The organism is Methylobacterium sp. B4 (assembly GCF_003201865.1).
Taxonomy (GTDB): domain Bacteria; phylum Pseudomonadota; class Alphaproteobacteria; order Rhizobiales; family Beijerinckiaceae; genus Methylobacterium.
On the sequence record NZ_QJJJ01000004.1, the window covers coordinates 172,019 to 342,786 of the forward strand.

160 protein-coding genes, 1 other RNA gene and 1 pseudogene (1 of these 162 cut by a window edge) are annotated in these 170,768 nt (G+C 71.1%); 71 read left to right on the plus strand and 91 right to left on the minus strand.

All coding sequences use genetic code 11. The features are described 5' to 3' along the window. Window positions 1-109 carry the 5' portion of a hypothetical protein gene (locus BY998_RS08005; RefSeq protein WP_110351110.1) on the minus strand. It extends 74 nt beyond the left edge of the window, so the window shows 109 of its 183 coding nt (coding positions 1-109); it begins with the start codon at window positions 107-109; its stop codon lies beyond the left edge, outside the window. Between the two features lie 284 nt (window positions 110-393). Between BY998_RS08005 and BY998_RS08010 the strand changes: the two genes are divergently transcribed. After that, complete coding sequence (locus BY998_RS08010; RefSeq protein ID WP_110351111.1) at window positions 394-648, plus strand: hypothetical protein; 255 nt, start codon at window positions 394-396, stop codon at window positions 646-648. A 32-nt stretch (window positions 649-680) separates the two neighbouring features. Here the strand turns inward: BY998_RS08010 and BY998_RS08015 are convergent, their stop codons facing one another. Beyond that, window positions 681-3,638, minus strand: coding sequence for a phosphoenolpyruvate carboxylase (locus BY998_RS08015; protein ID WP_110351112.1), 2,958 nt, complete (start codon window positions 3,636-3,638; stop codon window positions 681-683). Between the two features lie 150 nt (window positions 3,639-3,788). Here BY998_RS08015 and BY998_RS08020 point away from each other — a divergent pair, with 150 nt between their 5' ends. From BY998_RS08020 to BY998_RS08050, 7 genes are all read left to right on the plus strand, one after another. Beyond that, window positions 3,789-4,238, plus strand: coding sequence for a hypothetical protein (locus BY998_RS08020; RefSeq protein WP_110351113.1), 450 nt, complete (start codon window positions 3,789-3,791; stop codon window positions 4,236-4,238). Further along, window positions 4,235-5,194 carry a hypothetical protein gene (locus tag BY998_RS08025; protein WP_110351114.1) on the plus strand — a complete coding sequence of 320 codons (960 nt, stop codon included), beginning with the start codon at window positions 4,235-4,237 and terminating at the stop codon, window positions 5,192-5,194. Before BY998_RS08020 ends, BY998_RS08025 begins: the two co-directional genes overlap by 4 nt. A 23-nt stretch (window positions 5,195-5,217) precedes the next feature. Beyond that, entirely contained in the window at window positions 5,218-6,879 is a 1,662-nt protein-coding gene (locus BY998_RS08030) for an SDR family oxidoreductase (RefSeq protein ID WP_245421521.1), read from the plus strand. Beyond that, window positions 6,876-7,316 (plus strand): cupin domain-containing protein, encoded by a 441-nt coding sequence (locus BY998_RS08035; protein WP_110351116.1) that lies wholly within the window; start codon window positions 6,876-6,878, stop codon window positions 7,314-7,316. The genes BY998_RS08030 and BY998_RS08035 overlap by 4 nt, the downstream gene beginning before the upstream one ends. A 116-nt stretch (window positions 7,317-7,432) precedes the next feature. After that, on the plus strand, window positions 7,433-8,647 hold the full coding sequence (locus BY998_RS08040; protein WP_245421522.1) for a Gfo/Idh/MocA family oxidoreductase: 1,215 nt from the start codon (window positions 7,433-7,435) through the stop codon (window positions 8,645-8,647). Between the two features lie 56 nt (window positions 8,648-8,703). Beyond that, window positions 8,704-9,147, plus strand: a complete 444-nt coding sequence (locus BY998_RS08045) for a DMT family transporter (RefSeq protein WP_110351118.1) — start codon at window positions 8,704-8,706, stop codon at window positions 9,145-9,147. Between the two features lie 315 nt (window positions 9,148-9,462). After that, on the plus strand, window positions 9,463-10,350 hold the full coding sequence (locus tag BY998_RS08050) for a LysR substrate-binding domain-containing protein (RefSeq protein ID WP_110351119.1): 888 nt from the start codon (window positions 9,463-9,465) through the stop codon (window positions 10,348-10,350). A gap of 92 nt (window positions 10,351-10,442) precedes the next feature. Here the strand turns inward: BY998_RS08050 and BY998_RS08055 are convergent, their stop codons facing one another. Next, window positions 10,443-11,465, minus strand: coding sequence for a zinc-binding dehydrogenase (locus tag BY998_RS08055; protein ID WP_110351120.1), 1,023 nt, complete (start codon window positions 11,463-11,465; stop codon window positions 10,443-10,445). Between the two features lie 381 nt (window positions 11,466-11,846). Here BY998_RS08055 and BY998_RS08060 point away from each other — a divergent pair, with 381 nt between their 5' ends. After that, on the plus strand, window positions 11,847-15,218 hold the full coding sequence (locus BY998_RS08060) for a GAF domain-containing protein (RefSeq protein ID WP_245421523.1): 3,372 nt from the start codon (window positions 11,847-11,849) through the stop codon (window positions 15,216-15,218). Between the two features lie 66 nt (window positions 15,219-15,284). Here the strand turns inward: BY998_RS08060 and BY998_RS08065 are convergent, their stop codons facing one another. The 7 genes from BY998_RS08065 to BY998_RS08095 all read right to left on the minus strand — a co-directional run bounded on the left by BY998_RS08065 (window position 15,285) and on the right by BY998_RS08095 (window position 20,359). Beyond that, window positions 15,285-15,566, minus strand: coding sequence for an SH3 domain-containing protein (locus tag BY998_RS08065; RefSeq protein ID WP_110351122.1), 282 nt, complete (start codon window positions 15,564-15,566; stop codon window positions 15,285-15,287). A 13-nt stretch (window positions 15,567-15,579) separates the two neighbouring features. Beyond that, window positions 15,580-16,353, minus strand: coding sequence for an SDR family oxidoreductase (locus tag BY998_RS08070; RefSeq protein WP_110351123.1), 774 nt, complete (start codon window positions 16,351-16,353; stop codon window positions 15,580-15,582). Further along, window positions 16,350-17,636, minus strand: coding sequence for a beta-ketoacyl-ACP synthase (locus BY998_RS08075; RefSeq protein ID WP_110351124.1), 1,287 nt, complete (start codon window positions 17,634-17,636; stop codon window positions 16,350-16,352). The genes BY998_RS08070 and BY998_RS08075 overlap by 4 nt, the downstream gene beginning before the upstream one ends. Window positions 17,637-17,726: 90 nt before the next feature. After that, a complete protein-coding gene (locus BY998_RS08080; RefSeq protein ID WP_110351125.1) occupies window positions 17,727-18,863 on the minus strand; it encodes a beta-ketoacyl-ACP synthase in 1,137 nt (378 codons plus the stop codon). Continuing rightward, a complete protein-coding gene (locus tag BY998_RS08085) occupies window positions 18,860-19,324 on the minus strand; it encodes a 3-hydroxyacyl-ACP dehydratase FabZ family protein (RefSeq protein WP_110351126.1) in 465 nt (154 codons plus the stop codon). Before BY998_RS08085 ends, BY998_RS08080 begins: the two co-directional genes overlap by 4 nt. 39 nt (window positions 19,325-19,363) lie before the next feature. Next, window positions 19,364-19,660 (minus strand): acyl carrier protein, encoded by a 297-nt coding sequence (locus BY998_RS08090; protein WP_110351127.1) that lies wholly within the window; start codon window positions 19,658-19,660, stop codon window positions 19,364-19,366. Between the two features lie 210 nt (window positions 19,661-19,870). Then, a complete protein-coding gene (locus tag BY998_RS08095; protein WP_110351128.1) occupies window positions 19,871-20,359 on the minus strand; it encodes a hypothetical protein in 489 nt (162 codons plus the stop codon). Window positions 20,360-20,595: 236 nt separating this feature from the next. Here BY998_RS08095 and BY998_RS08100 point away from each other — a divergent pair, with 236 nt between their 5' ends. Both BY998_RS08100 and BY998_RS08105 read left to right on the plus strand, forming a co-directional pair. Further along, window positions 20,596-21,702, plus strand: a complete 1,107-nt coding sequence (locus BY998_RS08100) for a GGDEF domain-containing protein (RefSeq protein ID WP_181425458.1) — start codon at window positions 20,596-20,598, stop codon at window positions 21,700-21,702. 81 nt (window positions 21,703-21,783) lie between these two features. Continuing rightward, window positions 21,784-22,989: an AI-2E family transporter gene (locus tag BY998_RS08105; RefSeq protein WP_245421524.1), complete on the plus strand. Its 1,206-nt coding sequence runs from the start codon at window positions 21,784-21,786 to the stop codon at window positions 22,987-22,989. A 179-nt stretch (window positions 22,990-23,168) separates the two neighbouring features. Here BY998_RS08105 and BY998_RS08110 read toward each other — a convergent pair whose 3' ends face one another. Further along, a complete protein-coding gene (locus BY998_RS08110; protein WP_110351130.1) occupies window positions 23,169-24,038 on the minus strand; it encodes a Kdo hydroxylase family protein in 870 nt (289 codons plus the stop codon). A gap of 239 nt (window positions 24,039-24,277) precedes the next feature. Here BY998_RS08110 and BY998_RS08115 point away from each other — a divergent pair, with 239 nt between their 5' ends. From BY998_RS08115 to BY998_RS08125, 3 genes are read left to right on the plus strand one after another with little or no spacing between them, the layout of a single operon-like run. After that, a complete protein-coding gene (locus BY998_RS08115; RefSeq protein ID WP_110351131.1) occupies window positions 24,278-24,709 on the plus strand; it encodes an RNA polymerase subunit sigma-70 in 432 nt (143 codons plus the stop codon). A gap of 4 nt (window positions 24,710-24,713) precedes the next feature. Then, on the plus strand, window positions 24,714-25,130 hold the full coding sequence (locus BY998_RS08120) for a cupin domain-containing protein (protein WP_110351132.1): 417 nt from the start codon (window positions 24,714-24,716) through the stop codon (window positions 25,128-25,130). A gap of 45 nt (window positions 25,131-25,175) precedes the next feature. Next, window positions 25,176-25,475: a hypothetical protein gene (locus BY998_RS08125; RefSeq protein ID WP_110351133.1), complete on the plus strand. Its 300-nt coding sequence runs from the start codon at window positions 25,176-25,178 to the stop codon at window positions 25,473-25,475. Between the two features lie 74 nt (window positions 25,476-25,549). Here the strand turns inward: BY998_RS08125 and BY998_RS08130 are convergent, their stop codons facing one another. Next, window positions 25,550-26,020: an Hsp20 family protein gene (locus BY998_RS08130; RefSeq protein ID WP_110351134.1), complete on the minus strand. Its 471-nt coding sequence runs from the start codon at window positions 26,018-26,020 to the stop codon at window positions 25,550-25,552. Window positions 26,021-26,202: 182 nt separating this feature from the next. On the opposite strand from BY998_RS08130, the gene BY998_RS08135 reads away from it, so the two are divergent. Then, a complete protein-coding gene (locus BY998_RS08135; RefSeq protein WP_110351135.1) occupies window positions 26,203-27,192 on the plus strand; it encodes an alpha/beta hydrolase in 990 nt (329 codons plus the stop codon). 32 nt (window positions 27,193-27,224) lie between these two features. On the opposite strand, the gene hisN is transcribed toward BY998_RS08135, so the two are convergent. The 4 genes from hisN to BY998_RS08155 form a co-directional block, all read right to left on the minus strand. After that, a complete protein-coding gene (gene hisN / locus BY998_RS08140; protein ID WP_110351136.1) occupies window positions 27,225-28,016 on the minus strand; it encodes a histidinol-phosphatase in 792 nt (263 codons plus the stop codon). A 91-nt stretch (window positions 28,017-28,107) separates the two neighbouring features. Next, window positions 28,108-30,153, minus strand: a complete 2,046-nt coding sequence (locus BY998_RS08145) for an AI-2E family transporter (protein WP_110351137.1) — start codon at window positions 30,151-30,153, stop codon at window positions 28,108-28,110. Between the two features lie 219 nt (window positions 30,154-30,372). Further along, the gene (locus BY998_RS08150; protein ID WP_110351138.1) at window positions 30,373-31,152 is read right to left on the minus strand and encodes a 5-oxoprolinase subunit PxpA; all 780 of its coding nucleotides are present in this window, start codon (window positions 31,150-31,152) and stop codon (window positions 30,373-30,375) included. Then, window positions 31,149-31,478 carry a helix-turn-helix transcriptional regulator gene (locus BY998_RS08155; RefSeq protein WP_110351139.1) on the minus strand — a complete coding sequence of 110 codons (330 nt, stop codon included), beginning with the start codon at window positions 31,476-31,478 and terminating at the stop codon, window positions 31,149-31,151. Before BY998_RS08155 ends, BY998_RS08150 begins: the two co-directional genes overlap by 4 nt. A 1,218-nt stretch (window positions 31,479-32,696) precedes the next feature. Between BY998_RS08155 and BY998_RS08160 the strand changes: the two genes are divergently transcribed. Together BY998_RS08160 and BY998_RS08165 are read left to right on the plus strand one after the other, a co-directional pair. Next, a complete protein-coding gene (locus tag BY998_RS08160) occupies window positions 32,697-34,304 on the plus strand; it encodes a TROVE domain-containing protein (RefSeq protein WP_110351140.1) in 1,608 nt (535 codons plus the stop codon). A gap of 69 nt (window positions 34,305-34,373) precedes the next feature. Beyond that, window positions 34,374-35,768, plus strand: a complete 1,395-nt coding sequence (locus tag BY998_RS08165; protein ID WP_110351141.1) for an RtcB family protein — start codon at window positions 34,374-34,376, stop codon at window positions 35,766-35,768. Between the two features lie 48 nt (window positions 35,769-35,816). Here the strand turns inward: BY998_RS08165 and BY998_RS08170 are convergent, their stop codons facing one another. The 4 genes from BY998_RS08170 to BY998_RS08185 form a co-directional block, all read right to left on the minus strand. Continuing rightward, a complete protein-coding gene (locus tag BY998_RS08170; protein ID WP_110351142.1) occupies window positions 35,817-36,110 on the minus strand; it encodes a type II toxin-antitoxin system RelE/ParE family toxin in 294 nt (97 codons plus the stop codon). Continuing rightward, window positions 36,107-36,334 (minus strand): hypothetical protein, encoded by a 228-nt coding sequence (locus BY998_RS08175; protein WP_110351143.1) that lies wholly within the window; start codon window positions 36,332-36,334, stop codon window positions 36,107-36,109. Before BY998_RS08175 ends, BY998_RS08170 begins: the two co-directional genes overlap by 4 nt. Before the next feature lie 107 nt (window positions 36,335-36,441). After that, window positions 36,442-37,740 carry a nicotinate phosphoribosyltransferase gene (locus tag BY998_RS08180; RefSeq protein WP_110351144.1) on the minus strand — a complete coding sequence of 433 codons (1,299 nt, stop codon included), beginning with the start codon at window positions 37,738-37,740 and terminating at the stop codon, window positions 36,442-36,444. A gap of 156 nt (window positions 37,741-37,896) precedes the next feature. Further along, complete coding sequence (locus BY998_RS08185; protein ID WP_110351145.1) at window positions 37,897-38,400, minus strand: pyridoxamine 5'-phosphate oxidase family protein; 504 nt, start codon at window positions 38,398-38,400, stop codon at window positions 37,897-37,899. A 146-nt stretch (window positions 38,401-38,546) separates the two neighbouring features. Between BY998_RS08185 and BY998_RS08190 the strand changes: the two genes are divergently transcribed. The 8 genes from BY998_RS08190 to BY998_RS08225 all read left to right on the plus strand — a co-directional run bounded on the left by BY998_RS08190 (window position 38,547) and on the right by BY998_RS08225 (window position 46,118). Further along, complete coding sequence (locus BY998_RS08190; protein WP_110351263.1) at window positions 38,547-38,825, plus strand: hypothetical protein; 279 nt, start codon at window positions 38,547-38,549, stop codon at window positions 38,823-38,825. Window positions 38,826-38,960: 135 nt separating this feature from the next. Beyond that, the gene (locus BY998_RS08195) at window positions 38,961-40,082 is read left to right on the plus strand and encodes an Mrp/NBP35 family ATP-binding protein (RefSeq protein WP_110351146.1); all 1,122 of its coding nucleotides are present in this window, start codon (window positions 38,961-38,963) and stop codon (window positions 40,080-40,082) included. Window positions 40,083-40,108: 26 nt separating this feature from the next. Then, on the plus strand, window positions 40,109-40,714 hold the full coding sequence (mobA, locus tag BY998_RS08200) for a molybdenum cofactor guanylyltransferase MobA (protein ID WP_181425464.1): 606 nt from the start codon (window positions 40,109-40,111) through the stop codon (window positions 40,712-40,714). Window positions 40,715-41,024: 310 nt separating this feature from the next. After that, window positions 41,025-43,757 (plus strand): DNA gyrase subunit A, encoded by a 2,733-nt coding sequence (gyrA, locus tag BY998_RS08205; protein WP_110351147.1) that lies wholly within the window; start codon window positions 41,025-41,027, stop codon window positions 43,755-43,757. 311 nt (window positions 43,758-44,068) lie between these two features. Beyond that, window positions 44,069-44,593: a pantetheine-phosphate adenylyltransferase gene (gene coaD, locus BY998_RS08210; protein WP_110351148.1), complete on the plus strand. Its 525-nt coding sequence runs from the start codon at window positions 44,069-44,071 to the stop codon at window positions 44,591-44,593. A 6-nt stretch (window positions 44,594-44,599) separates the two neighbouring features. After that, a complete protein-coding gene (locus BY998_RS08215) occupies window positions 44,600-45,142 on the plus strand; it encodes a peptidylprolyl isomerase (protein ID WP_110351149.1) in 543 nt (180 codons plus the stop codon). Window positions 45,143-45,218: 76 nt separating this feature from the next. Then, on the plus strand, window positions 45,219-45,653 hold the full coding sequence (locus tag BY998_RS08220) for a hypothetical protein (RefSeq protein WP_110351150.1): 435 nt from the start codon (window positions 45,219-45,221) through the stop codon (window positions 45,651-45,653). 3 nt (window positions 45,654-45,656) lie between these two features. After that, a complete protein-coding gene (locus tag BY998_RS08225; RefSeq protein ID WP_110351151.1) occupies window positions 45,657-46,118 on the plus strand; it encodes a peptidylprolyl isomerase in 462 nt (153 codons plus the stop codon). Between the two features lie 275 nt (window positions 46,119-46,393). On the opposite strand, the gene BY998_RS08230 is transcribed toward BY998_RS08225, so the two are convergent. Next, complete coding sequence (locus BY998_RS08230; protein ID WP_110351152.1) at window positions 46,394-46,798, minus strand: response regulator; 405 nt, start codon at window positions 46,796-46,798, stop codon at window positions 46,394-46,396. Window positions 46,799-47,202: 404 nt separating this feature from the next. Here BY998_RS08230 and BY998_RS08235 point away from each other — a divergent pair, with 404 nt between their 5' ends. The 4 genes from BY998_RS08235 (at window position 47,203) to BY998_RS08250 (ending at window position 53,931) form a co-directional block, all read left to right on the plus strand. Beyond that, window positions 47,203-47,964, plus strand: coding sequence for a damage-inducible mutagenesis protein (locus BY998_RS08235; RefSeq protein WP_110351153.1), 762 nt, complete (start codon window positions 47,203-47,205; stop codon window positions 47,962-47,964). Continuing rightward, on the plus strand, window positions 47,879-49,381 hold the full coding sequence (locus tag BY998_RS08240; protein WP_181425459.1) for a DUF6504 family protein: 1,503 nt from the start codon (window positions 47,879-47,881) through the stop codon (window positions 49,379-49,381). The genes BY998_RS08235 and BY998_RS08240 overlap by 86 nt, the downstream gene beginning before the upstream one ends. Then, window positions 49,378-52,587 carry an error-prone DNA polymerase gene (locus tag BY998_RS08245; protein ID WP_110351154.1) on the plus strand — a complete coding sequence of 1,070 codons (3,210 nt, stop codon included), beginning with the start codon at window positions 49,378-49,380 and terminating at the stop codon, window positions 52,585-52,587. Before BY998_RS08240 ends, BY998_RS08245 begins: the two co-directional genes overlap by 4 nt. A gap of 291 nt (window positions 52,588-52,878) precedes the next feature. Next, window positions 52,879-53,931 carry a patatin-like phospholipase family protein gene (locus BY998_RS08250; protein WP_110351155.1) on the plus strand — a complete coding sequence of 351 codons (1,053 nt, stop codon included), beginning with the start codon at window positions 52,879-52,881 and terminating at the stop codon, window positions 53,929-53,931. Between the two features lie 20 nt (window positions 53,932-53,951). Here the strand turns inward: BY998_RS08250 and BY998_RS08255 are convergent, their stop codons facing one another. Both BY998_RS08255 and BY998_RS08260 read right to left on the minus strand, forming a co-directional pair. Next, window positions 53,952-55,256 carry a lipopolysaccharide biosynthesis protein gene (locus BY998_RS08255; protein WP_110351156.1) on the minus strand — a complete coding sequence of 435 codons (1,305 nt, stop codon included), beginning with the start codon at window positions 55,254-55,256 and terminating at the stop codon, window positions 53,952-53,954. A gap of 14 nt (window positions 55,257-55,270) precedes the next feature. After that, window positions 55,271-56,269: a GNAT family N-acetyltransferase gene (locus BY998_RS08260; protein ID WP_110351157.1), complete on the minus strand. Its 999-nt coding sequence runs from the start codon at window positions 56,267-56,269 to the stop codon at window positions 55,271-55,273. A gap of 284 nt (window positions 56,270-56,553) precedes the next feature. Between BY998_RS08260 and BY998_RS08265 the strand changes: the two genes are divergently transcribed. The 4 genes from BY998_RS08265 (at window position 56,554) to BY998_RS08280 (ending at window position 60,104) form a co-directional block, all read left to right on the plus strand. Further along, a complete protein-coding gene (locus BY998_RS08265) occupies window positions 56,554-57,321 on the plus strand; it encodes a polysaccharide deacetylase family protein (RefSeq protein WP_245421525.1) in 768 nt (255 codons plus the stop codon). 173 nt (window positions 57,322-57,494) lie between these two features. Then, window positions 57,495-58,658 carry a glycosyltransferase family 4 protein gene (locus BY998_RS08270; RefSeq protein WP_110351158.1) on the plus strand — a complete coding sequence of 388 codons (1,164 nt, stop codon included), beginning with the start codon at window positions 57,495-57,497 and terminating at the stop codon, window positions 58,656-58,658. Window positions 58,659-58,761: 103 nt separating this feature from the next. After that, entirely contained in the window at window positions 58,762-59,334 is a 573-nt protein-coding gene (locus BY998_RS08275; RefSeq protein ID WP_245421526.1) for a sigma-70 family RNA polymerase sigma factor, read from the plus strand. Next, a complete protein-coding gene (locus BY998_RS08280) occupies window positions 59,331-60,104 on the plus strand; it encodes an anti-sigma factor (protein ID WP_110351160.1) in 774 nt (257 codons plus the stop codon). Before BY998_RS08275 ends, BY998_RS08280 begins: the two co-directional genes overlap by 4 nt. Before the next feature lie 114 nt (window positions 60,105-60,218). Here the strand turns inward: BY998_RS08280 and BY998_RS08285 are convergent, their stop codons facing one another. The 12 genes and pseudogenes from BY998_RS08285 to BY998_RS08340 form a co-directional block, all read right to left on the minus strand. Continuing rightward, entirely contained in the window at window positions 60,219-60,782 is a 564-nt protein-coding gene (locus BY998_RS08285; RefSeq protein WP_110351161.1) for a fasciclin domain-containing protein, read from the minus strand. Window positions 60,783-60,939: 157 nt separating this feature from the next. Beyond that, window positions 60,940-62,949 carry a right-handed parallel beta-helix repeat-containing protein gene (locus tag BY998_RS08290; RefSeq protein WP_110351162.1) on the minus strand — a complete coding sequence of 670 codons (2,010 nt, stop codon included), beginning with the start codon at window positions 62,947-62,949 and terminating at the stop codon, window positions 60,940-60,942. Beyond that, complete coding sequence (locus BY998_RS08295) at window positions 62,946-65,069, minus strand: exopolysaccharide transport family protein (RefSeq protein ID WP_245421527.1); 2,124 nt, start codon at window positions 65,067-65,069, stop codon at window positions 62,946-62,948. The genes BY998_RS08290 and BY998_RS08295 overlap by 4 nt, the downstream gene beginning before the upstream one ends. Window positions 65,070-65,242: 173 nt before the next feature. Beyond that, window positions 65,243-66,637: an O-antigen ligase family protein gene (locus BY998_RS08300; RefSeq protein ID WP_110351164.1), complete on the minus strand. Its 1,395-nt coding sequence runs from the start codon at window positions 66,635-66,637 to the stop codon at window positions 65,243-65,245. 224 nt (window positions 66,638-66,861) lie between these two features. Further along, complete coding sequence (locus tag BY998_RS08305) at window positions 66,862-67,809, minus strand: hypothetical protein (protein ID WP_110351165.1); 948 nt, start codon at window positions 67,807-67,809, stop codon at window positions 66,862-66,864. A gap of 200 nt (window positions 67,810-68,009) precedes the next feature. Further along, window positions 68,010-68,756, minus strand: coding sequence for an SDR family oxidoreductase (locus tag BY998_RS08310; protein ID WP_110351166.1), 747 nt, complete (start codon window positions 68,754-68,756; stop codon window positions 68,010-68,012). After that, entirely contained in the window at window positions 68,753-70,114 is a 1,362-nt protein-coding gene (locus BY998_RS08315) for a fatty acid--CoA ligase family protein (protein ID WP_110351167.1), read from the minus strand. Before BY998_RS08315 ends, BY998_RS08310 begins: the two co-directional genes overlap by 4 nt. Window positions 70,115-70,416: 302 nt before the next feature. Continuing rightward, a pseudogene (locus BY998_RS08320) lies at window positions 70,417-71,319 on the minus strand (alpha/beta hydrolase); the annotation flags it as partial. A gap of 13 nt (window positions 71,320-71,332) precedes the next feature. Continuing rightward, a complete protein-coding gene (locus tag BY998_RS08325; RefSeq protein WP_110351168.1) occupies window positions 71,333-72,265 on the minus strand; it encodes an amino acid--[acyl-carrier-protein] ligase in 933 nt (310 codons plus the stop codon). 43 nt (window positions 72,266-72,308) lie between these two features. Then, window positions 72,309-73,511, minus strand: a complete 1,203-nt coding sequence (locus BY998_RS08330; RefSeq protein ID WP_110351169.1) for an acyl-CoA dehydrogenase family protein — start codon at window positions 73,509-73,511, stop codon at window positions 72,309-72,311. Between the two features lie 132 nt (window positions 73,512-73,643). Further along, window positions 73,644-73,916, minus strand: a complete 273-nt coding sequence (locus BY998_RS08335; protein ID WP_110351170.1) for a phosphopantetheine-binding protein — start codon at window positions 73,914-73,916, stop codon at window positions 73,644-73,646. A 188-nt stretch (window positions 73,917-74,104) separates the two neighbouring features. After that, window positions 74,105-74,626 (minus strand): flavin reductase family protein, encoded by a 522-nt coding sequence (locus BY998_RS08340; protein ID WP_110351171.1) that lies wholly within the window; start codon window positions 74,624-74,626, stop codon window positions 74,105-74,107. A gap of 355 nt (window positions 74,627-74,981) precedes the next feature. On the opposite strand from BY998_RS08340, the gene BY998_RS08345 reads away from it, so the two are divergent. The 3 genes from BY998_RS08345 (at window position 74,982) to BY998_RS25035 (ending at window position 77,316) form a co-directional block, all read left to right on the plus strand. Beyond that, window positions 74,982-76,688, plus strand: coding sequence for a thiamine pyrophosphate-binding protein (locus tag BY998_RS08345; protein ID WP_110351267.1), 1,707 nt, complete (start codon window positions 74,982-74,984; stop codon window positions 76,686-76,688). Window positions 76,689-76,888: 200 nt separating this feature from the next. Beyond that, complete coding sequence (locus tag BY998_RS08350) at window positions 76,889-77,137, plus strand: hypothetical protein (protein ID WP_110351172.1); 249 nt, start codon at window positions 76,889-76,891, stop codon at window positions 77,135-77,137. 50 nt (window positions 77,138-77,187) lie between these two features. Next, window positions 77,188-77,316: a hypothetical protein gene (locus tag BY998_RS25035; RefSeq protein WP_280952890.1), complete on the plus strand. Its 129-nt coding sequence runs from the start codon at window positions 77,188-77,190 to the stop codon at window positions 77,314-77,316. A 253-nt stretch (window positions 77,317-77,569) separates the two neighbouring features. Here the strand turns inward: BY998_RS25035 and BY998_RS08355 are convergent, their stop codons facing one another. Further along, window positions 77,570-78,451, minus strand: a complete 882-nt coding sequence (locus BY998_RS08355) for a branched-chain amino acid aminotransferase (RefSeq protein ID WP_110351173.1) — start codon at window positions 78,449-78,451, stop codon at window positions 77,570-77,572. A gap of 22 nt (window positions 78,452-78,473) precedes the next feature. Next, window positions 78,474-78,908 (minus strand): cupin domain-containing protein, encoded by a 435-nt coding sequence (locus BY998_RS08360; protein WP_110351174.1) that lies wholly within the window; start codon window positions 78,906-78,908, stop codon window positions 78,474-78,476. Window positions 78,909-79,346: 438 nt separating this feature from the next. On the opposite strand from BY998_RS08360, the gene BY998_RS08365 reads away from it, so the two are divergent. The 3 genes from BY998_RS08365 to BY998_RS08375 are packed head-to-tail and all read left to right on the plus strand — an operon-like array spanning window position 79,347 to window position 83,496. Further along, the gene (locus BY998_RS08365) at window positions 79,347-80,639 is read left to right on the plus strand and encodes an O-acetylhomoserine aminocarboxypropyltransferase/cysteine synthase family protein (protein ID WP_110351175.1); all 1,293 of its coding nucleotides are present in this window, start codon (window positions 79,347-79,349) and stop codon (window positions 80,637-80,639) included. A 32-nt stretch (window positions 80,640-80,671) separates the two neighbouring features. Next, entirely contained in the window at window positions 80,672-81,667 is a 996-nt protein-coding gene (locus BY998_RS08370) for a homoserine O-succinyltransferase (RefSeq protein ID WP_110351176.1), read from the plus strand. Between the two features lie 14 nt (window positions 81,668-81,681). Next, entirely contained in the window at window positions 81,682-83,496 is a 1,815-nt protein-coding gene (locus BY998_RS08375; RefSeq protein WP_181425460.1) for a long-chain-acyl-CoA synthetase, read from the plus strand. A 29-nt stretch (window positions 83,497-83,525) separates the two neighbouring features. Here BY998_RS08375 and BY998_RS08380 read toward each other — a convergent pair whose 3' ends face one another. From BY998_RS08380 to BY998_RS08415, 8 genes are all read right to left on the minus strand, one after another. Then, the gene (locus BY998_RS08380; RefSeq protein ID WP_110351178.1) at window positions 83,526-84,260 is read right to left on the minus strand and encodes a Crp/Fnr family transcriptional regulator; all 735 of its coding nucleotides are present in this window, start codon (window positions 84,258-84,260) and stop codon (window positions 83,526-83,528) included. A gap of 588 nt (window positions 84,261-84,848) precedes the next feature. Next, window positions 84,849-85,190 carry a monovalent cation/H(+) antiporter subunit G gene (gene mnhG / locus BY998_RS08385; RefSeq protein WP_110351179.1) on the minus strand — a complete coding sequence of 114 codons (342 nt, stop codon included), beginning with the start codon at window positions 85,188-85,190 and terminating at the stop codon, window positions 84,849-84,851. Further along, entirely contained in the window at window positions 85,187-85,477 is a 291-nt protein-coding gene (locus BY998_RS08390; protein WP_110351180.1) for a K+/H+ antiporter subunit F, read from the minus strand. Before BY998_RS08390 ends, mnhG begins: the two co-directional genes overlap by 4 nt. Beyond that, entirely contained in the window at window positions 85,474-85,974 is a 501-nt protein-coding gene (locus tag BY998_RS08395) for a Na+/H+ antiporter subunit E (protein WP_110351181.1), read from the minus strand. The genes BY998_RS08390 and BY998_RS08395 overlap by 4 nt, the downstream gene beginning before the upstream one ends. Beyond that, entirely contained in the window at window positions 85,971-87,572 is a 1,602-nt protein-coding gene (locus BY998_RS08400; protein ID WP_110351182.1) for a monovalent cation/H+ antiporter subunit D, read from the minus strand. The genes BY998_RS08395 and BY998_RS08400 overlap by 4 nt, the downstream gene beginning before the upstream one ends. Continuing rightward, entirely contained in the window at window positions 87,569-87,937 is a 369-nt protein-coding gene (locus BY998_RS08405) for a Na+/H+ antiporter subunit C (protein WP_110351183.1), read from the minus strand. Before BY998_RS08405 ends, BY998_RS08400 begins: the two co-directional genes overlap by 4 nt. After that, on the minus strand, window positions 87,937-90,867 hold the full coding sequence (locus BY998_RS08410; RefSeq protein WP_110351184.1) for a monovalent cation/H+ antiporter subunit A: 2,931 nt from the start codon (window positions 90,865-90,867) through the stop codon (window positions 87,937-87,939). Before BY998_RS08410 ends, BY998_RS08405 begins: the two co-directional genes overlap by 1 nt. A 319-nt stretch (window positions 90,868-91,186) precedes the next feature. After that, entirely contained in the window at window positions 91,187-91,375 is a 189-nt protein-coding gene (locus BY998_RS08415) for a hypothetical protein (RefSeq protein ID WP_245421528.1), read from the minus strand. 422 nt (window positions 91,376-91,797) lie between these two features. On the opposite strand from BY998_RS08415, the gene BY998_RS08420 reads away from it, so the two are divergent. From BY998_RS08420 to BY998_RS08440, 5 genes are read left to right on the plus strand one after another with little or no spacing between them, the layout of a single operon-like run. Continuing rightward, the gene (locus BY998_RS08420; RefSeq protein ID WP_110351185.1) at window positions 91,798-93,135 is read left to right on the plus strand and encodes a nucleotide sugar dehydrogenase; all 1,338 of its coding nucleotides are present in this window, start codon (window positions 91,798-91,800) and stop codon (window positions 93,133-93,135) included. Beyond that, window positions 93,132-94,103, plus strand: coding sequence for an NAD-dependent epimerase/dehydratase family protein (locus tag BY998_RS08425; RefSeq protein ID WP_110351186.1), 972 nt, complete (start codon window positions 93,132-93,134; stop codon window positions 94,101-94,103). The genes BY998_RS08420 and BY998_RS08425 overlap by 4 nt, the downstream gene beginning before the upstream one ends. A 10-nt stretch (window positions 94,104-94,113) precedes the next feature. Further along, window positions 94,114-95,052 carry a GDP-L-fucose synthase gene (locus tag BY998_RS08430; protein WP_110351187.1) on the plus strand — a complete coding sequence of 313 codons (939 nt, stop codon included), beginning with the start codon at window positions 94,114-94,116 and terminating at the stop codon, window positions 95,050-95,052. 19 nt (window positions 95,053-95,071) lie between these two features. Beyond that, on the plus strand, window positions 95,072-95,923 hold the full coding sequence (locus BY998_RS08435) for a WecB/TagA/CpsF family glycosyltransferase (protein WP_245421529.1): 852 nt from the start codon (window positions 95,072-95,074) through the stop codon (window positions 95,921-95,923). A gap of 11 nt (window positions 95,924-95,934) precedes the next feature. After that, a complete protein-coding gene (locus BY998_RS08440; RefSeq protein ID WP_110351269.1) occupies window positions 95,935-97,107 on the plus strand; it encodes a glycosyltransferase in 1,173 nt (390 codons plus the stop codon). Between the two features lie 84 nt (window positions 97,108-97,191). Here BY998_RS08440 and BY998_RS24265 read toward each other — a convergent pair whose 3' ends face one another. The 4 genes from BY998_RS24265 to BY998_RS08455 all read right to left on the minus strand — a co-directional run bounded on the left by BY998_RS24265 (window position 97,192) and on the right by BY998_RS08455 (window position 100,264). Continuing rightward, on the minus strand, window positions 97,192-97,365 hold the full coding sequence (locus BY998_RS24265; protein WP_181425465.1) for a hypothetical protein: 174 nt from the start codon (window positions 97,363-97,365) through the stop codon (window positions 97,192-97,194). A 105-nt stretch (window positions 97,366-97,470) separates the two neighbouring features. Further along, window positions 97,471-98,655, minus strand: coding sequence for a hypothetical protein (locus BY998_RS08445; RefSeq protein ID WP_110351189.1), 1,185 nt, complete (start codon window positions 98,653-98,655; stop codon window positions 97,471-97,473). Window positions 98,656-98,756: 101 nt separating this feature from the next. Next, the gene (locus BY998_RS08450) at window positions 98,757-99,284 is read right to left on the minus strand and encodes a histidine phosphatase family protein (RefSeq protein WP_181425461.1); all 528 of its coding nucleotides are present in this window, start codon (window positions 99,282-99,284) and stop codon (window positions 98,757-98,759) included. Further along, a complete protein-coding gene (locus BY998_RS08455; RefSeq protein ID WP_110351191.1) occupies window positions 99,284-100,264 on the minus strand; it encodes an aldo/keto reductase in 981 nt (326 codons plus the stop codon). The genes BY998_RS08450 and BY998_RS08455 overlap by 1 nt, the downstream gene beginning before the upstream one ends. Before the next feature lie 195 nt (window positions 100,265-100,459). Between BY998_RS08455 and BY998_RS08460 the strand changes: the two genes are divergently transcribed. Further along, on the plus strand, window positions 100,460-101,440 hold the full coding sequence (locus BY998_RS08460) for a catalase family peroxidase (RefSeq protein WP_110351192.1): 981 nt from the start codon (window positions 100,460-100,462) through the stop codon (window positions 101,438-101,440). 23 nt (window positions 101,441-101,463) lie between these two features. Here BY998_RS08460 and BY998_RS08465 read toward each other — a convergent pair whose 3' ends face one another. From BY998_RS08465 to BY998_RS08475, 3 genes are all read right to left on the minus strand, one after another. Further along, entirely contained in the window at window positions 101,464-102,315 is an 852-nt protein-coding gene (locus BY998_RS08465; protein WP_110351193.1) for a MoxR family ATPase, read from the minus strand. Between the two features lie 97 nt (window positions 102,316-102,412). Continuing rightward, complete coding sequence (locus tag BY998_RS08470) at window positions 102,413-103,066, minus strand: hypothetical protein (protein ID WP_110351194.1); 654 nt, start codon at window positions 103,064-103,066, stop codon at window positions 102,413-102,415. Between the two features lie 24 nt (window positions 103,067-103,090). After that, window positions 103,091-104,308 carry an ATPase gene (locus tag BY998_RS08475; protein ID WP_110351195.1) on the minus strand — a complete coding sequence of 406 codons (1,218 nt, stop codon included), beginning with the start codon at window positions 104,306-104,308 and terminating at the stop codon, window positions 103,091-103,093. A 323-nt stretch (window positions 104,309-104,631) separates the two neighbouring features. On the opposite strand from BY998_RS08475, the gene BY998_RS08480 reads away from it, so the two are divergent. Then, window positions 104,632-106,527, plus strand: coding sequence for a cation:proton antiporter (locus BY998_RS08480; protein WP_110351196.1), 1,896 nt, complete (start codon window positions 104,632-104,634; stop codon window positions 106,525-106,527). A gap of 38 nt (window positions 106,528-106,565) precedes the next feature. Here the strand turns inward: BY998_RS08480 and BY998_RS08485 are convergent, their stop codons facing one another. The 10 genes from BY998_RS08485 to ligA form a co-directional block, all read right to left on the minus strand. Then, window positions 106,566-107,114: a thioesterase family protein gene (locus BY998_RS08485; protein ID WP_110351197.1), complete on the minus strand. Its 549-nt coding sequence runs from the start codon at window positions 107,112-107,114 to the stop codon at window positions 106,566-106,568. A 41-nt stretch (window positions 107,115-107,155) separates the two neighbouring features. After that, the gene (murD, locus tag BY998_RS08490; protein WP_110351198.1) at window positions 107,156-108,532 is read right to left on the minus strand and encodes a UDP-N-acetylmuramoyl-L-alanine--D-glutamate ligase; all 1,377 of its coding nucleotides are present in this window, start codon (window positions 108,530-108,532) and stop codon (window positions 107,156-107,158) included. A gap of 30 nt (window positions 108,533-108,562) precedes the next feature. Next, the gene (mraY, locus tag BY998_RS08495; RefSeq protein WP_110351199.1) at window positions 108,563-109,645 is read right to left on the minus strand and encodes a phospho-N-acetylmuramoyl-pentapeptide-transferase; all 1,083 of its coding nucleotides are present in this window, start codon (window positions 109,643-109,645) and stop codon (window positions 108,563-108,565) included. A gap of 105 nt (window positions 109,646-109,750) precedes the next feature. Continuing rightward, complete coding sequence (locus BY998_RS08500; RefSeq protein WP_110351200.1) at window positions 109,751-111,214, minus strand: UDP-N-acetylmuramoylalanyl-D-glutamyl-2,6-diaminopimelate--D-alanyl-D-alanine ligase; 1,464 nt, start codon at window positions 111,212-111,214, stop codon at window positions 109,751-109,753. After that, the gene (locus BY998_RS08505) at window positions 111,211-112,698 is read right to left on the minus strand and encodes a UDP-N-acetylmuramoyl-L-alanyl-D-glutamate--2,6-diaminopimelate ligase (RefSeq protein WP_110351201.1); all 1,488 of its coding nucleotides are present in this window, start codon (window positions 112,696-112,698) and stop codon (window positions 111,211-111,213) included. Before BY998_RS08505 ends, BY998_RS08500 begins: the two co-directional genes overlap by 4 nt. A 45-nt stretch (window positions 112,699-112,743) precedes the next feature. Then, window positions 112,744-114,513 (minus strand): penicillin-binding protein 2, encoded by a 1,770-nt coding sequence (locus BY998_RS08510; RefSeq protein ID WP_245421534.1) that lies wholly within the window; start codon window positions 114,511-114,513, stop codon window positions 112,744-112,746. A gap of 114 nt (window positions 114,514-114,627) precedes the next feature. Further along, window positions 114,628-115,059: a hypothetical protein gene (locus BY998_RS08515; RefSeq protein WP_110351203.1), complete on the minus strand. Its 432-nt coding sequence runs from the start codon at window positions 115,057-115,059 to the stop codon at window positions 114,628-114,630. Further along, window positions 115,056-116,120 (minus strand): 16S rRNA (cytosine(1402)-N(4))-methyltransferase RsmH, encoded by a 1,065-nt coding sequence (rsmH, locus tag BY998_RS08520; protein ID WP_110351204.1) that lies wholly within the window; start codon window positions 116,118-116,120, stop codon window positions 115,056-115,058. The genes BY998_RS08515 and rsmH overlap by 4 nt, the downstream gene beginning before the upstream one ends. 468 nt (window positions 116,121-116,588) lie before the next feature. Then, window positions 116,589-116,994, minus strand: an RNA gene (rnpB, locus tag BY998_RS08525) — RNase P RNA component class A. A gap of 50 nt (window positions 116,995-117,044) precedes the next feature. Beyond that, window positions 117,045-119,489 carry an NAD-dependent DNA ligase LigA gene (gene ligA, locus BY998_RS08530; RefSeq protein ID WP_110351270.1) on the minus strand — a complete coding sequence of 815 codons (2,445 nt, stop codon included), beginning with the start codon at window positions 119,487-119,489 and terminating at the stop codon, window positions 117,045-117,047. 115 nt (window positions 119,490-119,604) lie between these two features. Between ligA and BY998_RS08535 the strand changes: the two genes are divergently transcribed. From BY998_RS08535 to BY998_RS08545, 3 genes are all read left to right on the plus strand, one after another. Continuing rightward, on the plus strand, window positions 119,605-119,925 hold the full coding sequence (locus BY998_RS08535; protein WP_110351205.1) for a hypothetical protein: 321 nt from the start codon (window positions 119,605-119,607) through the stop codon (window positions 119,923-119,925). 241 nt (window positions 119,926-120,166) lie between these two features. Then, window positions 120,167-120,526 carry a Uma2 family endonuclease gene (locus BY998_RS25160; RefSeq protein ID WP_348629209.1) on the plus strand — a complete coding sequence of 120 codons (360 nt, stop codon included), beginning with the start codon at window positions 120,167-120,169 and terminating at the stop codon, window positions 120,524-120,526. A gap of 74 nt (window positions 120,527-120,600) precedes the next feature. Next, window positions 120,601-121,617 carry an adenosine kinase gene (locus BY998_RS08545; RefSeq protein ID WP_110351206.1) on the plus strand — a complete coding sequence of 339 codons (1,017 nt, stop codon included), beginning with the start codon at window positions 120,601-120,603 and terminating at the stop codon, window positions 121,615-121,617. Window positions 121,618-121,669: 52 nt separating this feature from the next. On the opposite strand, the gene BY998_RS08550 is transcribed toward BY998_RS08545, so the two are convergent. Further along, entirely contained in the window at window positions 121,670-122,092 is a 423-nt protein-coding gene (locus BY998_RS08550) for an FKBP-type peptidyl-prolyl cis-trans isomerase (protein ID WP_110351207.1), read from the minus strand. Window positions 122,093-122,160: 68 nt separating this feature from the next. Further along, a complete protein-coding gene (locus tag BY998_RS08555) occupies window positions 122,161-122,628 on the minus strand; it encodes a hypothetical protein (RefSeq protein WP_110351208.1) in 468 nt (155 codons plus the stop codon). Window positions 122,629-122,985: 357 nt separating this feature from the next. Between BY998_RS08555 and BY998_RS08560 the strand changes: the two genes are divergently transcribed. Together BY998_RS08560 and BY998_RS08565 are read left to right on the plus strand one after the other, a co-directional pair. Next, window positions 122,986-124,206: a CoA transferase gene (locus tag BY998_RS08560; RefSeq protein WP_110351271.1), complete on the plus strand. Its 1,221-nt coding sequence runs from the start codon at window positions 122,986-122,988 to the stop codon at window positions 124,204-124,206. A 23-nt stretch (window positions 124,207-124,229) separates the two neighbouring features. Next, the gene (locus BY998_RS08565; protein ID WP_110351209.1) at window positions 124,230-125,054 is read left to right on the plus strand and encodes an enoyl-CoA hydratase/isomerase family protein; all 825 of its coding nucleotides are present in this window, start codon (window positions 124,230-124,232) and stop codon (window positions 125,052-125,054) included. A gap of 12 nt (window positions 125,055-125,066) precedes the next feature. Here the strand turns inward: BY998_RS08565 and BY998_RS08570 are convergent, their stop codons facing one another. Further along, window positions 125,067-125,765, minus strand: a complete 699-nt coding sequence (locus BY998_RS08570; protein ID WP_110351210.1) for a GntR family transcriptional regulator — start codon at window positions 125,763-125,765, stop codon at window positions 125,067-125,069. Between the two features lie 264 nt (window positions 125,766-126,029). On the opposite strand from BY998_RS08570, the gene BY998_RS08575 reads away from it, so the two are divergent. Beyond that, window positions 126,030-127,073 carry a threonine aldolase family protein gene (locus BY998_RS08575; RefSeq protein ID WP_110351211.1) on the plus strand — a complete coding sequence of 348 codons (1,044 nt, stop codon included), beginning with the start codon at window positions 126,030-126,032 and terminating at the stop codon, window positions 127,071-127,073. 102 nt (window positions 127,074-127,175) lie between these two features. On the opposite strand, the gene BY998_RS08580 is transcribed toward BY998_RS08575, so the two are convergent. From BY998_RS08580 to BY998_RS08600, 5 genes are all read right to left on the minus strand, one after another. Then, window positions 127,176-127,721: a DUF4142 domain-containing protein gene (locus tag BY998_RS08580; protein WP_110351212.1), complete on the minus strand. Its 546-nt coding sequence runs from the start codon at window positions 127,719-127,721 to the stop codon at window positions 127,176-127,178. Between the two features lie 111 nt (window positions 127,722-127,832). Continuing rightward, window positions 127,833-128,960 (minus strand): carboxylate-amine ligase, encoded by a 1,128-nt coding sequence (locus BY998_RS08585; protein WP_110351213.1) that lies wholly within the window; start codon window positions 128,958-128,960, stop codon window positions 127,833-127,835. Window positions 128,961-129,038: 78 nt separating this feature from the next. Beyond that, window positions 129,039-129,407 (minus strand): hypothetical protein, encoded by a 369-nt coding sequence (locus BY998_RS08590; protein ID WP_110351214.1) that lies wholly within the window; start codon window positions 129,405-129,407, stop codon window positions 129,039-129,041. Next, a complete protein-coding gene (locus BY998_RS08595) occupies window positions 129,404-131,047 on the minus strand; it encodes a peptidase S10 (RefSeq protein ID WP_110351215.1) in 1,644 nt (547 codons plus the stop codon). The genes BY998_RS08590 and BY998_RS08595 overlap by 4 nt, the downstream gene beginning before the upstream one ends. A 50-nt stretch (window positions 131,048-131,097) precedes the next feature. After that, the gene (locus BY998_RS08600; RefSeq protein WP_110351216.1) at window positions 131,098-131,550 is read right to left on the minus strand and encodes a DNA polymerase III subunit chi; all 453 of its coding nucleotides are present in this window, start codon (window positions 131,548-131,550) and stop codon (window positions 131,098-131,100) included. A gap of 163 nt (window positions 131,551-131,713) precedes the next feature. Between BY998_RS08600 and BY998_RS08605 the strand changes: the two genes are divergently transcribed. Further along, complete coding sequence (locus BY998_RS08605; protein ID WP_110351217.1) at window positions 131,714-131,989, plus strand: hypothetical protein; 276 nt, start codon at window positions 131,714-131,716, stop codon at window positions 131,987-131,989. Between the two features lie 69 nt (window positions 131,990-132,058). Here the strand turns inward: BY998_RS08605 and BY998_RS08610 are convergent, their stop codons facing one another. The 5 genes from BY998_RS08610 to secG all read right to left on the minus strand — a co-directional run bounded on the left by BY998_RS08610 (window position 132,059) and on the right by secG (window position 136,619). Then, window positions 132,059-133,225: a glutathionylspermidine synthase family protein gene (locus BY998_RS08610; protein WP_110351218.1), complete on the minus strand. Its 1,167-nt coding sequence runs from the start codon at window positions 133,223-133,225 to the stop codon at window positions 132,059-132,061. Further along, window positions 133,225-133,866, minus strand: a complete 642-nt coding sequence (locus tag BY998_RS08615; protein ID WP_110351219.1) for a DUF1190 domain-containing protein — start codon at window positions 133,864-133,866, stop codon at window positions 133,225-133,227. The genes BY998_RS08610 and BY998_RS08615 overlap by 1 nt, the downstream gene beginning before the upstream one ends. A gap of 4 nt (window positions 133,867-133,870) precedes the next feature. After that, window positions 133,871-134,269: a DUF350 domain-containing protein gene (locus BY998_RS08620; RefSeq protein ID WP_110351220.1), complete on the minus strand. Its 399-nt coding sequence runs from the start codon at window positions 134,267-134,269 to the stop codon at window positions 133,871-133,873. A 16-nt stretch (window positions 134,270-134,285) separates the two neighbouring features. Next, window positions 134,286-135,914, minus strand: coding sequence for a CTP synthase (locus BY998_RS08625; protein WP_110351221.1), 1,629 nt, complete (start codon window positions 135,912-135,914; stop codon window positions 134,286-134,288). A 201-nt stretch (window positions 135,915-136,115) separates the two neighbouring features. Then, on the minus strand, window positions 136,116-136,619 hold the full coding sequence (gene secG, locus BY998_RS08630) for a preprotein translocase subunit SecG (protein ID WP_110351222.1): 504 nt from the start codon (window positions 136,617-136,619) through the stop codon (window positions 136,116-136,118). A 224-nt stretch (window positions 136,620-136,843) separates the two neighbouring features. On the opposite strand from secG, the gene BY998_RS08635 reads away from it, so the two are divergent. Both BY998_RS08635 and BY998_RS08640 read left to right on the plus strand, forming a co-directional pair. Then, entirely contained in the window at window positions 136,844-137,125 is a 282-nt protein-coding gene (locus BY998_RS08635) for a hypothetical protein (RefSeq protein ID WP_110351223.1), read from the plus strand. Between the two features lie 83 nt (window positions 137,126-137,208). Beyond that, entirely contained in the window at window positions 137,209-137,691 is a 483-nt protein-coding gene (locus BY998_RS08640; RefSeq protein WP_245421530.1) for a cysteine hydrolase family protein, read from the plus strand. On the opposite strand, the gene BY998_RS24270 is transcribed toward BY998_RS08640, so the two are convergent. Together BY998_RS24270 and tpiA are read right to left on the minus strand one after the other, a co-directional pair. Next, window positions 137,589-138,134, minus strand: a complete 546-nt coding sequence (locus BY998_RS24270; protein ID WP_181425462.1) for a Tsi3 family protein — start codon at window positions 138,132-138,134, stop codon at window positions 137,589-137,591. The two genes, BY998_RS08640 and BY998_RS24270, sit on opposite strands and share 103 nt — an antisense overlap. Beyond that, window positions 138,134-138,898, minus strand: a complete 765-nt coding sequence (tpiA, locus tag BY998_RS08650) for a triose-phosphate isomerase (protein ID WP_110351224.1) — start codon at window positions 138,896-138,898, stop codon at window positions 138,134-138,136. The genes BY998_RS24270 and tpiA overlap by 1 nt, the downstream gene beginning before the upstream one ends. Before the next feature lie 219 nt (window positions 138,899-139,117). Between tpiA and BY998_RS08655 the strand changes: the two genes are divergently transcribed. The 12 genes from BY998_RS08655 (at window position 139,118) to BY998_RS08710 (ending at window position 150,977) form a co-directional block, all read left to right on the plus strand. Further along, the gene (locus BY998_RS08655; protein WP_110351225.1) at window positions 139,118-141,022 is read left to right on the plus strand and encodes a peptidylprolyl isomerase; all 1,905 of its coding nucleotides are present in this window, start codon (window positions 139,118-139,120) and stop codon (window positions 141,020-141,022) included. A gap of 7 nt (window positions 141,023-141,029) precedes the next feature. Then, window positions 141,030-142,574 (plus strand): anthranilate synthase component I, encoded by a 1,545-nt coding sequence (trpE, locus tag BY998_RS08660; RefSeq protein ID WP_110351226.1) that lies wholly within the window; start codon window positions 141,030-141,032, stop codon window positions 142,572-142,574. 152 nt (window positions 142,575-142,726) lie between these two features. Then, the gene (locus BY998_RS08665) at window positions 142,727-143,329 is read left to right on the plus strand and encodes an aminodeoxychorismate/anthranilate synthase component II (RefSeq protein ID WP_110351227.1); all 603 of its coding nucleotides are present in this window, start codon (window positions 142,727-142,729) and stop codon (window positions 143,327-143,329) included. 88 nt (window positions 143,330-143,417) lie between these two features. Further along, window positions 143,418-144,431, plus strand: a complete 1,014-nt coding sequence (gene trpD / locus BY998_RS08670) for an anthranilate phosphoribosyltransferase (RefSeq protein WP_110351228.1) — start codon at window positions 143,418-143,420, stop codon at window positions 144,429-144,431. A gap of 33 nt (window positions 144,432-144,464) precedes the next feature. Further along, the gene (gene trpC / locus BY998_RS08675) at window positions 144,465-145,313 is read left to right on the plus strand and encodes an indole-3-glycerol phosphate synthase TrpC (RefSeq protein ID WP_110351229.1); all 849 of its coding nucleotides are present in this window, start codon (window positions 144,465-144,467) and stop codon (window positions 145,311-145,313) included. Then, a complete protein-coding gene (gene moaC / locus BY998_RS08680; RefSeq protein ID WP_110351230.1) occupies window positions 145,310-145,798 on the plus strand; it encodes a cyclic pyranopterin monophosphate synthase MoaC in 489 nt (162 codons plus the stop codon). Before trpC ends, moaC begins: the two co-directional genes overlap by 4 nt. Then, window positions 145,795-147,024, plus strand: coding sequence for a gephyrin-like molybdotransferase Glp (gene glp, locus BY998_RS08685; RefSeq protein ID WP_110351231.1), 1,230 nt, complete (start codon window positions 145,795-145,797; stop codon window positions 147,022-147,024). The genes moaC and glp overlap by 4 nt, the downstream gene beginning before the upstream one ends. Before the next feature lie 160 nt (window positions 147,025-147,184). Beyond that, on the plus strand, window positions 147,185-147,646 hold the full coding sequence (gene fabZ, locus BY998_RS08690) for a 3-hydroxyacyl-ACP dehydratase FabZ (protein WP_110351232.1): 462 nt from the start codon (window positions 147,185-147,187) through the stop codon (window positions 147,644-147,646). Window positions 147,647-147,651: 5 nt separating this feature from the next. Continuing rightward, window positions 147,652-148,458, plus strand: coding sequence for an acyl-ACP--UDP-N-acetylglucosamine O-acyltransferase (lpxA, locus tag BY998_RS08695; RefSeq protein ID WP_110351273.1), 807 nt, complete (start codon window positions 147,652-147,654; stop codon window positions 148,456-148,458). A gap of 10 nt (window positions 148,459-148,468) precedes the next feature. Beyond that, on the plus strand, window positions 148,469-149,317 hold the full coding sequence (gene lpxI, locus BY998_RS08700) for a UDP-2,3-diacylglucosamine diphosphatase LpxI (RefSeq protein WP_110351233.1): 849 nt from the start codon (window positions 148,469-148,471) through the stop codon (window positions 149,315-149,317). Then, window positions 149,314-150,498, plus strand: coding sequence for a lipid-A-disaccharide synthase (lpxB, locus tag BY998_RS08705; RefSeq protein WP_110351234.1), 1,185 nt, complete (start codon window positions 149,314-149,316; stop codon window positions 150,496-150,498). The genes lpxI and lpxB overlap by 4 nt, the downstream gene beginning before the upstream one ends. Then, the gene (locus BY998_RS08710) at window positions 150,495-150,977 is read left to right on the plus strand and encodes a YaiI/YqxD family protein (protein ID WP_110351235.1); all 483 of its coding nucleotides are present in this window, start codon (window positions 150,495-150,497) and stop codon (window positions 150,975-150,977) included. The genes lpxB and BY998_RS08710 overlap by 4 nt, the downstream gene beginning before the upstream one ends. 370 nt (window positions 150,978-151,347) lie before the next feature. Here BY998_RS08710 and BY998_RS08715 read toward each other — a convergent pair whose 3' ends face one another. The 3 genes from BY998_RS08715 to gltX form a co-directional block, all read right to left on the minus strand. Continuing rightward, complete coding sequence (locus BY998_RS08715; protein ID WP_110351236.1) at window positions 151,348-152,376, minus strand: IS110 family transposase; 1,029 nt, start codon at window positions 152,374-152,376, stop codon at window positions 151,348-151,350. 110 nt (window positions 152,377-152,486) lie between these two features. Continuing rightward, on the minus strand, window positions 152,487-153,776 hold the full coding sequence (gltA, locus tag BY998_RS08720) for a citrate synthase (protein WP_110351237.1): 1,290 nt from the start codon (window positions 153,774-153,776) through the stop codon (window positions 152,487-152,489). A gap of 473 nt (window positions 153,777-154,249) precedes the next feature. Next, complete coding sequence (gene gltX / locus BY998_RS08725) at window positions 154,250-155,674, minus strand: glutamate--tRNA ligase (RefSeq protein WP_110351238.1); 1,425 nt, start codon at window positions 155,672-155,674, stop codon at window positions 154,250-154,252. A gap of 157 nt (window positions 155,675-155,831) precedes the next feature. On the opposite strand from gltX, the gene BY998_RS08730 reads away from it, so the two are divergent. Then, on the plus strand, window positions 155,832-158,090 hold the full coding sequence (locus BY998_RS08730) for a ComEC/Rec2 family competence protein (RefSeq protein WP_110351239.1): 2,259 nt from the start codon (window positions 155,832-155,834) through the stop codon (window positions 158,088-158,090). On the opposite strand, the gene lexA is transcribed toward BY998_RS08730, so the two are convergent. Both lexA and BY998_RS08740 read right to left on the minus strand, forming a co-directional pair. Next, on the minus strand, window positions 158,084-158,809 hold the full coding sequence (gene lexA, locus BY998_RS08735; protein ID WP_110351240.1) for a transcriptional repressor LexA: 726 nt from the start codon (window positions 158,807-158,809) through the stop codon (window positions 158,084-158,086). The genes BY998_RS08730 and lexA overlap by 7 nt on opposite strands. 167 nt (window positions 158,810-158,976) lie before the next feature. Then, window positions 158,977-159,816 carry a DUF1236 domain-containing protein gene (locus BY998_RS08740; protein ID WP_110351241.1) on the minus strand — a complete coding sequence of 280 codons (840 nt, stop codon included), beginning with the start codon at window positions 159,814-159,816 and terminating at the stop codon, window positions 158,977-158,979. Between BY998_RS08740 and BY998_RS23930 the strand changes: the two genes are divergently transcribed. After that, window positions 159,815-160,009: a hypothetical protein gene (locus BY998_RS23930; protein WP_146221757.1), complete on the plus strand. Its 195-nt coding sequence runs from the start codon at window positions 159,815-159,817 to the stop codon at window positions 160,007-160,009. The genes BY998_RS08740 and BY998_RS23930 overlap by 2 nt on opposite strands. A gap of 225 nt (window positions 160,010-160,234) precedes the next feature. Continuing rightward, window positions 160,235-161,587: an MFS family transporter gene (locus tag BY998_RS08745; protein WP_110351242.1), complete on the plus strand. Its 1,353-nt coding sequence runs from the start codon at window positions 160,235-160,237 to the stop codon at window positions 161,585-161,587. Between the two features lie 7 nt (window positions 161,588-161,594). On the opposite strand, the gene BY998_RS08750 is transcribed toward BY998_RS08745, so the two are convergent. The 4 genes from BY998_RS08750 to BY998_RS08765 form a co-directional block, all read right to left on the minus strand. Then, window positions 161,595-162,419 carry a 3-keto-5-aminohexanoate cleavage protein gene (locus tag BY998_RS08750; protein ID WP_110351243.1) on the minus strand — a complete coding sequence of 275 codons (825 nt, stop codon included), beginning with the start codon at window positions 162,417-162,419 and terminating at the stop codon, window positions 161,595-161,597. A 14-nt stretch (window positions 162,420-162,433) separates the two neighbouring features. Continuing rightward, window positions 162,434-163,513, minus strand: coding sequence for a tartrate dehydrogenase (locus BY998_RS08755; RefSeq protein WP_110351244.1), 1,080 nt, complete (start codon window positions 163,511-163,513; stop codon window positions 162,434-162,436). Window positions 163,514-163,595: 82 nt separating this feature from the next. Beyond that, window positions 163,596-164,042 (minus strand): hypothetical protein, encoded by a 447-nt coding sequence (locus tag BY998_RS08760; protein WP_110351245.1) that lies wholly within the window; start codon window positions 164,040-164,042, stop codon window positions 163,596-163,598. 118 nt (window positions 164,043-164,160) lie between these two features. After that, the gene (locus BY998_RS08765) at window positions 164,161-165,039 is read right to left on the minus strand and encodes an aldo/keto reductase (RefSeq protein WP_110351246.1); all 879 of its coding nucleotides are present in this window, start codon (window positions 165,037-165,039) and stop codon (window positions 164,161-164,163) included. Between the two features lie 189 nt (window positions 165,040-165,228). Here BY998_RS08765 and BY998_RS24275 point away from each other — a divergent pair, with 189 nt between their 5' ends. Then, complete coding sequence (locus BY998_RS24275) at window positions 165,229-165,405, plus strand: hypothetical protein (protein ID WP_181425463.1); 177 nt, start codon at window positions 165,229-165,231, stop codon at window positions 165,403-165,405. Between the two features lie 121 nt (window positions 165,406-165,526). On the opposite strand, the gene BY998_RS08770 is transcribed toward BY998_RS24275, so the two are convergent. The 5 genes from BY998_RS08770 to BY998_RS08790 all read right to left on the minus strand — a co-directional run. Then, window positions 165,527-166,057 (minus strand): hypothetical protein, encoded by a 531-nt coding sequence (locus BY998_RS08770; protein WP_110351247.1) that lies wholly within the window; start codon window positions 166,055-166,057, stop codon window positions 165,527-165,529. Window positions 166,058-166,121: 64 nt separating this feature from the next. Beyond that, window positions 166,122-167,363: a hypothetical protein gene (locus BY998_RS08775; protein WP_110351248.1), complete on the minus strand. Its 1,242-nt coding sequence runs from the start codon at window positions 167,361-167,363 to the stop codon at window positions 166,122-166,124. A 15-nt stretch (window positions 167,364-167,378) separates the two neighbouring features. Then, the gene (locus tag BY998_RS08780) at window positions 167,379-168,653 is read right to left on the minus strand and encodes a hypothetical protein (RefSeq protein WP_110351249.1); all 1,275 of its coding nucleotides are present in this window, start codon (window positions 168,651-168,653) and stop codon (window positions 167,379-167,381) included. A gap of 25 nt (window positions 168,654-168,678) precedes the next feature. Next, window positions 168,679-169,647 (minus strand): OmpA family protein, encoded by a 969-nt coding sequence (locus BY998_RS08785; protein WP_110351250.1) that lies wholly within the window; start codon window positions 169,645-169,647, stop codon window positions 168,679-168,681. Between the two features lie 263 nt (window positions 169,648-169,910). After that, window positions 169,911-170,768 (minus strand): PDZ domain-containing protein (locus tag BY998_RS08790; protein ID WP_146221758.1); only part of this gene is annotated, 858 nt, incomplete at its 5' end.

Here is a 170,768-nt window from a genome sequence, read left to right on the forward strand (position 1 = left end):
GATGCGCGTCCGAGCCCGTCGGATGGGGATTGTGCTCGGGCCCCTCGCTGCGCTCGGCCGCCCGCCGGCCGTCGAGATAGGCCGGCTCGTTCACCGCGTCTTGGTCCATGGGGCCGCCCTCCCGCTCATCTGCCGCGAATCTACCGCTCCGTGCAGTTCCGGCGAGAGGGGTAGCACGATAACCGATGCAGACGGATTCACACTGTCGGCACGCCGCCGGCGTCGTTCGGGCGGCGTTCACCTCTCCGCCCTTCAGGCTGAGCCAAGCGGCGCCTGTCGCCGCTCGCACTTCGCGGCGCGACGGGCGTTTCGTGAGTGTCGAACACGGCCGGTGCCGCCGCGGAAGCGGTCGGTCCGGTCACGCACCAATCAGTACGGCCCCGAGGACGCCCGATGAGTCGCCTGGACGAATTGAAGAACGACCCCGCCTTCCGCCAAGCCGCCCTCGCGGTGCGCGGCGCGGCCAGCACCCTGAGCGGGCGGGCGATGACGCACGAGGAGGCGGAGCTGCTGGTGAGCTTCGCACTCGCGACCTACGCCAATGCCGGAGGCCTGTCCGAGCCGAGCCTGAGCCGGCTCGCCCGCTTTGCCGGCAAGGTCGAGCCGGATGCGAGCTTCGAGAGCCATGAGAGCATGATGAAGCACTGAGTTGGTCGCGGGCGGCGCTGCCGCCCGCCCCGTCAGCCGAAGGCGCCGACCTCGTGCTGGATGATCCCCGAGATCTCCCGCACCCGCTCGAACATCCGCCGGATCGGCCCGAACAGGGTGTTGTGCTCGGTCTCGTAGGTGCCGACGTCGCGCGGGCCCGGCGGCTCGCCGAAATTGAGGCCGAGCGTCGGGTCGGGCGTGACCGGGAAGACCTCGTCGAGGAGCTGCAGGCAGCCGTCGATGTCGAGGCGCAGGAATCGCTCCAGCAGCGCCTCTCGGGTCAGGCCCGCCTGGGGCCGGAAGCCGGGAATGTGGGCGGCCAGGAACCAGATCCGGTGGATCAGCGAGAGGCGGATCGCGTGGAGCAGGGTCAGCCGGCTCGACATGCTGGCCAGATCCGGCGCCGCGGTCTGGAGCGAGAGCCCGTCCCGGGTGAGCCGCCCGAACAGCCGGCGCAGGTCCGGGGCGAGGTTCAGCCGCTCCAGGGCGGCGGCGATGGTGAGGAGTTCGTCGCGCCGCGCGTCGCGGCGGGTGCGGCGGGCGCGCTCCAGCCATACCGCCGGGTCGAGCGTGTCGATATAGGCGCGCATCACGTCGAGATCGCCGACGCTGGCGGCGTGCTGCACGAGGCGGAAGGCGCGCGAGAACCGCACCGAGTTCGCCCGCATGTGGCGGAACAGCTCCGGCGCCCGGTGGGCGGCGCGGCCGACGCCGTGCAGCGAGTTGGCGAGATAGCCGAGCTGCTGCAGGATCGCGTTGTTGGGGATCGCCCGCATCTGGCGCGGATGGGTGATCGCCGCGGGGCCTCCCCCGTCCGACTGGCGCGCGACGGGCCGCGAGCCGGTGCGGTCGATCAGGCTCGGGCCGAAGGTGCCGAGCAAAGCCGCGTAGCCACGGTCATCCACCAGGGCTTCCATGTCCTGGCGCACGACGCGGAAGAACTCGGCGGCGAAATCGGCCTCCTCGTAGATCGGGTCGGCGCCGGGCGCGGCGGCCTTGCCGTCGTTGAGGGCGTAATCGGCGAAGGCGTCGTCCTCGGTGAGCGTGTCGGCGAAGACGTGCTCGGCGATGCGCGCCACGGAGGCGCCCGCCAGTTCGGGCGAGCCGAACATCAGGTAGCCGTCCGAGCCCTGGAAGCTCGATTCCAGGCGCTCGCGGATGCCCGCGCTCGCGTTGCGCAGGCGGGAATCCTCCGGCGCGAGATAGGCGAGGCGGTCGCGCAAGCTGGTCGGGTGGGCACCCCGGCCGATCGACTCGCCGTGGGTGTCGAAGATCACGAGCTCGATGTCGGACAGCCCGTTCTGCGTCATCAGCTCGGTGATGCGCAGGCGCAGGCGCTCGATCCAGAAGGTGGCCGCGAGCTGGCCGACATAGCGCCCGGAATCCGAGTAGCCGAACTGGACCGAGAGCCGGCCGAGGCGCTTGAGGTGGTTGCGCCAGTGCGGGTTGCGCAGGGCGTCGTCGAGGACGCGGATGCCCTGTTCGAGCGCGCTCGCCGTCTCGAACAGCGGCGTGATCTCCAGCTTGTCCGAGATGCCGTAATGGCGCGCGAGCCAGAGCGCGGCGAGCAGGGTGTAACCGGTCTCGGTCTCGGCGATGAGGAAGCGCACCGGGTGCGTGCCGTCGACATGCTTGAGGATCTGCGTGATCGTCATCATCAGCCGGGCGGCCGAGGCCCGCTCGGCGGCCAGGGCCCCGAAATCGACGGGCACGGGGCGCACGTCGTTGAGCAGGGTGTGGACCGCCGAGAGATGCGAGCGGCGCTGGGCCGCGTCCGTCGGCTCTCCCTCCAGGTCGATCACGCGGCGCACCGCGTTGTGGATCTGGCTGGCGTTGAGCCGGAAATGCGGCAGGGCGTTCGAGAGGCCGTGGGCGGCGACCCCGGAGCGCAGCACCGCGATGGCGCGGCGGTCCGCGTCGGTCTCGGCGGCGCCGATCGCGGCGGCGAGCCCGGCCAGGATCGGCCCGGCATCGGTCTGCGCCCGGTCGCGCTCGATGATGAGGGCGAGGGCGAAGCGGTGGACCGCCTCCAGCGAGGGCTTGGTGCCGAGCAGCGGTGCGCCCGCGAGCTGACGCTCGACGGCGGCGAGCGCCCCCGCGGTCAGCTCCCGCACGACCCGGGTCGCGGGGATGTCGGGCAGGTCGCGCAGAAGCCGGTCGAACTGCATGCGCTTCGAAATCAGCCGGTAGCGCATCGTGTCCCACCAGCCGATATCGGTACGGCCGTCGGTATCGCAGCCGACCCAGCTCGCGATGGCGAGCGGCTTCGGGACCAGCTCGGTCCAGCGGTCCGGCCAGCGCGCGCGCGCGGCGTCGAGGATCGCGGCGTTGAGCCCGTCGATGGCGGCGCGGCCGTGATTGGCGGCGGTACAGGCCTGCTCGAACTCGTCGTCGAGGCTGATCTGCGGGTCGGGCCGGGTCGAGCGGGCGGCGGCCTCGCCGATGAGCGGCGCGCGCGTCTCCGGCTCGGCGACCGAGGCGGCGCGCGCGATCAGGCCGGCCACGGCCCGCGGCATGCCGAAGGTCGGGTGGGCGGTGAACACCGCCGCGAAGGCGGTGCGGCCGACGCGCTCGCGGAACGTCTCGAAGTCGCCCGATCCCCGCGCCGTAGCGGCGACGAGCCGGCCGGCGAGGTCGGCGACGGTCGAGCCCTCGCCCGCGGCGTCCCCGTCGAGGCCGACATAGGCGCGCAGCCGCTCGGCGCGGTCCGCGAGCGCCCGCCGCCGCAGGCCGGCGAGCAGGGCATCGAGGTCCGATTCGCCGATCTCGTCCCGGTCGAGCCGGCGGGTGATGGCCAGCGTCACGGCGAGGACGGGATTGCGGAAGGGATCCTCGCTCGCCTGCTCGCGGGTCTTGGCCACGAGGTCGAGGAGTTCGGCCTCCAGATCGCCGGGGGGCTGTGCGGCGTGTCCGGCCTGGGCCAGCGTCGTCCGGCGGGGCGGGGCGGCGGGCTCGTGCGCCGGGGGGGCGGATCGATCTTCGAGGGGCATCGAACGTTCCTGAGCGTGAGCGGCCGGTGACCGTCGGACGACGACGCGGTTCTCACCCTTCGGCCCGCAACGCAAGGACCGTTCCTCACGGGGGACCCGCCCTGCGCACAGGTGCAACGGCGCGCGAACCGGTCTAGGGTCGGCCCGATCATGGAAACCCTGGTGATCCTGGCCGCCGCGGCGGCGACCCTGCTCGCCTGCCTCTTCGTGGCGACGCTTTCCAAGGGTCCGGGACGGCCGCCCCTCCGCCTCCCCCGGGAGGAGGAGTGGGACGACGACGCCGAGGCGGTCTCGAAGATGCTGACGCCGACCCAGGCCAGTCCGATCGACCGGACGGCGCAGGTGCTCGACGCCCGCACCTCCGCTTTCGAGGCCGGCGCCGGGGACCACGGTCGCCGAGGCGCCGATCCCCGGATCATCGACGGCCACGTGATCGAGGGCGGTCGCGCTGCCGCCGAACCCCGAACCTTCGATCCCGAAGAACTCGATAGCCGGATGCTCGATCAACTTCTCGACCAGCAGAACCGCGAATTGAAGCGCCTGGAGGAGCGGGACGGACCACCGCCCTCCCCCGAAGCCCGGGACCGGACCGCACGATGACGCGGGCCGGCCTGATCGCGGCCGCCGCGGCGGCCTGGATGTCGCTCGCCCCTGCCGCTCGCGCGCAGGAGGAGGCTCCCGCGGTCGCGCCCGAGGAGGCGGCACAGGAAGCGCCCAAGCGCAAGCCGCGGCCCAAGCCGAAACCGAAGCCGCAGGCCAAGCCCCAAGAAAAACCTAGCGAGAAACTTGGCGAGAAACCCGGCGAGAAGCCGGCCGAGAAACCGGCGGAGGCGGGTGCGCCGGAGGCCAAGCCGTCCGCCGCCGGCCCGGCCCGAACCCCGGCTCCCGCATCGCGGCCCGCGCCGGAGGCGCCGACGCCTCCCGCCAATCCGATCCCCGCGGCGGGGTCGGCGATGAACTTCGCCACGCCGCCGGTCGTCTGCGAGCCGGGCCAGGCCGTGCACTATCAGGGCGCCAAGAATGCGGAACTGTGGGTGACGCGCAGCGGCACGATCACCATCGACAACCCGCTGCGCCCGCTCACCCCCGACGTGACCCGCGTGCTGCAGGTCGTCGTCGGCAGCAAGGTGGCCACCGCCTACGGGCCGGACGTGCTGTCGCTGCGCCGCGGCGGTTCCCCCGCCACTCTGGAGGGCACCATCGGCGGCAGGATCCAGTGGGACGCCTCCCTGCTGGCACTGCCCGACAGCCTGCCGATCAACACCGAGACCGGCCAGCCCCTGGCGGAGCTGCGCTTCCACGAATGCGGCACCGCGCCGTCGGCCAAGCTCCTGCCGCCGCCCAAGGCCCGCCGGATGGCCCCCACGCCGGAGGTGGTCGCCGCGGAGGCGGAGAAGGCGGAGAAAGCCGCCAAGGCCGCGGCGAGGGCCGCCGTGAAGCCCGACCGCGCCAAGCCTGCGGCCCGGAATCCGGCCGGGCAAATCGCGCCTCCGGCCGCCGGCCTGCCGCCGCCGCGCGCACCCGGCCTGCAATTGCCGCAGGGGGCGATCCCCTGAGCGAGCCGCCCGCAATCCTCGTGGTGGGCGGGGCCGGCGCCTTCGGGACGCGGCTCGTCGCCGGGCTCGCCGCCGGCACCGACCTGATCGTCCTCGTCGCCGGCCGCGATCTCGCCCGGGCCGAGGCCGTGGCCCGCACCGTGCCGGATGGGCGCGGCCGGGCCCTGCGCCTCGACGCCACCCGGGTGGACGCGGCGCAGCTGCGGGCGCTCGGCGTGCGGATCGTGGTGGATGCGGCCGGTCCGTTCCAGGGCAGCGCCCCGGTGCTCGCCCGCGCGGCCATCGCGGCCGGCCTCCACTACGTCGATCTCGCCGACGGCCGCGACTTCGTGGCGGCCTTCCCCGCCCTCGACGGGGCGGCCAGGGCGGCGGGCGTCGTCGCGCTCACGGGCGCCTCCTCGACGCCGGCCCTGTCGAACGCGGCCCTCGACGCGATCACCGCGGGCTGGCGCTCGGTCGAGACGGTCCGGGTCGCCATCGTGCCGGGAAACCGCGCCCCGCGCGGCCTCTCGGTGATGCGGGCGATCCTCTCCTATGCCGGGCGCCCCGTGCGGGTGCTGCGGGCCGGCGCGTGGCGGAGCGAGCCGGGCTGGGGGCTCTTGCGCCGGATCGCCGTCCCGGGCCTCGGCCGGCGCTTCGCCAGCCTGTGCGAGACGCCCGACCTCGACATCCTGCCCGCGCGCTTGCCTGCCTTGCGCACCGCCCTGTTCCGGGCCGGGCTCGAACTGCCGGCGCTGCATCTGGGCCTCAGCCTCGCGAGCCTGCCGGTGCGCTGGCGGCTGCTGCCCTCGCTCGTGCCGTTCGCCAAGCCCTTTCTGGTCATGGCCGGGTGGTTCGACCGCTTCGGCAGCGATCGCGGCGGGATGAGCGTCGAAGCCCTGGGCCGCGACGCCTCCGGGCGGCCGGCCCGCGCCCTGTGGAGCCTCGTCGCGAAGGCCGGCGACGGGCCGTCCGTCCCGACCCTGCCGGCGCTCGCCGCGATCCGCCGGCTCGCCGATCCGTCCGCCGCACCGATCGCCCCCGGCGCCCGCCCCTGTGTCGGCGTGCTGCCGCTGGCCGCGATCGAGGCGGAGATGGGCCGCCTCGCCATCCGCACCCGCCGCGACCTGGATCATCCCGCGCCGCTGTTCGAGCGGGCGCTCGGCGCTCGCTTCGCGCAGATGCCCGAGGCGGTTCGGGGCCTGCACGCCTCCATGGGCGACGGTGCCTTCCGCGGCCGGGCCGAGGTTCTGCGCGGGCGCGGAATCCTGGTCGCCCTGGTCGCGCTCCTATTCCGATTGCCGCCCGCCATGGCGGACGGATCGATCCGCGTCGCCATCGAGCCCGACCACGACGCGGCCGCGGAGCGCTGGACGCGCTGCTTCCCGGACCGATGCTTCTCCAGCCGCATGGGGCTCGCGGGACCCGAGGGCAGCGGGCTATTGCGCGAGCGCTTCGGCCCGTTCTCGATCGATCTCGCGGTGGAGGCCCACGCGGCGGGGCTCGACATGGCGGTGACGGGCTGGCGGCTCGGGGCCTTGCCCCTGCCGCGGCTTTTGCGGCCGACGACGCGGGCGAGCGAGCGGATCGATGCGCAGGGCCGCTTCCGCTTCGATGTGGCCCTGTTCCTGCCGCTCGTCGGCCTGCTCGTGCATTACCGGGGCTGGCTGGTGCCCGACGACGAGAGACGGGGAGAGGGACCATGACGAACGGGCTGACGGCCGCGCAGGTGATCGACGCCCTCGGGCTGGCACCGCACCCGGAGGGCGGGCACTTTCGCGAGACCTTCCGCGATCCCCGCACGGTCGAGGGGCGCTCGGTCGGCACCGCGATCTACTACCTGCTGGGCGTGGGCGAGACCTCGGCCTGGCACCGGGTGGACGCGGCCGAGATCTGGCATTGGCATGCCGGCGCGCCGATGGTGATCACGATGAGTCCCAACGGCCACGACGCCTCGGCCCACCATCTCGGCCCGGACCTCCTGCGCGGCCAGCGCCCGCAGATCGTGGTGCCGGCGGGCCATTGGCAGACGGCCACGAGCGTCGGCGCCTGGACGCTCGTCGGCTGCACGGTCTCACCCGGCTTCGAGTTCTCGGGCTTCGAGATGGCGCCGGACGACTGGCGCCCGACCCCGCGGAACTGAGGGCGCACCGTTCGGACGGCATCATGCCGCAGAGGTGCGAGGGCGGGATCTCGCGTTGCGGAAACGGGGCGTGGTCGCCCCGGACCCGCGGGGCGGGATACTGCCGGAGACATGGATTGCCGGATCACTCGAACGCGCGCCGCCTGTTCCTCGCCGGGGGCGCCCTCGGCCTCGGCGCTGTCCTGACGGCGGGCCGCAGCGCCGCCGACCCGTCGAAGGAGATCCCGGCCGGACCGACGGGACGGCCGGATCCGCAACTCGAGGAGGAGCCGCCGCTCGCCCCCGCGCAGCGTGTCGGCTGGGCCGTGGTCGGCCTCGGGCATTATGCGCAGGCCTACGTCCTGCCCGCCCTCGCCCGTTCCCGCCGATCGCGGACGGTCGCCCTCGTCTCGGGCAATCCGGAGAAGGCCCGCGGCGTGGCCGCCCGCCACGGGGTGAGCGAGCGGGCGCTCTACGGCTACGACACGATGGAGCGGCTCGCCGACAACCCGGACGTCGCCGTCGTCTACATCGTCACCCCGAACGCCTCGCACCCGGAATTGACCGTGAATGCCTTCGAGGCCGGCAAGCATGTGATCTGCGAGAAGCCGATGGCGAACTCGGCGGCCGAGTGCCAGCGGATGATCGACGCCGCCCGGGCCGCCGACCGCCGGCTGATGATCGCCTACCGGGCGCATTGGGAGCCGCACAACCTGCGCGCCAAGCAGCTGTTCGATGCGGGCGACCTGGGCGCGGTCTGGTTCGCCTCCTCCGACCACCACCGGCCCCTCGACCCGTCGCGGCCCCGCGACCAGTGGCGGGTGAAGCGGGCCGTGGCCGGCGGCGGCTCGCTCGTCGATATCGGCATCTACGCCCTGAACGGCCTGCAATGGTTCTTCGGCGAGAGCCCGAACGCGGTGGCGGCAACGATGCAGGCGCCTCCCGGCGATCCGCGCTTTGCCGAGGTCGAGAACGTCTTCACCGCCGAACTCGCCTTTCCCTCCGGCCGGCGGGCGACGATCTCCTCGGGCTACACCGCGGACAAGAAGCGCATCGACCTGTGGGGCGACCGGCTCGTGGCGACGCTCGACCCGGCCACCGCCTACCAGGGCAACCGCCTCGTCGTCGCGAACGCGAAGAAGGCCGAGGAGGTGCTGACGCAGGAGACGAGCGCGGCCCAGTTCACCGGGGAACTAGATCACTTCTCGCAGGTCGTGGCGGAGGGCGGTGCGGTGCGCACGCCGGGCGAGATGGGCCTGCGCGACATGCGCTTGATCGAGGCCCTCTATCGGGCCGCGCGAGAGCGCCGCTGGCTCGACCTCAACCCGGACATGACCCTGCGCGGGACCTGAACCGGCTCGCGGACGCTTCCCCTCCCGCGGGACAGGAGCCGGAGACACGCCGACCCATGCCGATCCTCATCGCCGCCGCCGTCGCGGTCGCGGGCATTCTCAACACGGTCCAGTCGGGCGCCAACGCGACGCTGAACAAGGCGCTGGGCCAGCCGATCCTGGCCGCGCTCGTCGTGACCGCAGCCAATGTCGCCGTCTACCTCGCCGCCGCGCCCTTCGTCGGGATCGGCTGGCCGGGCAGCCAGCGCTTGGCGGGCGTGCCGTGGTGGGCCTGGCTCGGCGGCCTCATGGGTGCGAGCTACGTGCTCGCCACGATCTTCCTCGCCGAACGGTTGGGCGCAGCCGTCTTCACGGGAATCACGGTCACGGCGGCCATCGTCACCTCGGTCGTGCTCGACCATTTCGGATGGGTGGGCTTTGCCCAGCACACGGCCGATCCCTGGCGCATCCTCGGCTGCGCGCTGATGATCGGCGGTCTCGTTCTCGTCTGCCTGCGCTGACGGGGCGGCGCCTCCGCGGGAGCCGCCCCGCCGGAGCGCGTCACACCGAGGTCGTCCAGTAGGCGCGCGTCGAGGCCGGTCAGCGCCTCCGCGACGCCTTCGCCGCGCGCCGTGCGCACGGCCGCCTCGCGCCACCCGGAGACGAGGCGGGCCACGGCCCGACGCGCTTTTACTAACCGCTCGATCATCGCTGCCTCCTTTGCCGCGCGAAGGATGCGTCGGGCGTCTTCGATGAGTCGAGCGAATTGATTTTACGCAAACGGTGAGAAATACTCACCGCTGGCATCCCGCCCTCGAACCGGAACTCTCGAAGTCGTGAGCGCGCTCAACCCGTCGAACCTCGATCTCGATCTCGTGCGCACCTTCGTCACGATCTGCGAGGCGGGGACCTTCGCCCGCGCCGCCGAGCGGGTCGGGCGCACGCCCTCGGCGGTCAGCCTTCAGGTCAAGCGGCTGGAAGAGCGGCTGGGCCGGGCCCTGTTCCTGCGTCAGCCCCGGGCCGTCGTGCCGACGGCGGACGGCGAGGCGCTGCTCGGCCTCGGTCGGCGCCTGCTCGCGCTGAACGATGAGGTGGTCGCCTTCTTCGATGCGCCGCCGATGGAGGGACGGGTGCGCTTCGGCGCGCCCAACGATTCCGGCCTGTTCGCCCTGCCGGCCATGCTGCGCCGCTTCGCCGCCACTCATCCGCAGGTCGAGGTCGACGTGCGGCTCGACGCGAGCCGCCTTCTCGTGGACGCCGTGGCGGAGGGAGGCCTCGATCTCGTTCTCTACACCGGCCACCTGTCCTCGCAGCGCGCGGCCCAGGTCGTCCATTCGGAGGATCTGGTCTGGATCGGCCTGCGCCGCGGCCTCGCCGAAACGCGCCGCCCCCTGCCGCTGGCGCTCTGCCAGAGCGGCTGCACCTGGCGGGCGGCGGCGCTCGACGCGCTCGATCAAGCGGGCCTGCCCTACCGGGTCGCCTATACCAGCGAGCATTGTCAGGGACAGATCGCGGCGGTGGAGGCCGACCTTGCGGTCGCGCCGCTCCCCCTGAGCGTCGCACGGCCGCCCTTTCAGCGGATCGCGGCATTGCCGCCGCTCGGCAGCTACGACGTGCTGATGCGCCTGCGCGACGGCGCCGGGCCCGCGGCGCGGGCGCTGGCCGGCCACGTGGCCGCGAGCTTCCGCGACGTGCCCGGCCTGGGCAGCCGGCTCTTCGCCTGACGCATCGTCGATGGCCCCCGCGACGGCGGAACGGCGGCCGTCCGCCGGACGGGCGGAACCGGAGCGTCGCTCCCGTCCCGCGCCGCCTGGCATCAGAGCGTGACGAGGATCTTCCCGAACACCTTTCGCGATTCCAGGCGCTCCAGGCCCTGCGCGAAATCGGCGAGCGGCAGCACCGTATCGACGACGGGCGTCAGGCCGGCGGCCATCTTGTCGAGGCTCTCGCGCATGTTGGCGACCCGGCAGCCGAACGAGCCGGTGATGCGGTATTGCTGCTGGAAGAGCTGCATCAGGTTCATCTGCACGGAGACGCCCGAGGTCGAGCCGCAGGTCACGAGCCGTCCGCCCCGCTTCAGGCAGAGCAGCGAGCCGTTCCAGGTCTCGGCGCCGACATGCTCGAACACCACGTCCACGCCCTTGCGCTTGGTCAGCCGCCGCACCTCGCCCTCGAAGCGCTCCTCCCGGTAGTTGACGACGTGGTCGGCGCCGAGCGCGCGGGCCTTCTCGCCCTTCGTGTCGTCGCCCACCGTCGTGTAGACGGTGCAGCCGATCGCCTTGGCCATCTTGATCGCCGCCGTGCCGATGCCGGAGCCGCCGGCATGGACGAGGATCGACTCGCCCGGCTCCAGCCGGGCATTGTCGAACAGCATGTGCTGGACGGTACCGAAGGCGATTCCGGCGCAGGCCGCCTGGACATGGTCGACCCCGGCGGGCACCTTCACCACGAGCCGGGCCGGCATGTTGACCCGCTCGCGGGCGAAGCCGTCGATATGGAAGCCCATGACCCCCGACACGTCCTCGCAGAGGTTGTCGCGGCCCTCCCGGCAGGCGCGGCACTGCCCGCAGGTCAGCGCCCCGTAGGGCACGACGGGATCGCCGACGGACAGGCCCTCGACGCCCTCCCCCACGGCCGCGATCTCGCCCGCGGCCTCGGCGCCAACGGTGAGCGGCAGCCGGCGCTTGGCGAAGGCCATGCCGCGAAAGCCCCACACGTCGATGAAGTTCAGCCCGACCGCGCGCACGCGGATCTGCACCTCGCCCGGCCCCGGCGCGGGCGGCGGCTCGACTTCGGTGAGGCGCAGGTCGCGGTCGCCGAAGAGCTGGAGGGCTTGCATCAGGATCGGTCTCGTCTGCGTCGAAGGTCCGGCACCGCGACGTCGCAGCCGCGGCGGCCGATGCGGCTTATCGGGTGAATCCGGACGCGGCTCAATCCACCTCGCCGGTTTTCCCGCGCGCGCCGCGCCTGCGCAGGAACGGTGCTGCGCTCGGCCGGGCGAGGCCGGGCGATCACCACCGTCGTGACGAGATGTCCGTACGGATGTGTCGTAAATTTCAAAGGATCGATCTTGAAACCGGCCGCTTCGCTGGATTGAGTAAGGGCTCGTTTTCATTCTCGGAACGATGGTCGTCTCGCATTGTGCCGTGCAGATTGATTCGATGATTGCGTCCCATTCCTGCGGTTCGCGCTTGCTCACTCCGGCGCAAAGAAGGCGGCCATGACGCGCGGTCACGGCCTGTCCGAATACTCTTCCGCTGCCTCGTCGTCCCCGGTGCGGGACGAGGCGACGGGCTGGCCCCGTGGCGACAGTGAGATGGCGGCCCGCATCGCTGCCTTCGACTGGTCCGCCACGCCCCTCGGGCCGATCGGGCAATGGCCGCAGAGCCTGCGGAACGCCGTCGATCTGATGATCGGCTCGCCCCAGTTCGCCACCCTCGCCTGGGGGCCGACGCTGACCCTGCTCTACAACGACGCCTGCACCGTCCTGTTCGGGACGCGCCACCCCACGGCGCTCGGGCGGACCTACACCGACGTGTGGCACGTGCAGGGGCCCGAGGATGTGATCGGCGAGACGCTGAGCGGTCGCTCGACCCACTTCGCCGATCAGTTCCTGGACGTGCCCTCCAGGGTCGAGCAGCCCGTCGGCTGGTTCACGGGAAGCCGGACGCCGCTGCGGGACGAGAACGGCGTGATCACCGGCTTCTACGTCACCAGCTTCGAGACCACCGAGCGCGTCCTGGCCGAGCGTGCCCAGGCCGTGCGGGAAGGGCAGCAAGCCTTTCTTCTGAAGCTCTCCGACACGTTGCGTCCCCTCTCCGACCCTTACGCGATCCAGAGGGAGGCGTGCCGACTGCTCGGCGCGCATCTCGATGTCGATTACGCCTACTACGTGCAAGTCGACGAGAGGGCCGGCTTCGCCGTCATCGACCAGGATTTCGTCCGCGGCGATCGCGCGTCACTCGCCCGGACCTACCCGCTGTCCGAAATCGCCTGGACGATCCCGATCTACAAGCAGGGCCGACCGATCGTCGTGCCGGACGTGGCGCGCCTCGAAGGGGTGCCGGACCAGATCCGGCCCGCGATCGAAGCGCGGGGGCTTCTGGCCTGGATCGGCGCGCCGCTGGTCAAGCACGGCGAACTGGCTGGGGCGCTCAACGTGATGAGCGGCGTCCCGCGGGCCTGGAGCGAAGCCGACGTGACGCTGGTGAGCGAGACCGGCGAGCGCATCTGGGCGGCGATCGAGCGGGCCCGCGCGGAGCGCGCGGCGCGGGAGGCCGACACCCGTCTGCGCACCATGGCCGATGCGGCGCCGGTCCTGATGTGGGACTTCGATTCGAGCGGCATCGTCTTCGCCAACGAGCATTATCTCCACTTCGCCGGGGCGACGCTCGACACCATTGCGGGACGCGGTTGGGAAAAGCTGCTGCATCCCGACGATGCCGAGGCCCACAACGCCGCCTTCGACGAGGCATTCCGGGCCCGCCGCCCCTTCACCTACGAAGTCCGCGCCCGCCGCGCGGACGGTCAGTACCGCTGGCTGAGCACGTCCGGCCGGCCGCTGGGCCGGGACCGCTTCGTCGGCGTCTCGATCGACATCACCGAGCGGCGCCGGGCCGAGGAGCGGCTCAGGCGCAACAACGCGATCCTCCAGGCGATCAACCTCGTCTTCAGCGAGACCCTGGGCGCCTCCTCCGAGGAGGAGCTGGCACGCATCTCCCTGCACGTGGCCGAGAACCTGACGGGCAGCACCATCGGCTTCCTGGGCGAGATCGACGAGGCGACCGAGCGCCTGGGCCGCCTCCACTTCAGCGATCGGAGCCGGGTGGAACACGCCGCGCGCCGTGGGGAGGGCGCGGCCGATCTCCCGCCGGGCCAAGCGGAACTCGGGCTCGCGATCCACGGCATCTACGGACGCGTGCTTCGAGAGGGCCGGGGCCTGATTGTCAACGATCCCGCCGCCGACCCCGATCGCGTCGGCACGCCGCCGGGCCACCTGCCGCTGCGCGCCTTCCTCGGCGTACCGCTGAAACAGGGCGGGCAGGTCCGGGGCATGATGGGACTGGGCAACCGCGAGGGCGGCTACCGGCCGGAGGATCTGGAGGCGGCCGAGACGCTGGCGCCGGCGATCTGGAACGCGCTGCGCAGCAAGCGGTCCGAGCTGCAACTGCGCGACAGCGAGGCGCGATTCCGACAATTCGCGGATGCCTCCTCCGAAGTCTTGTGGATTCGCAACGCCGACACGCTCGAGATGGAGTTCGTCAGCCAAGCGCTCCGCACCGTCTACGGCATCGACCCGGACATTCTTGGACGCGACATCCGCAACTGGGGCGTCCACATGGTACCGGAGGATCGCGAGCGCGCCTTCCAGAACCTGTACAGGGTGCGCGGCGGCGAGTCCGTGGTGAACGAGTTCCGTGTCATGCGCCCGAGCGACGGCGCCTTCCGCTGGATCCGCAGCAACCTCTTCCCGCTGCGCGACGAGCAGGGCCAGGTGCGGCGCATCGGCGGACTGTCCGCCGACACGACCGAGGCCAAGCTGCAGGTCGAGCACCAAGCGGTGCTGCTGGCCGAATTGCAGCACCGGGTGCGCAACATCATGGCGATGATGCGCGCGATCGTCGCCCGCACCGGCGATCATGCCGAGACGGTTCCCGATTATGCCGCGCTGCTGGAAGGGCGGGTGCTGACGCTGGCGCGGGTCCAGGCCCTGCTCACCCGTGCGGCCGGGGCGGGCGTGCCCGTGGCGGCCATCGTCCACGACGAGGTGAGCGCGCAGGCCCTGCGCGCGGAGCAGTATGCGCTGTCCGGCCCGGAGATCGAGCTGTCGCCCAAGGCGGCCGAGATCCTGACGCTGGCCGTCCACGAACTCGCGACCAACGCCCTCAAATACGGCGCCCTGTCGGCGCCCGACGGGTGCGTTCGGGTGAACTGGGCGACCTTCCCCGAGGGCGGGGAAACCTGGCTCGGCTTCGACTGGTCCGAGGACGGCGCGCCGGAGGCCGACCGGTCCCGGGCCGATCCGGTCCCGGGCCGGCGCGGCTTCGGCCGCGAGCTGATCGAGGGCCGGCTGCCCTACGAGCTGGCCGGCCGCGCCCGCCTCGAAATCGGCCCGGGCGGCGCCCGCTGCCGCCTGGAATTTCCGCTGCGCTCCGGTCCCAGCATCCTGGACACGGATGCTCCCCAGCGCGCGAGGGTGTACGGAGGATCGCTCGATATGACCGGCAAGGCAGACCTGAGCGGCCACCGCGTCCTCGTGGTGGAGGACGATTACTACCTCGCCACCGACACGGCGCGGGCGCTCCAGGGCGCGGGCGCCCAGGTCGTCGGCCCCTGCCCGAACGAGGAGGCGGCCCGCGCGGCGCTGGCGGATGCGGGACCGACCGCCGCCCTGATCGACATCAACCTGGGCTCGGGGCCGTCCTTCATTCTGGCCCACCTGCTCCGGCAGCGGAACGTGCCCTTCGTCTTCGTCACCGGCTACGACGAGGGCGTGATCCCGCAAGAATTCTCCGACGTGGAGCGCCTGCAGAAGCCGGTCGAGCTGTGGCGCGTGGTCAAGTTCCTGGCGGAGACCCTGCGCGCATCCTGAGCCTCAATCCCGGAGCGGGGGCACCGGCGCCCAATCAGTCCGGCGCCCCGTCAGTCCGGCGCCCCGTCAGTCCGGCGTCAGGTAGCGCCGCCGCGCCCAGCCGAGCGTTCGCTCGAACCGCACCCGGCACCATGTCAGCCCGCTCGGCGTGTCGCTGGTGCAGCCGAAGCCGAGCACCCGGCGCCCGACCGGCACCTGCCCCAGGGCCGGCGCCGCGGCATCCGGCGCCTCCCGGATGGTGAGGGTGTCGTCGCGCGCCAGACCTTCGACCCGGTAGCTCTCCGCCGCGCCGGCCTCCGCTGCCAGAAGCAGGGCCAGCGCGGCGGACGATGTGAGGAGGCGGGTCATCGCACGGTGCGGCTCAGCTGCGGTGGATGCCCATCATCGCGGTCAGCCCGCCATCGACCGGCAGCACCGCCCCGGTGACGTAGGCGCCGCCCTCCCCCATCAGGAAGGCGGCCACCGCCGCGACCTCCTCCGGCGCCGCGAAGCGCCCGAGCGGGATCTGGCGCTCGATGCCGGCGCGGTGGCTGGCGTAGGGAGCCATCATCTCCGTGTCGATGAAGCCCGGCGCGATCACGTTGACGGTCACGCCGCGCTTGGCCGACTCGATGGCGAGCGTGCGGCAATAGGCGATGAGCGCACCCTTGGTCGCCGCGTAGGCCGCGTTGCCGGCATTGGCCTGGAGCGCGGCCACCGAGCCGATGGCGACGATGCGCCCCGCCCGCGCGCGGATCATGCCGCGCACCAGCGCCTTGGCGATCCGGGTCAGCGACCAGAAGTTCACCTGCATCGCCGCCTCGGCCCGGTCCTGGTCGAGCATGGCCGCAAGCGCGTCCGCCGATTGTCCGGCATTGTGGACGTAGCCGTAATAGCCCTCGCCCTCCGCCGTCTCGCAGAAGACCTCGACCGCGGCACGGTCCGACAGGTCGAGGCGGCGGGCCTGGAACCGGCCCTCGCCGTGCGCCCGCGCCAGCTCGGCGGCCAGGGCCTCGGCACGCTCGGGCGAGGAGCGGTAGGTGAAGGTCACGTCGTGGCCCGCCGCGGCCAGCGCCCGCACGGTGGCCGCACCGAGGCCCGAGGCGCCGCCGACGACGAGGACGGCTTTTCTCTCGCCGCTCATTCCAGCGCTCATGCCGGCTCGTCTCCCAGGACGAGGCAGGTGTTCTGCCCGCCAAAGCCGAAGGAATTCGACAGGACCCGCGACACCGGCACGTCCCGCGCGGTTCCCACCACGTCGAGGAGCAGGGCCGGGTCCGGTACCGCGTAGTTGATGGTGGGCGGGATGCGCCCGTGCCGGATGGTGAGGAGCGAGACCACCGCCTCGATGGCGCCGGCTGCGGTCAGGGTGTGGCCGATCATCGACTTGTTGGAGGAGATCGGCAGCCGGCTCACCCGCTCGCCGAACACCGCCGAGCAGCCGAGCGCCTCCATCTTGTCGTTCTCCGGCGTCGAGGTGCCGTGGGCGTTGACGTGGTCGATCGCGTCCGGCGCGAGGCCGGCATCGTCGAGCGCCGCGCGCATCGCGGCGATGACCGGCGCGCCGTCCGGGCTGGAGCGGGTGCGGTGGAAGCCGTCGCCTTTCTCGCCGCAGCCGAGAACGTAGCCGAGGATCGTCGCCCCGCGCGCCCGGGCGGATTCGGCGCTTTCCAGGACCAGCGCGGCGGCGCCCTCGCCCATGACGAAGCCGTCGCGGTTCTTCGAGAACGGCTTCGAGGCGCCCTCGGGCGGATCGTTCTGCGTCGAGAGCGCGGAGAGCAGCGAGAAGCGGATCAGCGATTCCGGATTCACCGAGCCGTCCGTGCCGATGCAGAGCGCGGCCTCCATCTCGCCCCGGCGGATCGCCTCGACGCCGAGCTGGATCGCCGTCGCCCCCGAGGAGCAGGCGGTCGAGAGCGAGATCGGCGAGCCCTTCGTGCCGAAGCGGTCGGCGATGCGGTCGGCCACGGTGCCGAAGATGAACAGGTCGTGCCACGCGTCGAAGCGGCGGCTCGCGGCGGCGCGCTGGAGACCCCCATAGGTCACCTCGTCCGGCTCGCCCGCCGCCTCGGCCAACGCCTGGCGCTGCGGCCATTCCATCTCGACGGGGGGCACCGCCACGAACAGGCCGCCGGGAAAGCGTGCGCCGATGCCCGACTGCGCGACCGCCTCCTCGGCGGCCACCGTGGCGAAGCGCTCCGAGAGGAGCGGCGCCACCAGCGGATCGGTGTCGAGGAAATCCACCGTGCCGGCGATGCGGGTGCGCAGGCCCTCGGTGGGGAAGCGGGCGATGCTGCGGATGCCGGAGCGGCCGGCGGTCAGGGCGTCCCAGTTCTCGGCCGCGCCGCGGCCCAGCGAGGTCACGATGCCGACGCCCGTCACCGCGACGAGCGGGCGCCCTTGGGCATCGTGGGTGGACGAGGAACGGGGTGCGGACATCGAACGCCTTCAATCATCCTTTCGCCGGTCACGCATCCATCGCCGCCGGACGCCCGGCGGCGTCCGTGCGCCGGAAACAGGCCGTCGAGACTAGGCCGCCACGACCCGGATCACGCCCTCGCCGCGGCGATGGCCGACCGAGGTGACCACGACTTCACGGGCCGAGCCCGCGGCGCAGAAAGCTGCCGCGAGCGCGGCGCCGAAGGGGGCCGCCACTTCCAGGGGATGTCCGATGAGATCGCCGGTGGCGCGGATGCCCGTCTCGGGCAGGGCCGCGCGGATGCCGGCGACTTCCTCGGCGGCGAGGTCTCGCAGGCCCGTGGCGCCGGAGAGCACCACGTCCGGCCGCTCGATCCCGGCCTCGCCGATCAGGCGGGTGAGGCTCGCCGAGACGCTGCCGGGGGCGCGGGCGACCCGGTCGTTGGCCACGGGCATCAGCCGGGCGAGCGCCCGGGCGCCGCGGGCGGCGGCGTGCTCGGCCGATTCCAGCACGAGGAAGGCCGCGGCACTCCCCAGGACGAAGCCGCCGCCGTCGCCGCGCTCGAAGACGGGCCGGTAATCGGGCTTGAGCAGGTAGCCGCCCATCTCGTGCACGACCATCACGTCGGGCCGCTCGGCGCTGTAGGAGCCGCCGACCATCATGGTCTCGACCTGACCGGAGGCGATGCGGGCATGCCCGATGCGCAGGGCGTCGACGCCGCTCGATTCCTCGCCCATGAAGGTGCGCGAGGCCCCCGTCACGCCGTGGACGATGCTGATATTGCCCGCGAGCAGGTTCGAGAGCTGGGCCAGGAACAGGGTCGGCCGCAGGTCGTTGAGGAGCCGCTCGTTGAGGTAGGCGCCCGGATCGTTGGTCCCGCGCAGGCCGGTGAGGATGGCCCCGTCGACGGCGTAGTCGCGCTCGCCACCGCCCGCCGCCACGATGAGCTGGAGCGCCGACTTGAAGCCCGAATCGTCCTTGACCCCGGCCGAATCGAGCGCGAGCCCGGCGGCGTAGACGCCGAGCCGCTGCCAGGCTTCCATCTGCCGCTGGTCGGACTTCTTCGGGATCTGCGTGTCGAGGGCGAGCGGGGCGACCGGATGCACCGGGTAGGGCGCGAAGCTCTCGGCATCCGTGCGCGGCGGCCCGGCGGCGGCGAAGGCGGCCAGATGCGCCTCGATCCCCTCCCCGGCGCAGGAGACGAGGCCCAGCCCCGTGACGACGACCGCGCGGTCCCTCCGGCTCACGGCTGCGCTCCGTCGGGCAGGCCGATCTTGCGGGCGCGCTCGCGGATCAGCGCTTCCATGGAGGCGGGGAACGGCATGGTGCGGAAGCGGAGCTCCGCGTCGCAGAGCGCCTTGCCCTCGTGGCGGATCGCGGCCTTCGTCACCGCGTAGCCCGATCCGTCGTGCTCCAGGCTCGCCGTGATGTCGAGGGCGGCACCGGGGCCGACGAAGGAGCGGAAGCGCGCCTTGTCCACGGCCATGAGGAAGGGCATCTGCGAAAAATCGAGATGGGCGAGGACGAGGTAGCCGGAGGCCTGCGCCATGGTCTCGGTGAGCAGCACGCCGGGCACCAGCGGGTGACCGGGGAAATGACCCTCGAAGACCGGGCTCGCCTCGGGCACGAGCGCCCGCGCCTCGATGCGGCCGGCGGCGCGGTCGAGCCGCACCACGGAATCGATCATCTCGAAATATTCGAGCCGCATCGCGGTGAGCGTCCTCGAGCCTGCTTCAGGAGCGGGCGATCAAGCCTTGGCGGCCTTCTCGGCCACCAGACCGTCGATGCGCGCGCAGAGATTCTTCAGAACGAAGTACTGCTCGGCCGGGACCTTGCCCTCGTTGACTTCCTGGGTCCAGCGCTCCAGCGGCAGCTTGATCCCGAAGGCCTTGTCGACCGCGAAGGCGATGTCGAGGAAGGCGAGCGAATCGATGCCCAGATCGTCGATGGCGTGGCTCTCGGGCGTGATCTTGTCGCGCGGGATGTCCGCCGTCTCGGCGATGATGTCCGCGACGCGGTCGAAGGTGGCGGTCTCGTTCGACATAAGGGCTGGCCGCTTTCTCGGTTTCGTGTCCGGCGTCGCCGACCTTTCGCGCGGCACGCCCCCATGGCGCCCGAACCGGTCCGCGGCCCCGCATCGCCGCCGGTTCCCGATGGCGCGTCTGAAAAGATCGCGACCCCTTACACGAAGCGATGGAGCGCGGGCAACCTCGGGCGCCGCACCCCGTCCACGACCGTCCTCCCGTGCGCCGGCTCAGCCCGCCGAGCGGGTGAGATCGAGCGCCGGGACGCGCGTGTCCCCGCCCTGCCGCGGCCGCTCGCGGCCCGTGCGGCGGCCCTCGCCGGGAACCGCGCGCTTGCGCTCCGGCATGCGCGGCCGCACCAGCTCGCCGAGCGCCACGAAGCGGTCGTTGTGACGCTGTCCGGCATCCTGGATGCCGAAGCCGAGGGCGAAGGAGCGGGCAAGGCCATCGTCGGGGGTGATGCCGTAGCGCTCAAGCGCGGCCAGGAAGACCTGCCGGAAGCCCGCGGGGGCACACCATGCCTTCTCCGCAAGCTGCATCGGCCAGGTCCAGAGGCCGTCGCCGCGGCGGCTGGCGATCTCGTCGCGCGGGATGAAGTAACCGCTGGCGGAATGCTCCAGCCCCTCGTCGAGCAGGCGCCAGTCACGGTCCGGGCTCTGCCGCGGAGCGGACGCGACCGGACGGTCGAGCAGGTCGTCGTCGAAGCCGATCTCGATCACGGGAACCTCCTGCCTTGCTTCGCTGCAGCGACATGGTGGTGCGCTGTGGCGAATCGGTTCGGAACGTTCCATGAACAATGGGGTGGCGCGCCCGGTCGGTCAAGCCTTTGTTCGTAGTTCGTTCCGGGCGCTCGTGCGCGGGCGAGGCCGCGCTCGGGTCGGCAGATCCGGATCTTAACAGTTTCGACGATACGGTGCCGCCGAGCCGATTCGGCGCCGCTCTCCGCTCAAGACCCATGCTCACCCTGCCGGACGTCCCGACCCTCGGCTTGTGCAGTGTCCTGGCGAGCCTCGCCTTCCTGGGCGTGTTCGTTTTCCTCTGGGTCGGGCGGCGCGACGAGAGCCACCTCCTGCATTGGGCGGCCAGCTCGCTGATCTACGCGGTGGCGCTCCTTGCCTTCGCCTCCGTCGCCGGCCCGTCCCTGGTGATCGGCCTGCTCTACGGCGCGCTCTCGGCAAGTACGCTCGCGGTGCTGACGGGCGTGCGCCGCTTCGACGGCCTGCCCCCGTTCCGCCCCTGGCTCCTGCTGCCGATCCTCGTCTCCTGCCTCGGCTACCTGCTGCCCGCCCTCGCCTTCGGGGTGGACAGCCCGGCCAGCCGGATCGGAGGCACCGTCGGCAGCATCGTCACGATGCTGGTCGTCGGCCTCAGCCTCGCCCTGGGCCGCGCGCCGCAGCCCTCGCGCGGCCGGCGCATCGCCGGGGCGGCGCTCCTCGTCTACGTGCCGAGCTTCCTTGTGGCGATCGCGGCCGAGGCCGTCGGGGGCAGCAGCGTCAACATGGCCGCGCTGGTCCCGCTGCTGGCCGACCAAGTGCTGCTCGCCGTGCTCAATCTCGGCCTCATCGCCATGCCGGGCGAGCGTGCGCAGGCGGCCCTGCGCGACGCGGCCTTGCGCGATCCGCTCACCGGAGCCTGGAACCGCGCCGGCCTGCGCGCCCTCGAGGCGCCGAGGCTGCGGCCGGGCACGGCGGTGATCGTGCTCGATATCGACCACTTCAAGGATCTCAACGATCGGCACGGCCACGCGCTCGGCGACCGGGTGCTGACGGCGCTGGCCGGCTGCATCCGCGGCATCGCGCCGGAGCCGGACGCTTTTCTCGCGCGGCTCGGCGGCGACGAATTCGTGATGATCGTGCCGGATCGCAGTCCCGCCGAAGCGTGTTGGCTCGCCGACGAGATCCGCCTCGCAACCCAGCGGGTGCCCGACCTCCCGGCTTGGACGATCAGCCTCGGCATCGCCAGGGTCGAGCCCGGAGAGGCCGATTTCGCCGCGGCCATCGAGCGGGCCGACCGGTCGCTCTACCGCGCCAAGGCGGAGGGGCGCGACCGGGCCGCGGCCTGACGCGCGGGAACATCGCCCGGTGCTCGCGATTGGCCTGCGCGGCGGACGGTTGCGGACTGAGCGAGGCTGTCGATGGCTGGCATGGAGCGAACGGAAGCCGAGCCGATCCGGCACTCCGCATCGGACAACGCCTGCTTCCAGGCGATCTTCCGCGTCCTGCTGGTCGCCGGCTTGCTCGGGCTCGGCCTCTACATTCTCGCCGGATTCCTGCGGGCGCTGGTCTGGGCCGTGGTGCTCGCCGTCGCTTTGTGGCCCCTCTTCGCCCGGGCGAGGCGGCGGCTTCCGCCGGGACGGCACAACCTGCTCTGGCCGGCCGTCTTCACCGGCCTCGTCGCGCTGGTGCTGCTCCTGCCCGTCGTGGCGCTCGCCGTCGAGGCGGCCCGCGAGGCGCACGATCTGCTCGCCTATGCCCGCGAGGCCGAGCGCAACGGCATCCCGGTGCCTGCCTTCGTCGCGCACCTGCCTTACGGGGCGGAGGCCGTGAGTGCGTGGTGGAACGCGCATCTGGCCCATGCCGGGCTCGCGCACGAGCTGAGCGAGCGGCTCAACACCGCTTCCAATCGCGATCTCACCCGCAGCCTCGGCGCGGGGCTGGTGCACCGGGTGGTGCTGTTCGGCTTCTGCCTGCTCGCCCTGTTCTTCCTGTTCCGCGAGGGCGACACGGTGATCGCGCAGGGGCTGCGGGCGAGCCACCGCCTGTTCGGCCCTCGCGGCGAGCGGGTGGCGCGCCAGATGGCGGCCTCTGTGCACGGCACCGTGGATGGGCTCGTGCTCGTCGGCCTCGGCGAAGGCGTCCTGCTCGGAATCGTCTACGCGCTGACCGGCGTGCCGCATCCCGTGCTGTTCGGGGCGCTGACGGCGGTCGCCGCGATGATCCCCTTCGGCGCCCCTCTCGCCTTCGGCCTCGCCGCGGCGCTGCTCCTGGCCGGCGGGGCGGTCGTGCCCGCGGTGATCGTGGTGGCGGCGGGCTTCGTCGTCACCTTCGTGGCCGACCACTTCGTGCGCCCGGCGCTGATCGGCGGCACCACGCGGCTGCCCTTCCTCTGGGTGCTGCTCGGGATTCTCGGCGGCGTCGAGACCTTCGGGCTGCTCGGCCTGTTCGTCGGCCCGGCGGTGATGGCCGCGCTGATCCTGCTGTGGCGGGAGTTCACGGACGGGGCGGAGGCGGTGGGCGATCCGGGGGGCCAGTCGCCTCCCGTCACCGAGGACGTCGGCGTGGCGGTCCAGGGACGCGATCTTCCTGCAGCGGGTGGTGCGCCGGATCGCCCCGGCTCTCCTGCGCGATGAGGCGAGCGGGATCGCCCCCGATCGCTTCCGGCTGATCGACACGGATCGTCAGGGCGCAGCGGAGCCGAAGCCATCCAGCGCTCCGACCGATCCGGGGACGTCACGCGGCTGGATCGCTTCGCTCACGCTCGCGATGACGGCCCGAGGCGAAAGCCTGAGCCGCTCGAACGGAGGCCGCCTCAGTGCTTCAGCGGCCGGCCGAGCTTCTTCGCCAGGATCCGCTGCGGGCTCTTCTCCGGGTCGGCCTGGTCGGCGACCGCGATATAGGCGGTCTGTTCCAGCATGTAGCGCCCGCCCATGGCCCCATGCATCACCAGGTCGGAGAAGGTCACCCAGGTCTCGCCGGGCTGGAAGCGCACGTCCGCCTGCGGGGCGCTGGCCTGATAATCCATGTCGCGCTTGAGCGCGTCGTGGAGGTGCAGCATCAGGTGGTCGTATTCCGAGCGCTTGGCCTTGGTGATCTTGAGCGCGGCCAGCACGCTCGCCGAGAGACTGGAATAGCCGGGGAGCTTGGGCAGGAACTTCTCCGCCATCGAGCCGAAATCCTCGCCGACCCGCCACAGCCGCGGCTGCCCCTCCGCGTTGATGTTGCGGAAGATGCGCAGGATGCGCTTCTCCCCGATCGGGTTCGAGGGGAAGGCGTCGACATGCATGCGTGTGTCGTCGCGCCGCCAGCTCAGCTTGCGCTTGTCGACGTCGAACGGCCGGTAGGACGTGCCCGCCAGCGAGACCTTGCCGGTATAGGCCGGCAGGTAGGTGTCGATCAGATCCTCCGCGAAGCGGCGGTAGCGCACCAGCAGGTCGCGCAGGCGGGCCTGCTCCTCCGCGCTGCCGGCCCCGCCGCGCAGTTCGGCGGTCGCGTTGCGGATCGCGACGTTCTTGGCCTTGCCGTCGGCGAAGGGACGCTCGACGAAGCGCTGTTCGAAGGCGTCGAAGGGGAAGTCGAGATCGCGGAAGACGAGGACCGAGCCGCTCTCCAGCGCCTCGACGAGGCCGGGCACGCCCGGCGCCGCCTCGGTGCGGGAGACGGGAAGGACGGGGCTGATCATGGCTGGCTGTTTCCCGCGCGATAGGATTGAGCGCGGTTTAACCGACCCGCTCGGGACCTGCCAACACGCTCCGCCGCCGCGGCCCCGTGTCGCCCGCGGGCGGATTGCGCCTTTTGCGGTGGATGAGGCCTCGCCTCCGCTTGCCCCGCCCTGTGCGCGCGCGTCTCCTGTCCCGCAACCTGGGGCAGGGGCGACGCGTTTCTCGACATGAAGTCCGCCCCCCGGACGAGGAGCCGGCCATGGCGACGCTGAAGGAATTCGAGGAGTCTCTGCGCGAGCACGGGATGCACATGGCGCTCGCCCTGCTGGAGCGCCTGCGCGAGCGCGACCGCCGGACCCGCACCGTACGCCCGGCCCGGCGCCTGACCGGCCAGCGGATGACGCCCGAACTCGCCCGCTCGATCCTGGAACTGCACGCCTCCACGGGCATGACCCAGCAGGAGATCGCCTTCAAGGTCGGGGTGAACCAGGGCCGGGTCAACGAGGTGATCAAGCGCGGCAAGTGGCTCGACGACGATCCCCACGCCCCCGAGGCGATCGCCCGGGACAAGGCGAAGGCGCGCATGCGGGCCGATCCCAAGCCGCGCCCGCGGGCGCCCGTCCGCAAGGAGGCCGCGCGCGTGGCCAAGAAGCCGGCGCCGCAGGGACAGCTCGCCTTCGGGGATCTGTAGCGCGATGTCCGGGCCGGACGACGCGGCCGTCTGCCGGATCGTGCGGCCCGGCGAGGCCTTCACGGGCAAGCAGGGGCTGTCCTACGCCCCCGGTATCTCCGCGGAATCGGCCGGCGCGCGAGCCATCCACCTGCAGATGGTGACGCTCCCGCCCGGCGCCCGCGCCAAGGCTCACAAGCACGAGGGCCACGAAACCGCGATCTACGCGCTCGCCGGCCTCTCCCGCATGTGGTGGGGCGAGCGGCTGGAGCATCACGCCGAATTGCGGCCCGGCGAGTATCTCTACATCCCGGCCGGCGTGCCGCACCTACCCTACAATCCGAGTCAGAACGAGCCCTGCTCCGCCATCATCGCCCGTACCGATCCGAACGAGCAGGAGAGCGTGGTGCTGCTGCCGGATCTCGACGGGATACATCCGTGAGCCGCGCCGTTGAGCAGGAGCCCTTCCTCGCGCCGGACCCCTCCCATGCGACGCCCCCTCGCCTCGCTCGCCTGTTTCGTCGCCTGCCTCGGCCCGGCGGCAGCGCAGCGCCTCTCGACGACCGATCTCACCTGCGGGCAGGCCCGGGCGGTGGTTCAGCGGCAGGGCGCGGCGGTGCTGGGCACCGGCGGGCCGACCTTCGACCGCTTCGTGCGCGACCGCTCGTTCTGCGAGGCGACGGAGATCGGCAAGCGCGCCTTCGTGCCGACCCGCGAGGGGCCGGGCTGCTTCGTTGGCTTCACCTGCTACGAGCCCGGCCGCGGCGACCGCTTCGGCGATTTCTGACGCGCGCGCACGAAAACGCCCCGGCCTTGCGGGCCGGGGCGCTATCCTACGGGGTCAGCCTCGCGGCTGAAGCGTTAGGCAGCCTGCTGGACCGAGCCCTCGATCACCGGCTGGCTCGGGGCGCGGCTGGCGATCTCGATGCGGCGGGGCTTCTTCGCCTCCGGGACCTCGCGGACGAGATCGACGTGGAGGAGGCCGTTCTCCAGAACGGCGCCGGTCACCTGGACGTGGTCGGCGAGCTGGAAGCGGCGCTCGAAGGCGCGGGCGGCGATGCCTTGGTAGAGCACGTCGGCGGGCTTGCCGTCGGCGGACTTGCGCTCACCCTTGATGGTGAGGGCGTTCTCCTTCACCTCGATCGACAGGTCGGCCTCGGTGAAGCCGGCCACCGCGACGGTGACGCGGTAGACGTTCTCACCCGTGCGCTCGATGTTGTAGGGCGGGTAGGTCGGGGCGGTTTCCGCGCTCACGAGACCGTCGAGGGCCGCAAAAAGGCGGTCGAAACCGACGGTGGAGCGGTAAAGGGGAGCCAGATCGAACTGACGCATCACATATTCTCCAGAAGAAGCAACATGCCGACTGTATTCGGGTCCGCCCGGGGGCCGGACCGTCGCGCCGCCGTCTCGGCCGGCGCATCCGAGATATTGGTGGGAAGCCAAAACCGTGCAAGAGCCTGCTTGCGGGGATTTATGCGCTTCTTCGAGAAAAAATATTGAGGGCTGATCCGGCCGTGCTGACCCTGCGACCCACTCCCGGCAATCCGGTCCCGCCCGGTGCCCAGATCGTGCCGGTCCGGACCTCCGACGGCGTCCTGTTGCGGGCCGCTGCCTGGCGACCGACGGCGCGCGGCGTGAAGGGCACGGTCTGCCTGCTTCAGGGCCGGGCCGAGTTCATCGAAAAGTACTACGAGACTATCGTCGAGTTGCGCGCCCGCGGCTTCTGCGTCGTCGCCTTCGATTGGCGCGGCCAGGGTGATTCCGGCCGGCAGGTGCGCAACGCCCACAAGGGTCACGTCCGCCGCTTCGACGATTACCGCCTCGACCTGAAGGCGATCGCCGAGACGCTGCTCGTGCCGCAGATGCCCGAGCCGCATTTCGCGCTCGCCCATTCCATGGGCGGGGCGGTGGCGCTGACCGGCGCGGCGGAGGGCTGGCTGCCGTTCCGTCGGCTCGTCACGGTGGCGCCGATGCTGGCGATCCGCATGGTGCGCTGGCCGGCGGGCGCCTCGCTGCTCTCGCGCACCCTCGACCGGCTGGGGCTGGGGCGCTGCTACATCCCCTTCGGCGGGCCGACCTCGATCGCGACCAAGCCGTTCGCGGGCAACCGGCTCTCGACCGATCCCGTGCGCTACGCCCGCAACGCGGCCGCGGCCCGCGAGGTCGGCGCCGGGGCGGTGGGCGATCCGACCATCGCCTGGCTCGCCTCGGCCTACCGCGCCATGCGCCGGCTCGCGAAGCCCGCCACGATCCGGCGGATCCGCACGCCCTGCCTGATCATCGCGGCCGGCGCCGACCCCGTCTGCAGCACGCCGGCCACCGAGCGCTTCGCCGCGCGCCTCAAGACCGGTCACCTCATCGTGCTGCCGGGCGCCCGCCACGAGATCCTGACGGAGAGCGACGCGATCCGCACCGATTTCTGGGCGGCCTTCGACGCGTTCATCCCCGGCCACGGGGTGCAGTCGGTGGCGGACGAGGCGCCGCGCCGTGCCGCCGTCGGCTGAGAGCGCGGGACGACGACGCGGCGGCCCGCGCCCTACGGGTTGAGCCGCTTCAAGGCCGCCTCGTGCAGGCGGGGATCGCCCGCCGCGACGATGCGGCCGCCCTGCATCGCCGGTCCGCCGTCCCAGGCGGTGACGACGCCACCCGCGCCCTCCACGATGGGGATCAGCGCCACGATGTCGTAGGGCTTCAATCCTGCCTCCACCACGAGGTCGATCTGGCCCGCCGCCAGCATGCAGTAGGCGTAGCAATCGGCGCCGTAGCGGGACATCTTCACCTCTGCCTCGATCGCCCGGAAGCGTTCGGCCTCCTCGCCCTCCGCGAACAGGCGCGGATCGGTGGTGGCGAGGATCGCGTTCGAGAGCGCATCGCAGCGGCGGCTGTGCAGGGGCCGCTCGCCCTTCGGGCTGCGCACGCTGGCGGTCTTGCCGTCGCCGAGGAAGCGCTCGCCGAGATAGGGCTGGTGCATCAGGCCGCGCACCGCCGCGCCGTGATGGGTGAGGCCGATCAGGGTACCCCAGGTCGGCAGGCCGCTGATGAAGGCGCGGGTGCCGTCGATCGGATCGAGCACCCAGACGCACTCGGCATCCGCCCGCTCGGCCCCGAATTCCTCGCCGAGTATGCCGTGGTTCGGCAGCCGGTCCTTGATCATCCGCCGCATCACGGCCTCCGCGGCGCGGTCGGCCTCGGTCACGGGGTCGAAGGCCCGTCCCGTCCCGTGGGACTTGTCGTCGAGGCCGAAATGCGCCCGGAAGAAGGGCAGGATCGCCGCTCCCGACTGCGTGGCGAGGTCTTCCATGAACCGGGCGAGATCGACGACGCTCATCGGGGGCAGCCTTCCGTTGACCGCCCAAGACGAAGCCGCCGCAAGGGGCGCCGTCAAGCCTCGCCCGGGAATCCTTCGCCGCCGTTCACCGTCAGGCCGGTTCCGGCAGGGCTTGGCGCGGCGGCGTCGCCGCCTCCTGGCGCTGCGGGCCCTGCGGAGCACCGTGGCGGGCGATGGCGAGGATCGTCTCGATCAGGTCGCGCAGCGAGGTGACGTGGTCGTCGGCCCCGATCTTGGCGCGCACCGTCTCATCGGAGACGATCTGCTCGTCGAGGCGCCACAGGCCGGCGACGATCGGCACGTTGTCGATCTTCTGGCGGATGCGCGAGACGAGGCGGCGCAGGTGGGTCGGCTCGCCGGCCAGCGCCAGCGAGATCACGCAGACGGTCTGGGCCGGGCCCGGGTCCCACGCGCCGATCTTCACCCGGGCGAGATCGGCGAACGGCACCTGCCGGGTGCCGAAGCCGCGCTTGCGCAGCAGCTGCTCGGCGATGGCGGTCGCCGCCTCGTCGAGGAAGCCGCGGCCCGAGACCAGCAGGATCGCGCCGTCCCGGCGCCACTCCTCCGACAGGTCGTCCGGGTCGGGATCGGGGATCGGCTCGTTCTTGCATGCACCCTCCCCTTCCGCCGGCCCGCCGGGGAGCAGGCGGGAGGCCTTTGTGGCCGGGTCGGGCACCGAATCCTCGCGCGTCTCCAGATCCTCGACCAGGGCGTTGATCGAGGCGCGGATCTCGTCCTTCTGGCTCGGCGTCAGCACGCCGCGGGCGGCGTCGCGGGCAGCGAGTTCGAGGCCGCGCAGCACCACGTCGTCGTAATAGGCCGAGAGCGAGCATTCCCGCAGGATCAGGTCGGCATGCTCCTGCGCCTCCTCCGGGTCGTCGGCGAGCATGCGCTGGTAGAAGTTCTCGACCGGAGTCAGGGCCGGGCGGTTGCTGAACAGCACGTCGAGGAATTCGAGCCGGTCGACGTGACGCCCAAGCACGACGAGGCAGACGGTCAGCGGCGTCGAGAGCAGCAGCCCCACCGGTCCCCACAGCCAGGTCCAGAACAGGGCGGAGACCAGCACCGAGAAGGGCGAGAGGCCGGTGGAGTGGCCGTAGACCAGCGGCTCGATGACATGCCCGACGATGGGCTCGACGAGGGCGAAGAGCAGGAAGGTCGCCAGCACCATGCTCCAGCCCGGCTCGACGGCGGCCGCGAGCGCGATGGGCAGCACGGCCGAGAGCACGGCGCCGATATAGGGCACGAAGCGCATGACCAGCGCGAAGATGCCCCACAGCACCGGGCTCGGCACGCCGATGATCCAGAGCCCGACGCCGATGACGATGCCGAAGGCGGTGTTGAGGGCGAGTTGCCCCAGGAAGTAGCGCGAGAGCCGCCGGGCCGCGTCGTCCATCGCCACGGTCGTGCGGTGGAGGTCGCTGGAGCCGGCGAGCCGGATCAGGCGGTCGCGCAGATCCTCCCGCTGCATCAGGATGAAGAGAAGAACCACGATGACGATGCCGGCGGTGGCCAGCGGCTGCGCCACCGGCGAGAGCACGGTGGTGGCGAGTTCGAGCGGGCTCGGGCGGCGCTCCTCCACCTGCACCACGATGGGCTTGGGCGGCTCCGGCTCGGCCTTTCGGGCGCTGTCGCGAGCCGCCTGCTCGCGTGCGGCCCGCTCCTTGGCCCGCTCGGCGCTCTCCTTGTTCTCCTCGCCGCCCTGATGGATCGCGCGGTTGATGTTGGCGATGTAGTCCATGGTCTGGCCGAGGCTGCCGTTCCGCAGCCCTTCGATCTTGCGCTCCACCGTGCGCTGGTAGCGCGGCACGTCCTGGGCGAGTTCGGCGACCTGCACCCCGATGACGGTGGACAGCGCGGCGATGAGGCCGGCGGCAAACAGCACCGAGACGAGCACCGCGACCGCCCTCCCCAGCCGAAGCCGGCGCAGGAAGTTCACGAGCGGACCCAGCACGAAGGACAGAAGCACCGCGATCGCGATCGGGATCAGCACCTCGCGTGCGAGGAACAGGCCCGCGACGATGATCGCAAACACGACGAGGGAGGAGGCCAGAGGGCCCTTGGGCGTCTCGGCGGCGGCGACCCGGGTGGGCCGCGGCGGCACGATGAAGCCTTCGGAGGGGGAGATACGCTTCATTGCAGGCCGGGCTTCCCTCTCACGCCACGCGTCATCCGAGGCCCCGCGCAGCGCCGCGGGCATCGGTCTCGCTCAAGGGCCGCGCGGGCTCGGCGCGACGGTCGGTGCCCGATCCGGGCGGGAGCCGTCGCGGGCCTGCGCCCGGAGGCACCTGAACTCAAGAAACCGTGAGCAGGCCGGATTCGATCCAAGAAACGTCGCCGTAACGGGGCATACCCCTTATGACGCGGCCAAGGATTGGGCGAAGGGGCGTAGGCTAAGGCCCGCCTGCTCGAGCCCGGCGCGCACTGCCCGTGCCATCGTGAGAGCCTCGGGGTTGTCGCCGTGAACGCAGACGGTGTCGATCGCGACCGGAAGACGGCGTCCGCCGCGCGTGACGACCGCGCCCTCCCCGACCATGCGGGCGACGCGGGACGCGGCCTCCCCCGCATCGTGGATCACCGCGCCCGGCGAGCTGCGGGGGGCGAGGGTGCCGTCCTCGGCATAGGCGCGGTCGGCGTAGATCTCCCGCACCAGAGTGAGACCGGCCCGCTCGCCGGCGCGCTCGGCGCCCAACCCCGGCATCACCACCAGGGCGAGGCTTGGATCGACGCCGGCCACGGCCCGGGCCAGGGCTCCGGCCAGGGCCTCGTCCTCGTTGGTGAGGTTGGCGAGCGCGCCGTGCGCCTTGACGTGCGTGACGCGGCCACCGGCCAGGGCAGCGCAGGCCTGGAGCGCGCCGATCTGGTAGGCGATGTCCCGCTCTATTTTTTTCGGACTCTCCTGAATCCTATTCCGGCCGAAGCCGCGCAGGTCGGAAAATCCCGGATGCGCGCCGACAGCCACGCCCCGCGCCCGCGCCGCGAGCACCGTCTCGACCATGATGTCGGGATCGCCCGCGTGGAAGCCGCAGGCGACGTTGGCCGAGGTGACGATGTCGAGGAGCGCGGCGTCGTCGCCCATGCGCCAGGGGCCGAAGCCCTCGCCGAGATCGGCGTTGAGATCGATGCGGGCGCTCACCCGGCCGCCCGCATGGAACTCGACGTCTTTTCCCGAAGCGGTTTCGATCCACTGGGGTTCGCCGAGGGGGTCTCCGACGCGTCGGCCCGCGGGCGCATCATCACGCCGAAGCCGTCCGCCGCGTCGCCGATGAAGCGGATGCCCTCGCCTTCGAGCACCGTGCGGATCGCATCGAGGGTCTTGGTGCGCGGCGCGACCTGATCGCTCTCGATCATGTTCAGGGTCACGGCGGAGATGCTGGCGCGGCTCGCCAGAACCCCTTGCGTCCATTTGAGAAGGCCGCGGCCGGCGCGAATCTGGGCAGGGGTGATGGGGTGGATCAGCATGGGGTCGAGATGGGCGAAACTGAAAGAATTTTCAAGTTTCGGGTTGACGCATCAGAGGCACAACCGTAAGCACGGGCCCATCGGCTCAGCCGGGCCGGAGAAGCGAGCGTTACCTCTTACCCGTACGGGAAAGCTTCGCTCCTTCGCACCCATGTCCGGCCTTCGGCTCGAACACCACCACCGGCGCGGGCCGGTCGTGATCGGTTATCACCTGCACCGTGAAGCCCCGATCGCTCTTCATACGTCCGCGCCTCCCATTGGCCCCGCCTCGACGGAGCAAGGCATGAAACACGACGACCTACGCGTCGCCGCTTTCGCCCGTCCAGGGTCGGAGCGGCCATGGCCGATGCGGTCGAATCCGACCGCATGGGAGCCATTCGGCCGCGCGGGCCGATAGCGGACGGTTATCTGAGGGAGTCGAACGCCCGACGCCTTCGGGCGGAGGGCTCGGTTGTCCGCAAGGACATTCCCGTCCGCACCCCCATGCCCGCGCGGCCGCCGCTCCGGCTCGGTCTTTTGAATCACCTCACATCTCATCCCGGCGGCCCCTGCGGGCCGAACGGGGACGGTTACCGGTAGAGCGCCGCGGCCCACGCCGCGGAGGTCGCGGATTCGATCTTCGCCGGGCCTTGCGCCTGTAGCTCAGCAAACCCGTCCCCCACCTCCATGACCGCAGGATCGCTCGCGGCCGAGTTGTAGGAAAAATTTCTAGACGCCGCGCGGGCCGAAGAGGAAAGGTCGTCATTCCTCATGAGGTGGTCGCGGGTTCGAAGCCCGCCAGGCCGAAAGGTCCGTAGCTCAGTCGGGTAGAGCGCCCCTTTCCTCACCCCACGACCGCGCGGCCCGCGAGCCGGACACCCGTCCGGCCTGCGGGCGCGAACTGACCAAGGAATCGGCCGTGCGGGCCGATGGAGACAGGTGATCGTCGGCCGAGAGGCCGGGTTCGAATCCCACGGGCCGCGAGGTCCGATGCCCGGGTGGCGGACGGGCGACGCATGCCGCGCGAGCGGACCTCCTGTCTCCCCTCCATGCCCGCACGGCCGCTGACGGAACGAACGAATTCGGTCGCGTGGGCCGGATTGCGAGGGTGATCTGGTCCTGAGGTTCGAATCCTGAGCGCCGCGAGGCGCTGGAATCCCTTGCACGATTCACGACCGCGCGACTGCAACGAGCCTCGGGGACAATCCCAAAAGAGCCCCGTGGAGAGAGGAGCGAGTGATGTTGAACTATGGAAAGCTGTTCTCGCTCCGGCGCACCCCGCAGTCGGAGCCCCTTCCCCGCACCGTGCCGAATGCGGCCGGCGGCCACGTCTTCGCGGTCAGCGACTGGGCGCGGCTCGACCGCTTCCTGATGCTGGGCTCGGAGGGCGGCTCCTACTACGCGGGCGAGCGGACTCTCTCCCGGGAGAACGCGGTCGCGGTGATGCGCTGCATTGCCGAGGACGGGGCACGGGCGGTCGCGACCATCGTCGCGATGAGCGAGGCGGGCCGGGCTCCGAAGCAAAATCCGGCGATCTTCGCGCTCGCGCTCGCGGCCTCCGCGGAGGCGGAAGGCACCCGCCGGCTGGCGCTGGCCGCCCTGCCCCGGGTCTGCCGCACCGGCACGCATCTGTTCCAGTTCGCGGGCGCCGTCGAGGCGATGCGCGGCTGGGGCCGGGCGCTCCGGCGCGCGGTCGGCGACTGGTACCGAGCGCGTCCGGTGGACGCGCTCGCCTACCAGGCGGTGAAGTACCGCGCCCGCCAGGGCTGGTCGCACCGCGACCTCCTGCGGCTGGCCCATCCGGAGACGGACGAGCCGGCCCGGAAGGCGCTGTTCGACTGGATCTGCCGCGGGACGCTGACCGAGGGGACCCCCGCCCTCGTCCACGCCTTCGCTTGCGTGCAGGCGGAGGGCGTCGACGGCGCCTTCGCGGCGGCGCAGGTGCGCACGCACGGTCTGCCCTGGGAGGCGCTGCCGACCGGGCTGATGACGAGCCGCGCGGTGAACGAGGCCCTGATCGAGCGCATGCCGGTCGGTGCCCTCGTGCGCCAGCTCGGCCGGCTCACCGCTTCGGGGGCGCTCGCCCCCTTCACCGCGGCGACCGCGCACGTGGTGTCCGTGCTGTCGGACCGGGAGCGCCTGCTGAAGGCGCGCCTGCACCCGATGGCGCTGCTGATCGCGCTCCAGACCTACGCGTCCGGGCGCGGCCAGCGCGGCCGGCTCTCCTGGGAGCCGGTCGGGGCCATCGTCGAGGCACTGAACGCGGCGTTCTACACCGCGTTCGGGAACGTCGAGCCCACGGGCCGGCGTCTCGTGCTGGCGCTGGACGTCTCGGGCTCGATGGGCTGCGGCGCGGTCGCGGGCTCCTCGCTGACGCCTCGCGAGGCGGCCGCCGCGATGGCGCTCGTCACCGCGGCGACGGAGGAGCACTGGCAGGTTCTCGGCTTCACCGCCGAGCCCGGCCAGCCCTGGAGCCAGGGGGCGGCGCTGACCGTGCTGCCGATCGGGCCGTCGATGCGGCTCGACCAGGCGGTGGCGGCGACCGACGGCCTGCCCTTCGGCGGGACGGACTGCTCGCTGCCGATGCGGTGGGCCCTGGAGCGGGGCGTCCGGGCCGACGCGTTCGTGGTCTACACGGACTCGGAGACCTGGGCCGGCCCGGTCCACCCGGTCGAGGCGCTGCGGGAATACCGGGAGAAGACCGGAATTCCGGCCAAGCTCGTGGTCGTGGGGCTCGTCTCCAACGGCTTCAGCATCGCCGACCCGGACGACGCGGGCATGCTCGACGTCGTCGGTTTCGACACGGCGGCGCCCGCGCTGATCGCGGACTTTTTGCGCGGCGGATGACGTGAGGGGCGGACGGCTCGGATGAGCCGCCCGCCCCACTCCCAAAATTCAAGAAGACGGAGCGGCACCATGACCGCGATCAACGGACGTGACCTCATCGCCTGGGGCTTCGAGCCCGGCGCGTGGTTCAAGCGGGCGGTCGCCATCGCCAACGGCATGCGCGCCGAGGGCGCGGACGACGCGGCGATCCTGGCGCACCTGCGCGACATCGAGCCCTCGGCGAACCCGATCCCGATGCGCACCAACGCGCTGGACTTCGGCGTCTTCCTCGACGCCGAGACGGAGGCCGAGCGGGCGAACGCGGCCGCTGTCATCCGCCACATGGACGCGCTCATGCGGGTGCCGACCATCGTGCGGGGTGCGGTGATGCCGGATGCCTGCCCGTCGGGCTTCGCGGAGGGGACGATCCCCGTCGGCGGCGCGGTCGCCTGCGCGGACGCGATCCATCCGGGCTTCCACTCGGCCGACATCTGCTGCTCGGTGGCGATCACCGTGTTTCGCCGGGCCGACGACCCAAAGCGCGTGCTCGACGCCGTGCAGGCGGTCACGCATTTCGGTCCGGGCGGCCGCAAGGGCGTGGTCGCGCCGCCGGACGCGGTGATGGCGGGGGTTGCGGGCAACCGCTTCCTCGCCGAGTTCGCGAACTTGGCGGTCGGCCATTTCGCGAGCCAGGGCGACGGCAACCACTTCGCCTATGTCGGGCATCTCGCCTCGACGGGGCAGGTGGCGCTCGTCACCCATCACGGCTCGCGGGGGCTCGGGGCCCAGCTCTACAAGAAGGGCATGGCGGTGGCGCGCCGGCACACGGCGATCGTCGCCCCGCGGATCCCGGCGCACAACGCCTGGATCAAGGCGGAATCCGATGACGGCCGGGCCTATTGGGAGGCGCTGCAGATCGTGCGGGACTGGACCAGGGCGAGCCACTTCGCGCTCCACGACCTCGTGGCGCGCACGATCGGCAACGCCGTCGCGGACCGGTTCTGGAACGAGCACAACTTCGTCTTCCGCCGCGAGGACGGGCTCTACTACCACGGCAAGGGGGCGACCCCGTCGTGGAAGGGGTTCTCGGCCGATGATGACGGGCGCACGCTGATCCCGCTCAACATGGCCGAGCCGATCCTGATCGCCCGTCACCGCGACCACGCGGCCTCGCTCGGCTTCGCCCCGCACGGGGCGGGCCGCAACATGAGCCGGACGGCTTATCTGCGGGAGCACGCGCCCGCCCTGCCCGAGGGCATCGACGTGCGCTTCTTCTGCGGGCGGCCGGACCTCTCGGAGCTGCCGGGCGCCTACAAGGACGCGGGCAGCGTACGTGCCCAGATCGCGAAGTACGATCTGGCCGAGGTCGTCGACACGGTGGAGCCCTACGGCTGCATCATGGCCGGCGATTGGGAGGCCGATGCGCCGTGGAAGCGCAAGGCGGCGGCGAAGCGCGCGGCGAAGGCCGCCGAAGCGGAAACGTAGTGACGGCGGCGCCGGGGCATGAGCCCGGCGCCGCCTTTTGCGACCTTCTCAGGAGGTGCCGGGCATGGAGGCCGGGTCGCGGGCAGCGTGCCGGTTGCCGAGAATCACCACTTCGTCCTCGGTCGCCTCGTAGAAGATCAGGTAGGGATAAGGTGTCGCCACGATCCGGCGCATGGGCCGAAGGCTGGTCGCGTGCCCGCTCAAGGGATGCAGCAAGAGCAGGCCGATCGCCGCCTGGATGCGACGCTGAACGCGGCGAGCGCCTTGGGGTGACAGGCTCGCGACGTATGTCAGAATCGCGTCAAGCTCGGCGGCGGCGTCCGGAGTGTAGCGCAGTCTCACAGGCCATGCTTCGCCCAGATCGCCCGCACCTGCTCGTCCGTCGCAAATTCGCGACGAGCGGCCTGAGCACGGGAACTGGCGAACGAGGCTTCCTCGTCCGGTGTGAGCGGAACGGACGGCTCCTCGTCGCCGGCGAGACTGAGAAGGACGCGAGCCATATCATCCTGCGTCTCGGGCGGGAGGGCGCGGACGCGTGCGATGGCTCTTTCCAGCAACTCGGTCATGCCTCCATTATGCACGACGTCGGATTGGAGAGAACCCGACCTGCTTGGCGCTTGCTCTTCAGAATAGGACCTGATCATTCGCAGGCCGTCGGCGGCCGCTGAGCGGCTCAGACCGCCACCGCCATCGCGGCCTGCTCCTCGACCCCGAACACCCGCTTGTAGCGCTCGACCTCCGCCGCCGGCCCCTGGGCCTTGCTCGGATTGTCGGAGATCTTCACCGTCGGGCGGCCTTCGGCCTCCGTCACCTTGCAGACGACCGAGATCGGATCGAGCCGCCCCTCCGGCACGAGGCCGCGAAAATCGTTGGTCAGCCGCGTGCCCCAGCCGTAGCCGATGCGCATGCGGCCGTGGAAATGGGCGTGGATGGCCTCGATGTCGTCGATGTCGAGCCCGTCGGAGAAGATCGCCAGCTTCTCCCGCGGGTCGCAGCCCCGCGATTCCCAGAAGGCCAGGGCTTCCTCGCCGCCCGCGATCGGTTCCTTCGAGTCGATGCGGATGCCGGTCCAGGCGGTGAGCCAGTCGGGGGCGCTCGCGAGGAAGCCGGTGGTGCCGTAGGTGTCGGGCAGGGCCACCAGCAGGTTGCCGGCATAATCCTGCTGCCAGTCGGCGAGCACCGCGTAGGGCGAGGCCGCCAGGGCCGCCTCGTCGTCGCCGGCGAGCGCGGCGTAGACCATCGGCAGCTCATGGGCATTGGTGCCCACCGCCTCGACCTCGCGGCGCATGGCGATCAGGCAGTTCGAGGTGCCGAGGAAGGCGCGCTGGCCGAGGCCCTCGTTCATCGCCTGGACGCACCAGTCCTGCCAGAGGAAGCCGTGGCGGCGGCGCGTGCCGAAATCGGCGATGGAGAGGTCGGGCAGGCGCTTCAGGCGCTCGATCTTCTCCCAGACCCGGGTCATGGCGCGGGCGTAGAGCACCTGCAGCTCGAACTTGCCGAGCCCCCGCAGCACGGCGCGGGAGCGCATCTCGTTGAGGATCGCGAGTGCGGGCACCTCCCACATCGTGGTCTCGACCCAGGGACCGTGGAAGGTCAGCGCCACCTGGCCGTCGCGCACCTCCAGCTCGTAGTCCGGCAGGCGGAACTCTTCGAGCCATGCCATGAACTCGGAGGAGAGGATCTGGCGGCGGCCGTAGAAGGTGTTGCCGCGCAGCCAGGTGGATTCGCCCCGGCTCAGGCGGATCGTGCGAGCGTGGTCGAGCTGCGCCCGCAATTCCCCGAGATCGATCTCGTCGGCCACCCGCACGCTCTTCGTGCGGTTCTGGATCGCGAAGGTGACGTTCAGCTCGCGGTGGCGGCGGAAGATCATCTGCGCCATCAGGAGCTTGTAGAAATCCGTATCGAGCAGCGAGCGCACGATCGGGTCGATGCGGAAATTGTGGTCGTAGACCCGCTTCGCGAGGTCGATCATGGGCCGTCCGTGTTCGGGGAGTGTCGCCCGAGCTTGGGGCGGATCGCCCCGGGGATCAACGCCGGCGGGCGCAGGGCCTCGTGACAAAAAAGGCGCCCCCGCCAGGGACGGGAGCGCCGGTCGTCGGGGAAGGGCACGCGGCCCAACTCGAAGGAATCAGGCGAGGTTGACCTTCTTGGTCTCGGTCTTGGGGCTCTCCCCGGTCAGCGAGGCCTTCACGTAGCCGTAGAGGTGGACCATCGTGGAAGACGGGCTGTCCCAGTACTCGCCCTGCTCGGGGTGGATGCGGATCAGGCCGACCTCGGGGTCGTCCTTACCGTTGGGGAACCACGTCTTGAGGCTCTCCTGCCACTTCTCGTCGATCAGCTTCTGGTCGCGGATCACCTCGGCCTTGCCGGCGATCGAGACGTAGGTCTGGCTCGACGGGTCCGAGTAGGAGAGGTTGACCTGGTTGTCGCGGCCGATCTCGGCGGTCTTCGGGCTGTGCAGCTTGGTGAAGAACCACACGTCGCCGTTCTCGTCGATCTCGTTGTTCCACATCGGCCGGCTGTTGAGCGTCCCGTCCTGATCGGCGGTGGTCAGCATCGCGACCTTGACGTCCTTGACCAGCTCGAAGAGCTTCTTCGCGCCCTCGTGGTCGCGATGGTTGCCCTGGTGCATGGATTACGTTCTCCGATTGTCGGCAATGGCGTGAGCCGGGCGGCCGAGGCCATGTCGGCATTCGGCGACCCGGCGATTGCCTCGACAACGAGCGAGGCCGGTCTTGGTTCAGGCCGCGATGCGGGAGCTGTTGACGGATGGAGCGGATGAGGGTTGCGCTGCTTGCAGTGCTGCTGATGGTCGGGCTCGGGCCGGCCTCGGCCGAGGTGCGCTTCGGCCCCGGCGTGCGCATCGGCGGCCATGATTTCTCGAACCGGCGCTACCGCAGCGTTCACGTCGAGCGGGTGAAGCGTCTGCGCGGCCCCGTCGGCTGCCGGCACGTGCGCCGCGGCGTCTACCGGCGCGGCGACGGCTCGGTCGTGCGCGGGCCGATGGAAGAGTGCAACCTGATCGCGATCCCGCCGGGACGGCGACCGGGGCGATAGGCTGCCGGCCCCGGCGTCGGGCGGCACCGTCCGCGAAGCCTGCGGGAGATTTTGCGCTCCCGTCGGGTCTGGCGTTCTCGGTCGTCTCGGTTACATGCAGGAAAACACCGAGCGATCCCGCGTGGAGTATCTCCCTTGGCCATCACCCGCGACGACGTGCTGAAGGCGCTCTCCACCGTCACGGTGGATCGCGGCGGCACCACCCTCCCCGGCTCCGGCCGGCTCTCGCAGGTGGTGATCGACGCGGGCAACCGGGTGATGTTCTCGATCCTCGTCGATCCGAGCGAGGCCGAGCGCTTCGAGCCGGTGCGGCGGGAGGCGGAGGGCCGCGTGCTGGCGCTCCCCGGCGTGTCGAGCGTGCTGGCGAGCCTGACCTCGGAGCGGGCGCCGAACGCTCCTCCCCCCGGCGCGGCCCCGCGCCCGTCCGCCGCTCCCGCGCCGCCGCGCCAGGGCAACGCGCTGCCGGGCGTGCGCCACATCGTGGCGGTGGCTTCCGGCAAGGGCGGCGTCGGCAAGTCGACCACCGCCTGCAACCTCGCCCTCGGTCTGAGCGCGCAGGGGCTGAAGGTCGGGTTGCTCGATGCCGACATCTACGGCCCGTCCGTGCCCAAGCTCCTCGGCCTCTCCGGCAAGCCGCGGGTGCTCGAGGGCAAGACCCTGGAGCCGCTGCAGGCCTACGGGCTGAAGGCCATGTCGATCGGGCTGCTGATCGAGCCGGAATCGGCGATGATCTGGCGCGGGCCGATGGTGCAGTCGGCCATCACCCAGATGCTGCGCGACGTGGCCTGGGGCGAACTCGACGTGCTCATCGTGGACATGCCTCCCGGCACCGGCGACGCGCAGCTCACCATGGCGCAGGCGACGCCGCTCTCGGGCGCCGTCATCGTCTCGACGCCGCAGGATCTGGCGCTGATCGATGCGCGGCGCGGCGTGACCATGTTCCGCAAGGTCTCGGTGCCGATCCTCGGCGTGATCGAGAACATGGCGACCTTCATCTGCCCGAATTGCGGGACCGCCTCGGCGATCTTCGGCCATGGCGGCGCCCGCCACGAAGCCGAGCGCCTGGAGGTGCCGTTCCTCGGCGAGATCCCGCTGACCATGGCGATCCGCGAGACCTCTGATGCGGGCCGCCCCGTGGTCGCCACCGATCCGGACGGGCCGCAGGCCAGGATCTACCGCGAGATCGCTCAGAAACTCTGGGCCAACCTCAGCGGCGCGCCCGCGGGCCGCGCGGCGCCCCGGATCGTCATCGAGTGACCGCGGCCCCGGTCTCCGGCTCGGGCATGGTGGGCCTGATCCTGGCCGGCGGCTTGTCGCGGCGGATGGGCGGGGGCGACAAGCCCATGAAGGTTCTGGCCGGACGCACCCTGCTGGAGCGGGTCGCCGAACGCTTGGCCCCGCAATGCCGGGGCGGCCTCGCGCTGAGCGCCAACGGTGACCCCGCCCGCTTCCGCGACGTGTTTTCCGGGGCCGTCCTGCCCGACACGATGCCCGATCATCCCGGGCCGCTGGCTGGCATCCTCGCCGGACTGGAGGCCGCCGCCACGCTGCCCGGCGTCACCCACGTCGCCAGCGTGCCCGGCGACGCACCGTTCCTGCCCGAGGACTTCGTGGCCCGGCTCGTCGCCGCCGCGCAAGCCGAGGATCGGCCGATCGCGCTGGCGGCCTCGGGTGAGCGGCGCCACTTCACCAGCGCGCTCTGGCCGGTGGCGCTGCGCGAGGATCTGCGCGGCTGGCTCGCTTCGGGCGAACGGCGCGTCGGCGGCTTCATCGAGCGGCACGGGGCGGCCGTCGCCTCCTGGCCGGTCGAGCCCGTCGATCCCTTCCTCAACCTCAACGCGCCGGAAGATCTGGCCGCGGCCGAGGCGCTGCTGGCGCGGCTTTCCTGACGCGGCGACAGCGCACCGCCGGCAGGGTCGCGGATGTTGTGCAAGCCCCTCGGAATTCATATTTAAGTAACTGAGACGACGGCCTTTGGTCGGCCACGGTCCATCCTGCCCCTACCCTCATCCTGAGGTGCCGAAGCGCGAGCGGAGGCCTCGACGGATCGTCCAGGGATCGCCCGCGAACGGGAGGATCCTTCGAGGCCCGCCTTCCGCGGGCACCTCAGGATGAGGGCGCGGGCGGGATCGGCCGCGGGACCGGGTCCGCGGTGTTTCCGATTCCGGTCGGAACGAGCAGTAGATCGAGAGAACGACGTTGGCAGACGACAAGGACCAACCCGGCGCCGGCACGCCCCCGCCCGCGACCGACATCAAGCCCGTCTCCATCACCGACGAGATGCGCCGCTCCTACCTCGATTACGCGATGAGTGTGATCGTGAGCCGCGCGCTGCCCGATGCGCGCGACGGCCTCAAGCCGGTGCACCGGCGCATCCTGTTCGCGGCCCACGAGAGCGGGCACCTGCCCGAGCGGCGCTACGTCAAGTCGGCCCGCATCGTCGGCGACGTGATCGGTAAGTACCATCCGCACGGCGACCAATCGATCTACGACGCCTTGGTCCGCATGGCGCAGGACTTCTCGATGCGCCTGATGCTCATCGACGGGCAGGGCAATTTCGGCTCGGTCGACGGCGATCCGGCCGCGGCCATGCGCTACACCGAATCGCGCCTGGCCAAGCCCGCCAGCGCGCTCCTCTCGGACATCGACAAGAACACCGTCGATTTCCAGGCCAACTACGACGGGGAGCACGAGGAGCCGACCGTCCTGCCGGCCCGCTTCCCGAACCTGCTGGTCAACGGTGCGGGCGGCATCGCGGTGGGCATGGCCACCAACATCCCGCCGCACAATCTCGGCGAGCTCATCGACGCCTGCATCGCCCTCATCGACGATGCGAGCCTGACCATCGAGGCGCTCAACGAGATCGTGCCCGGTCCCGACTTCCCGACCGGCGGCCTGATCCTCGGCCGGGCCGGCACGCGGCAGGCCTACACCACGGGCCGCGGCTCCATCATCATGCGGGCGAAGTCCCACGTGGAGGAGCTGCGCAAGGAGCGCGAGGCCCTGATCTTCACCGAGATCCCGTATCAGGTGAACAAGGCGACGCTGGTCGAGAAGATCGCCGAGCTGGTCAAGGAGAAGCGCGTCGAGGGCATCTCGGACCTGCGCGACGAATCCGACCGCGACGGCATGCGCATCGTGGTCGAGATCAAGCGCGACGCCATGGCCGACGTCGTCCTGAACCAGCTCTACCGCTACACGCCGCTGCAGACCTCGTTCGGCTGCAACATGGTGGCGCTGAACGGCGGCCGCCCCGAGTTGATGAACCTGAAGGACCTGCTGCTGGCCTTCAACGACTTCCGCGAGGAGGTCGTCTCCCGGCGCACCAAGTTCCTGCTCAACAAGGCGCGCGAGCGCGCCCACGTCCTGTGCGGTCTGGCCATCGCGGTCGCCAACATCGACGAGGTGATCCGCCTGATCCGCACCTCGCCGGACCCGAACACCGCCCGCGAGGCGCTGATGGCCCGCGACTGGCCGGCCCAGGACATCGCCCCGCTGATCGCGCTGGTGGACGACCCGCGCTACCGGGTGGCCGAGGACGGCACCTACCGGCTCTCGGAGATCCAGGCCCGCGCGATCCTCGACCTGCGCCTGCAGCGCCTCACGGCTCTCGGCCGTGACGAGGTCGGCGACGAGTTGAAGAAGCTCGCCGACGAGATTGCCGACTACCTCGACATCCTGCGCTCGCGCCTGCGCGTCCAGGCCATCGTCAAGGCGGAGCTGGCCGAGGTTCGCGAGCAATTCGCCACCCCGCGCCGGACCGAGATCATCGATTCCGACTTCAGCGTCGAGGATGAGGATCTGATCGCCCGCGAGGACATGGTCGTGACCGTGTCCCATGCCGGCTACGTCAAGCGCGTGCCGCTCTCGACCTACCGGGCGCAGAAGCGCGGCGGCAAGGGTCGCTCCGGCATGGCGACCCGCGACGAGGATTTCGTCACGCGGCTGTTCGTGGCCTCGACCCACACCCCGGTGCTGTTCTTCTCCGACCAGGGTCAGGCCTACAAGGAGAAGGTCTGGCGCCTGCCCATCGCCGCCCCGAACGCCCGCGGCAAGGCCCTCGTCAACATCCTGCACCTGCAGAACGAGGGCGAGCGCATCTCGACCATCATGCCGCTGCCCGAGGACGAGACCTCCTGGGATACGCTCGACGTGATGTTCGCCACCGCCTCCGGCAACGTCCGTCGCAACAAGCTGTCGGACTTCACGGTCGTGAACCGCAACGGCAAGATCGCGATGAAGCTCGATCCGGGCGACCACATCGTCCATGTCGAGATCTGCCGGCCGGAGCAGAACGTGCTGCTCACCACCGCGCTCGGCCAGTGCATCCGCTTCCCCGTCGAGGACGTGCGCGTCTTCAAGGGCCGCGACTCGACCGGCGTGCGCGGGATCAACCTCGCCAAGGACGACAAAGTCATCTCGATGGCGATCCTCAACGCCTTCGACGCGAGCCCCGAGGAGCGGGCCGGCTACCTCAAGATGCGCCGGGCCGTGATCGGCGACGCGGGCGAGGCGGAGGCGGAGCCGGCCGAGGCCGAGGAGGCTTCGGAGGCCACGGCGATCTCGCTGGAGCGCTACAACGAGATGGGGGCCGCGGAGCAGTTCGTGCTGACCCTGTCCGAGCGGGGCTTCGGCAAGCGCTCTTCGTCCTACGAGTACCGGACCTCGGGCCGGGGCGGCAAAGGCATCACCGCGATGCGGGTCAACGCCCGCAACGGCAACCTCGTCGCCTCCTTCCCCGTGGAGGCGTCCGACCAGATCATGCTGGTCACCAATGCCGGCCAGCTCATCCGCGTGCCGGTGGACGACATCCGCATCGTCGGCCGCGCCTCGCAGGGCGTGACGGTGTTCAACACCGACAAGGCCGAGAAGGTGGTCTCGGTCGAGCACATCGAGGGTGAGGACGAGAACGGCGAGGAAGAGGCCGTCTGAGCGGCGGTCTCGTGAGGGAGCGCGTTCGTTTCCCTCACGCTCCGTCATCCCGGGGCCGCGACGCGGAACCCGGGATCCACCCGCGATGCGCGGCCCAGGCATGGTGTCGGGTCCAATCGTGGATGCCGGGTTCGCCTACGGCGACCCGGATTGAGGGTCGTTTGATCTGCGCCGTCGATCGCCTCGCCCTGTGATCTCGATCGCCGCACGTCGCGGGTCGCTTCCGGGTTCCGTTGCGCGGCCCCGGGATGACGGAGCGTGAAGAGCCGGTCGGGTTCCGTTCGGCCCCAAAATGCTCTACGCCCCTCCCCGTGACGACCCGTACAGCGCTCTACGCCGGCTCCTTCGATCCGGTCACCAACGGCCATCTCGACGTGGTGCGGCAGGCCTGCCGGCTCGTGCCGCGGCTGGTGCTGGCCATCGGCGTGCATCCGGGCAAGGCCCCGCTGTTCACGGCGGACGAGCGCGCCGAACTGCTTCGCGAGACCTGTGGGCCGCTCGCGGCTGCCGAGGGCGCGAGCCTGGAGGTCATCCCCTTCGACGACCTCGCCGTCTCCGCCGCCCGGCGCTGCGGGGCGCGCCTGTTCATCCGGGGCCTGCGCGACGGCACCGATCTCGACTACGAGATGCAATTGGCCGGCATGAACGGCGCGATGGCCCCCGAGGTCCAGACCGTGTTCCTGCCCGCCTCCACGGGCGTGCGGCCGATCACCGCCACCCTGGTCCGCCAGATCGCGGCCATGGGCGGCGACGTCTCGCCCTTCGTGCCCCCGGTCGTCGCCGCGCGGCTCGCCGCCCGCTTCGCCAAACCCTCCGACCCCAACGCTGGAGCCTAACCCCGCATGAACCGCCGCCACGCCGTCCTCGGCCTCGCTCTCGGTGCCGTCTTCTCGGCCGCCCTCTCGCTGCCCGCGCTGGCGGGCGAGAACACCGTCATTCTCGAGACCAAGGACGGGCGCGTCACCATCGAGCTGCGCCCGGAGATCGCGCCCAAGCACGTCAAGCAGATCAAGACGCTGGTCTCACAGGGCTTCTACGACGGCCTGAAGTTCCACCGCGTCATCGACGGCTTCATGGTCCAGACCGGCGACCCGAAGGGCAACGGCACGGGCGGCTCCAGCCTGCCCAACATCCCCGCCGAGTTCTCCTCGGCCCCGTTCAAGCGCGGCACCGTCGGCATGGCCCGCTCGGGCAGCCCGAACTCGGCCAATTCGCAGTTCTTCATCTGCATCGGCGACGCGGAGTTCCTGAACAACAACTACACCGTGGTCGGCGTGGTCACCTCGGGCATGGACGTGGTCGACAAGATCAAGAAGGGCTCCAAGAGCGACAACGGCTCGGTGCAGAACCCCGACAAGATCGTGAAGATGTCGCTCGGCCAATGACGCGTCCGGGAGAGGACCGATAGCCGGGCGCTCCCCCCTTCGCCGCGGGGCCCTCGCCCTCGCGGCGCTTCCCGCCCTGCTCTGGCCGGGCGGGGCGGATGCGTTCGAGGGCATTGAACCCTGGCGCACCCTCCCCCAGACCTTGCGGGGCACGCAGCGGGTGCCGCTGCCCGCGGGCGGGACGGCGGCGCCGGCCGACACCCTGCGGGCGCTCTACCCGGCGCTCGCCGCCTGCTGGAAGGTGCCCGAGGGCCTCGGCCGGTTCGAGCGGGCGGAGATCACGGCGCGCCTCTCGCTGCGCCGGGACGGCTCGGTGATCGGCACGCCGCGGATCACCTTCGCCCAGGCGCCCGGCGACGAGCGGGTGCGGGAGATCCTGGTGCGGGCGACGCTCGACGCGATCGCCCGCTGCACCCCGGTCCGGCTCAAGCCGGGCCTCGGCGGAGCCATTGCGGGGCGCCCCCTGGCGCTGCGCTTCATCTACGACGGACCCAGAGGACAGGGAATTTAAGCCATGGCAGAGACCAACGAGACCATCGTCCTGGAGACCACCAAGGGCCGCGTCGTCATCGCGCTGCGTCCCGACCTCGCGCCCAACCACGTCGAGCGCATCAAGACCCTGGCCAACCAGGGCTTCTACGACGGCGTGCCGTTCCACCGGGTCATCGACGGCTTCATGGCCCAGACCGGCGACCCGACCGGCACCGGCTCGGGCGGTTCGGACCTGCCGGATCTCAACGCCGAGTTCAACGCCGAGCCGCACGTGCGCGGCACCTGCTCCATGGCGCGCACCAATTTCCCGCACTCGGCCAACTCGCAGTTCTTCATCTGCTTTTCCGATGCCCGCTTCCTCGACCGCCAGTACACGGTGTGGGGCAAGGTGATCGAGGGCATGGAAGTGGTCGACACGATCAAGCGCGGCGAGCCCGTGCGCGAGCCCGATCGGATCGTGAAGGCGACCGTCGCCGCGGCGTAAGACCGGCCCCCGGAAGCCGACCCTCCGTCGGTTTCCGGGGACTTTGAAGTGCAGATTCAAAGTAGCTGAGCCTTGCCGGAGGCCGCTCAGGCCGGAAGCAACCATCGGCTCACCGCCCGGAAGCGGGCGTCCATCCCGTGATCCGCGCGGCCTGCCAGTCACCCCTGCGGCACAGCGCGAGCAGATCGCGAAGCCGATGCGATCAACCGGACACCGTATAGGGCCGCGATAACCCCGCTCCCGCCTCCCAGAGGAGGGACACGAGCCGCCGCGGCTCAACCCTCCGGCGGCTCCTTGAGCCCCGCGGCCTCTTCGAGCCAAGTCAGGATTTCCGGCGCCCGCCAGGGTTTGGGCATGAAGGTCGCGGTGACGCGCAGGTCGCTCGGCTGATCGCCCGCATCGCCCGAGGTCAGCAGCAGGCGGATGCGCGGCCAGGTCACGCCGATGATCCGGGCGAGTTCGAAGCCGCCGATCGTGCCCGGCGTGCGCACGTCGGAAAACACCACGTCGATCCCGTCGCCCCGCTCATGCAGGATGTCGAGGGCACGCTCGGCGGTCTCGGCCTCGATCACCTCGAAGCCCTTCTCCTCCAGCAGCTCGGCCGCGAGGAAGCGCTCGTCGGGCTCGTCCTCGACGACGAGGATGACGGGCTTGCGGCCCGTGGGTCGTGTGTCGCTCATGACCCGTCACTCATGACCCGCCGCCTATGGCCCCGGTACCTCCGAACCCGCGAGGACGACGCGGACGGGAGCTCCCGCGCGACATCCTCCGGCACAGTCCCCGGCAGAAGATACGATAGAACGGTGGGGCCGAACGTCTGTCGTTCAACGGCAACAGCGGGCAGTTTTGTTGCATTGCCGTCCTGAGCGCATGCGCTTTCGACGGGGATAGACGGCCCGCACCCGCCCTCCGTGCAGGGCTCAACCAGCAATTCCCATCGACTCACCAGTCAAGTGAAGGCGCGGAATAAAATCCGCATTTTCAACAGGGATCGCAACGAAGGAGCGGTTGACGGGTTACGGCTCAGGTGTGTTCTCTGTTTGTTCTGAACAACGCTTCCCTGAACCCCTCTGAACCCTCGCCCATGCCCCCTCCCCGCTCCTCCGACGCGCCGACGCTGGCCGAGCTTCGCCGGCTGACGGACCGCGCCGGGGGCGGCCGCGAGGCGCCTGATCCCCGCGCCCTGCCCTTCGGCGTTTCGGGGCTCGACGCGGCCCTGCCCGGGGGCGGGCTGGCGCTCGGGGCGCTCCACCAGATCCACGAGAGCGGTCCGCGCGGGCGCTACGCCGCCGCCGCGGTGCTGTTCGCCGGCGGCATCCTCGCCCGGCTCGACGGGCCTGTGCTGTGGTGCCTGCACAGCCGCGACCTGTTCGCGCCCGCGCTGGCCCGGGTCGGGCTGCATCCCGACCGGGTGGTCTATTGCGAGACCTGGCGCGACGCGGAGGTGCTGCCGGCCATGGAGGAGGGCCTGCGCCATCGCGGGCTCGCCGGCGTCGTCGGCGAACTCACCCGCATGGCGCTCACGCCCTCGCGCCGGCTCCAACTCGCGGCGGAGGGCTCGGGCGTCACCGCGCTGGTGGTGCACCGCCTCTGCGCGGGCGAGGCGGCCGAGCCGGAGCCCTCCGCCGCGCGAACCCGATGGCGGGTGGCGCCCGCTCCCTCGGAGGGAACGAACCGTCGAATGGGCCGGCCTCGCTGGCGGCTCGACTTGCAGCGCTGCCGCGGTGGGGCGCCGGGAGCTTGGATCGTGGAGGCTTGCGATGCGCAGGGTCGTCTCGCTGTACCTGCCGTCCTGGCCGACCGACCGGCTGCGCCGGAGCGGGTCCAGCGCCGCGCCGCCGGATGAGCCTCTCGCCACCGTGGCGCAGGACGGTGCCCGGCGCGGGCTCGCCGGCGTGGACGCCGCCGCCCGCCGCCTCGGCCTGCATCCGGGCATGAGCGCGGCCCACGCCGGGGCTCTGGTTCCCGGGCTGCACCTCGTCCCCGCCGACGAGGCCGCCGATGCGGCGGCCCTGGCGCGGCTCGGCCTGTGGTGCCAGCGCTACGCGCCGATCGTCGCCCTCGACCCGCCCGACGGCCTGATGATCGACATCACCGGCGCCGCCCATCTCCACGGCGGCGAGGCGCCCCTGCTCGCCGACCTGTCCGCTCGCCTGGAGCGGTCGGGGATCCTGGCGCGGCTGGCGATCGCCGACGCGCCGGGCTGCGCCTGGGGGGTGGCCCGCTTCGGCGAGGGCGGGATCGTGCCCCGGGGCGGGGCGGGGCAAGCGACCACGGGGCTGCCGGTGGCGGCCCTGCGGCTCGGTTTCGAGGCGGTGCGGGCGTTGCAGGACGTCGGCATCACCCGCGTGGGCCACCTCCTCGACAAGCCTCGGGCGTCGTTGCGACTGCGCTTCGGCGCCGAATTGCTGTTCCGCCTCGACCGGGCGCTGGGCCGCGAGCCGGAGCCGCTGACGGCGCTCGCCGCGCCGGAGACGCCGCGCGTGGCCCTGCGCTTCGCCGAGCCGGTCGGCGCCCGCGAGAGCCTGGAGCGAATCGTGGCCGACCTCTGCGCCCGGCTCGTGCCGGACCTGGAGCGGCGCGGCCTCGGGGCACGACGCCTCGACCTCGTCTTCGCCCGCGTCGATCGTCTCGACCAGGCGATCCGGATCGGCACGGCGGGGCCGAGCCGCGACGCCGCCCACCTTGCCCGGCTGCTCGGCGAGCGCCTTCCGCTTGTCGATCCCGGCTTCGGCATCGAGGAGGCTGTGCTCTCCGCCTCGCGGGTCGAACCCCTGGCCGAGCGGCAGGACACGCATCTCGCCGCCGGCCCGCAGGCGCCCGACCTCGCCGCCCTGGTCGATACCCTGCTGGTGCGCCTCGGCGCCGCCCGCGTCTACCGGCTGGCACCCGTGGAGAGCGACCTGCCCGAGCGGGCGGTGCGCCGCGTGCCGGCGCTCGCCGCCCCCCTCGGCGCGGTCTGGCCCACCGATCTGCCGCGCCCGGCCCGCCTCCTGGCGCCCCCCGAGCCGGTTACGGCGATGGCCGAGATCCCCGACGCGCCGCCGCTCTTCTTTGTCTGGCGCAACACCCGCCACCTTATCGCCCGGGCCGACGGGCCGGAGCGCATCCTCGGCGAGTGGTGGGTGGCGGATGCGGAGGCCGACCTGACGCGCGACTATTACCGGGTCGAGACGGAGGCGGGCGAGCGCTTCTGGCTGTTCCGCGACGGACCGATGCAGGCCAACGGCCGCTGGTGGCTGCACGGGCTCGGCGAGGCGTGAGCACGCCGGAGCTTCAGGTCACGACCCACTTCTCCTTCCTGCGCGGCGCCTCGAGCCCGGAGGAGCTTTTTTCCGCAGCAAGCCTGCTCGGCATCCCGGCGCTCGGGGTCACCGATCACGGCTCGCTCGCGGGGATGGTGCGGGCGCATCAAGCGGCGAAGGTCACGGGCGTGCGCCTCGTCGTCGGCTGCCGGCTCGACCTCGACGATCTGTCTTCGCCGCTGCTCGTCTATCCGACCGACCGGGCCGCCTACGGCCGGCTCTGCCGCCTGCTCAGCCTGGGCAAGGCCCGCGGCGGCAAGGGCCGCTGCCGCCTGACCTGGCGCGAGCTCGAAGCGTGGCAGGAGGGGTTTTTTGCGATCCTGCTCGCCGAACGGCCGGAGCCGACGCTGCCGGGCGACCTCGTCCAACTCAAAAAAACATTTGGCGCCCGCGCGTCCTGCGCGCTGACCCGCCGCTTCCGGCCCGACGACGCGGACCGGCTCGACGCCTTGGCCGCCGCCGCCCGCGCCGCGCGGGTGCCGTGCGTCGCCACGGGCGACATCCTCTACCACGTGGCGGGGCGCCGCCGCCTGCAGGACGTGGTGACCTGCATCCGGCTCGGGCTCACCATCGACCGGGCGGGCTTTGCCAAGGAGCGTCACGCCGACCGCTTCCTCAAACCCCCTGAGGAGACCGCGCGCCTGTTCGCGCGCTTTCCCGAGGCGCTGGCGCGGGCGGGCGAGATCGCGGCGGCCTGCCGCTTCTCGCTGGACGACCTCGCCTACACCTACCCGACGGAAGCCCGCGAGGACGGGCTCTCACCGCAGGAGCGACTGGACGTCCTGACCTGGGCCGGCGCGAAACGGCGCTATCCGGCCGGCGTGCCGGAGGATGTCACGCGGCAGTTGCGCCACGAACTCGACCTGATCGGGCGGCTGGCCTACGCCCCCTACTTCCTCACGGTCGAATCCATCGTCGCCTTCGCCAATCGCGAAAAGATCCTGTGCCAGGGGCGCGGCTCGGCGGCCAATTCCGCGGTCTGCTTCTGTCTCGGCATCACCTCGATCGATCCGACGCGGCAGAACCTGCTGTTCGAGCGCTTCGTCTCGGAGGCGCGCCGCGAGCCGCCCGACATCGACGTCGATTTCGAGCACGAGCGCCGCGAAGAGGTGATCCAGTGGATCTTTCAGACCTACGGCCGCCACCGCTCGGCGCTCACCGCCATCGTCAGCCGCTTCCGCTCGCGGGGCGCCCTGCGCGAGGTCGGCAAGGTGATGGGCCTGCCCGAGGACGTGACCGGCGCCCTCAACCGCATGACCTGGTCCTGGAGCAGCGAGGGCGTCGGCGAGCGCGAATTGCGCGAACTCAACCTCAACCCCGACGACCGGCGCCTGCGCCTGACGCTGGAGATCGCCCGTGAGCTGATCGGCACGCCGCGCCACCTCTCCCAGCATCCCGGCGGCTTCGTCTTGACGCTGGACCGGCTCGACGAGCTGGTGCCGGTGGAGCCCGCGGCCATGGCCGACCGTCAGGTCATCGAGTGGGACAAGGACGACATCGACGCCCTCAAGTTCATGAAGGTCGACGTCCTGGGGCTCGGCATGCTGGGCTGCCTGCGCCGCGCCTTCGACCTATTGGCCGAGGTCAAGAACGACCCGCACGACCTCGCCTCGATCCCGCCGGATGACGGACCGACCTACGCGATGATCCGGCGCGCCGACACCCTCGGCGTGTTCCAGATCGAGAGCCGCGCGCAGATGGCGATGCTGCCGCGGATGAAGCCGGACAAGTTCTACGACCTCGTCATCGAGGTGGCGATCGTGCGCCCCGGTCCGATCCAGGGCGACATGGTCCACCCCTATCTGCGCCGCCGGGAAAAGCTCGAGGAGGTGACCTACCCGACGCCCGAGCTGAAGAAGGTGCTGGAGAAGACGCTGGGCGTGCCGCTGTTCCAGGAGCAGGCGATGCAGGTGGCGATGGTCGGCGCCGGCTTCTCGGCTACGGAGGCCGACGAGCTGCGCCGCTCCATGGCGACCTTCAAGTTCACCGGCGGCGTCCACCGCTTCCAGAGCCGCCTCGTCGAAGGCATGGTCGCGAATGGTTACGCCCGCGACTTCGCCGAGCGCACCTTCAAGCAGCTCGAAGGTTTCGGGTCCTACGGCTTCCCCGAGAGCCACGCCGCTTCCTTCGCGCTCCTGGCCTACGCCTCGTCGTGGATGAAGTGCCACCACCCGGATGTGTTCTGCGCCGCGTTGCTGAACGCGCAGCCGATGGGTTTCTACGCGCCCGCGCAGATCGTGCGCGACGCCCGCGCCCACGGCGTCGAGATCCGCCCGCTCGACGTGAATTGTTCGCAGTGGGACTGCACCCTCGAATCGCTCGGGGACAAACGGAAACTGTTCGCGGTGCGCCTGGGCCTGCGCCTCGCCGGCGGCCTGGCCGAACGGGACGGGCGGCATCTGGCGAAGATGCGAGGAGGGCGCCCCTTCGCCTCCCTGCCCGAACTGGCGGACCGGGCCGGCATCCCGGTGGCCGGCCTGACCTGCCTCGTGCGGGCCGACGCGTTCCGCTCGCTCGGCCTCAACCGGCGCGAGGCCGCCTGGGCGGTCAAGGCCCTGCGGCCCGAGCCCCTGCCGCTCTTCGCCGCCCTGTCCGCACCGATGCAGGCCGAGCCGGCGCAGGCCGCCGAGCCCGCCGTATCGCTGCCGGCGATGAGCGCGGGCGGCGAGGTCGTCGCCGATTATCGCGCCAAGGGGCTCAGCCTGCGCGCCCACCCCCTCGCCTTCCTGCGCGGGACGCTGGCGGGGCTGGGCGCGCGGCCCTGCGCGGCGCTGGAGCGGGCCGGCAACGGGGCGGGGATCGTGGTGGCCGGGATCGTGCTGATGCGCCAGCGGCCCGGCTCGGCCAAGGGCACGATGTTCATGACCCTCGAGGACGAGACCGGCATCGCCAACCTGATCGTCCGGCCCGAGCTGTTCGAGCGCCAGCGCCGGGTCGTGCTCGGTGCCCGGCTGATGGCCTGCCGCGGACGGGTGCAGCGGGTGGGCGAGGTGATCCACCTCGTGGCGCAAGAGCTGTTCGACCGCTCCGGCCTGCTGCGGCGGATCGGCGAGGAGGAGGACGGCCTCGTCCTGCGCACCGGGCGCGGCGACGAGACCGGCCAGAGCGTCCGGCCCGATCCCCGCGGGGGGACGCTGCCGGTGCGGGCGCGGAATTTCCGCTGAGGAATCGGTCCGAACCCTTCGCGCCGCTCTCGGGTTTGCCCCGGAGCCGCCGAGGGGGCGCGGATCGGCCGAGCGCGTCTCCGGACTCGTGCCGGCGCCCCGGACCCCGGGACGGCCGGAAGCCAGGACGGGAGCCGCCGATGCGCGAGATCTGGAACGGGATCGATGTCGCCTGGGACTCGGCGGAGATCGCGCCCGGCCTGCGCCTGCCTGACGGCGCCGCCGCCGCAGCCTGAGGCCGGCCGTGTTTCCCCTTCGATCCCGCTCACCGAGGAAAGACCGACCCCACCGATGGACACAGCCTTACCCACCCGCGACATCGCCCTGGTGCTCGGCGGCGGCAACGCGCTCGGCGCCTACCATGCGGGGGCCTTCGAGATCCTCCAGGACCGCGGCATCCGGCCCGGCTGGGTGGTCGGCGCCTCGATGGGCGCCATCATGGGCGCCATCATTGCCGGCAACGCGCCGGAGGACCGGGTGCCACGGCTGCGCGCCTTCTGGGAGGAGGCGACGCAGCAGACCGGCCTAACCGGAACCGATCTCCTGAAGCCGCGCCAGTACTACAACGCCATGCACGCCCTGCTGGCGCTCGCCTGGGGACGGCCCAGCATCTTCCGGCACCGGCTGCCGGGGCTGTGGTCGGCCCTGCCCTGGGTGCCCAACGACGTCGCCCTGTTCGATCACGCGCCCCTGCTCGGGACGATCGGCCGGCTCGTCGATTTCGAGCGGCTGAACCGGGGCGAGACGCGCCTCACGGTCGCCTGCGTGGACGTGGCGACGGGCGAGGAGGTCTATTTCGACAACCACCGCGGCACGATCCGGCCCGAGCACATCCTGGCGAGTGCCGCGATCCTTCCCGCCTTCCCGCCGGTCGAGGTGGACGGCCGGCTGCTCTGCGATATCGGCTACACCAACAACCTGCCCCTCGACCCGCTGTTCGAGACCGAGCCCCCGCGCGACCTGCTCTGCATCGCCCTCGACCTGTTCAGCCTGCAGGCCGACCCGCCCGGCTCCCTGGACGCGGTGCTGGAGCGGGCCAACGACCTCATCTTCGCCAGCGCGGCCCGGCGCGCGATCACCGGGCTCGCCCGCACCTACGCCCTGCGGGAGCGGCTCGACCCCGCGGGCCCGGGCGTCACGCTCCTGCACCTCGTCCACCAGGCCGGCGCCGACCAGCTCGCGGCCAAGAGCTTCGACTTCTCGCCCTCCTCCATCCGCGACCGCTGGCAGGCCGGCAGCCGCGACATGGTCCGGGGGCTGGACCGGCTGGCGGGCCGGCCGACGGAGCGGGCGCCCGAAGGCCGGCGCTTCGTCTACGAGGGCCCCTACCCCGTCGGTGCCTGAGCCCGGCGGGAGCGTCCGCGTCAGGTCGGTGCCGGCGCCGTCCGGGACCGGGCCGGGCGCGACTGCCGCCACCCCGCCACCAAGAGGTAGATCAGGGAGGCGGTGTGCCCGGCGATCACCGCCGCCGCCGCGCCGCTGACGCCTCCGTTGCGCATCAGCGGGATCACGACGGCGAGCGAGACGAGCATGCTCACGAAGAGGGATTCGAAGATCACCCGGGTGTTCCGCTTGGCCCGGAAGTAGTTGGAGGCGAGGTCGCGCACCATCACCACCACGACGCCCACCGCGAGCACCCGCAGGCAGTTGGCGTAGGCCGCGTATTCCGGCCCGAAGATCAGCCCCAGCCACAATTCGCCGGGACCGGCGAGCACCACCAGGATCGTCACGACGGGAATGCCGAGCTTCACCCCGGTCCGCAGCATGTAGTGGCGCAACGCCGTCTCGCCGCCCTCCGCGTAGGCGCGCGAGGCGGCGACGGGCAGGACGTTCTCGGTGGCCGCGAGCAGCAGCAGCACGAGCCCGACGAGATATTGCGCCGCCCGCAGGCCGCCGAGCGCTTCGAGGCCCAGCACCGAGCCCGCCACGAGCCAGATCAGCTGCTCCTGCACGAAGGTGACGAATACGATCGGCAGGAGCCAGCGCCCGAGCGGGATGTGGCGCCGGGTGACCGCGCCGAGCCGCAGGCTGCGGGGCCGCCTCAGGATCGGCCGGCCGACCGCGACGACGAAGGGCAGGCTGGTGACGAACGAGGTCGCGGCGAGCAGCCAGACGTAGCCGTTGCCGCCGATCACGTCGTGCTCCAGCCAGATCAGCACGGCGACGAGGGGAAAACTCGCCGCCCGGGCAAAATCCATGAACAGGGCCTGCACGCCCTTGCCCGCGGCGAAGAGCAGGCGGCGCAAGGTGAACTGGAGGTTCTGCGCCAGCATCAGGGCGCAGGCGGCCAGGAGGGTCTCAGGCCCCATCCCGCCGATCAGGAGCGCCGCCATCACGAAGGCCGCGCCCGGCGCCGAGAGCAGGAAGGCGCCGGCCAGGATGGTGGCGCCGTAGGCCTTCGAGACGCCGCTGCGCGCGCCCACCAGCGTCATCATCGGGGCGGTGATGAGCGCGTTGTGCAGCGACTGGGCGAAGGTGAGCACGATGATGATCATCGCGAAATGCCCGAACTCGACGATGCCGAGCAGGCGGGCGGCCACGATGCCGCTGACGAAGCCGAAGCCGCTGACCACCCCCTGGTCGGCGAGGGAGACCAGCGCCGCCGGCGGCCGGCGGACGAGCTGGAGCAAGCGTCCAGGCAGAAGCGAGGCGGAGGACAGGACGGTCATCGGGGCATCCTGATTCAGCGCGAGGCCAGGAAGGCTGTCGCGGCGTCTCGCATCAGACGTGTTCGGCTGAACAGCCAGAGCGGGTCGGCCGGGACGACGTCGCGGCTGACGCCCCGCTTGAATTCGTAGACGCCGGGATTGCCGCCCGGATCGATGCCGCCGAGGTCGAGGATGCGGCACCCCTCCGCCTTGGCCCGCTCGATCAGGCGCCAGAGGGCGAGGCGGCCGGCCCCGGTGGCCCGGGCGCGCCCGTTCGAGGCGACGTAGAAATCCGTCCAGCGCTCGGCCGTCCGGTGGATGATCCGCACGAGGATGGGCACGCCCTTCTCCCGCATCTCCAGGAAGAGCAGGTTCGGGTCGGAGGCGGCCAGATCGCGGAAGGCCTCAGGCTCGAGGCTGTTGCCGAAGCCGTTGCGCCGCTTCAGCTCGCCGTAGAAGCGGCTGAAGGTGTCGAAGGCGGCCAGCCGCGCGGCCGGCTCGGAGAGGAAGGCGGCCTCAAGATCCGGATTGCGCTCGGCGTCGCGCAGCACGTCGCGCCAGCGCCCCTCCATGCTCGCCCGGATCTGCGCGGCCTCGCGGGTGAGGTCGAGTTCCAGCGTATGCGTGCGCACGGTGACGACCGGGGCGAAGCCGTGGCCGAGCAGGGCCAGCACCGCGGGCTTGGTCTGGAACTGCTGGTAGTTCACGCCGAGCAGATCGAAGCGGCCGAGATCGAGATGCCTGAGGAGGGCGCCGAACACCGCCTCCGCCCGCCCGGCCCCGAGCTGCGTCAGGACCGGGCAGCCCTGCGCCAGGACGAAGTGCCCGAGGCCGCGGCGGCGGCGCTGGTACTGCGCATAGGCGAGCGCCTGCCCGTCGCGGGCACGGATGGCGACGCGCCTCACGTCCCAGCCGACGCGGCTCTTGTAGTCGCCCCAACGCCGCGAAGCGTAGATGTTGGCTCCCGTCTGCCGCCAGACCGACGCGTCCCAATCGGGATCGTCCGTGAGGTCGGCGACCGTGAGATGAACCACCCTGAACACCCTCGTCCCTGCCGGCTGTCCCGGCGCGGGACAGTCGTTGCCCCGCCCCTCCTTCGACCGCAAGGGGTAGGCCAGGGTATGGCCGGAGCCCGAAATCGTCGTCCAAGCTTACACGAAAGGGGAGCACGTCCGAGGAGCCTAGATAATCCAGATTTCATCGCCGCTCGTGATCGGATACACGTAGAGCGGTCGGTGAGGTGATGATGTACCATTGGGTCAAGACGGCATTGCGCGATACGCCCCCGCTGCGCAAGCTTGCGTTGCGGAGCGCTGCCTTGCTCAGGTCCGTCGCCAACGCCGAGCCCGGTCTCTACACCTTGTGCTACCACCAAGTGGCGCGGAACGAGCAAGATCAGCTCGCCGCTCAACTGCGCCATCTCGGCCGTTACGGCGATTTCATCGACGCGGACACCGCCACCGACCGTCTCGCCGCGGGCTGGCCGGCGGGCGAGCGCGCCTTCCTCGTCACCTTCGACGACGGCTACACCGACACCTTCGAGGTCGCGCGGCCGGTGCTCAAGGCCCTGGGCGTGCCGGGCATCGTCTTCCTGATCAGCGACTGGATCGACGCGCCGCCGAACTATCCACCGGGCCTCGAAGGCCAGGTTCCGCCGCAGGAGCGGCTCTACATGACCCGCGCCGAGATCGCGGCCTGGTGCGCCGACGGCCTCAATGTCGGCTCCCACACCGCCACGCATCCGCGGCTGAGCCGCCTCCCCCGCGAGCGGGTCGCGGACGAGCTCGCCCGCTCGCGGCGCGACCTCTCCGCGCTCACCGGCCGGGAGATCCGCCACTTCGCCTGCCCCTGGGGTGCGGCCGGTCCGGATTTCCAGCCCGACCGGGATCCCGCGCTCGCCCTGGAGGCCGGCTACCGGACCTTCTTCACCACCCGGCGCGACCACGCCCGGGGCCCGGCGGACTTTCCCCTTCTGCCCCGCCACGTGCTCGAGCCGTCCTGGCCGATCACGGATCTCGACGCCCTGATCGGCCGCGCCCGCCTCGGGCGGGGGACGCGGCGCAACGGCTTGGATACGCATCCCTGATATCCGCTCCGATACCAGATCCCCATCGACGATGATGACGCATCGTCGATGGCCCCGCGACTGCGGGGCGGCGGTCCCTCGCCGGACGCGCGGGACAGGAGCATGGCTTCTGTCCCGTGCAGCTTGGTACGAGAGCGCCGGCCTCGCCCGCGCATGGCGGGAGGCGGCAGGCGATGCAGGGTGGCGAGACGCACTCGGGACAGGATTCCGACGATAGCGGAAGGCGTCCGGTCGTCGTCGTGACGGGCGCGCTGGCGCCCTATACCCACGTCCTCTACGAGCGCCTCGGCGCGCGATTGGCCGAGGGCTTCGGCCGGCGCCTGCACGTCCTCTCCTGCACGCCCCGCGAGAGCGCCCGGCAATGGGTGCTGGCCCCGCCGCTCCGCTACCGGCACGCGGTGCTGCCGGGCCTGCGCTGGCACCGTTCCTCGATCCGCAATCTCTACCTCAATCCGGCGGTCGTGCCGCGCCTCGCCGCGCTCGCTCCGGCCGCGCTCGTCCTCAACGACTTCTCGCCGACCATGCTGATGGCGGCGGGCGCCGCGCGGCTGCGGCGCATCCCCACCCTGATCCGCACCGACGGGATCGTCGAGACCGATCCGGGGCGGGGCTCGGTGCCCCACCGCCTCCTGCGCCGGGCGATCGTGGGTGGTGCGGCGGCCGGCCTCGGGCCGAGCGAGGGCAGCCGCGACCTGCTCCTGCGCTACGGGCTCGCGCCCGAGCGCTTCTTCCCGAGCCCCCTCTTCCCGGCCTGGACGCCGCCCGCCCCGCCCCCGCCGGATTCCGAGAGGCCTTACGACCTGCTGTTCTGCGGCATGCTGAACGAGGAGGTGAAGGGCGCCCGCTTCTTCACCGAGGTGGTGCTCGGCTGCCTCGCCCGCGGACGGCGCCTCTCCGTGCGGGTCGCCGGCGACGGGCCGCTGCGGGGCGAGATGGAGGCGCGCTTGGCGCAAGCCGGCCTCGCCGCCCGCTTCGACGGCTTCCTGGGACAGGACGCCCTGGCCGAGACCTATGCCTCGGCCCGGCTGTTCCTGTTCCCGAGTCGCGGCGATGTCTGGGGCATCGTGGTGCAGGAGGCGCTCCAGAGCGGGACGCCGGTGCTCGCCTCGCCCCATTCGGGCGTCGCCACCGGCCTGCTGGTTCCCCACGGCTGCGGCGCGGTGCGGCCGATGGACGTGGCGGCCTGGGTCGAGGCGACCCTGGCACTGCTCGACGACGCCGGGCAGCGCCGCGATCTGCGCGCGGCCGCCGAGCGGGTGATGCCGCGCTTTACGCCGGAGGCGGCGGTCGAGGGCTATATCGACGCGCTGCGCCCGTTCCTCGAGAGCCGAAGCTGACGCTCGCCGCACGCTGAGGAGCGTGAGTCCCGTATCGTTCAGATTTGATTGATGGAAGCGTGGTACGAGTTCGGCAGAGGCCCGTTCGCATGAGCAGGGTCGCGTGAACCGGGGGGACGGTGCTTTGGGGAGCGCGCAGCGCGAAGAGGATCTTGCGCGGCTGATCGAGACTGTGGCCGGCGGCGAGCGGGCCGCGCTCCGCGCCCTCTACGAGGCGACCGCCCCGAAACTTTTCGGGATCATCCTTCGTATCCTGCCGGATCGAAATGCGGCGGAAGACACGCTGCAGGAGGTGTTCGTGCGGATCTGGCAGCGGGCCGGCAGCTACGATCCGCGGGCCGGCGCGCCGCTCCCGTGGCTGATCGCCGTGGCGCGGCACCGGGCGATCGACCGCCTGCGCCAGGACAGAGCCTCACGCCTGACGCAGACCGAGGACGGCTGGCTGGAGCGCCTGGCCGACACGAAGGACGGCGAGGCGGATCTCGCCCGGCGCGACGCCCTCGACCATTGTCTGGACCGGATCGACCCGCCCCAACGCCACTGCCTCGTTCTCGCCTATTGCGAGGGCTGGTCGCGCGAGGATCTCGCCGCGCGCTACGATCGCCCCGTCAACACGATCAAGACCTGGCTGCGCCGGGGGCTGCTCAGCCTGCGCACCTGCCTGGAGGCGCCATGAGCGAGTCCGGCACGCCGCCCTTCTGGCACGAGGATCCCGACGGAGCCGCGGGCGAGTACGTTCTCGGCACCCTGCCGCCGGACGAGCGCGCGGCCTTCGCCCGCGCCCTGGAGCGGGAGGCCGACCTGCGCCGGGCCGTGGCGGCCTGGGAGGCGCGGCTCGTGCCGCTCGCCGCGGCCATGCCGGCCGTGACCCCGCGGCCCGACCTCTGGGCCGGGATCGATGCCAAGATCGATGCCAAGATCGACACCACGAGCGATTCCAGGCCGGTCGCGGAGGCGGTGCCGGCATCCGCCGGAGCGGACGACGGCGGCGACCAGATCATCCGGCTCGAACGGCGCATCGGCCGCTGGCGGATGGCCACGGGCGCGGCGACGGCGCTGGCGGCCGGGCTCGCCCTTTGGATCGCCGTCGCCCGTCCGCCTTCGCTCGACGCGCCGCCGCAATACCTGGCGGTCGTGGATCGCGGCGGCGCCCTGCCCGCACTCATCGTCCGCGTCGACCTGAAGGCCGGCGTCGTGCAGGTGCGCAGCCTCGCGGCGGAGACCCCGCCCGATCGAAGCCTCGAACTCTGGTACATCAACGCCGGATCGGCTCCGCAATCCCTCGGCCTCGTCTCCGCCGAGACGGCGAGCCTGCCGATCCCGGCGGACCTGCGCCCGGGGACCGTGAGCACGACCTTCGCGGTCACGGTCGAGCCGCCGGGGGGGGCCCCCGAGGGCAAGCCGACCGGACCGGCGATCTATTCGGGCCGCCTGATCCGGGACTGAGCCCGGAGCTGAGACGGCCTCCGGGAAAACGGACGCCTCCTTCCGCGGGGCGGAAGGAGGCGCGGGAAGGCTTGTCCGCTCGTGGGGCGGCCTCGCCGGCCGCCCCGCCGCGCCTTACGGCAACAGCACGCCGTTGACGACGTGGATCACGCCGTTGGACTGCATCACGTTGGCGACCGTCACCTTGGCCGTGTTGCCCTTGGTGTCCGTCACCATGACGGCCTTGCCCTTGGTCGTGACCGTGAGCGGCTCGCCCTGGACGGTCTTCAACGTGGCCTCGCCGCCGCCCTGGCGCACCGCCGCCATGAGCTGCTTGGCCGTGTAGACGCCCGGAACCACGTGATAGGTCAGGATGCCGGTGAGCTGGGCCTTGTTCTGCGGCTGCACCAGGGTCTCGACGGTGCCCGGCGGCAGCTTGCGGAAGGCGGCGTCGGTCGGCGCGAACACCGTGAAGGGGCCGGGACCGGACAGGGTGTCCACGAGGCCGGCCGCCTTCACGGCGGCGACCAGCGTGGTGTGATCCTTCGAGTTGACCGCGTTCTCGACGATGGTCTTGCTCGCATACATCGGCGCGCCGCCCACCATCGGGTTCTTGGCGAGCGCGGGCCCCGCGGCGGCGGCGAGACCGAGGCCGACGGCGAAACGAACAAGCGTCTTGGAGAGAGGCGTCTTGGACATGTTGGCTCCCTTGCGAAGCGCCCCACCGGGGGGCGTCGCGAACCTCTACGGAGGCTGGGCGCCGGGAAGTTTCAGTCGCGACGAGCGAATCTGCAAAAAAAGCGGCCCTCGCGAGCGGGGCTTGGCCGAACGCTCTCCACGCGCGGACGGGCTGCCTTCAGCGCGGGGCGGGCGTGAAGGGCGACTCCGGCAGCCCGTCGCGGCGCAGTGTGGCGGGGTCGAGCCCCAGCGGGACGCCTCGGTCGGCGGCGAAGCGGGCGAGCGCGCCGAGGTCGCCGGGTTCGGGCGCCGGGCCTTCGAGGCGGGTGTTGAACAGCAGGATCTGCCGGCCCGGATCGGCCTTCTCGTAGAGTTCGAGGGTCTCGCCGTCGATCACGAGGTTGTCCAGGATCTGGTTGTTGCGCGCGACCCCCGGTTCGTCGGAGAGCGCCTCGGCGAGCCGGGGATAGCGCATCCGCCAGGGCTCCGAATCGAGCGGGACGGCGGCGAAGGCGGCACGGAACTCCGAATCCGCCTCGGTGAGGGACGGCTTCATCCAGGTCAGGCCGCGGGAATCGAGGAGGATGGCCGGGCTCGACGAGACGAAGACGTTGCGGGTGACGCTGTTGTCGTTGCCGCCGCCGATGAAGACCGGGCGCTGCACGCCGACGAACAGGTTGCGCCGGATGGTGAAGCCGCTCGCCATGTCGTCGAGATAGACCCCCTTCACCTCCATGCCCGGCGCCGGGCGGATGTCGTGGATGTAGTTGTCCTCGATCACCGAGCCCCGGGCGGTGAAGTCGCGCCCGGCATAGATCGCGCCGGTATCGCTCAGTCCGTAGATGAGGCGCGCGACCTCGTTGCGGCGGAAGACGTGGTCGTTGCCGCGCAGATACACCGCGTAGCCGATCGCGTCGGTGAACAGGTTGCCGCTGACCTCCGCGCCGACGCCGTCGAGATCGACCGCCGCGTTCTGGGTGCGGGTCAGCCGGGCGAAGCGGGTGAAGCGGCAATCGCGCACGAAGAGGTCGCCGCGCCGGAGCGTGGCGCGGTCGCCGCCGACGAGGCGGATCCCCGCCGCGCCGATATCGTGGATCGTGCTGGCCGAGACACCGCCCCCGGTCACGCCCTCGAACACGGCGGCGCGCCCGGCCGCCCAGGCCAGTTCGCTGCTCCGGATCTCGACATCCGCCCCGCCGCGCACGACGATCAGGTCGCCGCGGGCGCGCTCGAACCGCAGCCGCTCGATGCGCAGGTTCCGCGCGTCTTCGGCGAGGATCAGCGTCTCGGCGAGCCCGGCCTCCAACTCGGGCGCGTCGGCCGCGGGCCAAGCCAGCAGCAGCCCGCTGTCCCGGTCGCGCCACCACTCGCCCGGTTCGTCCAATTCGCCGAGCAGGTGGACCAGCCGGACCCGGGCGCCCGGCAGGATGCCCTCGTAGGGCATCGTCGCCAGCTCGAACCGGCGGCCGCGCGCCTCGACGCCCGCGAGCGGAATCGTCTCCTCGAGCCAGTCCCAGCGCCAGAAGCCCTCCGCCCACAGCTCCGTCTCGACCTTGGGGTCCGGCAGGCGGGAGGGCCCGTCCTTGAGCGTGAAGAGCGGACGAGCGCCCGGCTCGGCCTTGCCCGTCGCGGCGTAGCCGGAATTCGGCCACTGCGCCGGCCGCAGGGCGCCGCGGCGATCGAAGATCTCGGTGATCCGGGGGGCCGCGTCGCGCAGGCGGCGCGGCTCGCGGAAAGCGGGTTCCCGGCGCAGGCTCTCGGGCAGGCGGTAGGCGCGCACCGCCGCGCGGGCCGCCTCGGGCAGGCGCGCCTGCAGCGGCGCGGGCAGCGGCACCTGCGGGAGCGGCACGCTGCCGACGAGGCGGCTCGTCCCGTCCGGCGCCCCGCGCAGGGTCAGCGCCGCACCGGCACCCGCATGTTCGGGACCGATCCGCACGGCGGCCGCGACCCGGTGGGTGCCGGGCTCCAGTTCCACCACGACGGGCCGGGTCTCGCCCTGCCGCCGGAGGGCCGCGACGCGGGCCAGCGCCTGCGGCAGGTCCGCGAAGCGATCCTTGCCGCCCGCATTCGCCCCGGTGGGGGCGACCCGCAGCAGCACGGGTGGTTCCGCACGCACATCCGGGGTCGCGACGAGGGCGAGCAGGCCGACGAGGATCGCGGCCCCGGCCCGCGCGCGGTGGAACCTCACGCTTCGGCCTTGGCGTCGGTCATGACGAGGTGGACCCGCGACTCGCGCCCGATGGCGTCGAGCGCGCGCTTCACCTGCGCGAGGCTGCTGCGGGTCGCGCTCGCCGTCAGCAGCAGCGCGGGGAAGCGGTGGTCCTGCGCGAGGCGCTCGGCGGCGATGTCGGCGCCGATGACGCCGATATCGACGAAGACCGTGTCGAAGGCGGTGGCGGCCGTCACGATCGCGCCCGCATAGGCTGCGGTGCCGAGGCGCAGGGCCGCGCCGTCGAAGGGAAGCACCTTGTAGCCGCCCGCCCCTTCCACCAGCGCGTCGGCAAAGCCGCTCTGGCTTCGCAGCACGTCGGCGACGCCGCGCTTGGCCTTCGCCCGCAGATCGCCCGAGAGAAGGGCTTCGGGATCGGCATCGACGAGGAGCACCCGCTGGCCGTCCAGGGTGGCCGAGGCGGCGAGGCTGCGCGCCAGCTCCGCCTTGCCGGCCCGGTCGTCGGCCGAGGTGATGAGCACGATGGTCGGCCGCGTGGAGCCGAAATCGCGCTGGAGGCGGCTGCCGAGGCGGGCCACGGCCACGTCGTAGGCGGTGTCGTGCGCGGCCTCGCTCCCGGCGCGCAGCGCGCCGCCGACGGCCGCAGCCGCCTTGCCCCTGGCCCGCTCGGGCAGGGCGGCGATCACCGGCAAACCCGCGGCCTGCTGGAGCCGCCGGGCCGAGCCGATCCGGCCGGCGGCCGGCACCGCGAGCAGAGCGAGCATCACGCCGAGGCCGAGCCCGGCCGCGAGGGCGGCGCCGAAGATTACCGGAATCGGCGGTCCGAGGCGGCGCGCCGGCAGCGAGGCGGGCGAGATGATGCGCGAGGACGAGGTGTCGAGGCGCTGCTGCTCCTGAAGCTCGCGGGCGCGCACCAGGAAGGATTCGTAGACGGCGCGGCTCGCCTCGACCTGACGCTCCAGCTCGCGCAGACGCACGAAGCTCTTGTCGACGGAGAGCGCTTCCTTCTTGCGACTCTCCAGGGTGGCGGCGAGCGAGGCCTCGTTGGCCTGCGCCGACTTGTAGTCGTTGCGGGCGGCGGCCGCGATCCGCCGGATCTCGGCCTCGATCTGGCTGCGCAGGCTCTGGACCTGAAGCTCGCTGGTGCGCAGGGTCGGATGGCGGGGACCGAGATTGGCCACCGTGTCGGCCCGGGCGGATTCCACTTGCGCGAGCTGCGAGCGGAGCTGCGCGATCGTCGCCGACTGCACCACCTCGGTCACCGAGTTGAGATCGACCCGGCCGTTCGCCAGCGCCTCGATCTGGGCGAGGCGTCCGCGCAGTTCGCCGGCCCGGGCCCGCGCGGCGCCGAGCTGCTGGTTGAGCTGGGTCAGCGCCTGCTCGCTGACGAGCTGGCCGCGGGTGCCGACGAGGTTGTTGGCGGCGCGGAACTGCTGCGCCTTGTCCTCCGCCTGACGCAGGTTGTCCTGCAACTCGCCCAGCCGGCCCGAGAGGGCCGCGCCGGCCTTCCGGGTGATCTGCGCCTGAGCCTCGGAGACGGTGGCGAGGTAGGTCTCGGCGATGGCCTGGGAGAGGTCGGCGGCCTTCTGGCGGCTCTCGCTGGTGACGGAGAGTTCGACCACGAAGCTGCGCTCCAGGCGGCGGGCGCCGGCGCGGTCGCGCAGCATGCGCAGGGCCGTCAGCTTGTCGTCCGACGCGCCGCCGCCGGAAGCGCCGAGCAGGGAGGAGAGACGGCCCTTCAGGGTGTCGAGGAAGGAGCCGGGCTGCACGAATTCGGGATCGTGGTCGAGGCCGAACCGGTCCACGACCTTTCGCAGGACATCATCGGAGATCAGCACGCGGATCTGGCTGTCGACGAGCAGCAGGCTGGCGTCGCTCGCCTGATCGGAGGGCGTCACGCCGTCCTTGACGACCTGGATGCCGCGCGGGTCGATCAGGATCTGCGTCACGGCGGCGTAGCGCGGAGGCACGAGGACGAGCCAGGCCGCGGCCGCCGCCACGAGCAGGATGGCCGGGGCGAGCACGAGCGGCCAGCGCGGGCGCAGGACCCGCAGCACTTCCCGCGGATCAAGGAACCACGGCTCGGGCGTCACGTCGGACTTGCTCGGTCCGGTGCCGACGAAGATCCTCGAAGGCATCCGTTCGACCATCGACATCGCAGGTCTCTCGACAAAGGGTTACGGCGGGCGCTGCCGGTCCGCCGCGATCGATCCGAGAGGGATGTGCCGTCCCGGAACGGCGCGTCCGGAGCGTGATCCTTCCCGTTTCGGGACATCGGCGGCGGGCCGAATGGTGGTTCGGGCCACACGCTTCAAGACGCGCGCCAAGCCGGGGACGGGCGCGCGCGCAACGCGGCCTCGACCGGCAGCGCAGCACCCGCGCCCGCCCGTTCACGGCCCGGCGCCTCCGCTCGCAGCGCGCCGATGCGGGCATAGGCCAGCATCGCCACGAAGGACAGGACGTGGAGGTTCCAGTCCTGGAAGATGCCCGGCGTCGTCATCCCGTTGAGGATGATGAAGAACACGCAGGTCGCGACGAAGCGGCGCCCGGCCTTGTCGAGCTTGAGCCCCCATTGCACGGCGCTCGCCAGCACGAGCGCGCCGAAGCCGAGCCCGATCAGGCCCGTGCCCGCCCAGGCGCTCAGCAGCATGTTGTGCGAGCTCTGGATGGCCATGCCGTCCTTGCCCAGGGTGTCGGTGTAGAAGGCCGGCGGCACGAGGAGCTGGATGAACCGGTCCGCCGCGGAGAAGCCCGAGCCGACCATGTGGTCTTTGGTTCCCTCGATGAAGATCGGCCAGAAGGTGCCCCGCCCGGTGGCGCCGGCCAATTCCTCCGCCGGCTTCTGCAGGACGAGCGAGAGAAGATCGAGCAGGGCCGGGAAGGCGGACAGGCCCAGCATCAGCACAACGAACAGCGCGTAGACGAGGGCGAAGGCGACGTAGCCGAGGATGCGCACCCGGCGGTTTCGGCTCGCCACCATCAGGGCGGGCGCCGCCGCGACGAGCGAGCCGGTGCTGGAGGCCGAGCCCGCGATGACGAAGCCGACGAGGGCGAGGAGCAGATGCGCGCGCCGATGCCGGATGCGATCGTCGAAGATCACGAGGAAGGCGTAGGTGGCGCAGAGATGGGGCACGATGTTGTGCTTGGCCGCCGAGAACACGATCCCGCTCGCGAAATTCCCCAGCATGATCGGCGCGACCGCCACGAGCCAGGCGATCGTGAACAGCGCGAACAGCCCGGCCAGCCGCCGCTCGATGTCCTCCCGGTCGAAGATCAGGATCACCGCGAGGTAGAAGATCGTCAGCTCGACCGAGCGGTAGGCCGTGTACATCGGCACGATCGACCAAGCGGTGCTGGCGATGTTCACGCCGATCATCAGCGTGAACGGCAGGTAGGGCATCGAGAACGGCACCAGCAGGATGCGCCGGTCCACCGCGATCCGCAGGGCGAGATAGAGTCCCATCAGCCCCGTCATGACGAGGGTGACGATGTTGGAGGCGCTCAGCCCCTCCTCCAGCACGGCGTTGCCGTCCTCGCGCGGCACGTTGAAGACGAGCGGCATCAGCGCGAAGGCCGCGACCAGGACGATGGGGACGGTGATGGGCGCGTTCAGCGGCCCCGTCTCCGTCGCGAGGTTGTGGCGCGCCAGCGGGTAGAGCAGCACGAACCAGATCACGACGGCCGCGGCCACGAGGAGGCTGAGCATTCCGGCGGGTTCCTTGAGGTGATCCCTCAGCCTTCGTTGAACGGGAAAGGAGCCGATCTGGAACCGCGCCGATCCCGCGCGGTCCAACACTCCGTGAAATCTTGGTTTATGGCGCCTTTCAGGCTCCGGAGCCGCGCTGCACCGGATTTTCCGCCGGCACGGCCCGAGCTGTTGTTATGCCGCACCCTCCCGCGGGCGGGCGGCTCTTCGTCCGGCGACCGGGATCAGGTGCCGAACAGCACGACCTCGGTATAGGCGAGGTCCCCGGTCGGCGGCGGGTTGGGGCCGCGGGCGTATTTCGGAGCGCGACCCTCGAAATAGTGTCCGGCGAGGCCCGGCAGCCGGCCCACCGCGTCGAGCACGAACCATGGCATGGCGTGGCGCGTCAGCAGATGCCGGCCGATCGCGCCGAGGAAGGCGGGCAGGTCGAGGTCGGTCGAGCGGTAGACGAGCTGGAGGCAGGGCAGGCGCGGCCAGCGTTCCGAGCCCGCCCGGAGCTTCAGCCCGCGGCGCTGGAAGACCAGCGCGCCGGCCTTCCTGCCGTCCGAGCAGACGAGCCCGATGCAGCCGTAGGCGACGTGGTCGGCCACCAGCCGCGCCTCCGGCTCGGGCAGCAGGCGCAGGCCCTCGGCATCGGCCGTGCGCACCCGGCGGCCCCAACCGGGGGAGCCCAGCATCGGCAGCACGAGCATCTGGCCCGAGCAGACCGGCTTGAAGCCCCGCGCCCGATGCATCTTCCAGGTCTGCGGGGCGGGCGAGACGTTGGTGTAGGTCACCCGCCGGTCGCGCATGGCGAAGCCGTCGAGCAGGGTGCCAAGCGCACGAAATTCCGGCAGCACGTACCAGCTCGACAGGTTGCAGCGCAGATGCGTGCCGGCCTCGTCCGTCACGACGCGGTAGAGGGCGAGCAGCACGCCGACGATGACCCCGTCCCGATCCAGCACGTAGCCGTAGCGCGGCACGTCGTCGGGGAGCGGTTGGGTGCGGTGGCGCTCCAGGCCCGTCCGCCAATAGGCCTCCGAGCGGTCCGGGAAGCCGATCCGCAGGAGCCGCACCACGGTGCCGAGGTCGTCCTCCTCGATCACCCGGCAGCGGACCTTCGGCCGGGCCGCTCCGGTCTCCACGACCGCGACGGGCGGACCGTCCTCCACGCCAGCCTGCAACCCGTTCATCGAAGCCCCCTTCGGCCTGCCCCGCCTTCTGCCGCCGGCGACGAGCATCGCGGCGGCGGGCGGACCCTGTGCCGTCCCCATTCGGGACGCGGTCGTGAGAAGTGCGAGAACGGTGCCGGGCGGCGCGTGCCGGATCGGCACTCGCCAGATCGGCGCTTGCCCCTCGCTCGAAGGCCCTCTCCGGCCTTCCGCCGACGGTCTCAGGCGGTGCTGCCGGCGTCGATGGTCAGCACCGTGCCGGTGACGTTGCGGGCCTTGTCCGACATCAGGTAGGCGACGGCGTCGGCGACATCCTGCGGCTCGGCCAGACGCTTGAGCGCGCTGCGGTTGGCCACGCGTCCCCGCTCGGCCGCGTCCATGTCTTCCGTCAGCGCCGTCTCGATGAAGCCCGGCGCGACCGCGTTGACCGTGACGCCGAGCCGTCCGACCTCGCGGGCGAGCGACTTGGTGAAGCCGATCATGGAGGCCTTGGTGGCGGCGTAGACGGAGAGCGCGTTGTAGCCGGTGAAGGCGATGATCGAGCTGACGTTGACGATCCGGCCGGCGCCGGCCGTCATCATGCCGCGGGCGAGGTACTTGGTCAGCACCATCGGCGCGAGCGTGTTGAGGTGGACGAGTTCGGCGATCTTGCTCGCGGGCATGGTCGTGAGCAGGCCGGGTGTGCCGAGCGCGGCGTTGTTGACGAGGCCGTAGACCGGCCCGTGCTCCGCCCGGATCCGCTGGCAGAGCGGCTGGAGCCCGTCGATCGCGCCGAGATCGGCGGCCACGAAGGCGATCCGGCCGGGGCCGGCGGCCTCCTGCGCGGCCTCCAGCGCCTCGCTCGGGCGGCGGGCCAGGGCGACGACGCGAAACCCCTCGGCGGCCAGCGTCGCGGCCATGGCGAGGCCGAGTCCGCGGCTCGCGCCGCTGACGACGACGAGGCGACCGGTCTTGAGTGCGTCGCTCATGCGCCCCTCCGCACCAGCTTGCCGCCGGAGGTGATCGGCAGCGCGTCCACGAACTTTACGCTGGCCGGCACCTTGTGGGCGGCCAGGCGCGGGCGGCAATGGGCGAGAATCGCGCGCTTGAGTTCCGCGCGGTCGATCTCCGCGTCGGCGCGCAGCACGATCTCCGCCTCGACCACCGCGCCGAGGATCGGGTTGGCCCGGGCGCGCACCCGGGACATCGACACGCCCGGGAAGACGTTGATGACGGTCTCGACCTCTTCCGGCTGCACCTTGGCGCCGCCGACATTGATCACGCCGCTGCGCCGGCCGAGGAAGTGGTAGCGCTCGCCCCGGCGCTCCACGAGGTCGCCGGTGTCGATGAAGCCGTCCCCGGCGATCAGCGCCTCGGGCGCGGCGCCGAGATAGCGCCGTCCGGTGCGGCCCGAGCGCACGAACAGGCTGTCGTCGCGGACCGCGATCTCGATGCCGGCGCGCGTCCCGATCAGGGACGACGGAAAGCCCTCTCGCCCGTCCTCGACGGTGAAGCCGACGCCGCCCTCGGTCGAGGCGTAGGCGTGGGCGATGCGCGCGTCGGGGAAGGCGGCGCGCAGGGCGTCGAGCACGGTCTGGTCGGCGATCTCGCCCGACAGCCGCACGTAGCGCGGGGCGAGACGGTCCAGGGCCGCGCTCATCAGGGCGAGCCGCCAGTGCGAGGGCGTGCCGAGGATGTGGCTGACGCCCGCCTCGCCGACGCGGATCAGATAGTCGCGCAGGGGCTCGCCGGCCTCGGACAGCACGAGCGAGGACGGCCCGAGCATCGCCCGCAGGAAGACCTGCAGCCCGCCGTAGCGGCGGATGTCGTAGAAGGTGCTCCAGACCGTGCCGGGCTCGGGCGCGGCGGCGGTGTTGATGCCGCCGGCCAGGCCTTCGAGGGTGTGGGCGACGAGCTTGGGCGCGCCGGTGGTGCCGGACGTGGCCAGCGCCCACTCGGTCTCGCGGGCCGAGTCCGGCGCCGCGCGGCAGGCATCCTCCACGTCGATGCGAGGCAGCCCCGGCAGCGCGTCGGGGGCCAGCCCCTCGGCGTCGCAGACGCAGATCTCGGCCTCCGCATCCTGAGCGATCCGGGCCACGTGCTCCGGCGCCAGCTTCGGGGGAACGAGGGCGAGGCGGGCGGCCAGACCGTCCAGCGCGATCATGGCGCGGGCCGCCGCCATCTGCCCGCCGACCGCGAGCAGCACCCGGCGGCCGGCCAGCGCCTCCGCTACCGCGGCGTCGCGCCCGCCGGCGACGATCCCGGCGAGATCCCTTTGGGTGCGGTGGTCGGACAGGAACAGCCCGTCGAGGCCGCCCGCCGCCAGAAGCCTCTCGCGCAGGATCATCGGATTCAGGCCGCCTGCCGGATCGCGGCGCGGTCGTAGAGGGCGACGAGGTCGCCCACCGTCACCGGCAGGTCCGAGGCATCCATCTCGCCGAAGGGGTCGGCGCCGGTCAGATCCTCCATCCGTGCCACGAGGAGCGCGAAGCAGAGTGAGTCGAACTCGGTGTCGAGCATCACGAGGTCGTCGGTGATCGGCGGCATCCGCTTCTCCTGCTCGGCGGCGATGGCGGCGATCTCGGCGAAGACGGTGGTGCGCAAGGACATGGCTCTCTCCTCTGAAACGGGTGATGGGGAAGCGGCACCCAGCAGCGCGGCGAAGTCGCGCGCGATGCCGGACAGGATCGGACGGGAGCGCGGCACGAGGCGCCCGAGGCCGTAGAAGAAGTGGATCATGCCCGGATGGCAGGTGTGGGCGGCCTCGCCTCCGGCGCGGGTCAGTCGCTCGGCATAGGCCCCGCCTTCGTCGCGGACGGGGTCGTACTCGGCGGTGTGGATCTGCGCCGGCGGCAGGCCGGCGAGGTCGGCTTCCCGCAGGGGCGAGAGGCGGGCCGACGGCGCGGCGGCCTCCGGCCCGCAGGCGGCGAGGTCGCCCCGGATGGTCGCCTCGTCGAGGAAATAGCCGCGGGCGAAGTCGCGGCGCGAGGCGCTCGTCCCCTGCACGTCGAGCACGGGGCAGATCAGCAGCTGCGCCGCGATTCCGCCGCCGCGCCGCTCCTGGCAGACCCGAGCGGCGAGCCCGGCACCCGCGGAATCGCCGCCGATGCCGAGCCGGTCCGGATCGATGCCGAGGTCCTTCGCGTTCGCGGCAACCCACGCCGTCGCCGCGAGGGCGTCGTCCAGGGCCGCCGGAAAGGGATGCTCCGGAGCGAGCCGGTAATCGAGCGCGACGACCCGCAGCGATCCCGCCTCGGCCAGCACCCGGCAGATCCCGTCATGGCTGTCGAGGTCGCCGGTCACCAGCCCGCCGCCGTGCAGGTAGAGCAGGCCGGGGCCGTCCTGCATTCCTTCCGGCGCGTAGAGCCGCGCGGAGAGTGCCCCGGCCGGACCCGGCAGGCTGAGTTCGCGGGTCGCGACGCCTTCCCCGCTGAGGCCCGCGAGGCGGGTGAGCCCGCGCAGGCCCTCGCGGCGGGCCGCCAGGGTGATGCCGCCCGAGGCCCCGAGCGCCATCATGTCGAGGAAGCGGCTGACATGCGGATCGAGGGGCATCGGCGGCGCCCGCTCAGAGCTTCAGGGCGGAGCGGACGGAGGCCGGCCAGTCCGCGACGCGCGCGCCGTGGGTGGCGAACAGCGCCACGGCGAGCCGGTCCATGCCGAAGGCGACGCAGCCGGTATGGGCGGGCTCGCCGTCGGCCAGCGTCAGGCCCCAGGTCGTGCCGAAATGCTCGCGGTGATAATTGAAGCTCATGCAGGCGGTGCCGGCGGCGGCTCCGCGCAGCGGGATCAGCAGCTCGAACTTCAATGCCTGTTCGAGCTGGCTGAAGGCCATGATCTGGCCGAGCCGGCCGAAGAACGGGTCGCTCGCGGTCTCGACCGTGTAGGGCAGGCCGAGTTCGTCGGCCATGGCGGTGGCGGTCGCGATCCAGCTCTCGCGGAAGGCGACGATCTGCTCCGGCGTGCCGATGCGGACGTATTCGCGCATGCGGAACGATTGCAGCCGGTCGAGATGGCGCGAGGGCTCCCGGCGGAAGCAGTCGCAGGCCACGTCGAAGCGGTAGCCGGTCGCCGGCACCGTCCCCCGCGCGGCGGCGATCGGGTAGACCGGGTAGCAGGCGGCCGGCGTCAGCACGAGGTCGGCGGTCTGCAGGCCCGTGGTCCAGTCGCCGCCCTCCAGATGCCGGTCGGCCGAGGCGCGGATCTCCGCCTCGCTGCCCTCCAGGCAGGAGACGCAGCCGAGCAGGTTGGGGAAGCTCTTGAGGTAGCCGTGCCGCTCCAGATGCGCCCGGCTCATCACGGGGGGAAAGCGGAACACCTCCGTGCCGTCCTCCCGGCGGGCCGAGACGAAGGCGGCCAGCGCCTCGACCACCGACTCGTAGGCGCCCGTGCGGGCGTAGACGCCCTGCGCGTTCATCGGCTTGAACATCACGTCGAACAGGGCGTCGAGCGGGTCGGTCGCGGGCGGGGAGGCCGGCGCATTCATCACGGGCATGTTCATGGTGGGCAGTCTCTCGGGCAGGCGATGCGGGGAGCGGGCGCCCTCAGGCGCCGAGCGAGGCGGCGACGGGCGACATCAGCGTCGCGGTGGCGAGATTGGCCACGATCCGGTCGTTGTGGATCATGATCGGCGCGGAGAGGATGTCGCGCAGCGCCCGGCCGATGCTGAAGGGGCCGTCCTGGCGGTAGCCGGCCAGCCCGTTGGCGCGCAGCGCGCTCGACACGACCGCCACCGCGAGATCCGAGACTTCGACCTTGAGCATCGTGATCGCGGTCTGGAAATCGAGCGCGGCGAGCGCGGACGGATCGCCCTCGGCGGCCTCGAACCGGTCGAGCCCCTGCGTGATGAGGGCGCGGGCCTGCTTCAGGCTGGAGACGGCCCGGGTGTAGTGCAGCGCGCCGGGGGGCGCGACGCCGCCGGCTCCCCGCATCGCCGTGCGGGTGAAGGCCTGCGCCCGCTCGACGGCGGAGGCCGCGATGCCGGCCCAGGCGCTCGACCAGAGCAGGTGCGAAACCGGGGTCATGGTTTGGTTGTGGATGTCGCCGTAGCGGGCGGCGAGCACCTGTTCCGGGCGGCCGCGGGCCTTGAGGTGGAAGCCGCTGCTGCAGGTGCCGCGCATGCCCAGCGTCTCCCAGCCGCTCAGGCGCTCCAGGCTGTAATCCTCCCGCAGGAAGACGCAGAGCACCTGATCGGAGGACCCGGCCTCGGCCGAGCGGCGGGCGACGGTGACGATCCCGTCGGCCTGCGCGCCGTAGGAGATCACGGTGGCGGCGCGCTCCAGGGTGACTGCCCCGCCGTCCATCTCGATCGCGGCGGCGGAAGCGCGCACGTTGCCGCCGCCCTGGCCCTCGGTCGTGGAGGAGGCCATCAGGAGCTGCGCATCGGCGATGCGGCGCAGCAGCCCGTCGCGCCAGGGCTCGCCGGCCCCGTGGCGGACGAGGCAGGCGACCTTGGTCTGGTGCATGGCGAAGATCATCGCCGTGGAGGCGCAGGCCCGGCCCAGTTGGTAGGCGATCTCGGCGAGCGCCCGCACCGGGGCGCCCTCCCCGCCGAGCGAAATCGGCACGGCCGCACCGAGCAGGCGCTGCGAGCGCAGGGCGGCGATGGCCTCCTCGGGAAAGCGCCCGTCGCGGTCCACGGCGTCCGCGTAGGTGGCGGCGATGGCTGCGGCGGCGGTGGCGCGGGCGGTCAGGTCCGCCGCGTCCTCGACGCGTCCGTCCGGCACGGTCATGGGTTGGATCGTCATAGCTTGGCTTCCATGGCTTGGCTCCCACGGCTTGGCTCCCGCGGCTCGGCTCCCATGGCTCGGCTTCGAGGGGGAAGCCGGCCGGGCTGGCGAGTCGCGAAGGGTTCGTGCGGCGCGCGAGCGGCGTCCGCGTCAGGCGTGGGCGGCGCCGCGCACGCTCTCGACCATCCGGGCGATGGTTTCGATCGAGTGGAAATTCTTCGGCGTCAGGCTGGCGGGCGGGATCATGATGTCGAACTCCGCCTCGACCGCGATCATCAGGTTGACGAGGTCGAGGGAGGAGAGGCCGACATCGACCAGCGCGTCCCCCTTGGCGAAGGCCGGCGTGATCGCGTGGCGCGCGGCGATCGCGTAGGCGAGATTCATCGTCCGTTCCGCGACGCTTGCTGGCACGAGGTGAGACATCGACTGTAGCCCTTGGAGTTTCGGTAGATCGGCTCGGATTTCGGCTGTTTCTGCTTCGAGCTATGATTTGATAAGATCAATACTCTTTTGGTCGTGATGGGAAAGTCAATGATTTCGGTTAATGTATCGATTGGTTAACTGCGAGCTATTGGTTCAATACGTCATCCGTTGAAGCATCGACGTGTCGTTCAGCTCCTGACGAAGAGCAGGAATTGTCCGCCGCCGTAGACGAGCGTCGCGCCCTCGGCCCGGCTGAGCCGGATCTCGCGCACCGCCCCGAGCAGGATCGCGTGGCTGTGCCGCTCGATCACTTCCTCCAGCGCGCAATCGACCACGGCCTGCGCGCCCGCGAGGCCGGAGGCGCCCGATCGCATGATCGTCCAGTCGCAGCCGCGGTAGCGGGCAGCCCCGCTCAACCCGCCGAGCCCGGCGAAGCGCTCGGCCACGTCCTGTTGGTCGGCGCCGAGGATGTTGACGCAGAAATGCCGCCGCCGGGCGATGACCGGCCAGGTCGAGCCCGCACGGTCGACGCAGACCAGCATGGTCGGCGGATCGACCGAGAGGGACAGGGCCGAGGTGGCGGTGAAACCGGCCCGGTCCTCGCCGATTCCGGCGGTGACGACGACCACGCCCCCGGCCAGCCGGCGCATCGCCTGCTTCAGAAGCGGGGCGTCGACGGCCGGCGGGGTCGCCATCGCGGCGGCGGCCATCACGCGAGGCCTCCGGCGGGAGCAGAAGAGTTCGCTGATCTCCGGTGCGCGCGCATGGTGGGGCAGTCCGTCGGTCGATCCCGGGAAGGGGCCGGCCCGCGCCGGGGGCGGCGGGTCGGGTCGGTCTTGCGGCAAGCCCCGAAGAGCGTGCGTTCCGTGCCGGCCGAAACCGGTCGTTATCGGTTCATCGCTATGTCGTTTGCTGTCCTTGCGGCTGAGCTTTGCAAGTCCGGGACCCGGCCGGAGGGGCCGGAAACTGTTCAGTCCCGGTACGATCCGGGGGTCGGGCCGGGCGGCGGTCCCGATCCGGGACGCCGGCCGCAGCCGAAACGAGAGGCGACCCGAGATGCGCGCGATGTCCCCCGACGCCGAGCCCGCCGAGACGCTTCCCCGTTCAGGCAGCCGGAATGCCGCCCGGGCGCTGGTGGATCAGCTCGTCGCCAACGGCGTCGAGCATGTCTTCGCGGTGCCGGGGGAGAGCTACCTGCCGGTGCTCGACGCGCTCCACGAATCGGGCATCACGATCACCGTTTGCCGCCAGGAGGGGGGCGCGGCGATGATGGCCGAGGCGCACGGCAAGGCGACGGGGCGCCCGGGCATCTGCTTCGTCACCCGCGGTCCCGGCGCGACCAACGCCTCGGCCGGAATCCACATCGCCCAGCAGGACTCGACCCCGATGATCCTGTTCGTCGGCCAGATCGAGCGGGGGCTTCGCGACCGCGAGGCGTGGCAGGAGGTCGATTACCGCGCCGCCTTCGGCCCGATCTGCAAATGGGCCACCGAGGTCGAGACCGGGGCGCGGATGCCGGAATACGTCTCGCGCGCCTTCCATGCCGCCACGGGCGGCCGCCCCGGCCCGGTGGTGATGGCTTTGCCCAAGGACATGCTGAAGGATGCCGTCCCCGGCCCTTCCGCCCCGGCCTTCGTGCCGGTCGAGGCCGCGCCCGGCGTCGAGGACCTGGAGCGGCTGGCCGCGCTCCTGAGCGAGGCTCAGGCGCCGTTCCTTCTGCTCGGCGGCAGCCGCTGGGACGAGCGGGCCTACGCCGACATCCGCGCCTTTGCGGAAAGCTTCGACCTTCCGGTCGCCACGAGCTACCGGCGCCTGCCGCTGTTCGACCCGCTCCACCCGAACTACGCGGGCGATCTCGGCCTTGCCGCCAACCCCAAGCTCGTCGCCCGGGTCAAGGCCGCCGACCTGCTGATCGTGCTGGGCGGGCGCCTCGGCGAGGTGGCGAGCCAGATGTATTCGCTCCTCGACATTCCGGCTCCGCGCACGCGGCTCGTCCACATCCATCCGGGACCGGAGGAACTCGGCCGGGTCTACGTCCCGCATCTGGCCATCAACGCCGCGCCGACCCGCATGGCCGCCGCACTCGCGCGCCTGCCGGCGCCGGCCGCCACGCCCTGGTCGGAGAGCGCCCGGGGCGCGCATGCCGACTATCGCGCCTGGAGCGAGACGGCGACGCCCCAGCCCGGCCCGGTCAATCTCGGCGCGGTGATGATCGCGCTTCGCGAGGCGCTGCCCTCCGACGCGATCCTGTGCAACGGCGCGGGCAACTACGCCGCCTGGATTCACCGCTTCTACCGCTTCCGGCGGCTGGCGACGCACATGGCGCCGACCTCCGGCTCGATGGGCTACGGCGTGCCCGCCGCGGTCGCCATGAAGCGGCTCCACCCGGAGCGGATCGTGGTCTCGATCAACGGCGACGGCGACTTCCTGATGAACGGCCAGGAATTCGCGACCGCCGTGCAGTACGGCCTCAACATCGTCTGCATCGTTGCCGACAATGCCAGTTACGGCACGATCCGCATGCATCAAGAGCGGGATTTTCCCGGCCGCGTCTGCGCCACCGACCTCGTGAATCCGGATTTTGCGGCCTATGCCCGCGCCTTCGGCGGCGTCGGCTTCACGGTGGAGCGGACCGAGGATTTTCCGGGCGCGCTCGATGCGGCGCTCGCCGCCGGGCGCCCGTCGATCATCCACGTGAAGTTCTCCGTGGATGCGATCGCGCCGGGAACGAGCCTCGCGGCCATCCGCGAGAAGGCTCTGGCGGGCGGGTAGACGTGCCTCCCGACACCCCGATGACCGCCCTTCCCTGCGCCGGCCGAGACCGTGTTTCACGCGGGTCGGCGACGTATTTCAAAGGACTATCTTTATCGTTCTGAAAGGCGCAGGGTGATCTGACCATCGGAACGGCGACCCTCAGGCTCCGATGGCTGAGGGCACATGATGTCCCCGCCTGGAATCAACAGGCGGAGATCATGGCGAATATCATTCAATTCAGTGAGAACGGCGGCACCTCGTCGTCCTATCGCCTCTATGATTTCGAAGGCGCCGGTCGCAAAGGGCCCGGACGCTTCATTCGCGCCACCACCGATGGTGAAGCGAAGGCTCATGCCTTGGCGCTCCTGAACGATCATCCGGTCGAGCTTTGGGACAGGGCACGCTTCATCGCGCGCTACTGGCCCGGTCTTCTTCCGATGGCCGCCTCACTGAGGTGCCATACTTGAACCGGCCCGGTTTTCATCCCGCAAACGACAACGTTCAGGGAGCCACGTCCATGGCCAACGAAAAGAAGCGCGGCAATCGTGAGACGAAGAAGCCGAAGAAAGCGGTGAGCAAGGTCATCGCCGCCGCACCGTCCACCAAGAACATCGTCTCCACGACCGTGAGATCCGCCACCCGCTGAGGCGTGCGACGACATCCCGATCCGCATGCCGTGCCGCTTTTCCAGAGGGCGCAAGCATGTGGCTAGGCTGCTCGATACTGGACCCCGGCGGTCTTGCGTTGTTGCTGCCGCCGAGGGCGGATCGGACGACCGTGCGCCTCATCCGGTTCGAGCAGCCGCTTCGTCGGCGAGGACGGTGCCACGCCGTTTCTGACGGATACGATCCGCAGTGCTTCGAAGGTTCGGCTGGATCGAACGGTTCCGGAACGGGCCGTCAGCTCAGCCGCCCGTGCGCGAAATCCCAATAGAGCTGCCGCGCCATGCGGAAGATCGGCCCCGGCTCGAAGCGCACGTCGTCGAGCCCGGTGACCGGGGCGACCTTGGCGAAGTTGCCGGCGGTGAAGACCTCGTCGGCACCGAGGAAATCCTCGTAGCGCAGCGTCTTCTCCACCACCGTGACGCCGGCCCCGCCCAGCAGCGCGAGGACGCGGGCGCGAGTGATGCCGGCGAGGAACGTGCCGTTCGGGACCGGCGTATAGACCACCCCGTCCCTCACGAAGAACGCATTGGCGTTGGCGAACTCGGCGACGTTGCCGAGACCGTCGAGCATCAGGCAGTTGCCGAAGCCGCGCGACAGCGCCTCGGTCAGCGCCCGGGCTCCGTTGGGATAGAGGCAGCCGGCCTTGGCATCGACGGGTGCCACCTCGATGGAGGGGCGGCGGAAGGGCGAGAGCGTCGCCCGGATGCCCGAGGGCAGCGGCATCGGCGCCGTGTAGAGCGACAGGCACCAGTTGGTGGAGGCGGGATCGAAGCGTACGCCCCCGGCGAAGCCGCTCTCGGCCCAGTACATCGGGCGGATGTAGAGTTCGGCCTCGGGCGCGAAGCGCGTCAGGCCCTCCGCGACGAGGCGCGTCCATTCCTCGACGCCGACCTTCGGCTCGAGTCCGAGCGCCGTGGCCGAGCGGTTGACGCGGGCCAGATGCAGGTCGAGGTCGGGCGTGACGCCCTCGAAGGCGCGGGCACCGTCGAACACCGTCGAGCCGAGCCACGCGCCGTGGGTGCGCGGCCCCATGATCCGGACGTTCCCGGGGTGCCACGCGCGCTCGAAGAAGGTCCAGGTGTCTTGGTTTGACGTGTCGTGATGGGATGGCGTCATCGCGGCCGGGCCTCCCTGCCCCTCAAGCGGCTTCGAGCGCGCCGCCGGTGCCGGCGCGGCGGCTCAGCATCCGCTTGGCCTTGCCCGCCGCGCGCAGGGCGAGCGCCACCACCTTCGGCTGCGTCTTCCGGCAGAAGGCGACCTTCCGCACGTAGCGCTCGACGTGCCAGTGGCAGACCGCGCCGCGGGGGATGAACAGCACGTCGCCGGCCCGGAAGGTCTTGGCCGGCGAGATCCCGTCGCTGATCGTGGCCGAGCCCTCGATGAAGTGGATCGTCTCGTCGATGTCGTAGTGCCACTCGAACCGGCCGGCGGTGCAGTCCCAGACCAGCGTCCAGGCCAGGCCGTCGGCGCTGCGCGAGAGCATCGTGTTGCGCGCCGTCGGCTGACCCTCGTGGATCCAGCTCGGCACGATCGGCGCGGCGCGCAGCTCGACCGAGGTCACGGACGGAATCATCGCGGTGTTCGACACGTCAGCCTCGCTGTCGGTGGACGGATATCCGGACCTGTTCCGGAGCAACCCAGCACACGGAGATCACGACCGGGCCGGATGGGCAAGTCGAAGGTCGCTTTATGATGAACGCGTTCGAGATCAGTCCAATCGATCGGATCGTCTGTTCAGTCGAGAGCGTCGACGAGATCCGAATTGAAACGGATGATCCGATTTGGGACGCGCTCCGGCGGTCGGAACATCTGGACGAAACGGCCGGGCCGGTCCGCGCGCGCCGCGCGCTCAACCCCTTTCCCCTTTGTGCAAGGCGCGCACAGGGCGCCGCGGAGCGGGACAGGGATCGACAGGGCGCGCGGCCGGTCATCCCGTTTCGGCACGGCCCCGTCTGGTCCCGGCCTTGCGCTTGCCGTCCCGACCCTGCGGTTCCTCGGACGACATCCCACCATGCGCAGCGAAACGATCGCCGTTCACGCCGGCTTCGACCAAGATCCGACGACGCACGCCGTGGCGGTGCCGATCTACCAGAGCGTGGCCTACGCCTTCGACAGCGCCGATCACGGCGCGGCCCTGTTCAACCTGGAGGAAGAGGGCTTTCGCTACAGCCGGATCGCCAATCCCACCGTCGCGGTTCTGGAGCGGCGCGTGGCGGAGCTGGAGGGCGGCCACGCCGCGCTCGCCGTCGCCTCGGGGCAGGCGGCCCTGCACTACGCCATCGCCACGCTGGCCGATCACGGCGGCAACATCGTCGCCGTGCCGCAACTCTACGGCACGACCCATACCCTGCTCGCCCACGTCCTGCCCCGGCAGGGCATCACCTGCCGCTTCGCCGCGAGCGACCGGGCCGAGGACATCGCGGCGCTGATCGATGGCGACACCCGCGCGGTCTATTGCGAATCGATCGGCAATCCGGCCGGCAACATCTGCGACATCGAGGCCCTGGCGGCCGTGGCCCACGCGCACGGCGTGCCCCTCGTCGTCGACAACACCGTGCCCACCCCGATCCTGATGCGGCCGATCGATTACGGAGCCGACATCGTCGTCGCCTCGCTCACCAAGTTCATGGGCGGCCACGGCACCACGCTCGGCGGCATCGTGGTCGATTCCGGACGCTTCGATTGGGCGGCCCACCCCGAGCGCTTCCCGATGTTCACCACCCCGGACGTCTCGTATCACGGGCTCATCTACGCCGAGCATTTCGGCCGCGGCGCCTTCGCGGCCCGCGCCCGCAGCGTGTACCAGCGCACCACCGGCGCGGTGCTGCCGGCGATGTCCGCCTTCCTGCTGCTCCAAGGCATCGAGACCGTGGCGCTCCGCGTCGAGCGCCATGTCGAGAATGCCCGCAAGGTCGCCGAGCACCTCCGGGCACACCCGCAGATCGCCTGGGTGAACTACGCGGGCTTTCCCGACAGCCCGAACCACCCGATGGCCCGCAAGTACCTGAAGGGCGAGGGTTCCTCGCTCCTCACCTTCGGCGTCGAGGGCGGGTTCGAGGGCGGCAAGGCGTTCTACGACGCCCTCAAGCTGGTCAAGCGCCTCGTCAATATCGGCGACGCCAAATCGCTCGCCTGCCACCCGGCCTCGACCACGCACCGGCAGATGACCCGCGACGAGCAACGGGTCGCGGGCGTCCTGCCGGAGACGATCCGGCTCAGCGTCGGCATCGAGCATATCGACGACATCCTGGAGGATCTCGACCAGGCGCTTGCCGCCGCGAGACCTGCCGCGCTCGCGGCCTGACCCTTTCCGCCCCGTTCGAAAGGAGACCCGCCATGCTGGATCTTGGTATCGCGAGAACGCATCCGGCGGAGCCGGACCGGGACACGTCGAGCGGGTTCGGCCAGCCCGACGCCGAGCCGGTGCCGTCCCTGCGGGTTGGCCTCCTCAACAACATGCCGGACGCCGCCCTCGTCCAGACCGAGCGGCAGTTCCGCGGCCTGATCGGCCCCAGGGCGGACTTGCGCCTGTTCAGCCTCGACAGCGTGAAGCGGGGACCGCTCGCCCGGGCACATCTCGACCGCTTCTACGAGCCCGGAGGCGCCCTCGCCGGGGCGGGCCTCGACGCCCTCGTGATCACCGGCGCCGAACCGAAGGCCGCACGCCTCGACGAGGAGCCCTACTTCGCGACGCTCGCGGGCGTGGTGGACTGGGCGGCCGCGACCGGCCTGCCGACCCTGTTCTCGTGTCTGGCCGCGCACGCCGCCGTGCTGCACCTCGACCGAATCGAGCGCCGCCGGCTGCCCGCGAAGCATTCCGGCGTCTACGACTGCACTGCCACCGCCGCCCACCCGCTCCTGGCGGGACTTCCCGCGCGCGTGCCGGTGCCGCATTCGCGCTGGAACGACCTGCCCGAGGCGGACCTGATCGCCCGCGGCTACCGGATCCTGCGCCGCTCGGAAGAGGTCGGCGCCGACCTGTTCGTGCGCGAGAAGAGCGGGGCCCTGATGGTCTTCCTGCAGGGCCACCCGGAATACGAGACGGACACCCTCGCCCGCGAATACCGCCGCGACATGGGCCGCTTCCTGGAGGGCGAGCGCGAGACCTGCCCGGACCTGCCCGAGAACTACTACGCCGAAGATGCGGCCCGGCACCTCGCCACCTTCGCCGGCTGGGCGCAGAGCCAGCGCTCGTCCGCCCTGCACGCCGAGTTTCCGACCATGGCCTCCACCCCGCCCCGGCCCAACGGCTGGCAGGAGGGCGCGGCCGGGCTGTTCTGCAACTGGCTCGGGCTGGTGGCGGCGCAGCGCGCCAGACCGCTCGCGGCTTGAGGGGGGCTATGGCGATGTCGGCCACTCCCCGCGCGGCGACGATCGAGGATGCCGCACCCGAAGCCGCCGGCCCGCCGCGCGCCTCCTCCAGCGCCGGCTGGATCGGCGCGCTGGCGCGCACGGCCCGGATCGACGCGCAGCCGCAGCGGATCTTCCCGCTCGTCCTCGACGAGGTCGCGCAGGCCCAGGGCGACGCGCCGGCCCTGATCGGCACCGAGGAGACCCTGAGCCACCGGGATTTCGCGAGCCGCCGCAACCGCTACGCCCGCTGGGCGCTGGCGCGGGGGCTGACCAGGGGCGATACCGTCGCCCTGCTGATGCGCAACGGCCCGGACTATCTCGCGATCTGGCTCGGCCTGAGCCGGGTCGGGATCTGCGTGGCTCTGCTCAACACCAACCTGCGCGAGCGCGGTCTCGCCCACTGCATCGCTGTCGCCGCACCGCGCCTGCTGATCGCCGGCACCGAACTCGCCGAGGCGTGGCAGGGCGCCCTGCCCCATCTCGACGCGCCGCCGGAGATCGTCTGGCAGGGACGGGACGCCGCCGCACCGCTCGCCGCCGCGGCCGCAGCCTTCCGCGACGCGCCGCTCGGCCCCGACGAGGCGCCCGCCGTGACGCTGCGCGACCCGGCGCTCCTGATCTACACCTCCGGCACCACCGGCCTGCCCAAGGCGGCCCGGGTGAGCCACCACCGGGTGATGATGTGGACGCACTGGTTCGCCGGGCTGATCGAACCGACGCCGCAGGATCGGATGTACGATTGCCTGCCGCTCTACCACAGCGTCGGCGGCGTGGTGGCACCGGGCTCGGTGCTGCTCGGCGGCGGCTCCGTGGTGATCCGCGAAAAGTTCTCGGCGAGCCGGTTCTGGGCCGACGTGGCATCGAGCGGCGCGACCCTGTTTCAATATATCGGCGAGCTGTGCCGCTACCTCACGCTGGCGCCCCCCGATCCGGCCGAGTACGCCCATTCCCTGAGACTCTGCACCGGCAACGGTATGCGGCCCGAGGTGTGGGAGGCCTTCCAGGCGCGCTTTGCCGTGCCGCGCATCCTCGAATTCTATGCCGCCACGGAGGGCACGCTCTCGCTCTACAACGTCGAGGGCAAGGTCGGCGCGGTGGGGCGCGTGCCTCCCTTCATGGCCCGGCGCTCCCCGGCCCTGATCGTGCGGCACGACGCGCAGACCGGCCTGCCCGCCCGCGATGCGGCGGGGCGCTGCATCCCCGCCGCGTTCGGCGAGGCCGGCGAGTTGCTCGGGCGGCTCTCGGACCGGGCCGAATACACCTTCGAGGGCTATACCAGCACGCAGGAGAGCGCGCGCAAGATCCTGCGCGACGTCTGCGCGCCGGGCGATGCCTGGATGCGCACCGGCGATCTGATGCGCCGGGACGCGCAGGGCTTCTTCTACTTCGTGGACCGGATCGGCGACACCTTCCGCTGGAAGGGCGAGAACGTCGCCACCACCGAGGTGGCCGAGGCGCTGCACCGGGTCGAGGGCGTGCGCGAGGCCAACGTCTACGGCGTGCCTGTGCCGGGGGCCGAGGGGCGGGCCGGCATGGCGGCGCTCGCCATCGGGCCGGATTTCGACCTCGCGCAGCTGCACGCCGCCCTGGCCCGGCGCCTGCCTCCTTACGCCCGGCCGCTCTTCCTGCGCCTGAGCGACGAACTCGGCCACACCGAGACCTTCAAGCAGAAGAAGGCGGCGCTCGCCGAAGAGGGCTTCGACCCGGCCCGGACCGACGATCCGCTCTACCTCGATCACGACGGCGCCTATCGCCGGATCGACGCGGCCCTGTACGCGGAACTCGCGGCCGGCACCCTGCGGCTGTGACGGAAGCGGGTCCGAGCGCCGAGCCTTGCTCAGGCCTCGGCGCGCGCTCCGATCCGACCGAGCCGGAGATAGCGCGGATTGAACAGGGCCGCCCGCTCCAGGGCCTGGAGGTTCGGAAGGGTGAGCCGGCGTCCCCTCAGCGCGATCAGCTGCTGCGCCCGCAGCGTCTGCAGCACGCGGCTGACATGGACCGGCGTGATGCCGACCAAGTCGGCGAGATCGGCCTGCGTCAGGGGAATGTCGCAGGCGTTGCCCTCCGTCTGACCGATCCCCCGCAGCCGGTGGAACAGTTCGCAGAACAGGTGGGCCAGACGCTCGGTGGCGGTGCGCCGGCCGAGGTTCAGCAGCCATTCGCGCTGCACCGCCGCGTCGACCAGCGCCTGCCGGTGCAGCGCGCGCATCACGCGGGGATGGGCGGACATCATCTCCTCGAAGGCCGCCAGCCGGATCTCGATCAGCGTCACCGCGCTGAGTGCGCCGATCGAGTGGTCCATCTCGGAGAGCATGTCCGTGTCGAAGCCGCGCAGGTCTCCGGGCAGGGACAGCGCCACCATCTGGCGGCGCCCGTCCGGGAGTTCCTTGTAGTGGTGCGCCCAGCCCGAGAGGAGGAGGCGCACCATCTGCGGGTCCTCGCCCTCGCGCACGATGATCGTGTCGGGCTCGTAGCGGCGCGCCGGCCGGCCCGCCAGGGCCTGCAAGGCGCGTCGATCGTCATCCGAGAGATGCGTGAGCGGCTCGAGCTTCGCCAAAAGGGGATCGAGCATGGAGGTTTCCTCGCAGCACAAGCCGGCCGGTGCCGCAGATCACATCGACGCCGATGCATGTGAGATCAGGTCGCGACGCCTTGCGCTAGACTGAAACACGCCGCCTGCGCATCGTAACCGGTTGCCAGGGTCCCTTGCCCCCGTTCTATTTCCACCGGCGCACGCCGGCATGGTCTCGATCTCGACCATTACGGGCTCGTGCTGGCGGATTTCGCACGCGCGGGTATGAGCCCGATCCTCTCCACCTTCGTCCTTGCAGACGCCCTCGGCGAGATGCTGATCGAGGTGCCTTTCTCCGGGCGTCTGTACGATCCGGAGCGGGCGCTTCGGCGCGACCAAACCACCCGCGCCCGCAACGCGTCGCGGGAGCCGGATTACCGCCGGGCCCCCGAGTCGCTTCAGGAACAGGGAAGGCCCTTTTTTGCCGAAACGGGCCACGTCGACATGGTGCGCGCCGATGCCGGCCTTGCGCCTCAGCGATCGGCGCCCGACCCCTCGCGCGCACGACCCGGTCCGGAGGATCTTCAAAGGGTGCCGGTCGGCGGCCATGACGTCGAAGCGCCGGATCGCCCCGCCCGAGGCCGACGCTTACGGCTCGGGCGGCGCGCCCGGGTTCTTCTCGGTGCGGTCGCGGTGGGCGGCGGCGCGGGCCAGCAGCAGCATCGTGACCGGCGTGGTCACGCTGATGAACACGCCGATCAGCGCATCGCGCAGGACGAACCGGCCCTCGATCAGCGAGAGCAGCAGCATCGACCCGGCCAGGATCAGGGCCGTGCCGAGGGTCGCGCCGAGCGTCGGGGCGTGGACGCGCTCGTAGAAGGTCTTGAGGCGGATGAGGCCGAGCGCGCCCGTGAGCGAGAAGCCGGCGCCGGCCACGGCGAGCGCCACCACGATCCAGGCGGCCCAGGCGGGCAGGTTCTCGCCGGTCACTGCACCACCTCGCCCTGCATCAGGAACTTGGCGAGCGCCACGGTCGCGGTGAAGCCGATCATGCCGAGGATCAGGGCGGCCTCGAAATAGAGCCCGCTGCCGGTGCGCATGCCGTGGACGACGATCGCCAGCATGCCGTTGAGGTAGAGCGTGTCGAGGCCGAGGATACGGTCCTGGGCGCGGGGGCCGCGCAGCATCCGCCACGTGGCGAGCGCCATCGCCAGCACCAGCATCCCCTGGGCGAGGCCGAGGCCCCAATCGAGGACGGAGACGGTCACGGCGCTCACGAGAAGATCTCCATCAGGGGGCGCTCGTAGCGGTCCTTCACCCGGCGGACCCAGTCGTCGCCCTCGCTATGGTCGAGGATGTGCATCAGCAGGCGCCCGGTATGGGAATCGTACTGAACCCAGAGCGTGCCGGGCGTGCCCGTGAGGATGATCGACAGCACGGACAGCCCGATCGGCTCGCGCAGGTCGAGGGGGACCGAGACGAAGCCGGTGCGCCGCTCGCCGCGGCGCAGGCCGAGGATGATCTTCGCCACGTCGATGTTGGAGCGCAGCATGTCGTAGAGGACGAGGGCGAGGAGCCGCAGGATCGTGCCGGGACGGCGCACCCGCACGCCCTTCGGCCGCAGGGCCCGCATCACGCCGGGCACCAGCAGGCCGAGTGCGAGGGCCATGAGCGCGCTGCCCGGGGTCAGCGGCGCGTTCAGGAGCAGCCACATCAGCGTGAGGCCGGCCGAGAGGCGCGGATACGGCACGAGGCGGGAAAGGGCTCGGCTCATGATCCCGCTCCCGTGGCCCCGTCGAGCACGGCGCGGATGTAGTCCTGCGGCTGCGCGAGCCAGCGCACGGTCTCCTCGGCGTAGGCCAGCGCGGGCCCGCCCCACAGAACGAGCGCCACGCAGGCCGCGAGAAGGCCGGCGAGCGCCGCAAATTCGGGCGAGCGCAGCCTCGGCGGCGGGTCGTCGTGGGGCACCCACAGGCTGAAGATGCCGAGCCGGACCAGGGGAACCAGTGTCCCGAGGCTGGACAGCGTCAGGGCGGCGATCAGCCCCCAGGACGCGGCCGTCATCGTCCCGCTCGCGAGCCCGGAGAACATCGCCAGCTTGCCGACGAAGCCCGCGAGCGGCGGGATGCCCGCGAGCATCAGCGTGCAGAGCAGGAAGCCGCCGCTGACGATCGCCACCGCGGCGGGCATCGCCCGGCCGATCTCGGTCGCGCCCGCATCGTCGAACGGGTCGCGGTACTCGTCGGCGAAGACGGGCTGGGCGGCGTCGGCCGGGTCGCGCCCGCGCTGGAGGATCTCGGCCAGCAGGAACAGCGCGCCGGCGGCGAAGGTCGAGCCCACGAGGTAGTAGAGCGCCCCCGACAGCGTGCCCTCGCGGCCGGTGCCGAGCGCCGCGAGCACGGTGCCCGACGAGATCATCACGGCATAGCCCGCCGCCCGGGTCAGTTCGCGGGCGGCCATGATGCCGACCGTGCCGTAGGCGATCGTGGCCAGCCCCGCGGCGAGGATCCAGGTCTGCCCGAAGCCTTCCGAACTGCCCGCGCCGAACAGGAGCAGGCTGAGGCGGACCACGACGTAGACGCCGACCTTGCTGAGGATGGCGAGGATCGCCGCCGCCGGGGCGGTGGCGGCGGCATAGGTCGTCGGCAGCCAGAAGCCGAGCGGCCAGGCGCTGCACTTGATGAGGAAGGCGATGCCGAGGACGGCGCAGCCGATCTCGAACAGGGTCGTCTCCGCCGAGGGCGCCGCGAGGCGCCGGGCGAGGTCGGCCATGTTGAGGGTGCCCATGGTGCCGTAGATCAGGCTGACGCCCACGAGGAAGAAAAGCGAGGCGACGAGGTTGACGGCGATGTAGCCGAGCCCCGTGCGGATGCGCGTCTCGCCCGAGCCGTGCAGCACGAGCCCGTAGGAGGCCGCCAGCATCACCTCGAAGAAGACGAACAGGTTGAACAGGTCGCCGGTGAGGAAGGCGCCGTTCACGCCCATCAGCAGCAGCAGGAACAGGCCGTGGAAGCGCGGCCCCGCGCGGCTCCAGCGGGCGAAGGAGAAGACGAGGGCGGCCAGGCCCAAGAGGCTCGCGAGCACGAGCATCATGGCCGAGAGCCGGTCGGCCACCAGCACGATGCCGTAGGGTGCGGCCCAGTTGCCGAGGCGGTAGACCTCCGCGGCGGTGCCGACCCGCACGAACAGGGCGATCGCGGTCGCGAGCTGCACCAGCACCGTGGCGGTGGCAAGCCCCTCCTTCAGGCGGCGGCGGCGCTCGTCGAGCAGGAACATCACGCCGGCCACCGCGATGGGCAGCACGATCGGCAGGATGACGAGGTGGTCGGCCCAGGTGCCGAGGGTTTCGTTGTTCAAGGATCCTGCGGTCATGGATGCGGATTCCCCGGATGGGGCTCGGCCTCGTGCGGCTCGCGGCCGTCGACATGGTCGTTGCCGGTGACGCCGCGGGCGGCCAGCAGCACGACGAGGAACAGGGCGGTGAGCGCGAAGCTGATCACCAGGGCGGTCAGCACCAGGGCCTGGGGCACCGGATCGTCGACCGAGACCACCTCGGCGCCCTTGCCCAGCACCGGCGGCGCGCCGACCGTCAGCCGGCCCATGGCGAAGATGAACAGGTTGACCGAGTAGCTCAGGAGCGACAGCCCGAGCGCGACCTGGAAGGTGCGCGGGCGCAGCATCAGCCAGACGCCCGAGGCGGCGAACAGGCCGATGCCGATCGAGAGGACGATCTCCATCAGGCGGTCTCCCTCTCTTCGATCCGCTCCGCCTCGGCCTCCGCGCTGCGGGTGCGGCGCAGGGACTGGTGCGCCAGCGCGACCAGCATCAGCGCGCTCGCGCCCACCACGAGCACCATGATCCCGAGATCGAACAGCAGGGCGCTCGCGGCCGGAATCTTCCCGACCAAGGGCAGCTCCCAATAGGCGAAGTAGGTGGTGAGGAACGGCCGCCCGAACAGCCAGGAGGCGGCGCCGGTCAGGACCGAGATCAGCAGGCCGAGGCCGATCCACGAGATCGGCTGGATGCGCAGGCGCTCCTCCACCCACTGCGCCCCGTGGGCCATGTATTGCAGGGTGAAGCCGATGGTGAGCGCGATGCCCGCCGCGAAGCCGCCGCCCGGCAGGTCGTGCCCGCGCAGGAACAGGTGCAGGCACAGCAGCACGATGAAGGGGAACAGCCACGTCATCACCACCTGCGGCACCAGCATGGCGTCGGCGGTTGTGTCGCCGGGCTTCCGGCCCTCGCGGGCGCGGTCGTAGGCGTCGTGGTGGTGCTGCTGCTTGGGCCGCTCCAGGCTGTCGGGCGCCGGGCGGAACCGGCGCAGCAGCGCGAACACCGTGAGCCCGACCACGCCGAGCACCGAGATCTCGCCGAGCGTGTCGAAGGCGCGGAAATCGACGAGGAGCACGTTGACGACGTTGCGCCCGCCCGCCTTCGGATAGGCCTCCTCCACGAACCAGCGGGCGATGCCGTCGCCGGCCGGGCGGGTCATCACCGCGTAGGCCAGCCCCGCCATGCCGAGGCCGACCGCGGCGGCGATGCCGAGATCCATCAGCCGGCGGCGGCGCGCCCGCGCCCGCTCCGAGGCGGGCGCGGGGATGTCCGCGTCGCGCTTGGGCAGCCAGCGCAGGCCGAGCAGCAGGAGCACGGTGGTGACGATCTCGACCAGGATCTGCGTCACCGCGAGGTCGGGGGCCGAGAGCCAGAGGAAGGTCAGGCTGCTGACGAGGCCGGCGCCGCCGACGAAGATCGTCGCCGTCAGGCGGTGATACTTCGCCCGCTCCGCCGCGCCGACGGCGCAGGCGGCGCCGACGATCCACATCAGCGCGAAGGCCGGATCGAAGCCCGTCTGGTGAACGGCGACCGGCAGGGCGAAGCCGCGGATCACTCCCACGCCCAGCGACGCCACGAGGGCCGTGAGAAACAGGATGCGCAGCTGCGCCTGCAGGCGCTCGGCCCCCGCGACCCGCTCCAGCCAACGGGCTCCGACGGTGAGGCCGGTCATCGTCCGCTCGAACAGCCAGCCGCCGTCGAGCCGGTCCATCAGCCAGGGGCCGCCGCGGGGGTTGGTGTTGATGCGCCGCCCGAACAGGAAGTAGAGCGCCACGCCGCCGAACAGCGCGATCATGCTGAGCGCCAGCGGCGCGTTGAAGCCGTGCCAGATCGCGAGGCTGTAGGAGGGCGAGGCCGCCCCGAACACCGCCTGCACCGCCCGCTCCAGGGCCGGCCCGATGGTCAGGTTCGGCACGAGGCCGATGGCGATGCAGGCCAGCACCAGCATCTCGATCGGGATGCGCATCCAGCGCACCGGCTCGTGCGGGGTGTGCGGCAGGTCGTGGGGCGGGCGTCCGAAGAAGGTCTGGCGGATGAAGCGCAGCGAGTAGAGCATCGTGAAGGCGCTGGCCAAGGTCGCCAGCACCGGCAGGGCGTAGTGGAGCGGGTGGTCGTCGATGTTGTCGACGGCCTCCGACAGGAACATCTCCTTCGACAGGAAGCCGTTCAGCAGCGGAACGCCGGCCATCGCGGCCGCCGCGACCATCGCCAGCGTGCCCGTATAGGGCATGGCCCGCCACAACCCGGAGAGGCGGCGCATGTCCCGCGTCCCGGTCTCGTGGTCGATGATGCCGACCGCCATGAACAGCGAGGCCTTGAAGGTCGCGTGGTTCACCGTGTGGAAGATCGCCGCGACCACGGCCAGCGGCGAGTCGAGCCCGAGCAGCAGGGTGATCAGCCCGAGATGGCTGATGGTGGAGTAGGCGAGCAGGCCCTTCAGGTCGTGCTGGAAGATCGCGCTCCACGAGCCGATCAGCAGCGTCGCCATGCCGAGCCCGCCGACGATCCAGTACCAGCTCTCCGTGCCCGACAGCACCGGCCAGAGCCGGATCATCAGGAAGATGCCGGCCTTCACCATCGTGGCCGAGTGCAGGTAGGCGCTGATCGGCGTCGGCGCGGCCATCGCCCGCGGCAGCCAGATGTGGAACGGGAACTGCGCCGACTTGGTGAGCGCGCCCGCGAGCACCAGCACCAGGGTCGGCAGGTAGAGCGGGCTGTTGCGGATGGTGTCGCCCGAGGCCAGCACGGTGTCGAGGTCGTAGCTGCCGACGATGCGCCCGATCAGGATGGTGCCGACCAGGAGGCAGAGGCCGCCGGCCGCCGTGATCGTGAGCGACATGCGCGCGCCGTCACGGGCTGCGGCGTTGTCGTACCAGTAGCCGATGAGCAGGAACGAGACGATGCTCGTCAGTTCCCAGAACAGGACGAGCTGGATCAGGTTGCCGGCCAGAACGATGCCGAGCATCGCGCCCACGAAGGCCAGAAAGTAGGAGAACAGCCGCGGCACGGGATCGGCGGCGGCCATGTAGTAGCGCGCGTAGAGCACCACCAGCGTGCCGATGGCGAGCACCAGGACCGCGAAGAGCCAGGCGAGCCCGTCGAGACGCAGGACGAGATTGACGCCGAGACTCGGCAGCCACTCGACGGTGTGGACGACCCGGCCGCCCGCGGAGAGCTGCGAGGTCAGCGCCAGGATGCAGCCGAGGCAGATCAGCGTGACGAGCCCGGTGAGGGCGGCGGCGGCGTTGCGCGCCCGGCTCGGCAAGGCACCCACGAGCACGGCCCCGGCGAAGGGCAGGACGGAGGCCGTGGCGAGAAGAGCGTTGGACGACATCAACCCTGGCGAGATGGAGGCTCGGGACCGGCCCGACGGGGAGGTTGGCTCGGATCGGCATGCCGGGACGACCCGCCCGACGGGCGGGACGGCACGCAAATGGCACGCGAGTGTGATCAGGGCATACCCGGTCGGGGGGGCGGACACGAAAGCGGAATCGATACCCGTGATTGCGTCGCGTGAGAAACCGCACATGACGCGGCGGTCTCTCGGGTTTCGCGCAGGGGTCCCGCCATGGCCACGCCGCCACCGCTGCGCCACAGGAACGGTCCGCAATCACGGCGGACTTTTCGCAAGCGCCGCCGCGGGCGGGGGAAACTCAAAGGGGGAAGGCTGTCAGTGCCCGTTCGAGCGCCTGCCGCGCCATCTGCCGCGCGGCGCTCTCGTTCTGCGCCTCCGAGGCGATGTCGGGCACGCGGACGGTGGCAGCCACTTCGACGAAGCCGCGATCGGCATCGGTCGGGTCGAACAGCACCCGCACCACGACCTGACGCTGTCCTTCGTTCACCGCCTGCCTCTCCTGGGTCATCCGAACCGGCATCCGCATCATCCTCTCTCGAGCCGTCCGCGCGGTCGCGCTTCCGGCGTTGCCGCAGTCAAACGGAAAGACCTGCCAAGTGTTGCCTGCGCGAGCCGGGGCCGGAGCCGAGGCGATCGGCCGCGTGGATGAAAATTCAGATCGGCCCTGAACGATGTTTGCCGAATTCGGAACGGAATTGACGGGCAAGTCCCGAAATCTCCAGGCTTGCCGCCGCAATTGTCCGGCAGTGGGCCAGAAATCCCGTTCTGGAACGTGTTTTGGCGGGCACGGGCCTTGCTGAACGGGGCGGGAGATCAATCGCGAGGGACCGTGCCGAAGGGCCGGTCGCCGCATCCCGGCCTTCGATCGAACACGCTCGTTCGCAGGCCCACCGAGTACGGGGCCCAGCCATGGAAGCGAGAAAAGCGCCCACCGTCGTCGTCATCGGCCTGGGCTATGTCGGCCTGACCCTGTCGGTCGCGCTCGCCCGCCGGGGCGTCCAGGTCTACGGCGTCGAGAAGCGGGCCGAGGTCGTCGAGAAGACCAATGCCGGGGTGCCGCACTTCGCCGAGGTCGGCCTCCAATCCGCGCTCGCCGACGTGGTGCGCAAGGGCCGCTTCGTCGCCAGCACGACGACGGCGGAGGTGCCGGGCGCGGAGTACTACATCATCACCGTCGGCACGCCGCTCCACCCGCAGTCCCACGAGCCCCGCCTCGACATGATCGAGGAGGCGACCCGCGAGGTGGCCGAGCACTTCTCGGAGGGCGCGACGGTGATCCTGCGCTCGACCGTCCGCATCGGCACGACCACCGGCGTGGTGAAGCCGATCCTCGAGCGCACCGGCAAGTCCTACCACCTCGCCATGTGCCCGGAGCGGACGCTCGAGGGCGACGCCATGCGCGAACTCATCAACCTGCCGCAGATCGTCGGCGGCGAGACGCCCGAGGCGACCGACAACGCCGCCACCCTGTTCAGCCGCCTCACGCACACCATCGTCCGGGTCGCGAGCCCGGAGACGGCGGAGATGATCAAGCTCGTCGACAACACCTCGCGGGACGTCCGTTTCGCCTTCGCCAACGAGGTGGCGCGGGCCTGCGACGCGCTCGGCATCAACGCCAACGACGTGATCCGCTACGGCAAGCTCGGCTACACCCGCACCAACGTCGCCGCACCCGGCCTCGTCGGCGGGCCCTGCCTGGAGAAGGACCCGCACATCCTGCTCTCCTCGGTCGCCGGCCAGGGCATCAATCTCGAGATCACCGCCGCCTCCCGGCTGGTGAACGAGCGCCAGCCCTGCGAGACCGTGGGCAACATCCTGCAGCGGTTGAAGGCGCGCCGCGCCGGTCCCTACCGGGCGGTCGTGGCCGGCCTCGCCTTCAAGGGCCGGCCGGAGACGGACGATCTGCGCGGGTCGATGTCGCTGCACGTCATCCGCGAGATGATGGCCAGCGAGCAGTTTTCCGAGATCCGGGTCTACGACAGCGTCGTGCCCATGGAGAACATCCGGGCGATCTCGTCCGGAATTTCGCCTTACGAGGACCTGCATACGGCCTGCGAGGGCGCGGACGTGCTCGTCATCGCCAACAATCACCCGGAATATTCGAAGCTCGACCTCGAAACCATCATCGGCACCATGTCGGATGACGCCTTCGTTTACGATTACTGGAACAACCTCAGCGAGATGCCGGCGGAGGTTCTGGAGCATCGTTACGTCACCGTCGGCAACCTCGTAGGCAAGTTCCAATGAGCACAGTGGCTGTTACCGGCGCGGGCGGTTTCATCGGCGCGCACCTGACCCGGGCGCTCCTCGCCGAGGGGCACACGGTCGTCGCGATCGACAACTACATCCGCGGCCAGGAATCGCGCCTGGCCGGGGCGCAGGGCGCGATCCGGCGGGTGACGCTCGACGTGCGCGACAAGGAGGCCCTGGTCGAGGCGCTCGCCGGCGTCGAGTGCGTCTTCCACCTCGCCGCCGTCAACGGGACGGAGAATTTCTACAAGCAGCCGCAGCTCGTTCTCGATGTCGGCGTGCGCGGGGCGCTCGCGGTCTCGGAGGCCTGCATCGAGGCCGGCGTGCCCGATCTCGTCGTCGCCTCCTCGGCCGAGGTCTATCAGACCCCGCGGGTGGTGCCGACGAACGAGGACATCGAGATGGTGATCCCGGATTCGCTCAATCCGCGTTATTCCTACGGCGGCTCGAAGCTGATCTCGGAACTGATCGCCTTCAACTATTGCCGGGACAAGCTGCGCAAGGTCCAGGTCTTCCGGCCCCACAACGTCTACGGCCCGGACATGGGCTGGAAGCACGTCGTGCCGCAGCTGATCGAGAAGATCGTCGCGGCGGGCGACGGCGGCTCGATCACGCTCCAGGGCGACGGCAGCGAGACGCGGGCCTTCTGCTACGTCGATGACGTCGTGGACGGCATCGTCCGCATGTGGCGGTCGGGCGAGACGATGAACGTCTACCATATCGGCTCGAACGAGGAGGTCGCGATCCGCGATCTCGCCCGGATCACCGCGGAAGCGATGGGCACCCGCGTCGCGCTGATCGCCGGTCCGGCCGCTGCCGGGGCGACGCCGCGCCGCTGCCCCGATATCGGCAAGATGCAGGCGATCGGCTACGCGCCCTCCGTCTCCCTGGTTCAGGGCATCGAGCGCACGGTCGCGTGGTACCGCGCGAACCCCGCCCCGACCGATGCCAACCCGCTTCTGTAAGGGCCGACCCATGGACAGCTTGGCGGGCAAGACCGTCTTCGTCGCCGGACATCGCGGCCTCGTCGGCAGCGCCCTGGTGCGGCGTCTCAGACGTGAGGATTGCGAGATCCTCACCGCCACCCGGGCGGAGCTGGACCTGTGCGACCAGGCTGCCGTGCGCGCCTGGATGCGGGACCGCCGGCCGGACGCCGTCTTCCTGGCGGCGGCCAAGGTCGGCGGCATCCTCGCCAACGCGACCTATCCCGCCGACTTCCTCTACGAAAACCTGATGATCGAGGCCAACGTCATCGAGGCGGCCTTCCGCGCGGAGGTGGCCAAGCTGCTGTTCCTCGGCTCCAGCTGCATCTATCCGAAATTCGCCGAGCAGCCGATCGTCGAGGGAAGCCTCCTGACCGGGTCGCTGGAGCCGACCAACGAGTGGTACGCGATCGCCAAGATCGCCGGCATCAAGCTGGCCCAGGCCTATCGCAAGCAGCACGGCCGCGACTTCATCTCGGCCATGCCGACCAACCTCTACGGGCCGGGCGACAATTTCGACCTGAACTCGAGCCACGTCCTACCGGCCCTGATCCGCAAGGCGCACGAGGCGCGCTTGAACGGGGCGAAGGAGATGGTGATCTGGGGCACCGGCTCGCCGCGCCGCGAGTTCCTGCACGTCGACGACTGCGCCGACGCCTGCGTCCACCTGATGAAGACCTACTCGCAGGACGAGCACGTCAATGTCGGCTCGGGCGAGGACATCCCGATCTATGACCTGACCCGCTTGGTCTGCGACGTGGTCGGGTTCGAGGGTGAGATCGTGCGCGATCCGAGCAAGCCCGACGGCACCCCGCGCAAGCTGATGTCGGCGGACCGGCTGAGGGGTCTCGGCTGGGAGCCGAAGGTCCCGCTGCGCGAGGGCATCGCGCAGACCTATGCTTGGTTTCGCGAAAACGTGGCCGATGCCTGAGACTGATGGGAGCGCGCGTATGAGTGATGCAGCCGCCATGCCGATGTCCGAGCCCTACGCGCTCAGGATCAACCGGAACGATCCCCACCTCGTCGCCTCGGATGGGCGGGCCGGGCATCGCCTGCCCGCGACCCGCATCCTCGGCGTGCCGGTGAGCGTCATCGACATGCCGATGGCCGTGCGCACCATCATCGACTGGGCGCTGACCCGACGCACCAGCATGATCTGCGTGCGCGACGTGCACGGGATCATGTGCGCCCAGGAGCAGCCCGACCTGCGGGCCGCCCACGAGCGCGCCAGCATGATCACGCCGGACGGTGCGCCCCTCACCATCATCAGCCGCCTCCTGCGCGCGCACGGCACCGGCCGCGTCCCCGGCCCCACGCTGATGGAGGAGATGTTCGCGGCGACCCAGGGCACGGGCATCCGCCACTACCTCTACGGCGGCAAGGAGGGCGTGGCCGAGCAGGTCGCGGCCAACTTCGCCCGTAAATATCCCGGCAGCGAGGTCTGCGGCCTCGAATGTCCGCCCTTCGGGACCGTGTCTCCGGAGCGCGACGCGGGGCTCACCGACGCCATCCGGCGGGCCGAGCCGCACATCGTCTGGGTCGGCATGTCGACGCCCAAGCAAGACATCTGGATGAACGACCACCTCGACCGCCTGCCGGGCATGGTCCTGATCGGGGTCGGCGCGGCCTTCGACTTCCATTCCGGCGCGGTCAAGCGCGCGCCGAAACTCATGCAGGCGCTGGCGCTGGAATGGCTGCACCGGCTGATGAGCGAGCCGCGGCGCCTGTGGCGGCGCTACCTCGTGATGGCCCCGGCCTTCCTCTGGAAGATGGCCCGCCAGCCCGAACCGCGCAATTCGTGACGGCCCCGGCCATGCGCGTCCTCATCGTCCACAATCACTATCAGATCCGGGGCGGCGAGGACGCGGTGGTGGCGCACGAGGCGGAGGCCCTGGCGCGCGCCGGCTGCACCGTCGAGACGCTGACCTTCCACAATGACGAGATCCGCACGCCGCTGGACCGGCTGCGCACGGCCTTCGAGGCGCCGCACGCGCCCCGCGGCGTCGCCCGCGTGGTGGAGGCGGTGCGCCGGTTCGGGCCGGACGTGGTTCACGCCCACAACACCTTCCCGCTGGTCTCGCCCGCCATGCACGGCGCCGTGCGGGCGCTGGGACCGGTGACGGTGCAGACCCTGCACAACTTCCGCATCGCCTGCGCGGGCGCCCTGCTGATGCGGGACGGCGCACCCTGCGAGACCTGCGTCACGGGCTCGCCCTACGCCGCCGTGCGCCACGCCTGCTACCGCGGATCGCGGCTGGGCACGCTTGCGGTCGCGCGGATGATCGACCGCCACCGCAAGGCGGGAACCTGGACGCGGGATGTCGACGCCTTCGTCGTCCTCACCGAATTCGCCCGGGGCCGCTTCATCGCGGCGGGGTTGCCGGAGCAGCGCCTCTTCGTGAAGCCGAACGGCCTGCCCGATCCCGGTCCACCCCCTGCGGGACCGCGCGAGGGAATCCTGTTCGCCGGCCGTCTCAGCCCGGAGAAGGGCGTCGCGGTGCTGAAGCAGGCGGCCGCGGGGCTGTTGCTCCCGATCGACGTCGCCGGGGACGGCCCGCTGCGCGACACGCTGGAGGGCGCGCCCGGACTCACCCTGCTCGGCGCCCTGCCCCCGGCGGCGATGCGCGCCCGCATGGGCCGGGCCGCCGCCCTGGTCGTGCCCTCGCTTTGGTACGAGGGGCTGCCCATGGTGGTGGCCGAAGCCTTCGCGGCGGGCACGCCGGTGATCGCCTCGCGCATCGGCGCGCTGGCCGGTCTCGTCGAGGACGGCGTCACGGGTCTGCTCGTGACGCCCGGCGATCCCGTCGATCTCGCCCGCGCGATCGAGCGGCTGGCCTCCCGGCCTGACGAGGCGCGCCGCATGGGCGAAGCGGCGCGGGCGGCCTACCTGCGTGACTGGACCGAGGAGGCGACGACCGCTGCGCTCATCGCCCTCTACCGGCGGGCGCTGGCGGCCCGTGCGGCTCCGCAGCGCGCCATCGCCTGACGTTTTTCTCGCGGATCGCGCGATACGGGCGCCGGAACGGGACGGCGCAGGGCGCCCCCGGCCCGACCCCGCTGGACGGGAGGCCTAATCCCAGGTCCGGTATCTCGGCCGCTGCCGTTCGATCTGGTTCAGGCGTTGCTCGGGATCGAAGGAGTCGTAGTAGGGCGCATTCTTCAATTCATAGATGATGAACGCCAAGCTCAGCAGGCCGACGCCGATAGCTCCATAGATCATCAGCGACGACGCCACGACGGTCACCCCGCTTTATCAATCTTGCCGGCTTGAATTAACCATTCCGTGGATCTGACGGCAAGCGAGGATGGAGGTCCGGCCAAGTTGACCTGCATCGGGCCTGACGCCCTCTCAGAGCGTGGATTCGCGGGACGACTCGGACGAGGCCGTGGCGCGGGCCTCGGCCCGGGCGATGGCCGCGCTCACCAGGGCCTTCGAGGCGTGAAGCGTGCCGAGTTCGACCGCCGACATGGCGAGCATCACCGGCAGAAGGTTCTCTCCCGGGCCGCCGTCGTCGCGGAACAGGCGCAGGTCGTCGTCGGGCTTGAGGCCGACGCTGCCGGCGATGCGCGCGGCGTAGTTGCGGATGCGCGTTTCGTCGCTGGCGCAGACCGGGGCAGGCAGGCTGAGATCGAGCAGGCTGCCCTTCGGCAGGGAGGCCGCGATCGACGGCAGCGCCGCCGCCTCCGCCATCATCCGATCGGGGGCGAGCAGGGCGGCAGGATCGGCCGCACCGGAGCGGATGGGCGCAGGAGGCGCAGCCTCGGCCCCCCGCTTCGCCGTGGAAGGCGTCGGAACGAGGCCGGTCGCGATGTCGGCGGTCGGACGCGGTAGGGACGCGGTCCGGACGGCGCGGCCCGGATGCCCGGCCAGCCGGGCGCGGGCGGACCAGGGCTGCACCCGCAGCGCTCCCGCCGGTGCGGGCGCGGCGGCCCGCGCCACGCCGCCCCGCCCGTGGCGGGCGAGGAAGCGGGCGCGCAGGGTGCCGCCGATGCCCTTCGGCGCGACCGCGCTCGACACGGCCGGCCCTCTCGGCCGCCGTGCCGGCCCCGCTGCGGCCGCGGAGACGGCGGGACGCACCGAACCGCACTCGGCCGGCGCCCAGCGCCGCACGATGGCCAGGGCCGAGCGGCGGCCATAGTCGCGCCGGTAGCGGCGCAGGAGCTGGACCGCCGCGTCGGCGCTGTCCGCGGCGGTGGCGAAGCCGGTATGGCCCTCGGCGTCGCCGCCGAGTTCGCCCGACCAGCGGGCCTGCTTGATGCACCAGTAATTGTTGAGCCGCACGCAGCGGGCGACGAAGCGCGGCTCCTCCGCCGCGTGCCGCACGACGAAGGCCAGCGAGGTCGGCGCGAGGTTCTCGCCCGCCTGGACGCGCCAGTTGGAGACCGCCCGCGCCACGAGGCTGAAGCTCGGCGCGGGCTCCGGCGCCGCCGGGGCGCTCCGGGGCAGCGCCGGAAGACGCGCCCACGCGCTCGCTGCCGCGGGCTCGATCCGCGGCATCAGGGCCGTCAGGGCAAGGAGCGTTTCGAGAAGCACGCGGCGCGTCCCCGGTCACGGTGCATCAGCTCGACCGTACGACCGGAAACGGTGCCGGCGGCCAAAGGGTTCGCCGGGCCGGCCCGGCCGAAGGGTCGCCCTCAATCGTCGTCCAGCTCCGCCGCGAGCTGGCGCGGCCGCACGTAGTGCGTGAGGCGGCCCGTGCCGTCGCCGATGCCGGACCAGTCCTCGGCGTCGAACTCCAGAACGGCCAGGGCCGCTGTCGGGAATTTTTCGCGCAGATCGCGCTGGAGATCCTTCGGCCCCTGCCCCACGAGGCGCAGCGCCAGATCGCCGAGGCCGGGATTATGGCCGATCACGAGGAGGCTCGTCGCCTCCGCCGGGGCGGAGCGGATCGCATCGAGGATGCGCCCGGCGGACGCCTCGTAGATCGAGGGCACCGTCTCCATCGGCGTGTCGTCGAGCTCGGCCCGCACCGCTTCCCACGTCTCCTGGGTGCGCCGCGCCGGCGAGACCATGGCGTGCTCGGGCTTCAGGCCTTCCCGGGCGATGTAGGCGCCCATCAGCGGCGCCGCCTTGCGCCCGCGCTCCCCGAGCGGCCGGTCGATGTCGGCCGCGCCCGCCGGATAGGCCGACTTGGCGTGGCGCAGGAGCAGGAGACGGCGCATCACTGGAAGCCCACCACGGCGTGCGGGACGTAGGGCGCTTCGAGCCGGGCGATCTCGTCCTCCGTCAGGCGAAGCGCGAGGGCGGCCACCGCGTCGTCGAGATGCTGCGGCTTCGAGGCACCGATGATCGGCGCGGCCACGCCCGGCTTCTGGAGCACCCAGGCCAGCGCCACCTGCGCCCGCGGAACGCCGCGCTCCCGCGCCACCGCCGCCACCGTCTCGACGACCCGGCGGTCGGCTTCGGCGGTGGCGTCGTAGAGATTCTTGCCCACGAGGTCGCTCTCCTGCCGGGCGCTGCCCGCGTCGAAGTCTCGGGTCAGCCGACCGCGGGCGAGCGGGCTCCAGGGCAGCAGCGGGATGCCCTGGTCGGCGCAGAGCGGCAGCATCTCCCGCTCCTCCTCCCGGTGCAACAGGTTGAGGTGGTTCTGCATGGTGGAAAAGCGCGTCCAGCCGTTCCGGTCGGCGGTGTAGAGCGCCTTGGCGAATTGCCAGGCGAACATGGAGGAAGCGCCGATGTATCGGGCCTTGCCCGCCTTCACCACGTCGTGGAGCGCTTCCAGCGTCACCTCGATCGGTGTGCCGTAATCCCAGCGGTGGATCTGGTAGAGATCGACGTAGTCGGTCCCGAGCCGCTTCAGCGAGGCGTCGATGGCCGAGAAGATCGCTTTTCGCGACAGGCCACCGGAGTTCGGCTGGCCTTTGAGCGGGTAGTAGACCTTGGTCGCCAGCACGAGGCTGTCGCGATCCGCGAAGTCCTTGAGCGCGCGGCCGACGATCTCCTCCGAGGTGCCGTCGGAGTAGTAATTCGCGGTGTCGAAGAAGTTGATGCCGAGATCGAGCGCCCGGCGGATCAGTGGCCGGCTCTCCTCCTCGCCCATCGTCCAGGGATGTGGGCCGCGCTCCGGTACGCCGTAGGTCATGCAGCCGAGGCAGAGCGGCGACACGTCGAGGCCGGTGCGGCCGAGCTTTCTGGTCTTCATGGCGGAGCATCGTGCTGTGAGAGCGACGCGCCCTTAGATGGGGCGTCAGTGCGGATCGTCACCGCGGCGGCCCGCAGTTCACGATTTGTGAAACCGGCCGTCTTCGCGAACAAACCCGGCTTGCAAAAAGATTGCGCACAACTCATGGAAGGGGAGCGCCCAGCTTGGCGTGATTCCAGACTGAGAGAGTGTCCCATGGTCCGTCTCCGCATGCTCCTCGGTTGTACGGCAGCGCTCGGCTGCCTCATGGGCGCGGCCCACGCCGAGGAGGCCGATCCGGCCGCCATCGTGGCCGGGATGTTCGCGGCCGGCGGCAATCAGGCCGGCGTGCGCGCCAGCGGCGCCAAGGGCGTCTGCCTCAAGGGCGAATTCACCCCGGCGCCCGGCGCCGCCGCCCTGTCCAAGGCACCGCATTTCCAGAAAGCGGTACCGGTCACAGCGCGCTTCTCCATGGGCGGCAGCAACCCGAAGGTTTCGGACAAGGCCAAGCCCGTCACCCGCGGCTTCGCGATGCGGATGAGCGACCCATCCGGCGACATGGTGTTCGTAGTGGTCTCCGCGCCCGTCTTCTCGACGCGCACGCCGGGGCAGCTCCTCGCCGCTCTCCAGGCCCGTGCGCCGGGGCCGGACGGCAAGCCGGATGCCGAGAAGGTCAAGGCCTTCGTGGCGGCAAACCCGGAGACGACGCGCCAGGCGGCCTGGCTCAACGCCCGGCCGGTGCCGGCGAGCTTCGCGGGCGTCGATTACTGGGGCGTCCACGCCTACACGCTCACCAACGCGAAGGGGGAAGCCAAGACGGCGAAGCTGAAGTTCGTGTCGGCCGACAAGGCGGGTCTCAGCGACGACGAGCTGAAGGCCAAGCCCGACAGCTTCTACGCCGACGAGCTGAAGGAGCGCCTGGGCCGGGGTCCGGCCCGCTTCGACCTCGTCGCCATCCTGGCGGAGCCCGGCGACCCGACCGCCGATCCGACCGTGCAGTGGCCGGAAGAGCAGCGGAAGACCGAGGCGCTGGGCACCCTGGCGATCACGGCCATCGAGCCGGACGCCACCTGCGATGCGCGGACGTTCGACCCGGTGGTGGAACTGCCGGAGGGCGTCGCCGGCCCGAGCGACGACCCGATGTTCGCGATCCGCTCCCCTGCCTACGCGGTCTCGCTCTCGCGCCGGACGAATTGACCGCCCACGGGGGCAGGGGCGGCTCAGCCGCCCCTGCCCTCCCGGCGCATCATGAAGGCGAGCTTCTCGAACAGGCCGACATCCTGCTCGTTCTTCAAGAGCGCGCCGTGCAGCGGCGGGATCAGCTTGCGGCCGTCGCGCTCGCGCAGGGTTTCGGGGGAGACATCCTCGGAGACGAGGAGCTTGAGCCAGTCGAGCAATTCCGAGGTCGAAGGCTTCTTCTTGAGGCCCGGCACCTCGCGCGTCTCCAGGAAGACGCGCAAAGCCTCCTCGACCAAGCGGTGCTTGATGCTCGGATAATGCACCTCGACGATGGCTTTCAGCGTCTCGGCGTCGGGGAACTTGATGTAGTGGAAGAAGCAGCGGCGCAGGAAGGCGTCCGGCAGCTCCTTCTCGTTGTTCGAGGTGATGATGACGATCGGGCGCTCGACGGCGCGGATCGTCTCGCCCGTCTCGTAGACGTGGAACTCCATCCGATCGAGTTCGGTCAGCAGGTCGTTGGGAAACTCGATATCGGCCTTGTCGATCTCGTCGATGAGCAGCACCGGGCGTTGCGGCGCGGTGAAGGCTTCCCACAGCTTGCCGCGGCGGATGTAGTGGGCGATGTCCGAGACCCGCGGGTCGCCGAGCTGCGAGTCGCGCAGCCGCGAGACCGCATCGTACTCGTAGAGGCCCTGCTGCGCCTTGGTCGTGGACTTGATGTTCCAGGTCAGGAGCGGTGCGCCGAGCCCCCGGGCGATCTCCTCGGCGAGCACCGTCTTGCCGGTGCCGGGCTCGCCCTTCACCAAGAGCGGGCGTTCCAGCACGATCGCGGCGTTGACCGCCGTGGTGAGATCGGGCGGCGCGACGTAGGACTCGGTTCCGGTGAAGCGCATGGGGCCTCGCGTCGGGAAAGGATCGGCCCGCACTAACCCGGTGCGAAGCGGCTCGGCAACGGGCATCGGGAAAGGCTGATAGACCAGCGCGCCTCCGCTACAGCGTTTTCCCGTCGTGCCACACGCAGTTCGTGGCCAGGATGCCGAGGTTCACGTCCGACTTCTGCGGCTGCGGCAGGGTCTTGCCGTCCCGGGCGAGATCGATCTGGATCATCGATTGGATCTTGGGATCGTTCGAGGGGCGGGAGAAGTAGCAATACTGCTGGAACGGTCGGTCTTCGTTGGCCCTGTAGTTCCAGCCGGTGACGATCGCCCCGTCGAGATAGGGCACCTGCTTGAAGACCGTGAAGCTCGTCTGCACGGGGGCCTGCGAGCTCGGCGCGGCGTCGGTGCCGAGCTGCGCCTTGGTCGGCGTCGGCACGGCGCTGGCCTTCTGGGCCGGCAGGGCTTCGAGCTTCAGGGTGTTGTCGGTGAGCGTGACCTCGCCCTTGGTCTTGAGGGTCACGTCGGACAGAGCCGTCTGCATCGCGGCCGCGATCTTCTCGGCCGCCGTGTCGAACTGGTTGAGATACGCGTAGCCGTAGCTCGCGGCGCCGATGCCGATGCCCGCCAGGGCCACGAAGGCGCCGGTGCCGATCGCCCGCAGCAGGAAGGCGCGGGCGAAGGCCATCCGCGCCTCCGCCCGCAGGCGTCCGTTGACATGCTGGGCGAGCACGATGTTCTCGTGCGTGCCTTCGGTGTGGATGCTCATGACCGGGGGCTCACTCGGGCAGGCTTACGCGCTCGCGCCCGCATTGGCGGGGGCGTTGGCGGGGGGAGGCGGCGGCGGCACCACCGGCGCCGTGCGCCGCTCCAGCGGGATCACGGAGGCCTCGCGCGCGGCCGGTCTCGGTTGGGCGAGCGCCATCTCCTGGCGCACGCCCTCGGCGATGGAGGCCAAGAGGTAGGGCGTGGCCTCCGGGTTCACGGCGGCGCCGAGATCGTCCTCGTCCATGAAGGTCTTGCGCACCGAGACCGCCGAAAGCGCCAGGATGGTCGAGGCGAAGGCGGCGCAGAGCGCGGGAACGAACACGAAGATGCGCAGGAAGGCGTGCACCTGCGCGTCGCTCACGTCGATCGGATCGACGCCGTAGACCATCGCCGTGAAGGAGTGGAGCTGCGAGCGGTTCACCGAGTTGCGGTAGGCCTGCTCGGCATCGGCCACCTTGCGGTCGGCCGCGCCGCGGTCGAGGAGGCTGCGCGCCTTGCGCGCCTCTTCCAGCTCCTTGACGATGGCGCTGCGGTCGCTGCCCGCCTTGGCCACCGCGGCGTTGAGGGTCGCGGTGCGCGGGTCGGTGACGCATTTGAGGTTGGAGTAGCGCGCGCCGCGGCTGTTGGTGCCGTAAACGCGCTCGCAGCGCTGCGCCGGCAGGCCCGCGAGCTGCGTGGCGTTCTCGGCCGAGCGCCGCTCGATCTGCTCCAGCTCGGTCGTGTACTGCTCGACCCGGGCGTTGGCGGCTGCGATCCGGGTGTCGATGCTGTCGCGGTCGGCCTGGGCGTCCTTGAGCGCGGTCTTGGCCTTGGCCGCGTCCATGAGGCGGGGATGGAACATCATCTCGCCGAGCTGCGAGACCGATTTCGTGGTCACGCCCGCGGCGAAGACGATGCCGATGATCGCCAGCCCCTTCACGAACCACGAGCGCTGGGTGCGTGCCAGGATGCCGAGCGGCACGCGGCACAGCTCCACCGCCGCGTAGACCAGGGGCGCCAGCAGCATGAAGTAGAAGGCGCGCTCGTCGCCGTCGCTGTAATAGCCCGCGAACAGCCACGCGCCCCAGAGCGAGGCACCGATGACCATGAACTCGACGAGATAGGCGATGGCGACGTAGCCCCACTTGATGCGGTAGCCGCGCTCGATGTCGCGCTGGTGCTTCCAGCGCTGCTGGTCGAGCACCCATTCGCGCCGCTCGCGCTGCACGTCCCGATTCGGAAGCTTGCTGGCAAAAAATCTCATGGGCCTAAGGATCGCTGCGGGCCTCCGTCGGGGGCGGCACCCGCCATCCCCTAACATCGCGTTACTCCAGCGTAAGCGCGTATTGTGCCGAAGTTGTGCCGGCTGCCGCGATCAGCGGTGGATGGTTGCACCGCGCCCTCAAGGGGCACGGGTGCCGCGCCGAGCGCCGGATCCGCACCCGGCACGAAACCCGCGGGCCGGCGTCGAAACAGGTTGCACCGCGGCATTCCCGCCGCCCATGATGCGCCGGCCCTCCCGGCGCCGCGACGGCGGGGTGCGGCTCGCCTCACCCGTTTCCGTTCAGGCGTCAGCGTAAAGTCCCGATGACCGATCCCGTGCAGGCCGGAACCCAGATCGCCGCTGAAGCCGGCGCGCATGCGGGTGCCGGCTACCGGGAGGCGATCCTCTTCCTCGTCACGGCCGGGATCGTGGTGCCGCTGTTCCACCGCCTCCGGGTGAGCCCGGTGCTCGGCTTCATCGGTGCGGGAGTGCTGCTCGGGCCTTTCGGCCTCGGGCGCTTCGCCGACGCGCATCCCTGGCTCGCCCCCTTCACCATCGGCAACCGCTCGGAGATCGCGCATCTGGCCGAGTTCGGCGTGATCTTCCTCATGTTCATGATCGGGATCGAGCTGTCCTGGGAGCGGCTGCGGGTGCTGCGCCGGCTCGTCTTCGGCCTCGGTTCGATCCAGGTCGCCGCCTCGGCGGCGGTGATCGCGGTCATCCTCATCGCGCTCAACCAGCCGGTGGCCGGCGCGGTGCTGGTGGGGCTGGCGCTCGCGCTCTCTTCAACCGCCGTGGTGCTGCCGGTGCTCGCCGAGCAGAAGCGGCTCGGCACGCCGGCCGGGCGCACCAGCTTCGCGATCCTGTTGTTCCAGGATCTGGCGGTGGCGCCGATCCTGTTCGCCATCGCCGTGCTCGGCCGCCGGGACGGGGGCGATCTCGGCGGCGCGCTCGCCCTGGCACTCGGGCAGGCGGTGGTCGCCCTCGTGCTGATCGTGGTGGCGGGCCGGGTGGCCCTGCGCCCGCTCTTCCACCTCGTGGCGCGGACCCGCTCGACCGAATTGTTCATGGCGGCCTGCCTGCTCGTGATCGTGGCGACCGCCCTGGTCGCGGCGGCCAGCGGCCTCTCGATGACGCTGGGCGCCTTCGTCGCCGGCCTGCTCCTGGCCGAGACCGAGTATCGCCGGGCCATCGAGGCCACGATCGATCCGTTCAAGGGTCTGCTGCTCGGCGTCTTCTTCGTCTCGGTCGGCATGAGCCTCGATCCGGCGCAGCTTCTCGCCGCGCCCGGCGCGATCCTCGGCCTGTCGCTGGGGCTCCTCGTCATCAAGGGTGCCGTGGTGCTCGCCGGCGCCCGTGTCATGGGCCTGTCCCGCCCGGTGGCGCTGGAGACCGCGCTGCTGATCGGACCGGGGGGCGAGTTCGCCTTCGTCCTCATCGGCGGGGCCATGGCGGCGGGGCTGGTGCCGGAGCCGGTGGGCGGGGCGGCCCTCATCGTCACCACGGTGACCATGATCGCGATCCCGGGTCTGGCGGCGCTCGCCCGCCGGATCGGCCGCCGGGTCTCGAAGGAGCAGCTCGGCCGGGCGCGGGCCGAGCCGGTGCCGGACCCGCAGCAGAACCGGGTGATCCTGGCGGGCTACGGCCGGGTCGGCCGGCTCGTCGGCGAGATGCTCAAGCGCCACGCCATCCCCTATATCGCCCTCGATTCCGATCCGGTCCGCGTCGCCGAGCAGCGGCGGCTCGGCAGCCCGGTCTATTTCGGCGATTCGGCCAACACGGAGATGCTGCGCCGCTGCGATATCGCCGCCGCCCGGGCCCTGGTGGTGACCCTCGACAATCCCCGCGCCGTGGAGGCGGTGGTGCAGGCCGCCCGGGCCGAGCGGCCGGACCTGACCATCGTGGCCCGCGCCCGCGACGCCCGCCACGCGACGCAGCTCTACGAGATGGGCGTCGACGACGCGGTGCCGGAGACGATCGAGGCCTCGCTCCAGCTCTCCGAGGCGGTCCTCGTCGATGTCGGCGTGCCGATGGGCCACGTCATCGCCTCGATCCACGAGCGCCGGGACGAGTTCCGCACCATCCTCAAGAGCAAGCAGGCGGAGGCGCGTCCCGCCTTCCGCGCCCGCCGCACCGTCGGCAAGGGGAACCGGGCCGAGAGCGAGGGCAAGCCGGCGGAGCCGGGCGCCGACGCGCGGCCGGTCGGCAAAAGCGCCTGAGGGGCAAGAGCGCTGAAGCGCCTGAGCGGTAGAACCATTCAGGCTGAGGTCGTCGCCCGCCGCAGGGTGTTCCCGGCCGACAGGAACGCCTCGACCTGCGGACTCATCGGCGGACACTCCGCCTCCAGCCCGATCGTCTCGAGCAACTGCCGCACCGGCACGAAGCGTCGCTGCTTGCGATCGTAGAGGCCGGCCTGGACCAGGGCGATCGCCGCGACGAGATTGGCCTCCCGGATGATCAGGCGATGCTCGATGACGACCTGTGTGTCGTCCCAATGCATGAGCCGGGTCTCCAGATCGAAGGCCTGGAACGGCCGCAGCTCGCGGCGGAAACGGATCTGGCCGGTGCTCACCACCGGTGTCCAGCCCCGGCGCAGCACCGGGCGCCACAGGCCGGACTTGATCAGCAGATCGGTGCGGCCGAGATCCATCAGCGTCCAGTAGCGGCCGTTGTTGAGATGCATCGACGTGTCGATGTCGTGCGGCCAGACGCGAAATCTCAGGCGTGAGACGCCGTCGGGCAGGACGAGCGCCGGGCGCCGCCACGCCGTCGCGATGAGCCAGAAAAGGCGGAGCCAGAGGTTCATGGAGCGGGGCCAGGGCTGCGTGCCGGAAGACGCGGCAGCCTTCAGGCGTCCGCATCCTCCGGCAGGGCGGCGACGAGCGCGCGGAAGCGGTCGCCGCGCACCTCGAAGTTCGGGAACTGGTCGTAGGAGGCGCAGGCCGGCGAGAGCAGCACCACCGGCGCCTCGGTGCCCGACGCGCGGGCGGCCGCGGCGGCGGCGGCGGTCGCCGCCTCCAGCGTCCCGCAGACGGTGAAGGGCAGGCGCCCCTCCAGCGTCGCGGCGAAGGCGTCGCTCGACGCGCCGATCAGGTAGGCCTGGGCCACGCGCCCGAACAGCGGCGCCAGGGGCTCGATGCCGCCCTCCTTGGCCTTGCCGCCGACGATCCAGTGGATGTCGCGGAAGGCGAGCAGGGCCTTCTCGGTGGAATCGGCGTTGGTCGCCTTGGAATCGTTGACGAAGGCCACGCGGCCGATCCGGCGCAGGGGCTCCATGCGGTGGGCGAGGCCGGGGAAGCTCCTCAGACCCGCGGCGATCGCCTCGCGCGTGAGGCCGAGCCGGATCGCGGCGGCGACCGAAGCGGCGGTGTTCTGGAGGTTGTGGTCGCCGAGCAGGGACGGGATGCCGGAGACCTCGGCGATCACGGCTCCGTCCGGACCGCGCACCGCGCTGCCGGCACAGACGAAATCGCCCTGCGCTGCGCCGTGGCCCTCGACATGGATGCGGATGCGCTCAGGTCCACGCCGCTCGGCGATGGCGGCGCAGGAGGCGTCATCCACGCCGATCACCGCGAGGTCGGCGTTCGCGACCAGCCGCTCCTTGATCGCGGCGTAGTTCTCCATGGTGCCGTGGCGGTCGAGATGATCCGGCGTCAGGTTGAGCAGGATGCCGATGCCCGGCTTGAGCGAGGGCGTGAGGTCGATCTGGAACGAGGACAGCTCGATCACGTGGATGCGGGCGTCGGCGGGCGGCGCGAGCGAGAGGATCGCGGTGCCGATATTGCCGCCCATCTGCACGTCGCGGCCGGCATGGCGCAGCAGATGCGCCGTCAGGGCGGTCGTCGTCGACTTGCCGTTGGTGCCGGTGATCGCCACGAAGGGCGCCTGCGGCGCGAGCGCCGCCCGCTCCCGGCAGAAGATTTCGATATCGCCGATGATCTCGATGCCGGCCTCGCGGGCGCGCGCCACGGTCCAGTGCGGCTCCGGGTGGGTCAGCGGCACGCCCGGCGCCAGCACCAGGGCGGAGAAGCCGGACCAATCGGCCTCGCCGAGATCCGTCACGGTGATGCCGAGGTCCCGGGCGCGGTCGCGGCTGCCGGCGTTGTCGTCCCAGGCCAGCACGTCGGCTCCGCCCGCGATGAGCGAACGGAGGGTGGCGAGCCCGGAGCCGCCGAGGCCGAACAGGGCGAGTTTCTGGCCGGCGAAGGTGGTGGCTGGCGTCATGGATGCGTCTCTCGTCCGTCCTGCCAGGGCTCAGCGCAGCTTCAGCGTGGCGAGGCCGACGAGCGCCAGGACCACGGCGATGATCCAGAAGCGGATCACGACCTGCGGCTCCTTCCAGCCCTTCTGCTCGAAATGGTGGTGGATCGGCGCCATTCGGAAGACGCGTTTGCCCGTGAGCTTGAACGAGAGGACCTGGATGATCACCGACATGATCTCCAGCACGAACAGGCCGCCGACGATGGCGAGGACGATCTCGTGCTTGGCCGCGACCGCGATGGAGCCGAGCAGGCCGCCCAGCGCCAGCGAACCGGTATCGCCCATGAAGATCTGCGCGGGCGGCGCGTTGAACCAGAGGAAGCCGAGCCCCGCCCCGATCACCGCGCCGCAGACCACGGCGAGTTCGCCGGTGTCGCGCACGTAGTTCACCTGCAGGTAGCCGGCGGTGAAGGAGTTGCCGACGAGGTAGGCGATCACGCCGAAGGTGCCGCAGGCGATCATCACGGGGACGATGGCGAGCCCATCGAGGCCGTCGGTGATGTTGACCGCGTTGCCCGCCCCCACGATCACGAAGGCGGCGAACGGCACCCAGAACCAGCCCAGGTTCAGCAGCGCGTCCTTGAAGACGGGGAAGGCCAGCTGGTTCTGCAGGGCGGCCGGCGAGTAGACCGAGATCAGGAGGCAGGCCGCCCCCGCGATCGCGAATTCCAGGAGCAGGCGGAAGCGGCCGGAGAAGCCCTTGTGGGACTGCTTCGTCACCTTGAGGTAGTCGTCGTAGAAGCCGATCGCGCCGAAGCCGAGGGTGACCGCGAGCGTCACCCAGACGTAGTGGTTGCGTGGGTTGGCCCAGAGCAGCACCGAGAACACGGCGCCGGCCAGGATCATCAGGCCGCCCATGGTCGGCGTGCCGCGCTTCGTCAGGTGGCTGGCCGGCCCGTCCTCGCGGATCGGCTGGCCCTTGCCCTGGCGCAGGCGCAGCAGCGAGATGATCCAGGGCCCGAACCAGAATACGAAGAAGCCCGCCGTGAACAGCGCGCCGCCGGTGCGGAAGGTGATGTAGCGGAACACGTTGAGGGGCGTGAGCGTGCCGCTCAGTTCCGACAGCAGATAGAGCATGCGTTCGTCCGCCCGCGGCAGGTTCTTCGTCGACACGCCCGGCACGGCGTTGCGCGCGGCCGGAAGGATGAACCGGGCGCGTGAGCCCGGCCGATGATCGGATCGTCAGCGAACCGCGTTCAGCGAGGCTTCGCGCGGGTCCGGCGCGACCGCGTAGCGGGCTTTGGCCGCTTCGACAATGCGGACCATGCGCATGGAGTTCGAGCCCTTGACCATCACCGCATCTCCCGGCCGGAGCGTGGCGAGCACCGCGTCGATCAGGTTCTCGGCGCTGGGGGCCGCCGCGCCGCGCAAGGCCATCGGCAGCGCCTCGAACAGGTGGACCATCTGGGTGCCGGCGGTGAAGACGAGATCGATGCCGTGGGCGCTCACCGCGTCCGCGAGCTCGCGGTGGAGGGCCTCGCTCGCCGCGCCGAGTTCCTTCATGTCGCCGAGCACGGCGATGCGACGGCCCTTGTCCGCGGTCTCGATGCCGGCCAGCGTGGCGAGTGCCGCGCGGATCGAGGCGGGGTTGGCGTTGTAGCTCTCATCGACCAGGAAGGCCTCACCCTCGCCGATCCGCAGGGCCGTGCGCTCACCGCGCCCGACCGGCGGCTTCAGGCTCGCCAGGGACAGGGCGGCGCGGGCGAGGTCGGCGCCGAGCGCGTGGATGCAGGCCAGCACCCCGAGCGAGTTCATCGCCACATGCCGGCCCGGCGTGCCGAGCTGGTAGGTGAGGGGCACGCCCATCACCGTGGCATCGACCACCGAGACGTCGGGCCGGGTCAGGATGCGGTTCGCGCGCACATCCGCCGCCCCATGCTCGCCGAAGGTGATGACGCGGCCCGCCCGCGAGGCGTGGGCGTGGGCCAGCAGGCGCTCGTAATTCGGGTTGTCGCGGTTGATCACCGCGACGCCGCCGGGTTTTAGCCCGGAGAAGATCTCGCCCTTGGCGTCGGCGATGGTGGAGAGCGAGTGGAAATGCTCGATATGGACCGGCTCGACCGTGGTGATCAGGGCCACGTCCGGCCGGACCATCGCCGTCAGCGGCAGGATCTCGGCGCCGTGGTTCATGCCGATCTCGAACACGCCGAAGCGGGTCTCTGCCGGCATCCGCGCGAGGGTCAGCGGCACGCCCCAATGGTTGTTGTAGGAGGCGACCGAGGCGTGCGTCGCGCCTTGCGCCGCGAGCACATGGCGCAGGGCCTCCTTGGTGCCGGTCTTGCCGACGGAGCCGGTCACGGCGACGATAGCCGCCCCCGTCCGGGCGCGGGCGGCGAGACCGAGTCGGCGCATCGCCTCCAGCACCGGGTCTTCGCCCTCCCCCGGCACGGCCAGAACCGGGCCGATCCCCTCGAACTCTTCCGCACGCGCCGCCGCGACCACCGCCGCGCCGGCGCCCTTCTCCAGGGCGGCGCGCACGAAGTCGTGGCCGTCCCGCGCCTCGCCGCGGATCGCGAAGAACAGGTCGCCAGCCTCCAGGCTGCGGGTATCGATCGAGGCGCCCGTGACGGCGCGCGGCGCCCCGCGCAGGGTGCCGCCGGTCGCCGCCTCCAAGGCGGCCTGAGTCCAGAGAGGGGCCTCGGTCATCCGTTCACCTCCGCGATCGCGGCGCGCAAAGTCTCGTGATCCGAGAACGGAAGCACGCGTGGCCCGACGATCTGGCCGGTTTCATGTCCCTTGCCGGCGACCACCAGCACGTCGCCGGGCCGCAAGCCTTGCACGCCCGCGCGGATCGCCTCGGCCCGGTCGCCGATCTCCTCCGCGCCCGGCGCGGCGGCGAGAATGGCGGCGCGGATCGCGGCGGGCTCCTCGTTGCGCGGGTTGTCGTCGGTGACGATGGTGCGGTCGGCCAGGCGCTGCGCGATGGCGCCCATGATCGGCCGCTTGCCGGCGTCGCGGTTGCCGCCGCAGCCGAACACCACGACGAGGCGTCCGCTGGCGAAGGGGCGCAGGGCCGCCAGCACGTGCTCCAGCGCCTCCGGCTTGTGGGCGTAATCGACGAGGCAGAGCCCGCCATTCGCTTCGCCGATCCGCTCCATCCGGCCCAGCACGCCGGTCAGGCCTTCGAGCGCGGCGAAGACGCCGGCCGGATCGGCCGCGCCTGCGGGGGTCGAGAGGGCCAGCGCCGCCGCGACGAGGGCGTTTTCGACTTGGAAGCCGCCGACCAGCGGCAGGCGCACGCGATATTCCCGGCCTTCGTGGGCCAGGGTCAGACCCTGCGAGAAGCCGTCCGTGCCGGCCTCGACGAGCCGGATGAAGTCGCCGCCGCGCCCGGTCGTGCGGATGGCGTGGCCGGCGGCGTCGGCGGCACCGATCACCCGCTCGGCATAGGCCCCGTCCGCGTTGACGATCGCGGGGCGGCCCCTGGGCAGGAGCGTCGTGAACAGGCGCAGCTTGGCCTCGAGGTAGTCCTCGATCGTCGGGTGGTAGTCGAGATGGTCGCGACCGAGATTGGTGAAGGCCGCGGCCGTCAGCTCGACGCCGTCGAGGCGGCGCTGCTCGATCCCGTGGGAGGAAGCCTCCATGGCGAGATCGGTGATGCCCTCCTGCGCCAGCCGCGCCAGGGTCTCGTGCAGGGTGACGGGGTCGGGGGTCGTCAGCGAGCCGTAGGCGGCGCCCCGGTTGGTGACGATGCCGACCGTGCCGAGGCTCGCCGCGTCGCGGCCGAGCCGCGACAGGATCTGCCGCACGAAGTCGGCCACCGAACTCTTGCCGCTGGTGCCGGTGACCGCCACCACCGTCTCCGGCTGGCGGCCGGCACGGCGGGCGGCGGCGAGCGCCAGGGCGCGGCGGGCATCCGCCACGGCGATCCAGGCCGTCGCCTCGGGCAGGTCGTCGGGACGCGTCCCCTCCCCGGCCACGGCGACGGCGCCGGCCCGCGCGGCGGCGGCGGCGAACAGCCGGCCGTCGGCGGTGGTGCCGGGCACGGCCACGAACACGCCGCCGGGCACCACCCGGCGGCTGTCGGCGGTCAGCCCGGCGACGGGCCTTGCGGCGATCGCGGCCTCCGCTTCCGGAAACAGGTCGCCGAGGATCGATGGGTTCGTCGACGGACTGGTCGGCTGGCTCATGGGAACGCGTCCTCGCGGGTCAGGCCGGCCGGCGGCGGTCCGCCGTCACGGCCCGCCCACCTGCGTGGCGTGGTAGGCGCCGAGCTTGACCATGAGCGGGAACGGCTTGGCCGGCGCCTCGAATCTCGGCGGCAGGCCGAGGATGGGGGCGGCCCGCTCGATGATCTTGCCCGTGACCACGCCGGAGTTCCAGGCGGCGGTGGCGTAGCCGCCGCTCTCGGGCAGGCCCTGCGGCTCGTCCATGATGGTGAGGAAGAGGTATTTCGGCTTGTCCATCGGCGCCGCCGCCATGAAGGTCGTGAACAGGCGGTTCTTGGCGTAGCGCCCGTTGATGACCTTCTCGGCCGTGCCGGTCTTGCCGCCGACGTAGTAGAGCGGCACCGAGGCCTTCTTGGCCGAGCCCTCGACGGCGTTGAGGCGCATGATGAAGCGCATCGCCTCGCTGGTCTCCGGCTTGACCACGCGGGTGGCCTTGGCCCGCGCCGTCTCCTCGTCGGTCTTGAGGAAGGTCGGGGTCATCAGCTCGCCGCCGTTGACGATGGCCGCCACCGCCGCCGCGGCCTGGAGCGGCGCCACGGCGAGGCCGTGGCCGAAGGCGATGGTGATGGTGTTGATCTCGGTCCAGCGCGACGGGACGATCGGGGCGGCCGATTCCGGCAGCTCCGTGCGCATGCGGTCCATCAGGCCCATCCGCTTGAGGAAGGCCTTGTGCCCCGGCACGCCGATGCCGAGCGCCATCTTCGCCGAGCCGATGTTGGAGGAGTGGGTGAACACCTCCGGCATGGTGATGACGCGGTTGGTGCCGTGATATTCGTGGATCTTCTGGCGGCCCCAGTGCAGCACGCCGCCGCGGGTATCGAAGGTGGAATTCACGTTGTACTTGCCGGAATCGAGCGCCATGGCGAGGGTCATCGCCTTGAAGGTCGAGCCCATCTCGTAGACGCCGACATTCATGCGGTTGATGCGGTCGTCGGAGAGCGCGTCCTTCGGCTCGTTGGGGTCGAAGTCGGGGTAGGAGGCGAGCGCCAGGATCTCGCCGGTGTTCACGTCCATGATCATGGAGGCGCCGGCCTTGGCCTTGAAGTGCTCCACGCCCTTCACGAGTTCGTCGCGCAGCGCGAACTGGGCGCGCAGGTCGAGGGAGAGCTGGACGGGCGAGAGATCCGTCTGCTTGGCGACGAGGCCGAACTCGTTGAGCGCCCGGTTGCCCCGGTTGTCGATGTACTTCTCGATGCCGGCGATGCCGATGTTGTCGAGGTTCGTCGCGCCGATGACGTGGGCGGCGGCCACCCCGTTCGGGTAGACGCGCTTGTGGTCGGGCAGGAAGCCGACGCCCGGGATGCCCAGGCGGTGGACTTCGAGCTGCTGCTTCGGGGTGATCTCGCGCTTGATCCAGACGAAGCCCTTCTTGGACGAAAGCTTGGTGCGCAGCTCCGCCGCGTTCAGCTCGGGCAGCACCGCGGTCAGGAGCTCGACAGCCTCGTCCCGGTCGAAGGTGCGCGCCATCCGGCTCGGCTCGGCGAAGACCGAGACGGTGCGGATGTCGGTGGCCAGGATCTCGCCGTTGCGGTCGATGATGTCCGGGCGGATCGTGGTCGTGGCGGCGGCAGCCACGCGGTGGTCGTCGCTGTTCGTGCCGGGCGTCGCCGCCATCACGAGCAGGCGCATGGAGATCGCGCCGAACACCACCGCGAAGGCAAGGCCGACCACCGCCACGCGAGCGTGCGAGCGCTCGATGGCGAGGCGGAACATCATCCGGGTGAGCCGCGTCAGCGCCGAGGCCGGCGGCTCGCTCGTCACGACGCGCTCCGGCATCGGCTCCGGCATGGATGCCGGCAGCGGCTCGGGGGCGGCCTGCGCCGCCTCGTCCGGATCGTGATGCGTCGGATCGCGTGACGGATCGTGCGACGGGTCCTGGGACACGGAACGCTACCTCGAAGCCGCGGGCGGGCGGGTGGAGACGGTGCGGGTGGTGACCGAGCCCGTGGTGCGGGGCTCGTCGCGGGCGCCTGAAGGCCTGTCCTTGGGCGTCGCGGTCGGCGTCGCCGTCGAGGCCAGCAGGCGGGCGATCTCGTCGCCGCGCTCGGGCCGCTCCGGCAGGTCGGAGAGGCGGGCGAGATGCCCGTCGCTGATCGGCTCCAGGACGAGGTGGCGCTCCACCGCCTTCTGCAGCCGGTCGGGCCGGGTCAGGAGCTGCCACTCGGCGCGCAGGACCGCGATTGCCTGACGTTCCTTGTGAAGCCCGGTCTTGAGCTTCGAGACCTGACCCGCTTGGTAGAGCGTGTCGTACTTGGTCGAGTAGGCGTAGACCGCCGAGCCGATGAGGCCGACGATCGCCAGGACGTTGAGGAGTCGGATCACCGCCGCGTCCCCCGTCCCTGCGCGGCGGGCAGGCTCGCCAGCGTCTCGATCGCCGTGAGCGGGTCCGGCGCCGCGGCCTCGGTCCGCTCGGCCGCGCGCAGCTTCGCCGAGCGCGCCCGTGGATTGACCATCGTCTCTGAATCCGAAGGCAGAACCGGCCCCTTGGTGACGGGCTTGAAGCTCTTCGGGACGAGCCGCTCGACGCCGGGCACATGCCGCGAGGCCTGCGCGGCCCGACCGCTGCGGGCGGAGAAGAACTGCTTGACGATGCGGTCCTCCAGCGAATGGAAGGTCACCACCGCCAGCCGCCCGCCGGGCCGCAGCACGCGCTCGGCGGCGTGCAGGCCGCGCACCAGCTCGCCGAGTTCGTCGTTCACCGCGATGCGCAGGCCCTGGAAGCTGCGGGTGGCCGGGTGGATCGGGCTGCCCGGCTCGGGCCGCACCACGCCGGCCACGAGGTCCGCCAGTTCGGCCGTGGTCGCGATCGGCGCGCGGCGGCGCGCCTCGACGATGGCGCGGGCCACCGCCCGCGAGCGGCGCTCCTCGCCGAAATGATAGAGGATGTCGGCGAGCGTGGTCTCGTCGGATTCGTTCACGAGGTCGGCCGCACTCGGGCCGTCGCCGCCCATGCGCATGTCGAGCGGCCCGTCCTGCCGGAACGAGAAGCCGCGCTGCGCCTCGTCGAGCTGCATCGAGGACACGCCGATATCGAGCACGACCCAGTCGGCCTGCGCCTCGCCGAGATCGGCGAGCAGCGCGTCGAGATCGCCGAAGCGGCCCTGGACCAGCCGCAGGCGCCCTTCGGACGCCGCCACGAGATCGGCGCCCGCGCGGATCGCGCTCGGATCGCGGTCGATGGCGACGACCTGAACCTCCGGCTGGGCGTCGAGCAGCCCCCGCGTGTAGCCGCCCGCACCGAAGGTGCCGTCCACGGCGAGCCCCGGCCGGTCGAGGGCGAGCGCGGCGAGGACCTCGGGCAGCATGACGGGAACGTGGCGCGCCTGCCCGGCCCGGTCGGACTCGCTCCGGTCCGGCTTGCCCGGCCGCGGTGTCCGGCTCATCGGCAGCGCTCCTGGGACCGCACTGGCTTCTCGGGGATTCCGAAGAAAGCTCGGGCGCCATCCGGCGAGGGAGGAATCATGGAGGCCTGCTGCATGGGCGGACCACGCGGCGGCGGCCCGAACGGTTGTGGCGACGCCGATCCGCGGGCGGCTCCGGCCACGCGCGCGCCTTCTCGCCGGGCAACCTGAACGAGTGTTGGCCGATCCGGAATAGGGCGTCAACGGGATGGCGCGGGGTAACATGGGCCCTCGAAACGCGTCAACGAGCTTGACCATGCAGGCTGACCCGATCTGACCGTATCAAGGTTAACCGAGCGTCAATGCGGCGTCGGCTTTCGTCAGCTCTGCCACACCGCGCCGGGGCTCGGATCATGCGTCCGCCCCGTTCCGCCCGCCCCCTCGCCGCAAGGCGCGGCGAGCCCTTGCCCGGCTCGTGGCGGGCGGCGGCATCGACGCTGCGGGGTGAGGTGGATCAGCCGGCCTGTAAGCCGGGTTCTGTAGGGCCCGCGAGCGAACTCACGGACGTGGCAGCCATTCCTCTGGGACGACCGTTGCCGGCCGCCTCGAGCAACCAACCCGGGCGACGAGCCTGGAGAGCGGGCCTGCCCCTCCCCTCGCGGGAAGGAGCGTGTCGCCCCTATTCGGTTTTGCTCCCGGTGGGGTTTGCCGTGCCGTCCGCGTTGCCGCGTCCGCGGTGCGCTCTTACCGCACCCTTTCACCCTGACCCTGCGACGGACGAGCCTTCGCAGGGCGGTCTGCTCTCTGTGGCACTGTCCCTGGGGTCGCCCCCGCCGGAGGTTATCCGGCACCGTCTCTCCATGGAGCCCGGACTTTCCTCCCCGTCTGACGACGGAGCGGCCGCCCGGCCGACTGATCCGGCGCCGGCTTGCGCCGCGAGGCACGCGGGGTCAAGCCAAATGCGCCTCACGCCTCCGCCAGCATCGCCAGCCAATCGTCCTCCGAGATGACCTTCACCCCGTGGCGCTCGGCCTCCTTGAGTTTCGAGCCCGCGCCGGGGCCGGCGACGACGAGGTCTGTCTTGGCCGAGACCGAGCCCGAGACCTTGGCGCCCAGGCGCTCGGCGGTGGCCTTAGCCTCGCTCCGGGTCATTTTTTCAAGGGTGCCCGTGAACACCACGGTCTTGCCGGCAAAGGCGGCGGCCGAGGTCGTGGCCGCCAGCGGTTCGGTTTTCACCTCGTCGAGGAGGGCGCGCACGGCCGCATCGTTGTGCGGTTCGGTGAAGAACTGGATCAGCGAATCCGTCGCCACCGGGCCGATCTCGCCGTCGTCGGCAAACAGCCGGTAGGCGTCCCCGGGCCGCTGCGAGGCGGCCCGCTCCAGGGCCGCATCGACGGCCTCCTCGCTGCCGTAATGGGTGAGCACCGCCTCGCGCTGGGACGGCGTCAGCCGCCCGCGCAGGCGAGCGCCGAGGGACGCCTCCGCCAGCGCCTCGCCCGGCAGCGGATCGAGCGTCTCGAAGAGCCGGTCGCGGGTGCCCGGCCCGATGCGGGGAAGGCTCGAGAGTTCGAGCCAGTCGGGCCCCGCCTGCTCCTTCGCCGCCGCCGCGATGGCGGCCATCAGAGCCGCCATGTCGGGAAACCGCTTGGCCAGCGCCTTGGCGGTCGACTCGCCGATCTGCGGGATGCCGAGGGCGAACAGGAACCGGTTGAGCGGGATGGACCGGCGCGCCTCCAGCGAGGCGAGGAGGTTCTTGATCGCCTTGTCCTCCTCCTCGCCCTTCTTCTTGGTCGGCTTCTTCGGGGCGGGCTCGCCCTCGGCCCGGCGCTGCGCCGAGAGCGCCTCGCGCCGCGCGACGATCGCCGCCTTGAGCGGTTCGAAATCGAGGCGGAACAGGTCGGCGGGCTGCTTCACGAGACCCGCCTCGAACAGCACCTCGATATAGGTCTGGCCGAAGCCTTCGAGATCGAAGCCGTTGCGCGAGACGAAGTGCTTGAGCCGCTCCACACCCTGCGCCGGGCAGATCAGTCCCCCGGTGCAGCGGCGCACGGCGTCGATCTTTTTCGTACGCGGGTTCAACTCCCGGACAGCCTTGCTGCCGCAGGCCGGGCAGGTCTCGGGGAAGACGAAGGGCACGGCACCGGCCGGGCGCTTGTCGAGCACCACGTCCCGCACCTTGGGGATCACGTCGCCGGCGCGCACCACGATCACCGTGTCGCCGACGCGGATGTCGCGGCCCTCGCGGATCGGCTCGCCGTCGGCGCCCACGCCCTGGACGTAGCCCTCGTTGTGCAAGGTCGCGTTGGAGACCACGACGCCGCCGACCGTGACGGGCTTCAGGCGTGCCAGCGGGTTGAGCGAGCCGGTGCGCCCGACATTGATGTCGATGGCCAGAAGCTCGGTGAAGGCTTCCTGCGCCGCGAACTTGTGGGCGAGCGCCCAGCGCGGCGCCCGGCTGACGAAGCCGAGCCGGCGCTGGAAGCCGAGATCGTCGACCTTGTAGACGACGCCGTCGATGTCGTAGCCGAGACCCGCCCGCTCCGCCTCGATGGCGCGGTAATGCGCGATCATCTCGTCGGCCGAGGCGCACCGCTTGGTCCGCGGGTTCACCGGCAGGCCCCAGCCCCGAAAGCGTTCCAGCACCGCCGATTGCGTGTCGGCGAAGGGCTCCGAGACCTCGCCCCAGGCGTAGGCGAAGAAGCGCAAGGGCCGCGAGGCGGTGATCGCCGGATCGAGCTGGCGCAGCGAGCCGGCCGCGGCGTTGCGGGGGTTGGCGAAGAGCGGCTTGCCCGCCGCCTCCTGCCGCGCGTTGATGGCGGCGAAATCCTCGTGCGACAGGTAGACCTCGCCGCGCACCTCCAGCACGGCGGGAAAGCCCTCGCCGGAGAGTCTCTCCGGGATGTCATCGACGGTGAGCGCGTTGGCCGTGACGTTCTCGCCGACCTCGCCGTCACCCCGGGTGGCGGCGGTGACGAGCTTGCCCGCCTCGTAGCGCAGGGAGAGCGACAGCCCGTCGATCTTCGGCTCCGCGGTGAAGGCGACGGACTCCTCGGCGGAGAGGTTGAGGAAGCGGCGCACGCGCGCGACGAACTCCTCCACATCCTCGTCGGCGAAGGCGTTGCCCAGCGAGAGCATCGGCACGGCGTGCCGGACCTTGGCGAATTTTTCCGAAGGCTTGGCGCCGACGCCCGCGCTCGCCTCGGTGGTGCCCGTCAGCGCGGGAAAGCGCGCCTCGATCGCTTCCAGCTCCTGGCGCAGGGCATCGTACTCGGCGTCCGAGAGTTCGGGCGCGTCCTCGTTGTAGTAGAGCTGGTTCGCCCGCTCGATCGCCCTCGACAGCTCGGCATGGCGCGACTGGGCGGCATCCTCGCTCAGGGCTTCGACGGCGGCGGAAATCGGCGTGCGCGGCATGAGCCGCATTTACCGCATCTCGCACGACGGTGCGTTAACGCTCGCGGTTTCACGACCCCATTCCCGCCACAACTCGACCGTCAGAACCCTCGAAACGACGGCTCGAGGACGGACCATGGCAGGACGCATCATCACGGCACTGGCGCTTGCTGGCCTCGCGGGGCCGGCGCTTGCCGCACCCTGCACGCCGCCGACGGCCCCGCCGGCGGAAGCGCGGCCGGAAAAGCCGAAGCTTCCCGAAAAGCCCGCCTGCCTCGACAAGAAGGAGGGCTGCCCCGGCTGGGAGGCCTACAGCTACAACGATGCGATCAAGGCCTACAACGCGCAAGCCCAAGCTTTCCAATCGATCGCAGGGGCTTACGTCCAGCGGCTCAACGCCTACGTCAAGGCGAGTTCGGACTATGCGCAGTGCGAGGTGAAGGCGCTGCAGCAATAGCGCCGCGCCCTCGCTGTCACTGGCAGGCGTGATAGGTTCTGGGCTGTGAGCGTGCAGCCCGAAGTCCGGATGACGGCCGATGAATTCCTGGCCTGGGCCGAGGGCCGTCCGGGACGGCACGAACGCGCCGACGGCGAAGTTTTTTCCAATGACGCGGGACCGTGTCGGGCACGCGGTGACGAAGTTTGTCGCGCAGACGGCTCTGCGCGCCGCGATCCGTGCTGGTCGTCTCCCTTGCGAAATGCCGCCCGACGGCTTGTCCGTCCGGGTGGACGATCGGACGGGCTTCGAGCCGGACGCGCTCGTCCATGGCGGCGCGCGTCTCGATCCCGACGCGACGACGGTTTCCGAGCCGCTGATTGTCGTGGAGGTCCTCTCGCCGAATACGAAGCCCGTCGATCCCGGCTTTAAATTTCAAGGCTACTTCCAGCTGCCGAGCGTGCAGCATGACCTCATCCTCGACACCGGGCGGCGCACGGTGATCCACCATCACCGCGGCGCGGGCGAACTGATCGAGACGCGCATCGCCGCCTCGGGCGAACTCTTCCTCGATCCGCCAGGTCTCACGATCGGCGTCGGAGGCCTGTTCGCCGAGCCGTGAGGCGGCCCTTGCTTGACGGCCCGTGAGCACGGTGCGACAGGCCCGTCACCGCTGACCAGACACGGGACGGTTCCATGTCCGACGACACCCTCGACCTCCTCGTCCTCGGCAACGCGATCGTCGATCTGATCGCGCATTCCGACGAGAGCTTCCTGAAGGCGCAGGGCGTGACGAAGGGCGCGATGCAGCTCATCGACGAGCCGCGCGCGGAGGCCCTGTTCGAGGTGATGGGGCCGGCGACCGTCGTGTCCGGCGGCTCGGGCGCCAACACCGCCGTCGGCGCCGCCCTGCTCGGGGCCAAGACCGGCTTCATCGGCAAGGTGCACGAGGACGAGCTGGGCCACCTGTTCAGCCACGATCTGAAGGCGACGGGCGTGCGCTTCACGGTTCCGCCGACGGCCGAGGGCCCGGCCACCGCCCGCTGCTTCATCCTGGTGACGCCCGACGGCGAGCGCACCATGAACACCTATCTCGGCGCCTGCCAGGGGCTCTCGCCCGACGACGTGGACGAGGCCACCGTGCGCGCGGCCCGCGTCACCTATCTCGAAGGCTACCTGTGGGATCCGCCGGCCGCCAAGGACGCCTTCCGCAAGGCGGTGAAAATTGCGCATTCCGCCGGCAACGCCGTGGCGCTGACCCTGTCCGACGCCTTCTGCGTCGGCCGCTACCGCGAGGAATTCCTCGAACTCCTTCGCAACGGCAGCATCGACATCCTGTTCGCCAATATCGGCGAGCTGCAGAGCCTCTATCAGACCGACGACCCCGAGGCTGCGATTGCGGCACTGCGCGAGGAGCGCGGCGTCAAGGGCACGCACCTGCTCGGTCTCGTCACCCGCTCGGCTGAAGGCGCACTCGTGGTGCGCGGCGGGGAGGTCCGCTCGGTCGAAGCCTTCCCCGCCCGAGAGGTGGTCGACAGCACCGGGGCCGGCGATCTGTTCGCGGCAGGCTTCCTGGCCGGCTACACCCGCGGCATCGACTACGTGGCGAGCGCCCGTCTGGGTGCCCTCGCGGCGGCCGAGGTGATCGAGCATATCGGTGCCCGCCCGCAGCGCGACCTGCTGGCGCTCGCCCGCGAGCACCGGCTGATCTGAGCGGCGTTCGGTAGCCCGGCGCCCGCGAAGGGCGCCGGAGCCTGAGGCCGGATCAGCGCGAGCCGATCAGCTCCACGTCGAAGATCAGCGTGGCGTTGGGCGGGATCACGCCGCCCGCGCCGCGGGCGCCGTAGCCGAGATCCGGCGGGATCGTCAGGATGCGGCGGCCGCCGGCCTTCATCGTGGCGACACCCTCGTCCCAGCCGCGGATCACCTGTCCGGCGCCGATGGTGAAGGAGAAGGGCTGACCGCGGTCGCGGGAGGAGTCGAACTTCTTGCCGCGCTTGCCGCCGCCCTCGTCGAGCCAGCCGGTGTAGTGGACGGTGACCTGCTGGCCGGACTTCGGCTCGGGGCCGGTGCCGACCACCTCGTCGGTGTAGCTGAGGCCCGAGGGCAGCGTGACGGGCTGGGCGGCGGAAGCGGCACTGGTCATGGCGAGGGCGATGGCTCCGGCTATGGGAAGAATCGAGCGCATGAATCTCGTCTCGGCGCGTCGTCGCGGACGACGGGGCGCGCGGGTTAGCACGCTTCGCGCGGTCGCGCCTAATAGCGCGCGCTGATCGCCCCGCGCTCGACCGCGCAGCCGCCCGCCTGCGGGCCGACGACGAGGTCGCCCTGGCGCGGGTTGTTGAGCGCCAGCGGCGCGGTGTCCTTCCGGGCGAAGAAGCCGCCGCCGAGCTGATCCTCGAAGAAGCCGTCGCCGAAGCGGATGTAGCAGCGATCGATCACCGCCACCGTGGCGAAATTGGCCCGGTAGGCGGCCTGCTCCGGCAGGGCGCCCGGCCCGCAGGTCAACGCCACGTCGATGCGGCCGGACTGGTTGTAGCGGATCGTCTGCGAACGGTGCGGGCGCACCGCCACCCAGGGGCCGCCATCGCGGCTGACGAGGGCGGTGTAGCCGGATTTGTTGATGATCTGCCGGGTGCAGCCGGCCTGTGCCGACGACGTTCCCGCAGCGGCCAGGGTGACGAGGGCCGCCGCCATCCCGAGTGCCGACCTCAACCCGCGCATCGTTCTCTCCGCTCGTCAGGGCCGCCACGGAGCCTTCCCCGCCGGCCACGCTTTCGCCGATCAACCGGGAGCCGGCGCGCGCGTTCCATTGCGGGCACGGATCGCTGCCTCTTATGGTCAATCCGCCGGGAGGGAAGACGGCTGCGTCCGGCAAAACGCATATAAACCGATTGCCTCGCCGCCGCATCGAGCCGTAGTCTCAATGCATAATACGAAAGCGCGCGATCAGTGCGTTGCGCGGCGAGCTTCCCCCGGAGGAGGCCGAAATCCGGGAGGATCCGTCCGATGAGCCGTTGCCGGATATGCGTTTCGCGTCCTGCGTGCAGAGTCCGTTCCGATCGGAGCTGAGGGCGGATGATGCAGGAGACGTCCCGATCCGGGCCGCTCGCCGGCCTGAAGGTCGTCGAACTCGCCCACATCATGGCCGGACCCGTCTGCGGGTTGATGCTCGGCGACATGGGGGCCGAGGTCATCAAGGTCGAGAAGATCGACGGCGGCGACGACACCCGCCGCTCGGTCCCGCCCGCGATCGGGGGCGAGAGCGCCGCCTACATGATGATGAACCGCGGCAAGCGCGGCATCGCCCTCGATCTCAAGAGCGCGGAGGGCAAGGCGGTGCTGCGCCGCCTGCTGGGCGATGCCGACGTGCTGATCGAGAATTACCGCGCCGGCACCATGGAGCGCCTGGGCCTCGGTTACGATGTCCTGAAGGCCGAGTTTCCGGGGCTGATCTACTGCTCGCTCTCGGGCTTCGGCCGCTCCGGTCCCTATGCCGAGCGGGCGGGCTTCGATCTCGTGGCGCAGGGCATGAGCGGATTGATGAGCATCACCGGCGAGGGGCTGGGCCGCCCGCCGATGAAGTGCGGGCCGCCGGTGACCGACATCACCGCCGGCATCCTGGCGGCGATGGGCGTGCTCGCCGCCCACGTGCACAAGCTGAAGACCGGCGAGGGGCAGGTGGTCGACACCTCCCTGTTCGAGGCCGGCATCACCCTCACCTACTGGCAATCGGCCATCGCCATGGCGACCGGCGTCGCGCCTGGGCCGATGGGCTCGGCCCATCCGCTCAACGCGCCCTACGAGGCCTTCGAGACGGCCGACGGCTGGATCACCATCGGCGCGGCCAACCAGACCAACTGGCTGCGGCTGCTGGCCGTGCTCGGTGCCGAGGCGCTGGCGGGCGACCCCCGCTTTGCCGCCAACCGCGACCGCATGGCCCATCGCGAGGCGCTGGCGCAGGCGCTGGCTCCGCATTTCCGCACGGCGCCCTCGGCCGACTGGCTCGCGCGGCTGGAAGCGGGCGGCGTGCCGGCCGGCCCGGTCCTCGACGTGCTGGCGATGCAAGCCGACCCGCAGGCGCGTGCGCGGGAGATGGTGGTCGAGGTCGAGCACGCCCGTGCCGGGCCGATGAGCACGCTCGGCTTGCCCGTGAAATTCTCAGGGACGCCCGGACGCGTGCACGGGCCGGCGCCGCTTCTGGGTGAGCACAGCCGCGCCATTCTGGGCCAGGCGGGCTACGATGCGGCGCAGATCGACGACTTGATCGCCCGGGGCGTCGTGGGCGAGACCACGGCCTGAGACCACGCTGCGAGGGACGCCCCATGAACGCTGACGCCGAGACCGCACCGACCGACGAACTCCTGTTCGCGGTGGACGAGGCGGGCATCGCCCGCATCACCCTCAACCGGCCGAAGGCGCGCAACGCGCTCACCTTCGCGATGTATCGCGGGCTGGTGGAGCTGTGCGAGCGGATCGAGGCGGATCGCGCGATCAAGGCGGTGATCGTCACGGGCGCGGGCGACAAGGCCTTCGCCGCCGGCACCGACATCTCCCAGTTCCGCTCCTTCGACAAGCCGGAGGACGCGCTCGGCTACGAGCGCTTCATGGACCGGGTGCTCGGCAGCCTGGAATCCTTGAGGGTGCCGACCATCGCGGCGGTCGCGGGGGCCTGCACCGGGGGCGGCGCGGCCATTGCGGCGGCCTGCGACATGCGCATCGCCAGCCGCGACGCCCGCTTCGGCATCCCGATCGCCCGCACCCTCGGCAATTGCCTGTCGCAGAACACGCTCCGTCGGCTCGTGAGCCTGATCGGCGCCCCGCGGGTGAAGGACATCCTGTTCACCGCCCGCCTGGTCGATGCGCCGGAGGCGCTGGCGATCGGGCTCGTCAACGAGGTCGTGGAGGATGCCGCCGCCTTGCAGGCCCGGGCCGTGGCGCTCGCGACCCTGCTCGCGAGCCACGCGCCGCTCACCCTCCAGGCGACCAAGGAAGGCCTGCGCCGTATCGCCCAGGAGGGCGCGCCCGAGGCGTCCGAGGGCGAGCGGCCCGGGGACGACCTGATCGTGATGACCTACATGAGCGAGGATTTTCGCGAGGGCATGGAAGCCTTCCTCGCCAAGCGCCCGCCGCACTTCAAGGGGCGCTGACGGGCGGCGCCCTCATCGCGCCGCCGAGACCGGCTCGGCCCCTTCCTCGCCGTACATCGCCGCGATCACCGGCTTCTTGGAGCGGATGTGCCGCCGCATCAGGGCCGCCAGCGCATCCCCGTCCCCGGCGCGCAGGAGCGGGATCATCCGCTCGTGCTCGTCGACCGCCTGGGCCCACTGCTCCTCGGTCTGGTGCGCCATGTAGCGGGAGCGCTGGATGCGACCCGTCAAGCCCATATACAGGCTGTACAATTTCGAGTTGCGGCTGGCCAGCATGATGGCCTCGTGGATCTCACGGTTGAGCCGGAAGTAGACCGCCTCGTCGCGGTTCTGCCACGCGGCCATCATGCCCCGGTGCTTCTCCTCGATCTGGGCCAGATCGTCCTCGGTGATGGTGCGACAGGCGATGTCGCAGGCGGTCGCCTCCAGCCCGGCGATGATCTCGATCATCTCCTCGAGTTCGTTGCGCGAGATGCTCGCGACCCGGGCGCCGCGATTGGGCAGGAGTTCGAGCAACCCTTCCGTGGCGAGGATCTTGATCGCTTCCCGCAGGGGCGTGCGCGAGATGCCGAACCGTTCGGTCAGCTCGCTCTCGTTGACGCGGGCGCGTGGTTCCAATTCGCCTTCGTTGATCAACTCGCGCATGCGGTCCGCTACCTCATCGTGCAGGTAGCGGCGGCTGATCCCGATACTGGGCTCAATTCTATTCATCGAGCACTCAAATCATTTTTAATGCGATACATCGCGTCACTAGCTCTAGGCACGGCGCAAACGCCTGTCGAGATCATGACGCGTACCCAACTCCCTGGGACACATCAAAATGCTTGTGAGGTCGCGCCGAGATCGGGCCGAGGCACGGCGCCTCGCGCTTGCCGCGGTTTGTATTTTTCATGCATGACCGGCTGAGCGATCATCCGGTTTGCACCGACTCCGCCGGAGCCGACGGGTGAAGGCCTGCTACGGGACGGACGCGCGATGATCGATCTGTTCAGCGACACTCAGACGCGGCCGAGCACGGGCATGCGCGAGGCCATGGCGCGGGCGGAAGTCGGCGACGAGCAGTCGGGCTCCGACCCGACGACCAATGCCCTGTGCGAGCGGGTGGCGGCCCTGCTCGGCATGGAGGCGGGCGTGTTCATGCCGTCCGGCACGATGTGCAACCTCGCCTCGATCCTCGTGCATTGCCGACCCGGCGAAGAGATCGTGGTCGACGACCAGTCCCACATCTACAACACGGAAGCCGCCGGTGCGGCGGCGGTCGGGGGCGTTTCGGTCAAGGCCCTGCCGACGCGGGTGGGGCTGTTCACCCTGGCGCAGGTCGAGGCGGCGATCCGGGTTCCGCAGCGCACGGCGCCGCGCTCCCGGCTCGTGTCGATCGAGCAGACCACGAGCTTTTCCGGCGGCACGGTCTGGGACGTGGGCGAGATGCGCCTGATCCGCGACTACGCCCAGGCGCGCGGGCTCAAGGCCCATATCGACGGCGCCCGGCTGCTGAACGCGGTCGTCGCCACCGGCATTTCCGCGGCCGATTACGCGGCCGGCTTCGACAGCGCCTGGATCGATCTGAGCAAGGGACTCGGCTGCCCGGTCGGGGCCGTTCTGTGCGGCTCGGCCGACTTCGTGGAGCGAGCTTGGCAGTGGAAGTACCGGCTCGGCGGCGCCATGCGCCAGTCGGGCGTGCTGGCGGCGGCGGGGCTCTACGCCCTCGACCACCACATGACCCAGCTCGCCGAAGACAACGCCAATGCCGGCCGCTTGCACCGGGCCATCGCCGACGTGCCCGGGCTCGGCTTCGATCCGACGGCGGGTCAGTCGAATATCCTCTGTTTCACCGTGGAGGCATTGGGCATTCCGGCTGCCGCCTTCGCCGCCGCCTGTCTCGAAGAGGGCGTGCGGGTGCGCGCCATCGGCACGCATCAGATCCGGGCCACCGCCAATCTCGACGTGGACCGGGCCGGCATCGAGCGGGCGGCGGAGGTCATCCGCACCAAGGCGACGATGTTCGGCCAACGCCCGTAGCACGTCCGACCCGCAACGCTTTCGGGCGCTGCGCTGGGCCGATGCCTGGGCAGTCCCTGGGCGGTCCGTCCCGAAGACGAACCGCCGCAAGTTGCAAAAAATCTACTTCTTGTTGTCGAGCTCCTGGGCCATCTTCAGGTGCTCGTCCAGGTGCGGCTTCGTCTTGACGGCGAAGGCCTTGAGCGCCGCGTTGTCGCCGCTGTCGGCGTAGCGCTTGTAGAGGTCGACGGCGTTCTTGTGGCCGGTGACCTGATCGTCGTGATACTGCTTGGTGAAGTCGTCACCGCTCAGGCCCTTGAGCTTGTCGATCTTGCTCTGATGGGCCGAGTCCAGCGCGGTCGGGATGTTGAGTTTCATGTCGCCCGTCTGCACGACGGATTTCAGCTCGTCCGAGACCTTTTTATGGTCTTCGATCATCTTCTTAGCGTAGGCCTTGGTCTTCTCGTCGGCCTTCTCAAGCGCGAGTTTGCTCGACTCGGTCTCGAACATGTCGCTGATCACGGCCTGGGTCACGAAGTCCTGGGACGATGGCGCGACGCCGATCAGCGAGTTCACGCCGGTCTTCTCTCCGACCGACTGAGCATGGGCCGGCATCCCCGCCGCGCCCAGCAGAAGCAGGCAGGCGGCAGCGGTGATTGACGTTCTCATGGAAGTCTCCTCAAGGCGAACGCGGATATGCAGGAGCAACCGGAGCGCGCCTTCGAGGTTCCTGTCCGGGGCGTTACACCGCGCCGTCCGAGGAATGGTCGGAGTGAACCGTCAGAGGGGACAATCGGCGGTCTCGCGGGCGAGCCAGTCGATGACGCGGGAAAGCGCCTTGCGCTCGCTGCCGCCCTCGGCCATTGCCGCCTCGTAGGCGCGGATCTGGCCATCCGCACTGGAGCCGCACTCGACGATGGTGAGCGCGTGGGCGACCTGGGCCGCGCAGCCCAGCGCCGCCGCATCCTCCGCCACGAGGTCGAGCAGGCGCTCGACGAGCCGGCGCAGAGGCACGGCCTCGTCCGCCGCCTCGTCGATCAGGGCGGCGTGGATGCCCTCGCGCTGCACCCGCCAGAGGTTCTCCATCACGAAGCCCCGCGAGGCGCCGGTCGGCCCGGCATTCAGCTCGGGCCGGCGCACGCAGAGCCGCACGAGGCAGCGGTAGAGGGCGGCGATCGCCAGCGTGTCCTTGAGGCGCGTGCAGCTGTCGGCCACCCGCAATTCCAGGGTCGGGTACCGGACCGAGGGGCGGATGTGCCACCACAGGAAGGTCGCGTCCTCGATCGCACCGGCCCGCGTCATCACCCGCACGTAGCGCTCGAAATCCGCATCGTCGGCGAACAGTTCGGGCAATCCGGTGCGCGGCAGCTCGGCATAGGCCCGCAGGCGGTAGCCCGCCAGCCCGGTGCGGTGGCGCTCGTAGAAGGGCGAGGAGGTCGAGAGCGCCAGAAGCACCGGCAGGAACGGCATCAGCCGGTTGATCAGCGCGATCCGCTGGCCCGGCTCGGGCACCTCGACATGGATGTGCAGGCCGCTGACGATGGAGCGTCGCCCCACCATCTGCAGCGTCTCGATCATCTTGCGGTAGCGGACCTTGGCGGTCTCGCGCTGGTCGGTCCAGACCGCGGTCGGGTGGGTGCCGGCGGCGAAGACCTTCAGGCCGTGCTCGCGGCCGATGGCGCACAGGCCGGTGCGCAGCTTGGCCAGAGCCTCGTGCGTCTCCGCGAAGCTCGTCGAGGGCTTGGAGCAGATCTCCGCCTGGCTCTCCAGCAATTCGCGCTCGACGCCGTCGAGGCGGCTGCGCGCCGCCTTATGGAAGTCGGAGACCGATTCGCGCGGCGCCGAGCGGGTGCGGCCGTCCGCCAGGAACAGCTCTTCCTCGATCCCGAACCGATATTCGTGAGCCATGGCGTCCTTCGCCTTCCGCCCGGCGATCCACCGAACCGGCCGAGGGACAAGCAAGCGCCAGCCCAGTCCGCTCCCGCGTTAACGTACGATACGATCGAGGCGGTTGTTCACGAAGAAATACAGCTCCTTGGCACCGGGCTCCATGTAGAGCACCTGCACCTCGCGCCCCGAGCGCCCCTCGCCGATCAGCACGTCGGTGGGCGGGCGGCCCTTCAAGCGCACGAGCTCGCACTCGCCGATGCCGGTCTCGATGGCGGCCGCGCCGCCCGGCGCGGTTCCCGTGCAGGCGCCGCTTCCGTCGAGCACCGGTCCGGAGACGGCGTGCGCGGCCGGAGCGGCAGGAAGCACGGCGCTCGGCGGGGGCGGCGGCCGAAGCGGCGCCGCGCGCTCGGACGTGGTGCAGCCCGCCAGGAGGAGGATGGGGATCAGCGCGGTCGATCGTCTCAAGGCGTCGGTCTCTTCTCCGGCCCGGTCTCGCCCGTGGCCCGCCCGGGGCGGGCGCTTCCGTCGGAGCGGGCCTCCAGGGCGCGGGCGAACAGGTCGGCCGCATCGTCGTGGAAGGCGTTGCGGGAATCGGGCCGCGTGTAGAACATGTGGCCGCCGGGATAAACCGAGAGCTTCAGCCGGTCGCCCGTCCCGTAGGCGGGCACTTGGTCGATCAGCAGCTTCGAGGCGAAGTAGGGGGTCACGAGGTCGGTGAAGCCGTGCACCACGAGGACCCGCAGGGTCCCGTCGAGGGCGAGAACGTCTTTCAGCGCGCCCATCACCTCCGGGGCCGAGCGGCCCGAGCCCCAGTTCCAACCGCGATTCACCGCGCTGTTCAGCAATTCGTAGCGCATGTTCTCGACGCGCCAGTTCAGGCGGCCGGTGTAAAGCTGCACCATGGCGGTAGTGAGCGGCGCCTGGAGCGCGGTCAGCACCGGATCCTCGAAGCCCGAATGGGGCGCGGTCGGGTCGGGGTCCCAGCCGGTCACGCCCGTATCGTAGGCGGAGGCGACGCGGCCCATGTCCCGCCCGATCTCGCGCTGATAGCTGTGGACCGTGGGCCGCCCCGCCTGCAGCCGCACGGTCTCGGGGTCGAGACCGACCAACGCCGCGACCTTGCCCGTCAGCCGGGCCACCGCCTCGCGGTCGCTCGGACCCTTCAGCAGGTCGGTCAGATACTCCCCGGCCGCGTAGCTCTCCGCGTCGCGCATCAGCGCGCGGCTCGGCGTCGTGCCGGAGCGCTCCAGGGCCGCGGCGGCGAAGGAGGGGAGCTTGGTGACGAAGCCCCAGGGCGTCGTACGGGCGGTCTGCAGCCAGTTGAAATCGAGCACGGGCGAGACGAGCACGAGGCCCGACAGCCCCACGCCTACGTCCTGCTGGAGTTTCTGCGCGATCAGCGGTCCGCGGAAGCCGCCGTAGCTCTCGCCGACGAAGAATTTCGGGGAGGCGAGCCGGTCGTTCTGGCGCAGGTAGCGGGCGATGGCGGCGGCGAGGACGGAGGCATCGGAATCGACGCCCCAGTACTTCTTGGCGTCCCCGTCCGCGGCGCGGCTGTAGCCGGTGCCGACGGGATCGATGAAGACGAGGTCGGTGAAGTCGAGCCAGGTGGCCGGGTTCGGCTGGAGGGCGATCGACTGCGAGGGGCTGATCGATGCGCCGTCGGTCGGCAGGCGCCAGGGGCCGATCGCGCCGATGTTGAGATAGGCCGAGGCCGCGCCGGGCCCGCCGTTGACGCCGAAGGTCACGGGCCGCTCGGCGCGCTCCTCGGGCTTGCCGGCCTTCCGATAGGCGATGAAGGCGATCTCGGATTGGAGCTTTCCGTCCTCATCGACCAGCGCGAGGCTGCCGGCGGTGGCGGTGAAGCCGAGCTTGCGCCCGTTCGACAGGTCGATGCTGTGCTCGGTGGTCGAATCCGGCGGCAGGCGCCGCCCCTCCGGCGCCTTGCGGGCGGGGCCCTGCTCCTGTCGCTGCCCCTGAGCCGGCGGCTGGCCGTGCTGGGCGAGGACGGGAAGCGGGCCGAGGCCGACGGCGACGGAGAGCAGGCCGGCGAGGCCGATCCGGATCGCGCGGGGCGGACGAGGGGGCGTGAGGGGCTGCGTCATGGCTCGTCTGCGATCCTTGTCGGGATTCGATGAGAGGCGGGGCGTTTGCCTCACGCCTTCTTGGTCCAGCGCCCGCTCTCGTCCTGCTGCCAGTAGGCGACCGCATGCCCGGCGGCCTTGGCGCCGCGCCACTGCTCGCGGGCATGGAGCAGGGCGTCGGTGTCGGTGCCGTCGAACAGGATGCAGATGCGCTGGTAGGCGCCGGCATCCTCCGGCAGCTCCGCTCCCTCGACCAGAAAGCGGATCGAGGCGCCGTTGGGATTGATCTCCCTCAAGGTCAGCACGACGGGCTGTGTCGCCGCATCGGTGTCGCGGTCGGTGCCGTGGGGCAGGAAGCTCTCGTCGGTGTAGGTCCACAATCCGTCATCGAGCGCCTGCAGCCGCTCCTCGGTGACGGCCTGGATGGCCGACTGCCAGCCGCGCTCCAGCGACTTCTCGAGCAGGTTGGGCAGCACCTTCTCGAGGGGCTGGCGCTGGAGGTGGTAGAAGAGGATCTCGGTCACGGCTTGGCTGCATATAGGGTTCGGTGGTCCGCCGGCAGTGCGGACGCAGCGTCGCGGTCGCGCGAATTCCGGCCCGGCGGGGCCTCGCGGCGGCCTCGCTCCGAAACAATGCCTGCGGCGGCGGGTTCGTCCTTCACAATCGATTCAAGGGAAGGAAACAACCATGCCGACCAACAATCTCACCAAGACCCTCGCCCTGGCCGCCGCGCTGACCCTCGCCGTCTCGGGGGCGGCCCTCGCCCAGTCGAGCACCGGCAAGGGCGGCACCGGCGGCACCACGGACAGCGCCAGCCCCGTGCGCAACAACACCGGCAACAGCATGCGGCCGACCAACGACAACCCCGGCGCCACCACCGGCTCGACGGGCACCATGGCCCCGGGCGCCACGAGCGGCGCGAAGACCGGAGCCGGCACCTCGGGCGGCACCGGCGCCCGCTGAGCGGGACCGATTTCCCCGGGGTGAAGGGGCCGGAGCCGATCCGGCCCCTTTTTTCGTGCGCGGCCGCTCTCAGGCCGGCTCGATCAGGTGCGGCACGAACAGGGCGCCGTCGCCGGTGATCGGGCCGTCCGACTCGCGGACGCAGAGGCCGGCCGGTGCATCGCCGACGATCCAGGCGCCGACCAGCGGACGCCGCCCGTCGAAACACGGCAGCTCCGCCAGCCCCTGCCGGATGAAGCCCTCGGCGCCGTAGGGCCCCTCCTCCCCGGCGATGCGGGCGCCCTCCCCCGAGAAAATCTCGACATTGGCACCCTCGCGCGAGAGCAGCGGCTTGCGCACATGGGCGCCGCTCAAGCTGGCGCAGGCCGGGTCCGCCTCGAAATAAGCCGGCAGCAGGTTCGGGTGGCCCGGTTCGCGCGCCCAGAGATGGGCGAGCAGGCCCTTGTTGGAGAGCACCATCTTCCAGGGCGGTTCGAGGAAGCGCGTGGACGAGGCGGCGACCGCCGTGCCGAAAGCGTCCTGGAAGGCCCATTCCCAGGGATAGAGCTTGAACAGCGTCGCGAAGGGGCGCTCGTCCGGCCCGCAGAAGGCGCCGTCGGCCCGAAGGCCGATCTGCGCCAGATCGAGCAGCAGAGTCTCGCGGCTCGCCTGCACCGCGCAATCCTGGAGGTAGGCCACCGTGCCGAGATCCTCCGGGCCGCTCGTATCGGCGGCAAAGGCCGTCAGCCCCGACGGCAAGATCTCGGTCAGGCGCGCAATCAGCCGCTCGTGGATCGCGTTGAACTGATCGCTGCCCGCCCGCAGGCGCCCGTCCCGTAGGCCCTGCTCCAGCCAGTGCCACTGGAAGACGGCGCTCTCGTAGAGAGCGGTCGGCGTATCGGCGTTGTATTCGAGGAGCTTCGCCGGCCCCGTGCCGGCGTAGGAGAAATCGAGCCGGCCGTAGAGGCTCGGATCGCCCCGTCGCCAGCTCGTGCGCACCGCGTCCCGGGCCGCCTCGGGAATGTGCAGCGAGGCGAGGATGCGCTCGTCCTCCACAGCCGCGGCGGTGAAGTCGAGGCAGAGGGCGTGCAATTCGGCCGCCGGCGCCTCGATGTCGTCCTCGATCTCGCGCAGGCTGAACGCGTAGGCGTGGCTCTCGTCCCAGTAGGGCGCGCCGTCGATGGTGTGGAAGGCAAAGCCCGCCGTTTCCGCGATCGCCCGCCAGCCGGGCCGCTCTCCGCAGGCGAGGCGTCGCATCAGCCACCGCCGAAGGAGGAGAAGCCCTTGCCGCTGCTCCCGAAGCCGCCGAACGAGACCTTGCTGCCGAGGGAGGACCCGTGGACCTTGCCCGACGAGGCGGAGCCGCCCGACCCCGTCGAAACCTTCGTGCCGGAACCGGTGCAGTAGCTTCCGCCGTGGCCGCCATGGCCGCTGGCGTGATCGTAGACGGGTTCGGGGGTGACGCCCTGCGCGGCGCTGCGGCCGATCATGTAGCCCGCCATGCGCGGCACGAAGCGGAGCGAGCCGGCCGCCGTCGCGTCGTCGAGACAGCGGGATCCGCCGTGGTGGCGCTCGCAGGCGCCCTGGCTGTCGTAATGCGGCGCCGTGCCCGGATAGGCGGCGCGGGCGATGCGGTACTCGTTGTGGCATTCGCCTGCCGGTCGGATGCCCTCGGCGGCGCAGGCGGATGGGTCGGCATAGACCAGAACGTCCCGGGAGGGAGCGGTCCGCGTGATGCTGCCGAGGCTGAGCGCGGCGAGGCCGGCGCCCGCCACGAGCACGGTCGAAACCGTCTGCGAGCGCTTGATCGCGCCCCTGTCGGGCGGGGTGACGGCCGGCGCGGGCTCGCCCGATATCCGGCGGCCGAAGCGTTTCGAGGGCGCGCGCTCGTCCGCCACGGCGTCAGTAGCTCATGCAGGCGGCGTTCACGAGGCCGCCCGCCAGGGAGGCGGCCCCGAGCAGCACGGCTGGCGCCGCCTGCCCTTCGTCGATACGCCGGGACAGCTCGGGCAGCAGCGGCCGCATCAGCCAATAGACCGCGACCTGCACGACGAGGGCGACGAGCCCCCAGACGATGCAGTCGAGGAGCGAGCCGGAATAACGCACCGCCGCGGAGAGAGGGATCGCGTAGCCGAGCAGGCTTCCCCCGAGAGCGAGCGCGGCGGCGAGATTGCCCTCGCGCACCAGGGCGATCTCCCGATGCGCGGTCGCGGTGAGGTAGGTGACGAGGTAGAGGGCGACGAGCCCAAGCGAGACGGCGAAGTAGGCCAGGAAGGCCGGCAGGCCCGCGATCGTCGTCACCCTGTCGCTCCTCGCCTCAGACCAATCGGCTCTGCTCGATCGCCGCGGCGATGAAGCCCTTGAACAGCGGGTGCGGCTCGAAGGGACGCGACTTCAGCTCCGGGTGGAACTGCACGCCGATGAACCAGGGGTGACCCTCGTGCTCCACCGTCTCCGGCAGGAGTCCGTCCGGCGAGGTGCCGGAGAAGCGCAGGCCCTTGGCCTCCAGGCACGCGCGATAGGCCATGTTGACCTCGTAGCGGTGCCGGTGGCGCTCCGAAATTTCGGTGTCGCCGTACATCTGCGCGATCTTGGTGCCCTCGGCCAGGGTCGCCTTGTAGGCGCCGAGCCGCATGGTGCCGCCGAGGTCGCTCTCGGCCGCGCGCCGCTCCAGTTCGTTGCCGCGCATCCACTCGGTGAGAAGGCCGACCACCGGCTCGCGGGTCTCGCCGAACTCGGTGGAATTGGCGCTCTCGATGCCGGCAAGCGAGCGGGCCGCCTCGATCACGGCCATCTGCATGCCGAAACAGATGCCGAAATACGGGATGTTGCGCTCTCTCGCGTAGCGGGCCGCGCGGATCTTGCCCTCCGCGCCGCGCTGGCCGAAGCCGCCGGGCACGAGGATGCCGTGCAGGCCCTCCAGGAACGGCGCCGGGTCCTCGCGCTCGAACACCTCCGCCTCGATCCATTCGAGGTTGACGCGCACGTTGTTGGCGATGCCGCCATGGGTCAGCGCCTCGGTGAGCGACTTGTAGGCGTCCTTGAGCCCCGTGTACTTGCCGACGATGGCGATGGTGACCTCGCCCTCGGGGTTGCGCACCCGCTCGAGGATGTTCTGCCAGCGGTCGAGCTTGGGCTCGCTCTCGGGCTCCATCTGGAAATGGGCCAGGATCTCCCGGTCGAGCCCCGCTTCGCGATAGGAGAGCGGCACGGCGTAGATCGTGTCGACGTCGCGGGCCTCGATGACCGCGCTCTCCCGCACGTTGCAGAACAGGCCGAGCTTGCGCCGCTCGTCCACCGGGATCGGCCGGTCGCAGCGGCAGAGCAGGATGTCGGGCTGGATGCCGATGGAGCGCAGTTCCTTCACGGAGTGCTGCGTCGGCTTGGTCTTCAGCTCGCCGGCCGAGGGGATGTAGGGCAGTAGCGTGAGGTGCAGGTAGCAGACGCTGCCGCGCGGGCGCTCCTGGCCGATCTGGCGGATCGCCTCGAAGAAGGGCAGGCCCTCGATGTCGCCCACCGTGCCGCCGATCTCGACGAGCACGAAGTCGTACGCGTCGTTGCCGTCGAGGACGAAGGCCTTGATGGCGTTGGTGACATGCGGGATCACCTGGATCGTGGCGCCGAGATAGTCGCCGCGCCGCTCCTTGGTGATGATGTCGAGGTAGATCCGCCCCGTGGTCACGTTGTCGGCGCGCGAGGCCGGCAGGCCGGTGAAGCGCTCGTAATGGCCCAGATCCAAGTCGGTCTCGGCGCCGTCGTCGGTGACGAAGACCTCGCCGTGCTGGGTCGGGCTCATCGTGCCCGGATCGACGTTGAGATAGGGGTCGAGCTTGCGCAGCCGCACGCGATAGCCGCGCGCCTGGAGCAGGGCCGCGAGGGCGGCGGAGGCGAGACCCTTGCCCAGGGAGGAAACCACGCCGCCGGTGATGAAGACGTACCGCGTCATGGGCTCTGGTCCATAAAGGGGCTCAAGCGATTCGCCAAACCGCAACGGTTGCCGCACCCCGCCGGCCGCGCGGAGGGCGGCATGGGCGCAACGCCCCTCATGCCGTTGAGGAAATTCGTTCGAGGTCTCGCGGCCGAAGCACCGGCCGCAAGGGTCTTCTGCGCATTGGGTCCGCCCGCCGGTGCGGCGGACGGGTCATCCTCAGCGCGATTGCGGCGCGTCGGGCGTCGCGGGGGCGGGCGCGGCCGGCGCAGGCGCCGCCGGTGCGGCAGGAGCCGGCGCCGCGGGAGCGGGGGTCGCCGGGGTTGCCGCCTTGGCCGGCGCGTCGGTCGGGACCGAGCTCGGCTGGCCGGCGCCGCCCGGGGCGGGGGCGCCCTGGCGCAGCGTGTCGAGCAGGTTGTCGGCGTTCACCGGCTTGTCGGTCTGCGTCTGGCCCTGCTGCTCGGTCCCGTCGAGGATCGAGCGGGGCGCGGCGCTGCGGTGGGCCATGATCGCGAGCGCGATGCTGGTGGTGAAGAACAGGGCCGCGAGGATCGCGGTGGCACGGGTCAGCGCGTTCGCTTGGCCGCGGCCGGTCATGAAGCCGGAGACGCCGCCGCCCCCGCCGCCGCCGAGCCCGAGACCACCCTCCGAGCGCTGAAGCAGCACCACGGCGATGAGCGACAGCACGATGATGAGGTGGACGACGATGAGGACGGTCTGCATTGCGTTTCCAGTGCCCGCTCGGCGCGGACGCTCTCGGGGTGCGGCCTGCGAAACACTGGTCGCGCGCAAAAGCGGCGCGCCCGCGGGTTCCGCCGCACGAAGTGGGGGCTCCTACACCGTTTGCCCACCCGCGCCAACCGGGCATCGCGCCCCGAGGCGGGACAATCGCCTCCGGTCCGCGACCGTGACTGGCCTTGCGGGCGCGCTCCGTGCGAAGAGCGGAGATGACCGATTTCAAAGCCGAAGCCGGGCGCCTGCGCGCCTTCATCGACCGCGCCGACCGCGAGGAGATGGCCGCCGTCCAGACGGAACTCCTGCGCATCGCCCTGGATCGGCCCGATCCGGCGGGCCGGGCGCAGACCATGGACGCGTTGCAGGCCGCGCTTTCCGACGAGATCCGCCCGGACGCGATGAGCCCGCTGCAGCAGGCCTTCTACGTCGCCGTGCTCGCGATGATCGAGCGGACCAAGGAGGCGGTCGCCAAGTCGCCGGCCCGCGAGACCTGAACACGTCCCTGGACAGCCGGCGCGCACGACCTCCGGCCGGCGGGCAGGCCCTGCTCGTCGTCGATGTCCAGCCCGGCTTCCCGGTGCCGGAGGCGGTCGTCGCCGGGATCGCCGCGCTGAGCCGCAGGCTGCACACCGTCGCGACGGTGGAGCGGCACGACGAGGCGGTGACGCCCTTCGCGGGGCAGCTCGGCTGGACGCCGCCGGTGGACGCGGCGCCGCTGGTTCCAGCCGACCGGGTCTTCGTCAAGCACGGCTACCTGCCGCCGCCCGAGCTGATCGACCATTTCAGGGCGCTGGGGGTGGAGCGCGTCCTCGTCTGCGGCGTGCAGGCCGAGACCTGCTGTCTCGCCGCCGGCTTCCTCCTGTTCGATGCCGGACTGCGCCCGACCCTGCTGCGATGGCTCAGCGTCGGATCCTCCCTCGACCGCTCGGGCGCCCTCGGAGCCACCCTGTGGCGGCATCATTTCGGGAGCGTGCTGGACGGTCCGGAGGCGCTGCACCTTGCCGCCGCGAGGGCGAGCCAGGCGGGACCGAAATCGGGCTCGACCCCGTCGTCCCGCTGAAGCCAAGCCTCCATCCGCACGCGGCCGTCCGTCATGGGCTTCTCGGCCACCAGTGTGCTCTCCTGGCCGCCCGAGCCCCCGGTGTCCCGGTCCAGACGGTAGCGGACACGGTGTGGACCGAGAGGGCGGACCATCGTCAGAGTGGACGCGTCACCGCCGGATCCGGGCCTCAGCCGGATCTCGAAGAGGGCGCGCCGACCCTCCTGCCCGATCGGTTGCAGGACGAGGCCGTTCCGATCCTGCCGCGCGACGAAGCCGTCGGGAATATCGACCGTCAGGCGGCACCCGCCTTCGGGCGTCTCGGCCGCGCTGATCTCGGTCGCCGATTCGGTCGTCGACGTGCCGCCGGTCGGAATAAGGAGCGCCGCGATCGCGGCCGACAGCGCCCACCGCCGCGCCCCCGCCGGGATGCGGCCGGCGACAGGGCACGGCCAGGGCGACATCAGTCCTCGTAGGCGCGGCAGATCCCGAGAAAGTCTTCCGCCACGAGGCTGGCGCCGCCGACCAGCGCACCGTCGACATTCTCCACCGCCATCAGCTCGCGGGCGTTCGAGGGCTTCACCGAGCCGCCGTAGAGGATGCGGATCTTGTGGGCCTCGTGGCCGACCAGCTTGTCGAGCATCTCGCGCAGGGAGGCGTGGACCTCGGCGATCTCCTTGGCCGTCGGGGTGCGGCCGGAGCCGATGGCCCAGACCGGCTCGTAGGCGATCACCGTGTCCTCGCTGGTGGCACCCTTCGGCAGGCCGATGGCGAGCTGCGCGCGCACGATGTCCAGCGCACGGCCCTGCTGACGCTCCTCCATGGTCTCGCCGACGCAGATGATGCCGCGAAGGCCCGCGCGCCGGGCGCCGAGCGCCTTGGCGTGGACGCCGTCATCCGTCTCGAAATGGTAGGCGCGCCGCTCGGAATGGCCGACGATGACGTAGGTCGCGCCGAGATCGGCGAACATCTCCGCCGAGATCGAGCCGGTGAAGGCGCCGTTTGGACGGGCATGCAGGTTCTGGCCGCCGATGGAGACCGCCGAGCCGTAGACCGCGGCGACACAGGAGGAGATCAGCGTCGCGGGCGGGCAGATGAGGACGTCGATCTTCTCGACGAGCGCGGGCGACAACCCGTCGCGGATCGCCTCGACGATCGGGACGGAGGAGCGCAGGCCGTTCATCTTCCAGTTGCCGGCAACCAGCGGACGGCGTCCCTCGCTTGCCATGGTCTCTCGGTTCTCCGTTGTCTGGATTGTGAAGCTCGACCCTGTGCGGGCGGGCCTAGCAGAGCGGGCTTGGGCGCGCAAACGGGTCCACGGCCGTTCGAGTGACGCCGACGGCATGCCCTTTGCGCGGGCGCCTCGATCGTCTATCGCGAGGCTCGACACGGTCCCCGCGCTCTCGCGTTCGGGCCTCTTTTCGCGTGGTTCAGGTCCGGGCGTCCGATGCTCCAGTCCATTCGCAGCGCCAGCCAGCACTGGCTCGGCAAGATCGTGCTGTCGGTGATCTTCACCTTCCTGATCGCGGGCGTGGCGATCTTCGGTGTGGAAGAGTTCTTCCGCGGCGGGTCGAGCAGCACCGTGGTCACGGTCGGCAAGACCCCGATCTCGGCCGAGGAGGTGCGCACCGCCTACCAGAACCAGCTGCAGCGCTATCAGGCCCAGATGAAGCGGACGCTGACGCCCGACCAGGCGCGGGCGATGGGCCTCGAGCGCCAGGTTCTGGCCCAGCTCGTCACCGAGGCGGCGCTCGACCAGAAGACGACGGATCTCGGCCTCGCCGTCTCCGACGCGGCGGTGTTGCGGGCGATCCAGGACGAGCCGAGCTTCAAGAACGCGAACGGCACCTTCGACCGCACGCTGTTCTACCAGACGCTGCAGCGGGCGGGCCTGAACGAGCCGATGTTCGTGCGCGAGCAGCGCTCCGTCATCGCCCGGCTGCAGCTCGCCGACTCCATCGTCTCGGAACTGCCGGTGCCCCAGGCGGTGCGCGAGGCGGTGCACCGCTACTCCACGGAGCGCCGCGCCGCCGCCGTGCTGAGCCTGGCGCCCTCCGCCGCGGGCGAGATCCCGGCGCCGACGGACGAGGAGCTGACCGCCTACTACGACAACAACAAGGCCTCCTACCGCGCCCCCGAATACCGCAGCCTCAACCTGCTGGTTCTGGAGCCCGAGGCGCTGGCCAAGCCCGAGGAGGTCACCGAGGAGGATGCCCGGACGGCCTATCAGGCCAACCAGAGCCGCTTCGGCAAGCCGGAACGGCGCACGATCCAGCAGATCAGCTTCCCCGACGAGGCCGCCGCCAAGGAGGCGCGGGCCAGGATCGAGAGCGGCGAGGAGCCGTTCGAGGCGGTGGCCGCCGCCCGCGGGCTCGATCCCAAGCAGCTCGACCTCGGCACGCTGGCCAAGTCCGAGCTGTTCGATCCGGCGGTCGGCAACGCCGCCTTCGCCCTGGAGCAGGGCAAGGTGAGCGAGCCGGTCAAGGGCCGCTTCGGCACGGTGCTCCTGCGCGTGACCGCCATCGAGCCCGGCTCGATCAAGCCCTTCGAGGAGGTGAAGGACGAGGTCCGCAAGGAGGTGGCCCTGCGCCGGGTGCGCGAGAGCGGCTTCGACAAGGCGCAGGATGCCATCGAGGATGCCCGCGCCGCGGCCAAGCCGCTCGCCGAGATCGCCAAAGAGCGCGGGCTGACGCTCGCGACGATTCCCGCCGTGGACGCCCAGGGCAACGACCCGTCCGGCCAGTCCGTCACCGGCATTCCCGACAAGGAGACCACGCTCCCGGCCGCCTTCCGCGCCGATGTCGGCAACGACACCGAGGCTCTGCGCACCAAGAGCGGCGGCGCGATCTGGTACGATGTCGTGAAGATCGACCCCTCCCGCGAGAAGACGCTGGCGGAGGTGCGCGACGCCGTCGTGCAGGGCTGGACCAAGGCCGAGACCGACCGTCGCCTCGTGGCCAAGTCCAAGGAGCTGACCGAGCGCCTGGAGAAGGGCGAGGCCATCGAGACCCTCGCTCAGGAAACCGGCCTCCCCCTGAAGGAGGTGACCGAGATCGGCCGCAGCCAGAGCAAGGACGACCTCTCCCCCGAGATCGTCGAGCGGATCTTCACCACGCCGGTCGGCAAGGCGGCCTCCGCGCCCTCCGGCGACGGGCGCGCCGTGTTCAGGGTCACGGCCGCGACCATGCCGGCCTTCGTGCCGGGCACGACGACCGACGGTCAGCTCGTGAACTCCCTGCGCACGGCGCTCGCCGACGACGTCCTCGGCGAGTTCATCTCCGAGGTGCAGAAGAGCGCGGGCGTGAAGGTCAACCAGACCGCCTTCCGGCGGGCGCTGGGCGGCGAGTACTGAGGCGTCGATGAGCCAGTCTGCACAGGGGCCTGCGCAAGGGGCTGCTCACGAGGCCGTCGCGCGGGCCTACGCCGCGGGACGGCCGAGCCTGCTCGGCCTGACCCTGGTGGCCGATCTCGAGACGCCGGTGGCGGCTTTCCTGAAGCTGAAGGCGGGGCATGCCGGCCCCGGTTTCCTGCTCGAATCGGTCGAGGGCGGCGCCGTGCGCGGGCGCTACTCGATGATCGGACTCGACCCCGACCTGATCTGGCGCTGCCGCGACGGGCGCCCCGAAATCGCCCGCGACGCGGCGCTCACCGACTTCGCGCCCGACACGCGCGCGCCGCTCGACTCCCTGCGGGCCTTGATCGCCGAGAGCGCGGTGGGGGACGACGCGCAGGGTGCCGCCCTGCCGCCGATGGCGGCGGGCCTGTTCGGCTATCTCGGCTACGACATGGTGCGCGCCATGGAGCGGCTGCCCGAGCCCAACCCCGACCCGCTCGGCGTGCCGGATGCGATCTTCGTGCGCCCGCGCGTGATGGTGGTGTTCGACGCCGTGGCCGATGCGCTCACTGTCGTCACGCCGTTACGCCCCGCCGACGGCGTCAGCGCGACGGCCGCCCTGGAGGCGGCGCAGGCCCGCCTCGACCGGGTGGCGGAGACCCTCGAAGGCCCCTTGCCGGTCGAGGCCCGGGCGGATGTGGCGAGCCTGCCCCCGCCCTCCCCCGTCTCGAACACCGAGCCGGACGCCTTCCTCGGGATGGTGGCGAAGGCGAAGGAGTACATCGTCGCCGGCGACATCTTCCAAGTGGTGCTGTCGCAGCGCTTCGAGGCGCCCTTCACCCTGCCCGCCTTCGCGCTCTACCGCTCCTTGCGCCGCACGAATCCGGCGCCCTTCCTGTGCTACCTCGACTTCGAGGCGTTCCAGGTCGTCTGCTCCTCGCCGGAGATCCTGGTTCGGGTGCGCGAGGGCAAGGTGACGATCCGGCCGATCGCCGGGACCCGGCCGCGGGGCGCGACGCCCGCCGCGGACAAGGCCCTGGCGGAGGAGCTGCTGGCCGACCCGAAGGAGCGCTCCGAGCACCTGATGCTGCTCGATCTCGGCCGCAACGATGTCGGCCGCGTCTCGAAGATCGGCAGCGTCACCGTCACGGACTCGTTCTTCCTGGAATACTATTCCCAGGTCATGCACATCGTCTCGAACGTCGAGGGCGATCTCGATCCGGCCCACGACGCCCTCTCGGCGCTCGCCGCCGGATTCCCCGCCGGCACGGTCTCGGGCGCGCCCAAGGTGCGGGCGATGGAGATTATCGACGAGTTGGAGCGCGAGAAGCGCGGCCCCTATGGCGGCTGCATCGGCTATTTCGGCGCGCGCGGCGAGATGGACACCTGCATCGTCCTGCGCACCGCCATCGTGAAGGACGGCCGCATGCATGTGCAGGCGGGGGCCGGCATCGTCTACGATTCCGATCCCGCGTCCGAGCAGCAGGAATGCGTGAACAAGGCCAAGGCCTTGTTCCGCGCGGCCGAGGATGCGGTGCTCTTCGCGAGCCGGGCCAAGCGGGGGCAGTAGGCGCGCCGGCACGCCGTCTTGACTTGCCGTCTGCCCAGCCCCACCCCTCTCGCTCACGGCTATCCCGACACCGCCCTCATCCTTCGAGGCCGCTTCGCGGCACCTCAGGATGAGGGCGTGTCCGGGACGCAGGGCGCTACGGTTGAGTTTCGATGTCCAAGGTCCTCGTCATCGACAACTACGATTCCTTCACCTGGAATCTCGTCCACCTGATCGGACCGCTCTGCGAACGCATCGACGTGGTGCGCAACGACGCGATCGACGTCGCCGGCATCCGCGAGCGGGCGCCGGACGCGCTCGTGCTCTCGCCCGGGCCCTGCACGCCCAACGAGGCCGGGATCTGCCTCGACGCCGTGCGGGAACTGGGCGCCGAGATCCCGATCTTCGGCGTCTGCCTCGGCCTCCAGACCATCGGCCAGGCCTATGGCGGCGATGTTGTGCGGGCGCCCTCCCCCATGCACGGCAAGATTTCGACGATCCGGCACGAGGCGAAGGGCGTCTTCCGCGGCATCAACGAGGGATTTTCCGCCACCCGCTACCATTCGCTGGTGGTGGACCGGGCGAGCTGCCCCGACGATCTCGCGGTGACGGCGGAGGCGGACGGGCTCATCATGGGGCTGCAGCACCGCGAGCTGCCGGTCCACGGCGTGCAGTTCCACCCCGAGAGCATCCTCTCGAATCACGGCACGCAGATCCTGCGCAACTTCCTCGACATCGCCGCCGCGTGGCGGAAAGAGTCCGTGGCTCGCGCGTGACAAGGCCGGCCGCCGCGTGCATTGACGGCGTCGCACCCCCTCCCCCGACCGACTGCGGGCGGAGGACTCGAACCGAGCCACGACCCTGATGGACGCCTTCAAATCTCATCTCGCGGCCATCGCGGCCGGCGCCCCGCTGAGCCGGGAGCAGGCCCGCGCCGCCTTCGACGACCTGCTCTCGGGCGAGGTGACGCCGATCCAGGCCGGCGCCTTCCTCACCGCGCTCGCGGTGCGCGGGGAGAGCGAGGACGAGATCGTCGGTGCGGTCTCGGCGATGCGCGCGCGGATGCTGCCCGTCGCGGCGCCGGCCGGCGCCATCGACATCGTCGGCACGGGCGGGGACCATTCGGGCAGCTACAACGTCTCGACGCTGGCTGCGATCCTCACCGCCGCCTGCGGCGTGCCGGTGGCCAAGCACGGCAACCGCGCCGCCACCTCCCGCTCGGGTGCCGCCGACGTGCTCGCCGCGCTCGGCGTCAAGATCGGCCTGGCCCCGGACGCGCTCGCCCGCTGCCTCGCCGAGGCAGGGCTCTGCTTCATGTTCGCGCAGACGCATCACGGCGCCATGCGCCACGTCGCGCCGATCCGCACCGAACTGCCGTTCCGCACCATCTTCAACATGCTGGGGCCGCTCTCGAACCCGGCCGGCGTGACGGCGCAGGTCTTCGGCGTCTCGCGGGCCACCTGGGCCGAGCCGCTGACGCGGGTTCTGGCCACGCTCGGCAGCCGCCGGGTCTGGACCGTGCACGGCTCGGACGGGCTCGACGAGATCACCACCACCGGCCCCACCGCCGTGGTCGCGCTCGAAGCCGGCGCACTCTCGCACTTCACCGTAGATCCGCGCGAGGTCGGCCTGCCGCTCGCGACCCTGGAGGATCTGCGCGGGGGCGACCCCGAGCACAACGCCGCGGCCCTGAGCGCGGTGCTGGAAGGCGCCCGCAACGCCTATCGCGACATCGCAGTGCTGAACGCGGGCGCCGGGCTCGTGGTGGCGGGTGCGGCCGGGGCGCTGGCCGAGGGCGTCGCGCGAGCGCAGGACGCGATCGATTCGGGCGCGGCGCGGGCGACGCTCGCCCGCCTCGTCGCCGTTTCCAATGCGTGATAGACGGCCCCGAACGCTTCCGAGGAATAACCGATGGACGACATCGTGGCCGACGTGACCGCCGCTTCGGCGCCGGAACGGGCGAGCGTGCTGGCGCGCATCGAGGCCTACAAGCGCCGCGAGATCGCCGAGGCGAAGCTGCGCTTTCCGCTCGCCAAGCTCGAGAAGCAGGTCGCCAAGGCCGAGGCTCCGCGCGGTTTCGCCGACGCCATCGCCGCCCACATCGCGGACGACCGTCCGGCCCTGATCGCCGAGATCAAGAAGGCCTCACCCTCCAAGGGGCTGATCCGCGCCGATTTCAACCCGAAGACGCTGGCGAGGGCCTATGCCGAGGGCGGCGCCACCTGCCTCTCGGTACTGACCGACACCCCCTCCTTTCAGGGTGCGCCCGAGTTCCTGACGGAAGCGCGCGCGGCCTGCACTCTGCCGATACTGCGAAAGGACTTCCTCTTCGAACCCTATCAGGTCTTCGAGGCGCGCGCCTGGGGCGCCGATTGCGTGCTCGTGATCATGGCCTGCCTCGACGATGCGGAGGCCGCCGCCATCACCGAGACCGCGCACGATCTCGGCATGGATGTCTTGGTTGAGGTCCACGATGCGCAGGAGTTGGCGCGGGCCCTGCCCCTGGGAACTCGGCTGGTGGGCGTCAACAATCGCAACCTCAAGACCTTCGAGGTCTCGTTCGAGACGGCGATCGGCCTGAAGCCGGGCATCCCCGCCGACCGTATCGCCGTAGCCGAGAGCGGCATCGGCTCCCACGCCGACGTGCGGCGCCTCAAGGAGCACGGGCTCAACACCGTGCTGGTCGGCGAGAGCCTGATGCGCCAGCCCGACGTGACGGCGGCGACCAAGGCGCTGCTGTTCGGCGAGGCCGGGCGGTGAGCGGCGCCCTCACGCATATCGACCGGACCGGCGCGGCCAACATGGTCGATGTCTCGGACAAGGCCGCGACCTCCCGCACGGCGCTCGCCGAGGGCGTGGTGGTGATGCGGCCCGAGACGCTGGCGCTGATCCGCGAGGGCGATGCCAAGAAGGGCGACGTGATCGGCACGGCGCGGCTCGCCGGCATCATGGCGGCCAAGCGCACCCACGAGCTGATCCCGCTCTGCCACCCGCTGCTGATCACCAAGGTGCGCCTGACCTGCGAGCCCGACGACGCCCTGCCGGGCCTGCGGCTCACCGCGGAGGTGAAGGTGCAGGGCCAGACCGGCGTGGAGATGGAGGCGCTCACCGCCGTCTCGGTCGCCTGCCTGACGGTCTACGACATGGTCAAGGCGGCCGATCGCGGGATGCGCATCGAGGGTATCCGCCTCCTGTCGAAGGAGGGCGGCAAGTCCGGGGCCTGGAGCGCGGAGGCCGGGGCTTGAGCGGCCTCCTCTCCGTCGCCGACGCGCTGGCCCGGATCCTCGCGGCGATCCCCGGTCCGGTCGAGGCCGAGACCGTGGCCGTGCAGAGTGCGGCCGGCCGGACGCTGGCCGCCGATCTCGCCGCCACCCGCACGCAACCCCCCTTCCCGGCCTCCGCCATGGACGGCTACGCCGTGCGCGCCGCCGACATCGCCCCGGTTCCGGCAAGCCTGCGCCTGATCGGCACAAGCGCCGCCGGACACGGCTTCTCCGGGACGCTCGGGCCCGGCGAAGCGGTCCGCATCTTCACCGGCGCGCCCGTGCCGGCCGGGGCCGACGCGATCCTGATTCAGGAAAACGCCGAGGCCGACGGCGAGACCGTGACCGCCCGCGAGCCTGTCGCCGAAGGCCGGTTCCTGCGCCGGGCCGGACTCGACTTCCGTGAGGGCGACACCCTTCTGAGAGCGGGTGAGACCCTCGATGCGCGCCGGCTCGCGCTCGCCGCCAGTGCCGGCCACGCCGCGCTCCCGGTGCGCCGCAGGCCGCGGCTGGCCGTGCTCGCGACCGGCGACGAACTGGTGCGGCCGGGCGAGCGGCCCGAATGGGATCAGATCGTCGCCTCGAACGGCCTCGCGCTCGCCGCCCTCGGTCAGGAGGCCGGCGCCGAGACGATCGATCTCGGCATCGCCGCCGACGACACCGGTGCCCTGCGGGACGCCGTGGGCCGCGCCCGGACGGCGGGAGCGGATCTCCTCGTCACCCTGGGCGGCGCCTCGGTCGGCGACCACGATCTCGTCCAGGCGGCGCTCGGCGCGGAAGGCATGGAACTCGGCTTCTGGCGGGTGGCTCTGCGCCCCGGAAAGCCCCTGATGCACGGGCGTCTCGGGCCGATGCTCGTGATCGGGCTGCCGGGCAACCCGGTCTCCTCGATCGTCTGCGGCCTGCTCTTCGTGGTGCCCGCGCTCCGCGCCCTGCTCGGCGATCCGCGCGCCGGCGAGGACCGGAGCGAGCCCGCCCTCCTCGGCCGCGACATGCCGGAGAACGACGCGCGCCAGGACTATCTGCGCGCGCGGCTGGAGACGGCGCCGGACCGGCTGCCGGTCGTCCACCCGGAGACGCGGCAGGATTCCTCGATGCTCTCGGTGCTGGGCGCCAGCGAGGCCCTGCTGATCCGTCCCCCCCACGCGCCCCCCGCCCGGGCCGGCGATCCCTGCCGGATCATCCGGCTCGACCGCCGCATCGTCTGACTGGACGCCGGATTTCGCGGGACCGTTCGGATCGAGGGAAGCGCAAAAGTCTTGCATCCGCCCGATTTTCTGCCGAAGAGGGCGGCCTTTACCGGATAAAGGTCACCGGATCGAGCGGCGGAAGCCGCCGGGCAAGCGTGGGCTGGGAGCGTTGGGACCGATGAGCGAGACGCGGGAGCTGGGTTCGGCCGACATCCAGAAGGTGCTGGAACTGCTGCCCCACCGCTATCCCTTCTTGATGATCGATCGCATCATCGAGATCGACCGGGACGAGAGCTGCATCGGCATCAAGAACGTCACCGCCAACGAGCCGCAATTCACGGGGCACTTCCCCGGCCTGCCGGTCTTCCCCGGCGTGCTGCTGATCGAGGGCATGGCCCAGACGGCCGGGGCGATCTGCTGCCGCCATATCATGAGCGATGAGCTGCGGACCAAGCAGGTCTTCTTCATGACCATCGACAAGTGCAAGTTCCGCAAGCCCGTCGTGCCCGGCGACCAAGTCCGCTTCCACATGACGAAGATGAACCAGCGCAAGACGATGTGGTGGTTCCGCGGCGAGGCCCGCGTCGACGGCGTGCTCGTGGCGCAGGCCGAGATCGGTGCCATGCTGGTGACGGAGTGAAGTCTGTGCCCGAGGGAATCCACCCGAGCAGCGTCGTCGAGGACGGCGCCCGTCTCGGGGACGGCGTCAAGATCGGTCCGTTCTGCCATATCGGGCCCGAGGTGGTGCTGGGCGAGGGCTGCGAACTCGTCAGCCACGTGGTGCTCGCCGGCCGGACCACCGTCGGCCCGCGCACCCGCATCTATCCCTTCGCCTCCATCGGCCACCCGCCGCAGGACCTGAAGTACCGCGGCGAGCCCTCGACGCTCGCCATCGGTGCGGATTGCCTGATCCGCGAGGGCGTCACGATGAATCCCGGCACCGCGGGCGGCGGCCTGGAGACGGTGGTGGGCAGTCACTGCACCTTCCTCGCCAACAGCCATGTCGGCCACGATTGCCGGGTGGGCGACCACGTCGTCTTCTCGAACAACGTCATGCTCGCCGGCCATTGCACGGTGGGCAACTACGCGATCCTGGGCGGCGGCGCCGCGGTGATCCAGTTCGCCCGCGTCGGCGATCACGCCTTCGTCGGCGGCCTGTCCGGCTTGGAGAACGACTGCATCCCCTACGGCATGGCGCTCGGCAACCGCGCCTATCTGTCCGGCCTCAACATCATCGGCCTGCAGCGCCGCGGTTTTTCGCGCGAGGACATCCATGCCCTGCGCCGGGCCTACCGGCTGCTCTTCGCGCAGGAGGGCACGCTGATGGAGCGGGTCGAGGACGTGGCCGCCGAGTTCGACACCCATCCCGCGATCCGCGAGATCCTCGACTTCATCCGGGAGGGCGGCAAACGGTCGATCTGCACGCCCCGCGCCGTCGCCGCGGCCGCCTGAGGCCATCGGCGTGCTCGATCCCGCCCGGCCCCTCGCCCTGGTGGCCGGTGCGGGCCGCTTGCCGGAACTCGTGGCGGCCTCGCTCGACCGGGCCGGCCGGCCCTTCCGGGTGCTCGCGGTGCGCGGCTTCACCGAGCGGGCCATGCGCCGCCGGGCCGATGCCGTAGTCGACCTTCTCGACATCCCCGGCACCTTGCGCATCCTGCGGGAATGGGCGCCGGCCGCGGTGGTCCCGGCCGGCGGCGTGACCCGCCCGAGCCCGGCCGCGCTGCTGAACGCGGCCCATGCCGTGCGCAACCGCGACATCCTCAAGAGCCTCGCCGGCGGCGACGACCGGCTGCTCCGCGCCGTCCTCGCGCTTCTGGAGGAGAACGGGCACCGGGTGCTCGGCGTCCACGAGGTGGCACCCGATCTGCTCGGTCGGCCGGGACGGCTCGGTCGCCTGGAGCCGGACGCGGCCGCCGCCCTCTCGATCGCGATGGGTCGCGCCATGCTCGGCGCGCTGAGCCCCTTCGACGTGGGTCAGGCCGCCGTGGTGGCCGCCGAGCGCATCGTCGCGGTGGAGGGGCCGGAGGGCACCGACCGGATGCTCGCCCGCGCCCGGGCGCTCGGCCGCAAGCCCTTCGGCCGCGGGACGGCGCCCAAGGGCACCGTGCTCGTCAAGCTGCCCAAGCTCGGCCAGGATCTGCGCATCGACCTGCCCGCCATCGGCCCGCGCACGGTGCGCCGGGCCGCGGATGCGGGCTGCGCCGGCATCGCCATCGGTGCCGGCCATACCCTTGTGATCGATGCGCCGCAGACCGTCGCGGCGGCGGATGCCGCCGGCCTGTTCCTGATCGGCGTGGAGGTCGCGCCATGACGCACGGCACGACGCCCCGCACGACCCATCGGCGCATCTGGCTCGTCGCGGGCGAGGATTCCGGCGACCAACTCGGCGCCAAGCTGATCCGGGCTTTGCGCGCGCTCTCCCCCGAGGCGCTGACGCTGGGCGGCGTCGGCGGCGAGGCCATGGAGGCGGAGGGCTTCCGCTCGCTCTTCCCCATCGATGACGTGGCGGTGATGGGCTATCTCCCGGTGCTCGCCCGCGCCCGCACGCTGCTGCGGCGCATCCGCGAGACCGTGGACGACGTGGTCGCGGCGCGGCCGGACGTGCTCGTCATCATCGACAGCCCCGGATTCACCCACGCCGTGGCGACGCGCGTGCGCAAGCGCCTGCCGGACCTGCCCATCGTCGATTACGTCTCGCCGAGCGTCTGGGCCTGGCGGCCCTGGCGCGCCAAGGGCATGGTGCCCTTCATCGACCACGTGCTCGCCCTCCTGCCCTTCGAGCCGGAGGCGCATCGCCGCCTGGGCGGGCCCGCCTGCACCTATGTCGGCCATCCCTTGATCGAGCGTCTGGCCGAGCTCCGGCCCTCGCCCGAGGAGGCGGCGATCCGCGAGGGGCGCCCGCCGATCCTCGCGGTGCTGCCGGGCTCGCGCCGCTCCGAGATCGAGCGGCTGATGCCGGTCTTCGGCCGGACGGTCGCGGATCTGGCCCGGCGGATCGGGCCGTTCAAGATCGAGCTGCCGGCGGTGAGCCGTCATCGCGCCCTGATCGAGCGTCTGGCCGTCGCCTGGGAGCACCCGCCGCGCATCGTCCACGGCGAGGCCGCCAAGCACGCCGCCTTCCGCCGGGCGCGCGCCGCGCTCGCGGCCTCGGGCACCGTGACGCTCGAATTGGCCCTGGCCGGCGTGCCGATGGTGGTGGCCTACAAGGTCTCGCGGGTGGAGGAAGTCATCGCCCGCCGCCTGATCCAGGTGCCGACGATCGTGCTGCCGAACCTGATCCTCTCCGAGAACGCGATGCCCGAATTCGTCCAGGCCGAGTGCACCCCGGAGCGCCTCGCCGAAACGCTCGCGCCCCTCATGGCCGGCGGCCCGGCCCGGCGCGCCCAACTCGACGCGCTCGCCCGCATCGACGGGCGGATGCGGCTCTCGGAGGACGATGAGCCGAGCCGGGCGGCGGCGCGGATCGTGCTCGAGGCGCGGCGGGCGGCATGAGCGAGGACGCGACGGCGCCGGTGATCGCGATCTACGTCGACGCCGATGCCTGCCCGGTGAAGGACGAGGTTTATTGCGTCGCCGCCCGCTACGGGCTCCACGTCTACGTGGTGTCGAACGGCTTCCTGAACCTGCCGCGGGAGCCCTGGATCGAGCGTGTCGTCGTCGGCGACAAGTTCGACGCGGCCGATGATTGGATCGCCGAGCGGGTGGGTCGCGGCAGCGTCGTCATCACGGCAGACGTTCCGCTCGCGAGCCGCTGCGTGAAGGCCGGCGCGGTCGCGCTCGCTCCGAACGGCAAGGCCTTCACGGAATCCTCCGTCGGCCTCGCCCTCGCCACGCGGAACCTGATGCAGGATTTGCGCGAGGCCGGCGCGATCACTGGCGGCCCCAGGCCCTTCTCGCCGAAGGACCGTTCGGCCTTCCTCGGCGCGCTGGACCGCGTCGTGGTGCGCTTGAAGCGCGACCTGGGGCTTTGAGCGGAAGCGGGATCGGGCCCCGACCGCATGGTTGAGAGAACCGGTCCCGGATGAAGGCCGCGGCTTGGATCGCACGTCGTCATCGTGAGGACCAATGTGTCCTCGGCCCGGAAACGAAAACGTATGGCCCGCCCCGTCCGCAAGTGGCTCGGATCCGCTGGTCTGTGCAGTCTGCATAAACGTATCCGGCCTTCCGACAGCGCCGTTGGCCAAGATGGAGATCCGCGCGTCCTGGGCCTCATAAAGGGGGCGGCGTCGAGCGCCATTTTTACGGAGAGGCTTCCAGAACACCGGTCGACTGTCAGGCCATCTTCCTCTCACCGCCCGCAGACATCGGAAGGCCGGCGCGTCCGCGTCGGCCGAACTCGGATCAGGCGGCCACGGCCGCCGGCTCGTAGACCCGCCCGTGGCGCAGCAGCGCCCAGACGATGCGCGCCATCTTGGCCGCCAGGGCGACCACCGCCGTGTTCACGTGCGACCGCGCCAGCAGCCCGCGCAGCCACTGCCCGAGATGGGTGTCGCTCTGGCGCAGCGAGGGCAGCGCGGCGCGGGCACCCTGGACCAGCGTCTTGCGCAGGTACTTGCTGCCGCGCTTGGTGATGCCGACGAGCCGAGGCTTCCCGCCGGTCGTCACCTGCCGCGGTACGAGACCGAGCCAAGCCGCTAGATCGCGTCCGCGGGCGAAGGTGGCCACATCGCCGATAGCTGCCACCAGCGCGGTCGCGTTGAGTGCGCCGATGCCCGGGATCGTGGTCAGCCGACGAGCGTCCTCGTTGATGCGGGCCTGCTCGGCGAACTCGGCGTCGAGCGCGGCGATGCGTCGGTCGAGATCCTGCCAGCGTTCGCGCACCTCGGCCACGAGGGTGCGCATGCGCGGCGTAAGTGACGCGCCCGCGTCCGTGTCAAGCAACGCGGCCAAGCAGGCGGTGAGCTTGGCGCGCCCCTGCGCTACGACGTGGCCACGTTCCAGCAGGACGGAACGGATCTGGTTGGTCAGCGCCGTGCGCTCGCCTACGAGTTGGTCGCGCACCCGGTGCAGGGTCTGCACGTCGAGCTGCGCCTCGGACTTGAGAGCCACGAAGCGCATCGTCGGGCGTGTGGCCGCCTCGGCGATGGCCTCGGCGTCGCGGTCGTCGTTCTTCTGCGCCTTGACGTAGGGGCGCACGTACTCCGGCGACATCAGCCGGACGGTGTGGCCCTGCTCGTCCAGGATGCGGCCCATGTGATGGGCGCCGCAGCAGGCCTCCATCGCAACGACACACCCCGGCAGCTTCGCGCCAAAGGCGATCACCGCCTCGCGCCGCATGCGTCGGCGCAGCACGACCCGCCCCGCCGCGTCCAGCCCGACGAGGCTGCAGCTGTTCTTGCCCAGGTCGATCCCGAGAACCGCGATCGTCATCGTCCCGCTCCCTTCCTCATCTCGGCTACCCTGCAAGCCTAGCAGCGCAGCCCGGGTGAGGGGCGGGCCATCCATAAAGGGGCGCCGGAGCGCCCCCTTCCTCGCCGCGGTCAGCTGCGCTGGCCGATCGGCACGTAGTCGCGGCGATCCGGCCCGACATAGAGCTGGCGCGGACGGCCGATCTTCTGGGACGGGTCCTCGATCATCTCCGCCCATTGCGCGATCCAGCCGACGGTGCGGGCCAGTGCGAACAGCACCGTGAACATCGAGGTCGGGAAGCCGAGCGCCTTCAGGGTGATGCCCGAGTAGAAGTCGATATTCGGGTAAAGCTTCTTCTCGATGAAGTAATCGTCCTTGAGGGCGATCTGCTCGAGCTGGATGGCGACCTCGAGAAGGTCGTCCTTCAGGCCGAGCTCGTTCAGCACCTCGTGGGTGGTCTTCTGCATGATGCGCGCGCGCGGGTCGTAGTTCTTGTAGACCCGGTGGCCGAAGCCCATCAGGCGGAAGGGATCGTTCTTGTCCTTCGCCTTGGCGACGTATTTCTGCACGTTCTCGGGGTGCCCGATCTCCATGAGCATCTTGAGTGCCGCCTCGTTGGCGCCGCCATGGGCGGGGCCCCAGAGGCAGGCGATGCCGGCGGCGATGCAGGCGAAGGGGTTGGCGCCCGAGGAGCCGGCCAGCCGCACCGTCGAGGTGGAGGCGTTCTGCTCGTGATCGGCGTGCAGGATGAAGATCTTGTCGAGCGCGCGGGCGTAGATCGGGTTGACGACGTACTCCTCGCACGGCACCGCGAAGCACATCCGCAGGAAGTTCGAGGTGTAGTCAAGGTCGTTCTTCGGATACACGAATGGCTGGCCGATCGTGTACTTGTAGGCCATCGCGGCCAGCGTCGGCATCTTCGCGATCATGCGAAGGGAGGCGATCATCCGCTGCTGCTCGTCCGAGATGTCGGTCGAGTCGTGGTAGAAGGCCGAGAGCGCGCCGACGCAGGCTACCATCACCGCCATCGGGTGGGCGTCGCGGCGGAAGCCCTGGAAGAAGCGGTTCATCTGGTCGTGCACCATGGTGTGGCGCGTGACCCGGTAGTCGAAATCGGCCTTCTGGGCCGAGCTCGGCAATTCGCCGAACAGCATCAGGTAGGCGGTCTCGAGGAAGTCGCCGTTCTCGGCGAGCTGCTCGATCGGATAGCCGCGATAGAGCAGCACGCCCTCGTCGCCGTCGATATAGGTGATTTTCGACTCGCAGGAGGCGGTCGAGGTGAAGCCGGGATCGAAGGTGAACTTGCCGGTCTGGGCATAGAGCTTGCCGATATCGACCACATCCGGGCCGATCGTTCCGGTCTTGATGGGCAGTTCGACGTTTTTGTCGCCCACGATGATGGTGCTGGCGGAAGCGCTCATGGGATCGCGGACCCTTTCTCGCGACGGGAACAGCACCGGAGCGAAAGTCGAGGCCGACTTCCGCTCCGTTGTGGCGCCGCAGCGAAAGGCTGCGCCCGCCCACTGAGGCACCGGGTTAGCGGATCGGCCGACGCCCTACAACGGTCCACCACGCGCGGCGTCTTCGCAGATGCGAGAACCGGGCCGGTTCTGTCACCCGACGGAAAGGATTAATCTCTCTCCCCTGCCGCCATCGACGCCGCTCTGGCCCACGCCGCCCGACCCGGTTCGGCCATACGGCAGATCATGGTCTCAAGACGGTCCCGCCCGCAAGTCGCCCTGCGCCGCGATTTCTCGGACGGGCGCCTCCTGTAAGCCCTTTGCGTCCGGCGAAAGCCCGCGTGGAAGGGTGTGCCGCCACGGCCTGGAGCCGGACCGGCGCCGCGCCGATAGGCCGCGTGCCTCGCGGCCCGCTGCCTTCGAAGCTCGGGCGTTCAGGCGGAGAGCCGGTCGCGCAGGCGCCCGAGCGCCTCGTCCCGACCGAGCACGGCCATCACATCGAAGACGGGCGGAGAGGTGGCGCGGCCCGTCAGCGCCGCGCGCAGGGGCTGGGCGACCTGTCCGAGCTTCACTCCCTCGCTCTCGGCAAAGCCGCGCACGGCGGCCTCCGTGCTCGCCGCGTCCCACTCCGGCAGGGCTTCGAGCGCGGGAAAAAGCGCCCGCAACCGGGCCGGCGCCTCGCCCGCCAGCAGCGCTTCGGCCTTCGCGTCGAGCGCGAGCGGCCGCGATGCGGTGAGGTAGTAGGCGCTGTCGAGGAGTTCGACGAGGGTCTTGGCCCGCTCCTTGAGGCCCGGCATCGCCGCCGTCAGTTTTTCGCGCAAAGCCGGCGTCAGCGTTTCCGGCAGTCCGCGCTCGGCGCCGCGAGCGGGCAGGATCGCCTCAATCGCATCGACGAGGTCCGAATCGGCGCTGCCGCGGATGTAGAGGCCGTTCAGGCTCTCCAGCTTGGTGAAGTCGAACCGCGCCGCCGAGCGGCCGATCGCCTTCAGATCGAAGGCCGCGATCATTTCGTCCGTGGAGAAGACCTCCTGATCGCCGTGGCTCCAGCCCAGGCGCACGAGGTAGTTGCGCAGGGCCGCGGGCAGGTAGCCGCGGTCGCGGTACTCTTCGACGCCGAGCGCGCCGTGGCGCTTCGAGAGCTTGGCCCCGTCCGCGCCGTGGATGAGCGGGATATGCGCCATGGCGGGCACGTCCCAGCCGAGCGCCCGGTAGATCTGGCTCTGGCGGGCGGCGTTGGTGAGGTGGTCGTCGCCGCGGATCACCTGCGTCACGCCCATGTCGTGGTCATCGACCACTACGGCCAGCATGTAGGTCGGCGTGCCGTCCGAGCGCAGCAGCACGAGGTCGTCGAGGTCGCGGTTGGCCCAGGTGACGCGGCCCTGCACCGCATCCTCGACCACGGTCTCGCCCTCGGTGGGCGCGCGCAGGCGGATCACCGGCTTGACCCCCTCCGGCGCCTCGGAGGGGTCGCGGTCGCGCCAGCGCCCGTCGTAGCGCGGCGCGCGGCCCTCGGCGCGGGCCGTCTCGCGCATCTGCGTGAGTTCTTCCGCCGTGGCGTAGCAGTGATAGGCGTGGCCCGAGGCGAGCAGGCTCTCGGCCACCGCCCGGTGCCGGTCGGCCCGGGCGAACTGGTAGATCACGTCGCCGTCCCAATCGAGGCCGAGCCAGCGCATTCCGTCGAGGATCGCGTCGATCGCCCCTTGCGTCGAGCGCTCCCGGTCGGTGTCCTCGATCCGCAGCAGCATGCGTCCGCCGAAGCGGCGGGCATAGAGCCAGTTGAAGAGGGCCGTGCGCGCCCCCCCGATGTGAAGGAAGCCCGTGGGCGAAGGCGCAAAGCGCGTGACGACCGGTGACGACATCGGCGGCTGGGAGGCTTCTTTGAAAAAGTACGGGATGGCGGGAGGGCGGCCTCGGCCGGTCTCGGCGGGCGTGTAGCACGAGGAAGCGGATGCGTTAAGAATCCGTCATCATCGCAGGTCGTGCGTCGAGCGCATCGGTCCGGAGGGTCCGCGAACCATGGCGGAGGGCGGCGGCAGGGTGGTGCGGGGGGCGATCCCAGCCCTCGCGGCCGGCCGATTCCTCGGACCGGCGGGCGTCTGGCAGGGCGGCTGGCACTGGCTCGGCCAGGGCCTCGCCCGCGAGGCGGAACAGCGCCGCCTGTTCCCCTGGCTCGCCGTGGCCTTCGGGGCCGGCATCCTCCTCTTCTTCACGGCGACCGACGGCGAGCCCTCGCTCGTCCCGCCCCTGATCGGCGCCGGCTTCAGCCTCGCCGTGACGCCGCTGCTTCGGGCCCGGCCCGGATGGCTCGCGCTCGCACTGGCCGTCGCGGCCATCTTCCTCGGCTTCGCTGCGGGTGTCCGGCGCGTCGCCGCGGTGTCGGGGCCGGTTCTCACCCGGGTGACGATCGCGCCGCTGGCGGGCCTCGTCGAAGGGCTCGAGGAGCGCGAGGGCGGCGCGCGCCTGATCGTGCGGGTCGACAGCTTCGGCACGCTCGACGCGGCGGCCCGCCCGCGCCGCGTCCGCGTCTCCTACCGAGCGGCGCAAGCCGTGCGGCCGGGAGACGCCATCCGCGTCACCGCCCGCCTGCTGCCGCCCCCGGAGGCGGTGCGGCCCGGCGGCTACGACTTCGCCCGCGACGCCTATTTCCGCGGGATCGGGGCCGTCGGCTCGCTCGTCGGCAAGGTCGAGGTCGGGCCGCCGGCCGAGACCCCGCCCCTGACCCTGCGGCTGGCCGCGGCGATCGACGACGCCCGCAACTCCCTGACCCGGCGGATCACCGACGCGATCGGCGGGCAGGCCGGCGCCGTCGCGGCGGCGCTCGTCACGGGCAAGCGCGGCCTGATCGCGGCCGGGACCAACGACGTGCTCCGGGCGGCCGGGATCTATCACGTCGTCTCGATTTCCGGCCTGCACATGGTGCTGGCCGCGGGCGTGGTGTTCTGGCTGGTGCGGGCCGGGCTCGCGCTGGTGCCGGCGCTCGCGCTGACCTGGCCCATCAAGAAGATCGCCGCCGGCGCGGCGATGGTCGGCGTGACCGCCTATTGCGCCTTCTCCGGCTGGGACGTGGCGGCCGAGCGGGCCCTGATCATGACGCTGATCATGCTCGGCGCGATCCTCGTCGATCGTCCGGCGCTGAGCATGCGCAACCTCGCTCTGGCCGCCCTCGTCGCGCTGGCGCGCGAGCCGGAGGCGCTGCTGGGGCCGAGCTTCCAGATGTCGTTCGGGGCGGTGGCCGGCCTGATCGCCTGCGCGCCGTTGATCGATGGCCGGCTGCTGCGGGCGGAGGGCCGCTCCCGTCTCGGGCGCGTCGTGGCCTCGGTGGCGGCGGCGGTTCTCGGCACGCTCGCCACGACCCTCGTGGCGCAGATCGCGACGGCACCCTTCGCGACCTATCACTTCCAGACGGCGCAGCCCTTCGGTCTCGTCGGCAACGCGCTGACCCTGCCGCTCGTCTCGCTCGCGGTGATGCCTTCGGCCGTCATCGGGATGCTGGCCTATCCCTTCGCCCTCGACCGCCCGGTCTGGTGGCTGATGGGCCTCGCCGTCCGCGGGATGCTGGAAATCTCGTCCTGGATCGCCGGGTTCGGGCAGGCCACGGTGGTGCTGCCGGCCTTCGGCCCGGCGGCCCTGGCGCTGCTCGCCGTCGCGCTTCTCGTGGCGACCCTGGCCGTGTCGCGGCTGCGCCTTCTGGCCCTGCTGCCGGCCACGATCGGCCTCGCTCTGGCCGGCGCTCCGGACCGCTTCGATCTCTACGTCGATCGCGACGGCGGCGGCGCGGCGGTTCGTGGCAGGGACGGCCGGCTGATCGTGCTGGGACGCCCACCGGTCTTCGTTCTGGAACAATGGTTGAAGGCCGACGGCGATCCGCGCCGTCCCGACGCCGTCCTGGCTGCAGCCGGCCCGCGCTGCGACCATCTGGGCTGCACCCTCACGACCGCCGACGGGCGCGCCGTCGCCTTCGTGACCGACAAGCGCGCCTTTGCGGAGGATTGCGCCCGGGCCGACATCCTGATCAGCCGCCTGCGCGCGCCGCCGGGCTGCGCCGCGCCCCTGATCGTCGATCGCGCCTTCCTGGCGGTGCGGGGTGCCACGGCGATCCGCCTGCGCGCGGACGGTCCCGACATCGTCACGGCCCGCGGTGCCGGCTCGGCCAAACCCTGGCACCCGCAGCCCCCGGCCGCCCCGCCGATGCCGGCGGCCGCGACGGACAAGGCGCCGCCGGCCGGCCTCGAGACGGCGGACCCGGTCGATCCGCCGCCCGACGAGCCTCAGTAGCGGCGGACGAGGCTGACCAGCTTGCCCTGGATGCGCACGCGATCCGGGCCGAGCACGCGGGTCTCGTAGGCGGGGTTGGCCGCTTCGAGGGCGATGGAGGAGCCGCGGCGGCGCAAGCGCTTGAGGGTCGCCTCCTCGTCGTCGATCAGGGCGACGATGATGTCGCCGTTATTGGCGGTGTCCTGCTTGTGGATGACCACCAGATCGCCGTCGAGAATGCCGGCCTCGACCATCGAATCACCGCGCACCTCCAGGGCGTAGTGCTCGCCGCCGGAGAGGAAGTCCGGCGACATCGCGATGGTGTGGCTCTGGCTCTCGATGGCCGAGATCGGCGTACCGGCGGCGATGCGGCCCATCACCGGCACGATCACCGAACGCCCGTTCCCGTCATGGGCCTGCAGCATCGGCGGCTTCGGCGCGGGCGGCTTGCCGGCGAGGCCCCCCTCGACCACGCTGGGCGTGAAACGGCGCGGCTCGGCGCCCGCCGCGGGCCTGGCCGCCGGAGCGTCGGGCATGCGCAGGATCTCGATGGCCCGCGCCCGATTCGGAAGGCGGCGCAGGAAGCCGCGCTCCTCCAGCGCCATGATCAGGCGGTGGATGCCGGACTTGGACTTGAGATCGAGGGCGTCCTTCATCTCGTCGAAGGACGGCGGCACGCCGCTCTCCTGCATCCTCTGCTGGATGAACTGGAGCAGCTCGAGTTGCTTGCGGGTCAGCATGCGGCACCTGCTGTCGACCGCGGGCCGGGGGCGCCGCAGAATCGTGGAAAACAAAGCACGAACAGCCTAGACGTTCCTCTCCTGTTCCGCAAGCGAGCGCCGCGACACGCGAAAGGCGGCGGAGCCTTCGCCCCGCCGCCTCTTTTCTCGACCCTTCGCCCTTCGGATCAGGCGGGGATCACGTCGACGATCTCGTAGGTATCGGGATCGATGATGACGATGTCGTCCCCGACCAGCACGAACTGGAGGCCGCGATAGGCCGGCACGACCGAGAGGATGGCCGGCGGCAGCGGGTGCAGCGACACGGAGCGCGGAATCGCCGTTCCGACGCGGACGGCGAAGTTCACGTTCGTGACCGGGCGGATATTGGTGCGGGTGATCGACTGGCGGAACTCCGTGCGCTGAGTGGTGCTCAGGCTCTTGGAGGCTCCGCGCGCCTCGCTGGCGGAGCCCCGGTTGCCCCGATCGCCCGCCCGGTCTCCTGCCCGATCACCGGCGCCGTCGCGACCGCCGCGCTCGCCGGCCGCATCGCGTCCACCGCGGCCGTCGCGGTCGCCCGCCCCGCCGCGGTCGGCCTTGCCGGGTTCGCGGTCGCCGCGCTCGCCTTGACCGGCGCGCCCGCCCTGTTCGCCGGCTCGGGCCGGACCGCCGTCGCGGTCGCCGCGAGGACCCGTCTCGCTGCCGCCGGTACCGCGCATGGCACCCCCGGCTCCGCCGGCCGCACCGCCGCCCGCCTCGCCGCCGCGGGCTCCGCCGGTCTCCGCACCACCGCGGGCGCCGCCCGCGCCGCCGACACTTCCGGCACCGCCGCCCGCACCGCCGCCGGGGCCACCGCCTCCGCCCGCGCCACCGGCCCCCATTCCGGCGCCACCGCCGCCCGCGCCACCACCGGCTCCGCCGCCTGCGCCACCACCGGCGCCACCCGCGCCGCCGCCCTGAGCCAGGGCCGTCGCGGCGCCGAGTACGAGGATCGCCGCCGTTGCCGTGCTGCGAAAGAACTTCGTCATGTTCAAGGTCCTCCTGATGCCGGCGGCCAACGTGGCCCCCAAACTGCGCTCGCAACGGCGCAAGGCTGAAAACCGTTCCGGCACGGAGGCAGCCCGGATTCTTCGCCGGCTCTATCTTGGCAATTCATATGTCTCTGCCGGGAAGACTGTCGCGGCGAGTGGGAACATCGCTATGTGTCTGAAAAATATGTGAGAGAGGTGGGTCAATGACTTGCGTCACCGCTCCGCTCGCCTTCGACCGGAGCGTCTCCGAAGGCCGCGAGCCTGCCCGGATGAAGCGACGCGCGAGGGGGAGACGGTCGCCCCATGCCTGTCATTCTCCGGGCGCCCGCCGGGTCGGCGCCGCGCGGCGGGCGCCTAGCTACGGTGCTGCCAGAGATGCTTCACGGCCCTCGGAGGCCGCTTTCGGGAGGAAGACATGGCGGAGATCGCCGAGACGGGACCCGACCAGGACGATGCCGCCGACCGCCGCCGCCGGATCATGGCGATCGTCGGATCGTCGTCGGGCAATCTCGTCGAGTGGTACGACTTCTACTGCTACGCTTTCTTCGCGCTCTACTTCGCCCCGGTCTTCTTCCCGACGGGCGACGCGACCAGCCAGCTGCTTCAATCGGCGGCGGTGTTCGCGGTCGGCTTCTTCATGCGGCCGATCGGCGGCTGGCTGTTCGGGCGCATCGCCGACCGGCTCGGCCGCAAGACCTCGCTGATGATCTCGGTGCTGATGATGTGCGCCGGCTCCCTGGCCATCGCGATGCTGCCGACCCATGCCAGCGTGGGCGGCCTCGCCCCGATCCTGCTGGTCCTCGCCCGGATGGTGCAGGGACTCTCGGTCGGCGGTGAGTACGGCACCAGCGCGACCTACATGAGCGAGGTCGCCGCCAAGGGTCAGCGCGGCTTCTACGCCTCGTTCCAGTACGTCACCCTGATCGGCGGGCAACTGCTCGCCTCGCTGGTGCTCGTGGTGCTGCAGAGCATCCTGACCGACGCGCAGCTGACCGCCTGGGGTTGGCGGATTCCGTTCGTGATCGGGGCGCTGGCCGCCGTGGTCGCCCTGTTCCTGCGCCGCTCCCTCGAGGAGACGACCAGCGCAGCCGACCGGAACGACGCGGAATCGGGCACCCTCGCCGCCCTGCTCCGGCATTGGCGGGCCTTCGTGGTGGTGCTGGCCTACACGGCCGGCGGCTCGCTCGCCTTCTACACGCTGACCACGTACATGCCGAAATACCTCTTCAACACCGCCCATATCGACAAGGTCACCGCCTCGCGGATCACGACGGTGGCGCTGCTGGTCTACATGCTGATGCAGCCCTTCTTCGGCTGGATGTCAGACCGGATCGGACGCAAGACCAGCATGCTGCTGTTCAGCGGCCTCGGCATGGTGGCGATCGTGCCGCTGATGACCGCCATCGGCGCCACGACCGACCCCGTGCTGTCCTTCGCCCTGGTCATGGTTGGGCTGACCATCATCAGTTTCTACACGGGCATCAGCGGCATCGTGAAGGCCGAGCTGTTCCCGACCCAGGTCCGGGCGCTCGGCGTCGGCCTCTCCTACGCCATCGCCAACTCGCTGTTCGGCGGCACGGCGGAATACGTGGCGCTCCAGCTCAAGGATTGGGGAATGGAGAGCACGTTCTTCTGGTACGTCGCCGTGATCCTCGGCGTGTCCTTCATCGCCTCGCTGGTGATGCCGAACCCGAAGCGCCACGGCTATCTCGACGGCGACGGCACCGTCGAGGAGGCGCTGGGACGCAAGCTCCGCCCGGCGGCCTGAGGAAGCCTCAGCCGAGGCGCAGGATCGTCCTTGCCTCGGCGGGCGTGGCCGGCCGGGCGCCGTGCTCGGCGCAGATCTCGGCGGCGAGCCGCACGAGATCCGCGTTGCCGTCGGCCAGCCGCTCCTTGGAGAGACGCACGTTGTCTTCGAGCCCCGTGCGCACGCCGGCCGCTCCGCGGGCCAGCGCCCAGCCCATGGCGATGCTCTGATAGCGGCCGATGCCGAAGGCGCCCCAAGTCGCCCCCGGCAGGAGCCGGCCCGTCTCGGCGAGGAGCAGGTCGAGGAGGTGCGGGTCGGGCGGCAGCGCGTTGCGGATGCCGAGGACGAACTGCACGTGGACCCGAGGGTCGATGAGGCCCTCGTCCACGAGCCGGCGGGCGTTGTGGAGGTGGGTGAGATCGAAGATCTCGAGTTCGGGCCGCACGCCGTGGTCGCGCATCCGCCCGGCCATGGCCGTGAGAAGGCCGGCCGGGTTCTCGTAGACGCCCTCGCCGAAATTGACCGAGCCCGTCGTCAGCGAGGCCATGTCCGGCCGGTGGACCAGGCAGGCGCCCCGCTCCGCCGGATCGCTTCCCGCCCCGCTCGTCGAGAACTGGACGATCATGTCCGGGCAATGCCGGCGGATGCCCTCCCGCACCCGCCCGAAGCGCTCGGGATCGAGGGAAGGGCTTTCGTCGTCCTCCCGCACGTGGATATGGGCCAGCGCCGCCCCGGCCTCGTAGGCGGCGTGGGTCGATTCGATCTGCTCGGCGGGCGTGATCGGCACGGTCGGGTTGTCGGCCCTGCGGGCGACCGAGCCGGTGATCGCCACCGTGACGACGACGGGTCTCATGGTGGCGGCTCCCCTTAGCCCAGAGCCTGTTCGACCGCGCGGCCGCAGGTCTGCGTGTCGGCGCTGCCACCGAGATCGCGCGTGCGCTGGGACGGCTCGACGAGAACCCGCTCGATGCCGGCGACGATTTCCGCCGCGGCCTCCCGCTCGCCGAGATGCTCCAGCATCATCGCGCCCGACCAGATCTGCCCGATCGGGTTGGCGATCCCCTGCCCCGCAATGTCGGGGGCCGAGCCGTGCACAGGCTCGAAGACCGAGGGGAAGCGGCGCTCCGGATTGATGTTGCCCGAGGGCGCGATGCCGATCGTGCCGGTGCAGGCTGGTCCGAGATCGGACAGGATATCGCCGAACAGGTTCGAGGCGACCACCACGTCGAACCGATCCGGATTGAGCACGAAATGCGCGGTCAGGATGTCGATATGGTATTGGTCCCAGCGGACATCGGGATAGCCCTCGGCCACCGCGCGCACCCGCTCGTCCCAGTAGGGCATCGTGATCGAGATGCCGTTGGACTTGGTGGCCGATGTCAGGTGCCGCTTCGGCCGGCTCTGGGCCAGCTCGAAGGCGAAGTTGAGCACCCGGTCGACGCCGTGGCGGGTGAAGATCGATTCCTGCACCGCGAACTCGCGCTCCGTGCCCGGAAACATGCGTCCGCCCGCGTTGGAATACTCGCCCTCGGTGTTCTCGCGGACCACCCAGAAGTCGATGTCGCCGGGCTCGCGGCCGGCGAGCGGCGAGGGCACGCCCGGCATCAGGCGCACGGGCCGCAGGTTGACGTACTGATCGAACTCCCGCCGGAACTGGATCAGCGAGCCCCAGAGCGAGATGTGGTCGGGCACGCGCTCCGGCATGCCGACGGCGCCGAAGAAGATCGCGTCGTGGCTGCCGATCCGATCCTTCCAGTCCTCGGGCATCATCCGCCCGTTCGCCTCGTAGTAATCGCACGACGCGAAATCGAACCAGTCCTGCTTGATCTCGAAGCCGTGGCGCGCCGCGGCCCGTTCGAGGACGCGCACACCTTCCGGCACGACCTCGTTGCCGATGCCGTCACCCGGAATGACCGCGATCCTGTAGCTGCGCTTTGCCTCGCCCATGCCGCTCGCCTTCGCTGGAAGCCCCGGCGCTTCCCTCGCGCCGGGGCGCGGCGACGTCAATGGCTGCGATGCGGCGCGGGTGTCAGTTGATCGAGCCCGTCGTCTCCCCGGCGCAGGCTTCGGGGGCGCGGGTTCGCATCATCCGCTTGAGGCGCACGGGCTCGGAGCCGTCGGCGCTGTGCAGGGTGCCGACCAAGGCATCGGGACCGGCGGTGCCGCGGAAGCTGACGAGGCCGGCGCCGGTCTGGAGATGGAACGCCACGTCCTTGGTCGTGTCATCGACGGTGACGGCCGTCTCGATCGGCGCGGACAGGCCGGCGCCCTCGTAGACGAGGTTGTCGCCCGTCGGCCACCGCTTGAGCGTGACGCGCCGTCCCGCCCGGGCGCCGTCCTCGGACAGCGTGCAGAGGTCGGCATAGACGTAGGTGCCCGAGACCCAGCCGGGCCGCGCCTGCACCGGACCGGCTCCCAGAGCCGCGACGGCGAGGCCGCCGATTAGGCCGAGACGAACGAAGTGCGCTGCCGTCATCGCGTCCGTGGCTCCCTGCCCGGCGAACCGAAGGTCCGCAACGGGAACGCAAGCCTCGCGCCAGCGCCGGGTTCCGTCCCCGCCCGGACGCCGGGTGCGCGGGAGCACGCGATCTGAATCAGGTCGATGCCGTCCGCCACGCCTCGCGGCCCGCCCGGTCGAGGGCTTCGAAATCCTCGTCGCCGAGGGTGATGTCGGCGCCCGCCGCGTTCTGCGCGAGGTGGTCGGGATCGCCCGTCCCGGGGATCGGCAGCATGACGGACGAGCGCTTCAGGAGCCAGGCCAGCGCCACCGCGCCGCCGCTCGCACCGAGGCGGCTCGCCACCGTCTCCAGCGTCGAGCCGGGACCGGCCAGGGCGCCCTTGTCGAGGGGCGCCCAGGGGATGAAGCCGATGCCGTGCCGCTCGCAATGGGCCAGCACCGCCTCGCTCGTGCGATCCACGAGGTTGTAGCGGTTCTGCACGCTCGCCACGGGGAAGTAGCGTTGCGCGACCTCGATGTCCTCGACCGACACTTCGGAAAGGCCGACATGGTGGATCAGCCCCTCGTCCCGCATCCGGGCGATGGCCTCGAACTGAACCTCGCGGGGGCAGTCCGGTCCGATCCGGTGGAGCTGCCAGAGATCGATGCGCTCGAGACCCAGACGCCTCAGGCTCATCAGCACGCATTGGCGCAGGTAGTCGGGATTGCCCACGGGCCGCCAGATGTCGGGGCCGTGGCGTGTCAGGCCGCCCTTTGTGGCGATGACGAGGCCGTCATAGGGGTGGAGCGCCTCACGGATCAGGTCCTCGCTGACGAAGGGACCGTAGCTGTCGGCAGTGTCGATCAGGTCGATACCGAGGCCGGGAACGGCCCTCAGCGTGGCCAGCGCCTTCGCGCGGTCCGGGGGATCGCCCCAGATGCCGGCGCCCGTGATGCGCATCGCGCCGAAACCGAGCCGATGAACCGTGAGGTCTCCGCCGAGGGCGAAGGTGCCGGATGCCTGGACGCCCGCCATGCCTGTCTCCTTCCCGAACCGTATCCCGGTCTTGGTCCAACCCGGGAACGGGCCGGCGGGTCCGATTCCGCAGCCGGCGCCCTGGAACGCGCGGATCAGGCACAGGGCCGTCTCGAGGCCGGCCGCGCGCCCGGTCTGGAACTCGGCGCCCAGGCCCGCCGGAAGGCTCGCCGCCTGCGATCGTCGGACATGCAGCTGTTGGATGGCGAGGAGGCGCGTCGTCTCGTCGGCCGCCAGTCCCTGACGGAAATTGAGTTCGAGGCCGAGGACCGTCGCCGGTCCGAGACCGTAGAGGACGGGCTGGTTGAGCGGACGATCAGTCGGCCCGTGGTGACGGCGCCCGGTGGGCTTTCTTTCTCCGGGTGAGGTCGCACTCTCTCCGATAGACGCCGAGGGACGGCTCGCCGATCCGCCGGCATCGTCCGAGCGAAACGGTTCGCCCGGGAGGCGACCCGTCCCACCCTTCGCCCGTCGGGACGGCGTCCGGTCAGGCCGGCAGCCACTCGCCCCTCTCGGTGCGGCAGACCTTGGCCGGCGGCAACTCGGCCGAGCCCCCGCCGATCGAGGCGGAGGTGTCGAGCACCCGGCAGAGGCGCCCGGTCTCCGCCGTCTGCACCGCCCGCGGGCGCACGGTGATCTGGCGCGGGCGCCCGTCGCTGCCCTGGTAGGTGAGGTAGCGCGGCTGGTTGGTCGCCGCCGCGGCGATCTGGGCGTTGCGGATGCGCTCCTTGTCCTGGGCATCGAGGGCGGTGAGCACGGCGCAGCCGACGCCGCCGACCGCCCCGCCGATGAGGGCGCCCGTTCCCGCTCCCCTTCCACCGCCCGCCGCCGCGCCGATCAGGGTGCCGACCACGGCGCCGCCGATGGTGGCCGCGGCGCAGCGCCCGATCGCCTCCGCCACCGGATCGGCGGAGCCGGGCCCGGCAGTCCGCGAACTGACGCAGCCTCCGAGAAGGCCGCCGGCGAGAAGGCCCGCGCAGACGGCCGTGCCGCCCGCCTTGTTGGAACGTCGCAACATCGAAAAGTGCCCCGGGGCCGTCTCGTCTTGTGGGGAGCGGCCCGGCCCGTGCCGCTCCGATCCGTCAGAACTGCCCGTCCTCGATCCGCTCGATCTCGAAGCGCAGATCGTCCCGCTTCGTCGCGTCGGAGCCGCCGAAGACGACGGCCGGGTCGGAGATCCGGCCGGAGGCGGTCGTGCCCTTGAGCGTCAATTCGAGATTGCGCGCGCCGCCGAAGGGAAGCTTCGAGCGGTTCTTCGGCTCGCCTTGCGGGGCGGAAAACCAGACCTGCGCGAAGCGTCCGTCGCCACGCACCTCGCAGGCACTGCCCCGGCACAGCATCTTGCCGGCGACCGGCGTCGCCGTGCTCTTCGAGAAGGTCGTCTCGATCCAACTGTTGACGAGGTCGCCCTGAGCGGTGGCGGCGAGCCGCAATTGAAGCGGCACGCGCTGGTCGACGTAATCGATGAAGCCGGCGTAGGTCCGCAGCGAGACCGGCTCCGGCTGGAGACGCGGCAGCCCATCGGAGCGGGCCGCGACCAGCACGCCATTGGCGCCCAGCACGAGGGCGCGGGCGAATTTGAGGCTCGCCCCCTCCCCCAGCTGCGCGCCCGCGAGGTAGATTTCGGCCCGGCCGAAATCGAGGCCGCTGCGCTCGGCGAGCGCGAAACCCTTTTCCCGGGCACTCGCCGCCTCGGCCGCCTCGCCCTTGGCCGCGACGGCGAAGGGGCTGACCAGGATGAAGCGCGGCAGACCGTGGTTCGGGTCGGCGAGGCGTCCGACGTTCTGCAAGGCGCGCAGCAGGGCGCCGGGCGGCGGCGGCACCGCCGCGATCGCCTCTGCGCGCTTGGCGACCTGCGCCATGGCCCGGGCGAGGCCGTTGGAGAAGGCCTCGCGGGTCTTCTTGAGGCGCGCGCCGCTGTCGCCGCCGGTGAAGATGTCCCACTGGGTGTCGGCCGCCCGCGCCCGCTCGATCTCGTCCGTCGGAAGGTTGGGCGAGCAGCCGACGAAGAGCGGCAGCATCTCGCTGCCGTCGCGGCGGGCGACCAGCAGGGTAAGGCGCTCGCGGGGGCGGAGCGTGCCGGTCCCGACCTCGCGGGCATCGGCCGCCTCGACGACGATGCGCTTCCACAGGGCGTTGGCCTCGGGCTTGGCTTCCACCATCGCCTCTTCGAGCACGATGACGGTCTGGCGCAGGGGCCTCGGCTCCCGGTCGCGGGGGCAGGCGCCTTCCTGCCGCACGGCCTCGTAGCCGGTCTGGGCGGCTGCGCCCGGAGCGGTCAGGGCCGCGGCGAGGACGAGGAGGGAGAGAGCGGTCGCACGCATGGCGGGAGCCCCGGGTCAGACGTAGCCGAGGTGGAGGCGCTGGCGCAGGTAGGCCTCGCCGTCGAGATCGCGCTTGGTGTCGACATCGCCCGAGGTCAGGTCCTCGTAGACGAAGCGGGTGTGGAGGCCGCGCTGGCGGGCGGCGGCGAGCAGGCGGCTGCGATAGTTCTCCAGGAGCGCCAGCACCCGGGCGTCGAGCTTGCGCACCTCCTCGAAGCGGGCGCGGTGGCGCGTGTGGTTGCGCAGGCTCTTGGCTTGGTCCGCCTCGCGCCGGTCGGCCTGATCGCGGGCACGCTGCGCCTCCTCGATGCGCTGGCGCTGCTTCGGCTCCAGCAGCGTGCGGTAGCGCTTGCGCAGCCGCGCCCGCAGCACCTCCAGCCGGTGGCGCTCCTCCATGAAGTTCGGCACCGGATCGTGGAACACGATCGCCCAAGCCAGCCCGATCGCGTAGACGAACACGTTCATGATCAGCGCCAGCCCGTAGATCGAGACGGTGCTGGCGCCCCCCTCCCCGAGCGCGTCGGAGCGCGCGACCGCCTCCGCGACGAGGTAGGAGCGGCTGAACACGATGGCCGCGGCGCCGATCAGCAGAAGCAGCACGCCGATGCCGAGGAGGCGCAGGCTCTCGGCCTTGAGCCGCCCGGTGACGTTCTCGCCGAAGCGCTCGCTCCATTGCCGGATCAACTGACCGATCAGGTGGCTGGAGAAGGCCAGTCCGAAGGCGATCAGCGTGACGCTCATCGTCGCGAAGGCGGGCGTGAGGAAGTCGATCTTGAGAAAGGCCGAGAGGTTGATCGGGTACTCGGCCATCACGAACAGGAACAGGCCGAAGTAATACAGCCCCGGCCGCCAGGTCTGGGCGTCGCGGCCGTGCTCGGCGCGCTTGCGCTCGTACTCGGTGTGGAGGCGCGCGATCTCGGCGTTGAGGTCGATGATCTCCTTGCGCTGGAAGAAGTTCGCCCGCTCGGTGGCGAGGTTGCTCTGCTTGGCTTGCTCGATGCCGTCCTTCTCGGCCTCGAGCAGGAAGCCCTCGTTGCCGGCCGCCGTCTTCTCGTCGGCGAGGCCGCGCCGCACCTCGCCCAGCGCGGACTGGCGCGCCGCCGCGACGTGCTGCTGGTACCAGGCACGCATGGCGCTCGTGAGGAGCGCGGGGCTCTCGGCGCTGGCGCCATGGGGCGCCGACAGAGAGAGGATCGGCTGATCCGACTCCGTCTCGAGCCGGGCCGCGAGATCGCGCGCGAGGGCGCCCTCCGCGCTGACATCCAGGGCTTGGTACTCGACCAGACTCATGGAACTCGCCTCATGACAATCGAACTCATCGCTCAAGGCTCTCGACGAGGACGCGCCGCTCGCGCAGGTCGATCAGGACGGGGGTGTCGCGGGCGATGACGACCTCGGCCGGCGGGGCCTTGGGCGGTGCTGCGACCGCCTCCTTCGGCACGGCCGGCCGTTCGACCTCGCTGGCGCGCTTGGCCTCCATCGTCACCGGCTGGCGGGTTTCGAGGGGCACGAAGGTCCGTTCCCCGATCACCACCGGCGCCCGGGCGATCGTGGGGGGCGGCAGCGCGGGCGGCGCGACCGGGGCGGCCTGCTGGACCGGTGTGGCGACGACGCCCGGCAGGCGCTCGAAGGCGTCGATGCAGACCTGCCGCTGCGCCTCGTTCGCTCCCGCGCAGACGAGGTCGCGTTGGCGCGACAGCCAGACGCCGACGGCCTCCGCCCTGCGCCCGAACAGGAACTCGACCCGCCGGTTGCGGGCCATGCCGGCCTCGGAGGTGTTGGGCGCGAGCGGGATCGCCTCGCCGAAGCCGACCTGCCAGATCTGGGCTTGACGGACCCTGCGGGCGTGGAGCGCCAGGGCGACGCTGCGGGCACGGCGCACCGAGAGGGCGTAATTGTAGCCGTCATCCGCGCGGGAATCGGTATGTCCGGCCACGAACACCGCCGTGTCGGCCGCTTCGCCCCGCAGCACCTCGGCCACGACCTCGATCACCGCCTGCCCCTCCGGCCGGAGCACGTCGGAATCCGTGTCGAAGAACACCCGCTGGTCGAAGACCCAGCGCGAGATCGGGATGTCGACGGGAATGGAGCGCGGCAGGGCAGAGCGGTCGATGCGGTAGGTGTCGATCCGCGGAACCGTGCCGAGGCTCCGCATCGCCAGGGACCTCAGCCGCGTGAGGCGGTCCTCGTGCTCGATCTGCACGGTTTCGGGCCAGGACAGGATTCGATCCTGCCCGGCGGCGGAAACGGGCGCCGACAGCAGGACGGCCAGGGCCGCCCGCATCGCTCTCCCGCCCTCACGCCCACGCCGCACCACGGAACCGCCCTCGACCCAACCTCTGGTCGCGAGATAAGTCGTGACTTAACTCAACGTCAACAAATGCTGCCTTGTAAACCTGAGGTTAAACTAAGGCTTGGCCGAGCGTGGCGCCAGCGCCACACCTGACGGGGGCCGCAGTAGAAAAAAGCCCGCTCCGGGGAGCGGGCGCGAAGTCGTGAGGAAGCCGCGAGAGCGGCGGGACCGTCACGGTCCCGCCCGAGAGGAGATCAGCCCTCCTTGTTGCTGAGCGAGACGGCGACGAAGCGGGTCTGACCCTTGGCGCTCTTCACCCGCATCAGCACGGCCTTGCGGCCGTTCGATTCGGCGGCGCGGATCTGCGCCTGCACCTCAGAGGGCTTCGAGACGCTGGTGCCGCCGACATCCAGGATCACGTCGCCCTGGGAGATGCCCTTGGAGGCCGCCGGCCCGGTCGGGTCGACATCCATCACCGCGACACCCTCGTCGCCGAGACCGATCTCGCTGGCCGGGGCGAGGCTCAGGCCGAGCCGGGCCTGACCGCTCGAGCTGCTCTCGCTGCGGCTCGCCACCTTGCCGTCCCCCGGCAGGGTGCCGAGCTCGACGGTGGCCACGTCGGACTTGCCGCCGCGCAGATAGGCGAGCTTCACCTCCGTGCCGGGCTTGAGGCCGGCGATCCGGCGCGAGAGGTCGCGGGCATCGTTGACCGGCGCGCCGTTGACCGATTCGATCACGTCGCCCGATTTGAGACCCGCCTTGGCGGCCGGCGTGCCGCTCTCGGCATGATCGACGAGGGCACCCTTGGCCTTGTCGAGGCCCAGGCCGTCGGCGATGTCCTTGGTCACCGGCTGGACCTGCACGCCAAGATAGCCGCGCACCACCTTGCCGTCGGTGCGGAGCTGCTCGACCACCGTCTGCACGGTCTCGGCGGGGATCGCGAAGGCGAGGCCGACCGAGCCGCCGGAGGGCGAGGCGATCGCCGTGTTCACGCCCACGACCTCGCCGTTGACGTTGAAGGTCGGGCCGCCGGAATTGCCCTTGTTGATCGGCGCGTCGATCTGCAGGAAGTCGTCGTAGGGACCGGCGCCGATGTCGCGGCCGCGGGCCGA

Excerpts from the sequence above, each read along its gene's own strand:
- BY998_RS08010 (WP_110351111.1), top strand. The coding sequence starts at position 394 with ATGAGTCGCCTGGACGAATTGAAGAACGACCCCGCCTTCCGCCAAGCC.
- BY998_RS08015 (WP_110351112.1), bottom strand. The coding sequence starts at position 3,638 with ATGCCCCTCGAAGATCGATCCGCCCCCCCGGCGCACGAGCCCGCCGCC.
- BY998_RS08020 (WP_110351113.1), top strand. The coding sequence starts at position 3,789 with ATGGAAACCCTGGTGATCCTGGCCGCCGCGGCGGCGACCCTGCTCGCC.
- BY998_RS08025 (WP_110351114.1), top strand. The coding sequence starts at position 4,235 with ATGACGCGGGCCGGCCTGATCGCGGCCGCCGCGGCGGCCTGGATGTCG.
- BY998_RS08035 (WP_110351116.1), top strand. The coding sequence starts at position 6,876 with ATGACGAACGGGCTGACGGCCGCGCAGGTGATCGACGCCCTCGGGCTG.
- BY998_RS08045 (WP_110351118.1), top strand. The coding sequence starts at position 8,704 with ATGCCGATCCTCATCGCCGCCGCCGTCGCGGTCGCGGGCATTCTCAAC.
- BY998_RS08055 (WP_110351120.1), bottom strand. The coding sequence starts at position 11,465 with ATGCAAGCCCTCCAGCTCTTCGGCGACCGCGACCTGCGCCTCACCGAA.
- BY998_RS08060 (WP_245421523.1), top strand. The coding sequence starts at position 11,847 with ATGACGCGCGGTCACGGCCTGTCCGAATACTCTTCCGCTGCCTCGTCG.
- BY998_RS08065 (WP_110351122.1), bottom strand. The coding sequence starts at position 15,566 with ATGACCCGCCTCCTCACATCGTCCGCCGCGCTGGCCCTGCTTCTGGCA.
- BY998_RS08070 (WP_110351123.1), bottom strand. The coding sequence starts at position 16,353 with ATGAGCGCTGGAATGAGCGGCGAGAGAAAAGCCGTCCTCGTCGTCGGC.
- BY998_RS08075 (WP_110351124.1), bottom strand. The coding sequence starts at position 17,636 with ATGTCCGCACCCCGTTCCTCGTCCACCCACGATGCCCAAGGGCGCCCG.
- BY998_RS08085 (WP_110351126.1), bottom strand. The coding sequence starts at position 19,324 with ATGCGGCTCGAATATTTCGAGATGATCGATTCCGTGGTGCGGCTCGAC.
- BY998_RS08090 (WP_110351127.1), bottom strand. The coding sequence starts at position 19,660 with ATGTCGAACGAGACCGCCACCTTCGACCGCGTCGCGGACATCATCGCC.
- BY998_RS08100 (WP_181425458.1), top strand. The coding sequence starts at position 20,596 with ATGCTCACCCTGCCGGACGTCCCGACCCTCGGCTTGTGCAGTGTCCTG.
- BY998_RS08105 (WP_245421524.1), top strand. The coding sequence starts at position 21,784 with ATGGAGCGAACGGAAGCCGAGCCGATCCGGCACTCCGCATCGGACAAC.
- BY998_RS08110 (WP_110351130.1), bottom strand. The coding sequence starts at position 24,038 with ATGATCAGCCCCGTCCTTCCCGTCTCCCGCACCGAGGCGGCGCCGGGC.
- BY998_RS08115 (WP_110351131.1), top strand. The coding sequence starts at position 24,278 with ATGGCGACGCTGAAGGAATTCGAGGAGTCTCTGCGCGAGCACGGGATG.
- BY998_RS08120 (WP_110351132.1), top strand. The coding sequence starts at position 24,714 with ATGTCCGGGCCGGACGACGCGGCCGTCTGCCGGATCGTGCGGCCCGGC.
- BY998_RS08125 (WP_110351133.1), top strand. The coding sequence starts at position 25,176 with ATGCGACGCCCCCTCGCCTCGCTCGCCTGTTTCGTCGCCTGCCTCGGC.
- BY998_RS08130 (WP_110351134.1), bottom strand. The coding sequence starts at position 26,020 with ATGCGTCAGTTCGATCTGGCTCCCCTTTACCGCTCCACCGTCGGTTTC.
- hisN (WP_110351136.1), bottom strand. The coding sequence starts at position 28,016 with ATGAGCGTCGTCGATCTCGCCCGGTTCATGGAAGACCTCGCCACGCAG.
- BY998_RS08145 (WP_110351137.1), bottom strand. The coding sequence starts at position 30,153 with ATGAAGCGTATCTCCCCCTCCGAAGGCTTCATCGTGCCGCCGCGGCCC.
- BY998_RS08155 (WP_110351139.1), bottom strand. The coding sequence starts at position 31,478 with ATGCTGATCCACCCCATCACCCCTGCCCAGATTCGCGCCGGCCGCGGC.
- BY998_RS08160 (WP_110351140.1), top strand. The coding sequence starts at position 32,697 with ATGTTGAACTATGGAAAGCTGTTCTCGCTCCGGCGCACCCCGCAGTCG.
- BY998_RS08165 (WP_110351141.1), top strand. The coding sequence starts at position 34,374 with ATGACCGCGATCAACGGACGTGACCTCATCGCCTGGGGCTTCGAGCCC.
- BY998_RS08175 (WP_110351143.1), bottom strand. The coding sequence starts at position 36,334 with ATGACCGAGTTGCTGGAAAGAGCCATCGCACGCGTCCGCGCCCTCCCG.
- BY998_RS08180 (WP_110351144.1), bottom strand. The coding sequence starts at position 37,740 with ATGATCGACCTCGCGAAGCGGGTCTACGACCACAATTTCCGCATCGAC.
- BY998_RS08185 (WP_110351145.1), bottom strand. The coding sequence starts at position 38,400 with ATGCACCAGGGCAACCATCGCGACCACGAGGGCGCGAAGAAGCTCTTC.
- BY998_RS08190 (WP_110351263.1), top strand. The coding sequence starts at position 38,547 with ATGAGGGTTGCGCTGCTTGCAGTGCTGCTGATGGTCGGGCTCGGGCCG.
- mobA (WP_181425464.1), top strand. The coding sequence starts at position 40,109 with ATGGTGGGCCTGATCCTGGCCGGCGGCTTGTCGCGGCGGATGGGCGGG.
- BY998_RS08215 (WP_110351149.1), top strand. The coding sequence starts at position 44,600 with ATGAACCGCCGCCACGCCGTCCTCGGCCTCGCTCTCGGTGCCGTCTTC.
- BY998_RS08225 (WP_110351151.1), top strand. The coding sequence starts at position 45,657 with ATGGCAGAGACCAACGAGACCATCGTCCTGGAGACCACCAAGGGCCGC.
- BY998_RS08230 (WP_110351152.1), bottom strand. The coding sequence starts at position 46,798 with ATGAGCGACACACGACCCACGGGCCGCAAGCCCGTCATCCTCGTCGTC.
- BY998_RS08235 (WP_110351153.1), top strand. The coding sequence starts at position 47,203 with ATGCCCCCTCCCCGCTCCTCCGACGCGCCGACGCTGGCCGAGCTTCGC.
- BY998_RS08240 (WP_181425459.1), top strand. The coding sequence starts at position 47,879 with ATGCGCAGGGTCGTCTCGCTGTACCTGCCGTCCTGGCCGACCGACCGG.
- BY998_RS08250 (WP_110351155.1), top strand. The coding sequence starts at position 52,879 with ATGGACACAGCCTTACCCACCCGCGACATCGCCCTGGTGCTCGGCGGC.
- BY998_RS08255 (WP_110351156.1), bottom strand. The coding sequence starts at position 55,256 with ATGACCGTCCTGTCCTCCGCCTCGCTTCTGCCTGGACGCTTGCTCCAG.
- BY998_RS08270 (WP_110351158.1), top strand. The coding sequence starts at position 57,495 with ATGCAGGGTGGCGAGACGCACTCGGGACAGGATTCCGACGATAGCGGA.
- BY998_RS08280 (WP_110351160.1), top strand. The coding sequence starts at position 59,331 with ATGAGCGAGTCCGGCACGCCGCCCTTCTGGCACGAGGATCCCGACGGA.
- BY998_RS08285 (WP_110351161.1), bottom strand. The coding sequence starts at position 60,782 with ATGTCCAAGACGCCTCTCTCCAAGACGCTTGTTCGTTTCGCCGTCGGC.
- BY998_RS08295 (WP_245421527.1), bottom strand. The coding sequence starts at position 65,069 with ATGCCTTCGAGGATCTTCGTCGGCACCGGACCGAGCAAGTCCGACGTG.
- BY998_RS08300 (WP_110351164.1), bottom strand. The coding sequence starts at position 66,637 with ATGCTCAGCCTCCTCGTGGCCGCGGCCGTCGTGATCTGGTTCGTGCTG.
- BY998_RS08305 (WP_110351165.1), bottom strand. The coding sequence starts at position 67,809 with ATGAACGGGTTGCAGGCTGGCGTGGAGGACGGTCCGCCCGTCGCGGTC.
- BY998_RS08310 (WP_110351166.1), bottom strand. The coding sequence starts at position 68,756 with ATGAGCGACGCACTCAAGACCGGTCGCCTCGTCGTCGTCAGCGGCGCG.
- BY998_RS08315 (WP_110351167.1), bottom strand. The coding sequence starts at position 70,114 with ATGATCCTGCGCGAGAGGCTTCTGGCGGCGGGCGGCCTCGACGGGCTG.
- BY998_RS08325 (WP_110351168.1), bottom strand. The coding sequence starts at position 72,265 with ATGAACATGCCCGTGATGAATGCGCCGGCCTCCCCGCCCGCGACCGAC.
- BY998_RS08330 (WP_110351169.1), bottom strand. The coding sequence starts at position 73,511 with ATGACGATCCAACCCATGACCGTGCCGGACGGACGCGTCGAGGACGCG.
- BY998_RS08335 (WP_110351170.1), bottom strand. The coding sequence starts at position 73,916 with ATGTCTCACCTCGTGCCAGCAAGCGTCGCGGAACGGACGATGAATCTC.
- BY998_RS08340 (WP_110351171.1), bottom strand. The coding sequence starts at position 74,626 with ATGGCCGCCGCCGCGATGGCGACCCCGCCGGCCGTCGACGCCCCGCTT.
- BY998_RS08345 (WP_110351267.1), top strand. The coding sequence starts at position 74,982 with ATGTCCCCCGACGCCGAGCCCGCCGAGACGCTTCCCCGTTCAGGCAGC.
- BY998_RS08350 (WP_110351172.1), top strand. The coding sequence starts at position 76,889 with ATGGCGAATATCATTCAATTCAGTGAGAACGGCGGCACCTCGTCGTCC.
- BY998_RS25035 (WP_280952890.1), top strand. The coding sequence starts at position 77,188 with ATGGCCAACGAAAAGAAGCGCGGCAATCGTGAGACGAAGAAGCCGAAG.
- BY998_RS08355 (WP_110351173.1), bottom strand. The coding sequence starts at position 78,451 with ATGACGCCATCCCATCACGACACGTCAAACCAAGACACCTGGACCTTC.
- BY998_RS08360 (WP_110351174.1), bottom strand. The coding sequence starts at position 78,908 with ATGATTCCGTCCGTGACCTCGGTCGAGCTGCGCGCCGCGCCGATCGTG.
- BY998_RS08365 (WP_110351175.1), top strand. The coding sequence starts at position 79,347 with ATGCGCAGCGAAACGATCGCCGTTCACGCCGGCTTCGACCAAGATCCG.
- BY998_RS08370 (WP_110351176.1), top strand. The coding sequence starts at position 80,672 with ATGCTGGATCTTGGTATCGCGAGAACGCATCCGGCGGAGCCGGACCGG.
- BY998_RS08375 (WP_181425460.1), top strand. The coding sequence starts at position 81,682 with ATGTCGGCCACTCCCCGCGCGGCGACGATCGAGGATGCCGCACCCGAA.
- BY998_RS08380 (WP_110351178.1), bottom strand. The coding sequence starts at position 84,260 with ATGCTCGATCCCCTTTTGGCGAAGCTCGAGCCGCTCACGCATCTCTCG.
- BY998_RS08395 (WP_110351181.1), bottom strand. The coding sequence starts at position 85,974 with ATGAGCCGAGCCCTTTCCCGCCTCGTGCCGTATCCGCGCCTCTCGGCC.
- BY998_RS08400 (WP_110351182.1), bottom strand. The coding sequence starts at position 87,572 with ATGACCGCAGGATCCTTGAACAACGAAACCCTCGGCACCTGGGCCGAC.
- BY998_RS08405 (WP_110351183.1), bottom strand. The coding sequence starts at position 87,937 with ATGGAGATCGTCCTCTCGATCGGCATCGGCCTGTTCGCCGCCTCGGGC.
- BY998_RS08410 (WP_110351184.1), bottom strand. The coding sequence starts at position 90,867 with ATGTCGTCCAACGCTCTTCTCGCCACGGCCTCCGTCCTGCCCTTCGCC.
- BY998_RS08420 (WP_110351185.1), top strand. The coding sequence starts at position 91,798 with ATGGAAGCGAGAAAAGCGCCCACCGTCGTCGTCATCGGCCTGGGCTAT.
- BY998_RS08425 (WP_110351186.1), top strand. The coding sequence starts at position 93,132 with ATGAGCACAGTGGCTGTTACCGGCGCGGGCGGTTTCATCGGCGCGCAC.
- BY998_RS08430 (WP_110351187.1), top strand. The coding sequence starts at position 94,114 with ATGGACAGCTTGGCGGGCAAGACCGTCTTCGTCGCCGGACATCGCGGC.
- BY998_RS08435 (WP_245421529.1), top strand. The coding sequence starts at position 95,072 with ATGAGTGATGCAGCCGCCATGCCGATGTCCGAGCCCTACGCGCTCAGG.
- BY998_RS08440 (WP_110351269.1), top strand. The coding sequence starts at position 95,935 with ATGCGCGTCCTCATCGTCCACAATCACTATCAGATCCGGGGCGGCGAG.
- BY998_RS08450 (WP_181425461.1), bottom strand. The coding sequence starts at position 99,284 with ATGCGCCGTCTCCTGCTCCTGCGCCACGCCAAGTCGGCCTATCCGGCG.
- BY998_RS08455 (WP_110351191.1), bottom strand. The coding sequence starts at position 100,264 with ATGAAGACCAGAAAGCTCGGCCGCACCGGCCTCGACGTGTCGCCGCTC.
- BY998_RS08460 (WP_110351192.1), top strand. The coding sequence starts at position 100,460 with ATGGTCCGTCTCCGCATGCTCCTCGGTTGTACGGCAGCGCTCGGCTGC.
- BY998_RS08465 (WP_110351193.1), bottom strand. The coding sequence starts at position 102,315 with ATGCGCTTCACCGGAACCGAGTCCTACGTCGCGCCGCCCGATCTCACC.
- BY998_RS08470 (WP_110351194.1), bottom strand. The coding sequence starts at position 103,066 with ATGAGCATCCACACCGAAGGCACGCACGAGAACATCGTGCTCGCCCAG.
- BY998_RS08475 (WP_110351195.1), bottom strand. The coding sequence starts at position 104,308 with ATGAGATTTTTTGCCAGCAAGCTTCCGAATCGGGACGTGCAGCGCGAG.
- BY998_RS08480 (WP_110351196.1), top strand. The coding sequence starts at position 104,632 with ATGACCGATCCCGTGCAGGCCGGAACCCAGATCGCCGCTGAAGCCGGC.
- BY998_RS08485 (WP_110351197.1), bottom strand. The coding sequence starts at position 107,114 with ATGAACCTCTGGCTCCGCCTTTTCTGGCTCATCGCGACGGCGTGGCGG.
- murD (WP_110351198.1), bottom strand. The coding sequence starts at position 108,532 with ATGACGCCAGCCACCACCTTCGCCGGCCAGAAACTCGCCCTGTTCGGC.
- mraY (WP_110351199.1), bottom strand. The coding sequence starts at position 109,645 with ATGCTCTATCTGCTGTCGGAACTGAGCGGCACGCTCACGCCCCTCAAC.
- BY998_RS08500 (WP_110351200.1), bottom strand. The coding sequence starts at position 111,214 with ATGACCGAGGCCCCTCTCTGGACTCAGGCCGCCTTGGAGGCGGCGACC.
- BY998_RS08505 (WP_110351201.1), bottom strand. The coding sequence starts at position 112,698 with ATGAGCCAGCCGACCAGTCCGTCGACGAACCCATCGATCCTCGGCGAC.
- BY998_RS08510 (WP_245421534.1), bottom strand. The coding sequence starts at position 114,513 with ATGCCGGAGCGCGTCGTGACGAGCGAGCCGCCGGCCTCGGCGCTGACG.
- rsmH (WP_110351204.1), bottom strand. The coding sequence starts at position 116,120 with ATGAGCCGGACACCGCGGCCGGGCAAGCCGGACCGGAGCGAGTCCGAC.
- ligA (WP_110351270.1), bottom strand. The coding sequence starts at position 119,489 with ATGCCGCGCACGCCGATTTCCGCCGCCGTCGAAGCCCTGAGCGAGGAT.
- BY998_RS08535 (WP_110351205.1), top strand. The coding sequence starts at position 119,605 with ATGGCAGGACGCATCATCACGGCACTGGCGCTTGCTGGCCTCGCGGGG.
- BY998_RS25160 (WP_348629209.1), top strand. The coding sequence starts at position 120,167 with ATGCCGCCCGACGGCTTGTCCGTCCGGGTGGACGATCGGACGGGCTTC.
- BY998_RS08545 (WP_110351206.1), top strand. The coding sequence starts at position 120,601 with ATGTCCGACGACACCCTCGACCTCCTCGTCCTCGGCAACGCGATCGTC.
- BY998_RS08550 (WP_110351207.1), bottom strand. The coding sequence starts at position 122,092 with ATGCGCTCGATTCTTCCCATAGCCGGAGCCATCGCCCTCGCCATGACC.
- BY998_RS08555 (WP_110351208.1), bottom strand. The coding sequence starts at position 122,628 with ATGCGCGGGTTGAGGTCGGCACTCGGGATGGCGGCGGCCCTCGTCACC.
- BY998_RS08560 (WP_110351271.1), top strand. The coding sequence starts at position 122,986 with ATGCAGGAGACGTCCCGATCCGGGCCGCTCGCCGGCCTGAAGGTCGTC.
- BY998_RS08565 (WP_110351209.1), top strand. The coding sequence starts at position 124,230 with ATGAACGCTGACGCCGAGACCGCACCGACCGACGAACTCCTGTTCGCG.
- BY998_RS08570 (WP_110351210.1), bottom strand. The coding sequence starts at position 125,765 with ATGAATAGAATTGAGCCCAGTATCGGGATCAGCCGCCGCTACCTGCAC.
- BY998_RS08575 (WP_110351211.1), top strand. The coding sequence starts at position 126,030 with ATGATCGATCTGTTCAGCGACACTCAGACGCGGCCGAGCACGGGCATG.
- BY998_RS08580 (WP_110351212.1), bottom strand. The coding sequence starts at position 127,721 with ATGAGAACGTCAATCACCGCTGCCGCCTGCCTGCTTCTGCTGGGCGCG.
- BY998_RS08585 (WP_110351213.1), bottom strand. The coding sequence starts at position 128,960 with ATGGCTCACGAATATCGGTTCGGGATCGAGGAAGAGCTGTTCCTGGCG.
- BY998_RS08595 (WP_110351215.1), bottom strand. The coding sequence starts at position 131,047 with ATGACGCAGCCCCTCACGCCCCCTCGTCCGCCCCGCGCGATCCGGATC.
- BY998_RS08605 (WP_110351217.1), top strand. The coding sequence starts at position 131,714 with ATGCCGACCAACAATCTCACCAAGACCCTCGCCCTGGCCGCCGCGCTG.
- BY998_RS08610 (WP_110351218.1), bottom strand. The coding sequence starts at position 133,225 with ATGCGACGCCTCGCCTGCGGAGAGCGGCCCGGCTGGCGGGCGATCGCG.
- BY998_RS08625 (WP_110351221.1), bottom strand. The coding sequence starts at position 135,914 with ATGACGCGGTACGTCTTCATCACCGGCGGCGTGGTTTCCTCCCTGGGC.
- secG (WP_110351222.1), bottom strand. The coding sequence starts at position 136,619 with ATGCAGACCGTCCTCATCGTCGTCCACCTCATCATCGTGCTGTCGCTC.
- BY998_RS08635 (WP_110351223.1), top strand. The coding sequence starts at position 136,844 with ATGACCGATTTCAAAGCCGAAGCCGGGCGCCTGCGCGCCTTCATCGAC.
- BY998_RS24270 (WP_181425462.1), bottom strand. The coding sequence starts at position 138,134 with ATGTCGCCCTGGCCGTGCCCTGTCGCCGGCCGCATCCCGGCGGGGGCG.
- tpiA (WP_110351224.1), bottom strand. The coding sequence starts at position 138,898 with ATGGCAAGCGAGGGACGCCGTCCGCTGGTTGCCGGCAACTGGAAGATG.
- BY998_RS08655 (WP_110351225.1), top strand. The coding sequence starts at position 139,118 with ATGCTCCAGTCCATTCGCAGCGCCAGCCAGCACTGGCTCGGCAAGATC.
- trpE (WP_110351226.1), top strand. The coding sequence starts at position 141,030 with ATGAGCCAGTCTGCACAGGGGCCTGCGCAAGGGGCTGCTCACGAGGCC.
- BY998_RS08665 (WP_110351227.1), top strand. The coding sequence starts at position 142,727 with ATGTCCAAGGTCCTCGTCATCGACAACTACGATTCCTTCACCTGGAAT.
- trpD (WP_110351228.1), top strand. The coding sequence starts at position 143,418 with ATGGACGCCTTCAAATCTCATCTCGCGGCCATCGCGGCCGGCGCCCCG.
- trpC (WP_110351229.1), top strand. The coding sequence starts at position 144,465 with ATGGACGACATCGTGGCCGACGTGACCGCCGCTTCGGCGCCGGAACGG.
- fabZ (WP_110351232.1), top strand. The coding sequence starts at position 147,185 with ATGAGCGAGACGCGGGAGCTGGGTTCGGCCGACATCCAGAAGGTGCTG.
- lpxB (WP_110351234.1), top strand. The coding sequence starts at position 149,314 with ATGACGCACGGCACGACGCCCCGCACGACCCATCGGCGCATCTGGCTC.
- BY998_RS08710 (WP_110351235.1), top strand. The coding sequence starts at position 150,495 with ATGAGCGAGGACGCGACGGCGCCGGTGATCGCGATCTACGTCGACGCC.
- BY998_RS08715 (WP_110351236.1), bottom strand. The coding sequence starts at position 152,376 with ATGACGATCGCGGTTCTCGGGATCGACCTGGGCAAGAACAGCTGCAGC.
- gltA (WP_110351237.1), bottom strand. The coding sequence starts at position 153,776 with ATGAGCGCTTCCGCCAGCACCATCATCGTGGGCGACAAAAACGTCGAA.
- gltX (WP_110351238.1), bottom strand. The coding sequence starts at position 155,674 with ATGTCGTCACCGGTCGTCACGCGCTTTGCGCCTTCGCCCACGGGCTTC.
- BY998_RS08730 (WP_110351239.1), top strand. The coding sequence starts at position 155,832 with ATGGCGGAGGGCGGCGGCAGGGTGGTGCGGGGGGCGATCCCAGCCCTC.
- lexA (WP_110351240.1), bottom strand. The coding sequence starts at position 158,809 with ATGCTGACCCGCAAGCAACTCGAGCTGCTCCAGTTCATCCAGCAGAGG.
- BY998_RS23930 (WP_146221757.1), top strand. The coding sequence starts at position 159,815 with ATGTTCAAGGTCCTCCTGATGCCGGCGGCCAACGTGGCCCCCAAACTG.
- BY998_RS08740 (WP_110351241.1), bottom strand. The coding sequence starts at position 159,816 with ATGACGAAGTTCTTTCGCAGCACGGCAACGGCGGCGATCCTCGTACTC.
- BY998_RS08745 (WP_110351242.1), top strand. The coding sequence starts at position 160,235 with ATGGCGGAGATCGCCGAGACGGGACCCGACCAGGACGATGCCGCCGAC.
- BY998_RS08750 (WP_110351243.1), bottom strand. The coding sequence starts at position 162,419 with ATGAGACCCGTCGTCGTCACGGTGGCGATCACCGGCTCGGTCGCCCGC.
- BY998_RS08755 (WP_110351244.1), bottom strand. The coding sequence starts at position 163,513 with ATGGGCGAGGCAAAGCGCAGCTACAGGATCGCGGTCATTCCGGGTGAC.
- BY998_RS08760 (WP_110351245.1), bottom strand. The coding sequence starts at position 164,042 with ATGACGGCAGCGCACTTCGTTCGTCTCGGCCTAATCGGCGGCCTCGCC.
- BY998_RS08765 (WP_110351246.1), bottom strand. The coding sequence starts at position 165,039 with ATGGCGGGCGTCCAGGCATCCGGCACCTTCGCCCTCGGCGGAGACCTC.
- BY998_RS24275 (WP_181425463.1), top strand. The coding sequence starts at position 165,229 with ATGCAGCTGTTGGATGGCGAGGAGGCGCGTCGTCTCGTCGGCCGCCAG.
- BY998_RS08770 (WP_110351247.1), bottom strand. The coding sequence starts at position 166,057 with ATGTTGCGACGTTCCAACAAGGCGGGCGGCACGGCCGTCTGCGCGGGC.
- BY998_RS08775 (WP_110351248.1), bottom strand. The coding sequence starts at position 167,363 with ATGCGTGCGACCGCTCTCTCCCTCCTCGTCCTCGCCGCGGCCCTGACC.
- BY998_RS08780 (WP_110351249.1), bottom strand. The coding sequence starts at position 168,653 with ATGAGTCTGGTCGAGTACCAAGCCCTGGATGTCAGCGCGGAGGGCGCC.
- BY998_RS08785 (WP_110351250.1), bottom strand. The coding sequence starts at position 169,647 with ATGCGGGCGGCCCTGGCCGTCCTGCTGTCGGCGCCCGTTTCCGCCGCC.